This is a genomic window from Mesorhizobium sp. B2-5-3 (genome assembly GCF_006441005.1).
GTDB lineage: Bacteria > Pseudomonadota > Alphaproteobacteria > Rhizobiales > Rhizobiaceae > Mesorhizobium.
On sequence record NZ_VFUS01000001.1, the window covers coordinates 1 to 220247 of the forward strand.

234 protein-coding genes, 1 tRNA gene, 3 pseudogenes and 1 riboswitch (1 of these 239 running past the window's edge) are annotated in these 220247 nt (G+C 63.7%); of the genes and pseudogenes, 106 read left to right on the plus strand and 132 right to left on the minus strand.

Annotated elements, in window-relative coordinates; all coding sequences use genetic code 11:
* The 4 genes from FJ867_RS00005 to FJ867_RS00020 all read right to left on the minus strand — a co-directional run.
* On the minus strand, nt 1–997 hold a 997-nt coding region (locus tag FJ867_RS00005), incomplete at its 3' end, for an MBL fold metallo-hydrolase (protein ID WP_140816198.1).
* Complete coding sequence (locus FJ867_RS00010) at nt 997–2073, minus strand: ABC transporter ATP-binding protein (protein ID WP_140816199.1); 1077 nt, start codon at nt 2071–2073, stop codon at nt 997–999. The genes FJ867_RS00010 and FJ867_RS00005, both read right to left, overlap by 1 nt.
* Nucleotides 2061–3764 (minus strand): iron ABC transporter permease, encoded by a 1704-nt coding sequence (locus FJ867_RS00015; protein ID WP_140816200.1) that lies wholly within the window; start codon nt 3762–3764, stop codon nt 2061–2063. Before FJ867_RS00015 ends, FJ867_RS00010 begins: the two co-directional genes overlap by 13 nt.
* 78 nt (nt 3765–3842) lie before the next feature.
* Nucleotides 3843–4829: an ABC transporter substrate-binding protein gene (locus tag FJ867_RS00020; protein ID WP_140816201.1), complete on the minus strand. Its 987-nt coding sequence runs from the start codon at nt 4827–4829 to the stop codon at nt 3843–3845.
* 263 nt (nt 4830–5092) lie between these two features.
* On the opposite strand from FJ867_RS00020, the gene FJ867_RS00025 reads away from it, so the two are divergent.
* Nucleotides 5093–6070, plus strand: a complete 978-nt coding sequence (locus tag FJ867_RS00025; protein WP_140500629.1) for a sugar-binding transcriptional regulator — start codon at nt 5093–5095, stop codon at nt 6068–6070.
* Between the two features lie 18 nt (nt 6071–6088).
* On the opposite strand, the gene FJ867_RS00030 is transcribed toward FJ867_RS00025, so the two are convergent.
* From FJ867_RS00030 to FJ867_RS00060, 7 genes are all read right to left on the minus strand, one after another.
* A complete protein-coding gene (locus FJ867_RS00030; protein WP_140500628.1) occupies nt 6089–6457 on the minus strand; it encodes a hypothetical protein in 369 nt (122 codons plus the stop codon).
* A gap of 114 nt (nt 6458–6571) precedes the next feature.
* Entirely contained in the window at nt 6572–7984 is a 1413-nt protein-coding gene (locus FJ867_RS00035; RefSeq protein ID WP_140816202.1) for a pyruvate dehydrogenase complex dihydrolipoamide acetyltransferase, read from the minus strand.
* 3 nt (nt 7985–7987) lie between these two features.
* Nucleotides 7988–8986, minus strand: a complete 999-nt coding sequence (locus FJ867_RS00040) for an alpha-ketoacid dehydrogenase subunit beta (protein ID WP_140816203.1) — start codon at nt 8984–8986, stop codon at nt 7988–7990.
* Nucleotides 8986–10014, minus strand: a complete 1029-nt coding sequence (locus FJ867_RS00045) for a thiamine pyrophosphate-dependent dehydrogenase E1 component subunit alpha (RefSeq protein ID WP_140816205.1) — start codon at nt 10012–10014, stop codon at nt 8986–8988. The genes FJ867_RS00040 and FJ867_RS00045 overlap by 1 nt, the downstream gene beginning before the upstream one ends.
* A gap of 2 nt (nt 10015–10016) precedes the next feature.
* Nucleotides 10017–11345, minus strand: coding sequence for an NAD(P)H-dependent oxidoreductase (locus tag FJ867_RS00050; RefSeq protein WP_140525493.1), 1329 nt, complete (start codon nt 11343–11345; stop codon nt 10017–10019).
* A gap of 245 nt (nt 11346–11590) precedes the next feature.
* Nucleotides 11591–11767 carry a hypothetical protein gene (locus FJ867_RS00055; RefSeq protein WP_224619737.1) on the minus strand — a complete coding sequence of 59 codons (177 nt, stop codon included), beginning with the start codon at nt 11765–11767 and terminating at the stop codon, nt 11591–11593.
* 116 nt (nt 11768–11883) lie between these two features.
* The gene (locus tag FJ867_RS00060) at nt 11884–12672 is read right to left on the minus strand and encodes a 3-hydroxybutyrate dehydrogenase (RefSeq protein WP_140816207.1); all 789 of its coding nucleotides are present in this window, start codon (nt 12670–12672) and stop codon (nt 11884–11886) included.
* Between the two features lie 88 nt (nt 12673–12760).
* On the opposite strand from FJ867_RS00060, the pseudogene FJ867_RS28915 reads away from it, so the two are divergent.
* Nucleotides 12761–12885, plus strand: a pseudogene (locus tag FJ867_RS28915) (acetoacetate decarboxylase family protein); the annotation flags it as partial.
* A gap of 56 nt (nt 12886–12941) precedes the next feature.
* On the opposite strand, the gene FJ867_RS00070 reads toward FJ867_RS28915, so the two are convergent.
* Entirely contained in the window at nt 12942–13511 is a 570-nt protein-coding gene (locus tag FJ867_RS00070; RefSeq protein ID WP_140517913.1) for a TetR/AcrR family transcriptional regulator, read from the minus strand.
* Nucleotides 13512–13656: 145 nt separating this feature from the next.
* Between FJ867_RS00070 and FJ867_RS00075 the strand changes: the two genes are divergently transcribed.
* Nucleotides 13657–14970 carry an efflux RND transporter periplasmic adaptor subunit gene (locus FJ867_RS00075; protein WP_140650641.1) on the plus strand — a complete coding sequence of 438 codons (1314 nt, stop codon included), beginning with the start codon at nt 13657–13659 and terminating at the stop codon, nt 14968–14970.
* Complete coding sequence (locus tag FJ867_RS00080; RefSeq protein ID WP_140525490.1) at nt 14967–18050, plus strand: efflux RND transporter permease subunit; 3084 nt, start codon at nt 14967–14969, stop codon at nt 18048–18050. Before FJ867_RS00075 ends, FJ867_RS00080 begins: the two co-directional genes overlap by 4 nt.
* A 153-nt stretch (nt 18051–18203) precedes the next feature.
* On the opposite strand, the gene FJ867_RS00085 is transcribed toward FJ867_RS00080, so the two are convergent.
* Nucleotides 18204–18668: a L,D-transpeptidase gene (locus tag FJ867_RS00085; protein ID WP_140517911.1), complete on the minus strand. Its 465-nt coding sequence runs from the start codon at nt 18666–18668 to the stop codon at nt 18204–18206.
* A 213-nt stretch (nt 18669–18881) separates the two neighbouring features.
* Here FJ867_RS00085 and FJ867_RS28595 point away from each other — a divergent pair, with 213 nt between their 5' ends.
* Nucleotides 18882–19073: a hypothetical protein gene (locus tag FJ867_RS28595; RefSeq protein ID WP_181165414.1), complete on the plus strand. Its 192-nt coding sequence runs from the start codon at nt 18882–18884 to the stop codon at nt 19071–19073.
* A 357-nt stretch (nt 19074–19430) separates the two neighbouring features.
* Nucleotides 19431–19598: a hypothetical protein gene (locus FJ867_RS00095; protein WP_140558462.1), complete on the plus strand. Its 168-nt coding sequence runs from the start codon at nt 19431–19433 to the stop codon at nt 19596–19598.
* Nucleotides 19599–19679: 81 nt separating this feature from the next.
* Here the strand turns inward: FJ867_RS00095 and FJ867_RS00100 are convergent, their stop codons facing one another.
* Nucleotides 19680–20381, minus strand: coding sequence for a response regulator transcription factor (locus tag FJ867_RS00100; RefSeq protein WP_140500617.1), 702 nt, complete (start codon nt 20379–20381; stop codon nt 19680–19682).
* Nucleotides 20382–20426: 45 nt separating this feature from the next.
* Between FJ867_RS00100 and FJ867_RS00105 the strand changes: the two genes are divergently transcribed.
* Nucleotides 20427–21200, plus strand: coding sequence for a response regulator transcription factor (locus tag FJ867_RS00105; RefSeq protein ID WP_181167426.1), 774 nt, complete (start codon nt 20427–20429; stop codon nt 21198–21200).
* 160 nt (nt 21201–21360) lie between these two features.
* Nucleotides 21361–23448: a sensor histidine kinase gene (locus FJ867_RS00110; protein WP_181168296.1), complete on the plus strand. Its 2088-nt coding sequence runs from the start codon at nt 21361–21363 to the stop codon at nt 23446–23448.
* 130 nt (nt 23449–23578) lie between these two features.
* Here FJ867_RS00110 and FJ867_RS00115 read toward each other — a convergent pair whose 3' ends face one another.
* On the minus strand, nt 23579–23989 hold the full coding sequence (locus tag FJ867_RS00115) for a hypothetical protein (RefSeq protein WP_140500616.1): 411 nt from the start codon (nt 23987–23989) through the stop codon (nt 23579–23581).
* 439 nt (nt 23990–24428) lie between these two features.
* Here FJ867_RS00115 and FJ867_RS00120 point away from each other — a divergent pair, with 439 nt between their 5' ends.
* Complete coding sequence (locus FJ867_RS00120; RefSeq protein ID WP_140500615.1) at nt 24429–25631, plus strand: aromatic ring-hydroxylating dioxygenase subunit alpha; 1203 nt, start codon at nt 24429–24431, stop codon at nt 25629–25631.
* Between the two features lie 74 nt (nt 25632–25705).
* Here the strand turns inward: FJ867_RS00120 and FJ867_RS00125 are convergent, their stop codons facing one another.
* Together FJ867_RS00125 and FJ867_RS00130 are read right to left on the minus strand one after the other, a co-directional pair.
* Nucleotides 25706–27124: an aminotransferase gene (locus FJ867_RS00125; RefSeq protein WP_140525487.1), complete on the minus strand. Its 1419-nt coding sequence runs from the start codon at nt 27122–27124 to the stop codon at nt 25706–25708.
* 26 nt (nt 27125–27150) lie between these two features.
* A complete protein-coding gene (locus FJ867_RS00130) occupies nt 27151–27396 on the minus strand; it encodes a hypothetical protein (protein ID WP_140525486.1) in 246 nt (81 codons plus the stop codon).
* 63 nt (nt 27397–27459) lie between these two features.
* On the opposite strand from FJ867_RS00130, the gene FJ867_RS00135 reads away from it, so the two are divergent.
* The 3 genes from FJ867_RS00135 to FJ867_RS00145 are packed head-to-tail and all read left to right on the plus strand — an operon-like array spanning nt 27460 to nt 30309.
* Entirely contained in the window at nt 27460–28377 is a 918-nt protein-coding gene (locus tag FJ867_RS00135; RefSeq protein ID WP_140517906.1) for an ABC transporter permease, read from the plus strand.
* Nucleotides 28374–29198 (plus strand): ABC transporter permease, encoded by an 825-nt coding sequence (locus FJ867_RS00140; protein ID WP_140525484.1) that lies wholly within the window; start codon nt 28374–28376, stop codon nt 29196–29198. Before FJ867_RS00135 ends, FJ867_RS00140 begins: the two co-directional genes overlap by 4 nt.
* 37 nt (nt 29199–29235) lie before the next feature.
* A complete protein-coding gene (locus FJ867_RS00145) occupies nt 29236–30309 on the plus strand; it encodes an ABC transporter ATP-binding protein (protein WP_140666492.1) in 1074 nt (357 codons plus the stop codon).
* On the opposite strand, the gene FJ867_RS00150 is transcribed toward FJ867_RS00145, so the two are convergent.
* From FJ867_RS00150 to FJ867_RS00170, 5 genes are all read right to left on the minus strand, one after another.
* On the minus strand, nt 30273–31583 hold the full coding sequence (locus FJ867_RS00150) for a flavin monoamine oxidase family protein (protein ID WP_181168297.1): 1311 nt from the start codon (nt 31581–31583) through the stop codon (nt 30273–30275). The two genes, FJ867_RS00145 and FJ867_RS00150, sit on opposite strands and share 37 nt — an antisense overlap.
* The gene (locus FJ867_RS00155) at nt 31580–32656 is read right to left on the minus strand and encodes an extracellular solute-binding protein (RefSeq protein WP_140816211.1); all 1077 of its coding nucleotides are present in this window, start codon (nt 32654–32656) and stop codon (nt 31580–31582) included. The genes FJ867_RS00150 and FJ867_RS00155 overlap by 4 nt, the downstream gene beginning before the upstream one ends.
* Nucleotides 32657–32766: 110 nt before the next feature.
* Nucleotides 32767–33867: an ABC transporter substrate-binding protein gene (locus FJ867_RS00160; RefSeq protein ID WP_140816213.1), complete on the minus strand. Its 1101-nt coding sequence runs from the start codon at nt 33865–33867 to the stop codon at nt 32767–32769.
* A 33-nt stretch (nt 33868–33900) separates the two neighbouring features.
* Nucleotides 33901–34587, minus strand: a complete 687-nt coding sequence (gene betI, locus FJ867_RS00165; RefSeq protein WP_140525480.1) for a transcriptional regulator BetI — start codon at nt 34585–34587, stop codon at nt 33901–33903.
* 27 nt (nt 34588–34614) lie between these two features.
* A complete protein-coding gene (locus FJ867_RS00170) occupies nt 34615–35415 on the minus strand; it encodes a class I SAM-dependent methyltransferase (protein ID WP_140558445.1) in 801 nt (266 codons plus the stop codon).
* Nucleotides 35416–35616: 201 nt separating this feature from the next.
* Between FJ867_RS00170 and FJ867_RS00175 the strand changes: the two genes are divergently transcribed.
* From FJ867_RS00175 to FJ867_RS00190, 4 genes are read left to right on the plus strand one after another with little or no spacing between them, the layout of a single operon-like run.
* Nucleotides 35617–37236: an NAD(P)/FAD-dependent oxidoreductase gene (locus tag FJ867_RS00175; RefSeq protein WP_140816215.1), complete on the plus strand. Its 1620-nt coding sequence runs from the start codon at nt 35617–35619 to the stop codon at nt 37234–37236.
* On the plus strand, nt 37223–38788 hold the full coding sequence (locus FJ867_RS00180) for an NAD(P)/FAD-dependent oxidoreductase (protein ID WP_140816217.1): 1566 nt from the start codon (nt 37223–37225) through the stop codon (nt 38786–38788). Before FJ867_RS00175 ends, FJ867_RS00180 begins: the two co-directional genes overlap by 14 nt.
* 51 nt (nt 38789–38839) lie before the next feature.
* Entirely contained in the window at nt 38840–40063 is a 1224-nt protein-coding gene (locus FJ867_RS00185) for an aminomethyltransferase family protein (RefSeq protein WP_140567480.1), read from the plus strand.
* 2 nt (nt 40064–40065) lie between these two features.
* The gene (locus FJ867_RS00190; protein ID WP_140517897.1) at nt 40066–40320 is read left to right on the plus strand and encodes a hypothetical protein; all 255 of its coding nucleotides are present in this window, start codon (nt 40066–40068) and stop codon (nt 40318–40320) included.
* 5 nt (nt 40321–40325) lie between these two features.
* Here FJ867_RS00190 and FJ867_RS00195 read toward each other — a convergent pair whose 3' ends face one another.
* From FJ867_RS00195 to FJ867_RS00210, 4 genes are all read right to left on the minus strand, one after another.
* Nucleotides 40326–41384, minus strand: coding sequence for a dipeptidase (locus FJ867_RS00195; protein WP_140816219.1), 1059 nt, complete (start codon nt 41382–41384; stop codon nt 40326–40328).
* Nucleotides 41385–41537: 153 nt separating this feature from the next.
* A complete protein-coding gene (locus FJ867_RS00200) occupies nt 41538–41837 on the minus strand; it encodes a GNAT family N-acetyltransferase (RefSeq protein WP_140816221.1) in 300 nt (99 codons plus the stop codon).
* On the minus strand, nt 41830–42459 hold the full coding sequence (locus FJ867_RS00205; protein ID WP_140816223.1) for an alpha/beta hydrolase: 630 nt from the start codon (nt 42457–42459) through the stop codon (nt 41830–41832). Before FJ867_RS00205 ends, FJ867_RS00200 begins: the two co-directional genes overlap by 8 nt.
* Before the next feature lie 11 nt (nt 42460–42470).
* Entirely contained in the window at nt 42471–43403 is a 933-nt protein-coding gene (locus tag FJ867_RS00210) for a VOC family protein (protein ID WP_140816225.1), read from the minus strand.
* 221 nt (nt 43404–43624) lie between these two features.
* On the opposite strand from FJ867_RS00210, the gene FJ867_RS00215 reads away from it, so the two are divergent.
* Nucleotides 43625–45190, plus strand: coding sequence for an alkaline phosphatase family protein (locus FJ867_RS00215; protein ID WP_140561584.1), 1566 nt, complete (start codon nt 43625–43627; stop codon nt 45188–45190).
* Nucleotides 45191–45260: 70 nt separating this feature from the next.
* Here FJ867_RS00215 and FJ867_RS00220 read toward each other — a convergent pair whose 3' ends face one another.
* A complete protein-coding gene (locus FJ867_RS00220) occupies nt 45261–46571 on the minus strand; it encodes a PRC-barrel domain-containing protein (protein WP_140816227.1) in 1311 nt (436 codons plus the stop codon).
* 276 nt (nt 46572–46847) lie between these two features.
* Here FJ867_RS00220 and FJ867_RS00225 point away from each other — a divergent pair, with 276 nt between their 5' ends.
* Nucleotides 46848–47768 (plus strand): diacylglycerol kinase family protein, encoded by a 921-nt coding sequence (locus tag FJ867_RS00225; protein ID WP_140500595.1) that lies wholly within the window; start codon nt 46848–46850, stop codon nt 47766–47768.
* 29 nt (nt 47769–47797) lie between these two features.
* Here the strand turns inward: FJ867_RS00225 and FJ867_RS28600 are convergent, their stop codons facing one another.
* On the minus strand, nt 47798–47971 hold the full coding sequence (locus FJ867_RS28600; protein ID WP_181165417.1) for a hypothetical protein: 174 nt from the start codon (nt 47969–47971) through the stop codon (nt 47798–47800).
* A gap of 158 nt (nt 47972–48129) precedes the next feature.
* Between FJ867_RS28600 and FJ867_RS00230 the strand changes: the two genes are divergently transcribed.
* Entirely contained in the window at nt 48130–49662 is a 1533-nt protein-coding gene (locus tag FJ867_RS00230; protein WP_224680335.1) for an HWE histidine kinase domain-containing protein, read from the plus strand.
* Between the two features lie 43 nt (nt 49663–49705).
* On the opposite strand, the gene FJ867_RS00235 is transcribed toward FJ867_RS00230, so the two are convergent.
* From FJ867_RS00235 to FJ867_RS00245, 3 genes and pseudogenes are all read right to left on the minus strand, one after another.
* Nucleotides 49706–50170, minus strand: a complete 465-nt coding sequence (locus tag FJ867_RS00235) for a hypothetical protein (RefSeq protein ID WP_140500594.1) — start codon at nt 50168–50170, stop codon at nt 49706–49708.
* 10 nt (nt 50171–50180) lie between these two features.
* Nucleotides 50181–50507 carry a DUF883 family protein gene (locus tag FJ867_RS00240; protein ID WP_140625027.1) on the minus strand — a complete coding sequence of 109 codons (327 nt, stop codon included), beginning with the start codon at nt 50505–50507 and terminating at the stop codon, nt 50181–50183.
* Between the two features lie 194 nt (nt 50508–50701).
* Nucleotides 50702–51462, minus strand: a pseudogene (locus tag FJ867_RS00245) (Crp/Fnr family transcriptional regulator).
* Between the two features lie 44 nt (nt 51463–51506).
* On the opposite strand from FJ867_RS00245, the gene FJ867_RS00250 reads away from it, so the two are divergent.
* The gene (locus tag FJ867_RS00250) at nt 51507–51956 is read left to right on the plus strand and encodes a response regulator (protein ID WP_140500637.1); all 450 of its coding nucleotides are present in this window, start codon (nt 51507–51509) and stop codon (nt 51954–51956) included.
* 69 nt (nt 51957–52025) lie between these two features.
* Here FJ867_RS00250 and FJ867_RS00255 read toward each other — a convergent pair whose 3' ends face one another.
* On the minus strand, nt 52026–52577 hold the full coding sequence (locus FJ867_RS00255) for an RNA polymerase sigma factor (RefSeq protein ID WP_140500591.1): 552 nt from the start codon (nt 52575–52577) through the stop codon (nt 52026–52028).
* 3 nt (nt 52578–52580) lie between these two features.
* A complete protein-coding gene (locus FJ867_RS00260; RefSeq protein WP_181165418.1) occupies nt 52581–52784 on the minus strand; it encodes a NepR family anti-sigma factor in 204 nt (67 codons plus the stop codon).
* 219 nt (nt 52785–53003) lie between these two features.
* Here FJ867_RS00260 and FJ867_RS00265 point away from each other — a divergent pair, with 219 nt between their 5' ends.
* From FJ867_RS00265 to FJ867_RS00280, 5 genes are all read left to right on the plus strand, one after another.
* Nucleotides 53004–53798, plus strand: coding sequence for a response regulator (locus tag FJ867_RS00265; RefSeq protein ID WP_140558431.1), 795 nt, complete (start codon nt 53004–53006; stop codon nt 53796–53798).
* Nucleotides 53799–53979: 181 nt separating this feature from the next.
* Entirely contained in the window at nt 53980–54144 is a 165-nt protein-coding gene (locus FJ867_RS00270; protein ID WP_006203859.1) for a DUF1328 domain-containing protein, read from the plus strand.
* A gap of 177 nt (nt 54145–54321) precedes the next feature.
* Complete coding sequence (locus FJ867_RS00275) at nt 54322–55356, plus strand: PAS domain-containing sensor histidine kinase (RefSeq protein WP_140500587.1); 1035 nt, start codon at nt 54322–54324, stop codon at nt 55354–55356.
* A gap of 129 nt (nt 55357–55485) precedes the next feature.
* Nucleotides 55486–55656 (plus strand): hypothetical protein, encoded by a 171-nt coding sequence (locus FJ867_RS28605; RefSeq protein ID WP_181168298.1) that lies wholly within the window; start codon nt 55486–55488, stop codon nt 55654–55656.
* A 182-nt stretch (nt 55657–55838) separates the two neighbouring features.
* Entirely contained in the window at nt 55839–56084 is a 246-nt protein-coding gene (locus FJ867_RS00280; protein WP_140500585.1) for a YMGG-like glycine zipper-containing protein, read from the plus strand.
* Between the two features lie 202 nt (nt 56085–56286).
* On the opposite strand, the gene FJ867_RS00285 is transcribed toward FJ867_RS00280, so the two are convergent.
* The 4 genes from FJ867_RS00285 to xylF all read right to left on the minus strand — a co-directional run bounded on the left by FJ867_RS00285 (nt 56287) and on the right by xylF (nt 61397).
* The gene (locus FJ867_RS00285) at nt 56287–57909 is read right to left on the minus strand and encodes a CHASE domain-containing protein (protein ID WP_140816229.1); all 1623 of its coding nucleotides are present in this window, start codon (nt 57907–57909) and stop codon (nt 56287–56289) included.
* A gap of 136 nt (nt 57910–58045) precedes the next feature.
* Complete coding sequence (locus tag FJ867_RS00290) at nt 58046–58846, minus strand: ATP-binding cassette domain-containing protein (protein ID WP_140500582.1); 801 nt, start codon at nt 58844–58846, stop codon at nt 58046–58048.
* A 15-nt stretch (nt 58847–58861) separates the two neighbouring features.
* A complete protein-coding gene (locus FJ867_RS00295; RefSeq protein WP_140561572.1) occupies nt 58862–60214 on the minus strand; it encodes a sugar ABC transporter permease in 1353 nt (450 codons plus the stop codon).
* Nucleotides 60215–60356: 142 nt separating this feature from the next.
* Nucleotides 60357–61397, minus strand: a complete 1041-nt coding sequence (gene xylF, locus FJ867_RS00300) for a D-xylose ABC transporter substrate-binding protein (RefSeq protein ID WP_140500579.1) — start codon at nt 61395–61397, stop codon at nt 60357–60359.
* 259 nt (nt 61398–61656) lie between these two features.
* On the opposite strand from xylF, the gene FJ867_RS00305 reads away from it, so the two are divergent.
* Nucleotides 61657–62898, plus strand: a complete 1242-nt coding sequence (locus FJ867_RS00305; RefSeq protein WP_140500577.1) for an ROK family protein — start codon at nt 61657–61659, stop codon at nt 62896–62898.
* A gap of 7 nt (nt 62899–62905) precedes the next feature.
* On the opposite strand, the gene phoB is transcribed toward FJ867_RS00305, so the two are convergent.
* The 8 genes from phoB to FJ867_RS00350 form a co-directional block, all read right to left on the minus strand.
* The gene (gene phoB, locus FJ867_RS00310) at nt 62906–63595 is read right to left on the minus strand and encodes a phosphate regulon transcriptional regulator PhoB (protein ID WP_140816231.1); all 690 of its coding nucleotides are present in this window, start codon (nt 63593–63595) and stop codon (nt 62906–62908) included.
* A gap of 19 nt (nt 63596–63614) precedes the next feature.
* Nucleotides 63615–64322 (minus strand): phosphate signaling complex protein PhoU, encoded by a 708-nt coding sequence (gene phoU / locus FJ867_RS00315; protein ID WP_140500575.1) that lies wholly within the window; start codon nt 64320–64322, stop codon nt 63615–63617.
* A gap of 25 nt (nt 64323–64347) precedes the next feature.
* A complete protein-coding gene (gene pstB / locus FJ867_RS00320) occupies nt 64348–65151 on the minus strand; it encodes a phosphate ABC transporter ATP-binding protein PstB (protein ID WP_140500574.1) in 804 nt (267 codons plus the stop codon).
* Entirely contained in the window at nt 65148–65999 is an 852-nt protein-coding gene (pstA, locus tag FJ867_RS00325) for a phosphate ABC transporter permease PstA (RefSeq protein ID WP_140500572.1), read from the minus strand. Before pstA ends, pstB begins: the two co-directional genes overlap by 4 nt.
* Nucleotides 66000–66002: 3 nt before the next feature.
* Nucleotides 66003–66992, minus strand: coding sequence for a phosphate ABC transporter permease subunit PstC (gene pstC / locus FJ867_RS00330; RefSeq protein ID WP_140500571.1), 990 nt, complete (start codon nt 66990–66992; stop codon nt 66003–66005).
* Between the two features lie 65 nt (nt 66993–67057).
* Complete coding sequence (pstS, locus tag FJ867_RS00335; protein WP_140500569.1) at nt 67058–68116, minus strand: phosphate ABC transporter substrate-binding protein PstS; 1059 nt, start codon at nt 68114–68116, stop codon at nt 67058–67060.
* Between the two features lie 517 nt (nt 68117–68633).
* Complete coding sequence (locus FJ867_RS00340) at nt 68634–72770, minus strand: PAS domain-containing protein (RefSeq protein WP_181168299.1); 4137 nt, start codon at nt 72768–72770, stop codon at nt 68634–68636.
* 608 nt (nt 72771–73378) lie between these two features.
* Nucleotides 73379–74302, minus strand: a complete 924-nt coding sequence (locus FJ867_RS00350) for a DUF2865 domain-containing protein (protein WP_140816235.1) — start codon at nt 74300–74302, stop codon at nt 73379–73381.
* Nucleotides 74303–74606: 304 nt separating this feature from the next.
* On the opposite strand from FJ867_RS00350, the gene FJ867_RS00355 reads away from it, so the two are divergent.
* Nucleotides 74607–74810 (plus strand): hypothetical protein, encoded by a 204-nt coding sequence (locus FJ867_RS00355; protein ID WP_140517882.1) that lies wholly within the window; start codon nt 74607–74609, stop codon nt 74808–74810.
* 181 nt (nt 74811–74991) lie between these two features.
* On the opposite strand, the gene FJ867_RS00360 is transcribed toward FJ867_RS00355, so the two are convergent.
* The 4 genes from FJ867_RS00360 to FJ867_RS00375 form a co-directional block, all read right to left on the minus strand.
* Nucleotides 74992–75351, minus strand: coding sequence for a hypothetical protein (locus FJ867_RS00360; protein WP_224681152.1), 360 nt, complete (start codon nt 75349–75351; stop codon nt 74992–74994).
* A 421-nt stretch (nt 75352–75772) separates the two neighbouring features.
* Nucleotides 75773–75847: transfer RNA gene (locus FJ867_RS00365), tRNA-Glu, on the minus strand.
* A gap of 89 nt (nt 75848–75936) precedes the next feature.
* Nucleotides 75937–76344, minus strand: coding sequence for a VOC family protein (locus FJ867_RS00370; RefSeq protein WP_140816239.1), 408 nt, complete (start codon nt 76342–76344; stop codon nt 75937–75939).
* A 13-nt stretch (nt 76345–76357) separates the two neighbouring features.
* Nucleotides 76358–76756, minus strand: coding sequence for a fimbrial protein (locus FJ867_RS00375; RefSeq protein ID WP_140500558.1), 399 nt, complete (start codon nt 76754–76756; stop codon nt 76358–76360).
* 25 nt (nt 76757–76781) lie between these two features.
* On the opposite strand from FJ867_RS00375, the gene FJ867_RS00380 reads away from it, so the two are divergent.
* Together FJ867_RS00380 and rpoH are read left to right on the plus strand one after the other, a co-directional pair.
* Nucleotides 76782–77837 carry an RluA family pseudouridine synthase gene (locus FJ867_RS00380; protein ID WP_140816241.1) on the plus strand — a complete coding sequence of 352 codons (1056 nt, stop codon included), beginning with the start codon at nt 76782–76784 and terminating at the stop codon, nt 77835–77837.
* 211 nt (nt 77838–78048) lie between these two features.
* A complete protein-coding gene (gene rpoH / locus FJ867_RS00385) occupies nt 78049–78960 on the plus strand; it encodes an RNA polymerase sigma factor RpoH (RefSeq protein WP_027023478.1) in 912 nt (303 codons plus the stop codon).
* 85 nt (nt 78961–79045) lie between these two features.
* Here rpoH and FJ867_RS00390 read toward each other — a convergent pair whose 3' ends face one another.
* The 4 genes from FJ867_RS00390 to FJ867_RS00405 form a co-directional block, all read right to left on the minus strand.
* A complete protein-coding gene (locus FJ867_RS00390; protein ID WP_140500555.1) occupies nt 79046–79918 on the minus strand; it encodes an MBL fold metallo-hydrolase in 873 nt (290 codons plus the stop codon).
* A gap of 247 nt (nt 79919–80165) precedes the next feature.
* Nucleotides 80166–80825, minus strand: coding sequence for a peroxiredoxin (locus tag FJ867_RS00395; RefSeq protein WP_140500553.1), 660 nt, complete (start codon nt 80823–80825; stop codon nt 80166–80168).
* Nucleotides 80826–80994: 169 nt separating this feature from the next.
* Nucleotides 80995–81360: a cell division protein ZapA gene (locus FJ867_RS00400; protein WP_140500552.1), complete on the minus strand. Its 366-nt coding sequence runs from the start codon at nt 81358–81360 to the stop codon at nt 80995–80997.
* A 4-nt stretch (nt 81361–81364) separates the two neighbouring features.
* Nucleotides 81365–81637, minus strand: a complete 273-nt coding sequence (locus FJ867_RS00405) for a DUF4164 domain-containing protein (RefSeq protein ID WP_140584487.1) — start codon at nt 81635–81637, stop codon at nt 81365–81367.
* 259 nt (nt 81638–81896) lie between these two features.
* Between FJ867_RS00405 and tkt the strand changes: the two genes are divergently transcribed.
* The 7 genes from tkt (at nt 81897) to FJ867_RS00440 (ending at nt 91442) form a co-directional block, all read left to right on the plus strand.
* Nucleotides 81897–83888 carry a transketolase gene (gene tkt, locus FJ867_RS00410; RefSeq protein ID WP_140525465.1) on the plus strand — a complete coding sequence of 664 codons (1992 nt, stop codon included), beginning with the start codon at nt 81897–81899 and terminating at the stop codon, nt 83886–83888.
* Nucleotides 83889–84099: 211 nt separating this feature from the next.
* Nucleotides 84100–85110, plus strand: a complete 1011-nt coding sequence (gene gap / locus FJ867_RS00415; RefSeq protein ID WP_140500546.1) for a type I glyceraldehyde-3-phosphate dehydrogenase — start codon at nt 84100–84102, stop codon at nt 85108–85110.
* A 213-nt stretch (nt 85111–85323) separates the two neighbouring features.
* A complete protein-coding gene (locus FJ867_RS00420) occupies nt 85324–87207 on the plus strand; it encodes a potassium/proton antiporter (protein ID WP_140816243.1) in 1884 nt (627 codons plus the stop codon).
* A 173-nt stretch (nt 87208–87380) separates the two neighbouring features.
* Nucleotides 87381–88577: a phosphoglycerate kinase gene (locus tag FJ867_RS00425; RefSeq protein WP_140584485.1), complete on the plus strand. Its 1197-nt coding sequence runs from the start codon at nt 87381–87383 to the stop codon at nt 88575–88577.
* 125 nt (nt 88578–88702) lie between these two features.
* On the plus strand, nt 88703–89728 hold the full coding sequence (locus FJ867_RS00430; RefSeq protein WP_140816245.1) for a class I fructose-bisphosphate aldolase: 1026 nt from the start codon (nt 88703–88705) through the stop codon (nt 89726–89728).
* A gap of 167 nt (nt 89729–89895) precedes the next feature.
* Nucleotides 89896–90627 carry a thioredoxin family protein gene (locus tag FJ867_RS00435; RefSeq protein ID WP_140561549.1) on the plus strand — a complete coding sequence of 244 codons (732 nt, stop codon included), beginning with the start codon at nt 89896–89898 and terminating at the stop codon, nt 90625–90627.
* A gap of 98 nt (nt 90628–90725) precedes the next feature.
* Entirely contained in the window at nt 90726–91442 is a 717-nt protein-coding gene (locus tag FJ867_RS00440; RefSeq protein ID WP_140500537.1) for an SGNH/GDSL hydrolase family protein, read from the plus strand.
* 81 nt (nt 91443–91523) lie between these two features.
* Here the strand turns inward: FJ867_RS00440 and FJ867_RS00445 are convergent, their stop codons facing one another.
* Nucleotides 91524–91703, minus strand: coding sequence for a hypothetical protein (locus FJ867_RS00445; RefSeq protein ID WP_181165425.1), 180 nt, complete (start codon nt 91701–91703; stop codon nt 91524–91526).
* A 97-nt stretch (nt 91704–91800) separates the two neighbouring features.
* On the minus strand, nt 91801–92748 hold the full coding sequence (locus FJ867_RS00450; protein ID WP_140584728.1) for a ring-cleaving dioxygenase: 948 nt from the start codon (nt 92746–92748) through the stop codon (nt 91801–91803).
* Between the two features lie 310 nt (nt 92749–93058).
* Between FJ867_RS00450 and FJ867_RS00455 the strand changes: the two genes are divergently transcribed.
* The 4 genes from FJ867_RS00455 (at nt 93059) to FJ867_RS00470 (ending at nt 95200) form a co-directional block, all read left to right on the plus strand.
* Nucleotides 93059–93226, plus strand: a complete 168-nt coding sequence (locus tag FJ867_RS00455; RefSeq protein WP_140500534.1) for a hypothetical protein — start codon at nt 93059–93061, stop codon at nt 93224–93226.
* 84 nt (nt 93227–93310) lie between these two features.
* A complete protein-coding gene (locus tag FJ867_RS00460; RefSeq protein ID WP_140561546.1) occupies nt 93311–93901 on the plus strand; it encodes a type 1 glutamine amidotransferase family protein in 591 nt (196 codons plus the stop codon).
* Between the two features lie 55 nt (nt 93902–93956).
* Nucleotides 93957–94400, plus strand: coding sequence for a hypothetical protein (locus tag FJ867_RS00465; protein WP_224655904.1), 444 nt, complete (start codon nt 93957–93959; stop codon nt 94398–94400).
* An 80-nt stretch (nt 94401–94480) separates the two neighbouring features.
* On the plus strand, nt 94481–95200 hold the full coding sequence (locus tag FJ867_RS00470) for a YafY family protein (RefSeq protein ID WP_140500532.1): 720 nt from the start codon (nt 94481–94483) through the stop codon (nt 95198–95200).
* Between the two features lie 62 nt (nt 95201–95262).
* Here FJ867_RS00470 and FJ867_RS00475 read toward each other — a convergent pair whose 3' ends face one another.
* From FJ867_RS00475 to FJ867_RS00485, 3 genes are all read right to left on the minus strand, one after another.
* Entirely contained in the window at nt 95263–95955 is a 693-nt protein-coding gene (locus tag FJ867_RS00475; RefSeq protein ID WP_140517606.1) for a DUF1013 domain-containing protein, read from the minus strand.
* A gap of 325 nt (nt 95956–96280) precedes the next feature.
* On the minus strand, nt 96281–96421 hold the full coding sequence (locus FJ867_RS00480) for a DUF1127 domain-containing protein (RefSeq protein WP_140500528.1): 141 nt from the start codon (nt 96419–96421) through the stop codon (nt 96281–96283).
* A 195-nt stretch (nt 96422–96616) separates the two neighbouring features.
* Nucleotides 96617–97627, minus strand: coding sequence for an NAD(P)H-quinone oxidoreductase (locus FJ867_RS00485; RefSeq protein WP_140500527.1), 1011 nt, complete (start codon nt 97625–97627; stop codon nt 96617–96619).
* A gap of 121 nt (nt 97628–97748) precedes the next feature.
* Here FJ867_RS00485 and FJ867_RS00490 point away from each other — a divergent pair, with 121 nt between their 5' ends.
* The 3 genes from FJ867_RS00490 (at nt 97749) to FJ867_RS00500 (ending at nt 99570) form a co-directional block, all read left to right on the plus strand.
* Complete coding sequence (locus FJ867_RS00490; protein WP_140500525.1) at nt 97749–97943, plus strand: DUF1192 domain-containing protein; 195 nt, start codon at nt 97749–97751, stop codon at nt 97941–97943.
* Between the two features lie 84 nt (nt 97944–98027).
* Nucleotides 98028–99275, plus strand: coding sequence for an MFS transporter (locus FJ867_RS00495; RefSeq protein WP_140500523.1), 1248 nt, complete (start codon nt 98028–98030; stop codon nt 99273–99275).
* A gap of 31 nt (nt 99276–99306) precedes the next feature.
* Entirely contained in the window at nt 99307–99570 is a 264-nt protein-coding gene (locus FJ867_RS00500) for a metalloregulator ArsR/SmtB family transcription factor (RefSeq protein WP_140500522.1), read from the plus strand.
* Nucleotides 99571–99605: 35 nt separating this feature from the next.
* Here FJ867_RS00500 and FJ867_RS00505 read toward each other — a convergent pair whose 3' ends face one another.
* Nucleotides 99606–100262: a glutathione S-transferase family protein gene (locus FJ867_RS00505; RefSeq protein WP_140517605.1), complete on the minus strand. Its 657-nt coding sequence runs from the start codon at nt 100260–100262 to the stop codon at nt 99606–99608.
* Between the two features lie 50 nt (nt 100263–100312).
* Nucleotides 100313–101197 (minus strand): alpha/beta hydrolase, encoded by an 885-nt coding sequence (locus FJ867_RS00510; protein WP_140816247.1) that lies wholly within the window; start codon nt 101195–101197, stop codon nt 100313–100315.
* A gap of 89 nt (nt 101198–101286) precedes the next feature.
* On the opposite strand from FJ867_RS00510, the gene FJ867_RS00515 reads away from it, so the two are divergent.
* From FJ867_RS00515 to FJ867_RS00525, 3 genes are all read left to right on the plus strand, one after another.
* Entirely contained in the window at nt 101287–101808 is a 522-nt protein-coding gene (locus FJ867_RS00515) for a helix-turn-helix domain-containing protein (protein ID WP_140676875.1), read from the plus strand.
* 76 nt (nt 101809–101884) lie between these two features.
* The gene (locus FJ867_RS00520) at nt 101885–102118 is read left to right on the plus strand and encodes a hypothetical protein (protein ID WP_140500515.1); all 234 of its coding nucleotides are present in this window, start codon (nt 101885–101887) and stop codon (nt 102116–102118) included.
* 189 nt (nt 102119–102307) lie between these two features.
* Nucleotides 102308–102739, plus strand: a complete 432-nt coding sequence (locus FJ867_RS00525) for a heme-binding protein (protein WP_140500513.1) — start codon at nt 102308–102310, stop codon at nt 102737–102739.
* Nucleotides 102740–102741: 2 nt separating this feature from the next.
* Here the strand turns inward: FJ867_RS00525 and FJ867_RS00530 are convergent, their stop codons facing one another.
* The 8 genes from FJ867_RS00530 to FJ867_RS00565 form a co-directional block, all read right to left on the minus strand.
* Nucleotides 102742–103143 (minus strand): hypothetical protein, encoded by a 402-nt coding sequence (locus FJ867_RS00530; RefSeq protein WP_140500511.1) that lies wholly within the window; start codon nt 103141–103143, stop codon nt 102742–102744.
* Nucleotides 103144–103323: 180 nt separating this feature from the next.
* Complete coding sequence (locus FJ867_RS00535; RefSeq protein ID WP_140517601.1) at nt 103324–104277, minus strand: agmatinase; 954 nt, start codon at nt 104275–104277, stop codon at nt 103324–103326.
* Between the two features lie 31 nt (nt 104278–104308).
* Nucleotides 104309–104983 carry an amino acid ABC transporter permease gene (locus tag FJ867_RS00540; protein WP_140500508.1) on the minus strand — a complete coding sequence of 225 codons (675 nt, stop codon included), beginning with the start codon at nt 104981–104983 and terminating at the stop codon, nt 104309–104311.
* Nucleotides 104980–105639: an amino acid ABC transporter permease gene (locus FJ867_RS00545; protein ID WP_140500507.1), complete on the minus strand. Its 660-nt coding sequence runs from the start codon at nt 105637–105639 to the stop codon at nt 104980–104982. The genes FJ867_RS00540 and FJ867_RS00545 overlap by 4 nt, the downstream gene beginning before the upstream one ends.
* A gap of 101 nt (nt 105640–105740) precedes the next feature.
* Nucleotides 105741–106598: a transporter substrate-binding domain-containing protein gene (locus FJ867_RS00550; RefSeq protein WP_140517600.1), complete on the minus strand. Its 858-nt coding sequence runs from the start codon at nt 106596–106598 to the stop codon at nt 105741–105743.
* A 2-nt stretch (nt 106599–106600) separates the two neighbouring features.
* A complete protein-coding gene (locus FJ867_RS00555) occupies nt 106601–107095 on the minus strand; it encodes an Lrp/AsnC family transcriptional regulator (protein WP_140500504.1) in 495 nt (164 codons plus the stop codon).
* Nucleotides 107096–107441: 346 nt separating this feature from the next.
* A complete protein-coding gene (gene rpmF / locus FJ867_RS00560) occupies nt 107442–107624 on the minus strand; it encodes a 50S ribosomal protein L32 (protein ID WP_008834724.1) in 183 nt (60 codons plus the stop codon).
* Between the two features lie 142 nt (nt 107625–107766).
* A complete protein-coding gene (locus FJ867_RS00565; protein WP_140500502.1) occupies nt 107767–108528 on the minus strand; it encodes a transglycosylase domain-containing protein in 762 nt (253 codons plus the stop codon).
* 78 nt (nt 108529–108606) lie between these two features.
* On the opposite strand from FJ867_RS00565, the gene FJ867_RS00570 reads away from it, so the two are divergent.
* From FJ867_RS00570 to FJ867_RS00590, 5 genes are all read left to right on the plus strand, one after another.
* Nucleotides 108607–109524, plus strand: coding sequence for a polyprenyl synthetase family protein (locus tag FJ867_RS00570; RefSeq protein WP_140517599.1), 918 nt, complete (start codon nt 108607–108609; stop codon nt 109522–109524).
* 70 nt (nt 109525–109594) lie between these two features.
* Entirely contained in the window at nt 109595–110350 is a 756-nt protein-coding gene (locus FJ867_RS00575) for an SDR family oxidoreductase (RefSeq protein ID WP_140685957.1), read from the plus strand.
* Nucleotides 110351–110557: 207 nt separating this feature from the next.
* Nucleotides 110558–110776: a hypothetical protein gene (locus tag FJ867_RS00580; protein WP_140517598.1), complete on the plus strand. Its 219-nt coding sequence runs from the start codon at nt 110558–110560 to the stop codon at nt 110774–110776.
* Between the two features lie 13 nt (nt 110777–110789).
* Entirely contained in the window at nt 110790–111032 is a 243-nt protein-coding gene (locus FJ867_RS00585; RefSeq protein ID WP_140500496.1) for a hypothetical protein, read from the plus strand.
* Between the two features lie 177 nt (nt 111033–111209).
* Nucleotides 111210–113549 (plus strand): response regulator, encoded by a 2340-nt coding sequence (locus FJ867_RS00590; protein ID WP_140685958.1) that lies wholly within the window; start codon nt 111210–111212, stop codon nt 113547–113549.
* On the opposite strand, the gene FJ867_RS28920 is transcribed toward FJ867_RS00590, so the two are convergent.
* The 5 genes from FJ867_RS28920 to FJ867_RS00610 form a co-directional block, all read right to left on the minus strand.
* Nucleotides 113550–113684, minus strand: a complete 135-nt coding sequence (locus FJ867_RS28920) for a Stf0 family sulfotransferase (RefSeq protein WP_246674983.1) — start codon at nt 113682–113684, stop codon at nt 113550–113552.
* Entirely contained in the window at nt 113642–114361 is a 720-nt protein-coding gene (locus FJ867_RS00595; protein ID WP_246674984.1) for a Stf0 family sulfotransferase, read from the minus strand. The genes FJ867_RS28920 and FJ867_RS00595 overlap by 43 nt, the downstream gene beginning before the upstream one ends.
* A 63-nt stretch (nt 114362–114424) precedes the next feature.
* A complete protein-coding gene (locus FJ867_RS00600; RefSeq protein WP_140517597.1) occupies nt 114425–115273 on the minus strand; it encodes a lytic transglycosylase domain-containing protein in 849 nt (282 codons plus the stop codon).
* Between the two features lie 5 nt (nt 115274–115278).
* Nucleotides 115279–116529 carry a flavodoxin-dependent (E)-4-hydroxy-3-methylbut-2-enyl-diphosphate synthase gene (ispG, locus tag FJ867_RS00605; RefSeq protein ID WP_140517596.1) on the minus strand — a complete coding sequence of 417 codons (1251 nt, stop codon included), beginning with the start codon at nt 116527–116529 and terminating at the stop codon, nt 115279–115281.
* A 557-nt stretch (nt 116530–117086) separates the two neighbouring features.
* Nucleotides 117087–117266 (minus strand): YdcH family protein, encoded by a 180-nt coding sequence (locus FJ867_RS00610; protein WP_097571999.1) that lies wholly within the window; start codon nt 117264–117266, stop codon nt 117087–117089.
* Between the two features lie 240 nt (nt 117267–117506).
* Between FJ867_RS00610 and FJ867_RS00615 the strand changes: the two genes are divergently transcribed.
* Nucleotides 117507–117710, plus strand: coding sequence for a YdcH family protein (locus FJ867_RS00615; RefSeq protein ID WP_140500489.1), 204 nt, complete (start codon nt 117507–117509; stop codon nt 117708–117710).
* A 2-nt stretch (nt 117711–117712) separates the two neighbouring features.
* Here the strand turns inward: FJ867_RS00615 and FJ867_RS00620 are convergent, their stop codons facing one another.
* Nucleotides 117713–118507 carry an IclR family transcriptional regulator gene (locus FJ867_RS00620; RefSeq protein ID WP_140558863.1) on the minus strand — a complete coding sequence of 265 codons (795 nt, stop codon included), beginning with the start codon at nt 118505–118507 and terminating at the stop codon, nt 117713–117715.
* 129 nt (nt 118508–118636) lie between these two features.
* On the opposite strand from FJ867_RS00620, the gene FJ867_RS00625 reads away from it, so the two are divergent.
* From FJ867_RS00625 to FJ867_RS00690, 14 genes are all read left to right on the plus strand, one after another.
* The gene (locus tag FJ867_RS00625; RefSeq protein ID WP_140500486.1) at nt 118637–119518 is read left to right on the plus strand and encodes a transporter substrate-binding domain-containing protein; all 882 of its coding nucleotides are present in this window, start codon (nt 118637–118639) and stop codon (nt 119516–119518) included.
* 90 nt (nt 119519–119608) lie between these two features.
* Nucleotides 119609–120274 (plus strand): amino acid ABC transporter permease, encoded by a 666-nt coding sequence (locus tag FJ867_RS00630; RefSeq protein ID WP_140500485.1) that lies wholly within the window; start codon nt 119609–119611, stop codon nt 120272–120274.
* 1 nt (nt 120275) lies between these two features.
* Nucleotides 120276–120926 (plus strand): amino acid ABC transporter permease, encoded by a 651-nt coding sequence (locus tag FJ867_RS00635; RefSeq protein WP_140500483.1) that lies wholly within the window; start codon nt 120276–120278, stop codon nt 120924–120926.
* A gap of 2 nt (nt 120927–120928) precedes the next feature.
* A complete protein-coding gene (locus FJ867_RS00640) occupies nt 120929–121723 on the plus strand; it encodes an amino acid ABC transporter ATP-binding protein (RefSeq protein ID WP_140816249.1) in 795 nt (264 codons plus the stop codon).
* Between the two features lie 38 nt (nt 121724–121761).
* The gene (locus FJ867_RS00645) at nt 121762–122223 is read left to right on the plus strand and encodes a RidA family protein (protein WP_140517593.1); all 462 of its coding nucleotides are present in this window, start codon (nt 121762–121764) and stop codon (nt 122221–122223) included.
* 24 nt (nt 122224–122247) lie between these two features.
* A complete protein-coding gene (locus FJ867_RS00650) occupies nt 122248–123453 on the plus strand; it encodes an aminotransferase class V-fold PLP-dependent enzyme (protein ID WP_140517592.1) in 1206 nt (401 codons plus the stop codon).
* 405 nt (nt 123454–123858) lie between these two features.
* Nucleotides 123859–124398 (plus strand): sigma-70 family RNA polymerase sigma factor, encoded by a 540-nt coding sequence (locus tag FJ867_RS00655; RefSeq protein WP_140500476.1) that lies wholly within the window; start codon nt 123859–123861, stop codon nt 124396–124398.
* A complete protein-coding gene (locus FJ867_RS00660) occupies nt 124395–125288 on the plus strand; it encodes an anti-sigma factor (RefSeq protein ID WP_140816251.1) in 894 nt (297 codons plus the stop codon). The genes FJ867_RS00655 and FJ867_RS00660 overlap by 4 nt, the downstream gene beginning before the upstream one ends.
* 94 nt (nt 125289–125382) lie before the next feature.
* Entirely contained in the window at nt 125383–125880 is a 498-nt protein-coding gene (purE, locus tag FJ867_RS00665; RefSeq protein ID WP_140517590.1) for a 5-(carboxyamino)imidazole ribonucleotide mutase, read from the plus strand.
* Nucleotides 125877–126953, plus strand: coding sequence for a 5-(carboxyamino)imidazole ribonucleotide synthase (locus FJ867_RS00670; RefSeq protein WP_140816253.1), 1077 nt, complete (start codon nt 125877–125879; stop codon nt 126951–126953). Before purE ends, FJ867_RS00670 begins: the two co-directional genes overlap by 4 nt.
* A 274-nt stretch (nt 126954–127227) precedes the next feature.
* Entirely contained in the window at nt 127228–127353 is a 126-nt protein-coding gene (gene ykgO, locus FJ867_RS00675; protein WP_125004464.1) for a type B 50S ribosomal protein L36, read from the plus strand.
* A 108-nt stretch (nt 127354–127461) separates the two neighbouring features.
* Nucleotides 127462–128100, plus strand: coding sequence for a hypothetical protein (locus tag FJ867_RS00680; protein ID WP_140500468.1), 639 nt, complete (start codon nt 127462–127464; stop codon nt 128098–128100).
* A gap of 106 nt (nt 128101–128206) precedes the next feature.
* Nucleotides 128207–129274 (plus strand): alpha/beta hydrolase, encoded by a 1068-nt coding sequence (locus tag FJ867_RS00685; RefSeq protein ID WP_140816255.1) that lies wholly within the window; start codon nt 128207–128209, stop codon nt 129272–129274.
* A gap of 52 nt (nt 129275–129326) precedes the next feature.
* Complete coding sequence (locus tag FJ867_RS00690) at nt 129327–129791, plus strand: hypothetical protein (protein ID WP_140517587.1); 465 nt, start codon at nt 129327–129329, stop codon at nt 129789–129791.
* Nucleotides 129792–129806: 15 nt separating this feature from the next.
* Here FJ867_RS00690 and pyk read toward each other — a convergent pair whose 3' ends face one another.
* On the minus strand, nt 129807–131240 hold the full coding sequence (gene pyk / locus FJ867_RS00695) for a pyruvate kinase (RefSeq protein WP_140493391.1): 1434 nt from the start codon (nt 131238–131240) through the stop codon (nt 129807–129809).
* Complete coding sequence (locus tag FJ867_RS00700; RefSeq protein ID WP_246671773.1) at nt 131237–131683, minus strand: DUF1036 domain-containing protein; 447 nt, start codon at nt 131681–131683, stop codon at nt 131237–131239. The genes pyk and FJ867_RS00700 overlap by 4 nt, the downstream gene beginning before the upstream one ends.
* Before the next feature lie 288 nt (nt 131684–131971).
* On the opposite strand from FJ867_RS00700, the gene FJ867_RS00705 reads away from it, so the two are divergent.
* The 3 genes from FJ867_RS00705 to FJ867_RS00715 all read left to right on the plus strand — a co-directional run bounded on the left by FJ867_RS00705 (nt 131972) and on the right by FJ867_RS00715 (nt 134398).
* Nucleotides 131972–132769, plus strand: coding sequence for an N-formylglutamate amidohydrolase (locus FJ867_RS00705; RefSeq protein ID WP_140560813.1), 798 nt, complete (start codon nt 131972–131974; stop codon nt 132767–132769).
* A 10-nt stretch (nt 132770–132779) separates the two neighbouring features.
* The gene (locus FJ867_RS00710; protein WP_140493382.1) at nt 132780–133088 is read left to right on the plus strand and encodes a DUF1244 domain-containing protein; all 309 of its coding nucleotides are present in this window, start codon (nt 132780–132782) and stop codon (nt 133086–133088) included.
* Nucleotides 133089–133216: 128 nt separating this feature from the next.
* The gene (locus FJ867_RS00715) at nt 133217–134398 is read left to right on the plus strand and encodes an MFS transporter (protein ID WP_140685962.1); all 1182 of its coding nucleotides are present in this window, start codon (nt 133217–133219) and stop codon (nt 134396–134398) included.
* On the opposite strand, the gene FJ867_RS00720 is transcribed toward FJ867_RS00715, so the two are convergent.
* The gene (locus tag FJ867_RS00720) at nt 134356–135270 is read right to left on the minus strand and encodes a LysR family transcriptional regulator (protein ID WP_140816257.1); all 915 of its coding nucleotides are present in this window, start codon (nt 135268–135270) and stop codon (nt 134356–134358) included. The genes FJ867_RS00715 and FJ867_RS00720 overlap by 43 nt on opposite strands.
* A gap of 111 nt (nt 135271–135381) precedes the next feature.
* On the opposite strand from FJ867_RS00720, the gene FJ867_RS00725 reads away from it, so the two are divergent.
* On the plus strand, nt 135382–135591 hold the full coding sequence (locus FJ867_RS00725; RefSeq protein WP_140816259.1) for a DUF680 domain-containing protein: 210 nt from the start codon (nt 135382–135384) through the stop codon (nt 135589–135591).
* 68 nt (nt 135592–135659) lie between these two features.
* On the plus strand, nt 135660–136619 hold the full coding sequence (locus FJ867_RS00730; RefSeq protein ID WP_140493369.1) for an SDR family oxidoreductase: 960 nt from the start codon (nt 135660–135662) through the stop codon (nt 136617–136619).
* Between the two features lie 56 nt (nt 136620–136675).
* On the opposite strand, the gene FJ867_RS00735 is transcribed toward FJ867_RS00730, so the two are convergent.
* The 6 genes from FJ867_RS00735 to FJ867_RS00755 form a co-directional block, all read right to left on the minus strand.
* Nucleotides 136676–136834 carry a DUF3309 family protein gene (locus FJ867_RS00735; RefSeq protein WP_140493366.1) on the minus strand — a complete coding sequence of 53 codons (159 nt, stop codon included), beginning with the start codon at nt 136832–136834 and terminating at the stop codon, nt 136676–136678.
* Nucleotides 136835–136931: 97 nt separating this feature from the next.
* Nucleotides 136932–140108, minus strand: a complete 3177-nt coding sequence (locus FJ867_RS00740) for an efflux RND transporter permease subunit (protein WP_140493363.1) — start codon at nt 140106–140108, stop codon at nt 136932–136934.
* Between the two features lie 75 nt (nt 140109–140183).
* Nucleotides 140184–141359, minus strand: a complete 1176-nt coding sequence (locus tag FJ867_RS00745; protein WP_140554937.1) for an efflux RND transporter periplasmic adaptor subunit — start codon at nt 141357–141359, stop codon at nt 140184–140186.
* Between the two features lie 121 nt (nt 141360–141480).
* On the minus strand, nt 141481–141762 hold the full coding sequence (locus FJ867_RS28610; protein WP_140729278.1) for a hypothetical protein: 282 nt from the start codon (nt 141760–141762) through the stop codon (nt 141481–141483).
* 370 nt (nt 141763–142132) lie between these two features.
* Nucleotides 142133–143263, minus strand: coding sequence for a patatin-like phospholipase family protein (locus FJ867_RS00750; RefSeq protein WP_140517577.1), 1131 nt, complete (start codon nt 143261–143263; stop codon nt 142133–142135).
* A gap of 212 nt (nt 143264–143475) precedes the next feature.
* On the minus strand, nt 143476–144564 hold the full coding sequence (locus FJ867_RS00755) for a citrate synthase/methylcitrate synthase (RefSeq protein ID WP_140517576.1): 1089 nt from the start codon (nt 144562–144564) through the stop codon (nt 143476–143478).
* A gap of 91 nt (nt 144565–144655) precedes the next feature.
* Between FJ867_RS00755 and FJ867_RS00760 the strand changes: the two genes are divergently transcribed.
* Nucleotides 144656–145798 carry a citrate synthase gene (locus FJ867_RS00760; RefSeq protein WP_140816261.1) on the plus strand — a complete coding sequence of 381 codons (1143 nt, stop codon included), beginning with the start codon at nt 144656–144658 and terminating at the stop codon, nt 145796–145798.
* 24 nt (nt 145799–145822) lie between these two features.
* On the opposite strand, the gene phaR is transcribed toward FJ867_RS00760, so the two are convergent.
* Both phaR and FJ867_RS00770 read right to left on the minus strand, forming a co-directional pair.
* On the minus strand, nt 145823–146431 hold the full coding sequence (gene phaR / locus FJ867_RS00765; protein WP_140493348.1) for a polyhydroxyalkanoate synthesis repressor PhaR: 609 nt from the start codon (nt 146429–146431) through the stop codon (nt 145823–145825).
* Nucleotides 146432–146548: 117 nt separating this feature from the next.
* The gene (locus tag FJ867_RS00770; protein WP_140816263.1) at nt 146549–146746 is read right to left on the minus strand and encodes a hypothetical protein; all 198 of its coding nucleotides are present in this window, start codon (nt 146744–146746) and stop codon (nt 146549–146551) included.
* Here FJ867_RS00770 and FJ867_RS00775 point away from each other — a divergent pair.
* The 6 genes from FJ867_RS00775 (at nt 146727) to FJ867_RS00800 (ending at nt 154694) form a co-directional block, all read left to right on the plus strand.
* Entirely contained in the window at nt 146727–147911 is a 1185-nt protein-coding gene (locus tag FJ867_RS00775) for an acetyl-CoA C-acetyltransferase (RefSeq protein ID WP_140816265.1), read from the plus strand. The two genes, FJ867_RS00770 and FJ867_RS00775, sit on opposite strands and share 20 nt — an antisense overlap.
* A gap of 119 nt (nt 147912–148030) precedes the next feature.
* Nucleotides 148031–148756: an acetoacetyl-CoA reductase gene (gene phbB / locus FJ867_RS00780; protein WP_140493339.1), complete on the plus strand. Its 726-nt coding sequence runs from the start codon at nt 148031–148033 to the stop codon at nt 148754–148756.
* 718 nt (nt 148757–149474) lie between these two features.
* Nucleotides 149475–152789, plus strand: a complete 3315-nt coding sequence (locus tag FJ867_RS00785) for a helicase-related protein (RefSeq protein ID WP_140662892.1) — start codon at nt 149475–149477, stop codon at nt 152787–152789.
* Nucleotides 152790–152803: 14 nt separating this feature from the next.
* Nucleotides 152804–153199 carry an RNA-binding S4 domain-containing protein gene (locus FJ867_RS00790; RefSeq protein ID WP_224518929.1) on the plus strand — a complete coding sequence of 132 codons (396 nt, stop codon included), beginning with the start codon at nt 152804–152806 and terminating at the stop codon, nt 153197–153199.
* Nucleotides 153200–153406: 207 nt separating this feature from the next.
* Nucleotides 153407–153745, plus strand: coding sequence for a ferredoxin FdxA (gene fdxA, locus FJ867_RS00795; protein ID WP_140493333.1), 339 nt, complete (start codon nt 153407–153409; stop codon nt 153743–153745).
* A gap of 367 nt (nt 153746–154112) precedes the next feature.
* On the plus strand, nt 154113–154694 hold the full coding sequence (locus FJ867_RS00800; protein WP_006327799.1) for a CarD family transcriptional regulator: 582 nt from the start codon (nt 154113–154115) through the stop codon (nt 154692–154694).
* Between the two features lie 102 nt (nt 154695–154796).
* Here FJ867_RS00800 and FJ867_RS00805 read toward each other — a convergent pair whose 3' ends face one another.
* The 4 genes from FJ867_RS00805 to FJ867_RS00820 all read right to left on the minus strand — a co-directional run bounded on the left by FJ867_RS00805 (nt 154797) and on the right by FJ867_RS00820 (nt 158167).
* Entirely contained in the window at nt 154797–155708 is a 912-nt protein-coding gene (locus FJ867_RS00805) for a patatin-like phospholipase family protein (protein ID WP_140816267.1), read from the minus strand.
* A gap of 111 nt (nt 155709–155819) precedes the next feature.
* On the minus strand, nt 155820–156611 hold the full coding sequence (locus tag FJ867_RS00810; RefSeq protein WP_140816269.1) for an amino acid ABC transporter ATP-binding protein: 792 nt from the start codon (nt 156609–156611) through the stop codon (nt 155820–155822).
* On the minus strand, nt 156608–157288 hold the full coding sequence (locus FJ867_RS00815) for an ABC transporter permease subunit (RefSeq protein WP_140493321.1): 681 nt from the start codon (nt 157286–157288) through the stop codon (nt 156608–156610). Before FJ867_RS00815 ends, FJ867_RS00810 begins: the two co-directional genes overlap by 4 nt.
* A 105-nt stretch (nt 157289–157393) precedes the next feature.
* Nucleotides 157394–158167 (minus strand): amino acid ABC transporter substrate-binding protein, encoded by a 774-nt coding sequence (locus FJ867_RS00820; RefSeq protein ID WP_140493318.1) that lies wholly within the window; start codon nt 158165–158167, stop codon nt 157394–157396.
* 320 nt (nt 158168–158487) lie between these two features.
* Here FJ867_RS00820 and FJ867_RS00825 point away from each other — a divergent pair, with 320 nt between their 5' ends.
* The gene (locus FJ867_RS00825; protein ID WP_140493315.1) at nt 158488–159354 is read left to right on the plus strand and encodes an RNA polymerase factor sigma-32; all 867 of its coding nucleotides are present in this window, start codon (nt 158488–158490) and stop codon (nt 159352–159354) included.
* Nucleotides 159355–159426: 72 nt separating this feature from the next.
* On the opposite strand, the gene FJ867_RS00830 is transcribed toward FJ867_RS00825, so the two are convergent.
* The 4 genes from FJ867_RS00830 to thiB all read right to left on the minus strand — a co-directional run bounded on the left by FJ867_RS00830 (nt 159427) and on the right by thiB (nt 164779).
* Nucleotides 159427–160890, minus strand: a complete 1464-nt coding sequence (locus tag FJ867_RS00830; protein WP_140493312.1) for a M48 family metalloprotease — start codon at nt 160888–160890, stop codon at nt 159427–159429.
* A 257-nt stretch (nt 160891–161147) separates the two neighbouring features.
* The gene (thiQ, locus tag FJ867_RS00835) at nt 161148–161930 is read right to left on the minus strand and encodes a thiamine ABC transporter ATP-binding protein (RefSeq protein WP_140627990.1); all 783 of its coding nucleotides are present in this window, start codon (nt 161928–161930) and stop codon (nt 161148–161150) included.
* Nucleotides 161930–163543, minus strand: coding sequence for a thiamine/thiamine pyrophosphate ABC transporter permease (gene thiP / locus FJ867_RS00840; protein WP_140816271.1), 1614 nt, complete (start codon nt 163541–163543; stop codon nt 161930–161932). Before thiP ends, thiQ begins: the two co-directional genes overlap by 1 nt.
* Nucleotides 163544–163780: 237 nt before the next feature.
* Nucleotides 163781–164779, minus strand: coding sequence for a thiamine ABC transporter substrate binding subunit (gene thiB / locus FJ867_RS00850; RefSeq protein WP_140816273.1), 999 nt, complete (start codon nt 164777–164779; stop codon nt 163781–163783).
* A 42-nt stretch (nt 164780–164821) separates the two neighbouring features.
* A riboswitch (TPP riboswitch) is annotated at nt 164822–164937 on the minus strand.
* An 88-nt stretch (nt 164938–165025) separates the two neighbouring features.
* On the opposite strand from thiB, the gene FJ867_RS00855 reads away from it, so the two are divergent.
* The 4 genes from FJ867_RS00855 to FJ867_RS00870 are packed head-to-tail and all read left to right on the plus strand — an operon-like array spanning nt 165026 to nt 167937.
* On the plus strand, nt 165026–165670 hold the full coding sequence (locus tag FJ867_RS00855; RefSeq protein WP_140816275.1) for a thiamine diphosphokinase: 645 nt from the start codon (nt 165026–165028) through the stop codon (nt 165668–165670).
* A 1-nt stretch (nt 165671) separates the two neighbouring features.
* A complete protein-coding gene (locus FJ867_RS00860; protein WP_140816277.1) occupies nt 165672–167489 on the plus strand; it encodes an ABC-F family ATP-binding cassette domain-containing protein in 1818 nt (605 codons plus the stop codon).
* Nucleotides 167490–167533: 44 nt separating this feature from the next.
* On the plus strand, nt 167534–167776 hold the full coding sequence (locus tag FJ867_RS00865; protein WP_140493291.1) for a type II toxin-antitoxin system CcdA family antitoxin: 243 nt from the start codon (nt 167534–167536) through the stop codon (nt 167774–167776).
* Nucleotides 167776–167937, plus strand: coding sequence for a CcdB family protein (locus FJ867_RS00870; RefSeq protein WP_348641333.1), 162 nt, complete (start codon nt 167776–167778; stop codon nt 167935–167937). Before FJ867_RS00865 ends, FJ867_RS00870 begins: the two co-directional genes overlap by 1 nt.
* A gap of 106 nt (nt 167938–168043) precedes the next feature.
* Here the strand turns inward: FJ867_RS00870 and FJ867_RS00875 are convergent, their stop codons facing one another.
* Both FJ867_RS00875 and FJ867_RS00880 read right to left on the minus strand, forming a co-directional pair.
* Nucleotides 168044–169729 (minus strand): hypothetical protein, encoded by a 1686-nt coding sequence (locus tag FJ867_RS00875; protein WP_140554927.1) that lies wholly within the window; start codon nt 169727–169729, stop codon nt 168044–168046.
* Nucleotides 169730–169803: 74 nt separating this feature from the next.
* Nucleotides 169804–171102 (minus strand): adenylosuccinate synthase, encoded by a 1299-nt coding sequence (locus FJ867_RS00880; RefSeq protein WP_140816279.1) that lies wholly within the window; start codon nt 171100–171102, stop codon nt 169804–169806.
* A gap of 214 nt (nt 171103–171316) precedes the next feature.
* Here FJ867_RS00880 and FJ867_RS00885 point away from each other — a divergent pair, with 214 nt between their 5' ends.
* The gene (locus FJ867_RS00885) at nt 171317–172219 is read left to right on the plus strand and encodes a DMT family transporter (protein ID WP_140554926.1); all 903 of its coding nucleotides are present in this window, start codon (nt 171317–171319) and stop codon (nt 172217–172219) included.
* Nucleotides 172220–172283: 64 nt separating this feature from the next.
* Here FJ867_RS00885 and FJ867_RS00890 read toward each other — a convergent pair whose 3' ends face one another.
* From FJ867_RS00890 to glmM, 6 genes are all read right to left on the minus strand, one after another.
* On the minus strand, nt 172284–172649 hold the full coding sequence (locus FJ867_RS00890; RefSeq protein WP_224618070.1) for a cytochrome c: 366 nt from the start codon (nt 172647–172649) through the stop codon (nt 172284–172286).
* Nucleotides 172650–172831: 182 nt separating this feature from the next.
* Complete coding sequence (gene serA / locus FJ867_RS00895) at nt 172832–174430, minus strand: phosphoglycerate dehydrogenase (RefSeq protein ID WP_140554925.1); 1599 nt, start codon at nt 174428–174430, stop codon at nt 172832–172834.
* A 162-nt stretch (nt 174431–174592) separates the two neighbouring features.
* The gene (locus FJ867_RS00900; protein WP_140816281.1) at nt 174593–175768 is read right to left on the minus strand and encodes a phosphoserine transaminase; all 1176 of its coding nucleotides are present in this window, start codon (nt 175766–175768) and stop codon (nt 174593–174595) included.
* A 202-nt stretch (nt 175769–175970) separates the two neighbouring features.
* Nucleotides 175971–176735 carry an outer membrane protein gene (locus FJ867_RS00905; RefSeq protein ID WP_140816283.1) on the minus strand — a complete coding sequence of 255 codons (765 nt, stop codon included), beginning with the start codon at nt 176733–176735 and terminating at the stop codon, nt 175971–175973.
* A 184-nt stretch (nt 176736–176919) separates the two neighbouring features.
* Nucleotides 176920–177753: an outer membrane protein gene (locus FJ867_RS00910; protein WP_140493269.1), complete on the minus strand. Its 834-nt coding sequence runs from the start codon at nt 177751–177753 to the stop codon at nt 176920–176922.
* Nucleotides 177754–178000: 247 nt separating this feature from the next.
* A complete protein-coding gene (gene glmM / locus FJ867_RS00915) occupies nt 178001–179353 on the minus strand; it encodes a phosphoglucosamine mutase (RefSeq protein WP_140493266.1) in 1353 nt (450 codons plus the stop codon).
* A 368-nt stretch (nt 179354–179721) separates the two neighbouring features.
* Here glmM and FJ867_RS00920 point away from each other — a divergent pair, with 368 nt between their 5' ends.
* Nucleotides 179722–180588 (plus strand): hypothetical protein, encoded by an 867-nt coding sequence (locus FJ867_RS00920; RefSeq protein ID WP_140493263.1) that lies wholly within the window; start codon nt 179722–179724, stop codon nt 180586–180588.
* A gap of 484 nt (nt 180589–181072) precedes the next feature.
* Here the strand turns inward: FJ867_RS00920 and ftsH are convergent, their stop codons facing one another.
* The 11 genes from ftsH to ybgC form a co-directional block, all read right to left on the minus strand.
* Nucleotides 181073–182998 (minus strand): ATP-dependent zinc metalloprotease FtsH, encoded by a 1926-nt coding sequence (gene ftsH, locus FJ867_RS00925; protein WP_140493260.1) that lies wholly within the window; start codon nt 182996–182998, stop codon nt 181073–181075.
* 133 nt (nt 182999–183131) lie between these two features.
* A complete protein-coding gene (gene tilS, locus FJ867_RS00930) occupies nt 183132–184490 on the minus strand; it encodes a tRNA lysidine(34) synthetase TilS (protein ID WP_140525052.1) in 1359 nt (452 codons plus the stop codon).
* Between the two features lie 58 nt (nt 184491–184548).
* The gene (gene ybgF, locus FJ867_RS00935) at nt 184549–185670 is read right to left on the minus strand and encodes a tol-pal system protein YbgF (RefSeq protein WP_140580091.1); all 1122 of its coding nucleotides are present in this window, start codon (nt 185668–185670) and stop codon (nt 184549–184551) included.
* A 212-nt stretch (nt 185671–185882) separates the two neighbouring features.
* The gene (gene pal, locus FJ867_RS00940; protein WP_140493251.1) at nt 185883–186389 is read right to left on the minus strand and encodes a peptidoglycan-associated lipoprotein Pal; all 507 of its coding nucleotides are present in this window, start codon (nt 186387–186389) and stop codon (nt 185883–185885) included.
* Nucleotides 186390–186610: 221 nt separating this feature from the next.
* A complete protein-coding gene (locus FJ867_RS28925; protein ID WP_348641334.1) occupies nt 186611–186760 on the minus strand; it encodes a four helix bundle protein in 150 nt (49 codons plus the stop codon).
* Complete coding sequence (locus FJ867_RS28930) at nt 186733–186852, minus strand: hypothetical protein (RefSeq protein ID WP_246672549.1); 120 nt, start codon at nt 186850–186852, stop codon at nt 186733–186735. The genes FJ867_RS28925 and FJ867_RS28930 overlap by 28 nt, the downstream gene beginning before the upstream one ends.
* Nucleotides 186853–187020: 168 nt before the next feature.
* A complete protein-coding gene (tolB, locus tag FJ867_RS00950) occupies nt 187021–188331 on the minus strand; it encodes a Tol-Pal system beta propeller repeat protein TolB (RefSeq protein ID WP_140493245.1) in 1311 nt (436 codons plus the stop codon).
* 41 nt (nt 188332–188372) lie between these two features.
* Nucleotides 188373–189527: an energy transducer TonB gene (locus tag FJ867_RS00955; RefSeq protein ID WP_140493242.1), complete on the minus strand. Its 1155-nt coding sequence runs from the start codon at nt 189525–189527 to the stop codon at nt 188373–188375.
* A 7-nt stretch (nt 189528–189534) separates the two neighbouring features.
* Nucleotides 189535–189987: a protein TolR gene (gene tolR, locus FJ867_RS00960; RefSeq protein ID WP_140493239.1), complete on the minus strand. Its 453-nt coding sequence runs from the start codon at nt 189985–189987 to the stop codon at nt 189535–189537.
* Between the two features lie 11 nt (nt 189988–189998).
* Complete coding sequence (gene tolQ / locus FJ867_RS00965) at nt 189999–190709, minus strand: protein TolQ (RefSeq protein WP_140493236.1); 711 nt, start codon at nt 190707–190709, stop codon at nt 189999–190001.
* Nucleotides 190710–190977: 268 nt separating this feature from the next.
* On the minus strand, nt 190978–191448 hold the full coding sequence (ybgC, locus tag FJ867_RS00970; protein ID WP_140493226.1) for a tol-pal system-associated acyl-CoA thioesterase: 471 nt from the start codon (nt 191446–191448) through the stop codon (nt 190978–190980).
* Between the two features lie 57 nt (nt 191449–191505).
* Between ybgC and FJ867_RS00975 the strand changes: the two genes are divergently transcribed.
* Nucleotides 191506–192774: a cellulase family glycosylhydrolase gene (locus FJ867_RS00975; RefSeq protein ID WP_140816285.1), complete on the plus strand. Its 1269-nt coding sequence runs from the start codon at nt 191506–191508 to the stop codon at nt 192772–192774.
* Between the two features lie 107 nt (nt 192775–192881).
* On the opposite strand, the gene ruvB is transcribed toward FJ867_RS00975, so the two are convergent.
* From ruvB to FJ867_RS01010, 7 genes are all read right to left on the minus strand, one after another.
* A complete protein-coding gene (ruvB, locus tag FJ867_RS00980; RefSeq protein WP_140493220.1) occupies nt 192882–193919 on the minus strand; it encodes a Holliday junction branch migration DNA helicase RuvB in 1038 nt (345 codons plus the stop codon).
* Nucleotides 193920–193962: 43 nt separating this feature from the next.
* Complete coding sequence (gene ruvA, locus FJ867_RS00985; RefSeq protein WP_140525049.1) at nt 193963–194583, minus strand: Holliday junction branch migration protein RuvA; 621 nt, start codon at nt 194581–194583, stop codon at nt 193963–193965.
* 27 nt (nt 194584–194610) lie between these two features.
* On the minus strand, nt 194611–195030 hold the full coding sequence (locus tag FJ867_RS00990; protein ID WP_140493214.1) for a type II toxin-antitoxin system VapC family toxin: 420 nt from the start codon (nt 195028–195030) through the stop codon (nt 194611–194613).
* The gene (locus tag FJ867_RS00995; protein ID WP_140493211.1) at nt 195008–195277 is read right to left on the minus strand and encodes an AbrB/MazE/SpoVT family DNA-binding domain-containing protein; all 270 of its coding nucleotides are present in this window, start codon (nt 195275–195277) and stop codon (nt 195008–195010) included. The genes FJ867_RS00990 and FJ867_RS00995 overlap by 23 nt, the downstream gene beginning before the upstream one ends.
* 55 nt (nt 195278–195332) lie before the next feature.
* On the minus strand, nt 195333–195842 hold the full coding sequence (gene ruvC, locus FJ867_RS01000) for a crossover junction endodeoxyribonuclease RuvC (protein ID WP_140662861.1): 510 nt from the start codon (nt 195840–195842) through the stop codon (nt 195333–195335).
* Nucleotides 195843–195934: 92 nt separating this feature from the next.
* On the minus strand, nt 195935–196468 hold the full coding sequence (locus tag FJ867_RS01005) for a DUF1465 family protein (protein ID WP_140816287.1): 534 nt from the start codon (nt 196466–196468) through the stop codon (nt 195935–195937).
* Between the two features lie 383 nt (nt 196469–196851).
* Entirely contained in the window at nt 196852–197232 is a 381-nt protein-coding gene (locus tag FJ867_RS01010) for a cbb3-type cytochrome c oxidase subunit I (RefSeq protein WP_140729295.1), read from the minus strand.
* 321 nt (nt 197233–197553) lie between these two features.
* On the opposite strand from FJ867_RS01010, the gene FJ867_RS01015 reads away from it, so the two are divergent.
* A complete protein-coding gene (locus tag FJ867_RS01015) occupies nt 197554–198105 on the plus strand; it encodes a DUF2269 family protein (protein WP_140729296.1) in 552 nt (183 codons plus the stop codon).
* Between the two features lie 21 nt (nt 198106–198126).
* Here FJ867_RS01015 and FJ867_RS01020 read toward each other — a convergent pair whose 3' ends face one another.
* The 3 genes from FJ867_RS01020 to FJ867_RS01030 form a co-directional block, all read right to left on the minus strand.
* Nucleotides 198127–198897: a sulfite exporter TauE/SafE family protein gene (locus FJ867_RS01020; RefSeq protein WP_140816289.1), complete on the minus strand. Its 771-nt coding sequence runs from the start codon at nt 198895–198897 to the stop codon at nt 198127–198129.
* A 116-nt stretch (nt 198898–199013) separates the two neighbouring features.
* Nucleotides 199014–199742 carry a class I SAM-dependent methyltransferase gene (locus tag FJ867_RS01025; protein WP_140816290.1) on the minus strand — a complete coding sequence of 243 codons (729 nt, stop codon included), beginning with the start codon at nt 199740–199742 and terminating at the stop codon, nt 199014–199016.
* Nucleotides 199743–199829: 87 nt separating this feature from the next.
* A complete protein-coding gene (locus FJ867_RS01030) occupies nt 199830–200270 on the minus strand; it encodes an Lrp/AsnC family transcriptional regulator (RefSeq protein ID WP_140493190.1) in 441 nt (146 codons plus the stop codon).
* A gap of 130 nt (nt 200271–200400) precedes the next feature.
* Between FJ867_RS01030 and FJ867_RS01035 the strand changes: the two genes are divergently transcribed.
* From FJ867_RS01035 to FJ867_RS01080, 11 genes are all read left to right on the plus strand, one after another.
* Nucleotides 200401–201306, plus strand: a complete 906-nt coding sequence (locus FJ867_RS01035) for a DMT family transporter (RefSeq protein ID WP_140729299.1) — start codon at nt 200401–200403, stop codon at nt 201304–201306.
* A 131-nt stretch (nt 201307–201437) separates the two neighbouring features.
* Nucleotides 201438–202085: a thiamine phosphate synthase gene (locus FJ867_RS01040; protein ID WP_140566831.1), complete on the plus strand. Its 648-nt coding sequence runs from the start codon at nt 201438–201440 to the stop codon at nt 202083–202085.
* Nucleotide 202086: 1 nt separating this feature from the next.
* Complete coding sequence (locus tag FJ867_RS01045) at nt 202087–203127, plus strand: tetratricopeptide repeat protein (protein WP_140517548.1); 1041 nt, start codon at nt 202087–202089, stop codon at nt 203125–203127.
* Nucleotides 203128–203163: 36 nt separating this feature from the next.
* Complete coding sequence (locus FJ867_RS28615) at nt 203164–203337, plus strand: hypothetical protein (protein WP_181165380.1); 174 nt, start codon at nt 203164–203166, stop codon at nt 203335–203337.
* A 1-nt stretch (nt 203338) separates the two neighbouring features.
* Nucleotides 203339–203656, plus strand: a complete 318-nt coding sequence (locus tag FJ867_RS01050; protein ID WP_140525042.1) for a UBP-type zinc finger domain-containing protein — start codon at nt 203339–203341, stop codon at nt 203654–203656.
* A gap of 112 nt (nt 203657–203768) precedes the next feature.
* On the plus strand, nt 203769–204335 hold the full coding sequence (gene efp, locus FJ867_RS01055; RefSeq protein ID WP_140493174.1) for an elongation factor P: 567 nt from the start codon (nt 203769–203771) through the stop codon (nt 204333–204335).
* An 87-nt stretch (nt 204336–204422) separates the two neighbouring features.
* Entirely contained in the window at nt 204423–205223 is an 801-nt protein-coding gene (locus FJ867_RS01060) for an inositol monophosphatase family protein (protein WP_140493170.1), read from the plus strand.
* A gap of 124 nt (nt 205224–205347) precedes the next feature.
* A complete protein-coding gene (locus FJ867_RS01065) occupies nt 205348–206034 on the plus strand; it encodes a hemolysin III family protein (protein ID WP_140493526.1) in 687 nt (228 codons plus the stop codon).
* A 105-nt stretch (nt 206035–206139) separates the two neighbouring features.
* Nucleotides 206140–207165 (plus strand): MotA/TolQ/ExbB proton channel family protein, encoded by a 1026-nt coding sequence (locus FJ867_RS01070; RefSeq protein ID WP_140493167.1) that lies wholly within the window; start codon nt 206140–206142, stop codon nt 207163–207165.
* 1 nt (nt 207166) lies between these two features.
* Complete coding sequence (locus FJ867_RS01075) at nt 207167–208198, plus strand: peptidoglycan -binding protein (protein ID WP_140493164.1); 1032 nt, start codon at nt 207167–207169, stop codon at nt 208196–208198.
* A 250-nt stretch (nt 208199–208448) separates the two neighbouring features.
* Complete coding sequence (locus FJ867_RS01080) at nt 208449–208874, plus strand: hypothetical protein (RefSeq protein WP_140493161.1); 426 nt, start codon at nt 208449–208451, stop codon at nt 208872–208874.
* Between the two features lie 77 nt (nt 208875–208951).
* Here FJ867_RS01080 and FJ867_RS01085 read toward each other — a convergent pair whose 3' ends face one another.
* Nucleotides 208952–209305, minus strand: a complete 354-nt coding sequence (locus FJ867_RS01085) for a DUF1304 domain-containing protein (RefSeq protein WP_140493158.1) — start codon at nt 209303–209305, stop codon at nt 208952–208954.
* A 142-nt stretch (nt 209306–209447) separates the two neighbouring features.
* Here FJ867_RS01085 and FJ867_RS01090 point away from each other — a divergent pair, with 142 nt between their 5' ends.
* Nucleotides 209448–210935 (plus strand): carboxypeptidase M32, encoded by a 1488-nt coding sequence (locus FJ867_RS01090; RefSeq protein ID WP_140525040.1) that lies wholly within the window; start codon nt 209448–209450, stop codon nt 210933–210935.
* Between the two features lie 18 nt (nt 210936–210953).
* Here the strand turns inward: FJ867_RS01090 and FJ867_RS01095 are convergent, their stop codons facing one another.
* Nucleotides 210954–212753: an ABC transporter transmembrane domain-containing protein gene (locus tag FJ867_RS01095; protein ID WP_140493152.1), complete on the minus strand. Its 1800-nt coding sequence runs from the start codon at nt 212751–212753 to the stop codon at nt 210954–210956.
* A gap of 208 nt (nt 212754–212961) precedes the next feature.
* On the opposite strand from FJ867_RS01095, the gene rpmE reads away from it, so the two are divergent.
* On the plus strand, nt 212962–213183 hold the full coding sequence (rpmE, locus tag FJ867_RS01100; RefSeq protein ID WP_006327661.1) for a 50S ribosomal protein L31: 222 nt from the start codon (nt 212962–212964) through the stop codon (nt 213181–213183).
* 210 nt (nt 213184–213393) lie between these two features.
* Here the strand turns inward: rpmE and FJ867_RS01105 are convergent, their stop codons facing one another.
* Nucleotides 213394–214029, minus strand: a complete 636-nt coding sequence (locus FJ867_RS01105; protein ID WP_140517544.1) for a TetR/AcrR family transcriptional regulator — start codon at nt 214027–214029, stop codon at nt 213394–213396.
* A gap of 221 nt (nt 214030–214250) precedes the next feature.
* Between FJ867_RS01105 and FJ867_RS01110 the strand changes: the two genes are divergently transcribed.
* Nucleotides 214251–214730 carry a DUF1772 domain-containing protein gene (locus tag FJ867_RS01110; protein WP_181167604.1) on the plus strand — a complete coding sequence of 160 codons (480 nt, stop codon included), beginning with the start codon at nt 214251–214253 and terminating at the stop codon, nt 214728–214730.
* Between the two features lie 63 nt (nt 214731–214793).
* Nucleotides 214794–214955, plus strand: a complete 162-nt coding sequence (locus FJ867_RS28620; RefSeq protein WP_181168316.1) for a hypothetical protein — start codon at nt 214794–214796, stop codon at nt 214953–214955.
* Nucleotides 214956–214976: 21 nt separating this feature from the next.
* Here the strand turns inward: FJ867_RS28620 and FJ867_RS01115 are convergent, their stop codons facing one another.
* From FJ867_RS01115 to FJ867_RS01125, 3 genes are all read right to left on the minus strand, one after another.
* Nucleotides 214977–215273, minus strand: a complete 297-nt coding sequence (locus FJ867_RS01115; protein ID WP_140493146.1) for a SelT/SelW/SelH family protein — start codon at nt 215271–215273, stop codon at nt 214977–214979.
* Nucleotides 215274–215285: 12 nt separating this feature from the next.
* Entirely contained in the window at nt 215286–216035 is a 750-nt protein-coding gene (locus tag FJ867_RS01120; RefSeq protein ID WP_140525039.1) for a YebC/PmpR family DNA-binding transcriptional regulator, read from the minus strand.
* A gap of 211 nt (nt 216036–216246) precedes the next feature.
* The gene (locus FJ867_RS01125) at nt 216247–216570 is read right to left on the minus strand and encodes a helix-turn-helix domain-containing protein (protein WP_140525038.1); all 324 of its coding nucleotides are present in this window, start codon (nt 216568–216570) and stop codon (nt 216247–216249) included.
* A gap of 51 nt (nt 216571–216621) precedes the next feature.
* Between FJ867_RS01125 and FJ867_RS01130 the strand changes: the two genes are divergently transcribed.
* The 4 genes and pseudogenes from FJ867_RS01130 (at nt 216622) to FJ867_RS01145 (ending at nt 218196) form a co-directional block, all read left to right on the plus strand.
* Nucleotides 216622–217104 (plus strand): SRPBCC domain-containing protein, encoded by a 483-nt coding sequence (locus tag FJ867_RS01130; RefSeq protein WP_140816292.1) that lies wholly within the window; start codon nt 216622–216624, stop codon nt 217102–217104.
* A gap of 17 nt (nt 217105–217121) precedes the next feature.
* Entirely contained in the window at nt 217122–217511 is a 390-nt protein-coding gene (locus FJ867_RS01135; protein WP_224518932.1) for a VOC family protein, read from the plus strand.
* A gap of 11 nt (nt 217512–217522) precedes the next feature.
* Nucleotides 217523–217702, plus strand: a pseudogene (locus FJ867_RS28935) (hypothetical protein); the annotation flags it as partial.
* A gap of 26 nt (nt 217703–217728) precedes the next feature.
* A complete protein-coding gene (locus FJ867_RS01145; RefSeq protein WP_140816294.1) occupies nt 217729–218196 on the plus strand; it encodes an SRPBCC family protein in 468 nt (155 codons plus the stop codon).
* 6 nt (nt 218197–218202) lie between these two features.
* On the opposite strand, the gene FJ867_RS01150 is transcribed toward FJ867_RS01145, so the two are convergent.
* The 4 genes from FJ867_RS01150 to FJ867_RS01165 form a co-directional block, all read right to left on the minus strand.
* Complete coding sequence (locus FJ867_RS01150; RefSeq protein WP_140816296.1) at nt 218203–218490, minus strand: BrnA antitoxin family protein; 288 nt, start codon at nt 218488–218490, stop codon at nt 218203–218205.
* A complete protein-coding gene (locus FJ867_RS01155) occupies nt 218471–218758 on the minus strand; it encodes a BrnT family toxin (protein ID WP_140566813.1) in 288 nt (95 codons plus the stop codon). Before FJ867_RS01155 ends, FJ867_RS01150 begins: the two co-directional genes overlap by 20 nt.
* A gap of 63 nt (nt 218759–218821) precedes the next feature.
* On the minus strand, nt 218822–219589 hold the full coding sequence (locus FJ867_RS01160) for a TerC family protein (RefSeq protein WP_140525034.1): 768 nt from the start codon (nt 219587–219589) through the stop codon (nt 218822–218824).
* Between the two features lie 70 nt (nt 219590–219659).
* Nucleotides 219660–220247 carry the 3' portion of a YmdB family metallophosphoesterase gene (locus FJ867_RS01165; RefSeq protein ID WP_140493122.1) on the minus strand. The gene runs 237 nt beyond the window's last position, so only the last 588 of its 825 coding nucleotides appear in the window; the start codon falls outside the window, past its right edge — the gene reads right to left on this strand; it ends in the stop codon at nt 219660–219662.

Consider the following 220247-nt stretch of genomic DNA (forward strand, 5'->3'; position numbering starts at 1 on the left):
GGTGGGTGGGCATGCGCACCCAGTCCGCCCGGCCGGCCTTGTGCAGCAGATCGCCGGGGGAGCCGGACGGCAGATGCCCGGTCAGCAGAACCGGAAAGCCGGCCCGGTCGGCGCGCGGCAGCAGGCGGGACGAAGGCCCAGCCTCGCCCATGCCGTCATCGGCCAGCAAGGGCAGCGAGGGCAGCGGGTCGGCGTCGGTCCAGTCTGCGGCACTCCGCAGCCGCAAGCGCAGCATCTCGGATACGCCAGGCAGCAGCGCTGAAGTGGCGGCGATCTGCGCTTCGAGCGAAGCACGCATGCCGGCGTGGATGGCGAAGGGTCCCGGCAAGGCCGCGATCAATTCCAGCGACCGCCCCGACAGCGGCGTCGGCAGAAGGCATCCGTTCGAATGGCGCGCCACCCAGCCCGAAATGGCCTCCGCGCGCGCCGCACCCGGCACGGGATCGGCGCCATAGGACGCGTCGAGAACGAGAAGATCGCATTCGGGGATCGCGTCCATCACGAAGACATTGCTGTCCGGCACCACGTCGGCCGAATAGACGACGCGGCTCTTGCCATCGTCGACGGCAAACCAGACGCCGCCGACGACATGTCCCGACCTCCCCGTCCTGACCGTGAGATTGCCGCTCTTCAGCAAATCGCCGGGTTCGAAAATCTCGATGCGATCTTCCGGAAAGGGAAACCGCTTGAGATCCCCGGGATCGGCATAGCCGGCGAGCGTGGCCGGAGCCTCGGCGCGGGTTTCGGCCGTCATGAAAATCGGACCGGCATAGCCGCGCGACAAAAGCCAGCTCAGAGCACCGACGTGATCCTCGTGCGCATGCGAGACAAACAACGCGTCGATGTCGGCGATCGACCCGTCAAGTGCCGGATAGTACTCCGCCCCTGTGGCCCCGACCTTGATGCCGATATCGAGCAGGATGCGATCGTTTCCGCTGCGGACGGCAACGCTGGTGCGGCCCTTTTCGCCGAAGCCGCCGGCCAGGTCCAGCTTCATCACGACGCCGCCTCCGCCGGGATCAGCCAGCCGGACTTAATGCGCAGGCGCGCCTGGGCTCCGCTCTCCAGCACGACCGGGTCGGGCTGCTCGAAATGCAAGGTAAGATCAGGTCCTGCGGAAGGCGTAAATTCGATGCGCGCCGAGCCACCCTGGTAGATCACCCGCTTGACGAGGCCGTCGAAGCCGGGGCCGTCCGGCGAAACGTCGAGATCGGCCGACCGGCAGCAGATCCTTGCGCCGGCGCGCGGCCGCTCGCCTGCCCGGCAGCGGACGACCAGCTCGGTTCCGAGAACCCGGACCTTGCAATGACCGGCTTCCTCGGCGTTCAGCACGTCGGCCGGAAGCAGAATGCCCTGTGAAATGAAGGAGGCCACCATTTCATTCGCCGGCTCATGATAGAGCTCGCGCGGCGTCGCGAGCTGGACCAGGCGGCCGTGATCCATCACCGCGATGCGATCGGCCAGCGCCATGGCCTCGGCCTGATCGTGGGTGATGTAGACGATGGTCGTGCCGGTGCGCTTGTGAAAGGCGGCGAACTCGTCCTCCATCGAGGCCCTGAGATGCACGTCGAGATTGGCGAGTGGCTCGTCGAACAATACCAGCGAGGGCGCGGCGACCAGGCAGCGCGCCAGGGCCACGCGCTGGCGCTGGCCGCCGGAGAGGTTGGCCGGCCTACGGTCTCCTAACCCCTGTAGATTGACCAGGGCCAGCGCGTCGGCAACCTTCTGGCGGGCGACCGCCTTGTCCAGCTTTGCAACCTTGAGCGAATAGCCGATGTTCTCGGCGACCGTCATGTGCGGCCACAATGCGTAGTTCTGGAAGACGATGCCGACCCGCCGCTTCTCTGGTGGAACGCTGCCGCCTGCACCCGACACGACCTCGCTGCCGACGCGGATTTCGCCCGACGTCACCTTCTCGAAGCCGGCGACAAGCCGCAGCAACGTCGTTTTGCCGCAGCCGGAAGGCCCGAGCACGGCAAGGAATTCGCCGTCGCCGACATCGATCGAAACGTCCTTGACCGCATCGAACTCGGCGAAGCTCTTGGTCACATGGTCCAGGGTCAATCGCGCCATGGCAGAACTCCACTCGGAAGATGAGGGGCAAGCAGGTTGGTCACCAGCATCAGCACGAAGGTGACCGCGACCGTGATGACGGACATCGCCGCCGCGTAGTTGGAATCGCCGCCCTGTTCGAACGAGAACATCACCACGCCGATTGTCTCGGAACCCGACGACCACAGCAGCGCCGAGACCGTGAGCTCGCTGAGCGCCGTCATGAAGATCAGCAGGCCGCCGGCGATCGCCGCCGGCGCCACCAAAGGAAAGACGATGGTGCGCATGCGCGTGAACAGGCCGGCGCCCGCCACTTGTGCAGCCTCCTCCAGCGTCCGGTCGATCTGGTGATAGCCGCTGATCGTCGGCCGCAAGGCCAGCACCAGGAAGCGGGCGAGATAGGCGTAGAGGATGATCCAGACCGTGTTGTAGAGCTGTATGCCGGTCAGCGGGATCGGCCGCAGGAACAGCAGCAGCGATGCGATCGCCAGCACCACGCCGGGCAAGGCATAGGGCAGTTCGACCGAAAGATTGAGCAGCCGCACCCAGCGCTGCTTGCCCCAGGCAATGAGATAGCCGATCGGCACGGCGACGAGGACCGCGAAGAACGCGGCGGCGATCGACAGCCAGAAGCTGTTGAAGAAGGCGCGGCTGGCGGCAGCGTGCTCGAACAGCACGAAACGGTAATTGTCGAGCGTCGCCGTCTTGGCGCTGAGCGCGATGCCGTAGCCGGGAACCAGCGACGTCAGCACCAGCCCGAACAGCGGCAGGAACAACACCAGCACGACCAGCAGCCACATGCCGGCCTGGACGATCGGACGCCAGCGGCCAAGCTCGTAGGGCTCGGCGGGCAGCGAGGTGGAGCTGATGCGGTAGTCGCGGCGCCGGCTCATGACCTCCTGGGCGATAATACCGGCCATGGCGATGATGCCGATCAGCACCGACAGGAACGCCGTCTCGCCGAGCACGGCCGGCCCGCCGCCGGCCAGTTTTTGATAGATCAAGGTCGGCAGCACCAAGTAATTGGCGGGAATGCCGAGAAAGGCGGGAATGCCGAAATTGCCGACGCAGGACACGAAAGCCAGTGCCGCTGCCGCCATGATCGACGGTGTCATCAGGGGTAGCACGATGGTGACGAGCACGGTGAACCAGCTCGCGCCGCCGGCTCGCGCCGCCTCGACCAGTTCGCGCGGCAGCTTGCGCAGGCCGGCGCGCACCAGCAGGAACACCAGCGGGCCATACTGCACGCCGAGCAGCAGGATGATGCCCGACGTGGAATAGAGCGGGTTTTTGGTGCCCAGCGGCGGTGCGGCGCCGAACAGCTTGAGGAACGGGCTGGCCGGTCCGAACAGTTGCAGCCAGGCAAGCGCCGTGACCTGCGGCGCGATCATCAGCGGCATGACGTAGCAGAGCACCAGCGCGCTTCGGCCGCGTATGTCGGTCAGCGTGATGAGCACCGCCACCAGCGTTCCCGACAGCACGGCAAGCACCGTGCCGCCTATGCCGACGACAAGCGTATGCCAAGTGGCGATCCAGGTCGCCGGACTTCTCAGTCCGGCCTCCAGGGCCATCGTTGACACCATGCCGCCGGGTGCCACGATTTCCTTGATCAGGCGCAGCATCGGCAGCAGGGACAGCAGCACGATGACGACGGCTACCGCCGCCGTCAGGACCATTTCCTGGCCCCGGCTTTCCCTGATCGTTGATGGCATGGTTGCTTTCCTGAAATTCGACCAGCGCGCAGTGGGGATGCCGCCGAAGCGGCATCCCGGCCGGATCGCCGAGCCTTGTCAGCCGCCGAACAGTTCCGAGAACTTCGCCTTGTCGGCGTCGGTCTTGGCGACGATTGCCTTGGTGTCGAACGACATCACCTTGACCTTGACGCCTTCCGGCAGCCATTCGGGCCGGCCGACCGAGGCCCGTGCCGGCAGGTAGCCCATGGAAAGCGCCAGCTTCTGGCCTTCGTCCGAAAGAATGAAGTCGACGAACTTCTTGGCGCCGTCGACATTCTTGGCCGTCTTCATGATCGCGACCGGTTCGGTCACGGCCGGCACGCCTTCCGAGGGGAACACGAATTCCACCGGCGAGCCCTTCTTCTTGGCGTTCATCGCCATGAAGTCGACGAGGATGCCATAGGGCTTCTCGCCTGATGCCACGGACTTCAGCACCGCGCCATTGCCGCGCACGCTGACGGTGTTGTTGGCCTTCAGCTTCTGGAAGAAATCCCAGCCGTAATCGGCATCGCCGGCGAAGCCCGAAAGCAGGTAGGCGGCGGCACCTGAATAGAGCGGGCTCGGCATGACGAGACCCTCGGCATAGGCCGGCTTGGCGAGATCGGCCCAATGTTCCGGCTTCTCGGCGGCCGCGGTGTTGTAGACGATGCCGGTGGTGATCAGCTTGCTGCCGAAATAGGTCTTGTCGGCGTCGTAAGCATCCGGCTCGATGCCGTCGAGCTTTGCCTCGGGATAAGGCAGCAGCCGGCCGTCCTTCTTCAGCAGCTCCATCGAGACCGCATCGGCGATCAACAGCACGTCGGCCTGCGGGCTGCCGGCGGCGAATTCGGCCGCCATCTTGGTGAGGATGTCGCTGGTACCGGAACGATAGATTGCCACGTCGATGCCCGGCTGCGCCTTCTTGAAGGCCTCGACGGTCTTGGCCGCATCGGCTTCCGGCTGGGATGTGTAGAGCGTCAACGTTTCGGCACTTGCCATGCCGGCAAACAAAGTTGCCGCGAGTGCCAGCTGGCTTCCCAGCAGCTTGATGAATAGCGTCTTCATAAGACCTCCTGTCCTGTCTGTGCACGACTGGTCCGGCCCCGGCCGGTTCCCTGTCTCTTCCTCCCTGCACGGCGCATATGACTGGTGGATGACACAGCGCGTGAGATATACAAAATATGTTCATATGTTTGATGTCAATTACAAATGAACAAAACTGTGCAACAATCGACACGCCGGACATCCGGTGCCAGTTGACACGCGGCCGGCCTTTCTCCGAAGAGGCGATGCTGGGCCCAGGCCAAGGCTCATGAGGACGAAAAGCGATGCCCGTGGAAAAACCCAGACCGGCCCGCTCCGGATTGCCGATGGTGTCGTCGGATCTCAACGTCAAGACGGCGTGGCTCTATTATGTGGAGGGCTTCACGCAGGAGCAGATCGCCGAGAAGCTCGACGTCTCCAGGGTGAAGGTCATGCGCACGCTGGCCGCGTGCACGGCCGAAGGCATCGTCGTCACCATGATCAACGCGCCGACCGCCGAACAGGTGGCGCTCGAACGTGCACTCGAGAAGCGCTGGGGCCTCGACGCCGCCGTCGTCATCCCGACGCCTTCGGCGCAAGACCACCTGGAGAAGGCGATCGGCCACGCCGTGGCGGCCTATCTCGGCGAGCAGATGCAGGACGGCATGACGCTGGCAATCGGCGGCGGCGCGACCCTGCATGCCAGTTTGGGCTTTCTCGCCCGCCGGCAGCTGAAGCACGCCTCGGTCGTGGCGCTCGTCGGCAGTCTGCCGCATTCGCAATGGATCAATCCGTCCATCGTCGCCGCCAAGGTCGCCGATGTCTTCGAGGTCGACAGCTACCAGATCACCGCGCCGGTGACGGTCGACAACCCCTCGCTGCGTGACCTGCTCTGGGCGCAGCCGGCGCTGCAAGACGTGCGGCAGCGCGCTGCCGCCGCCGATATCGCGCTGCTTACCGTCGGCGACATGTCGCCGGACGCGACCATCTTCCGCCACGGCATCGTGCCGTCGTCGCTCATCGCGTCGCTGAAAGCGAAGGGCGCGGTCGCCAACATGCTGTGCTATTTCGTCGATGCCTCAGGCAGGCTGGTCGACCACGAAGTCAACGGCCGCGTCATGGCCATCGACCTCGATGTCGTCGGCCAGGTGCCGAATGTCGTGCTGGCCGCCGGCGGAAAACGCAAGGTGGCCGCGATCCTCGCCGCGCTGAAGGCCGTCAGCACCAATGTGCTGATCACCGACAGCGATACGGCGACGGCGCTGCTGGCAAAGGCTGGCTGACGCTGCTTCCAGTGCCGCTTAGATCAGGCCGCGTTCGCGCAAGAAATCCTCGACGCCGACATGGGTCATGGATTCGAATTCGGCGATCGCCTCGGCCACCCGCCTGCGCTGGGCCGCCAGCAGCGTGAACACCTGCTTCATCTCGCCGGAAACGCCGAAGCGGCCCCAGCGCTCCGCGATATGCGCAGGCAAGCCGATGTCGGCGCAGAACGCATCCAGGCTCTCATAGCCGAGACTGGCGACGAGTTGCTTGGTTTCGTCCGCCGACATGCGCGGCTCGAAAGCGTGATCGTGCAGGCGCTGCGCCACCAGCTTGATGTCGGACGGAGACGCGCCCATCACCTTGCCGAACAGGGTCTTGACGTCGGATGGATCGAATGCGGGCATGCGGACCTCCCTTGATCACAGTCCACCTGAAACATGGGCGAAGGGTTCGCGCCTGACAAGTCGATTCTGTGGTGAGCCGGCGCATCATTCGACGCCGGCTCACGTCAACGTGACCTACACCAGCATGCCCATCGGGTTCTCGATCAGCTTCTTGAAGGCGACCAGCAGTTCGGCACCGAGTGCTCCGTCCACGGCGCGATGGTCGGTCGACAGCGTCACCGACATCACCGTGGCGATTCTGATCTCGCCGTTCTTGGCCACCGCCCGCTCCTCGCCGGCGCCCACCGCCAGGATCGTCGCATGCGGCGGGTTGATGACGGCGGCGAAATCCTTGATGCCGAATATGCCAAGGTTCGACACCGCCGTGGTGCCGCCTTGATACTCTTCCGGCTTCAGCTTGCGACTGCGCGCGCGGCTGGCCAGGTCCTTCATCTCGTTGGAGATCACCGACAGCGTCTTTTCGTCCGCCTTGCGGATGATCGGCGTGATCAGGCCGCCGGGGATCGAGACGGCAACGCCGACATCGGCATGCCTGTGCTTGACCATGGCGCTTTCGGTCCACGAGGCATTGGCATCCGGCACCGCTTTCAGGGCCATGGCCATCGCCTTGATCACCATGTCGTTGACCGACAGCTTGTAGGCGGGCGCCTCGCCCTTGTCGGTCTTCTTTACCGTTGCGGCCGCATTGAGCTGCGTGCGCAGCGAAAGCAGCGCATCGAGCTCGCAGTCGAGCGTCAGGTAGAAATGCGGGATGGTGGTCTTGGCCTCGACCAGCCGGCGCGCGATGGTCTTGCGCATGTTGTCGTGCGGGACGAGTTCATAGGAGCCTTCCTCGAACAGGCGCAGCACGCCCCCCTCCCCCTTGAGGGGAGAGTGGCCGGCCGCAGGCCGGTCGGGTGGGGTCGCTTCGACGGGGCTCGGCGCAAAAGCGGTGCCTCCTGAGACGACCCCCTCCGTCCGCTTCGCGGACACCTCCCCCTCGAGGGGGGAGGAGAGTACCGCATCGATATCCGCCTTCACGACGCGGCCATGTGGGCCTGTGCCTGATATGCCGGAGAGATTCAGTCCTGCTTCACGAGCCAATCGACGCGCCAAGGGTGTAGCGCGGGTTTTTCCCTCCCCCTCGAGGGGAGGGTGGCCGGCCGAAGGCCGGTCGGGTGGGGTCGGTTCGACCGGGCTCAGCGCGAGGGCGGTGCCTTCTGAGGCAACCCCCTCTGTCGACTTCGTCGACATCTCCCCCTCAAGGGGGGAGATTGGCGCCTTGTCCTGCTTGGCCCCGTAGCTTTCATCATCGGCATAGATCCACGCAACCGGCGCGCCGACGGGGATATCGACGCCTTCCTTGCCGGAGACATCGCGCAGGATGCCGCTGGCCGGCGCGTCGATTTCCATCGCCGCCTTGTCGGTCTCGATCTCGAACAGCACGTCGCCCTTCTTGACCCGGGCGCCTTCCTCGGCGAACCAGCGCGAGATCTGTCCGGTCGCCATGTCCATGTCGACCTTGGGAAGAATGACTTCGGTCGGCATGTCTCAGCGAACCCCTCTCACGAGGTCGCGGGCGGCGGTGATGATGCCGGGAACCTGCGGCACCGTCGCCTTCTCCAGCTCCGGATTGTACGGGATCGGCGTCTCCGCGCCGCCCAGCCGCACGATCGGCGCGTCGAGATAGTCGAACGCCTCGCTCTCGGCGATCATGGCGCTGACCTCGGCGCCGATGCCCAGCGTCTTGACCGCTTCGTAGACGCACATCAGCCGCGACGTCTTCTTGACGCTGTCGATGACGGTCTGCTTGTCCATCGGCCGGATCGTCCTGAGGTCGACGACTTCGACGTCGATGCCTTCCGCTTCCAGCGCGGCCGCGGCGTCGAGCGCCTTCTGCACCATGATCGAGGTGGCGACGATGGTGAGATCGCGCCCTTCGCGGCGGATATCGGCCTTGCCGATCGGCACCGTGTAGTAGCCTTCCGGAACCGGGCCCTTCATCTTGTAGAGCAGCTTGTGCTCGAAGATCATCACCGGATCGGGATCGGCGACGGCAGCCAAAAGCATGCCCTTGGCATCGTGCGGCGTCGCCGGCTGGATGACCTTTAGGCCCGGCACATGGCCGAGCCAGGCCTCCAGGCTCTGGCTGTGCTGCGCGGCGGCACCGGTGCCGGAACCGGCGGGAAAGCGCATCACCACGGGAACGGAAACCTCACCGCCCAGCATGAAGCGCATCTTGGCCGCCTGGTTGACGATCTGCTCCATGGCGAGCGTGGCAAAGTCGGAGAACTGGAACTCGAAGATCGGCCGCATCCCGGTGAGGGCCGCACCCACCGCGACACCCGCGCCGCCCAGTTCCGAGATCGGCGTATCCATCACCCGGTCCGCGCCGTAGCGCTCGACCAGATCGCCGGTCACCTGGAAGGCGCCGCCATAGACGCCGATGTCCTCGCCCATCAGGAAGACGCGTTCGTCCATCTCCATGGCGATCGCCATGGCTTCCTGGATCGCCTGGGCGTAGCTCAGTTCACGCACCATCGCGTCCATCACGCCTGCTCCGTATACACGTAATTTCCGGTCTCGCTGACATCAGGCGACGGGCTCGCCTTGGCGAACTCGATGCCGTCGGCGATTTCCTTGGCCACCGCTTCGCGGATCGCCTCGATGCCCTTATCGTCAATGAACCCGAAGTCGCGCAGTTCGCTTTCGAACAGGGTGATCGGATCGCGGTTCGACATCCAGTCCTCGATCTCCTCCTTGGTGCGATAGCGGTTGCGGTCGCTCTTGGAATGGCCGCGATGGCGGTAGGTCTTGGACTCGATCAGCGTCGGCCCCTCGCCCGCGCGTGCGCGCTCGACGGCCTTGTAGGACGCCTCGGCGACCTCCGAAAAAATGTTGCCGTTGACGATGACGCCGGGCATCGAATAGGCGGCGGCGCGCTCGGCGATGTTCTTGACCGCGGTCGAGCGGGCCGTCGACGTCGACATGCCGTAGCCATTGTTCTCGCACACGAAAATCACCGGCAGCTTCCAGATCGCCGCCATGTTCAGCGCCTCGTGGAAAGCGCCCTCATTGTTGGCGCCGTCGCCGAAGAAGGAGACCACGACCTTGCCGGTCTTCATCATCTTGGAGGAGAGCGCCGCCCCGACGGCGATCGGAATGCCGCCGCCGACGATACCATTGGCGCCCAGATTGCCCTTGGCCACGTCGGCGATGTGCATCGAGCCGCCGCGTCCCTTGCAGTAGCCGGTGGTCTTGCCGAAGAACTCGGCGAACATGCGCTTGACCTCGGCGCCCTTGGCGATGCAGTGGCCGTGGCCGCGATGCGTCGAGGTGATCTGGTCATCCTCGCCGAGCGGCATGCAGATGCCCATGGCGCTGGCTTCCTGCCCGATCGACAGATGCATGGTGCCGTGGATGAGGCCGCGCGTGTAGCTCTCCTCCGCGCCCTCTTCGAAGCGGCGGATGAGGTACATCTTGTAGAGCACCTCTCTTAGCTGCTCGGCGCTGTACTGGCGATAGACGAAGGGCAGGTTGGCGCGGCTGTCCGCGACGGCTTTGCTGGCTGCGGCCATGATCACACCTCCACGGTTCCGTAGACGAGCTTGTCCTGGCGCGCGCGCAGTTCGGCGATCTTGGAGCCGGGAGCCGGGGCGGCATTGGCGTAGGTGATGAGCTCGCCCTTCTTGATCGGCGCCGTCACCGAACCGCCTTGCAGCAGACCGCAGGGAATGGCCCTGGCGGCATGTGCTTCCGGCGCCGTCATGATCCAGGCGCGGTAGCAATATTCGCCGATCGCATCGAGCTTCTCGCCCGGCTTCATGTCCTTCTTGGCCACGGCTGCGACTTCGGCCACCGGCTTTGCCAGCGGCACCATGTCGGCCTTGCCGTAGAGCACGACGCGGGCGCAGGTCAGGGGCACTTCGAGCGAGGTCAAATGGTAGGGCCGATGGAAGGTGAAGTACGGGCCCTTGCCCATCTTCAAATCTTCCATGCGCTCCGAAATGCGCGGATGCGACATGTCGGCGACGACGAACACGCCGGGCGCGACACCCTTGCCGATCGAATAGTCGACGACGCCGACCTTCGACAGCACGCCGCCGTCCTTCTGCGGCACCAGCACCTTGGACAATTCGCCGAGCGTCGCCGCCGGACCATGCATGCCGGCCTTGTCGGGCACCAGCCCGGTGGCGTTGGCGATCGCCGCCATCTCGACCATGGTCTTGGAGCCGTCGACGAACTCGACCAGCATACGCACATTCATGTGCCGGCGCTTGGCTTCCTCTTCATAGTCGGGCGGCGTGGCGTCGATGTTGAGCGGATTGTTCTTGCCCTTGCCGGCGGCGACGATCGGATGGCCCATCGCCGAGACGAATTCGATAAGCTCCATGCAGGAAGACGGCTCGTCGCCGGCGCCCAGCGAATAGGTGACGCCGAGCCGGTCGGCCTCGCTCTTGAGATAGGCGCCGATGGTGACGTCGGCCTCGACATTCATCATCACCAGGTGCTTGCCGTGCTCCATGGCGCGCAAGCCGATCTCGGCGCCGACGGCGGGAACGCCGGTGGCGTCGATGACGACGTCGATCAGGTCATTGTTGATGACCAGGCTGGCGTCGTTGGTGACCGCCACCTTGCCGGCCTCCATGGCGGCCGTCATCGCCGAGGCGTTCGACACTTCGCGCGCATGCCCGGTTTCCTGGAAGGCGATATCCACGGCCTTGCTGGCGGCGGGCAGGTTCAGCTCGGAAATGGCGCCGATCTCGATGCCGGACATATGGGCGACGCGGGTGACGATGTCGGTTCCCATCTCGCCCGAACCGATCAAGCCGATGCGGATTGGCTTGCCCGACTTGGCCCGCACCTCGAGATCACGGGCAAGGCCCGTCAACGAAACATTGGAAGCCATACCGCTCATTCCTCCCGTAATGCTGCTATTCAATCACCTGACGGGTATTGAACATCTGTATTTCTGTCAAGACTAATGTCCAGATTCGTAGCACTTTTGTACCCTTTCCAGCATCACGAGCAAGGTGGGAAAACCGGCAAATCCGACAACCAAACGCTCGCGACGGTTCGACGCATTCGGGCCCGGAAAAACTTCAACCGTGAGCGCGCTTGATGGCGAGAGAAGGGGCGCCCCCTGCTTAAGTGCTAGCCAACCGGAAAATCGTGGAAATGGATGATGGTGCTGACCGGAATGCCGCGCCATTTGCCGGCGATCAGCCGGTGGACACGTCCGGCGAAGATGTGACGGACACTGCCATGGCGTTGGAATAGCTCTTGAAGGGCATCGGCGTCGGTTAGCGTGACCTCGTCGAGCACCGGCATGTGGATGCCGAACGGCGGGTGGTGCATAAACAGGAGGACCGACCGGTCCGGTGCCTCTTGCAACCGCTTGCCGGCGCCTGCGGCATCAGCCGGGAACAGAACGCCTCGCCTGGGCTTTACTGTGCCGTCCAGCCGCCGTCCATCGGCAAGGTCGTGCCGGTGATCTGCCTGGCTGAATCCGAGCACAGGAACAGCGCCAGGGCGGCAAGGTCCTCGACGGCGACGAATTCCTTTGTCGGCTGTGCGGCCAGAAGCACATCGCGCTTGACCTGTTCCTCGGTCATGCCGCGCGCCTTCATGGTGTCGGGAATCTGCTTCTCGACCAGCGGCGTCCAGACATAGCCGGGCGCGATCGCGTTGACGGTGATGCCGTCCTGCGCGACTTCCAGCGCCACCGTTTTGGTCAGGCCTGATATGCCGTGCTTGGCCGAGACATAGGCGGATTTGAACGGCGAGGCGACGAGCGCATGCGCCGAAGCCGTGTTGATGATGCGGCCCCATTTGCGGCTCTTCATGCCAGGCAGCGCCGCTTTTATCGCGTAGAAGGCCGACACGAGGTTGATGCGGATGATCGCTTCCCATTTGTCGTCCGGGAATTCCTCGATCGGCGCGACATGCTGGATGCCGGCGTTGTTGACCAGGATGTCGAGGCTGCCGAACGCCTCTTCCGCCTCATGCACCATGGCGCTGACCGCCGCGCCGTCCATCATGTTGGCGTCGGAGTAGCGGCATTTGACACCGAAATCCTTCTCGATGCCGGCGCGCTCCTGCTCGATGGTCGTGGCGTCGCCCAGGCCGTTGATGGTGAGATTGGCGCCTTCGGCGGCGAAGGCGCGGGCGATGGCCAGGCCGATGCCGCTGGTCGAGCCGGTGACGAGCGCATTCTTCGAAGACAGGGAACCCATGGGTGATCTCGATATGGTGGGAGGGAACACGAAAGATAGGGCGCGGTCTTGTGCGCCGCAACATGACGATGCCACAGCCATATATCCGCGCATGCCCGACTCGACCGGCTTCGGCGACTACACCGAGACCGGTCACGTCATTCCGGTGCGCTACAAGGCCAGCATGGCGACTATGTCCACTCGATGTACCTCGACGACGCGCCGATCACCGGCGCGAGCGCGGTTTTTCCTCCGGAATTGCCTGGAAACCGAACCGCCCTGATGGTCCGTCAGGGTCGCTTGGCCCGGGCAGGACCGACATCGGGCGATCCGGCGATTTCCAGCAGCGACGACACCAGCAATTGCCGCTCGTCTGGGGAAAGCACGTCCGCGTCGAACAGGTTCATGCTGCGCAGGCCCTCGATGGCGAGATAGCAGACCAGCAGCGACTTGAGATCCGGCGTCTCGCTCTTCAGTCGTTGGAAGAGTTGTCGCTTGAACGTCTTTATCGGCGACATGAAGTCCGGATCCTCGGCGATCGCCGAAAATATCCACGACGCCGATGGCTGCTTGTCCTCGCAATCCTTGGCCGAAAGCCTGATGTAGACGGCGAGCGGATTTGCGCCATTGTCGTTGCTGCTGGCGGTCTCTAGCGCCTGCTCGAATTCGCGCAGATAGCCTTCGACCAGGCCCTGCATCAATTTGGCCTTGGTCGGGAAATTGTAGAGCAGTCCGCCCTTTGATACGCCGGCGCGGCTGGCGACGGCATCCAGGGACAGGCTACCGGGACCGGATTCCCGTGCGACGTCCGCCGCCGCAGCGAGAATCCTCTCGCGCGAGTTCGTTCGTTGGGCTTTCATGGCGCCTCCCATCGCAAGCTTAGGCCCAATTGACAAGACCGTCCAGACGGTACAGTAAGACCGCGGTCATTTGAAATCGGGGCCCGCAGTCGATATGTGTCCCGATATCCGCGCTTCGCGCCGGATTTCGACTGAGGGGACTTCCTTGTTCAAGCGCATACTCCGTTTCGTTATCATCATTGTTGTGTTGGCCGTGCTCGTCATCGTGGTCGGCGGCATCGTCGGGTTCAATTTCCTGCGTGACAACGGCATCAAGCAGTATTTCGCCACGATGAAGCCGCCAGCGGCAACCGTGTCGACAACTATCGTCAAGCCGTCGAACTGGACGCCGGGCATCGAGGCGATCGGCACGGTCCGCGCCGTGCGCGGTGTCGACCTGACGGTTGAGACCGCCGGCATCGTCAAGGAGATCCCCTTCCATGCCAACGAGAAAGTGGCGGCCAATGCGGTGCTGCTGCAGCTCGACGACGCCGTAGAGCGTGCCGATCTCGCGGCACAGAAGGCGCAGGCGGCGCTCGATCAGACATCGCTGACCCGTGCACTCGAACTGACCAAGCGCGGTGTCGGCTCGGACTCGACCTTGGACACCGCACGTGCGGCCGCGTCCGCCTCGGCATCCCAGGTCAACAGGCTTCAGGCAGTGCTCGACCAGAAGCAGCTGACGGCGCCCTTTGCTGGAACCGTCGGCATCCCGAAGATCGATCTAGGCCAATATCTGGCGCCCGGCACCGCCGTGGTGACGCTGCAGGATCTCGACACGATGCGGGTCGACTTCACGGTTCCCGAACAGCAACTGCCGCTGCTCAAGATCGGGCAGACGGTTCGGCTTGGCCTCAGCGGCGGCGACATGCCTTTTGCCGGGACCATTCGCGGTATCGATCCCAAGATCGACCCGTCCAGCCGGCTGGTGAACATCCGGGCGGAAGTCGCCAATCCCGAAGGCAAGCTGACCCCCGGCCAGTTCGTGCAAGTGCGTGTCGAACTGCCCGAGGAGCAGAATGTGCTGGCGCTGCCGCAGACGGCGCTGACCACCAGCCTCTATGGCGACTACATATTCGTGGTGCACCCGGCAAAGCCCGCCGAGGCGCAGCCGACCAAGCCGGAGACAAACCCCGCCGCGGCGGCGACCGACAAGCCGGCGGACGCCAAGCCCGCGGCCGATGCCAAACCGGTCGAAGCCGCGAAGCCTGCCGCCGATGCGGCAAAACCAGCGGACAAGGCCGCCGCCGATCAGGCCAAGCCGGCCACGGGGGGCGAGCAGCCTGCCCTGGTCCTGTCGCAGGTATTCGTCAAGCCCGGCCGCCGCAACGAGGGCATGGTCGAGATCGTCGAAGGCCTCAAGGCGGGCGATGAGGTTGTCACGGCAGGTCAGAATCGCCTCTTCAACGGCATGTCCGTCAACGTCGACAACACCATCGACCCAACCAAATCGGCGAACAAGCAGGCCGACCAGCAATGAGCGTTTCCGATCTCTTCATTCGCCGGCCCGTCCTCTCCACGGTCCTTGCATGCATGATCCTGCTCCTGGGTTTCCAGGGCATATTCAGCCTGTCGATCCGCCAGTATCCGAAGGTTGACGAAACCGCGATCACCATCACGACGGCCTATCCGGGCGCCAGCGCCGACCTGATCCAGGGCTTCATTTCCGCTCCGATCGCGCGCGCCGTCGCCTCGACCGAGAACATCGATTACGTCACGTCGTCGAGCCGACCGTCCTCCAGCACCGTGACTGTGCAGATGAAGCTCGGCTCCAACCCGGACGTCGCGCTGACCGAAGTGCTGTCCAAGGTCCAGGGCGTGCGCGGCACCTTGCCGGACGCCTCCAAGGATCCCGTCATCGTCAAGGGCACGGGCCAGCAATTCGCGATGATGTACATCTCGATGCAGAACCCGAACATGACCAAGGAGCAGCTGACCGAGTATATCGAACGCGTCATCAGGCCCCGCATGTCGACGGTCGAAGGCGTCGCCGACGTGCAGATCTTCGGTGCCCAGGAATACTCGATGCGGGTCTGGATCGATCCGGTCAGGCTCGCCGCGCGCGGTGTGACCGCATCGGAAGTGCTGACGGCGATCAACAACTCCAACTTCCTGTCGGCGCCCGGCAACACCGAGAACGAATATGTCGTCTCCTCGATCACCGTGCGCTCGACGCTCCAGACGCCGGAAGCCTTCGCCGAACTGCCGCTGCGCTCGACCGACGGCAATGTGGTGCGGCTGCGCGATGTCGCCCGCGTCGAACTGGGCGCCGAGAATACCGACACCAGGGTTTCCTTCAACGGCAAGCCAGGCACCTTCCTCGCCATCTTCCCGACCCCGGCTGCCAATCCCCTGACCACGGCGGCGGCGCTCACCAAGCTGGTGCCTCAAATCCAGGAGACGTTGCCGAAAGGCATGACGATCGAGATCGTCTACGACGCGACCGGGCAGATCAGCGCCTCGATCGACGAAGTGTTCAAGACCATCGGCGAGGCCGTTGCCATCGTCGTCGTCGTCATCCTTTTGTTCCTTGGCTCTTTCCGTTCGGTGATGATGCCCATCGTCACCATCCCGCTGTCGCTGATCGGCGTCTGCTTCCTGTTGTTCGCGGTGGGCTATTCGATCAATCTTCTGTCGCTGCTCGCCATGGTTCTGGCGATCGGCCTCGTCGTCGACGACGCCATCGTGGTGGTGGAGAATATCCACCGCCACATGGAAGAGGACCACATGTCGCCGATGCAGGCGGCCTTCAACGGCATGCGCGAGATCGCCACCGCCATCGTCGCCATGACCATGACGCTGGCCGCGGTGTTCGCACCATTGGCCTTCACCGGCGGCCTGACCGGCGCGCTGTTCCGCGAATTCGCCGTCACGCTCGCCGGCTCGGTGGTGCTGTCGGGCGTGATCGCCATCACCATCACGCCAATGATGTCGGCGCGCCTGCTGAAGTCCGGCACGCCAGGCCGTTTCCAGCGCATTGTCGACGGCACTTTCGCGCGGGTCGAGCACGTCTATGAGCGGGCCGTCACCGGGTCGCTCAACTATCGCCCGCTGACGCTGATCATCGTGCTGGCGCTTGTCGGGGTGACCGGCTTCATGTTCACCAAGACCTCAACCGAACTGGCGCCGGAAGAAGACCAGGGCTTCCTGCTCTCGCTTGTAACGGCGCCGCGTTATGCGACATCCGATTACACCGAGACTTACGTCAACCAGATGCTCGGTCTGGTGAAGGATATTCCCGAAACGCGGGCGCAGTTCTCGGCCGTCGCGTTCGGCGGCACGACGAACAGTGCGTTCGTCGGTTTCGCCTTCAAGGACTGGGCGGAGCGCAAGCGCAACTCGAAGGAGCTGCAGGCCGACATCACAGCCCGTCTCGCCAAGGTGGCGGGCGTCCAGGCCTTCGTCTTTGCGCCACCGACGCTGCCGGGCTCCGGCGGCGGCCTGCCCATCGCCCTGGTGGTGCGATCGACCGGCGACTCCTCGGAAGTGTACGACGTGGCCGAGAAGATCAAGAACAAGGCACAGGCCTCCGGCCGCTTCATCGTCGTGCAGAATTCGATGGCCTATGACGCGCCGCAGGTGACGGTGACCATCGATCGCGACCGCGCCGCGGCGCTGAACCTGCCGATCGCCGATATCGGCCGGACGCTGACGCTGCTGGTCGGCGGCGCCGAAGTGGCGCAGTTCGACCGCGACTCCAACAGCTACGACATCATCCCGCAGGTGCCGAAAGAATTCCGCGACAATCCCGAAAAACTCGGCGAGTACTTCGTGCGCAGCGTAACGGGCGAGATGGTGCCGCTGTCGGCGGTGGTGAAGATCTCGACCAATGCGTCGCCGGCCGCGATCGAGCAGTTCAACCAGCTGAATTCGTCGACGATCTCGGCGCTGCCGCTGCCCGGCGTCACCACGGGCGATGGATTGAAAGTCCTCGAGGACATAGCCAGGGAGAGCCTGCCCGACACCTTCTTCATCGACTATTCGGGCCAGTCCAGGCAGGAGAAGGAACAGGGCAACACGATCCTGATCGCCTTCGGGGCGGCCGTCATCGTCATCTATCTGGTGCTGGCGGCGCAGTTCGAAAGCTTCCGTGATCCGCTGATCATCATGATGGCGGTGCCGCTGTCGATCTTCGGCGCCATCGTGCCGCTCAATCTGGGCCTCGGCACACTCAACATCTACACGCAGGTCGGACTGATCACGCTGATCGGCCTGATCACCAAGCACGGCATCCTGCTGGTCGAGTTCGCCAACCAGCAGCGCGAGATCCACGGTATGCGGCGACGCGACGCCATCATCGCTTCGGCCAAGGTGCGGCTGCGGCCTATCCTGATGACGACGGCGGCGATGGCGCTTGGCGTGGTGCCGCTGATCACGTCCAGCGGCGCCGGCGCCGCTGCCCGCTATTCGATGGGCCTGGTCATTTTCACCGGCATCCTGGTAGGCACCATGTTCACGCTCTTCGTCGTGCCCATGTTCTATACCTTCATTGCCAGCAAGGACTTGCCCCAGCTGGCCGAGAAGCCGGATCCCAAATTGATGCCGGCATTGCCGAGCTGATGGAAACGGCATTGCCGAACTAACAAAAACTAACAAAGAAAGAGGCCGGAAACGTCCCGGCCTCTTTTTTGGCTGTGCTCGATTACCGCGGCAAAATGTTCCGGCGGGAGCCCTGAACGGATATGGCTGCTGTGCCGATCCGTTGCCAGCCAGCTACTTGACGATGACGATGCTGGTGTTGGCCGGCCCGAAGGTTTCGACGAGCTGGTAGAAATCGGCGGCATTGTCGGGATGCAGCCGCACGCAACCATGCGAGGCCGGCCGGCCAAGCCGCTTGATGGCATAGGTGGCGTGCACCGCATAGCCGCCGCTGAAGAACACCGAATGCGGCATCGGCGCGTTGTCGTACTTCTTCGAATACCACATTTCATGCATGCGCGTCGGCTTAAACGAGCCGGTCGGCGTCACATGCGCCCTGTCGCCGGTGGAAACCTTCCAGGCGAAGGCCGGGCGGCCGTCGACCGAGACTTCCATCACCTGTTGCGAAAGCGAGACGCGCGCCACGATCTTGTTGGCGGCATGCGCGGTACCCGTGCCGGCGCCGAACAGAAGCGCCGCACCCGTCAGGGCAGCAGCGGCGGTGATGTTGATGAGCTTGGCGGAAATAGCAGTATGCATGATGTCCCTCTCTCTGCCGGGCTGGCCGGCCCCAAATTCGATGAGCGGCTTATCGATGCATCATGTTTCGGAGAGATTTCGTGAAATGCTCGTTTGTGTTTCGAATATGTTTCCTCTGGTTAACGGGCCAAAGTTCCCAAATGGCGGACATTGACGCTGTCACCCTGGACAGGAGTAGGCACATAGGTATCCAGCCCGAAACGAAAGTTCGGATTGGCCAAACTTGAAAGGTTGGAGCCCTATTTCGAAACAGAATCTGCAACAAAGCGCATTTTCGGCGGCATGAAGCGGATACAGGCCGCCGGCAGAGTTGACGTAACGAAAGCAGACGGCAACGACCACGGGAACGAAAACGAACATGCGGTCCTGGTTTCTCGGGATCAGCATCGCAGCAGCAGCCATTAGCGGCGCCGGCACGGTTTGCCGACGGTTCCATGGCCAGCCTCGCGGCGATGAGTTCGAGTGAGATCTCAACCCTCTATACCGTCCTGTTTTGTGCCACGGTCTGGATTGTTCCAGCCTGCGCATCGTCCGGCTCAAGGCCCACTGGCGGGTTGGCCTTCGGCTGCTGGCATTGCGCGGCCCCTCCGGCAACTTGCTGCTGAGAGGACCGAAGGCCCGCGCCGTGACGGGGGGCTCCGTAGACGGCGCGGGCACTTCGGGAGTTCCTGAAGTATGCCGAGGCGTCACGCGCCCACCCAAGACGGGCGTTGGTCTTCGGAAAACAAGCTGCCGCAACATGATTTACTGGGGATTGACGCAATGAAAACGAAACTTGCAGCTTCGGTGCTTTCGGCACTGCTCTACGCACAGGGCCTGCTCGGCTTTGCCGGGCTCGCCACCGTGCTCTTGAAAGAGCGCGCGCATGCAGGCGAGTTCGCGGCAGGCAGCGACATGCCGCCGGGGCCATCGCTACTGGTGGTGCGCTGAAGGCAGGGCAATCGGGCCCGAGGTGAAAACCGGTTTGGAAATCCGATGCTCAACCAGAGGAATTGCGTGAGCGCCCGGCCGTCAATCGGCGAATTGCGCCGGCGGATCGAAACGGTAGCCGGCGCCGCGTATGGTGATGATGGCTTCCGTATCGAGCTTGCGGCGCAGCCGCACGATGCGCGAATCGATCGAGCGGTCGAAAGCGTCGACATTCTCGGCCGGCGCCGCCGCGATTATGTCGTCGCGCGTCAGCACCTTGCGGGGACTGGCCAGGAACAGCCGAAGCAGCGCCACCTGGCCGGGCGAAAGCTGCTCCTCCGTGCCCGAGCGGTGCATGACGATGGCCGACCTCAAATCGACTGTCGCGTTCTCCAACACGATCAGTTCCTGGGCGGCCCTGCCCCGCCGCGTCAGCAGGCCGCCGACGCGGGCGGCGAGTTCCCTGACATTGAGCGGACTTTCGATGACGTCGGCCGCACCGAGCTCGAGCGCCAGCACCTTGTCGACGAGGTCGCACGGCCGGCAGATCAGGATGAAATCCGGTCCGCCTTCACCGCCCCCGCCTTGGCTGCCATAACGCCTGAGCAGATCACGTCCCTCCGCCTGGCTGAGGCTGTCACCGACGACGACCACGTCGACGCCCTTTCCCGCCAGCATGGATTCCGCTTCCCAGGGCTGGCGCGCCTGACGCACGTCGTGGCCTCGCCGCTCAAGGTGATCGGCGAGTTCGGTCGCCACCACGTCGGCGACGCAGATAAGCCCGATAACGGCGCGTGCAGCCATGTTTTCCAACCATTTCCTGGCAACCCGATATGAGTGCTGGACATCATGTTTATACCCAATCTACTTTCCACCGAAAGTGGGAGCGAGCGCATCGTGCGGGCAAGAATTTTAATTGTCGAGGATGAGCCCGATCTAAGAGAGGCGGTCGCCGAATATCTCGGCGCCGCCGGCTATGACGTGGCGACCGCCGAAACCGCGGCCGCCGCGCGCAGCCTGGTCGAAACGCAATCATTCCACCTCGCCATCCTCGACATCGCCATGCCGGGTGAGGATGGGCTATCGCTCGGCCGCTGGTTGCGCTCGAGACTGCCGATCGGCATCATCTATGCCACCGCCGCCGGCACCGCGCTTGATCGCATCGTCGGACTTGAGCTCGGCGCCGACGACTACATCGTCAAACCCTACGAGCTGCGCGAGGTGCTGGCCAGGGTCCGCAGCGTGCTGCGCCGGGTTCCGCAGCACGCGCCGATGCACGGCCAAAAGGCGAGCGATCCCCGCCGCTCCGTCGCTTTCGGCTCCTTCCAGGCTGATCTCGACGGCAGGCTGGTCACCGGCGCCAACGGCGCGGTGATCGACATGGCCAAGAGCGAGTTCGACGTGCTGGAGGTTTTCCTGACCCGCGCCAACCGGCTGCTGACACGTGCTGCCATTTCCGAAGCGATCGGCCTCACCGAAGATCCGGAATCCTCGCGCGCGGTCGACATTCGCATCATGCGCCTGCGCAAGAAGATAGAAACGGATCCGGCCAGCCCGAAATTCCTGCGCACGGTGCGCGGCGAAGGCTATATCTTCTCGCTGCCGGCCGGCGACGGCCACTAAGTGGGCGCGGGGGATTGCTCCCGCGCCTGTGCTGGTCTGTGGACGGATCCGTCGCAATACTTGTCGCCCAAAAACGCTCTTGGTTTTGGGACAACGCATAAAAACAAGGATTTGAGACGCGGCGCATGAAATCCGCTTGGCACCGCAACAATGGCTGAAAATGATCGCTGAAGCAGCAGGCACGGACATGCAAGACGGCCGGCAAGGCGCGGCGATGGCGGCCGTGCGCGTGGTGCGGCGGCTGCGCGAGGCCGGCGACTGGCAGCGCGAGATGGAAGCCATACTGGAAACGCTTTGCCGCGCAATGGACTGCCAGCGCGGCATCCTGTTCCGCCTGCGCGAACTGCCCGGCCAGGGATTTGCCCAGTCGGTGGCCGCCTACTGGATCGATCCCGTGGTCGGTGGCGAGCTGGCCTCGCCGACGGTGATCGTGCAGTCGATCATCAACGCCGATCCGCTGCTGGAACGGCTGCAGGAGGATGAACGGCAGGGCAAGATTTTCGCCGGCCATACGCGCGACCTCGAGGGCTTCCTGAGAGCCGACTTCGAGAAACAGAGCATTAAGTCGTTCCTGTCGGTGTCCGTATTCGCGCATGGCCACCTGTGGGGGACGCTGGCGGTCAATGACTGTGTCGAGGAGCGCGAATGGACCGATGAGGAAGAAGCGACGCTGCATATCATCGCGCTGGCCATCGGCGACGCGATCGAACGCTCGCCCTCCGACGCCCACGCCAGCGAGGTCATCCGCCGCACCATGCTGCAAGCCTCGCTCGATGCCATCCTCGTCATCGACGAGACCGGCTCGATCGTCGAATTCAATCCGGCCGCCGAGAAGATGTTCGGCTTCCTGCGCAGCGATATCCTCGGCAAGGACCTGCTCGACACCATCGTGCCGATCTATTACCGTAAGGGCTATGCGTCGGGGGCCGAATACATGTCCGGCCGCGGCGCGCCAATGGTCGGACAGCGGCTCGAGACGGTGACCCAGAACGCCGCCGGCGAGATTTTCCCCATCGAACTGACGGCGACCGAGATGCGAGTCGCCGACCGCCGCCTGATCTTCGGCTCCATCCGGGACCTGCGCGACAAGCTGCGCGCCGAGGAGGAGATCAATCGGCAGCGCGAGAAGTTGCACCAGAACGAGAAGATGGCGGCGATGGGTTCGCTGCTTGCGGGCGTCTCGCATGAGCTCAACAACCCGCTGGCCGTGGTTGTCGCCCAGTCGACGCTGCTGCACGAATTCGCCTCCGATCCGCAGACCAAGGTTCGCGCCGAGAAAGTTCGCGCCGCCGCCGAGCGCTGCGGCCGCATCGTCAAGAGCTTCCTGTCGATGGTCCGGCTGCATCCGACCGAGCGGGCCGAGACGGACCTTAACCAGGTGATCCGCGCGGCGCTCGAGGTGACCGCCTACGGCGCGCGCTCGAGCGGCATCATCATCGACACCGATTTCGCGCCTGGCCCGTTGCTGGCCATGGCCGATGCCGATCACGTCACCCAGGTGGCCGCCAATTTCCTCATCAACAGCCAGCATGCGCTGGCAGGCATAGGCGGCGACCGGCTGATCAAGGTGCGGACCTTCCGCAGCGAGCGCGGCGATCCCGGTTTCTCGGTCGAGGACAATGGGCCTGGCGTACCGGAAGCGATCCGGTCCCGCATCTTCGAATCCTATTTCACCACCAAGCCGGTCGGCGTCGGAACCGGCATCGGCCTGTCGATCTCGAAATCGATCATCGAGCGGCACAATGGCAATGTCTGGTTCGAGGAAGTGCTGCCAAGTGGCGCCCGTTTCGTCGTCCAGCTGCCGGCCATTGTAGCCGGCGTCGCCATCGCCGGCGAGGGCCAGCCGCGATCGAGCGGGCTGCGCCACGCCTTGATCATCGATGACGAGCCCGACGTCGCCGGTTCGCTCTCCGACATACTCGAACTGATGGGCATCAAGTCACGGATCGCGCCCCTCTGGGACACGGCCACAGCCATATTGGCTGGCCACATGCCGCCCGACATCGTCTTTTCGGACCTGCGCATGCCTGGAACAAGCGGCATGACCATCTATCGAGAGTTGCTTGCCGAAAGACCGGAACTGGCGCGGCGTTTCGTGCTGGTCACTGGCGACCTGATCGGCGCCAAGGCCGAAATCGAGGCGCTGCCGCTACTGCAGCGTCCGCAGATCCTGGAGAAACCGTTCAGCACGCTGGATGTGCGCAGCGTGCTTTCCGCCATTGCCGACCAGGTGGTTTCCAAGGGATAGACCGTACCAACCGGTTAAAAAAGCCCCCGGCCGACATGCGGCGGGAGTCGAAGGGAGCGCTGGACGCGCTCGGGGAGCGCCGCGGCACGTTCCAAAGCGGAGCCGCTTCGGAACCATGTTTCAGTCGAACTCAGAAAATATTCGGCGTATTGGTCAGCGGCGCGGCATTGGCGATCATCCGGACCGCACGGGCTTTGTGGGCTCCGGACTGCTCGGCTATGGCCCGCAGGCAATCGACGCTCTCGGCGCCCCAGGCCTGACCCTTGCAGGCAAAGTCGACCATCGACATCGGCAGGCGTGCGGTTCTGGTGGTGGTCATTGCGCCGCCGACGACGTTGGCCGGTGGATTGAGCGAAGCAAAGGCCGGGCCGACCGTCGGCGCGAACGCCATGCCGGCGAAGGCGCAAGCAGCCAGCGCCATGAACATCGCCATGGGGTGGTCGCTGGCGCGCTGGCGCAACGCCAGCTTCGGGCGGCGGCCAACGCGCTCCGGAGCCTGGGACCGGCGGTCGTTGCTGGCAATCTGAACTTTCGCATGCATCATCATCCCTTTCGCTGACTTTCTTTTTTTTATAAAACGAACTTAGTCGCGCTCTGTATCAGCGGAAAGCTGGCGTGAATCTGATATTGTAACCGCCTTGAAACGGCACCCGCGGCAGCCCCCACCAACTGGGCATCACGCGCCCGCTTGCCGATCTCGGCTCGGCGGATCGGCAAGCGGGCAAGACGCGCGGCGACGCCTTTTGCCTCGGCTTCCGCCGTGGCAGGATTTGCTTCGAAACCTTGCCGGAACCAAGCTTTGAAACCCGGGCTAACGCCCGGATTCTCCGGGGTTTTCGGGGCCAGCCGTCACATCGGATTGGATTGAAATCGGCGCGCCAATTTTCTTTCGAGAATATGCTTGTTTCCACAAGCCATTGCATTTCAATGAAAAATATGATTATATTGAACGGGTATTCAATAAAAAGAAGAGACGTTTTATGAACCCGCATCTCCGTGACGTGGCCATTCCCAACGATTGGGACCGGCGGGGACTGCCTGGCTGGAGCTACCATTCCGATGCCCTCCTCGAACTCGAGAAGGAGCACGTTTTCCGTAACCACTGGCAGATCGCCGGACATGTCAGCGACATCCCTGACGCCGGCGACTACCTGGCCATGGACGTCGTCGGCGAACGCGCTCTGATCGTGCGCGGCAAGGACGGCGTCGTGCGCGGTTTCAACAATATGTGCCGCCATCGCGGCAGCCGTGTCGTCGCCGACAGCCAGGGCAATTGCAAGAACGCGCTTGTGTGCCCGTTCCACGGCTGGGTCTACAATCTCGACGGCACGTTGCGCGGCGCTGCCCGCCCGCGTTCCTTTCCCGATCTCGACAAGACCGAGTTCGGCCTGATGCCGCTCGATCTGGAGGTCTGGATGGGCTTCATCTTCATCCGCTTCCGCGCTGGCGGCCCGCAGCCGTCCGTCGCCGAGCTGATGAAGCCGATCGAGCCCGAATTCTCGCACTACAAGGCCGCCGACATGGTGCCCTCCTGGGGCATCTGGACCCAGAAAACTCCGGTCAACTGGAAGTCGGTGCGCGACGTCGACAATGAGGGCTATCACGTCGCCATGGCGCACCCGGCTCTGCAGGACCTCTATGGCGCGACCTATTTCGACGAACCCTTCGTCAACGGCGTGTCGCGCTCCTTCGCCAGCTACAACCCGCATGCCGGCCGTCGCTGGAGCGTCAGGAACTACGTCAAGATCGCGCCGGAGCCGGCGCATCTGCCGGACTATCTGAAGAAGGCCTGGGTCTATTATGGCATCTTCCCCAATGCCGTCCTCTCGGTGATGCCGGAATCGGTGCAGTTCTATCAGGAGTTCCCGCTGTCGACGGGTGAGACCCTGCTGCGCGGCGCCATTTACCGCTATCGCGACGAAAGCCGCGAGCAGGCCGCGGCCCGCTATCTCTCCTTCCGCATCGACCGCGACACCATGTCGGAGGATGTCCAGCTTTCGGTGTGGTCGAACGAATCCATGCTGTCGGAAGCCTTCGAAGGTTTTTACCTCTCCGACCTCGAATACGGCGTGCGCACCCACCACGACCACCTGCGCAGGCAGATCCCTGTGCTTGGGCTCGAGACGGCGCCGGAAGAAAAGGACATGTGGAATTTGAACGACGCGCTGCGGTCGCGTGGATAGGCGACGCCGATAATTGGCGAAACCATCGGTGAGAGCGCTCCTCTCCCAGTCCTATGCGGGGCGAAGAAAGAACGTCATCCCCGCCACACCCCTTCTTTCCTGAGATCATCCATCGTGCGCGAAATGCCCTCGCGCAAAATGCCGACCATGTCGTCGATCTGCTCGCGCGTGATGACCAGCGGCGGCGACATCACGCACATGTTGATCAGCGGCCGCACCAGCAGGCCGAGCTCGTGGCAATGCGCGTCGATGCGTTTGCCGACATCCTTGTCGAGCTGCAGCGGGTCCTTGCTTTCGCGGTCGGCGACACATTCGACGCAGCCCATCAATCCCAGCCCGCGCACCTCGCCGACCAACGGCAATTCTTCCAGCGTCTTCAGCTGCGCCTGGAAGTAGGGCGCGACCGCTTGCGTATGAGCAAGTACGCCCTGTTCCAGAAGGTCGAGATTCCTGAGCGCCACTGCGCAGCCGACCGGATGGGAGGTGTAGGTCAGGCCATGGCCGAACATCGCGTCGGGATGGTTCGACCGGCGCAGTTCCTCCAGCAGCCGTTCCGATATGATGACGCCGCCGAGCGGGAAATAGCCTGACGTCACACCCTTGGCGAAGGTGATCATGTCGGGATCGATGCCGAACACATCGCCGGAGGCGAAGACATGGCCCAGCCGTCCAAAGCCCGTCACCACCTCGTCGGAGACATAGAGGATATCGTTGTCGCGGCAGATCTCGCGAATGCGCTTGAGATAGCCGTCCGGCGGCACGATAACGCCGCCGGAGGCCTGCACCGGCTCGCCGACGAAAGCGCCGATCCGGTCAGCACCGACTCGCGCGACGGTGTCGCGGAACTGGTCGACGAGGAAGTCGGTGAAATCAGCCATGCTCATGCCCTGCGGACGACGGAACGGATCGGGCGAGGACAGCTTGATCACCAGCTCGTCGGCGCCGTCCATCCAGTCGCGGTCACGCGGGCGGCCATTGAGCGAGGCCGACAGATAGGTCGAGCCGTGATAGGCGCCGCCGCGCGACAGGATCAGCTTCTTCTCCGGCCGGCCCCGCACATTGTTGTAGAACTGCATGAAGCGCAGCGCCGTCTCCACCGCCGAGGAGCCGCCTGTGGTGTAGAAGACGTGGCTGAGATCGCCAGGCGCATGACCTGCTATGCGACCGGCAAGTTCCGCCGACGGCGCGTTCATCGTGTACCAGGGCGTATTGTAGGACAGTGCCATCGCCTGGTCGTACATCACCCTGGCGAGCTCCTCGCGCCGATGGCCGACATTGACGCACCACATGCCGGCCGGCCCGTCGATCAACCGCTTGCCGGTGCCGTCGGTGATGTAGATGCCGTCGCCTTCGCCGATCAGCGCGCGCGCTTCCGCGCCGACCGAACCGGCATACGGCCAAGGCTGGACGAGATGGCGCCTGGCCAACTCGACGGCATCGGCGGCTCCGGCTCCGGCCATTTCGCTCGCCTTCAGGTCCCTCGCAGCCGCCATCGTCATCTCCACATCACTTGTCGAATTCAGGATTTCGAAATTTGGCCGGCAATGCTGGAAATTTCCGGCATAATCCCCACAATGTTGAATGTCCGTTCAATCAATATCTCAGAAATAGCGCTTGATTTCAATCCGCGGATGCGGGCATGATGAAAGAAAGCCGGCAAGCTCGGAGCGCGATCAGCAAAACTGGTCACCGGTTTTGCGTTCGATCGCGCTCCAAAACAAAATTGGGAACAAACAGCCGGCGCCAGTCCAACGGGATACCGCATGGCGGGACGCTCCAGGCCAGCAACCGAGATCACAGCCGGAGCCCTGCCCCCCGGAGTCTGGCAATGACGGCGGCGGTGGAAGGGTCGCCCCCGTTGCGCATGACGCGGGCCAGACGAAATGCCCTTCTGCAATCCGAACCCGTGCAGGGCTTTGCCCTGATCAGCCCAACCTTTCTCTACGCGCTCATCCTCCTGGTCCTGCCGATCCTGGTGGTCATCGCCCACTCCTTCTGGACGCAGAACTATCTGACCATCGACCGCACCTTCACGCTGGAAAACTACCGCGTCGCCCTGACCGAGCCGATCTATCGCGATCTGTTGTGGCGCTCGCTGTATATCTCGCTGACGGTCAGCTTCTTCACCGTCGTCCTGGCTTATCCGATCGCCTATTTCATTTCCTTCCACGGCGGCCGCCACAAGAGCCTGTGGCTGTTCCTCATCACCATCCCGTTCTGGACCAGCTATCTCCTGCGCGTGATGTCGTGGAAGGTCATTCTCGGCTATAACGGCGTCTTGAACTCCGGGCTGATCGGCCTCGGCATCATCAACGAGCCGTCGACGGCGCTGCTCTACAATTCGAGCGCCGTCATCATCACGCTGACCCACGCCTGGGCGGCCTTCGCCATCCTGCCGATCTTCGTCTCGCTGGAGAAGATCGACCGGACCCTGGTGGAGGCGGCTACGGATCTCGGCGATGGTCCCTTTCGTTCGTTCCTTCGCGTGACTTTGCCGCTGTCGGCGCCAGGCATCATCTCGGCGGCGCTGATCGTGATGATCCCGACGGTCGGCGACTATGTCACCCCCAAACTCGTCGGCGGCAAGGACGGCGTCATGATCGCCAACGCCATCCAGGCGCAGTTCGGCAAGGCCTCGAACTGGCCGCTGGGCGCCGCCCTTTCCGTCACCACCATGCTGGTCGTGACGTTGATGGCCGGCGCCACGGTGCTGGTCATCCGTGCCGCCCAGAGGCTTGCGCGATGAGCGCGGCGCGACGTCTGCTGCCGGGCGGCTGGCTGTCGGCCTACGCCTTCCTCTATGTCGGCTTCCTTTATCTGCCCGTGATCTTCCTGCCGATCTTTTCGATCAACACTGCGGCCACACCGAAATTCCCGCTGACCGGCTACACCCTCAAATGGTACGAGGACCTGCCCAACACGCCGGCGCTGCTCGACGCCACCTGGAACAGCCTGATCGTCGGCGTCTCGGCGTCCGTCCTTTCGACGGTTCTCGGCATCCTCGCTGCCCGCTCGATCACCCGCTACCGCTATCCCGGCCGGCGGGCCATCAACGGTCTGATCATGGCGCCGCTCGTGCTGCCGGAAGTCATCGTCGCCATCTCGATGCTGCTGGTGATGCTGCAGCTCGGCTTGAGCCTCTCTCTGTTTACCGTCGTGCTCGGCCATGTCCTGGTCTGCATCCCCTATTCGATGACGGTGCTGACCTCCGGCTTCGAGGGTTTCGATCGCAGCCTCGAGGAGGCCTCGGCCGACCTCGGCGAGAGCGCCTTCGGCACCTTCCGGCGGGTGACGCTGCCGATGGTGGCGCCGGCAATCATCTCCAGCCTGCTGGTCTGCTTCACCATTTCGCTGGACGAGTTCATCATCGCCTTCTTCCTGACCGGTACCGAGGCGACGCTGCCGATCTATATCTGGGGCCAGTTGCGCTTCGCGGCGAAACTGCCGGGCGTGCTCGCGCTCGGCACGCTGCTGCTGGTCGCCTCCTTCCTGCTGATGACCGTCGCCGAAATCCTGCGCCGCCGCGCCGCCAGACGCACCCAGAACGAGGGAGGGCTTTATGCCTGAGCAGGCCCCATCCGCACGAACCCTGTCCGAACGGACGATGATCGAGATCAACGGCGTCACCCGCAGCTACGGCGCCTTCAAGGCGCTCGACGATGCGTCCTTGACCATTCGCGAGGGCGAATTCTTCTCGCTGCTCGGCCCGTCCGGCTGCGGCAAGACCACGCTGTTGCGCATGATCGCCGGCTTCGACAACCCGACGAGCGGTTCGATTTCGGTCGGCGGCCAGCCGATGGAAGGCATTGCGCCCAATCGCCGACCGACCAACATGGTGTTCCAGAGCTATGCGATCTTCCCGCATCTCAACGTCGAGCAGAACGTCGCCTATGGCCTGAAGCGGCTGAAATTGCAGGGCGGCGAGGAGAAGCGCCGCGTCGAGGAAGCCCTGGCGCAGGTCTCTCTCACCGGCCTCGGCAAGCGTCTCGCCACCGAGCTGTCCGGCGGCCAGCGGCAACGCGTCGCGCTCGCCCGCGCGCTGGTGATGCGGCCCAAGGTGCTGCTGCTCGACGAGCCGCTGTCGGCGCTCGACAAGAAGCTGCGCGAACAGATGCAGGTCGAGTTGCGCCGCCTGCAGCAGGCCGTCGGCATCACCTTCGTGCTGGTCACCCACGACCAGTATGAAGCGCTGGCCATGTCCGACCGCATCGCCGTGATGTTCGGCGGCAGGATCGCGCAGGTCGCCTCGCCCAAGGAGATCTACCAGCGGCCGGTCAACCGCCAGGTCGCCGACTTCCTCGGCGGCATGAATTTCGTCAAGGCCGAGATCGTCGAGGAGAACGGCGGCTCGCTGGTCGTCGACACGCTGGGCTTCGGCCGTGTGAAGACCGACAAGCCGAAGGCCTTCGTGCGCAATGGCGGCGGTGCCACGCTCGGCATCCGCCCGGAGCGCCTGCGCGTCCTGTGGGACAACGCGACGGCCAAGTTCGAGGTTGCCGGAAAGGTGGTCGAACGCCACTATTTCGGCGAGATCACCCATTTGATCGTCGAGATCCCCGGCCTGGAAAAGCCGCTGTCGGTAACCGAGACCAACGATTTCGGCGCCGACGATATTCCGGTCGGCACTTCGATCCGCCTTGCCTACGATCCCGAAGCCCTGGTGGCGATGGCGGATTGACGGTTCGCGATGATCTTTCGCGCCGCAATGCGACCGGCAACGATCGCCCCTTCGACATAGCCGGGGAATGACGGCGACAGCTCCGACGATGCGAAATGAACAGGCGGCGCGCCGGCCAGGAGCACAGGTTCGGCATCGGTCGCCGCGACGTCGACGATGAGGTCGCTGTAGCCGCCGCCGCTCCAGCGGTCATGCGTCCAGTCGCGCTGGCTGAAACCCGCGATTTCGGCCGCGCCGGGGCCGAGGGCTTCCACCAGTTTCCCGGTCACTTCGGCGCGCAGTGCCGCCTCGCCAAGCTCACCCCAGCGCAAGGCGAGCGGGCCGCCGACGAAGACGACCAGCGCCGCGTGGCCTTCATCCGGACTGGCATCGCAAGCGAACAGCCCCGGCGGGTCGCGCCACATCACCATGCCGCTCAAGCCGCGGCGGCGCCAGAAGGCAGCGGGGTAGCGCACCAGCACCTTGATCACGGCGCCGCTTTCCCAAACGCCGAGTGCCTTCGCCAGGGATTCGGGCAGAGCGGGTGCGAAGTCCAGTTTCGCCGCCATGACCGGCGGCACCGCGACAAGTGCCGCCCGCGCTTCAATGACACCCGCCGCCGAGATGATGCGAACGCCTTGCGGCCCATGCTCGATGCATGAAACGGCTGCGTTGAGCCACAGCCGGTCGCCGAGATCGCTGGCCAGGTCCTCGGCCACCGACTGCATCGTCTCGCGCAGGAAATACTGGAGCTCCGGCACCTCATTGGTGATGCGCCGATCATTGTCGATCAGGTGCCAGAGCGGCAGTTTCTCCAGCGTCAGGCACCACAGGCCTTCGATCATCGAGCGGAAGGCTGCCTTGGCGGCATCGGCATCATCCTGCCGGTCGAGCCAGGCGGCAACGGTCAGCCCGGCAATCGAGGGATCGTCCGGCGCGATCGCGTTCATCCGCTCGCGGATCGCCATCGAACCAGAATAGGTTCGCTTCGCGTCGGCGGCGGAGATCGGCGGCTGGGCGATAAACGCGCCCTCGACATGGGTTTCGACCAGCATCTTGCCGCGCGCTTCGACAAGCGCCATCAGCTCCGGCATGTCCTCGCACAGGAACTGGCCGCCACTGTCGATGCGCTCGCCGGAACCGATCTCCGCCGACTCGACGCGCCCGCCGACACGGGCGCGCGCCTCGAGCAGCACGAAATCGACGCCGGCCTTTTTCAGCTCGAGCGCGGCCGACAGCCCGGTGAAGCCGGCGCCGATGATGACGACATCGGCTCTTGTGGACTCGCTGTTCAATAGCCGGCCTTGATCTTCTCGAACTCGGCGACCATGCGCTGCTTGAGCTCCGGCGGCACCGGCTGTTGGAACAGCGTCTTGTCGAGGAATTTGTCGAGATCGTCGAAGCCGCGGTCGGCCAGCACCTGGTGATCGACTGCGGCCATGCCGGCACCGTTGCCATGGCCGTAGCCGAAGGTCTTGACCATATAGTCCGACACCCCGGGCGCGTTGACCGCGTTCAAGAAATCATAGGCCTGGTCGAGCTTGCCCGGCGCATCCTTCATCAGCACATAGCCGCACACCCAGGTCGAGATGCCTTCCTTGCTGTCGCGGTTCATGGCGATCGGCAGGCCTTGCCCCTTCAGCGTCACATAGGTCTCGTTCCAGCCCCAGACGAGATCGACCTCATTGCCGATGAAGGCCTGGTTGAGATCGGTGTCGTCGGTCCAGTAGAAACGGATGTTCTTGTGCACGTCGCGCAGGAAGGCGGACGCCTCCTGGAACTGGGCATCGGTCATCCCTGTCCAGTCTTTCAGCCCGATGACGAGACTCGCCAGCGCATAGGCGTCGTCGACATTGTCGCCGATGGTGACGCGGCCCTTGAACTTCGGGTCAGCGAAGATCCTGAGCGATTGCGCCTGCTCCGGCGTCACCTTGTCGGTGCGGTAGAGAAGCGAGGTGTTGCCCCAGTCGAACGGCATGAACCACGCTTTGCCGTCGTCGGTGGTGGCGAGATCCTTCATCGCCATGATGCCGGGATTGAGGTCTTTCCAGCCTGCTATCCTCGACGTGTCGAGCGGCTGCAGCAAGCCCGCCTCGCGCCACTTGACCACGCTTTGCGAACAGGGATGCGCGATGTCGGCCTTGAAGCCGGCCCGCATCTTCTCGAAGGCCTCGTCCTCGTCGCCGAAGAAGGCGAAGGTCGGCTCGGCGCCGTATTTGGCGGCATAGGCGGGGTGCAGCAGCGGGTCCTCATAGCCGGACCAGTCGAACACGACGAGGTCGCCGCCACCTTCCGCCCAGGCATAGACGGCGCCGGCGCCGATCACGCAGGCGGCGGCAAGGGCAAGGCGGCGTAGCACTGGCTTCATGGTGCGAATTCCCCCGTCGCGAAAGGCTGCCGCGAGGTTATGAGAATTCGCCTCTCTTGGCGAGCCCGTCCACCCACCATCTCCGCAGGCGGACGGGCGGCCGAACCGGCTCAATATCCGGCTTTGATCTTCTCGAATTCGGCGATCATCTTGAGCTTGAGCTGCGACGGCACCGGCGACTGGAACAGCGTCTTGTCGACGAATTTCTGCACGTCGTCATAGCCTTTTTCCTTCAGCACGGCCTGATCGACGCCGGCCATGCCCTTGGCGTTGGCCTGGCCATAGCCCCAGTCCTTGACCAGCACCTTGGCGGTTTCGGGATCGTTGACGGCGTTCAGATAATCATATGCCTTGTCGACATTGCCGGGCGCATCCTTGAACAGCACATAGCCGCAGACCCAGGTCGAAATGCCTTCGTCCGTGTCCTTCTTGGCCTTGATCGGCACGCCGGCGGCGACCGATTGCACGGTGGCGTCGTTCCATGCCCAGGCAAGATCGACCTCGCCGCCGCTCAAAAGCTGCACCACGTCCGTTGTGTCGGTCCAGTAGGAGCGCACGTTCTTATGCACCTGGCGCAGGAAATCCGACGCCTGCTTGAACTGGTCGTCGGTCATCTTGGTCCAGTCCTTGACGCCGATGGCCAGGCTTGCCAGCGCATAGGCGTCGTCGACATTGTCGCCGATCGAAACCCGGCCCTTGAACTTCGGATCGGCGAACGCCTTCAGCGACTGCACGTCCTTGGCGTCGACCTTTTCGGAATTATAGGTGAGCTGGGTGTTGCCCCAGTCCCAGGGCATGAACCAGGCCTTGCCATCGGCGGTCGTGGCGAGATCCTTCATCGCCATGATTCCGGGATTGAGATCTTTCCAGCCTGTTATCTTCGATGTGTCGAGCGGCCGCAGCAGGCCGGCCTCGCGCCATTTCACCACGCTCTGCGAGCAGGGATGGCCGAGATCGGCCTTGAAACCCGAGCGCACTTTTTCGAACGCCTCGTCCTCGTCGCCAAAGAAGGCGAAGGTCGGCGAATCGCCGTTCTTCTCGACATATTTCGGATGGAAGCTCGGATCCTCATAGCCGGACCAGTCGAACACGACCAGGTCTTTGTCGGCGGCAACCGCCAGGGCTGCGGCCGAGGCCGCCAGCACGCCGGTCAATACCAGGGTCAATGTCAGGCGTCGGGCCAATGTCAGCCGCTGGATTGATGTCTTCATTGCTGTTCCATCCTCTTTTATTTATCGATTGCTTCATGCCTTGCGACGGGTGGCGGCTGCTCCCTGGTAATGTTTGGGGAATGCGGCCGACAGGAATTCGTTGGCTGCCTGCAAGGCGCTCTCGCGGGTAGTGTCTTCGGTGCCCATCATCAAGCGCAGCCACAGTCCCTCCAGCATCGCGCTGAGCGCCAGCGCCATGACCTGCGGCTCATAGGCATAGCCGCCGCTTTGCTTGAGCGTCGCGCAAAGCTCGATGAAGATGTTCTGGTAAACGGCATCGCGGGCGCTGCTCAGCGCCTGATAGGTCGGCCGCGACTTGGCCTCGCCCCAGAAGGCGCACCAAGCCGCCAGCTTGCGCTTGTTGCAGATCGAACGGTCGAAATCGGCCGCGACCAGGGTCCGCAACTGGTCGGCGGGATCGTTCCCCGCTTTCTCCAAGGCATTGCGCCAATGCGCCGAGTACTCGTCATACATATGCTGCAAGGTCGCGATCAGCAGTTTTTCCTTGCTCTCGAAATGGAAATTGACGATGCCGCGCGACAGGCCCGCGCCATCGGCGACGTCGGCCATCGTCGTCTCCGAATAGCCGCGCTTGGCCAACGAATCGATCGTCGCCTCGATCAACTGAAGCTGCCTGACCTCCTTGGAAGCCTTACGCCCGCGTTTCTCGGGTTCGCTCGATGCCTCGGCGGACTGCTCTTGGCGTGCTGCAATTTTCATGGGTGCGGTCATGCTCCACATCGCCGGCTAGCCGACCATCTTCGGTTTTTGCCCGCGAAGATGAGTGGGACGGTGCTCGCCACTGTCAAGCACCTTCTGCATGGCCTCCCAGGTTCGTATGTTCTTGTCGACATAGGCGGCGCCCACTGCCGCCGCGACCGTCGGATAGAGCGGCCCCTTCAGCCTTTCCAGTTCGCCCCGCGCCACCTCGCGGTACCAGGGATTGCGGTCGCGAACCGCGATCTCGGCAAAGCCCGCCTGGCGCATCGCCTGTGCGTAGCGCGCCGGCGAGGCCATCGCGAAGGACAGCCCTTCGGCGGCGACATAGGCCTTCATCTCCGGTGATGGTTCGCCGTCATGCGAGATCATCCAGTTTGATGCCGCAAAGGCGCCGCCGGCCTTGAGCACGCGGAATATCTCCGCAAACAGCGCATCCTTGTCGGCGACATGCAGCAGCGCATCCTTGGAGAAGACGACGTCGAAGGACTGATCCTCGAAAGGCAACCGCCCAGGCGGCGCCTGGATGAAGCTGGCGCGGTCGGCAAGCCCGCGGGAGGCTGCCCGGCGCCTGGCCGTTTCGATCACCGGCCGCTCAACATCGAAGCCGGTGACGTGCGCGGCGCCATGCCGTTCGACCAGATGCAGCGTGATGCCTCCGGACCCGCAGCCGATGTCGAGGATGGTCTTGCCTGCGAGCGAAAGCCCCTCGAGCACGCGGTCGACTTCGTCGGGCCCGCCCGGCGACAGGTAGCCGTCGCCCCACAGCGCCTCGAGGAAGCGGATGGCGGCTCCGTCATACTCCGGCTCGGCCTCGGCCGTTTCGATCATCAACCCTCGATCCCCAATCGACGAATGTCCGTCTCGAACGCCTGCAAAGCCTAGCCCATGTCTGGGAAAACGCAACATCATTTGTTGAACATTCATTCAATATAGCTGGACAAAACGACGACTACCATGCCAAGTTTCGCGCATTGAGGGGACGGATTACGCCAAAATGAACAGCGGATCGCATGGAAAGACTGGGCCAAAATGAAAGCTTGGGATGCGATCGTCATCGGCGGCGGACACAACGGACTGGTCAATGCCTGCTATCTCCAGCGCGCCGGGCTCGACGTGCTGGTGGTGGAGAAGAATCCCTGGGTCGGCGGCGCCGCCACCAGCCGGGAACTGACGCCGGGCTTCCTCTATTCCAACTGTTCCTATGTTTGTTCGCTGTTTCGCCCTGAAATCATGCGCGACCTCGAACTGCCGCGCTTCGGCCTGCAGGTTATTTCCTATGAGGGCGGCGCGGTGTTCACCAGGGATGGCGACTATCTCGCCAATTACCGGGACCATGATGCACACCGGCGCGAATTTGCGCGCTTCTCGAAACGCGATGCCGAAGCCTACGACCGTTATGCGCGCGACGTGACGCGCCAGTGCCGTTTCATCCAGCCGCTGTTGATGCGCACCGCGCCCGACCCGACCAGTCTGCGGCCGCGGGATCTGGGCGAGCTCCTTTATCTGGGCAAGAAATTCGCGGGCCTGTCGGCGGAGGAAATGGCGCTGACGCTGCGCTTCTGGACCATGTCGATCTCAGACTTCCTCGATGAATATTTCGAGACCGATGTCATCAAGGCCAATTTCGCTTTGTCCGGCATCATCGGCACGGCGCTCGGGCCGATGTCGCCCGGCACGGCTTATGTGTTGCTGCACCACTATATGGGCGAGGTCGACGGCTCGGTCGGTGCCTGGGGCTATGCGCGCGGCGGCATGGGCGCGGTGACCAAGGCGCTGGCGGCGTCCTTCAAGGCGTCGGGTGGAACCATTCGCACCGGCGCCGAGGTCGACCATGTTCTGGTGAGCCGCGGCAAGGCCAAGGGTGTGGTGCTGGCCGGCGGTGAGGAGATCCGTGGCAAGCTCGTCGTCTCCAATGCCGACGTGAAGCGAACCTTCCTGAAACTGGTCGAGGAGAAGGAACTGCCAGAGATTTTCCTGCGCCGGGTCAGGAACTTCAAGATCCGAGGCTCGTCCGGCAAGGTCAACATCGCGCTGGACTCGATGCCCGAATTCCCGGCTCTGCCGAAGGATTCGCCGGTTTATCGCGGCGACATGCATTTCACCGATTCGATGGAGCGCATGGAGCGCGCCTATGACGACTGGAAGGCCGGGCGCTGGTCGGCCGATCCTTTCCTCGACATGGTCATCCCGACGACGCTCGACCCGACGATGGCGCCGCCGGGAAAACACTTCATGAGCTGCTTCGTGCAATACGCGCCGCCCAAGGTGAACGGCCATGAATGGACCGACGCCGATCGCGAAGGATTCGCCGAAAGCGTGGTTGCGCAGATTGCCGACTACTCGCCCGGCTTTCGCGACCGCATCGTCCACATGGAGGTGCGCACGCCGCGCGAAATCGAGGCCGAGGTCGGTCTCACCGAAGGCAACATCTTCCAGGGCGAACTGACCTTCGACCAGCTTCTGTTCAACCGCCCGGTGCCGGGCTACGCGCAATACCGCTCACCGATCGGCGGGCTTTATATGTGCGGCTCCTCGACCCATCCCGGCGGCGGCGTCATGGGCGCGCCCGGACGCAATGCCGCGGCGGAGATCCTGCGCGATCTCGCCAAATCGATCTCACATATGAGCCCGGCCCATGACGTCATATGATGCAATCGTCATTGGCGGCGGCCATAATGGCCTCGTCACTGCTGCCACGCTGGCGAACGCCGGGCGCAAGGTGCTGCTGCTGGAAGCTGGGAACGATCTCGGCGGCGCCGCGCGCACGGAGGAATTCGCGCCGGGTTTTCACGTCTCGTCGATCGCCCATCTGCTGAACAGGCTGCACCCCGACGTGGTGAAGACGCTGGAGCTGGAGAAGCATGGCTTGCGGATTACCCCAGACGACTTCGCGCCGTCGGTTGCGCTGTCGATGGACGGCCCCTCGCTGGTCCTGCACGGCGCCTATGGCGAAATGCTGACCGGTGCAAGTTCGTCGGAGCAATCCGCGTGGAAGCAGTTGCGCGCGCAGCTGCTGCGCTACGCCGGCATCCTGGAACCCTTCCTCTCGCGTCGTCCGCCCGAGCTGGCCGGCATGTCGCTGCTGGAGACAGCGGCGCTCGGCCAGGCCGCACTGGCGCTGAAAAGGCTCGGCAAGGAAGACATGCGCGATTTCCTGCGTGTGCTTTTGATGAACGTCGCCGACCTGCTCGACGAGCAGCTTGCCGACAACAGGCTGAAAGGGCTGCTTGCCTTCGATACGACGCTCGGCAGCCATCTCGGTCCGCGCTCGCCCACCTCGCTGCTCGGCCTCTATTACCGGCTGGCCGGCGAGGTCGGCGGTGCGGCCGGCGCGCAGATAGTGCCGAAGGGCGGCATGGGCGCGGTGATCGCCGCCATCCGCGCCTCGGCCGAAAAGGCGGGCGTGAACGTCCGCACATCGGCGCCTGTCGCAAGGATCATTGTCGAGAAAGGCCGTGCCGTCGGTATCGCATTGGACAATGGCGAGGTGCTGCGCGCCAGGACGATCGTCTCCGCGACAAATCCGGCGACGACTTTGCTCGACCTTGTCGGTCCACGCGAACTCGACACCGGCTTCGTGCGCAAGGTGAATAACATCCGCATGAAGGGTGATGTCGCCAAGCTTCACCTGGCGCTCGACAGGCCGCCGCAATTCACAGGTGTCGATGCCGCCGGCCACAGGGGGCGGCTGGTTATCGCCCCCTCGCCCGATCATGTCGAGCGCGCCTTCAATCCATCCAAATACGGCGCGTTCTCGCCCGAACCGGTGATGGAGATCACGCTGCCAAGCCTCGCCGATCCATCGCTCGCGCCCGACGGCGCCTGCGTGCTGTCGGCGGTGGTGCAATACGCGCCCTATGCTCTGAAAGAGGGATGGGGCGCCGGCAAGGCGAAATTCCTGGAGGCAATCATGGCTCAGCTCGAAGCCTACGCGCCAGGCATCGGCAAGACGGTGCGCCACACCGAGCTCTTGACGCCCGCCGACATCGAAACGCGCTACCGCATGCCGGGCGGCCACTGGCACCACGGCGAGTTGCAGGCCGACCAGATGCTGATCTCGCGCCCGGTCTCGGGCTGGTCCGGCTACGACACACCGCTCGACGGGCTGTTTCTCGCCGGTGCCGGTTCACATCCCGGCGGCGGCGTCTCCGGCGCGCCTGGATTGAACGCCGCTCGACGCATTATTGCGATGAAGGGGTAAGGCGATGTTTCAGTTGGCGGCAGTCGCGTTCTACGGCGAAGGATCGCCAGCATGAATCAGCAACCATCATCCGCCCGCATCGCCGCCCAATCCCACTTCCGCACGTTGCGTCTCGGCACGCCGTTCCAGCCGCGCATCGATGCTCTGGCCAAGACCCAGGATTGGTACAACTGGGCGGGCTACCGCGCCCCCCATTCGCTGTGGGACGAGGAGCTCGAATATTTCGCCATTCGCAGCCAGTCGGCGCTCTTCGACATCTCGCCGATGACCAAGTACCGCGTCGAGGGACCGGACGCCGAGGCCTTCCTCGACCGCGTCACGCTGCGCGACGTGACCAGGCTGAAGCCGGGCCGCGTCCATTATACCGCGTGGTGCGACGACGAGGGCTTCGTCCTCGATGACGGCACGCTGTTCCGGCTCTCGCCAACGCGGTTCCGGCTGTGCTCGCAGGAGCGGCATTTGCCTTGGCTGCTCGACAGCGCCATCGGGTTCGATGTGACGGTGGAGGAAGAGACCGAAGCCGTCGCGGGCCTGGCACTGCAAGGTCCGACCTCTTTCGCCGTGCTGCGTGATGCCGGTTTTGCCGATGTCGAAAAGCTGAAGGCATTCGACCTCGCCGAATTCCCGCATGATGGCGAAACCGTCACCATCTCGCGCACCGGCTTCACCGGCGACCTCGGCTATGAATTGTTCATGCCGGTCGACAAGGCGCTGAGCCTGTGGGACCGGCTGATGGCGGCCGGCGAACTGCGCGGCATCCGCGCCATCGGCTATACCGCGCTCAACCGCGCCCGGATCGAGGCCGGGCTGATCGTCGCCAATGCCGACTTCACGACAGCCGAACACGCCATCCGTGCCGACCGCTTGCGCATGCCCGACGAGATCGGGCTCGGCTTCATGATCGACCTGGAAAAGGCCCATTTCAACGGCCGTCGCGCCATCTTCGAGGGACGCGCCAAGCGCACGCTGCGGCATGTGCTGGTCGGGCTGGAGATCGAAGGCAACATCCCGGCCGAACACGCCATCGTCTATCACAGAAAAAGCCAGGAGGTCGGGCTGGTCAGCGCCGCCATGTGGTCGCCGATGGCCAAGCGCAACATCGCCATCGCTTCGCTGGCGCGACCACATGGTGATACTGTCGTCGACGACCTCTGGGTCGAGATCTACGCCATGCGCGAGCTGCAATACCAAAAGCTGATGAAGCGGGCCAAGGTGGTGCCGCGGCCGTTCATCAAGCTCGATCGTCGCACCGCCAATCCGCCGGCGGATTTCTGACCATGGGCGAGGAAGCCGACAAGCAGCAAGAAGAGGCGGCCGAACAGTGGGAACTGGTCAACACGCCACTCGGCGAAAAATGGTCGGGCCGCACACGCTATGCCGCCGCTATGTTCTTCTACAAGCGCGGCGAGATGAGCGCCGAGACGCTTGAGGTCTACCGCATCTGCGCGCGGCTCGATTCGGAAAACCCGCTGCCGATCATCCGCGACCGCGGCGTCGGCAAGGACTGGCTGAAGCGCATGGGATTCGGCTGAACTTCCTATCCTATGGTTTTCTCCAGCATGGCCAGCCAGTTTCGGTAGGCGATCTTTTCGATCAGCGCGCGGCCGAAGCCGCGTGCGGCGAGCGCATCGATGAGCTTCGGCAGGCCGGCGGCGTCGCCAATGACGGCCGGGATCATGGCTCCGTCGAAATCGGAGCCGAGGCCAACCCCATCCTCACCCAGCGCCTGCAGCAGGGAATCGATGTGGCGCACCATGATGTCGAGGCCGGTATCGGCATTCATCTTTCCGTCCTCGCGCAGGAAGCCGGTGGCGAAGTTCAGCCCGACCATGCCGCCGGTTTCGCGAATCGCACCGAGCTGCCAGTCGGTGAGGTTGCGTGAGTGGCCGCAGATCACATGCACGTTGGAATGGGTCGCGACCAGCGGCGCATCGCTGAGCGCGGCGACGTCACGAAACCCCTTCTCGTTGAGATGCGACAGGTCGATCATGATCCTGAGTTGGTTGCAGGCCTTGACCAGCGCCTTGCCGGCATCGGTCAAGCCGGGACCGGTATCGGGCGAGGACGGAAAGCGGAACGGCACGCCATGGCCGAAGGCGTTCGGGCGGCTCCAGACGATGCCGAGCGAGCGCAAGCCGGCGGCATGCAGCACGTCGAGCATGGTGAGTTCGGGATCGATCGCCTCGACCCCTTCGATATGGAATACCGCAGCGATCGAGTCGCGCACCATGGCGCCGCGCACATCTGCGGCATTGCGGCAGACGCTCAGCGCTCCGGCCCGTTCCAGCCTGAACAGGATCGAGGCCATCGCGATCGTCGAGGCCAGCGCATCGCTGTGCGGGAGTTCGGGCGGCAAAGGCTCGGCATCGCTGGGCGTCGACGGGACAGCGCCGCGCCGGCCTCTCTCGACAGGCGGCGGGAAGATCGCGAACATGCCGCCGGCGAACCCGCCGGCCCGTGCGCGCGGCAGGTCGATATGGCCGCCCGATTTCCCTTCCATGAATAGCTTTTCGACGTCCGGGTCTTTCGACTGATAGAGTCTGAGCAGCGTGTCGTTATGGCCGTCGAAGACGGGAACGAGATCGGTTTCGGTCATGAAGGGATCATTCGGTTCGATGTGTCGCACGCCGCCCGCGATATATCATATCTACTTAGGCAAGATGGGCCGAGCGTGCAAATGCCAAAGCCGTGCTGGCCTATCACACTGTTTTACTCCCGTGGGTCCCGACTGGTAAAGCGCCGGCTGATCCTACCCCTTCAGCACGTCGGCCCACTCCGGATGACGGCGGAACTGGGCGTTGGCGAAGGGACAGAGCGGGATGATCTTCTTGCCCGCCGCGCGCGCGTCCTCGACGGCGCGGGTGACGAGCCGAAGCCCGGCACCCTGGCCGCGAAACGCGTCGGGCACTTCGGTGTGGTCGATGATGATCTGGTGCTCGCCGATCCTGGTGAAGGTCATCTCCGCCTCGGCCCCGCCCGGACTGCGCAGCACGTAGCGGCCCTTGGAGCCACGATCTTCGAGTTCGATCTCCGGCAGTTGGTCAGGCATCACTTACTCCTTGGGCCACACCGGCAAAGAGCCGCCGCGCCGCCTCGATTTCGTTCGGCCGCACTTCGTGCCCGCCTTCATGCCACTCCACTGTGACATCGGCGCCATCGGCGCGCAAATAGGCTTCGAGCCGCGAAGTCAGGTTCGGCGGACAGATCGGATCCCGCCTGCCGGCCGTCACCAGAATGCGGCGCCCGGCAAGACTGCCGTTCACCTCCGGTTCGAACGGGATCAGCGGGTGCATCAGCACCGCCGCGTCGAACAGGTCAGGGGCTTCGAACAGCAGCGACGCCAGGATGTTGGCGCCGTTGGAGTAGCCGAGAGCGTGTATCGCCGACGGCTTCGCCGCTGCTATCTGCGCCTTGACGAAGCCCGCCATCTTCCGAGTCGCGCGCGCCAGGTCCTGCATGTCATAGACGCCCTCGCCAGTGCGACGAAAAAAGCGCGCAGCGCCTTGTTCAGACACATCGCCGCGTGGCGAGATGATGGTTGCCTGGGGCGCGAGATCGCGCCCCAGCGAGACGAGCTGGCCCTCGTCGCCCCCGGTGCCATGGAAGACGAAGAGCAGCGGACCGCCCGGCGAACCGGGCAGTACCTTGTGGATGTAGCTGTCTGTGCTCATGACCCCGCCCCTCAGTCTTCCAACTTCTGCAGATGCTTTTCGAGATAGGGCCGCAGGTGCTGATGCTGCGCCGGCAGCTTCAAGGTTTCACCGAGATGGGCGGTGTCCTCGTCGCGGTCGAAGCCCGGCTCGTTGGTGGCGACTTCGAACAGAACGCCGCCCGGCGTGCGGAAATAGATCGCCCAGAAGTAATCGCGGTCGATCACTGGCGTCACCTGGTAGCCGGTATCCATCAGCGCCTTGCGCACTTCGAGCTGCCTGGCTCGATCCTCGACGGCGAAAGCGACGTGATGGACCGAGCCCGCGCCGAGATCGGCAAAGGCGGCACCGGGTAGCGATTCGATGTCGACGACGTCGGCGCCATTGCCGTTCCTGATCGCCAGCCGCCTGACATTGCCGGATTTGTCGAGCTCCTCATAGCCCATGAACTTCAAGAGTTCCTCGGTGGCGCCGCCATCCTTCAGGCGCAGCGACACGGAGTGAAAGCCCCGGATCGCCTCGTCGGCGGGAATGCCGCCCTTCACCCATGGCGCGCGCGTGTCGGCCCTGTCCTCGACGAGCGCGAAACCGTCGCCGTCCGGTCCGGCGAAGGCCAGACGCTTCTCGCCAAAGGTCTCTTCGCGCGACAGGCCGGCGATACCTTCCTCGGCGAAGCGCCTTTCCCAATAGGCGAGCGTGCCTTCCGGCACCGAATAGGCGGTGGTGCCGACTTCGCCGACGCCGTGACGGCCCTTGCCGATATTGGGAAACGGAAAATAGGTCATCACCGAACCCGGCGTGCCGAGCTCGTCGGCATAGTAGAGGTGGTAGACGTCGGGCGCGTCGAAATTGACCGTTTTCTTGACCCGGCGCAGGCCGAGCTTCCCAGTGAAGAACTCATTGTTCTGGCGGGCATCGCTGGCCATTGAGGTGACGTGATGCAAACCCTTGATCTGGTCGAGCATGAGTGCTGCTCCCTTGTTCTATTGCGGCCCCTGCCGCTGTCCTCGCCAATATGAGCATCGGCCTGTTCCCGTCAAAGGCGACAAAGACGGGATGGACTGTACTCTGGAAGTGAACAATCGAAAGCAGTTTGTTCACCGAACCACCAGCAGCCCGGGCTTGCGCCGGGGCGGGATTTCGGTTCCATGAGCGACGCTCGCACATTAGCCAAGGATTATCGCCAGTGACCGGAAAAGGCAGGCGTCCGAACGTTCTCCTGATCACCTGCGACCAATGGCGCGGCGATTGCCTTTCGGCGGCCGGCCATCCCCTGGTGAAGACGCCGAATGCCGACGCATTGGCAGCGGAAGGCGTATTGTTCAAGCGGCACTATGGCGGCGCGGCACCCTGCTCGCCGGCCCGTGCCTGCCTCTATACCGGCCTCTACCAGATGAATAACCGGGTTTGCCGCAACGGCACGCCGCTCGATGCCCGTCACGGCAATATAGCGCTTTCGGCGCGCGCGCTGGGCTACGATCCGACGCTGTTCGGCTACACCGACGTATCGCTGGATCCGCGCCGGCTCGCTCCGGCTGATCCGCGGCTGCGAAGCTATGAAGGCGTGCTTCCTGGTTTCACGGTGCGCCAATTGCTGCCAGAGCATCAGAAGCAGTGGCTGTCATGGCTGGGAATGCAGGGCATCGATACCGACGCCGGCTCCCCCGCGATCCATCGACCGGCGAACGGGGCAGGCGACGCCGGCTCCGTGACGACTGCGCCGCCCGTCTATTCGAAGGAGCAGACGCCGACGGCTTTTCTTGCCGGCGAATTCATCCGATGGCTGGGCGAACAGGATCATGCCGCGCCCTGGTTCGCGCATCTCTCTTTCATCAGCCCACATCCGCCCTTCATCGCGCCTGCACCATACGACGCGATGTACGACCCCGCCGACGGCCCCGGCTTTCGCCGCGCGGCAGGCTGGCAGAAAGAGGCGGACAGCCATCCCTATCTCGCCTACGATTTCGGCAGGCAGAAAAAGCACAAGTTTCGACCTGGCGCCGCCGGCAGCGTACATGACTGGAGCGAGGATGATTTCCGCCGCATCCGCGCGATCTATTACGGCATGATCTCGGAAGTCGATGCGCAGCTCGGCCGTATCTGGCAGGCGGTCAAGACGGCGGGCGCGTGGGACGACACGATCGTTGTGCTTACCTCCGACCATGCCGAGATGATGGGCGACCATTTCATGCTGGGCAAAGGCGGCTTCTTCGACGCCAGCTATCATATCCCCCTGGTCATCCGCGACCCGCGTCACGGCCACACCGCAGGCGTGGCCGTCGACCGCTTTACCGAGGCGGTGGACATATTGCCGACCTTGCTCGACCTGCTGGGCGGCGAACCGGCGCCGCATCTCGACGGTCACTCGCTGCGGCCGTTCATCGTCGGCGAGGAGCCGTCGGACTGGCGCGACGCCGCGCATTGGGAATTCGATTTTCGTTCGATCGCGGAAGGCGAAGCCGAACGGCATTTCGGCCATGCCTCGCGCCAGTGCAATCTCGCCGTGATCCGCACGGAAAAATTCAAATATGTGCATTTCGGCGGCGGCCTGCCGCCCTTGCTGTTCGACCTGGAGAAGGATCCCGCCGAGCTCGCCAATCTCGCCGCCGATCCCGCCTATCTCCCGACCAGGCTCGAGTTCGCCGAACGGCTGCTTGCCTGGCGGGCCGAACATCTCGACCAGTCGCTGGCGCTGGCGGAGCTGACCAGGGATGGCGTTGTGGGCTATGTAAGTAGGGCAGTAGGGGAATAGGGAATCCCTACTGCCCTACTGCCCTACTGCCCTACTGCCCTACTGCCCTACTGCCCTACTGCCGTTGTTGCTATCTCACGATCATCCGCTGCTGCTCGCGGTTCTGCGCATAGCTGCCTTTGTCATAGGCGGCCTGGGCCTCGAGCTGCTCCTTGGTGAAGGTCGTGTAGAGATATTTGTTACCGTCCTTGTCGGTCATGAATTTCAGGTTGTCCATGCCGACGGCGACTTCCTTCTCGCCGACGCCGAGGAAACCGCCGACATCCACGATGACCGCGTCGGTCTTGTTGTCGGGCGTCAGCACGACATCGCCGATCTCGCCGACCTTGACGTCGTTGGCGCCATAAACTGTGGTACCCTTGAGATCGTCGCCCCTGACCTCGCCGACAGGCATTTCGGTCAGTTTGGATTTGTCGATCGCTGCGGTCTTCGTCTGGTCGGGAGCGGTCGCATCAGGCGTGGAGGCGGACGGGGCCTGCGCCGTCTTGTCCATCGGAGCCGTATTGGTTGTCGGCGCGACGGCCGGGGTGGACGCAGCAGGTGCGTTCGATGCCGTCGTGACCGGAGCCGGATCATAAGCCTTGCGGTTGAAGTCCGGCAATGCCTGCAGCTCTTCCTTGGTGGTTTGAGCCACCAGCCAGCGGTCGCCGTTTTTCTCGGCCCACTGGGCCTTGCCGAAATCATACGTGACGTTCTTCTCGCCGATGCCGAGGAAGCCGCCGACGCCGATGACCAGTGATTGCGCCTTGCCTTCCTTGGTCAGGACGATGTCGTTGACGTTGCCGATGTTCTGCGCATCGTCGCCGGTCCCGTTATAGACGCTCTCACCGATGATATTGGTGGCGAGATTGCCGTCGGCGCGCTTCACCGGTTCCGCCGGAGCCGCGTTCATGTCGACTGGCGCCTGGGCGGTATCGCTCGGCGCGGATGTGGACGGCGCCTGTGCGGCTGTCGATGCGGCCGGTGCCGGAGCATAGGGCTTGGTGTCGAACTCCGGCTGCGCCGTCAACTGGTCCTTGGTCGTCTGGGCGACCAGCCAGCGGTCGCCGTTTTTCTCGGCCCACTGCAGCTTGTCGTAATCGAACGCGACATTCTTCGTCCCGACGCCCAGAAAGCCCCCGACGCCGATGACTATGGATTTGGCCTGACCGTCCTTGTCGAAGACGATGTCGGTTACTTTGCCGATATTCTCGGCATTGTCGCCGGTGCCGTTATAAACCGATTCACCGATGATGTTGGTGGCGATGCTGCCCTGGGCGTGCACCACAGGAGCGGCGGGTTGCTCCGCGCCAGGCGCAGCCGGTGTCGGAGTCGTCTGCGCATGCGCGCCCGTCGCCACGAACATGGCAAGAGCAGTCGTGGCTAAAAGATTGCGGATCATGATGGTGTCTCCTCGTGCCTGATTTCATGCATGCCGCACCGGCCTCCGCCGTCACCGGCGACGGGCGAACGCGGCATTCGCCTGATCACAACGTCGTGACTGCGCCCATTGTTCCGACAAAAGCCAGGACGCATATTCTCCGCACACGCGGCCCGCAACTTGCGTGCTGCAAAGGGAAATTCGCCGCATCATCCGGAACCTTTTTGCCACTTGCGCCGTTCAGCCGACGGCTGGAGCTTCTCCGGCTCGGAGTTTTTTTGAGAACACGGAGGGGACATGCGGTTTGCGGCGGTGCTGAACCGGGACGGTGGCACCTTGCGCACCCTCGACCTGGATGGCTTTCGCGATCGCATGCGCGACCTGCTGGAGGCAGCAGGCCATTCCATCGATATCGACGTGGTTGCCGGCAAGGACATCGTGCCGGCATTGGACAACGCGGCTTCGCGTCGCGGCATCGACGTGGTTCTCGCCGGCGGCGGCGATGGCACGATATCGGCGGCGGCGGCGCGGCTGATGGGCAAGAAAAAGGCGCTGGCCATATTGCCCGCAGGCACCATGAACCTCTTCGCGCGCGGGCTCGGCATCCCGCAGACGCTCGATGCGGCTTTGCGATCCTTCGCCGATGGCGAGGTGATGGCGGTGGACATCGCCACCGCCAATGGCCGGCCTTTCGTGCATCAGTTCTCGATCGGCATGCACGCCAAGATGGTGCAGCTACGCCAGAACATGGAGTTCGGCTCCCGGCTGGGCAAGATGCGGGCATCCGCGAAAGCGGCTTGGCAGACGATCAAGAATCCGCCGGCGATGACGGTCACCCTGACCATTGGCGAGGCCGAGATCACGGCGCGAACCACCGGCGTCGGCGTCACCAACAACCTGTTTGGAGAGGGTCACCTGCCCTTTGCCGACAATCCGGCGGGCGGCGTGCTCGGCATTTATGTCACGGTCGCGCGGCAGCGCGCCGAACTGGTCAAGTTCTTCTTCAACGTCGCGCGTGGCAAATGGCGGGACAATGAACATGTCGAAATCCATCAGACAGAGCGGGCTGTGCTGAAGATCCGGTCGGCGGCCAGGAAATACCGCGCCGTCCTCGACGGTGAACTTATCAAGCTCGAGGACGAAATTACCATCGAAATCCACCCGGGCGCCTTGAACGTGCTGGTGCCGCGGCACGCCATGCGGGCAAAGGCGGCCTGATGCAGGGGCAGCCGACGAGGAACAGAAGACTAGCCGCTCGGAGCGCTGCCTTGTTCGGTGGTCGGGGATTTCGTGTACTCGCCGTAAATCTCGACGATGCCCCAAACGACAAAGGCCAGGAGAAGTCCCGCAATCAGGATCCGCAAGCCGTGCCAGCCCCAGTGTCCCTGACGCGCTTTGTTTTCAGGAATGGTCTTGGGCATAGCCGGCCTCGATGCGATGTGGACGCGTTGAGCGTCTCTGGCAAAACATCTTCGGGTAACGGTTCCTTGCTACGAAGGTTCCGCGTTTGGCCAAGCCCTTCGCCGGCAAGTCGGGAAGGCGAAGTCGGAGGGCTCGCGAGGAAGCGTCGGGGGCGCTGGTGAACAAGGCGGCGAAATTGGCGCCGGGCCTTCCGGCCGAAGTAATGCACGTCGTCAACGACGCCGGCCGGCTGGCCGTGCTGCACGGCTTGCAGGCGCTGGATACGATGACTGACGCCGACTTCGACGGCGTCAGCCGCCTTGCCGCGGCCGCCATGCGCGCACCGATCGCGCTGGTTACGCTCGTCGACGTCGAGCGGCAATGGTTCAAGTCGCGTGTCGGCCTGGACGAGATCGAGACCGCAACCGACATCTCCTTCTCCGCCCATGCGATTGCCGCGGGCGGCGAACTGATGGTGGTACCCGACGCGACCTTGGATCCGCGTTTTAAAGCCAACTCACTGGTCACGGGCAAGCATCACATCCGCTTCTTTGCGGGCGCGCCGGTGACCGTCGCCGGCGCCAGGATCGGAACGCTCTGCGTTTTCGACCGCAAGCCCCGTCCCTTTCCATCGCGCGTCAGGCTCGACCAGTTGAAGGCGCTGGCCGGCCTAGCCGCCAGCCTGTTCACGCTGAAGGATGCGACGCGCAGCGGCGCCATCGCCGAGGCGGCGCTGGTTCGCGAAGAAAAACGGCGCGCCATAGCGCTCGACGCGGCATCGCTTGCCAGCTGGGCCTGGGACATCCGCACCGACATGATCGAATGCGATGGTTTGCTGCCGGAATTGTTCAATCTGCCGCGATCGAACCGGTTGCGGGCGCGCGACATCCTGATGGCAATAGATCCACGCGACGTCTATCAAACCGAAACCCGCTTCCGCGACGCCTTGGCCGGCGGCGACGACTATTTCGGCGAGTACCGCGTGAAAGGCTTCCATCCACCCCGCTGGCTGGCGACGCGCGGCCGCGTCATCGAGCGCGATGGCGACGGCAAGCCGACGCTGATCTTCGGGGTCAATTACGACATATCCGAACGCAAGCTTGGGGAGGAAAGGCAAAGGCTGCTGCTTCGCGAACTCAATCATCGCGTCAAGAACACGCTGGCGACCGTTCAGGCGCTGGCGACGCAGACCGTGCGCCATGCCCGGCAGCCGAGCGCTTTCCTGGAAGCCTTCGGCGCCCGGCTCCAGGCACTCGGCATTGCCCATAATCTGCTGTCCGACCGGGAATGGCGCGGCATCGGCATCCATGAACTCGTCCAGATCGAGGTGAGGCCCTTCGACACCGCCGAGCAACTGCGCATGACGATCACCGGTCCCGATCTGTTGCTGTCGCCAGACCAGGCAGTGGGGCTGGGCCTGATCTTGCACGAACTGGCCAGCAACGCCCTACAATATGGGTCGCTGTCGGCAACATCCGGCAAGGTCGATCTGAGCTGGAAGACACAAGGCAGAAAAAGCGACCGGCGCCTTGTCTTGACCTGGCGCGAAAGCGGCGGTCCTGCGGTTGCCCCGCCCGAGCGGCACGGTTTCGGCTCGATCCTGATCCGCCGCAGCCTGGCCAAGGTCATCTCCAGCGAAGTGGCGCACGAGTTCCGGCCGGAAGGCGTCTTTGCCGAAATATCCATGCCGCTGGAGGATCTCTCCAAGTGACCGGCCCAGCTTTAATCCGGGCCTAGCCTTCATCCGGTCAGCCTCAATCAGGATCGCCGCCAGCCGGCCCGCCGGGACCTGGTTTCACGTTCTCGCGGTAGATGGCATAAGCCGCCAACGCCACGGCGGGACCGAGAATGGCCCCGAGGCCGCCCTTTCCCTTGAGCAGCGCCGGCAGAGCGGCCAGTGCGGCGGTGACCCCGATTGCCGTCATGTCCGCCTTGCGCCGTTCTGCCCGGCGCCGTGCGCGCGAGCCGGCCGAGAAGCGATAGATCAGCAAGATCAGGCCCGCGACGATCAGAAAGCCGACGCCGAAGCCCAACGCCGCCGCGAGCGGCCCATAGCGGTCCGCAGCCCATATATAGCCGGCCCCGATCAGGAAGCCGAGACCGCACAGCGCCGCGAGCGCGGCAAGCGCATAGACAATTGCAGCCGTGCGCGCGCGGCGCATGGCTGCAACGGTTTCGCCCGAAGCCAGGCCCGAGACAAGGGAAGCCAGCAATCCCATTTGAGCGGGACTAGCGGCGCGCCAGGAGCGCAAACAGGAAGCCAACGCCGGCGGCGATCGCCAATGAAGTCACCGGCTTCTCACGCACGCTTGCCGCTATCTGCGCCTCTATATCCCTGGTGTTGCTGCGCAGGCTATCAAAGGCTGCCTCGCCTTGGGCGCGCAGATGCTCGACACCTTCGGCAGCGGCACGGCGGGCGGTGCCATATCCATGCTCGCCTGTCTTTGCCAGCTGCTTCGTCAGCTTGTCGATATCGGCCTTCAACTGCCTGATATCGGCTTCGAGGTCCGAGTTCGCCCGCACTTCGCCTGCGTTCTTTCCTGCGGCAGCTGCCATTGCTTAACTCCTTGTGATTGCTCTGGTTTCAACGCGCTGCATGTCTCAAGGTTCCGAGCCCCTCGGATAAACGGGCATGATCCCGCAAAGCGGGTGTCGGTTTGCCGAAAAGATCACGCTCAATCCAATGGATAGAGGTCATCCTGGTTCCATCGATCTGGACCCTAGCTCAAAACGGGTCCTCCTGCATCCGGTCAGATCAGCGGCCGCCGTTCCTTGCCCTGCCCCTCCCAGCCGGCAAGCTGCTTCAACCCTTCATGATCGATGATCTCGCAGCCGCCTTCGCGCCAAGCGATCAGCTTGCGATCCATCAGCTTGCGAATCGTCTTGTTGGTATGGACCAAAGACAGGCCGAGGGTATCGGCGATGTGCTGCTGCGTGAACGCGATCCGGGTGAACCGCCCGCCATTGAGGCCAACGGCCTTGGCCCGGCTGCCGATGAAGGCGATGAGATAGGCGGTGCGCTCGATCGCGCTGCGGCGGCCGACGCTGAGCAGGTTCTCGTTCAGCATCCGCTCCTCGCGCGACGCGATCCAGGTGATGTCATAGGCCAGGCCCGGATGGTTGCGGAAAAGCTCATGCAGGGACTCCCGCTCGAACACGCAAAGCAGCATCGGCGACAAGGCTTCGACGGAATGCTGCATTTCGCCCATCACGCCGCCTTGCAGCCGATGAGATCTCCAGGGACGGCGTAGTTGAGGATTTGACGGCGGCCATCCGACAACAGCTTGTAACGGAAAGCCCAGCCCGACAGCACCGTGTAGAGATGGGCGCTGCGGCGTCCTTCCACCAGCACCGTTGCGCCCTTGTCGACCGCGAGCTCGCCTTTCTTCAATTTGTCGATGAAGGCCAGTTCCGATCTCTCGAATTTGCGGAAACCCGGCAGCGGCCGCAGTGGGCAATTCTCGCAATCGTACCGGCGGCTGGAGGAAGCAAGGCCGTTCTGGATTGACATTTCGACCGCTCCTCGAGAGCCGCGGGCTCAGCCGCTGCGGTGGCATGTCTTTTTTAAATGACAGCGCGTCAAATAGCGATCATGACTCGCTGCGTTTCAAGGAGCCATTGCCTGTGTCGCCTTTGCTTGACGGATTGCGCATTCTTGTCCTGGAAGATGAATTTCTCATCGCCATGGATGTCGAGCAGCTTTGCCGTGATCACGGCGCCGACGACGTGGTGCTTGTCCGTGACCTGGCCGAGATCGATGGCCGACAGGTTGCCACCCAATTCGATGCGGCGATCGTCGACCTCATGCTGGGGGGCACTCCGACTTTCGACTTTGCATCGCGCCTGCGTGAAACGGGCGTGCCCTTCGTCTTTGCCTCCGGTTATTCGGATGCGGACGAGATCAAGGTTGCCTTTCCAGGGATAAGGCTGGTCAGCAAACCTTATTCGGGCGAAGATCTTGTGGAAGCGGTGGCCCGGGCCTGCGGACGAGTCCCGCCCGCCTGACGACGACGCATCGCGTAAGAGTCAGAGCGGATGCGATGGCGATTCTGTCAGCCGTTTCGATGCGACGCTTTAGTGCGCCGCCGTGCCCGTGACCTGTGCTGAGATCGCATCGGGACCGTACTCGTCTTCGCCGGAGATTTTCAGTATCTCCTGCAGGCGCGTGCGGGCTCGGCTGACGCGGCTCTTGATCGTCCCGACCGCGCAACCGCAAATCTCGGCCGCCTCCTCGTAAGAGAAGCCCGAGGCGCCGATGAGGATGATGGCCTCGCGCTGGTCTTCGGGCAGCTGCTCGAGCGCACCGCGGAAATCCTTGAGGTCGAGCTGGCCGTGCTGGGCGGGATGCACCGCAAGCCTGGCTGTCATGATGCCGTCGCTGTCCTGCACCTCGCGGCCGCGTTTGCGCATCTGCGAATAGAACTCGTTGCGCAGGATGGTGAAGAGCCATGCCTTCAGGTTGGTACCGGGCTGAAAGCTCTCATGCTTGTCCCAGGCCTTGACCAGCGTTTCCTGCACGAGGTCGTCGGCCTTGTCGGCATTCTGCGTCAGTGACACTGCGAAGGCACGCAAGCTCGGTATTGCCCCAAGCAGATCGGTCTTGAAGCCTTGTGAGACCGTTGCCATGCCTCAGTCCTTTTTCTGTGCGGGCTCGGCCCGCTCCAGTTGGCTGAGCAACTGCGCGAAACGATCCGGCACATCGTCGGAGACCAGCTCGTCGTAATACTGCTTGAGTTTGCGTCCGATTTCGGAATTCGGCCCGAGCGGGTCGCCCACGCCGTTCCGGCGCCTGATTGAGGCGCCAGTCAAGACATCTTTCGTCATTTCCTTCATTTCGCCCTTTAATCCAGCCCCATAGCCGCTCAACATAACTCAACACAACACAAGCGGCATCCTCGTCTGGTTGCCCATCCCCAATTCAAACGCCGTTCAGGCGTATTAGTTCCCGGGGCCGGAACTTTTTGCGAAAGCCAGCGTTTGTGTCGTTGGGGCTTGCAATGGGGCTTGACCTGCATTTTTAGTCAATCACGTCATCTGAGGGAGACGTCCGTCATGAGTTTATCCGCCACCATCGCTCCGCACCTGCCGTTCCTGCGCCGCTTCTCGCGTGCCGTATCGGGATCGCAGGAGAGCGGCGACGCGCTGGTTGCCGCGATGCTCGAGGCCATCATCGCCGATGTCGACATTTTTCCCGAGGCATCCAGCGAGCGAATCGCGCTGTACAAGGTCTTCGCCAAACTGTTCACGTCCGTCGCCATCCGCGTTCCACAAGAACAGGCGCAATCGGCATGGGAACAGCGCGCTGCGGCCAATCTCAATGCGATCGCGCCGCTTCCCCGCCAGGCCTTCCTTCTGGTGGCCGTCGAGGGTTTCAGCGAGGATGAGGCGGCCGAAATTCTTGGCGTCGGCGAACAGGAATTCTCAGAACTGCTTGCCCAGGCGAGCAACGAGATTTCCCGCCAGGTGGCGACCGACGTGCTGATCATCGAGGATGAACCGCTGATCGCCATGGACATAGAGGAGATGGTCGAGAGCCTGGGCCATCGGGTCGTCGGCACCGCCCGCACCCATGCCGAAGCGGTGACGATGTTCGGCAAGACGCGGCCGAAGATGGTGCTCGCGGACATCCAACTCGCCGACGGCAGTTCGGGCATCGAGGCGGTGAACGAGATTCTGTCGTCGACTTCCGTGCCGGTGATCTTCATCACCGCCTTTCCCGAGCGTCTCCTGACCGGCGAGCGGCCCGAACCGGCTTTCCTGGTGACGAAGCCGTTCAACCCGGACATGGTCAAGGCGTTGATCAGCCAGGCTCTGTTCTTCGACCGGCAGGCGAAAGCAGCCGCATAGCCATGCGCAACTGAAGTCGCAAACGCGCAAAAGCAGGGCGCGACCAGCCGGAAGGTTCCGCTGGCCGCGCCTTGCTTTTCCGCGCCACGATGGTGCGCGGAGGGATCGTCTTTTTCGGCAAAAAGTGGAACAAACCGCATCCACCCACGTTTTTCTCACATAGTTGGAAGGAGATGGAACCATGCTTTACTGGGCGCTCGTATTTCTCGTCGTGGCAATCATCGCCGGCGCGCTTGGTTTCGGCGGCATTGCCGGTACATCTGCCGGGATAGCGCAGATATTGTTCTTCATCTTTCTCGCTTTCCTCATCATTTCGCTTCTCGCCGGCCTGTTCAGACGGGCCTGAGAGTTATCAGGCGAACACTGGAAGCCGCACCCCTCAAACGGTTTCCAGCCACCGCCGGGTGGTGTCCCACAAGGACGCCGCCCGGCGGACCGCTTTTGGGCGTCTGGTTCCCGTAAAACCTGCCTTGGAACCCATTGGACGGTGAGCCGTTCAGCCTGAGTTGGGTGAACAGGTCGGATGCGTTCCAGGGCTCGAGATACCAAGAAGAACGAGCGGGGGGACGAGGTCATCGCCCTGCATCCCGCCGAAAGCGGCATGCAACTTGGCCGGGCGCTTCTCCACGCACTGCACAATGCCGGCATTTCCGTCCTCTACCAGGACCGCGACATGAAAACGGTCTGGGCGCGGAACATGCGTGCGCCCTGGGCCGCCGACAGCAGCGAGGGCGACGGCATCCTGCCGCCGGCACAGGCCGACCGCATTGGCGCTGCCAAGCGCAACGTCGTCGCAAGCGGCGATCCGCAGCGCCTCGAGATCGGCGTCCCGATGGAGGACGGCATGCGCTGGTTTCAGGTCTGGATCGACGCCGACCATGGCGAGGCCGGCGACGTGCAAGGTGTCGTCACCACCATGGTCGAGACGACCGAGCAGCGACGCCGCGAACAGACGCTGACGACGCTGTTGCGCGAAGTCACGCACCGCTCGAAGAATTTGCTGGCAATCATCCAGAGCATCGCCACCCAGACGGGACGCTATTCCGACAGCATCGGCGATTTCCTGACCCGCTTTCGCGGCCGGCTCCAGTCGCTGGCCTCCTCCCAGGATTTGGTAACCTCCTCCAACTGGCGCGGTGCTGCCCTTCGCGAACTCGTCGCCGGTCAGGTCGGCCGCTACGGGACGGACGCGTCGCACAGCCTTCGCTTCCGCGGCGCAAATCCTTACCTCAACCCCAACGCCGCGCTGCATATCGGCCTTGCGATGCATGAACTGGCCGTCAACTCGGTCAGCTATGGCGCCCTGTCGCGGCCGGAGGGCTTCGTCGAAGTGACCGCCGTCCTCGACACCGCCGCCGATGGCGGCATTGCCCTGTCGCTGACCTGGGCCGAAACCATAGGAACCGACAGCAACCAAGAGGGCAAAAAGCGCTTCGGCAGCGTCGCACTGGAACGCGTAGTGCCCTCTTCCCTGAACGGAACGGCGCGCCTCGAGATCGCGGATGGTCGCCTCGAATACCATCTCGTTGTTCCGCACGGCAATTTCGAGACGGAGTAGGCGACCGCCATCTTTTAACCGGCTGTTCACCATAGAAGCAGATGCTGTTTTTGCCAGATACCGATGGAACTGCCGAGCCGACGAGCATGCTTTCGAGGGCTTTGCCGCAGCATAGTGGGGAGGAGCGCCTTGACGGTCGCCGATATCAACAGACTCGAGCAGGCCGCTCGCATTTCGATGGGCGAATTCCAGGATCCCGAGACATCCACGGCATCGCCGGTTGCTCATGGCATCCTGCCCATCGTCGCTCCGGCGTTGGCCGCGGCAATTGTCCTGATCGCCCTGTCCCAGCTGGCCTGATCCCGCCCCCACGTTCGCGCGCGCACATCGCTCGGGTTTTTCGGCGGCCGAGGCATCGGAAAGCTGCGCCCAGAAAAAGACTCTCTTCACCAACAATAAATTGGAGCAGCAAAGGTCGTTTTTTCATGCTAAGTGACGGCTGGAGCTTATTAAAGTGAGGACACGAAGTGAGGAGTGACCCTATGCGGAAAATTCTTATTGCCATGGCTGCCGTGGTCGCCGTCAGCGGCTGTACCTCGACCGAGCAGGATGTCGTCGGCGGCGGCTTGATCGGCGCCGGCGTGGGCGGCTTGGTCGGCGGCGGCAAGGGCGCGCTGATCGGCGCGGCCGTCGGTGCCGGCTCCGGCCTGCTGGTCCGCAACCTGCGCAATGGATACTGCCAGTATCGCGATCATCGGGGTCGCATCTACACGGCTCGCTGCAACTAAGGTAATTCCGGCGGGAAAAGCGCGGAGCGGTTTTCCCGCCGGAATTGCGAGCAAGGAGCGGATCGGCGATCTATCAGACGCTGAACCGCTCCGAGCAACTTGAATCGCCGCTGTCGGGCTCATTCGCGAACCCGGCAGCGGTGCGGCAATTTATTGGCCGCCGCGGGAAGCCTGGAGCGATTCCGCCAAGGCCCGATGGCATTCACGCCGGCAGCGGAATCCTGATTTCCACATTCAATCCGTCATCGCGATAATCGCGGTGGATCGTGCCACGCAGCTCACGCGTGACATTGAGGTCGATCAATTTGGTGCCGAAGCCGGTCGTGGCCGGGGCGTCGACCTTCTTCTGCCCGGTTTCCTGCCAGCTCAGAGCCAAGACCCGGTCACGCCCGCGCCCTTCGACCGACCATTCGATCCTGAGGGCGCCGACCGTATTGCCGGCCTCGCCATATTTCAGCGCATTCGTTGCCAGTTCGTGAAAGGTGAGGCCCAGTGCCTGCGTCGTGGTTTCGTCAAGCAGCACCTCCGGCCCGGACAAAAGCTCTTCCGGCAGCTCCTTTCCGAACACTTGGCCAAGCTCGATGCGCAGGAGATCGCCGAGATCCGCCTTCTGCCAGCGCGAGCGCGTCAGCATGTCCTGGGACGCGGCCATTGCCTGTAGCCGGGCCGAGAAAGATGCCGAGAACTCATTGACGTCGCTGGCACGTGACGCGGTCTGGCGCGCGATCGCCAGCACTCGCGTGATCGAATTCTTGATGCGATGCTTCATCTCCTGCAGCATCAAATCCTTTTCGAGCAGGCTCTTTTCCGTCGTCTCATGCAGCAGCGATGCTGCCTCGTAGGCTCGCTCCTGATAGCGCGCGACAAGCGCGATGGCGCCGGCCAGCAGCAACCCGAACAGGCCGAGCATGACTGGGATGGCCCGCGACGATGGCTGCGAGAAGGCGCTTGTCGGCCTGAACTGCACGGTCCACGGACGGCCCGCCACGCTGATCTTGCGGGTGACCAGCAGCCTGTCGCCAAAGCCCGACACGGGCGGCGTCTCCGACCGGAACAGCAGATGATCCGGATCGACGCCGCCATCGTAGATTTCGGTGTTGACCGGCAGCAGCGGCGCGCGGCTGAGCGCGATCTGGAACAACTCCCTGGCCCGGAAGGCCGCGTAGAGAAAGCCTACCGTCGAGGATCGCGATGCGTTTATGGCATCAGGTGCGGTCTCGACGTTGAGCCGCACGAAGACGAGAAAGCCGGTGAAGGTCTGTGCTGCACCCGTGTCCTGGCCGAGTTGCACCAGCCCGCTCGCGTGCTGCTGGTCATCTGCCATTGCCTTCTCGATTGCCGCGCGCCGCACGGGCTCGGTGAACATGTCATAGCCGATGCTGGCCTTGTTGGACGGGTCGAGCGGCTCAAACAGCACAACGGGCGTGCGCCATGGCTGCGTCGTATCGGGATAGATCGCACGCTTGACGCCCTGGTCATGCAGCATGTCGCGCTCGACCGTCGCCTCGTCGCCTGCTTTCACCAGCCGGAGAAAGCCGATGCCGCGCAGGCCGGCGAAATTGGTATCGACATTGAGGGCATTGAAGAACGCTTTGAACTCGCTCTGCGAGATGTCGCCATTGCGGGCGTCGAACAAGGCTTGCGACGAGCGCAGCAGCGACAGCTGCAGGTCGATCCGGCTCTCGATACGGTTGAGCGCATCGTCCGCGGTCGCGTCGAACTTGATGCGAGCCGCCTCTTGCGTCGCGAAATAGGCGAACCCCGCCATTGTCATGCTGATCAGCGCAACGGCAACGAAAGCGACGATTGGAAAAAGCTTCTTCAACGGATAATGCGGCCTATCAGCATGTGAGCCCTTTATGGGCAAGTCGCCCGGTCAACACAATGGCAAGGCCAAGCCATCCCGCCGGCTGGCATATCACCTGATCGGCAGATCGGTAACGGGCTCAGGCCAGCAGGCTTCAGGCAGCGATCTTCAACGCGCCTGGTCCGGGAATGGCGCCAGGCGGACATTTGCCCAGGATGATCATGCCCAGCACCTCGTCCTGGGTCACATCGGTGGTGCGGGCAGTGCCGACGACCTGGCCGTTTTTCATGACGCACACCCGGTCGGCCAGTTCGAATACGTCGTGAATGTCATGGCTGATCAGGAAGATGCCGATGCCGTCGGACTTGAGCTGCCTGACCAGTTCCCCGACCTGGGCCGTTTCCTGCGGTCCAAGTGCTGCCGTCGGCTCGTCCATGATCAGGATGCGGGCGTTGAACAGGATCGCGCGTGCGATCGCCACCGACTGCCGCTGTCCGCCCGACAGCTTGATCACCGGCTCCTTGAAGCGCTGGAAGCGGGGATTGAGCCTGCCCATCACCTTGCGCGCCTCGGCCTCCATGGCGACATCATCGAGCGTGCCCCAGGCGGTCCTCAGCTCGCGGCCGAGGAACAGGTTGGCGGCGGCGTCGACATTGTCGGCGAGCGCCAGGGTCTGGTAGATCGTCTCGATGCCGTATTTCTTGGCATCGCGCGGGTTGGAGATCGAAGCCTCTTCGCCGTTGACGAAGATTTGGCCCGCGTCACGCTTGTAGGCGCCCGACAGGATCTTGATCAGTGTCGACTTGCCGGCGCCGTTATGGCCGAGCAGGGCCACGACCTCGCCGGGGAAAAGATCGATCGAGGCATCGTCGACGGCGCGAATGCCGCCGAACGCGATTGAGATGTTGCGCATGTCGACCAGCGGGTTGCCGGCGGGAGCGATCCTGTCAGCCATGATTGTCCTCCTCCCTCAAACGCGTTTGCGATAGACGGTGTCGAGCCACACCGCGATGACCAGCACGGCGCCGACGACGATGCTCTGCAGAGGCGAGTCGACGCCGAGCAGCACCATGCCGGATTGCAGCGACTGCATCAAAAGCGCGCCCAGCATGGCGCCGATGATCGTTCCCGAACCGCCGGCGAGCGACGTGCCGCCGATGACGGCCGCCGCGATCACCAGCAATTCATCGAGCGTTCCGAGCACGTTGGTGGCCGAGTTCTGCCGGGCCGACGAGATCGCGGCGGCGATCGTGGCCAGCACGCCCATGATCATGAACACTTTCATCGTGATCCAGCGCGTATTGATGCCGGCGAGGTTGGCTGCTTCCGGATTGCCGCCAATGGCAAAGACATAGCGACCAAAACGGGTGCGTTTGGTGATGAAGGTCATGACCAGCCCGACGGCGATGGCCATCAGCACCGGTATGGCGATGCCGTGGGCGATGAACAGGCCGCCCTCGGGCACGGTTATGTTGTTGGCGGCTGCATATCTGTTCACGATGCCGACTGGCCACGGATAGGAATTGGCCAGCCAAACCGCGCCCATGATGACGGCGCAGGTCACCACGCCGATCAGCGTCTCGGCCCAGATCGGACGCAGCGGGAAACGGAAGCGCTTGCGCTGTACCCGCCCGTTGAACAGCGCAAGCACCACCGCAAGGCAGGCGGCGATACCGACCACCCAGCTCCAGGTCGCGCCGATCGATCCGGCCGGGCCGCCGCCCATCAGCTGGAACGTCGCGTTGAGCGGCGCCACCGTCTGGCCGCTGGTAACCCACCATGCCGCACCGCGCCAGACCAGAAGCCCGCCCAGCGTCACGATGAAGGCCGGCACTTCGAGATAGGCGATGACAAAGCCCTGGAAGGCGCCGATCAACAGACCGAGCACCAGGCCGATGACCAGCGCCAGCACCCAGATCCATGGGTTGCCAAGCTCAAGCCCGACGAAGCGCACTAGGAAATGCACCTGGGCGAAGCCCATGACCATGCCGATCAACCCTTCGGCGGAACCGACGGACAGATCGATATTGCGCATGACGATGACCAGCACCATGCCGCAGGCCATGATGGCGACGGCCGAGGTCTGCACCGACAGGTTCCACAGATTGCGCGGCGTGAGGAAGGTACGGCTGTCGAAATCGAGCGGATTGACGCCGAGACGCAGGCTGGACAGGACATGCAACCCGATCCAGATCAGCAGCAGCGCGCCGATCATGCCGAGCATGCGCGTGTCGATCTCGGTCGCCTTAAGGAACCGGGCGACGGCGCCGAGTTCCGACGCACGCGCGGTGTCGGCCTGCGGGTTGGACGTCGTATCGGTCATGATTTTCTCCCACCGGCCTGCCCGTCCGATGCGGGATGCCGGAAGCCAGCCTAGAAGTTACCCGCCCGGGGCGGAAAAACAAATCTTCTTGAAAAAACGCCGCGGCTTGGCAGCCGCGGCGTTCATCGCATGAAATGGAAGATCAGTTGCAGGCCGCTACGCTGCCCGCCGCGACGCCGGCACAGACCTCGTCTTTCTTGATCCAGCCGGCGTCGATGACGACGTTGAGATTGTCCTTGGTGATCGCAACCGGGGTCAGGAACAGCGATTTGACGGTGTTCCCACCGGGCGTTGTGAAGTCCTTGACGCCGGCGATATCGGTCATCTTCTTGCCGTCGGCCAGCTGCGAGGCGATCTCGGCGGCATTCTTGCCGAGTTCACGCGCGTCCTTCCACACCGACACGGTCTGCGTGCCGAGCGCGATGCGGTTCAGCGCCGCGTGGTCGCCGTCCTGGCCCGAGACCGGAACGGTACCGGCCAGGCCTTGAGCCGTCAGCGCCGCGACGACGCCGCCGGCAGTGCCGTCATTGGCCGCGACGACCGCGTCGACCTTGTTGTCGTTGGCGGTCAGGAACTGCTCCATGTTCTTCTGCGCATTGGCCGGCAGCCAGCCATCCGTATAGGCTTCGCCGACATTCTTGATCTTGCCGCTGTCGATGGCGTCCTTGAGCACTTCCATGGAGCCCGAGAACAGGAAATCGGCATTCGGATCGGCACCCGAGCCCTTGATGAAGACGTAGTTGCCTTCCGGCTTCACCTTGAACACTTCGCGGGCCTGCATGCGGCCGACTTCCTTGTTGTCGAAGGTCAGATAGAAGACGTCCTTGTTCTCGATCAGGCGGTCATAGCCGACGACCGGAATGCCTTCGTCGAGCGCCTTCTGCACCGCCGGGCCGATGGCGGAGGCGTCCTGCGCCAGGATGATCAGCGAATTGGCGCCCTGGGAGATCAGGCTCTCGACGTCGGTGAGCTGCTTGCCGGGATTGGACTGGGCGTCGGCGGAAATATACTTGTCGCCGGCGGCTTCGATCGCCTTCTTCATGGCGGCCTCGTCGGTCTTCCAGCGCTCTTCCTGGAAGTTCGACCAGGAAACGCCGATGACCTTGTCCTTCGCCTGCGCGACCGACGCGAGCGTCAGCGACATGGCGACACCCGCCAGGATGGCGGCTGTGAATCTCTTCATCTTAATCCTCCCTGCGCCGCGTATGGCGCGACCAAACAGGCCCGTAGGCCGGCACAAAGGCTCTATTTTTTCGAGCCTCGAAAAAACACTGGTCCATCGTCGGAACGCTGTCAACGTCGATTCTGATGTATTTTGATGTCCTCGTGAATTTTTTTCGAGCTCCGGAATAAATAATGACAGCCAAGGCCGGTTCTGCCAGTATTTGACGGTCGTCGGGATCCTGGGGAGAGAACGCGGCGACGGGGAGGATGCGAGAAACATGTCGGTCGGAATCCGCCACGACGATTTGCGCCGACGCAACCGGGCGATGGTGATCGCGGCCGTGCGCCGTGCCGGGCAGCCCTCGCGCACCGAGATTGCCGCGACCACCGGGCTCAGCCATTCCACCATATCGGCGATCTCCTCCGACCTGATTGGCGAAGGCATCCTGGCGCAGAGCAAGCCGAGCGAGGCCGGTGCGCTGAAACGCGGCCGGCCGCAGGTCGGCCTCAGCCTCAACCCTGAAGCCGCGGCGGTGATGACCGTGGTGCTGTCGCTGAATTTTCTCTCCGTCGCCGTCATCGACTATGCCGGCCAGGTGATATCTGAAGAGCAGCGCCGGCTGGACACGCTCACCCTGTCGCGCGAGGCGCTGATCGGCGAATGCGTGGCCATCGTCAGGCGGCGGTTCGAGGATCCCGACCTCGACGTCGGCAGCATCGCCCGTATCGCGCTGGCGATCCAGGGCATCACCGACACGGATGCGCGCACCATGCTGTGGTCGCCGATCACGCCGCAGACCGACATCGCCTTCGCCGACATACTGGAGGCCGAGTTCGGCATTCCCGCCACCATGGAGAACGATTGCAACATGATGGCGGTGGCGCTGCGCTGGCGCGATCCCCAGCGCTACCGCGACGACTTCATCGCCATCCTTTTGTCGCACGGCATCGGCATGGGCTTGGTGCTGAAGGGTGAACTGTTCACCGGCACCCATTCATCCGGAGGCGAGTTCGGCCACATGATCCATCGCCCCGGCGGGGCGCTCTGCCGCTGCGGGCGGCGCGGCTGCGTCGAGGCCTATGCCGGCAACTATGCCATCTGGCGCAACGCGAGGCAGCTTGGCGAGGACACCGAGCCCGTCGACGTCAGCGACGCCGACATGCGCACCCTGGCGGCCTCGGCGCGCGAAAAGGACGGGCCGGAGCGCGAAGCCTACCGCAAGGCCGGCGAGGCGCTGGGTTACGGCCTTGGCAGCCTGTTCGCGCTGATCGATCCGGCGCCGGTCGCCATGGTCGGCGTCAGCGCCGCCGCCTTCGACCTGATCGAGCCGGCTCTGCGCGAGGCCATTGCCCAGACCGCCGGCGGCCAGCACTCGAAATCGATTTCCTTCGACACCGAGCCGAACGAACTGCCGCTGATCCGCGAGGGCTGCGCCATGCGCGCGCTGACCTTCGTCGACCAGGAGATTTTCGCGCCGGGGGCACAGGCGAAATCAGGCGTGGGCGAGAACGTTGCGTGACATATCCCTAGTCTTCGCGAATCGCATACCCCGCGCCCCGAATGGTGCGGATCACGTCAGGCATGCGGCCGTTGTTGACCGCCTTGCGCAGCCGGCCGACATGCACGTCCACGGTGCGCTCGTCGATATAGATCGTTTCGCCCCAGACATTGTCGAGCAGTTGGCTGCGCGAGAACACGCGGCCGGGATGTCGCATCATGAATTCGAGCAGGCGGAACTCGGTCGGCCCGAGCCGGATCTCGCTTTTCTTGCGGTAGACCCGGTGCGATCCACGGTCGAGCACGATGTCGCCGACCTTGAGCACGCTGGACAGAACTTCGGGCTTGGCGCGGCGCAGCAGCGCCTTGACGCGTGCCATGAATTCCGGCGTTGAGAACGGCTTGACCAGATAGTCGTCGGCGCCGGTGGAGAGACCGCGCACCCGGTCGCTTTCCTCGCCGCGCGCCGTCAGCATGATGATCGGCAGCCGCTCGGTCTCGGGCCGCATGCGGAGACGGCGGCAGAGCTCGATGCCGGACACCGCCGGCACCATCCAGTCGAGCACAAGAAGGTCAGGGACATTCTCCTGCAAGCGGATCTCGGCTTCGTCGCCGCGCGTCACCACCTCTACCTGATAACCCTCCGATTCCAGATTGTAACGGAGCAGCACACCCAGCGGCTCCTCGTCCTCCACCACCATGATGCGTGGCGCGATCATCGACTGGTCACCCCTGCCGTCAAGCCGCTGGCGCCGACATCGCCGTCTCGTCCTGCTTCGGGCGATTGGCGGGCAATTGCGTGCCGGTCAGCACATAATAGGCATTTTCGGCAATGTTGGTCACGTGATCGCCGATGCGCTCGAGATTCTTGGCGCAGAACAAAAGATGCGTGCAGGCGGTGATGTTGCGCGGATCCTCCATCATGTAGGTCAGCAGCTCGCGGAAGACCGACGTGTATTTGACGTCGATGCGTTCATCGTCGGCGCGCAGCTTGGCAAGTGCCGCGGCATCGCGCGCCGCATACTCCTCGATCACGCCTTGGACCTGGATCAGCACAAGCTGCGCCATGGCGTCGATGGAGTGCGACAGGTCGCGCGGCGTGGCGGCAAGGCCGACGGTGCCGACGCGCTTGGCGATGTTCTTGGCGAGATCGCCGATGCGTTCGAGATCGCCCGCCATGCGGATCGAGCCGACGACATGGCGCAGATCGTCCGCCATGGGCTGCCGCTTGGCGATCAGGGTGATGGCGCGGTCGTCGAGTTCGCGCTGGCGCGCATCCATGATCGCGTCGTCGGAGACGACGCGCTGGGCGAGCGCGTTGTCGGAATTCAGGAGCGCCTTGGTCGCGCCGCCGACCATCGATGAGGCGAGATCGCCCATGTCGCGGATCAGCCTGCTGATCTGTCCGAGATCTTCGTCAAAGGCTGCGACTGTGTGTTCGGCCATGATCTTGGTCCTCGTATGCCTGGGATCAGCCGAAGCGGCCGGTGATATAGTCCTGCGTGCGCTTCTCGCGGGGCGACGTGAAGATCTTCTCGGTGCGGTCGAACTCGACCAGCTCGCCCAGATACATGAAGGCGGTCTGCTTCGACACGCGCGCCGCCTGCTGCATGTTGTGGGTGACGATGACGATCGTATAATCGGCCTGCAACTCGTCGATCAGCTCCTCGATCTTGGCGGTCGACAGCGGATCGAGCGCCGAGGCAGGCTCGTCGAGCAGGATGACCTCCGGCTTCACCGCCACCGTGCGGGCGATGCAGAGGCGCTGCTGCTGGCCGCCCGAAAGGCTGAGGCCGCTGGCGTTGAGCTTGTCCTTGACCTCGCTCCACAGTGCCGCGCGCTTCAGCGCCTGCTCGACACGGCCGTCCATCTCCGCCTTGCTGAGCTTCTCATAGAGCCTGACGCCGAAGGCGATGTTCTCGTAGATCGACATCGGGAACGGCGTCGGCTTCTGGAACACCATGCCGATCTTGGTCCTGAGCAGGTTGAGATCCTGCGAACGGTCGAGGATATTCTGGCCGTCGAGCAGCACCTGGCCCTCGGCGCTCTGCCTCGGGTAAAGCTCGTAGATGCGGTTGAAGACGCGCAGCAGCGTCGACTTCCCGCAGCCCGAAGGCCCGATGAAGGCGGTGACGCTGCGCTCGGGCAGCGACAGGCTGATATCCTTCAGCGCCTTCGACTGGCCATAGTAGAAATTGAGGCCCTTGACCTCGATCTTGGCTTTCTCGACCGCGACTTCGGGCGTATTCAACTCGGTGGACAACATCGGTTTCATCTGTCCTCTCTGCGTCCGGTAAGGCTGCGGGCGAAGATGCTCAGCCCGAGAACCGTAAGGGTGATTATGAGTGCGCCGGTCCACGCCAGCTGCTGCCATTCCTCGTAGGGGCTGAGAGCGAACTGGAAGATGGTGACGGGCAGGCTGGCCATCGGCGCATTGAGATTACTCGACCAGAACTGGTTGTTGAGCGCCGTGAAGAGCAGCGGCGCCGTCTCGCCGGAAATGCGGGCGATGGCCAGCAATATGCCTGTGACGATGCCCGACAGCGCCGCACGGTAGGCGACCGAGCGGATGACCACCCAGCGCGGCGCGCCGATCGCGGCGCCGGCCTCGCGCAAGGCGTTCGGCACCAGGTTGAGCATGTCCTCGGTGGTGCGAACGACGACCGGGATGACCAGGATGGCCAGTGCGACGGCACCGGCGATCGCCGAGAAATGTCCCATCGGCCGCACCAGCAGCTCGTAGACGAACAGGCCGACGATGATCGAGGGTGCCGACAGCAGGATGTCGTTGATGAAGCGCACGACGGTGGTGAGGCGCGAGAAGCGGCCATATTCGGCCATGTAGGTCCCAGCGAGGACACCGATCGGCGTGCCGACGATGACGGCGATGACTGTCATCATGATACTGCCGTAGATGGCATTGAGCAGGCCGCCGGCATCGCCGGGCGGCGGTGTCATTTCGGTGAACACAGAGAGCGAAACACCCGACAGGCCCTTATAGAGCAGTGCGCCGAGGATGAGCGCCAGCCAGGCCAGGCCGATGCCCGCCGCCGTGACGCATAGCGTCATCATCACGGCATTCCTGCGCTTGCGTCGATTGTGAAGCGATGTGGCCGTCGACATCGGTCAGGCTCCCGTGCGGCTGTCCATGCGCAGCAGCATGTAGCGCGCAAGGGCAAGGATCAGGAAAGTGATGACGAACAGGATCAGGCCGAGCGCCACCAGCGAAGACGTATAGAGATCGCCGTCGGCTTCGGTGAACTCGTTGGCGATGGTCGCCGAGATCGTCGTGCCGGGCGCGAACAGCGAGCCGCTGATGCGGTGGGCGTTGCCGATGACGAAGGTTACCGCCATGGTTTCGCCGAGCGCGCGGCCGAGGCCGAGCATGACGCCGCCCATGATGCCGACGCGGGTATAGGGGATGACGACGCGGCGCGTGACCTCCCAGGTCGTGCAGCCGATGCCGTAGGCCGATTCCTTCAGCACCGCCGGCACCGTGTCGAAGACATCCTTGGTGATCGAGGTGATGAAGGGCAGGACCATGATGGCAAGGATCATCGCCGAGGTCAGAAGGCCGATGCCGTAGGGCGGGCCGGCAAACAGGCTGGAGAGTCCCGGCACGTCGTGGAAAAGCTTGATGATGAAGGGCTGCACCGTCGTCTGCAGGAACGGCGCGAACACGAACAGGCCCCAGATGCCGTAGATGATGGAGGGTATGCCGGCAAGCAGCTCGACGGCGATGCCGATGGGGCGTCGGAGTGGCCGCGGGCAGAGTTCGGTAAGGAAGATGGCGATGCCGATGCCGATGGGAACGGCGATCAGGATAGCGATGGCGGCGGTGACGATGGTTCCGTAGATCGGGGCCAGCGCTCCGAAATTCTCGGTGACCGGGTTCCACGATTCGGTCGTCAGGAAGGAGAACCCGAATTTCGACAGCGCTTCCCACGAGCCGGCAAACAGCGAAATCGCCACGCCGCCGAGGATGAGCAGGACGAGGATGGCGGAAAAGCGTGTCGCCGTTCGGAAAATCGTATCGGTGAGCGCGAAGCGTCGGACCGTCGCTTCCCTGGCCCGCATGGCGGCCGACGATGGCATGGCTTCGGAGACGGCGGTCATCTGGCCCTCGCGTTTCAAGGAAGACAGGGAGGGCGCCGTGAAGCGCCCTCCTCGTTCAGCAGGGATTACATGGCGGAATAGAGCGGCTTGCCGTCTTCGCCGACGATGTCCTTGGCCCACATGTCCTCGACGCTCTTGACGACCGCGTCGGGGATCGGAACGTAGTCCAGCGCCCCGGCCATGTCGTCGCCCTTCGCGTAGGACCAGGCGAAGAACTTGAGCGCTTCACCGGTCGCCGCCACGTCGCCGGGCTTCTTGTAGACCAGGATCCAGGTCGCCGACGTCATCGGCCAGGATTCGGCGCCCGGCTGGTTGGCCAGGATGACGCCGTAACCAGGCTGCGAGCTCCAGTCGGCATTGGCCGCCGCCGCCGAGAACGCCGCCGCCGTCGGCTCGACCTTCTTGCCGTCCTTGTTGATCATGTCGGCATAGGTCAACTTGTTCTGCTTGGCGTAGGCGTATTCGACATAGCCGATCGAGCCACCGGTCTGCGAGACGTTGTTGGCGACGCCTTCATTGCCCTTGGCGCCGATGCCAACCGGCCATTCGAGCGCGGTGTTGACGCCGACCTTCGACTTCCAGTCGGCGCTGACGTCGGCCAGGTAGTAGCTGAAGTTGAACGTGGTGCCCGAACCGTCGGAGCGATGCACGACGGCGATCGCCTGGTCGGGAAGCTTGACGTCGGGATTGAGCTTGGCGATCGCCGCGTCATTCCAGTTGGTGATCTTGCCGACGAAGATATCGGCCAGCGTCGGGCCGTCGAGCACCAGTTCGCCCGGCTTGATGCCTTCGAGATTGACGACCGGAACGATGCCGCCCATCACCATCGGGAACTGTGCAAGTCCGGTGGATTCGAGATCCTCGCCCTTCAGCGGCGCATCGGAAGCGCCGAAGGTGACGGTCTTGGCTTTGATCTGCTTGATGCCGCCGCCCGAGCCGATCGACTGGTAGTTGAGACCGATGCCGGTCTCCTTCTTGTAGGCATCGGCCCACTTCGCATAGATCGGGTAAGGGAAGGTGGCGCCGGCACCGGAGATGTCAGCTGCCATTGCCGCGGAAAGGGTGAGGGTGGACGCCGCAGCCATTGCGATCGCAACGGCCGCCGAGCGGATCAAATGTCTCATATGGCCTGCTCCTGTTCGGAAGATGGTCTCTCGGCGCCATTCCTTGCCAGCGCCCGCTGAGGCCAATAGCGTTCGATTATAACAGTCGCATGACAGTTTCGTGTCAGCCCGGTAACGCGTCGCCGGCGCCTGGAAAGGCGATGGCGATTAGCGGCTGCGGCATGGCGCCGGTTTGCCTTCGGGAATCAGGGACTTGCGCTATCCGGCCACCCAAACAGCCATCGGATTCGGCATGGATCGCTGATCGAAGAAAAGCCGGACGGGAGCGCGTCGCTCGAGGCCAGAGGATGTCTTGGCCGGGCCATCGCCAAAAACAGGTCCGTTGGGGTAGATTGACGCTGCTTCATACTGGCGGTCGCTGCTCCCGCCCGTAACTAGAAGAGAGCGGAAATTCGATGCCGTCATTGTCCCGGCTGGACGCCGGCTTTGATATGGTGCGATCGCACCATAGTCTTGCTCGAAGGGCTGCAGCCGGCCCCGGGTGATTCTCGCCGCAATCCGGCCGAAGGCGCAAAGTCTATCCCGCGTTGCGCCGGGCCTGGCGACTAGCGCCGACCCAGCGCTCGACCTTTTCGAGCAGGGCCCTGGGGCTGATCGGCTTGGGCAGATAATCATCCATGCCGGCGTCCAGGCAGCGTTCGCGATCGCCCTTGAGCGCATGCGCGGTGACCCCGACGATCGGCACATGCGTGCCGGTTTCCTCTTCCAGCCGGCGGATGGCGGCGGTTGCCTCGAGCCCGTTCATCTCCGGCATCGAGACGTCCATCAGGATCATGCAGGGATTGAGCCTGCCGAATGCGTCCAGCGCCTTGCGGCCATTGCCGACGATCTCGAAACCGTAGCCGGTCTCGCCGAGGATCTGGGTGAAGACCATCTGGTTGACCTCATTGTCCTCGGCCACGAGGATGTCCAGCCGCTGCTCGCCGCCAGTCGCGGCAAGCCGGGGCCTGACCGGCGGCGGCTGCAGCAACGCGCGTTGCCCCGACGCAGCCGCTGGCGATGGTTGCGGACCGTTCCCCCCGTCTCCCTCGACAGCAAGCGGCCGGGCGACATGCGTGGCGTGGCGATGCCGCTGGATGGTGGCGACCAGCGTTTCCAGGAGCACCGAGGAGCGTGCGGGCTTGATTAGCTGGGCATCAATGCCGAGATCGCGGTAACTGGTGTTGGCCAGCGACTGGTCGACGGAGGTCAGCATGATGATCGGCGTGTCGGCAAGCCCGGCGGTGTTGCGCACGACACCTGCCATCTCGGCGCCGCTCATCTCGGGCATCTGATAATCGAGCACGACGCAATCGACCGGCACGCCGTAGGCGGCGGCCGCGATCAGCACTTTCAGTCCCTCGGCGCCGCTCTCGGCCGCGCAGGAATCGAAGGTCCATGACGTCATCTGCTCGGTCAGGATGGCGCGGTTGACGGCATTGTCGTCGACGATCAGCACCCGCGCGCCGGTCACGTCCACCGGCATGATGCGCTGCGCGTTCTGTTGTCCGGCCCTGGGCAGCGTGACCGTGAACCAGAAGGTCGACCCCTTGCCTTCGGCGCTTTCCACGCCGATGTCGCCGCCCATCAATTCGACCAGCCGCGAGGTGATCGCGAGCCCGAGCCCAGTGCCCTCATGCCGCCTCGTCGAGGAGGTGTCGACCTGGCTGAATTTCTCGAACACCTGTTTCAGCTTTTCCTCAGGGATGCCGATCCCGGTGTCGGTGACCGAGATCGTCAGCCTGGTTCCGTCCGGCACACTTTCGCCGGTGACGTCGACGAGCACATGGCCTTCTTCGGTGAACTTCACCGCATTGCCGAGCAGGTTGGTGACGATCTGCCGGATGCGGCCGACATCGCCGATGAACAGGCTTTCGAGCCCAGGCTCGATGCGCACGATGAGCTCGAGGTCCTTTTCCTTGGCCCGCGTCGACACCAGCGTCGCCACGTCCTCGATCGCCTCGGCGAGATTGAAGGGGGCGGGATCGAGCACCAGCTGGCCGGCATCGATCTTGGAGAAATCCAGGATATCGTTGATGATGGTGAGCAGCGCGTTGCCCGATTTGACGATGATGTCGGTGAAGGTCTTCTGCTTCGGATCGAGATCGGATTTGGCCAGGAGTTCGGCCATGCCCAGCACGCCGTTCATCGGGGTGCGAATCTCATGGCTCATATTGGCGAGGAATTCCGACTTGGCGCGGTCGGCAAGTATGGCGCGCTGGCGCGCCTCGCGCAGTTCCGCCTCGCGCAGCTTCAATTCGGTGATGTCGGTGGTCGACCCGATCAGGTAGAGCGACCCGTCGGACGCGATCATCGCGCCCTTGCGGGCGAACTGGTGGCGCACGCTGCCGTCCGGGAGCATCACCGTCTCCTCGACCTCCTGGGTTTCGCCGCTGCGCAGCACCGCGAGGTCGCCATTGACGAAGGCTTCGCCGTCGGGCCCGAAAATTTCGATATCGGTCTTGCCGATCGCGTCCTGCTTGCTGAAGCCGGTGAGATCGCACCACCCCTTGTTGACGTAGAATTGCCTGAGATCGGAGCGTTTGGCATAGATCGACACCGGCACGTTGTCGATCAGGCTGCGGAATACCTCGTTCTCGCGCATGCTTTCTTCCAGCGCCCGCTCGCGCGCCTTGACCTCGGTGATGTCGGTGCTGGAGCCGACCAGATGCACCGATCCGTCCAGCGCCACCAGCCGGCTCTTGCGCGTCATCAACTGCCGCACCGTGCCGTCGCGATGGGTGACGGGCTCCTCGACCTCCCTGACGCTGCCCGTGAGGGCGACCTCGGTGTCGTGCAGGCTGTAGCTCTCTCCATCCCCGTCGCCGAACAGCTGCCGATCGGTGCGGCCGATAACGTCTTCCTTGGCGAGCCCGGTGATCGCGCACCAGGCCTTGTTGACGAACTCGATGCTGAGGTCCTGCGCCTTGATGAAGGCGGCCACGGGCAGTTCGTCCAGCACGTGCCGGAACAGGTCGATCTGCCGCATCGAATCGTGCAGCGCCTTTTCGCGGCTCTTGATCTCGGAGATATCGACACGCACGCCGATGAACGTGCCGTCGTCGGTGCGCATGTCGTAGACCTGGTACCAGCGACCGTCGGGATTGAGACGTTCGAAGGATGAGTATGGCAGGTGGTAGCGGGCGAGGATGCTGTCCAGCCAGGGATCGAGATCGCCATCATAGAGCGCATCGACCTGCGGATCGCCGCTCGAGCGGAAATAGCCGGCCGAATGACCGAGTGCCAGCGCGTCGCGGAAGGTGCGGCCGGGCTGCCACGCCGGCTTCAGCGCCGGCAGCGTGTCCTGCATCTTGCGGTTGGCGAAAACGAAATTGTCGTCGCGGTCGTAGATGATCACGGCGGCCGGCAGCGATTCCAGCACGCTGGCCAGGTGTTTGCGGGCGTCCTGCGCCTCGGTCTCACGGCCCTTCATGTCCGAGACGTCGAAGAGGAAGCCGGCCACGTAGTTGCGGCCGCTTGCCATTCTAACGCGGTTCTTCCTGACGACGCGCGAGCGGTTGACGCCGTCGACCTGGAAACTTTCCTCCACCTCGTAAGGCCGCCCGGTCGCCAGCACCGCGCGCTCGCTTTTCTCGAACAGCGCGACCTCGGCGGGCGCGAGAAAATTGCCGCCGGGCTTGCCAAGCATGGTTTGCGGCGTCTGGCCGAACAGGCCCGCAAACGCTTCGTTGACGAAGACGAAGCGCAGATCGTCGTCCTTGACGAAGATCGGATCCTTGACGCCGTTGATCACCGCTTCCGCCAGTCGCGCCTTTTCCAGCGCGTCGGCCAGCTCGGCCTCGCGATCCTTCATGTCGGTGACATCGACATAGGAGATGAGCCGCTTGCCGCCGGCCAGCGGGGCCAGCGACGCAACCAGGGTACGCCCGTCATTGCGCGGCAATTGTCTCGAGCCGGCGACGCCGGCCCTGATCTCGGACTCGCGCTCGGCGGTATGGCGCCGCCAGGCAACATCGTCTGCGCCGTAGGAATCGACGGCGCGGCTGGCCTCCATCAACTCGCGGAAGCCCGAGCCGATCCCGGCGCGCTGGGGATCGATTTTCCACAAATTGTAGAAGGCCTGGTTGATCACTTCGGCGCGCAGGTCGGCGTCGAGGACCATGATCCCGATCGGCATCGAATCGACCATCGTGCGAAGGTCGGGAAGGCCTCCCGAAGACGCCTCTCCTTGCTGCTTCTGCTCCAGTTCTTCGAAGGCGACGGCCAATCCCGTGACATTGCGTCCAATGCCACGATAGCCGGCGAATTTCCCCTCATCATCGAAGCGTGGAAAGCCTGAGGTCAGCACCCAGCGGCAATCGGCGCGACCTCCCTTCAGTTCGTAGACAAAGTCACGGAACGGCCGATGTGCCTGCAGATCCTCCAGATGCATTGCCGCGCTGCGGTTGCCGTTCAGGACCTGCTTCAGGAAATCGAACCGGAAGCGGCCAAGCACAGCGGCCGGGTCGATGCCCGTGACCGCCTGATAGTTGTGCGAAAGCCAGGAAAAGCGCAGCTCGGCGTCGGTCTCCCAGATCCAGTCCGAGCCCGTTTCGACCAGCTGGCGTAGCATGGCCAAATCCATGCCTGCGGTGAACGAAGCCGCGTCGTTCACCGCCATTTCGCCCGACCCGCGCTCGTCGCGCACGCCGGCTGTCTCGTTCGCTTCAGCCATGCCGTCCCCACCCCGAATCCAAGGCCGAACCCTCCCTCCGCGGTTCGTCGGCGGAATGTGCCCGAGAAGCATTAACGATCCGCTAACCTTAACAAGCCGTTGCGCACCGGACGGGCCCTGGCCTGCGCCATTGCGCCCGGTTGTCGGCCGGATCGAAGCCGCGCTATAAGCCAATATTGGGGTGTTGCTGATGTTTGGACGGATTGTGCCTTGCTTGCTGAGCGCGGCGCTGCTTTTCGGCAGCGGCTGTTCGCGCAGCTATGACGGCACCGTCGTCATTCCGCGCCCGCTCGATGCCCGGCGTTTCTGGGACCGGCCGCCGCCCAATGTGGAATACGGGCCGTCCGGAATGGAAAACGGCGCTTTTCCGGCGCCGCCACAACCGCCAACCCGGTTTTCCGAGCGCAGGCCCGCGCCGCGCGCCGCACCGAGACGTCATCTTTCAAGAGTTTCGAGGCCACCTCCGCCGTCCTCCGATGAGGAAAAGCCCCTGGCATGCAGGAATGTCAGCGAACCCGGAAAGAGGGTTCGCATGGTCTGCGACTGATGGGTGCCACCCAAAACTGACCTTGGCTGAGAAACCGGCGCCTACAACCGGGGGCGGATGATCATTCGGCTGGGAAGAAGGCCGGGCCGACTATTCTCACCGGCCGCTTGCCGGCCTCTATCGACTGATGCTGGGCCGCCCCGGAGGCTTCGGCGTCCGCCGCGGGAATTGCCGCGACGCTGCCGAGGTCCGGCTTGGCCGACGGCAAGGGGATGATGGCATTGGTCATGTTTGTGGGCGTTACCGTTCGGGCCCTCAATTCGGCGACCCTGCTGTAGTAGCGTTTTAGGTCACATGCCTTGAAATTGACGTCGTCGCGGTAGCGGAATGCGGTCGGCAGATCGGTGTAGGGCTTGCGCGTGTCGAGAGCGACCATCTTTTCGGTTTCGAGGCTGACGTCGCTGAGCGTATAGAGGTCGACGCCCGGCTCGTCGCAGATGTAGCGGCATTGATCGGCCATATCCTTCACATCGTCGCTGCCGGCGAACTGCGACTTGGGTGCTGGGAAGAAATATCCATCCGAAAGGCGCACGCAGAACAGCATCGCGTTGCCGGCGCCCGTTGCCCTCGCCGCTGGCGCCGCCGCAGACACCGATTGGGTCTTCGCCGCCGCGCGCTTTGCCGCTGGCGCGCAGCCAAGCGCGACAAAGCGTGCCCGCAGCCCCGACATGTCCCGGCCTGAATTAGAGGCCGCCGCGATCTGGCGCTGCACCTCGCTCCTGTTCCTGGCAAGATCGGCGCATGCGTTGAAGAAACCACCGAGGGAATTTTTCGCCGTACACTTGCGCTGCCTCTCGATGCCTTGGATCGCGGCAAGCTGGCGGTGCAACTGGGCAAGCTCGGGGCTCGTGCCGCCGCCACGGCCGGCCGAAGACAACTGATTTTTTATTGCACTGCAACTGTCGGCATAAGAACTGGACATGCCGAGCGCGAGCACGGTCAAGGTGACGAGCGCGATCATCATGGGGGACCAGAAACGGATCATCGGAAGGACGCGGTCATTGTTGCTGAGAACCTGGAATGACAACTCTTTCGATTTCGGTAAGCTTCCACTAAATGAGTTTCATCTAATCTTTCTAGTCTCCATGCATTGAGAGACTTGCCTCTAGTTTAATAGAAGAATCCCTGTGAATTCAATATTGCATTTTTATTTCAAGATTGAGACGAACTGCAAAACAATGCGGCCGGACCGACGGCTGGCAGGCCTGCCGGATCACTCCGGCGTTATCGGCATCCGGTCCTGAAACCTTTGCCCGGCCTTTCGCGTTGAAGCGCGAAGGAGAACGCAGATGTCGATCCAGATCACGGTATCGGAACTGACAAGAAATCTTTTTCATTCCCTGGGACTTGACCCGAGGCCCCTGAGCGCCGAGCAAAACCTGTTGCTGGAATGCTATCTGGCCGGGCAAATCCCGGAATCGGCCTGGAACGACTACGTCTTCGAGACACCCGACCTGGCGCGGCACGCTGAGGCGCGGCGTACCAGTCACTGACCGGTGAAGGCGGTGCTGGGCGAGATTGGTTTGGTGGTAGTCGCTACCTGAGCGGCTGGCTCGCAGACGTTTTCCGTCAGGAATTGCGTAAAAAATTGAAGCGGGATCGGCGATCCGAACGCCGAACGGCTCTAGCGCATTAAGCCGCGGCGCGCCCTGCGCGGAGAGTTGCGGAAAACAGCTATTGGCCGATCTTGGGAGATACGAATTGCAAGGTGAACACGTTGCCGGCAATCCCTTGCGCCAGTTGCGGCGAAAGGCTGAGCGGCGTGCAATTCTTCACCGCGGTCATTGCGGCGTCGATGAACGACTTTCGCGCCTTGTCGTCGCCGGCCACCTTGGCGGCGGTCGGCCGTGGCGGACCAAGCAGCGTGCCGTCGCGCTTGAAGCTGAAGCTCAGCGTGACGATGGAATTTCCGGCATCCACCGGCGGCGTCCAGCATGCCTGGATCGCCGTGCCGACTTCCTCCATCGTGTTGAGCTGGGCGGCAGCCGACGGGCAGGTGGCGCCAATCGCCAATGCGCCGCTAATCAGGAGCATTCCAGAGGTTCTTTTCATTGCAATTCCTCCACCGTCGACCCTTCCGGCCGCCCGCGTGCGATCGTCAGGATTGATGGTAGGGCTGGAGATGGCAAGGGCAATATGCTTTGGCGAAAGCTCTTGCCGAAAGCATTGGAGGCAGCCCCGCCCGCAGCGGCCGGCCAAAAAACAAAAGGCCGGCAGTGGGCCGACCTTTGTTTTCACCGCAGCGCCAGTACATCCGTGGTCGCGGGTGAATTGTCTCCAATAGACAGATTATAGGTAAACGAAACGTTAATCGAAGCCGCCATGCCATAGCTCCGAGCCCGGCTTTTGCCAGCGCTCCATGCGGTCATATGCGCGCATATGACGAAGCTTCCGCGGAGGCCTTGAACATTGTTTGATGCTGGAGGGATCATCAACGGCTGAGCCGTCGCCTTCTTGGTACGCCCAAGGGGAATCGAACCCCTGTTCCCGCCGTGAGAGGGCGGTGTCCTGACCGCTAGACGATGGGCGCGTTCAAGAACCGGCGATATAGGCTGGCGGCGGAGAAAAAGCAACTGGGGTCCGCCGGCTTTCCCGGGATCAAGAAAAAGCTGGCTGCTGCTAGCGTTTTGGCTCGATCAGGTCCCATAGATTGCCGTGGAGATCGGCGAAAACCGCCACCGTGCCGTAGGGCTCCAAGCGCGGTGGCTCGCGAAATTCGACGCCCTTCGCCACCATCGCCGCATGATCGCGGGCAAAGTTGTCGGTTTCCAGGAAGAGAAAAACCCGCCCGCCGGTCTGGTTGCCGATGCTCTTCCTTTGTGCCTCGTCGGAGGCCTGGGCCAGAAGCAGCCGCGCGCCGCGCCCGCTGGCCGGCGCGACCGTCACCCAGCGCTTGCCGCCGCCAAGGTCCACATTCTCCAGGAGCACAAAGCCCATTCGCTCGACATACCAGTCGATTGCTTCGTCATAGCTGTCGACGACCAGCGCAACGGTGGCGATATGACGGTTTTCGGCAAAGCCGGTCATTGCGCGCCGGGCTTCATTTGTTGCGGATTGCGAAGCGGCCGATTATGCGCCGCTCGCCCATATCGTAGACGAAGATCGTGCGGCTGCCATCGACAAGTTCGGCGTCGATCGAGACGCGATTGCCGGATAGCGACTGGCTGACCACCCTGGCGCCGACCGGCAGCACGATGTCTCCGCTGAGCGGTTCGCCGGCGGGCACCTGGATGTCGCCGGCCAGCGGCGGGCTCACCGGCGCTGCCTTGCGTGATTTGTAGACAATCGCCGCGATCACCACCATAAGGGCCAGCAAGAGCAGGCCGAGATTGATGGCCATGAAGCGGATGAGCCTGCCGCGCACCTTTTCGATCTCGGGGTTGAGCGGCTTTTCCCCGCCTTCAACAACGGCGTCTTCGTCGGCGGCGGGGCGGGCCATGGCAAACATTCCGGAACGATTCTCGATGAGCGCTCATAACGAAGAGGCCCCCGGATTGATAGAGGACCAATTCATGCAGGCAGAACCGATCGTGCTCGTGGCCGGCGCCGACGATGCCGGCCAACGCCTCGATCAGTGGCTGGCAGGCAGGCTCGGCCCGGACATGTCGCGCAGCCGCGTGCAGATGCTGATCAGGCAGGGCGCGGTCTTGGTCGACGGCAAGGCCGTTGTCGAGACCAAGCGCAAGATGTCGCCGGGCGAAACTGTCTCGGTCGCCATGCCGGAGCCGGAACCGGCGGAGCCACAGGGGGAAAACATCGCCCTCGATATCCTCTATGAAGATGACGAACTGATCGTCATCAACAAACCCGCCGGGCTTGTCGTCCATCCCGGCGCCGGCAATTGGACCGGCACGCTGGTCAATGCGCTGATCCATCATTGCGGCGACAGCCTGTCCGGCATCGGCGGCGTGCGCCGGCCGGGCATCGTTCATCGCCTCGACAAGCAAACCAGCGGCGTCATGGTCGTGGCCAAGACCGACCGCGCCCACAAGGCGCTTTCGGAGGCCTTTGCCGATCACGGCCTGACAGGCGATCTCGAGCGCGCCTACCTGGCGCTGGTCTGGGGCATACCGCAGCGGCCGGCCGGAACGGTGGATGCCTCACTCGGCCGCGCCGCCGACCGTGTGCGTCGCGCCGTAGTACCCGAAGCACGCGACGATGCCCGCCGCGCCGTCACCCATTTTGCGGTGCAGGAGCGCTTCGGCGAAAACCAAAAGGAATTCGCGACCGCAAGTCTGGTCGAATGTCGCCTGGAGACCGGCCGCACCCATCAGATCCGCGTCCACATGGCCCATATCGGTCATCCGGTGCTCGGTGATCCCGATTACGGCCAAGCCTTTCGCACCAAGGCCAACCGGTTGCCCGAACCGCTGAGAAGCCAGGTCAAGGCCTTCTCCCGGCAAGCTTTGCACGCCTGGCTCCTTGAATTTCGCCATCCGACTACCCATCTATCGATGAGGTTCGAGGCACCGATACCGAGGGACATGGAGGAACTCGTCGGCGGCTTTCGCAGTCTCTGAATCCGCCGCCCGGCAAGCTTCAAATCAACCATCAAAAAACCTGACTGGCGTTGTTCACTTCAGCGTGACACACTGTTTCGTGTTGAACAAATGCCTGTCTTTTCTGGTTTTGTTCCTGTATATATCTGATGTCGCGAGCGAGCCTTTGGTGCTCGCGTCACATGCCCGCCGCGTTTCGGGGGCATCACTCCAATAGAGAGGGGGCGCTATCATGGCCCAGTCACTACCCAGTATCGTTTCCGGCGAAGGCGGCCTCAGCCGCTACCTGGAAGAGATCCGCCGCTTTCCGATGCTTCAGCCGCAGGAAGAGTACATGCTCGCCAAGCGTTATGCCGAGCATGAGGACACTTCCGCAGCGCACAAGCTCGTCACCAGCCATTTGCGGCTCGTCGCCAAGATCGCCATGGGCTATCGCGGCTACGGCCTGCCGATTGGCGAAGTGATCTCGGAAGGCAATGTCGGCCTGATGCAGGCCGTCAAGAAATTCGAGCCAGAGCGTGGCTTCCGCCTCGCGACCTACGCCATGTGGTGGATCAAGGCCTCGATCCAGGAATACATCCTGCGCTCGTGGAGCCTGGTCAAGATGGGCACGACCGCCAACCAGAAGCGTCTGTTCTTCAACCTGCGCAAGGTGAAGGGCAAGATCCAGGCGCTTGACGACGGCGACCTCAAGCCCGACCAGATCGCCGAAATCGCCACGAGGCTGAACGTCTCGGAAGCGGAAGTCGTGTCGATGAACCGCCGCCTGTCGGGCGACGCCTCACTCAACGCGCCGATCCGGGCGACGGAAGGCGAGTCCGGCGAATGGCAGGACTGGCTGGTCGACGACCACGAAAGCCAGGAAGAGATGCTGATCGAGCAGGACGAGCTGGAAAACCGGCGCGGCATGCTGTCGGGTGCTCTTGCGGTGCTCAACGAACGCGAACGGCGCATCTTCGAGGCGCGCCGCCTCGCTGATGAGCCGCTGACCCTGGAAGAACTGTCGGCTGAGTTCGACATCAGCCGCGAGCGCGTGCGCCAGATCGAAGTGCGCGCTTTCGAGAAGGTTCAGGATGCCGTCAAGGCCGCCGCCAAGCGCCAGACCCAGGCGCTGCGCACCATCGAGGCGCAGCCGGCGGCTTAAAGCCGGCATCGGCAACAAGATAGAACGGCGGCGTCAGGAGACTGGCGCCGCCTTTTTGTATACCGCAGCGGGTGCCGTGATTGCTTCAAAGCCCATCCAGCGGAAATTTCAGATACCGTCGGCCATTGGCTTCCGGTTCCGGCAGGCGTCCGCCATTCATGTTGACCTGCAGCGCATGCAGGATCAGCCTCGGCATCGGCAATGTCCGGTCGCGCGCCTCGCGCAGGGCAACGAATTCGGCCTCGCCGCGCGCGGCGGCAAGATGTATGTTGTCGGCTTTCTGCGCGGCAACCGTGCTCTCCCATAATGCCTGGCGCCCGCCGGGCTGATAATCATGGCCGACAAAGACGCGCGTGTCCTCCGGCAGGGCCAGAATGCCCTGGATCGAGTGCCACAGGCGCGCGGCGCTGCCGCCGGGAAAATCCGTCCTTGCCGTGCCGCTGTCGGGCATGAACAGCGTGTCGTGAACAAAGGCTGCATCCCCGATCACATAGGTGATCGACGCCAGCGTGTGCCCGGGCGAGAAAAGCACCCTTGCTGGAAGCGTTCCCACCCGAAAAACCTCGCCGTCGCCGAACAGCCGGTCCCACTGCGAGCCGTCGGCGGGGAAATCCGGCCAGTTGTAGATCGCCTTCCACAATTTCTGGACCTCGACGATCCTCTCGCCGATCGCCGTCGGCGCCGCGGTCCTTTGCTTCAGGTACTGCGCGGCCGAGAAATGATCGGCATGCGGATGGGTGTCGAGAATCCATTCGACGCTCAGTCCCTCCGCCCTGACGAAATCCAGCAGCGCATCGGCATTGGCTGTCGAAACTGCGCCGGACTTCTCGTCGAAGTCGAGGACCGGATCGATTATGGCACACCGCTTCGTCACCCGGTCGGCGACGACATACTGGATGGCGCCGGTCGGCTTGTCGTGGAAACCGGTGACCTCAGGCTTTGCCGAACCTATGTCCAATCCGACGTCCCCTCCGTTAGCCAGACAGGAATGATTTTCTCTGCCAGAGCAACATACGAGCATGCTTGTCTAGCGGGGCCCTGCCGTCAAGCACGCCTTGCCAGAAAAGCGACGGAAGTCGAAAAATCCCGGCCAGGCAACTGGAGCAATTCCAAGCGGTTTCCCGGGAAAGCGCGTGGCGCTTTGCCCAAGGAATTGCGCAAAAACAAAGAGATGGTTCGCCGTTTCCGTGAACCGGAGAGCCGCTTTACGCGGAAGGCTGCTTGGTCTTCCTGAGGTAGGGCAGGATGGTCTCGTAGGCGCCGAAGCGCTTGATGGCGTCCTCGTTGGAAACGGCCGCGGTGATGATGACGTCCTCGCCCTGTTTCCAGTTCGCCGGCGTCGCCACCTGGTGCTTGGCGGTCAACTGCATGGAATCGACCGCGCGCAGGATCTCGTCAAAGTTGCGGCCCGTGGTCATCGGATAGGTCAGCACCAGCTTGATCTTCTTGTCGGGCCCAATGACATAGACCGAACGCACGGTGGCATTGTCGGCGGGCGTGCGGCCCTCCGACGTCTCGCCTGCACCAGCAGGCAGCATGTCGTAGAGCTTGGCGACCTTGAGATCCTTGTCGCCGATCAGCGGATAGTTCACCGAATGGCCGGTGGCCGTCTTGATGTCGTCCTGCCATTTGCCGTGGCTTTCGACCGGATCGACCGAAATGCCGATAATCTTGACGTTGCGCTTCTTGAACTCGCCCTCGAGCCCCGCCATCGTGCCCAACTCGGTCGTGCAGACGGGAGTGAAATTCTTCGGGTGGCTGAACAGCACCGCCCAGCCGTCACCGATCCACTGGTGAAAGCTGATCGGTCCTTGCGTGGTCTCGGCGGTGAAATCCGGGGCGATATCGTTGATGCGAAGGCTCATGTTGTTTCCCTACCCTTGAAATGTTGCCGGCAACGGCTGGCGAGCGCTCAAATCTTTTTAACACCTCGGCGGCAACCCACAAATGCCTAAAGCCACAGGCGCCCGTCACGCCCGCGAAAAAATTTCTCTTCTTGCCGCCAAGTTCGGCAGGAATTTCCGAGGAGACCGCTTATGCCTTGTTGACGGCCAGCGTCGCCGCAAGATCTTCCATGCGCTGCGCCAGCGCGCCAAGCGCGTTGGTCAGCACGCTGTCGCTCTTGTCGGCCTTGGTCAGCGCCTCGTCGCGGGTCTTGCGCAAGGTTAGCACTTCGCTTTCCATGCCCTTGACGCGCTTCTGCAGCTCCGAGAGTTCATCCATGACCATGATGCCGGCCATGACCGTCAGCCGCTGGTCGCCGATCTCGCCGAATGAATCCTTCAGATGCGAGACGTAGCGGTCGAAACGCTCGGCGAGATCGATCAGATGCTCTTCCTGGCCTTCGTCGCAGGCCATCCGATACTGCTTGCCGTCGATGGAAACCGTGACCTGTGCCATCAGCCTACCTATCCAACACAGCGCGGATGGTTTCCATGGCGGTCACCAGTCGTCGCGACACTTCCTTGTTGGCTTCCTCCAGCCGCTCGGCGCGCGCCTCGGAACTGTCGAGCTCCTGCGCCAGCCGCGAGCGGTCGGCATTCATCCGCTGCACCTCGGCCTCGGCTTCCGAATAATCGCGCTCATGCTCGAGCTTGGCCGCGACGGCGTTTTCCAGGCCTTCCATGGCCTTGCCCAGCCTTGCGATGACTTCCTTGAGTGTCGTTTCCCCGGTCATGGCCTCGTCCTGTGCCCTGCCCATCACCGAATCGCTCGCGTTCAGAACGCGTTATCTCTGAAACATTAGGCACCGGGTGAAGGCGACGTCAACAAAGCTCTCGCGACTGTCCCCTGCTAACGCTAATATAGGCCTGCCCGCGGCATCACAAGGCCGGCAAATGCGCACCGGTTTGTTGACTAAAAGTGCGCGCCTGCTATGTGTCGCGCACGCTTTTCAAGGGCTCTCCCAAGGCCCCAAACCCCACCCCGGAGGAACCATGACGTCGCGTGAACAACATGACCGGATGGCCAATGCGATCCGCTTTCTCTCCATGGACGCGGTCGAGAAGGCGAACTCCGGCCATCCCGGCCTGCCCATGGGCTGCGCCGACATTGCCACGGTGCTGTTCACCCGTTTCCTGAAATTCGACGCCAAGGCGCCGCATTGGGCCGACCGCGACCGCTTCATCCTGTCGGCCGGCCACGGCTCGATGCTGCTCTACTCGCTGCTCTACCTGACCGGCTACGAAGACATGACGATCGACCAGATCAAGCACTTCCGCCAGTTGGGCTCGAAAACCGCCGGCCATCCCGAATATGGCCACGCCGCCGGCATCGAAACGACCACCGGCCCGCTCGGCCAGGGCCTTGCCAATTCTGTCGGGTTCGCGCTCGGCGAGCGCATCATGAACGCCGCCTTCGGCAACGACCTCGTCAGCCACTACACCTATGTGCTGGCCGGCGACGGCTGCCTGATGGAAGGTGTCTCCCAGGAGGCGATCGCGCTTGCCGGGCACCTCAAGCTCAACAAGCTGATCGTGTTCTGGGACAACAACAACATCTCGATCGACGGCCCGGTGTCGCTGGCTGACAATACCGACCAGGTCGCGCGCTTCCAGGCTTCCGGTTGGAACGCCAGCCACATCGACGGCACGGATCCGGAAGCCATCGCCTATGCGATCGAAGCCGCCCGCCATTCCGACAAGCCGACGATGATCGCCTGCAAGACGACCATCGGCTTCGGCGCCCCGACCAAGGCCGGCACCAACAAGGCGCACGGCTCGCCCCTCGGCGCCGACGAGATCGCCGGCGCGCGCAAGTTCTTCAACTGGGAGTCACCCCCCTTCGAGGTTCCAGCCGACATCCTCGATGCCTGGCGCACGGCCGGCACGGCCGGCGCCGAGGCGCGCGCCGACTGGGAAGGTCGCCTCGCCAAGGCCGACGCCAAGCTCAGGGCAGAGTTCGAGCGCCGCGTTGCCGGCAAGCTGCCGTCCAACTTCGACGCCGTCATTGCCGACTACAAAAAGAAGCTCTCCGCCGACAAGCCGAAGGTCGCCACCCGCAAATCTTCCGAAATGGCGCTGGAAGTCATCAACGGCGCCGTGCCCGAAACCATCGGCGGCTCGGCCGATCTCACCGGCTCCAACAACACCAAGACCAGCCAGACCAAGAACATCACCCCGGACGACTACGGCCAGCGCTATGTCCACTACGGCATCCGCGAACACGGCATGGCTGCCGCCATCAACGGGCTGACGCTGCATGGCGGCCTGATCGCCTATGGCGGCACTTTCCTGTGCTTCTCAGACTATGCCCGCCCCTCGATGCGACTGGCCTCGCTGATGGGCATCCGCTCGATCTTCGTCATGACTCATGACTCCATCGGTCTCGGCGAAGACGGCCCGACCCATCAGCCGGTCGAGCATGTGGCGGCACTGCGCGCCATCCCCAACCACAACGTGTTCCGTCCGGCGGACGCGGTCGAGACCGCCGAATGCTGGCAGTTGGCCCTTGAATCGGAAAAGACGCCGTCAACGCTGGCGCTGACCCGACAGAACCTGCCGACCGTGCGCACCGAATTCACAGAGAAGAACCTGAGCAGCCAGGGCGCCTATGAGCTCGCCGCCGCCAGCGGCGAAGCCGCGGTGACGATCTTCGCCACGGGTTCGGAAGTCGAGATCGCGCTCGGCGCCCGCGACCTCCTGGAGAAGCACGGCCATCCGACCCGCGTCGTCTCGGTTCCTTGCTTCGAACTGTTCGATAAGCAGAGCGAGGACTACCGCCGCAAGACGATCGGCAATGCGAAGGTGAAGATGGCGATCGAAGCCGGCATCCGCCAGGGCTGGGATCACCTCATCGGCTCCGATGGCATCTTCATCGGCATGACCGGCTTCGGCGCCTCGGGAACGATCGAGCAGCTCTATCCGCATTTCGGCATCACCGCCGAGGCGGCCGCCAAGGCGGCGGAAGCCCGCCTGCATGGCAAGTAAGGCCGTGCTTGTTGCCCAAAAGTGTATCTCGATTTTGGGACAGCGACATGTATGAAACAAGAACGCTCGGCGAAACCGCGTACAGCGGTTCCGCCGGACTGGCCTGACCTAATCGATTTAAATCCACGTCGCCGCGGCTGGATTCTTTCCGCTTCCGCCGCTATGAAGCTGCGGACCAATCGTCTGCCCTCCAGCTCCCAAGGAGAGAAAAATGACCGTCAGAGTTGCCATCAACGGATTCGGCCGCATCGGCCGCAACATCCTGCGCGCCATCCATGAATCCGGCCGCAAGGACATCGACGTCGTCGCCGTCAACGACCTCGGCCCGGTTGAAACCAACGCCCACCTCCTGCGCTACGACAGCGTACACGGCCGCTTCCCGCACGAGGTATCGGTTTCCGGCGACCAGATCACCGTCGGCAAGGAGACGTTCAAGGTCACCGCGATCAAGGATCCGACCCAGCTGCCGTGGAAGGAGCTCGGCGTCGACATCGCGCTCGAATGCACCGGCATCTTCACCGCCCGCGACAAGGCAGCCGCACACCTGACCGCCGGCGCCAAGCGCGTCCTCGTTTCGGCGCCCGGTGAAGGCGCCGACCTCACCGTCGTCTACGGCATCAATCACGACAAGCTGAACAAGGACCACATCGTCATCTCGAACGCGTCCTGCACCACCAATTGCCTGGCGCCGCTGGCCGCAGTCCTGCACGAGACGGTCGGCATCGAAAAGGGCATGATGACGACGATCCATTCCTACACCGGCGACCAGCCGACGCTGGACACCATGCACAAGGATCTCTACCGCGCCCGCGCCGCGGCACTCTCGCAGATCCCGACCTCGACCGGTGCCGCCAAGGCCATCGGCCTGGTGCTGCCCGAGCTCAAGGGCAAGCTCGACGGCATCTCGATCCGCGTGCCGACGCCGAACGTCTCGCTCGTCGACTTCAAGTTCATCGCCAAGCGCTCGACGTCGGCGCAGGAGATCAACGAGGCGGTGATCGCCGCCTCCAATGGCAAGCTCAAGGGCATCCTGTCGGTTACCCATCATCCGAACGTGTCGATCGACTTCAACCACGACCCGCACTCCTCGATCGTGGCGCTCGACCAGACCAAGGTGATGGACGGCAACTTCGTTTCGGTGCTGTCCTGGTACGACAATGAATGGGGCTTCTCCAATCGCATGGGCGATACCGCGGTCGCCTTCGGCAAGACCATCGCCTGATCGCGGGCCCATCTTCCAGAGACTTGAAACGCCCGGCTTGGTCCGGGCGTTTTTCGTCGGAGTGCTCGGCAAGGCGCCGCTTCGCTCCTGCTAAGCCGAAGGACGACGAACTTGTAGGGCTTCGGCCAAAAAACCGCTCTCCCGCCTTGCGCCGGCCATGCCTTCGCCCCACTCTTCCTTGAATCGAGAGAAGAGGCAGGGGACAAGTCACGGATGGAGCATGCGATCTATCTCGTCACGCTGGTGGGCACCGCGCTTGTCGTCGTCGCCGCGTTTTCGAGCCTGATCGCCTTCCGCTTCGGCGCACCGCTGCTGCTTCTGTTTCTCTGCATCGGGCTCGCCACCGGGACCGATGGCCTCGGCATCGAGTTCGACAATGCCCGCATCGCCTATTTTGCCGGCTCACTGGCGCTGGCGGTGATCCTGTTCGATTCCGGCTTCGGCACGCCGCTCAATGCCTTGCGGCAGGCAGCCGGGCCGGCGCTGTCTCTGGCCACATTCGGCGTGATCCTCACCACTGGCCTGTTCGGCGCCGCCGCCTACTATATGCTCGATCTCACCTGGCTGGAATCCTTCCTGCTCGGTGCCGCCGTCGCCTCCACCGACGCGGCCGCCGTGTTCTTCCTTTTGCGCGCCGGCGAGATCAATCTGCGCGAGCGCGTGCGCTCCACGCTGGAGGTGGAGTCCGGCACCAACGATCCGATCGCCATCTTCCTGACCATCACCCTGGTCGAGATCATAGCCGCCCATGCCGACCCCGAGGCCAATGTCCTGGTCACCAACCTCGTCCTCGGCTTCCTCATTAACATGGGCCTGGGCGCCATTGTCGGCGTGCTGGGCGGCCTCGCCATCGTGCGCCTCGTCGACCGGCTCAATCTCGACCATGGCCTGCTGCCGATCTTCGTGCTGACCCTATCGCTGATGGTCTTCGCCGCCGCCGGCGCCATCGGCGGCTCCGGTTTCCTGGCGGTCTATCTTGCCGGTCTCATCGCGGGTAATTCCGACATCCGCGCCGTCACCATCCTCAAGCGCTTCCAGGACGGCATGTCCTGGCTGGCGCAGATCATCATGTTCCTGATCCTCGGCCTGTTCGCGACGCCCTCGCAATTCCCGGCGATCATGGTGCCGGCGGTGCTGCTTGGCCTGTTCCTGATGTTCGTCGCCCGGCCGATCGCGGTCTGGCTTTGCCTGGTCCCGTTTCGTCTGCCGCGCCCCGAAGTCGCCTTCGTTTCCTGGGTCGGCCTGCGCGGCGCCGTCTCGATCCTGCTTGCCATCACTCCCTTGCTCGGCGGGCTGGAGAATGGCCGCACCATCTTCAACGCCGCCTTCATCATCGTCCTGGTGTCGCTCGTCATCCAGGGCTGGACCGTTGGTCCGCTGGCGCGCCGTCTCGGCCTGATCGTGCCGGCGCGGCTCGGACCTCTGGACAAGGTCGAGCTCGAACTGCCGGGCTCGGCCCATCACGAGCTCCTCGCCTACCGCGTCGCGCCGGGCAGCCCGGTGGCGCGCGGCGAGCGCATCCCTCGCTGGGCGCGGCCCTCGCTGGTGTTGCGCGATGGACGCTCGATGCGTTTCCAGGACATGGGCAGGCTTGCCGCCGGCGACCAGGTCTACATCTTCGTGCCGGACCGCTATCCACGCCTGCTCGACAAGCTGTTCGCCAGCCGCGCCGTCGTCGACCCCGAGGACGCCGATTTCTTCGGCGCCTTCGCCGTCGATCCGGCGCGTTCCGCTGCCGAACTGGAAGCCGCATACGCGCCGGGCCTGAGCGAGGCGGAACAGAACCTGACCGTCGGCGCTCTGGTCACGGCGCGGCTCGGCGGCCACGTCGAATACGCCGACCGCGTGCTGATCGGCCCGATCGAGCTGATCGTGCGTGACGTCGACGACAAGGGCAGGATCACAGGCCTGGGCCTCTCCTTCGAACCGACCGCGCCCGTGGCGCGGGTACCGGTCTTCCTCAGCGCCGGCGAGATCGCCGACCGGATCAAAGCTTTCGTCCAAACCTGGCGCAAGCCGGTGGAAACACCGATCACCGCGGCACGCGCAGACGAGAAAACCGAGCCGGCGGTGGAAAAGGCAACGACCGAAAGCTGACACGGCGATCCTTTGCGCCGCACCCATCCGCCTGCCGTGACGCTTCGCGACGTCGACGCCTTCGCCTTCGCCTTCGCCTTCGCCTTGAAAATTTCGCGCCCTCCCCAGCCAAGTCTTGCATCGTCGTCGGTGCGGGGTATGGTCCCGGCGATTTCTCAGCGAAAGGAACCAGCATGGCCAGCTTCAAGACACTGGACGATATCGGCAACATCAATGGCAAGCGCGTGCTGGTGCGCGTCGACCTCAACGTTCCCGTCGCTGACGGCAAGGTTACCGACACGACCCGCATCGAACGCATCGCGCCGACCATCGCTGAATTGTCAGGCAAGGGCGCCAAGGTCATCCTGCTCGCCCATTTCGGCCGGCCCAAGGACGGTCCCTCGCCGGAATTCTCGCTGGAGCCGATCGCCAGGGCGACGGCCGAGGTGCTTGGCCGTCCCGTGGGCTTTGCCGGCGACTGCGTCGGCGACACGGCGGGAAGTGCGGTCGCCGCCATGAACAAGGGCGACGTGCTGCTGCTCGAGAACACCCGCTTCTACAAGGCCGAGGAGAAGAACGACCCGGCCTTCACCGAACGGCTCGCCGCCAATGGCGATATCTTCGTCAACGACGCCTTCTCCGCTGCCCACCGGGCGCATTCCTCGACCGAGGGACTGGCGCATCTGTTGCCAGCCTTTGCCGGCCGCACCATGCAAGCCGAACTGGAAGCGCTGGAGAAGGGCCTTGGAAATCCTGTTCGCCCGGTGATCGCCATCGTCGGCGGCGCCAAGGTCTCGACCAAGATCGACCTGCTGATGAACCTGGTCAAGAAAGTCGACGCGCTGGTCATCGGCGGCGGCATGGCCAACACCTTTCTCGCCGCACGCGGCACCGATGTCGGCAAGTCGCTGTGCGAGCACGACCTCGCCGCTACCGCCAAGCAGATCATGATCGAGGCGGCCGAGGCCGGCTGCGCCATCATCCTGCCCGTCGACGGCGTCGTGGCGAAGGAATTCAAGGCGGGTGCGGCCAGCGAAACCGTGGCCATCGCCGACGTGCCTGCGGATGGCATGATCCTCGATGTCGGCGAAAAGACCGTGAGGGCCGTTGCCGACTGGATCGACCGCGCCGCGACCTTGGTCTGGAACGGGCCGCTCGGCGCGTTCGAGATCGAACCCTTCGATCGCGCGACGATGGCGGCAGCCAGGCATGCGGCGGCGCGCACCAAGGCCGGCAAGCTGGTTTCGGTGGCCGGTGGCGGCGATACCGTGGCGGCGCTCAACCAGGCCGGGGTTGCCGACGATTTCACCTATGTCTCGACTGCCGGCGGCGCCTTCCTCGAATGGATGGAAGGCAAGCCGCTGCCGGGCGTCGACGTGCTCAAGCATTGAGACGATCAACTCGAGGCGAGCGCGCGGCGTTGCCGGGAGTTTCGATCGATTGGAGCTTTCCGGCGTCATTCCTTTGGCGGTAGTGTCCTGTCAGGCGCAGAACAACACCGTCAAGGAGAAGCACGATGAGCGAACGTCTCGAAGACATTGCCGCCGCGATGGTGGCCAACGGCAAGGGCCTGCTGGCCGCCGACGAAAGCTCGGGGACCATCAAGAAGCGCTTCGACGTCATCGGCGTCGAATCGACCGCGGACAGCCGGCGCGACTACCGCGAGATGATGTTCCGCACCAGTGACGCCATGACCAGGTATATTTCCGGCGTCATCCTCTATGACGAGACCATTCGCCAGAAAGCGGCCGACGGCACGCCGCTGGTCGATATCATCAAGGCTTCAGGCGCTATTCCCGGAATCAAGGTCGATGCCGGCGCCAAGCCTCTGGCCGGCTTTCCCGGCGACACGGTCACGGAGGGCCTCGACGGCCTGCGCGAGCGGCTCGCCGACTATTACAAGCTCGGCGCCCGCTTCGCCAAATGGCGTGCCGTGATCGACATCGACAAGACCAAGGGCGTGCCGTCGGCCACCTCGATCAGCGCGAACACCCACGCGCTCGCCCGCTATGCGGCCCTTTGCCAGGAAGCCGGCATCGTGCCGATCGTGGAGCCGGAAGTGCTGATGGACGGCGCCCACGACATCGACACATGCTATGAAATCTCGAGGGCGACGCTGACGAAGCTCTACGACGAGCTCTACGCGGCCCGTGTTGTGCTCGAAGGCACGATCCTGAAGCCCAACATGGTGCTGGCGGGCAGGAAATCGGGCACGGTGAGCAATCCTGAAGAGGTCGCGCAAAAGACCATAAAGCTGTTCCGCGAGACCGTGCCGGCGGCGGTGCCGGGCATCGCCTTCCTCTCCGGCGGCCAGGAGGACGAGGAAGCGACCGCCAACCTCAACGCCATCAACGCCATCGGCCCGCATCCGTGGAAGCTGACCTTCTCCTATGGCCGCGCCCTGCAGGCTGCCCCGCAGAAGGCCTGGAGCGGCAAGGCATCCAATGTTGCCGCGGGTCAGGCCGCCTTCACCCACCGTGCCCACATGAACCATCTGGCGGCGCTTGGACAATGGAAGCCGAGCCTGGAGCAGGCTGCCTGACCACGGTTTTCCGTCTCTATCGGACCCGGGCCATGCGCCCGGGTTTTGCTGCGCTTCGCCGGACTTGGGATGAAGCGCCTCCATCCCTATTTCTCTCCAGCGCAGCCGGCGCGATGTCGGCTCATGCCCGTCCCGAACGTCCTTGGGATGAAGCCAGGGAGAGATTCATGCATCGCAACAAGGTCGTTTCACGCGAGGATTGGTTCCGGGCACACAAAGCGCATCTGGCGCGCGAGAAGGAATTGACGCGATTTCGCGAGCGCATCGCGGCGGAACGGCGCGAATTGCCTTGGCTGAAGGTGAGAAAGGACTACGTCTTCGAAACCGAGCAGGGTCCAAGATGCCTGGCCGAACTGTTCGCCGGCCGCAGCCAGCTGATCGTCTATCATTTCGTGTTCGGGCCCGGCTCGACCCATCATTGCGAAGGCTGTGCGTTCGTCGCCGACCACATGGACGGTGCCAATCAGCATCTGAGACACCATGACGTGTCACTTGTCGCGGTGTCACGCGCGCCGCTCGCCGAGCTGCTGCCCTACCGAGAGCGCATGGGTTGGAAATTCGACTGGGTCTCGTCCTATGCCTCGGACTTCAACTTCGACATGCAGGTGTCGTTCACCGACAAGCAGATCGCATCCGGTGAAGCGATCTACAATTTCGAGACGCCCGTTCTGAAATCGAAAGACCTGCCCGGCACCACCGTGTTCTACCGGGACGAGACCGGCGACATCTTCCTGACCTTCATGTCGCGCGCCCGCGGCAGCGAACAGCTGATCGGCGCCTATCAATATCTCGACCTTGCGCCGAAAGGCCGCGACGAGACCGGGCCTTATAGAACCTTGATGGACTGGGTGCGGCTGCATGACCAGTATGGAAACAGGTCGCAAGCGGACAGGGCTTAGGCATTCAGCGATCCCATCGAACATTGGACGCTTGAAGGCGTCCGCCACCGGTGCAAGGATCGTTCACCTCCGGCGCAACATGCGTTAAATGCTGCTCGATGCGACGCTTTCCGGCTCTCCTCACTTGGCTCGCCTTCCCTGTCTATGTCTGGCAGGGGCTTGGCGTGCGCCGACGCACCTCGCGCATGCTGCCCGCGCAAGGCCCGGTCATGCATGAGATAGCCGGCGGCCAGCCGGCGGTCTGGCTGCTGGTGCTGGGCGATTCCTCCGCCGCCTCGGTCGGCATCGAAAAATCCGAGAATGGCTTGGCCGCGCAGCTGGCCGTCCTGATCTCGCAGCGAACCGGCCGCGCCGTGCGCTGGCGCGCCGCCGGGTTCAATTCGGCGACGTCGGGGCAGATCCGCGACCACGTCCTGCCCAATCTCTCGGCCGATCCGTGGACGCATATCGTGCTCGCCATTGGCACCAACGACACCAAGAATTTCCACTCCGTGCCCCGCTTCAAGAGGGCGTTCGGCGGTCTGCTCTACGCCCTGCGCGCCAAATGGCCTGAGGCCCGCGTGGTGTGGTCTCCTGTGCTGGAGTTCACGCAAGCGCCAGCCATGCCGCCGCTGCTCGGCAAGATCCTGGAAATTCGCGCCGGTGAGATGAACCGGATGGGCAAACGTCTTTGCCTCGAACGCGGTGCGGTGCCGGCGCCGCGCTTGCCGATCACCAATCCCGAAGCCGGCTTCGCCTCGGACGGATTTCATGCATCGGAAGCCGGTTACCGGGCCTGGGCCGAGCACCTCGTCGGCTGCGTGATCGAAGAGTGATTGCCGCCGGCTCGTGCCGGCCCGATATTCCATCCTGCGCATTCCAGGCGGGAAACCGCCAGACACCTTCCTGGAACTGCGCTACGTCCAATGTCCAAGCACGGCCGTTATCGAAATGGCCGCCATGGCCAGGAGCGCCAGCTTCCAGAAGTCGCTGCGCCGTTTCAGCCCCGGCCAGCCGAGCGGCTTGATCAACTGGATGACCATGATGCCAAGGATGACGAGGGCGAGGAGTTTCGACATGCCGCCTTTGACCAGCATCGCGGTCGGCTGTCAAAGCGCGTCGTTCGTCGCTCGAAAAAAATAGGCGCCGCGATCCGGACTGGAACGCGGCGCCAGCCTTTGATCGGGGAACGATCTACTTCAGCGGCTTGAGGCCGGCCTCGATCGAAGCGCGCTTCGATTCCAGGAATGGCGGCAGGGCCAACTTTTCGCCCAGCGTCTCCAGCGGTTCGTCGGCGGTGAACCCCGGCCCGTCAGTGGCGATCTCGAACAGGATGCCATTCGGCTCGCGGAAATAGAGGGAGCGGAAATAATAGCGCTCGACCTCGCCGCTCGACGGCAGACGGAATTCGGCCAGCCGCGCCGTCCATTGATGCAGCGTCTCCTGGTCCGGCGCCCTGAAGGCGACGTGATGAACCGCACCGGCACCTTGCCTTGCCGGCGCCAGTCCCGGCTGCACGAGGACGTGCAATTCCGCCGCCGGCCCACCCTCGCCCATTTCAAAGACCTGAACCTGGCCCTCCGGCGAGGCATAGTCTCGGACCTTGCGCATGTTCATCACTTGCGTCACCACTGCTTCGGTATTGGTGAGGTCGGGAACGCTGATGACGATCGGCCCGAGCCCGCGGATCTGGTGTTCGACCGGCACGCGGCTTTGCGCCCAGGGGCGGCTGTCGCCCTTGCCGTCATCGCTGACGAGGCGCAGACGCTGGCCCTCGGGGTCCTCGAAATCCAGGCTGGCGTAGCCACCGATGTCGGCAATCTCACTCGTGACGATATTTTCGTCAGTCAAGTGTTGCTTCCACCAGGCAAGGCTGTCCTGGCCACCAACCCTGAGGCTGGTCCGCACAATGCTGTGGGTGCCGCGTCGCTCGCGGCCGACCGGCCAGTCGAAGAAAGTAAGGTCGGTGCCCGGCGTCGCTTCGCCATCGGCATAGAAGAGGTGGTAGGCTGAGGTATCGTCCTGGTTCACCGTCTTCTTGACCAGCCGCAAACCCAGCACCCTTGTATAGAAATGAAGATTTCCACGCACATTGGCGGTGATGGCGGTCAGATGGTGAATTCCTGTCAGTTGAAGGCTCATGGTCGTCTCCCTGTTTTTGGGGAAGAATTTTCTCCTTCCATATCAGAACTTCGGATCCCTGGCTGGAGACCACGTATCCTGACAGTCCGTCGCCAAAGGCTGAACAATGGATCATGACCAGGCATTGCATTAGTGAACAATCTCGGCCTTCTAAACCTGCTTCGGGCCGCGGTCTGATGCAGTGAAAACGACACCTTCACAGGGATAACGCACCGATCGCAACTATTATCCAGGCCCTGCCATCCTCCTGACAGACTGCTGTCAGGAGGGGTGTGCGATACTGTCTTCATTCACAGAGAGGAGACTAGCCATGACCGGTTCCACCATTCTGCGCGGCATGCAGCACTATGTCGGCAAGATTCGTACGATGCGCAACGAGATCCGCACCCAGCGGTTCATCAACTCGCTGCCGGCGGACATTCGCAAGGATATCGGCTGGCCGGACATGTATGCCGAACGTCGCCTTCGCGACAATTGAGACGAATTTTTCGGCAAAGCGGTTGGATGTAGGCGCCCCAACGCCCAGAGGATAAGTCCGGCACGCGAGGGACGGAGCGAGCGTATGCCCAAGCAGAAGACAATCGGCCTTCTTTTCATGGACGGCTTCGCCGACTGGGAATATGGCCTGCTGGCCGCCTCGGCGGTCGAATGGTTCGGCGCCCGCGCGGTTTCGCTGACACCCGATGGCAGGCCCGTGAGCGGGATCAGCGGTTTCCGGCTGACGCCCGACCGCTCGGCCGGCGCCGATGAAAATGCCGATCTCGATGCAATCGCCGTCATTGGCTCCGACCGATGGGCGGGCGAGGCGCCGCCCGAGGTGGCGGAATTGCTCAGGGATGTTGCGATGCGGGATGGTGTCGTCGGCGGTATCTGCGCTGGAACGCTGGCGCTGGCCCGGGCCGGCATGTTCGAGAAGGCGAGGCACACCAGCAATGGCCGTGACTGGATCAACCGCCACATTGCTGGCTATGCCGGCGATCACAATTATCAGGACGTGCCGCATGCCGTGTCCGATGGCAAGATCGTTTCCGCGCCAGGTTCGGCGCCCGGCACCTTCGCGCTGGCTTTCCTGAAGACGCTCTATCCTGAACGAAACGGCGAACTTGCCGAGATGCGGACGCTGTTCGCCAGGGAGTATGCTGAACCCTCCTGACAGAATGGTGTCAGGAGCGCCATGCCATAGATGCGAGCGGTGAACAGGACGAGCGATGAAGAGCTGGACCGACAGATTGAACACGCCGGGGGTCAACGGCATCAGACCGGCCCCGCGCACGGTGGCAGATGGAGTCGAAGACCAGACGACGCTGGTGCCGACGGCGCAACAGGTCGACGAATTCATCCGCTCGATTCCCGAAGGCGTCGAGATGGACGTTCGCGTGCTGCGCACGGCGCTTCCCTTTGAACGTGGCGCCGAAGTGACATGCCCGGTCGCGATCGGCTATCATCGGCGTACCGTTGCCGAAGCAGCCATTGAGTATCTCGGGCGCGGCATGACGCTGAGCGATGTCGCGCCTTTCTGGCGCGAGCTCGATGCCAATGACGCCGACAACGAGGAAATTGTCCTTCGGCGCGGAATTTGTGGCCGCGCAGCGCAAGTGCGAAGGCTTGAAACCATGATGCATGCCGCCGAGTGTTCTGCGGTTTCGGAATAAAGGCATGCGCAAGAACACGATGCATGCAGCCCAACCGGTTTTGGGCGACATGCATAGGAACAACATCGAGGGACCATACGATGCGACGCGCCGACAGGCTCTTCCAGATCGTGCAGCATTTGCGCGGTGGCCGTCTGGTCACCGCGCAGAAGCTTGGCACATGGCTCGAGGTTTCCGAGCGAACCATCTATCGCGACATAGCCGACCTTCAGTCGACCGGAGTGCCGATCGATGGGGAAGCGGGCGTCGGCTACATGATGAGGGAGGGTTTCGACCTTCCACCGCTGATGTTCACGCGTGACGAGATCGTGGCGCTGGTCGCCGGCGCCCGCATGGTGCGTGCCTTTGGCGGTGCGGCCATGGCCCGGGCCGCTGATGAGGCTTTGGTCAAGATCGGCGCGGTGCTGCCCGATGCCGAAAAGGACCGTATCGCTCGCACCGAGATCCACACGCCGATGTGGGTGGTGAGCGATGCCGCGCGCGAGGCGATCGACCTGATCGAGCGCGCCATCGAGAAGCGCCAGGTGCTGACCATCGACTATTCGGACGAAGCCGGCCGCGGCACCGCCCGCGACATCAGGCCCTTGGGCCTTTGGTTCTGGGGCAAGGTGTGGACGCTGGTCGCCTGGTGCGAGATGCGCGACGATTTCCGCGCCTTCCGCATCGATCGCATCGCCTCGGTGGTCATCGCAGGCCGCGTCTTCAAGCCGGAGCGCGGCAAGCAGCTCGCCGATTTTTACCGGGCGGTGGAACGCAGCGAGGATTACGGCATGGCGCCGGACCGTGCGGCGCGAAGCTGAGGTCTCCCAACCCGTAAAAAAGCCCGCTCGAAGCGGGCTTTTCGGTCGAGTTCGCGAGAATTCTACTCCTCGTCGTTATCCCTGTCCTTCGACTTCAGAGCCGAGAGCTTGGCGAACACGGCGTTGGCGTCGAGTTCGGCATCCTCGTCCTTCGGCTTTTCGGGAGCCGGAACCAGGCGCTCGGTCAGCGCCGCCGGCAGCAATGTGTCGCCGACCGGCTGTGCCTGCTCGCGGCCGCGCGATGCGCGGTTGACTTCCATGTCAAGATCGATCTGCGAGGCGAGACCGAGCGTCACCGGGTCCATCGGCTGCAGGTTGGCAGAGTTCCAGTGCTTGCGCTCGCGGATCTGCTCGATCGTGGACTTGGTGGTGCCGACGAGGCGCGAGATCTGCGCGTCCTTCAATTCGGGATGGTTGCGCACTAACCAGAGAATGGCGTTCGGTCGGTCCTGACGCTTCGACAGCGGGGTGTAGCGCGGCCCCTTGCGCTTGGATTCCGGCACCCGCACCTTGGGGTCCGAAAGCTTCAACCGCTGGTTCGGATCCTTCTCGGCACGCGCGATCTCGTCGCGGGTCAACTGGCCGGTCATGATCGGATCCATGCCCTTGATGCCTTGCGCCGATTCGCCGTCGGCGATCGCCTTGACCTCGAGCGGATGCAGCCCGCAGAACTGTGCTATCTGCTCGAAGGAAAGCGCGGTGTTGTCGACCAGCCAGACAGCGGTCGCCTTTGGCATCAGCAGCGTATTGGCCATTTTAAAAATCCTTCTCGTTCGCCCGCGTTCCCGCGCGGGCGGTGGTTTAGAGCCACCAAAATGGGAAATTCGGGGGTTATATAACCGCTCTCCGGCCGTTCCGCAATGTTTTTGGGAATGCGTTTTTGGAAACGCGCGTCGATCTGGCAGCCACACCGGGGGCAGATCGATCACGGACCGGCACGAAATGGTGCCGCGAATATGCTTGGGTTCAGAAAGACAAAACCCGCCGGACAAGGTCCGGCGGGTTCGGAACCGGCGACGAGCAAGCGTCTGCGGCGGCTCTGCTTTGCGACCCCGCCTTGCGGCGGGGCGGTTCTTGAAGTCAGATCGCCTGGCGGGCGATCTTTTCGATGTCGGCGCGGTTGATGCCGAGATCGCTGAGCTGGCGCGCGTTGAGGCGGTTCAGTTCGCGCACGGTCTCGTTGTACATACGCCAGTTACGGAAAGCGCGGATCGGGTTCATGTCAGTCCTCCAAATGGGGTGTCCGTTTCGATGATGCTCAAATAGTCATCATCGAGCGGCACTTGAATGGCTGATTTTGCATAGCAATGATGCAAATGCTGCATTGCACCATTAAGCTTTTGTTCAGCTTGCAGGCAGGGGCCGGGTCGCGGGTATGAGCCCGCCTCGGCCAGCCGGGCATCGGCAATGTTGCCGTCAGCCGACGTCGAGCACGATCTTGCCGATATGATCGCCTTCCTCCATACGCTCATGCGCCCGCCAGGCATCGGCAAGCGGGAAGATCATGTCCATGACGGGCGCGATCCGGCGCGTGCCGAGCAACGGCCACACCTGCGCTTCGAGCGCGGCTGCCAGCGCCGCCTTGAACTCGACGGTGCGCGGCCTCAGTGTCGAACCGGTATGAACAAGCCGCTTGACCATGATTTTCGAGAAATCGGCGCTCGCCACCGCGCCGCCTTGCAGGGCGATCTGGACGATCCGGCCCTCGACCGCCGCGGCCTCGTAGTTGCGCGCCACATAGTCGCCGCCGACCATGTCGAGGATGACGTCGGCACCCTTGCCGCCCGTCGCTTCCTTGACCGCCGCGACGAAATCCTCCTCGCGGTAGTTGATCGCCCGGTCGGCTCCGAGCTTCAGGCAGGCATCGCATTTCTCCTTGTTGCCGGCCGTAGTGATGACATGGGCACCGAAGGCCGATGCAAGCTGGATCGCCGTTGTGCCGATACCCGAAGAGCCGCCATGAACCAGCAGCGTTTCGCCTTTCTTCAAGCCGCCGCGCTCGAACACATTGTGCCAGACGGTGAAATAGTTTTCCGGCACGGCCGCCGCTTCCGTGTGGGTGAAGCCGGCCGGCAGCGGCAGCACGCTGCCGGCATGAACCTTGACATATTCGGCGTAGCCGCCGCCGGGAGTGAGCGCGCAGACGCGCTCGCCAAGGCGCCAGCGAGAGATCTCGTCGCCGAGCGCGGCCACTTCGCCCGACGCCTCCAGGCCCGGCAGGTCCGACGCACCGGGCGGCGGCGGATAGGCGCCCTTGCGCTGCTGCACGTCGGGCCTGTTGACGCCGGCGGCGCGCACCTTGATCAATATCTCGCCGGGACCGGGCACAGGCACATCGCGCGTCTCCGGTTTCAGCACCCTGGGCCCACCCGGCTCGGAGATCGCGATGGCCGTCATCCTTGCCGGAATCTTAGATCCGCTCGCCATGAAATCTCCCGTCTTTCCTCGCCGCATTCTTGCCGGCTGTTTGCATCGACGCCCCTGCCCTATGTATGCTCATTGGCAAATCAGGCAAATGGCCAATCGGTATGGCGGAGGAGGAGCACAAATGGCGATCTTCGACGACGAACCCAAGAAGAAGGCGCGTCCGCACGAGATCGGGCAGGACCTGTCGCTGCTCTCCGTCGGCGAGTTGTCGGAACGGATCGGCATCCTGCGTGACGAGATCGCCCGGTTGGAGGCTGAACTCAAGTCGAAGGACAGCACCAAATCCGCGGCCGAGGCGCTGTTCCGCCGCGGATAAGGCCGAAAAGACCCGCCTCCGAAAAGCCCGAATGCGACTGTCTTCAGACTCTGCGTCTCTCCTCGATTTCAGCCGGATCAAAAAATGCTCGCAGCCTACAGACCGATCCTTTCGCTGCTTCGGGGCACCGCCTTCCTTTTGGCAGCGTCGGGATTGCACGGCTTGCTGTTGCCGCTGCGCGGCCAGGTGGAAGGTTTCTCCACCGCATCGCTTGGCCTGATGGGCACAGCCTGGGCCGGCGGCTTCGTCACCGGCTGCTTCTTTGCACCACGTATCGTGCGCCGTGCCGGCCACGTGCGCGCCTTCGGCGCCTTCGCCGCGTCCGGCGCCATCGTTGCGCTGCTCACCGGACTGGTCATCGACGAATATGTCTGGATCCTGTTGCGCGCCTTCACCGGCTTCACCATGGCCGGCGCCTTCATGGTCATCGAAAGCTGGCTGAACGAAAAGGCCACCAACGAGAATCGCGGCACCGTCTTCGGCCTCTATATGATGGTCACCTATGCCTCGATCATGGGCGGGCAGATGATCGTCGCCGGCGGCGACGTGAAATCGGCCTCACTCTTCATGATCACCGGCATCCTGTTCTGCCTTTCGCTGATCCCGACCGCGGTTTCGACCGCCTCGCACCCCAAGCCGCTCCAGGACGTCAAGCTCGACGTCAAGGGGCTCTACGCCAACTCGCCGGTCTCGGCCATCGCTTGCGTCCTCATCGGCATCGCCAACGGCGCATGGGGCACGCTTGGCGCCGTCTATGGCGCCCGCATCGGCATCTCCACCGCTGAGATCGCCTTGATGATGAGCCTGGTGGTGGTGGCGGGTGCCGCCATGCAGCTTCCGGCCGGGCGTTTCTCCGACAAGACCGACCGGCGCTTCGTGCTGGCGGGTGCCGCTTTCGGCGCTGCGCTGTTCGCGCTCTTGATCTTCCTGTTCGAGCCGCGCTCCGGCGTCTTCGTCATCGTCTTCACCGCCGCCTACGGTGCTTTCGCCTATACGCTCTATTCGATCGCCGTGGCGCATGCCAACGACCACGCCAGTGCCGAGGACTTCGTCAAGGTTTCGGGCGGCCTGCTGCTGCTCTATGGCTTCGGCACCATGATCGGACCCTTGCTGGCGGCCGCCCTGATGGGCTGGATGCGTCCGGAGGGCCTGTTTCTGGCGACCGCCTTCGCGCATCTTTCCCTGGCAGGCTACACGCTGCTGCGCATTAGCCGCCGCGCGCCGGTGCCGATCGAGGACCGCGACGCCTTCAAGACGCAGCCCGCCGACCGTTCGGTGACGCCGGAAGCATTGCGGCTTGACCCAAGAAGAAAAGCAGAAGCAAACGGTTGAGATTCGAAGAACTTTGCCCCACAAATGAGGCATGATGCTTTCCGACGCCTTCATGGCGATCGCCGATCCCAACCGGCGCCATCTCCTGGAAGAACTTCGACGCGGCCCCAAAACCGTTAATCAACTGGCAGCCGGGCTGCCGGTCTCACGTCCGGCCGTATCGCAGCATCTGAAGGTGTTGCTCGATGCCGGCCTTGTCCACGCCAAGGCCGAAGGCACGCGGCGCGTCTATACGGTGAGCAATGCCGGCTTCCTGAAACTCAACATCTGGCTCGACCAATTTTGGGAGACTTGATCGTTCCTGTTCAAACGACCGGTCACGCACCACGATCAGCCATCATTATAGGGGAAGAGCTTGAAATAGGGCTGCGCCTCCTCAATCACCTGGGCGAAGGCCGGCCGCTGCAACAGCCGGTCATGGTAGCGACTCACGGCAGGATATCTGTCGCCGAATGGCTCGACCTTGTTGGCGTAGAACAGGGCCGGCGAGGCCGCGCAATCGGCCATGGTGAAGGCGTCGCCCACAGCCCAGTTCCTCGACGCCATCTCCTGCTCGATGATCGCGTAGGAATTGCGCAACTGGTCGCGCGCCTGTTCGACGCCGAACGGATCGGTCCTACGTTCCGGGCGCAGCCGGTCCCCGACGATCTTCTGCATCGGTTCCTGCACATAGAGATCGTAAAAGCGATCGGCCTGGCGAACCGCGATTGCGAGGTCGATATCGGCGGGGACGAGGTCGACCGGTCCGGGATAGTGCGCGGCCAGATACTCGATGACGAGGGTCGACTCCAGCACGGTGCGGTCGCGCGCATCGTCACGCAAAGCGGGCATCTTGCCCCAGGGCGCTATCTTCAGGAAGGCCGCTCGCGACTGCTCGTCGCCGAGATCGACTATGACGGACGCGAACGGCGTGCCGTTCTCGTAGAGCGCGATCAGCGGCTTCCAGCAAAACGAGGCCAGCGGATGATAGTGAAGCGTCAGGGACATTTTTGCTCACCTGTCTCGGGGTTCACGTCGTCTAGTACCGAAATGTTTACTTAACTATTGCCCAAACTTGTGGCGTCAGGACCGCGCTTTGAGTGCCAATCGGCCCGGATATGAGCAACGATGCCGGCGACGATCACATCCCAATCGTCCGGATGCAGTTCGTGGCCACCGCCTTCAACCCGGAGAAGTTTCGCGCCGGCGACCGCCCCGGCCAGCGCTTCGCCATGCTCGACCGGAAAGATGGGATCGGCCGTACCATGGATGACCAGCAGCGGCGCGTTCATCTCGTGCAGTCGGCCCCTCCATCGGTCACTATCGCCCTTGAGCAGGAAATGATTGGTCGCGCTGAGCAGGCCGGCGGAGCGATCATAGTCCCGCTCGATGAAGGCTTTCATGCGGCCCCCGTCGAAGGGATGTGCTGTGCTGGCGATCGCCTTGGCATCTTTGATCATGAAGTCGATGACCTGGCGGCGATCCGACCAGTCAATGTGCGGGCCTTCAGCCGAATGTTTCATATAGGCATCGCTGGTCTGCGGCAGGTACGAGGTGTCCACCCCCATCGGCGAGCTGCTGATCACGGTCAGCGACGCGACACGGGACGGATGCTTGAGCGCCACGAGCTGCGCGATCATGCCGCCCATCGACATGCCGGCGATATGCGCCTTGTCGAGGCCGTGGCTGTCGAGAACGCCGATCGCATCGTCGGCCATGTCGTCGAACGTGTAGGGCGGCTCTCCCGGCGGGTATTTGGTCGAGCGGCCGGTATCTCGATTATCATAGCGGATTACGAACAGTCCCGCGGCGGCGAGTTTCCGGCAAAACGCCTCCGGCCACCACAGCATTGAGGCCATCGCTCCCATGATCAGCAGCAGAGCGGGGTCGGCGGGGTCGCCAAAGGCTTCGGATATGATAGTGGGGCGTCCGGTCTTCGTCATCGCGTGGCCTCCTCATCTGCTTGCATTTTGCAATCGGTTGCACCATAATAAAACCGATACAATAATGCAACCGGTTTTGGAGAAATCGAATGAACATCGATCGCCGCTCGGGTTGCCCGATCAATCTTTCGCTGGAAGTGTTCGGCGACCGCTGGAGCCTGATCATCCTTCGCGATATGATTTTTGGCGGCAGGCGCCATTTTCGCGAGTTGCTCAACGGGTCGATGGAAGGCATTGCTTCCAACATACTGGCCGACCGGCTGAAGCGGCTGATGGATCTGGGCATGCTGACCAAGGCCGACGATCCTTCGCACAAGCAGAAGGCGATCTACAGCCTGACCGAAATGGCGATCACCCTGGTGCCGATCCTGGCCCATCTCGGCGCCTGGGGCCGCGTCTGGCTGCCGGTCAGCGAGGAATTGTCGATCCGGGCCGAGCTTCTGGAAAAGGGCGGGCCGCCGCTATGGGAGAAATTCATGGGTGAGTTGCGCCACGAGCATCTCGGCACGCCCCTCGATGCAGCGTCCGGCCCCTCTGTACGCGCGACCCTGCAGGCCGCCTATGAGGCCGTGCTCGCCAGCAAGGCTCTCGGCGGCAACCCGGCCGCGTGACCAACTATTTTCCCCGTTGAATGGCCGGCTCTGCTACAAGAGGCCGAAAATCACGTCACGAGATTGGAACAGACTCTTGGTTGAGAACTCTAGGGATACTGCCCGCGCGCGCGCCGATCTGCGCTTCAAGAAGCAGGAGGAAGCGGCCACGGTCCGACAGAAGGCGATGGCCGAGTATGTCGCCGAGAGCGATGCCCGCAAGGTCAAGACCGACAAGCTGCGGGCGCTGCGGCTGGCCAAGGAAGCCGAAGACCTTGCCAACGCGCCGGCAGTGCCCGCCAAGAAGCCCGCCCGCGCCAAGAAGAAGTAGCACGCCGCTCCCGGTTGCTTCGTTGCCGGCCCTGAGCCGGTGGCCGTTGATCGCATTTGGTGGATCGCGGCATAGGCGCGATCCGGATCGGCGCGTTCACCCCGCTTTCCACGAAGCAATTTCAACCGGAACCTGGATTGCCTCGTTCGGCTGGCTGCCGATGATATCCGTTTCAAACAGGAGATCGCCATGACCGCACTGCCGCTCGACAAAGCCCTCGAGATCATCGACGCCGCCTTCGCCAAGGGCGCGGAGCTCAAGCTCAGGCCGCTCGGCGTCTCGGTGCTCGACGCCGGCGGCCATCTCGTCGCCTTCCAGCGCCAGGACGGCGCCTCGTTCCTGCGCCCGCAAATGTCCGCCGGCAAGGCTTATGGCGCGCTCGCCATCGGCATGGGCTCGCGCCGCGTCGAGGCCTTCGCCAAGGAGCGCCCGCATCTCATGACCGGCATCTCCGACGTCTCGGGCGGACGCGTGTTGCCGGTCGTGGGCGGCGTGCTGATCCGCGACAAGGCAGGCAGCATCATAGGCGCCGTCGGCATTTCCGGCGACAGCTCGGACAATGACGAAGCCGCCGCCATCGCCGGCATCGAGGCCGCCGGCTTCACCGCCGATCCGGGCTGAGGCTAATTCAGGTTGATATCCCTGCTCGCCGACCGCATCGACACCGAGAAGCCGGCGAGCACGTCGAACAGCGCGATGATCATCAGCGTGAAGAAGACCGAATGGGCGGCGCCCTTGACCAGTAGGAACTCGACCAGGAAGGCCACGAAGACCAGCGTCGACAACAGATGGTCCATGATCGAGGCGTTCGTAGTGCGCGCCGATTTCACGATCTCGACGAAGAGGAAGATGAGCCCGATCAGCACCATAAGGTCGCCGAGCGTCATCGAGAACACCCCGCCGGACATCATGCCGACGGAAAAGACCTCGCTTGCCCAGGGATCGTCACCGCTGCCGAATATTCCGAGCAGCCCGAGATTGTAGAGGACAAAGGGCACGATCAGCAGCGGGACGGCACCGAACATCTGGCGTCTCCATTTGGGGGCACCCCTTTGTAGAGTGCGCCACCGGCACGCCGTCAAGAATTTTCGCAGCACGCCCCAAACACGCTAGAAGACCGAATGCAACAACGATGTCAGCCGGTTGTCCGGCCGACATCTTTGAAATCGAGCCGCGGGATGCGTGAACGCGCACGCCGCTCGCGATCAGCGCTTGAAGTAGCCGGCGCGCACGGCCGCGCCGATGACGTTGAGGATGATATGGCCGGCCGTCATCGAGGTGATCTCGTTGACGTCGCGCGCCGGCGCGATCTCGACGATATCCATGCCGACCAGCCTTCCTTTGCCGACCAGCCCCTTGATGAGCTCAATCGTCTGCCGGTAGCTGACGCCGCCCGGCTGTGGCCCCTCGACCGCCGGCATCACCGCCGGATCGAGGCCGTCGGCATCGATGGTGAGATAGTAGCGACCGCCGTCGGGAATTCGCTTCAGGAGCGCGGCGGTGCCGATGTCCTGCCATTCATTGGTGGTAATGATGTTGGCGCCATAGGCGCGGGCGGCCTCGACCTCCTCGGTGCGCGCGCTGCCTTGGCCGCGAACGCCGACCTGAAAAATATCCTTGATATGCGCCATTTCCGAGGCCCGCCGGATGGTGCTGGAATAGCCCTCCTTGACCCCGTTGACGTTGTCACGCCAGTCGAGATGTGCGTCGAGCTGAACCAGCGTGATCGGACCCTCGCCATCGAGCGCCCGGAAGATCGGGATCGGAATGCCGTGGTCGCCGCCGATTGTGATCGGCAGTGCGCCCGCGGCGCGGATCTTGCGGATCGCCGCTTCGGCTCTGCCATAGTGCCCGACATGATCGGCCGCCGCGCCGGGAACGTCGCCGACGTCTACCACCTTGATGTCCTTGCCGTCGAAGACTGGCCCACCGATGTCGAAATCATAGCGGTCGAGCGCCTGGCTGATCCGCTGCGAGGCGCGCCGCACCGCGGTCGGCGCATTGGTCTGGTCGTTGATCAGCTCGTCGATCGTGTAGGGATCGCCATAGGGCATGCCGATGATGGCGACATCGGCCTTCAGTGTGTCGAGGTCATCGACCAGCGGAAAGTTCATGAATGTCTGGAAGACGTCGCGCGGCGCGGTGGTGAGTTTGGACATGGGGTCTCCTCTGCGTTGAAGCTTTTTTGGATCAGGCGCCACGGCGGGCTGCGAGATGGGGCTGCAGCCTATGCTCCAGGCTGCGCGAGATCGCTGCCACGAAGGCCGTCAGCCCCCAGTACAGCAATGCGATGGCGGTGAAGATCTCCACCGGCGAGAAGGTGCGGCCAATGATGTTCTGGGCCATGTAGGTGAGTTCCGGTACGGTGATCGCCGACAGGATCGCCGATTCCTTGATCAGCGTGATGGTGAGATTGGTGGCCGCGGGCAGGATGTAGCCGAGCACCTGCGGCACCAGGATCTTGCGGAAGATGGTCAGGTAGCGCAGTCCCAGCGCGTAGCCGGCCTCGACCTGGCCGTACGAAATCGACTGGATCGCGCCCCTGATGATCTCGGCGGAATAGGCGCTGGCGTAGGCCGACAGCGCGCCGATCGACACGACCACGGGCGAGAGCCTGACACCGAACATCGGCAAGGCGTAGAACAAAAGGAAGATCTGGATCAGGAACGGGATATTGCGGAATATTTCGACATAGGCCGAGACGATCGCCGTCGGCACCCGTCCGCCGCGCAGCCGGATCAGCGCCAGCACGGTACCGAGCGCGAAGCCGAACGGCAGTGCGACAGCGCACATCAGCGCCGTGTTGCCGAAGCCCTTGGCGAGGATCTGCCAGTTGTCCGCTATGACGGAAAAATCGAAGCTCATGCGCGTGCGCCTCGCGCCTTGAGTTCCAGATGCCTAGTCAGCAGGCTGCATGATAGCAGCACGACGAAATACAGCACCGCCGCGATGCAGAAGGCCTCGACCGGCCGGTAGGTGACGTTCATGATGTTCTGCGCGGTGCGGGTCAGTTCCACCACCGCGATCACCGACAGGATCGAGGATGCCTTCACCAGCATGGTGAACTCGTTGACCATCGGTGGGATAATGGCGCGGAAGAGCTGCGGCAGGATGACCTTGAACCAGGTCACGGCAGGCTTCAGCCCGAGCGCCTTGGCCGCCTCGTACTGGCCGGCGGGAATGCGCGTCAGCCCGGCGCGCAGGATTTCGGCGACGAAGGCCGCGCTGTTGAAGCTGAGCGCCAGCACGCCGGCCAGGAGCGGCGGCAGGTCGATACCGACGAGGCCCGGCAGCACGTAGTAGACCATGAAGATCTGCACGATCAGCGGCGTGCCTCGGATGAAGCTGGTGTAGACCGCGCCGATCCAGCGGATCACGCGCCAGCGCGACCTGCCACATGCGAGCAGGCCGAAGCCGATCAATGTGCCCACCAGAAACCCCAGCGCCGAGACGCTCAGCGTGATGCCGGCGCCGGCCAGGAATTCCGGCAGGAAGGTCAGCGTCTTTGAAAAATGGAACATTTTTCAGCTCGAATGATCCCTGGACGTCCGGGCCATCCGAGACCGGCGCGTCCAATGACTGGAACCACCGGTCCGGCAGCGCCGGGCGCCTGGTTGGGGGCTTAGAGCGCGCCAGGCGGCAGATAACCCTCGTCGGGCGTCTTCATCTCGAACCCGAACCATTTGAGCTGAAGCTCCTTCAGCTTGCCGCTGTCCTTCAAGTCGCCGATTTTGGCGTTGATGAAGGCGCGCAGATCCTTGTCCTCCGGCCGCACCACCCAGGAGAGATAGGAGAATTCGCCGATCGAGCCGACGACCTTGTAGGTATCGGGAACGTTCTTCATCAGAACGGCCGCCGAAGGCGAGGCGATGACGATGGCGTCGACCTGGCCGGAGGCCAGAGCGACATGGGTCTCGGGGAAGGAGGTGAACAGCTTCATCTCGCCGACACCCTTGCCGCCTTTATCCTTGAGCTCCTTGTCATAGGCCTCGATGATGGGCTGCACGGAGGAGGCGAGTTGCGTGGCCACCACCATGCCGTTGATGTCCTCCGGCTTCTTGATGCGCTCCTCGTCGACGCGCACGACGACGACGTTCTCGAACGAACCGGTCGGCCGCGTATAGGCGTATTTCGCCGCCCGCTCGGCGTTGATGCCGGTCGAGGTCGCCATCAGGTCGAACTTCTTGGCCAGCAGCCCTGGCAGCAAGCCTTGGAAAGGCAGGTTGAGCTGGTCGAGCTTCACGCCGAGCTGGCTGACCACATAGTCGAGAATGTCCTTGTTATAGCCGACGATCTGGCCGTCGCGGACGAATTCGAACGGCTCGAACGCGGCCTCGGTTCCGACGAGGATGGTGCCGCGCTGCTTGATTTGGTCGACCAGCCCATCGGCATGGGCGGTGGCAGCGAACGGCAGGAGGAGCGGCGCGGCGGCAAGAAGGGTCAGGACGCGGCGGCGCGAAGCGGAAAGAAACTCACCCATTGTTACCCTCTTTTTTCTTCGGTTTTGCTGTGCTGGTAAGCCCGGCCGCTATGCTTGAAGACGCGACCGATCATGTAGCTCTCGGAATCCTTGATCCCGGGAACGTTGGCCAGTTCACTGACGAGGAAATCGTGCAGGCTGGTCGTGGATGGCAAAGTGAGCTGGATGATGATGTCGAACGGCCCGGTCATGGCGTAGACGCTGTCGACGAACGAGTATTCCGACAGTTTTCGAGCAACGCTGATGATGTGCTCGCGGTCGACGTCGAGCCCGACAATGGCCGCAATGCCGACATCGCTGCGCAAAGGGCGCACGACCGCCTGGATGCAGATATCCGGGTCCTCGAGCACACGGGCCATTTTCCGCCGCACCGTCGCTTCGGTGACGCCGATGCGCTTGGCGATATCCACACTCGACATCCGCCCATCGACTTTGAGTTGGGAAAGGACGGCCTGCTCGGTATCGTCGAGATCACTTGTGCTGACGAAATCCCACATCGAATTCCCAATCTGTGTCGATTTCCGACTATAAATTCAAAAATCGCATAAGAAACCGTCTATGGCAATCCCACAGATTGCGAAAAACACCAGCGACGCTGCCTCCGGCGATTGCCGCGCATCGGGCTCACGGTTCGATCATTGGGAAAAGTCGTGTCGACCGAGTCGAAGGCGATGTGCGGTATGCAATCGGCCATGCCTCGAGGATGCGCGATGAGGCGGCGTCCGGGCCGATCGGAGATCAAGGCCTGGAGACGCAGCTACGCTGTCGGTCGTCGGTCCCGCCAGACGCAAAAAGACCGGCCAGCGGCCGGTCTTTTTAGCTCAAACATCAGGAAAGCTGGTCTCAGCTTTCCTTGGGCGTCAGCACCTGGCGGCCGCGATACATGCCGGTCTTCAGGTCGATATGGTGCGGGCGGCGCATTTCGCCGGAGTTCTTGTCCTCGACATAGGTCGGGGCCTTGAGGGCGTCTGCCGAGCGGCGCATGCCGCGCTTGGACGGAGAGGTTTTTCGTTTCGGAACGGCCATGGATATGCTCCACTACATGGTCAAAAGCCCCGCCCGCCCTCGTGAAAGGGCCGTGTCAGGGGCCGGAATCTGAGAAAGTCGGGTGCCTATACACGCCCGGTGCCGTTTTGGCCAGCGCTGCCCGCGAATTTTTTTATGTCGGCTACTGGAGGCAGCCGACATAAGCGCCGGATCGGCCGGCGCGCCGCTCGATCAGGTTGGCCAGCCTCCTCAGCCCCGGCCCGGGCTTGGCCGGGTTGCGGGCGATCGGATTTGGCAAGCTGACGGCAAGCAGCGCGGCCTGACGGCGCGACAGCTGTTTTGCCGAAATACCGAAATGGTGCCGCGCCGCCGCCTCGATGCCGTATATGCCCGGCCCCCACTCGGCGATGTTGAGGTAGATTTCCATGATGCGCCGCTTCGACATCACCGCGTCGAGATACACGGCCAGCGGCAACTCGACCACTTTACGAACCGTGCCCAGCGGACGAGACCACAAAAACAGGTTCTTCACCGTCTGCATGGTGATGGTCGAGGCGCCGCGCGTCCCCTCGCCGGCCAGCGCGTCGTCGACGACACCCCGCAATTCGCCGAGGTCGACGCCGCGATGGAAACAGAACTGTCCGTCCTCCGACATGATCACCGAATTGGCCAGCACCGGTGCCACGTCGTCGATCGACACCCAGCGGCGGTCATAGCCGGAGAAGGTGGCAAGATCCTTCAGCATCAGCGTCGACACCGGATGCACGAAAGACGGCAGATAGAGAAAGGTCAGCACCGTAGGGATAAGCGCCAGCACGGCAGCCACGACGATACCGCGCCGGACCCAGCGTTTGAGAGCACGACGGTTCACGCCACGGGATCTCGTCGCCATGTCCAGCTTTTCGGTTTCATGATCGACGATCGGTTCCGCCAAGTCGCCCAACCCGTGTCTCTCCCTCCCCCGGCATAATGGCGCTTGTCTTCTTGCGCAACGTCTGAGTGTCGGCTACCGGTCCGGGCCATGACGAATGACGATGAAATGGCGTTCGAAACGGCGCTCGTCGCACGGGCCGCCGCCGTCGAGACGTTGCTGCGGCGATTGCTCGACGACCGCGCGCTCACGGGCGAGATCGCGCGGCCCGAGCGCCTTATGGCGGCGATGCGGCACGGCGTGCTCAACGGCGGTAAGCGCCTGCGCCCCTTTCTGGTGATGGAAAGCGCGGCCCTGTTTTCCGCCGACGGCGAAGCGGCACTGCGCGTGGCGGCCGCACTGGAATGCGTGCACTGCTATTCGCTGATCCATGACGACCTGCCGGCGATGGACGACGACGATCTGCGCCGCGGCCAGCCTACCGTGCACAGGGCCTTCGACGAGGCGACCGCCATCCTGGCCGGCGACGCCCTGCTGACGCTTGCCTTCGACATCCTCGCCGACGAGACCACGGCGCTGCCGGCGGAGCGGCGGGCCGCCCTTGTGCTGGCGCTCGCCCGCGCCGCCGGGACCGGCGGCATGGTCGGCGGCCAGACGCTGGACCTCGAGGCCGAGCGCATCGCCCCGGACGAGGCCGGGATCATCCGGCTGCAGGCGATGAAGACCGGTGCGCTGATCCGCTTTGCCTGCGAGGCGGGCGCGGTCGTCGCCGGCGTGCCTGCCGGGGATCGCGAAAGACTGGCCGAGTTCGGCTCGGCGATCGGGCTTGCCTTCCAGCTTGCCGACGATCTTCTCGATTTGACCGCGGATGCCGCACAGATGGGCAAGGCGACGGGCAAGGACGCCGCCGCTGGCAAGGCAACGCTGGTGGCGCTGCACGGGGAGGCATGGGCACGCGCCCAGTTGCATGGCCTTGTCCATCAGGCGCATGCGCTGCTCGAACCCTATGGCGAGCAGGCCGGCCTGCTGAAGGCAGCCGCGACCTTCGTGGCGACGCGCAACAATTGAGATCGGGGCAGACCCCGAGGCTTGGCGTGAAGGTTTCTGTTTAACGGGCCAATCGGGAGGATCAGGTTCGATGTCGACCAAATTGTTCGATCTCAGCGGGCGCACCGCCCTCGTAACCGGCTCCTCGCAAGGCATAGGCTTCGCCTTGGCCAAGGGTTTGGCCGAAGCCGGCGCCAGGGTGATCCTCAACGGCCGTGACGAGGCAAGGCTCGCCACCGCGATCAGGCAGATTCCCGGAGCGGAAAAGCTGGCCTTCGATGCTACCGATCATGAAGCGGTTCGCTCGGCGGTCGACGGTTTCGAACTGGACGGCGGAGCGATCGACATTTTGGTGAACAATGCCGGCATGCAATTCCGCGCGCCGCTCGAGGAGTTTCCCGCCGATGCGTTCGAGCGCCTGCTGCAGACCAACGTCGCCAGCGTCTTCCATGTCGGCCAGGCCGTGGCGCGCCATATGATCAGGCGCGGCCGCGGCAAGATCATCAACATCGCCAGCGTGCAGACCGCGCTCGCCCGTCCGGGCATCGCGCCCTACACGGCGACGAAAGGCGCGGTCGGCAACCTGACCAAGGGCATGGCTACGGATTGGGCCAAACATGGCCTGCAATGCAATGCCGTTGCACCCGGCTATTTCGATACGCCGCTCAACGCTGCCCTTGTCGCCGACCCTGCGTTCAGCACCTGGCTGGAAAAGCGCACGCCAGCCGGCCGCTGGGGAAAGGTCGACGAACTGGTCGGCGCCTGCGTCTTCCTGGCCAGCGAGGCCTCCTCTTTCGTAAACGGCCATATTCTCTATGTGGACGGCGGCATCACAGCGTCGATCTGATCCGCCGCGCCGAACAGGCAGGCGCGCCAAATGCTGCCCGATCGATAACCGGTTGACGCGGAGCTGACATCACTCGTGGCAGCATTCCGCTGTCTGGAGATACGCGGCTGCGGTGGCCTCACTCCCGGCCAGAGCGTTTGGGGACCTTGCGTTTCGGGAACAATTGCACCCGTCGCGACGTTCGGGACCAGAAGCAGGAGGCAACCCATGAACGATAACAAGCATCGCAAACAGCCGAGGCCAAGCGATCGCGACTTGCGCAACGATCCCGGCATCGGCGCATCCAAAGGCACCATCAAGGGTGGCGACATTCTTGACGACGACGAGGAACTCGATGGCGAAAATACTTTTCGGGGCGATGTCGAGAACGACACCACCCCGCAAGGCGGTGTGAACCCCGACCAGACCGGCCGGACGAACAAATAGAGGGAGATATCCCATGACCGGCAAGAAGACCCACGAACAGCAGGTGCAAATCATCGAGGAGCGGGTGAACACCAAGAATGCGGACAAGAATTTCAACGCCGAGGACGAACTGAAGCGGTCGAAGCAGGAAAGAACGGCTCGCCAGCAGGGCCAGTCGCTCAGGGGCGGCGACGTCGATCTGGTCGATGCCGATGACCGTGAAATGCTTCGCGGCTCGAACCAGGAATCCCGGCATCACAAACGGCCCGCGGATTGAAATAATATCCGAAGCTTGACCGTCCCTTGAAGTGGCGCGGCCCTTCATCTCAGCGCAGCCGGCAGGCTACATGGGAGGCTGCGGGAATCCGAAATTCTCGGTCGCCAGAACGAAATCTTAATGTAAATCAAGCGTAATCCCGACCGTTAAAATAATGCGTATGTGTTGGGGTTGCGCATGCCGGAATATTCTTCCTTCATACGGTCCATCCGGAGCCGTTATCTCTCAGGATTGCTGATCTTCGCGTTGGCTTCGCTGGCGATCCTGCTCGCACTTGATCGCGTCAATTCCTTCCGCCACCAGATCGATGCCCTGAGCAGCAACCTTGTCATCTTTACCCGCGATCTGCGCAACGCGACCAGCTTCGCCGAGACGACGGGAACCGCCTGGCGAGCGGAGACGCGCGATGCGCTGACCGCGTCGGCGCGCGGCCATTCGGAACGCCTGACCAGCGAGATTGGGACGCTTGCGACCCAGATCGCCGCATTGCGTCCACGCCTGTCGACAAAGACGATCAACGAGCTCGAATCCGCTTCGGTCAATGGCGACCTTTTCTGGTCTCCGCGCGACATGATTCGAAACTTCAACCTGATGTCGGTGGCGCAGAAGGTCGATGAGTGGAGCTATCGCGAAATCCGCAACCAGAACGACCTGTTTGCCCAGCCGATGCTGGTCCGCGTCCGCACCGCCATGGACGACGAGCGCCATTTGGCCGACGCCTCCAGTGACCGGCTGCTGCTGTGGGCGAGCGGATTGCTGTTCGCGGTGCTCTCCATCGCCGCTTTCTGGATCTTCCGGCCGATGGAGCAAGCCATCCGCCGCGCCTTCGCCGAATCCGCCGAGTCGCTGTTCAAGGCCGAGGCGGCCGACCGCGCCAAATCGGAATTCCTCGCCAATATGAGCCACGAAATCCGCACGCCGATGAACGGCGTGCTCGGCATGGCCGAGCTGCTGGCCAAGACCGAGCTGACCGCGCGCCAGAAGACCTTCACCGACGTCATCGTCAAATCCGGCAATGCGCTGCTCACCATCATCAACGACATCCTCGATTTCTCCAAGATCAATGCCGGCCAGCTCACGCTCGACCCGGCGCCGTTCCGCCTTGCCGAGGCGGTCGAGGATGTGGCCACGCTCGTCTCCGCCCATGTCGCCGAAAAGAACCTCGAACTGATCGTGCGCGTCGACCCGCGCCTGCCGGCGTACGTCGTCGGCGACGCCGGGCGGTTCCGCCAGATTGTCACCAACCTGCTCGGCAACGCGGTGAAGTTCACCGAGAAGGGCCATGTGCTGATCGACGTCGGCGGCGAAACCGTCAATGACGTCGTCCAGCTTAAGTTGCGCGTCGAGGACACCGGCATTGGCATCCCGGCCGAAAAGTTGCAGAACGTGTTCGAAAAATTCGCCCAGGTCGACGGCTCCTCGACCCGCCGTCACGAGGGCACCGGCCTTGGTCTCGCCATCGCCGCCCGCCTCGTCGACCTGATGGCCGGCAAGATTGGCGTCGAGAGCGAGATCGGCCGCGGCTCCGTATTCTGGTTCGCGGTGCCCCTGCCCGTGCATCGTGCCGAGGCTCGCGACGAGATCGTGCCGGTCGACGTCACCGGCGCCCGCGTTCTGGTCATCGACGACAATCCGGTCAACCGCGAGATCCTGCTCGAACAGCTCAGGAGCTGGAGCTTCGACTGCGCCGCCGCCGAAAGCGGTGCGGTCGGCCTGGCTTTCCTCGACCGCGCCTGCCAGCTGGGAGCCGCCGTCGATTGCATCATCCTCGACTACCAGATGCCCGGTATGAACGGCGCCGATGTCGCGAAAGCCATTGCCGCCGACAGCCGGCTGTCGGCCATACCGGTCGTGCTCTTGACCTCGGTCGACCAGGTCGATTTCGGCAAGATGATCATTGATTTCGGCATTGCCGCGCACCTGACCAAGCCGGCGCGCTCCGCGGTCCTGCTCGGCACCGTCATCTCGGTCGTCCAGAAAGCCCGCTCGCAGGTCGGCAGGGCGCAGTTCGTTCGCGAACCTGTACCGGCGCTGCCGCAGGCGGCGCCGCCCGCCTTTACCGTCATCCGCGGCCCGGCAATGCCGGCCGTCCCCGTGCCGGAGCCGACGGTCGCGCCGAACGGTCCGATCGACATCCTCATCGCCGAGGACAATGAGGTGAACCAGCTGGTGTTCGGCCAGATCCTCAACGGGTTGGGCTTGAGCTATCGTATAGCCGGCAACGGCCGCACGGCGGTCGAGATGTACCGCTCGTTGCGCCCGAGGCTGATCCTGATGGACGTCTCCATGCCGGAGATGAACGGTTACGAGGCGACCCGCGCCATCCGGGCGACGGAGGCCTCGGATGGCAGCCACATTCCGATCATCGGCGTCACCGCGCATGCGCTGAAGGGCGACCGCGACAAGTGCATCGAAGCCGGCATGGACGACTATCTGCCGAAGCCGGTTTCACCCGACCGCCTCGGCGCCAAGATCGGCACCTGGCTCAGCGAAACGGTGGTGGCGAAGACGGCATAGCTATACCGTCGACGCCTCGGACGCCGCATCCAGATGATAACGGCGCATCCAGTCGAGGCTTGTCTCGTCGGCAAGCCTTGCGACGCCGGGTCTTATATCCCCAGCATCCGGTGCCTGAACCCCAAGGCGTCGCAAACGGACGCCAACGTTGCAACCGGATCGCTCGACAGGCGCTCATAGCCGATCCGCAGCGGGATTACCTCTTGCTCCGCGAACCACATGTTCCAGGCAGTGTCATAACCATCGAGCCCGGCAACCTCATCCTTGATCCGCCCGAAATCATATCGAGGTTCTCCGGGAGGTCCCACCCTTTCCAGTTCGGTGCCATCGGGAGCGACATGCCAAAGGCCGGTTTGCTGCGCCTTGACCAGCGATACGGCCTGCGCAAGCTTGTCCTCGCGTGACAGATGTATATAGAGAACACGGCCAAAAGCCCTCTCGAAACGAGCTTTATCCGAGACAAGCCCCGGGAAAATCCGGTCGAGTATCGCTGAAAGCTCATCCAGATTCTCTCGCATCAGGCGCAGGCCGAAAATGCCGGTCCCACCCTTGCCGGCGGCGATGGCCGCATTGAGATAGGCGGCATTGAATTCGAGTTCGCCCATCGTGTCGCGGCCGGGCAGCCCCCACTCTTCGGCCCATTCGGGCACGTCCTGCCGCCGATAGAACGAATGAGGATCGCCCGCCGCCTTCGTGGAGGCCAGGAGCTTGCACAGCAAAGTGCTTCCGGTCCTGGGCGTGCCGCAGATAACATATGCGTCGACCATCCTGCGGCCCTCATTGCTCGTTGAAGGCAGGGCAATGCCGGCCAATCCAGGGTCGCCTATAGCCGCGGCCGTCATTTTATCGCCCCTTCACCCGCAACGACACACCCGCTATCGGTTGCGCACCACCACGCATGCCCCGCCGACACTTTGCAATTTCTGGCAGATAGCGCCGGCGACGGCACGGTCGTCGACCCCGATCCTGACCGCGTAGATGCCGCGCCGGCCGATCGGCGTGCGCACCCGGCTGACCACCGGATCATGCCCGCCTAGCAGGGCCGGGAAGCGGCCTCTCACCCTGAGCCACTGGTTGATCGCGGCGCTGCGGCGGAAATTGCCGGCCACCTGGATTCCCCAGGGCTTTATGTTGATGGAAGCCATCGCCACCGTCCGCGACATGATCACCGGGAGCTTACGGCAGGCCGCGACGAAATCGGATTTCGCGTCGAGCGGTCGCACGCTTCCGGCATAGGCGCGGTCGGCGAACTTATCGACCGGCTCGCCCATAATGTCGAAGACATAGCTTTCGGTTTCCATCGGCAGGAAGCCGCCCGAGCCCAGCCAGCGCGAGACCCGGTTTTCGCCGGCATTGTAGGCGGCGGCCGCCAGGCCGAGATTGCCATAGCTGGTCTTCATCTCGGCGAGGTATTTCGCCGAGGCCGGGATCGCCTGGTTGATGTCGAAGGAATTGGCGAGCCCGCGCATCTTGGCGGTCCCCGGCATGAACTGGGCGATTCCTTCGGCGCCAACCGGACTGACGGCGTTGGGATCGAACCGACTTTCCTTCCAGATCAGCCGGGCGAAGAAATCCCTGGGCAGACCGTTCTGGTCGGCATGGGCCTGGATCAGGTTGCAGACCTTGTCGATCAGCCGCTGCTTGGCCGATTGCGGCGGATCGGCCTGGGCCAAGGTGGGCCACCCGCACAGCAGGATCAGCGCCACCGGGAGGAAGCGCAGCATTCGACCTACTCTGCCGCGGCCTTGCCGCGACCAAATCGTTGTTCGATATAGTCGGCGACCATCTTTTCGAAATCCTGCGCGATCGACGGTCCGCGCAGCGTCGCCGCCTTCTTGCCGTCGACGAAAACGGGCGCCGTCGGCGTCTCGCCGGTGCCTGGCAGCGAAATGCCGATATCGGCATGTTTGGACTCGCCCGGGCCGTTGACGATGCAGCCCATCACGGCGACCTTGAGGTTCTCGACCCCTGGGTATTTCTCACGCCACGCCGGCATGTTCTTCCTGAGATCGGCCTGGATGTTCTGGGCCAGTTCCTGGAACACGGTCGAGGTTGTGCGGCCGCAGCCGGGGCAAGCGGCGACGATCGGCACGAATTGCCTGAAGCCCATGGTCTGCAGCAATTCCTGCGACACCTGCACCTCGCGCGTGCGATCGCCGTTCGGCTCCGGCGTCAGCGATATGCGGATGGTGTCGCCGATGCCTTGCTGCAACAGGATGCCCATGGCGGCGGATGAGGCGACGATGCCTTTCGAGCCCATGCCGGCTTCGGTGAGGCCGAGATGCAGCGCATGGTCGGAACGGCTGGCGAGCTCGGTGTAAACGGCTATCAGGTCCTGCACGCCGCTGACCTTGGCCGAGAGGATGATCTTGTCGCGGCCAAGGCCGATCTCCTCGGCCATCTCGGCCGAGAGGATCGCCGACTGCACGATCGCCTCGCGCGTCACTTGCTGTGCGGTCAACGGAAAGCCGCGGGCCTGGTTGTCGTCCATCAGCCGGGTCAGGAGTTCCTGGTCGAGCGAGCCCCAGTTGACGCCGATGCGCACCGGCTTGTCATGTTTGATCGCCATCTCGACGATTGCCGCGAACTGCCGGTCCTTCTTGTCCTTGAAGCCGACATTGCCGGGATTGATGCGGTATTTGGCCAGCGCCTCGGCGCAGGCCGGATGATCGGCCAGGAGCTTGTGACCAATATAGTGGAAGTCGCCGACGATGGGCACGTTGATACCGAGCCGCGCCAGCCGCTCCCGGATGCGCGGCACGGCGGCGGCGCTTTCATCGCGGTCTACGGTGATGCGCACGATCTCGGAGCCGGCGCGATGCAGCGCCGCGACCTGGGCGACCGTCTGGTCGACATCGGCAGTATCCGTATTGGTCATCGACTGCACGACGACGGGAGCACCGCCGCCAACCACCACGCCGCCCACATCGACGCCAACCGAGGTGCGGCGCGGGAAGGGAAAGGAATAATATCCGGTCATGCCGGCAGCCTTTAATCTCTGGAGCGCCGCGCGTCCACTTGGACGCACAAGAGCGCGCTCCGGGCCGATGCGCTGAAGTCCGGGCATGAGGTGGAGGAGCAAAGATGGCTTGTCAATGGCGACAGGTCGCCACTGGCCGCAATCGATGCCGCCGCCGGTTGCTCGGCGCCCGACTTTTATCGCTCGCTTGCGTCGGCCAATCGGCTACCTGGCGATTGGCAGGCCCCATCGCTTTGTCTTTCCCGGAACGAGTCCGTCATTTCGGGGAGGAGCAAGGAGAAGAGCGACGCAGCGCAGTCCCAGAATCCAAGCCCTGACCTCAGAGCGCCGCGGCAAGGCGGAATTCTGCTCCGCTGCACTCTTCGGTCAGTTATGGTAAAGGGGAGCCGCGACGAGCTTCGCCCCTACTCGTCCTGGGACTAGGAAGTCGGAAGGCCTCTGCCTGGTACGAATATCTGTGATGGTCGACCTGAAATCGAAGATCAAAACCACCAGTCCGGCGGCAATTGCCGCCGGCAGGAAAGACCCGAATGGTGAGCGGTTATGTCAGTGGGGCATCAATGCGTCGTGGGTTTGGCCCTCAGTTTTTCAATCTCGTCCTTGATTGCCAGCTTGCGTCGCTTGAGATTCACGATTTCCAGGTCGTCCACCGACGGGTGATTCATCGCGTCATCGAGCTCGCGTTCGATGTCGCCGTGTTTCCGCTGCAACTCATCAAGATGGGATGCAAGAGACATGATTGGTTCTCCCTTTCATGATTTCCTCGATTGCAGCCGCCAAAGGCGCGTCCACCGCAGGCTCGCTCTGTGACGGCACAATGACAGTGTGCCACCTTCGCGCAGCGATGTCGAATGATCCGTGGTAGCATTCCACGACAACGTGAAATGTGATATGGGCTGCGCGCCGGTGGCAGAGAGTGCCACCCCCCGCCCAATCAGGCCCAGCTTTGGGCGCCGCAGACGTGCAGACGGTAGAGAATGTCCGATCAGGAACAGGCCGATATTCGCCTCGAATTTTCCCGGCTGAAGCAGGAACACGCCGATTTCGACGCCGCGATCAATGCGATGATCGCCATGAACTGCGACCCGCTGCAGATCCAGCGCATGAAGAAGAAGAAGCTTGCGCTGAAGGATCGGCTGATGAAGCTGGAAGACAGGATCATCCCGGACATCATCGCCTGACTTCAGGTCCAGGCCGCGATCGAAAGCCGCGCCGCGCGTTCGCGCAACAGGGCCAGGAGTTCGCCTGTCTTCTCCTGCGATGTGTCGATGGGCACCACTAGGCACATCGTCGCCTCGACGGTGCCGGGTGCTGAAAACACCGGCGCGGCGAGGCATTTCGTATAGGCGTCGACGAGCCCCGAAGTGATGCAATAGCCGGTGGCTCGCGCCGTCGCTATGTCGGCGATGAAATCGTCCAGCCGCAATCTGCGGCCATCGGGCAGCATAAGGTCGTCTTCCGATATCATGGCTTCGATCCGGGCCTGTTCGAGGCCGGCGAGCAGCAGCCTGCCTGACGCGGTCCAGGGCAGCGGAATCTGCAATCCGGTGGCGGAGCTGATGCGGAACGGCCGGGTGCCCGGGCTCGAGTGGACGATCGTGTAGCGGCCGCTCTGCAGCATGCACAGTTCGGAGGTCTCACCGGTCTCGCGCGACAGGTTGTCGACCTCCTGGCGTCCTCGCCTCAAGAGGTCGTTGCCGCGCACATAATCCATTCCATAGAGATAGAGCTTCTTACCGAAATAGACGCGGTTGCCGTCGCCGGCCATCTCCAGGAGGCCCGCATCGACCAGCGATCGCACCAGTGTGTAGGTGGTCGAACGCGGCGCGTTGACCCCCTTGGCGAGGTCGCCGATACCGATGGCGCGCTGCGTCGAATGAAGGAACTCCAGAATCTGGAGCACCCGGTTGAGGCCCTTCTCCCGAGAGACCGAAATCTTTGCGTCCGCTGAGACCGCCAAGGCGCTGCCATCTTGCATTGTCGATCCCTGATGTTAGTATCTGTCTTGTACAGGATACACTCGTCCCTTGTAAGAGACAATTTCTGTAACGATCCGGGTGCGCGTATTGCCTGTGCGTAGGGGAACACAACACGAAAGGAGGTCGCTGTGGACGACACATCCAAAAGGCGTGATTTTCTGAAACTGGGTATGGCCGGACTGGCAACGGCCGGCGTCATGAGCGCGGCGGCAACGGTCGACGTCCAGAAGGCGGCGGCGCAGGCTGCGCCCGATAGCCTGCTACGCACCGTGCTGGAGCGCGGCAAATTGATTGTCGGCACCGGAAGCACCAATGCGCCATGGCATTTCGAGAACGATGCCGGCGAACTCGTCGGCATGGACATCACCATGGGGCGGATCCTGGCAAAGGGCTTGTTCGATGACCCGGCCAAGGTCGAGTTCGTCATGCAGGACCCGGCGCAGCGCATTCCGAACGTGACGACGAACAAGGTCGACATCACCATCCAGTTCATGACCATGACCGCGCAGCGCTCGCAGCTGATCAACTTCTCCAGGCCTTACTACGTCGAGGGCGTCGCCTTGCTGACTTTGCCCGGCGCCGAGAACAAGACCTTCGACAAGCTGCTTGCCGCAGGCTCCGCGACGCGCGTTTCCATCCTGCAGAATGTCGACGCCGAATCTTCGGTGCATTTTGCCTTGCCGGAGGCGCAGGTGATGCAGATCGATACACAGGCCAACGTGCTGCAGGCATTGGAATCCAAGCGTGCCGATGCCGCTGCCGTCGACCTCTCCACCGTGCGCTGGCTCGCCTCGCGCAATCCGGACAAATACTTCGATGCCGGCAAGAGCTGGTACTCGATGCTTTATGGCGCGGCGCTCCGGCAAGGCGATCTCGATTGGCTGACCTTCGTCAACCAGACCTTCACCATCGCCATGTTCGGCCATGAAACGGCGCTCTATGACGCCGCGTTCAAGGACTATTTCGGGCAGGAGCCGCCGGCGCGCCACCCCGGCTTCCCGGTTATCTGACGTCATCGGCGGAAGGGCGCCGACCCTTCCGCCTTTTTTCCTGGCGACGCGGCCAGCCTTGCGTCACATCGGGAGCACTGAGGCCGACGCATGGGTTATGCGCTCAATTTCAACCTGATCTGGCGGCATTTCGACAAGCTGTGGGGCGGTCTGCTGCTCAGCCTGGAGCTCGCCGTCATCTCGATCGCCATCGGCATCGTCATCGGCCTGGTCCTGGCGGTCTGGTACGTGTCGGCCGGACGCATGGTGCGCGGCATCATTGCCGCCTATGTCGAATTCATCCGAAACGTGCCGCTGATCCTGCTCGTCTATCTCGTCTTCTACGGTCTGCCGACCGTGGTCGACATCGCCTACAGCGCGCAAACCTCGTTCGTCGCCACGCTGGCGCTCTACAGCGGCGCCTATCTGGTCGAGGTGTTCCGCTCCGGTCTCGAAGCGGTGCCGCGCGGCCAGCTAGACGCCGGCAAGGCGATCGGCCTGACGCCCTGGCAAAGGCTGCTCCATGTGCGCCTGCCGACCATGCTGCGCATCACGCTGCCGGCGCTTTCCAACACTTTCATATCGCTGTTCAAGGACACCTCCGTCGCTTCGGTCATCTCGGTGCCCGAACTGACCTTCGGCGCGCAATGGATCAACTTCAACACCTTCCGCATCGTCGAGGTCTATCTCGTCGTGACGGCGATGTATCTGCTGACCGGCTACGCCCTGCTTTACGCGCTCCGGCTCGTCGAACGCTGGTTCAAGGTGGTGCACTAGCATGCTTGGCCAGATCGCCTACGCCTTGCCTTTCCTGGCTCAGGGTTTTGCGCTGACGCTTTGGGTGTCGCTGCTGGTCGTGACGTTCTCGCTCGTCGCCGGTGTCGTCCTTGGCGTCGGCCTGGTCTATGGCCCGGCGCCGGCGCGCTGGGCGGTGCGCATCTTCAGCGACACTATTCGCGGCATACCGATCCTGGTGCTCATCTTCTTCGTCTACTACGGGATGCCGGCCGTCGGGCTTCACCTGCCGTCCTTCTGGGCTGCCGTGCTGGCGCTGACCTTGTTCAAGACAGCCCAGGTCGTCGAATATCTCCGGGGCGCCGTCGGCTCCATCCCGAAGGGACAATCGGAGGCGGCAATGGCGATCGGCCTGACCTTCCGCCAGCGGCTGGCCCATGTCATCTTTCCGCAAGCGTTCAGGCGTTTCCTGCCGCCCTGGATCAATGGCGTCACCGACGCGGTCAAGGGCAGCGCGCTGGTCTCGCTGCTCGGCATCACCGATCTCATGCAGGCCATCAACCAGGTCATCGGCCGCACCTATGAGGCCATGCCGCTCTACATCCTTGGCGCCCTCATCTACTTCGCCGTCAACTATGCGCTTTCGCTTGCCAGCAGGCGGCTGGAGCGGCGTTTCTCCTTCATCCGGGAATAGCAATGTCCACAAGCTCGAACGATGCCCCGGCCCTTCTCGACATCCGCGATGTGTCCAAATCCTTTGGCGCCGTCCAGGTCCTGCGCTCGGTCAGCCTGCGCGTGGCGCGCGGCGAGGTGGTGACGGTCATCGGGCCCTCGGGCAGCGGCAAGACCACGCTGCTGCGCTGCGTCAACTTCCTGGAGAGCTATGACAGCGGGTCCATCCGCATCGACGGCAAGGAGGTCGGCTTCCGAGAAACCGGAGCCCGCCGGCGCCGCAGCGAACGCGACCTTGCCGCGATGCGCGCCGAGACCGGCATGGTGTTCCAGAGCTTCAACCTGTTTCCGCATCTCACCGCCGCCGGCAACATCATGCTCGGCCTCACCAAGGTGCGCGGCAAAAGCACCGTGGAGGCGCGCACGATTGCCGAACACTGGCTCGGCCGCGTCGGTCTTGCCCATAAGGCCGACAGCTTGCCGGCGGAGCTCTCCGGCGGCCAGCAGCAGCGCGTCGGAATTGCGCGCGCCGTGGCCATGGGGCCGAAAATCCTGCTGCTCGACGAGATAACCTCCGCCCTCGATCCGGAACTCGTCGGCGAGGTGCTTGAAGTGGTGCGCAGCCTCGCCGAGGACGGCATGACGATGGTGATGGTCACGCATGAGATGGCCTTTGCCCGCGACGCCTCGAGCCGCATCGTCTTCATGGCCGATGGCGGCGTCGGCGCGGTCGGCCCGCCGAAGGAGATTCTCGCAGCAGACGCCGAGAATGAGCGTCTGCGCAATTTCCTGGCGCGCTTCCGCGCCTCGCATTTCTGACATTGGATGGTTGACACCATCCCAAGGAGCCTTCTTCCATGACGCCTTACACCAGGCTCACCGAACTCGGCCTCACATTGCCCGAGCCGCCGACGCCCATCGCCAACTTCGTTACCCATGCCGAGAGCGGCCGGCTGATCTTCCTGTCCGGCCAGGGACCGCTTCGGGCCGACGGCTCGCTCTGCACCGGGAAGGTGGGCGAGGATGTGACGGTGGAGGAGGCTTATCAGCATGCCCGCCTCACCGGCCTCAACCTGCTTGCCGTCATGCATGCTGCCGCCGGCGATCTCGGCCGCATCGTGCGCGTCGTCAAGCTGCTCGGCTTCGTCAACGCCACGCCGACCTTCAGCGACCACCCCAAAGTGGTGAATGGCTGCTCCGATCTTTTCGCCGACGTTTTCGCCACGATCGGCGGGCATGCCCGCTCGGCGATCGGCGTCGGCTCCTTGCCGGGAAACATCACCGTCGAAATCGAAGCGGTCGTCGAGATCGCTGCCTGATCTGTCATCCACGGGATTGCTCACATGAAAACATATTCAGACACCGGCTCCAACACCACGATCCGCGAACGGCTCGGCCTTCGCCCGATCATCAACGTCTCCGGCACGATGACGGCGCTCGGCGCGTCGATCATCGTGCCTGAAGCGATCAGCGCCATGTCTGAAATGGCATCGCAATGGGTGGAAATGGACGATCTGCAGCGCGCCGCAAGCGCCGTCGTCGCGCGCCTCACCGGTGGCGAGGCCGGCTTCATCACCGCCTGCTGTGCCAGCGGCATCACCATGGCGATCGCCGGCGCGATGACGGAAACCAACCTGCTCGCCATCGAACGCCTGCCGGACGACACCGGCGACCTCAAGTCGGAGGTGATCATCCAGCTTGGCCACATCGTCAACTACGGTGCCCCGATCGACCAGTCGGTCCGCGTTGCCGGCGCCAAGGTGGTGCCCGCCGGCACGGTCAGCGTCACGCAGGACTATCATGTGCGAGACGCGATCAACGACCGCACGGCGGCAGGGCTCTATGTCGTCGCGCATCACACCGTACAATACGGCATGCTGTCGCTGGAGGAGTTCTGTGAAATCTGCCACGCCAGGGGCGTGCCGGTGATCGTCGACGCGGCTTCCGAATATGACCTGCGCGGCTTCCTGGCGCGCGGTGCCGACATCGTCATCTACAGCGGCCACAAATTCCTGAGCGGCCCGACCAGCGGCATCGTCACCGGACGCAAGGATCTGGTGCGCGCCGCCTATCTGCAGAACCGCGGCGTCGCCCGCGCCATGAAGGTCGGGAAGGAAAGTATCGCCGGCACCATGGCAGCGCTCGAAGCCTGGGAGAAGCGCGACCACGCCGGCATCCGCCGGCGCGAAGAGGCCGCCCTCAACCTTTGGAAGGATGCTCTGCAGGGTATCCCGGGCATTGGCGCGGAGATCATTCCCGACCCGACCTCCAACCCGCTCGACCGCCTGCAGGTCTTCGTGCTGCCGGAAAGCCGCTTCACCGCTGCCGGCCTAGCCTCGGCGCTTGCCGGTGGATCGCCGCCCATCATCGTGCGCAATCACGAGGTCGAACGCGGCCATTTCTTCCTCGACCCCTGCAATCTTCATCCCGGAGAGGCGGAGAGCGTCGCCGAACGGCTGCGCGCCCTGTTAACCGCGAAGGACCGGCCCGCCGACGCCATGAAGATTGCTCGCAAGGACTCTTCCGGCGCCTTGCGCTGGCCGGATTGAGCGCCAAGCGGACCAACGAACCCAAAGCACCGGCTGATCACGTAACCGTGAACAGCCGGATGCGTACGCGGCGGGAATAAATCTCGGCCGCAACGGGTCTCCTCGACATAGGCCGCTACAGGCGTTGAGGAGATCCGCATGTCCGTCATCATGAACACGACAGCGAACATGGCCGCGGCGTCGGCGGCCGCCATGTGCTGGAGCGCATGACCTCAACCGGCCTCTCTCCCATGATGCACGGCTTTCCCATTGCGCTTGACACTGGTGACGCAGATGAATTCACTTTCGCCACGGCAGGCGGCTTTGCCTGTTGCCGAGGGTTTCGCCCGCACGGGCGGGGCGAGACCGCCGGTATTGCTTGAAAGCGCACGGCCTGTTCCTCGTGGAGTATCGGATGGTGCTGCTTTGAGCGAGAAGGCCGGAGCCGAGCGCTTCAGCGAGGTGGTGCTGCCTCATCTCGGTGACGCGCTGGCGCTTGCCCGCTGGTTGACCGGCAATGGCGCCGATGCCGAGGACGTCGTGCAGGACGCCTGCATAAAGGCGCATGCGGGCATATCAGGCTATGCCGGCGGCAATGCCCGCGCCTGGCTGCTGACCATCGTGCGCAACACCGCCTATACCTGGATGTCGCGCAACCGGCCGCGCGGCATGTTGGCCGTCGGTGATCTCGGCGATCTCGACGAGATGGCGGCGGCACACGGCATCAGCGTGCCGGACGAATATGGTCCGGAGGCAAGCCTGATCGCCAAGGCCGACACGGTGGCGCTTGAAACGGCGATAGCAGCCCTGCCGCAGCCGTTTCGCGAGACGCTTGTGCTGCGCGACATCAGCGGCCTCAGCTATCGCGAGATAGCGGCCATGCTCGGCGTGCCGATGGGCACGGTGATGTCCAGGCTGGCTCGCGCGCGGAGCCTGCTTATGTCTGACCTGGGGAGAGCGCCATGACCATGCATGACGATGGACTGCCCAATGATCCGGAAGGCATCAGGCTGATGATCCACGCCCTCGTCGATGGCGAACTTGATGCAGCGGCCGCGCTTGCGGTGGAGCGGCGCATTGCGGCCGATCCGCGGCTTGCCTCGGAGCATGCCCGCATCGTGGCCTTGCGGGGCGCGGTCAGCCGCCTGCCGCACCCAGATGTCGGCGACGCCTTTCGCGCGCGCATCGCGGCCATTGGCGCCGCGCCCACCGCACAGCCGGCAGGCGGAACGGCCAAGCCGCAGCAGGGCTCGCAGGTGCTCCCAGGGGTGCTTGCCCCGGGCGGGGGAGGCCAGAGGCGAAACGCCGATACGCGGCTGTCGCCAAGTCGAGCGCGCCGCTTCGGTTCGTTCGACTGGCGCGCTCTTGCCGCCTCGATCATGATCAGCGCGGTGCTGGCCAGCGGGGCAACGCAATGGGTGATGGTCAACGGCGCGTCCGACAGCTTCGCCGCGGCGGTCGCCAGCGGCCATCGCCGCAGCCTGCTTGCCGCCAGCCCGATCGATATCGTCTCGTCGGACCGCCACACGGTAAAACCCTGGCTCGACGCCCGGATCGGCGTGTCGCCGCCGGCACCGGATCTTGCCAAGGACGGTTTTGCGCTGATCGGCGGCCGGGTCGAGGTGATTTCCGGCCGCCCGGTGCCGGCACTTGTCTACCGCCACCGCGAGCATCTGATCACGCTGGTCGCCGAACCGCAGCAGGGCGGCAAGGTCAGCGAGCCTGACGATCTTTCCTCGGGCGGCTTTTCGCTGGTGCAGTGGAGCGACGGCGCCTTCTCCTACTGGGCGATCTCCGACATGGAGCGGCCCGAACTCGACGATTTCGTCGCCCGCTTCCGCAAGGCTGCGGCATAGGCCGATTTCCCGGCCGGACACCGGCAATGCCCCGCATCCTTGCCGCCGCCGCCGAATTCCGCTAAGGCGCGCCTTTGTCGCCGGGAGCAGAAGCTTGGACGATCAACGCGCCGACGTCGCCATTATCATGGGCAGCCAGTCCGACTGGGCGACCATGCGCCATGCCGCCGAGACACTGGAGGCGCTTGGCATCCCGCACAAACGGCTGATCGTCTCGGCGCACCGCACCCCCGACCGGCTCTATGCCTTCGCCAAGGGCGCCAAGGCCGCCGGCTACAAGGTCATCATCGCCGGTGCGGGCGGTGCGGCGCACCTGCCCGGCATGACGGCGGCGATGACACCGCTGCCGGTGTTCGGCGTGCCGGTGGAATCCAAAGCCCTGTCGGGACAGGATTCGCTGCTGTCCATCGTCCAGATGCCGGCCGGCATTCCGGTGGGGACGCTGGCCATCGGCAAGGCCGGTGCTGCCAATGCAGCCCTATTGGCTGCCGCCGTGCTGGCGCTCAACGACGACAAGCTTGCCGGGCGGCTCGATGCCTGGCGCGCCTCACAGACCGCCAAGGTCGCGGCCGAACCCACGGACACGCAATGAGCCTGCCCGCCGGATCGACCATCGGCATCATCGGCGGCGGCCAGCTCGGCCGCATGCTGGCAATGGCGGCCGCTCGCCTCGGCTACCGCACCGTGGTGCTGGAGCCGCAGCCGGATTGCCCCGCGGCACAGGTCGCCAACCGTCAGGTCACGGCCGCCTACGATGACCCCGCCGCGCTTGCCGAATTGGCCGAGGCAAGTGCCGTCGTCACCTATGAATTCGAGAACGTTCCGGTTGCCGCCGCCGAGGCGCTCGCCGCAAAGGTGCCGGTCTATCCACCTGCGCGCGCGCTTGATGTGGCGCAGGACCGGGTGACCGAAAAGACATTTCTCAACGGCATCGGCATTGCCACGGCGGATTTCCGCGCGGTCGACAATGACGGCGAGCTGACCGCAGCGCTGAAATCCTTTGGCGGCAGCGGCATATTGAAGACGCGGCGCATGGGCTATGACGGCAAGGGCCAGCGCGTCTTCCGTGACATGCAAGCCGGCGGCTTCGCCGGCACCTGCGAGGCCATGGGCAGCGTGCCGCTGGTCCTCGAGGCCTTCGTTTCCTTTGAGCGCGAAGTCTCCGTCATCGCCGCGCGCGGCATCGATGGCGTCGTCGCCGCCTACGATCCGGCCGAGAACGTCCACCGCAACGGCATTCTCCACACATCGACCGTGCCGGCCGCGATCGCGCCCCGGACAGCCGAGGCGGCCCGGACAGCGGCGGTGAAGATCCTGTCGGCGCTCGACTATGTCGGCGTCATCGGCGTCGAGTTCTTCGTGCTGGCCGATGGCTCGCTGCTGGCCAACGAGATCGCGCCGCGCGTCCACAATTCAGGCCACTGGACGGAAGCCGCCTGCACCGTTTCGCAGTTCGAGCAGCATATCCGCGCCGTGGCCGGCCTGCCGCTCGGCGACCCGCGACACCATTCCGACTGCGTGATGGAGAACCTGATCGGCGACAATATCTCGCGCGTTCCGGAATTGCTGGCGGAGCCCGACCTGATGCTGCATCTCTACGGCAAGGCCGCAGCGCGGCCCGGCCGCAAGATGGGCCATTTCACCCGGATCAACCGCCGCGCGTGACGGCAATCTCGACGCCGCGAGCTACCGGGCAGGAAAACTCGGCGCATGGCGTTCTCAAGTCACGTGGCGACCACCACATCATACCAGCCGGTGCCGAGCCATTGGCCGATTGCGGATATTTGACGACACCGGGCATTCATCTCCGCTACCGGGCATGCTTGCGGTTGACACGGACAAGGCTCCTCGTTTATGAGCCACCGACAGTTCAAAGGCGCGTCTTCTGGCGCGCCTTAAAATTTCGACCCGGACCGGGTCCACACCGACAGGCAAGACCATGAAGATCAAGAATTCGCTCAAGGCGCTGAAGGCGCGTCATCGCGACAACCGTCTGGTTCGCCGCAAGGGCCGCGTCTACATCATCAACAAGACCGCCCCCCGCTATAAGGCGCGCCAGGGCTGAGCTTCGTCGCGAGGCTTTTGCCTCCGCAGTTGGTGTTTATCGTCGGTCCGCCGGCCGTTCACGCTAAAATCAGTTTGACGTTCCGCCGCCCGCGACTAGATTCGGGCGATGCGGATTCTTTTTGCATTTTTGACGGTCCTTCTCTTTTGCAGCGCCATCTCGTTGCCGGCGCGGGCCGATGATCGGGCGGTCGTGCAAGCGGCCCCGGAGCCGGCGCCTCCGGATGCCCAGCCAGTGCCGCAAGCCGCGCCTCCCGCAATGAACAGGGAAGCCCGCCTCGACAAGCTGTTTGCCGATCTCAAGCGCGAGCGCAACGAAAAGGCGGCAGAGCGTATCGCCGGCATCATCTGGAGCGAATGGTCCCAGTCGGGCAGCGCCTCGATCGACCTGATGATGCAATGGTCGCAGAAGGCGCTCGAGAACCAGAAATTCGACGTAGCGCTCGATTTCCTCGACCAGGTGGTCACCTTGCAGCCGGCCTATGCCGAGGGCTGGAACCGGCGCGCCACGGTGCATTTCATGATGAAGAACTACGGCAAGTCGATGTCCGACATCGACCATACGTTGCAACTCGAACCACGCCATTTCGGCGCGCTGTCGGGCCTGGCACAGATCATGACCGTGACCGGACGCAAGCAATCGGCGCTCGAGGCCTGGCAGAAGGTCCTTGCCATCTATCCGATGCTGCGCAGCGCCCAGGACCAGGTCGGCACGCTTTCGGAAGAGCTCGCCGGCGAAGGCATTTGATATTTTAAGGCAGTAGGGAAATAGGGCAGTAAGGCAGTAGGAAAGAGATCGCCCGGAAATACTTGCCCTACTCCCCTACTCCCCTACTCCCTCTCGTATATCCCACATGAACCTGCTCTATGCCGTCTTCGCCTTCCTTCTGGCGCTCGTCTTTGGCTTTGTCGGCATCACCCGCGTCGGCTCCTGGCTGATCGAGCGCCGCAACCCGGCCGTCGGCGAATTCATCGACATCGATGGCGCGCGCATCCATTATGTCCACGTTCCTGGCCACGCCAAGGCCGACCTGCCGCCTGTTGTCTTCATCCACGGCGCCAGCGCCAATCTCAGGGATCAGATGCTGCCGCTCAGGCCGTTGCTCGAAGGGCGCGCCGAATTGCTGTTCTTCGACCGGCCGGGATTCGGTTGGTCGGGACGCGGGCCCGGCAACAACGAGGATCCGTGGTCGCAGGCCGACACCGTCGCCGCGCTGATGGACCATCTCGGCATGAAGCAGGCTATCATCGTCGGCCATTCCTTCGGTGGCGCGGTGACGACCGCCTTCGGCCGCGAGCATGCCGACAAGACGCTCGGGCTGGTATTCCTGGCACCGGCAACCCATCCGTGGCCCGGCGGCGCAACCGCCTGGTACTACGACCTGACCACCATTCCGGTGATCGGCCGGCTGTTCTCCGAAACGCTGAGCTATCCGGCAGGAATGCTGCGGATCGCCGACGCTACGACCTGCGTCTTCTCGCCCAACAAAGTGCCGGACAATTATGTCGCCGAGGCCTCGATCCCGCTGGTGCTGAGACCGTCGGCCTTCCGCGCAAATGCCAGCGATGTCGCCGGCCTCTACCGCTATGCGCTTGGGGCCGCGCCGCGCTACGCCGAGATCAAGGCGCCGACCGTGGTCATCTCGGGCAATCGAGACAAGGTCGTCTACGCCCATATCCATTCGGTCGGCCTCGAGCGCAACATTGCCGGCGCCGAACTGGTCTGGGTGCGCAATCTCGGCCACAAGCCGGACTGGATCGCGTCTGATCTGGTCGTTGGCGCTATCGAGAAGGCCGCCGGCAGGAGCGTGGATCTGGAGGCGATGGCAAGGGCGGTGGAAGCGCGGATCGCCGGCGATGCCTATGGCGCCGGAAAATGCGCCGACCTCAAGGAACCCGAAGCGGAGTTGGCGCCGACCTGATGTGCGTCTTCCGACAACGGTCGTCGAAAAACGGTATCGGGGCCAGAGCGGCATGTACGTCCTGAAACACGGCATAAAGAAAAATCCCGAAAAATTCTGGGCGCTGCCGGACCGCATCTTCTTCGGTTACGGCGCCTGCCCCATCCTTGCGGGCGTCTTTCTCAGCTATCCTCCCCTGGACGGATTTTACGGCGAGCGGATCATTCCAAGCGGGAACCACTACGGAAACCATATCTATGTGACCAACGGCGTGATCGCCTTCGACCACCATGGCTATTCCAGCCGCGAACGGCTTCTGGAACACCACAAACGAGGATGGGCTTCGCATAGCGCCGACTGGCACTGCACGCTGGAAAAGGTCGATTTCGATCTGCTCGACACTGCCGAACTTAATCGGCGAAAGATGCGGGGACCGGATCAATATCTGCAAGATCCCATACCCCGCGCGCGTCGCTTCCTTCAGCGCATTGACCACGCCGCAGCGGCAACAAGAGCTCTCAAGATCGCAACGCGGTGAAGCCCTGGGGCGGGCTTATCGGGTGCCCAAGTCCGAACCGACATAGGCGATGCGCAGCATATTGGTCGAACCGGGCGTCCTTAGCGGCACGCCGGCGGTGATGATGACGCGGTCGCCGGGCTTGCCGAATTCCTCTTCAAGCGCGATGCGGCAGGCGCGATCGACCATGTCGTCGAGATCGGTGGCATCGGGGGAGACGACGCAGTGCGTGCCCCACAGCAGCGACAGCCGCCGCGCCGTGTTGACGATCGGCGACAGGGCCACGATCGGCACCTGCGGGCGCTCGCGCGCGGCGCGCAGGCCCGTGGTGCCGGAAGCCGTGTAGGTGATGATCGCCGACAGTTTCAGCGTCTCGGCGATTTCGCGGGCCGCCAGCGAGATCGCATCGGCGCCGGTTGCTTCAGGCTCGGAACGCTGGGCGTTGATGATGCCTGCATAGGTCGGATCGGTTTCCACCTTGGTGGCGATGCGGTTCATCATCGCCACCGCTTCCACCGGATAGGCGCCCGCGGCCGATTCGGCCGAAAGCATGATGGCGTCGGCGCCTTCGAAGACGGCGATCGAAACGTCGGAGACTTCCGCGCGGGTCGGCACGGGCGCGGTGATCATCGATTCCAGCATCTGCGTGGCGACCACCACCGGCTTGCCGGCGCGGCGCGCTGCGCGCGTGATCTGCTTCTGGATCCCGGGCACGGCTTCCAGCGGCATCTCGACGCCGAGATCGCCGCGCGCGACCATCAGCGCGTCTGAGAGTTCAATGATTTCGGCCAGACGGGCAACCGCCTGCGGCTTCTCGATCTTGGCCATGATCAGCGCCCGGCCGCGTGCGATCTTGCGCGCTTCGGCCAGGTCCTCCGGCCGCTGCACGAAGGACAGCGCTATCCAGTCGACGCCGGTGGCGAGCACCGCGTCGAGATCCCTGCGGTCCTTCTCGGTCAGCGCGCCGACCGGCAGGTCGGTATCGGGCAGGCTGACGCCCTTTCTGTCGGAAATCGTCGTGCCGGCAACGACGGTGCAGACGATCGCCTTGCCATTGGCCTTCACCGCTTTCAGCTCCAGCTTTCCGTCGTCGATCAGCAGCCGGTGACCGGCCTCGACCGAACTCAGGATTTCGGGATGCGGCAGATAGACCCTGGCCGCGGTGCCGGGCTCGGGATTGTCGTCGAGCGTGAAGGTCTGGCCGACGGTCAGCACCTCCTTGCCGTTGGCGAACTTGCCGACGCGCAGCTTGGGTCCTTGCAGGTCGGCAAGGATGCCGATCGGCCTTCCGACCGTCTCCTCGACGGCGCGGATGCGTCCGACGAGCGTGCGCATCAACTCGTGATCGGTATGGCTCATGTTGATACGGAACACATCGGCGCCCGCTTCGAACAGCTTCTTCAGCATTTCCTCGGAAGAGGAGGCCGGACCGATGGTGGCTAGGATCTTGACCTTGCGGCTGCGTCTCATTGACTGTTTGTTCCCGGGGCGGCTGGCGCGCCTCCCGTTGCGGGGTCGTCGGTTAGCTGGACCATCCAGCTTGCCTGCTCGCCCGTGTCGTATTCCTGGAATCCGGCGCGCTGGAAGCCCCGGGCGACGCAATCGGTGACGCCGGCGATCTTGAACTCTTTTTCAGCCACGCACATGTTGATCGGGCCGTCCCAGCGTCCGCCGCGTTCGGCGTCTTCTGCATAAAGATAGTAAAACCTTGATGACAGCGGCCCTTCGATCAGCGTCTTGCAACTCGATCCTTCGATGTGCCACCAGCCCTCGGTGATCCAGCCGGCCTTGGCACGATAGCCGATGCCGACGCCGACCAGGTTTTGCGTCGCGTTGCAGACGCGGAAATCAGCGCGGGCGGGCGAGGCCGCAACCATCGCGGACAAACCCACGGCGAGCGGCAGGAGCGGCATGGCGAAGGCGAAGCGCACGCGCCGCCCGCCCGCGGAACTCATCCTGAAACCCCTCAAGAACCACATCAGCATCTCTCTGCGCCCCTTTTCGGAAAAGTCCGGGCGCATGTCAACGCGCCGTTTTGTCCAATTCCAATCGATTTAAGAAGGCTCCCGGCGCGCGATCCGTCGCCCCTTGCCAGATTTCAGCGGAAACCTTGGCCAAACAACGGCATTGCGCCCGCGTCGTCTTCGTGGAAAGACGATAGCATCCTCCCCGGAAGCCAGCGAACAGACCATTTCCCGCCAATGACCCGATCCACAGTTTTCGCGCCTTTCGATGTCGTCGAGGGCGACCGCAAGCGGGGCATGGTGCTGTTGGCCGACCATGCCCGCCGCGACCTGCCTGAAGACTATGGCAGCCTTGGCCTGCCGGCGGCGGCGTTCGACCGCCACATCGCCTATGACATCGGCGTCGAGGCGGTGACGCGCGAACTCGCTGCGTTGCTCGACGTGCCAGCGGTGCTCGCCAATTTTTCGCGGCTGCTGATCGATCCCAATCGTGGTGAGGATGATCCGACGCTGATCCGTCAGCTCTATGACGGCACCGTCGTGACAGGAAACTATCCCCTCGCCCCGGAGGAGCGCGAAAGGCGGCTTGACCGCTTCTACCGGCCCTATCACGACGCCGTCGGCGCCATGATCGCCTCGGTCGCGCAGGCTTCCGGCAAGGCACCCTTCATCTTCTCCGTGCATTCCTTCACGCCGGTCATGCAGAGCAGACCGCGGCCGTGGCATGTCGGCGTGCTGTGGGACCGCGACGACCGCGTGGCGCGGCCGCTGATCGACATGCTGGCCGCTGACAAAAACCTCGTTGTCGGCGACAACGAGCCCTATGACGGCGCGCTGCGGGGCGACACCATGTTCAGGCACGCCATCGTCAACGGCTATGCCCACGCGCTGATCGAAATCCGCCAGGACCTGATCGCGACCGGCGGGGATGCGCTTTCGTGGGCTGAGCGTCTGGCGCCGATCGTTGACGCGATCGATCGCCGTCCCGATATACACCAAGTGAAGATGTTCGGCTCGCGCACCGGGCCGTTATGAGGAGGTTTCGATGACCGAACTCAGCGACGAACAGAAACGCGACTTCGAGGCCGCCGCCTTTCGCCGGCTGGTGGCGCATCTGCGTGAGCGTGGCGACGTGCAGAACATCGATTTGATGAACCTCGCCGGCTTCTGCCGCAACTGCCTGTCGAACTGGTATCGCGAGGCCGCGGAAGCCGAAGGCGTCGATCTCAGCAAGGACCAGTCGCGCGAGATCGTCTACGGCATGCCTTACGCGCAATGGCAGGCGCTGCACCAGACCGAAACCTCCGACGCCAAGAAGGCCGAATTCGAGGCCAGGCGACCCAGAGACCACTAGGTGGTCTCTCACGTCCTCGATTAGCCTAGGCGTTCGTTTGGCCCAAATGCTTCCCGAGCGCAGCGCTTGACTGAAAATTGAATCGATCTAATTTGCCGCGCAAAGCCACTTTCTGACCGGATTCGCCTATGAACGCGTCGAATGCAATGCAGACCGCCATTCGCGGCCGCTGGGCCGTGGCGGCCATCTTCCTCGCCAACGGCTTCCTGACCGGCAGCTGGGCGCCGCAGATCCCGGTGTTCCTGACCCGCCTGGACATTTCCAAGTTCACTCTGGGGCTTTTGATCCTGCTGTTCGGCGCCGGCGCCGTCACCGCCATGACCTGGTGCGGTCACCTGATTTCGAAACACGGCTCGCGCACCGTGCTGCGCTGGTTTGGCCTCTGCGGCAGCCTCGGCCTGCTGGTCGTGGCGCTGGCGCCCAACGTGCCGCTGGCTGCCGTCGCCATGTTCATCTTTGGCGGCTCCATCGGCGGCATGGATGTCGCCATGAACGCCAATGCGGTGGTGGTCGAGCGGCGGCTGTCGCGCGCGATCATGTCCTCCTCGCATGGCTTCTGGAGCCTCGGCGGTTTCGCCGGCGGTGCCCTTGGCGGCTTTGCCATCCAGAACTACGGCCACCTCGCCCACGCCGCGGTCGTGACGGCGCTTGCCTTAGCGGCGATCGCGGCGGCGGTGCCCTATATCGTCGCCGAGGGCAGGCCGCAGGCTGCCGAGCATCATAAATTCACCTTGCCGGGAAACCCGCTGGTCTACCTCGTGGGCCTGATGGCGCTGCTGACGATGGTCTCTGAAGGCGCCGTACTCGACTGGGCAGCGCTTTATCTCAGGCAGGAACTTGGCGCCGATCTCGCCATTGCCGGCCTCGCCTATGCCGCCTTTTCCGGCGTCATGGCGATCATGCGTTTCTTCGGCGATGGCGTGCGCAATCGTTTCGGGGCCGTGACGACGTTGCGCGGTTCGGCGATCATCGCTGCCGCCGGCATGCTGATCGCAGGCCTGTCGCCCTCACCGTGGCTTGCCATCTCCGCCTTCGCTCTGTGCGGCTTCGGCATCGCCAATATGGTGCCGATCATCTTTTCGGCCGGCGGCAACCAGGAAGGCATGTCGTCGGGCACCGGCATGAGCGTGGTCACCACTATGGGCTATTCCGGCATCCTCGTGGCGCCCTCCGCGATCGGCTTTGTCGCCGAGCATTCCAGCTTCGGCCCGATCTTCATCGCCATGTCGGGCCTGCTGATCGTCGTCCTGCTGATGGCCGGATTGGCTCACCGCGCCGAATTCGCTCCCGACGCGGCGCCGGCCGAATAGCGTTTCAGTTCCTCGTGGAGGAAATCCGCCACGCGTCGGATGCGCACGCTGGTGCGCACGTCGCGATGCATGGCCAGCCACACCGGCAAGCTGGGCAGCGGCAGGCCCGGCAGCACCTTCTCCACCAGGGGGTCCCGCTCGGCCAGCGGCTCCTGGCCGAGGCCGATGCCGTTTCCCGCCCGCACCGCCTCCCAAAGCACGATCTGGTTGTCGGCCCGGAAGCGAAAACTGTTCCGGGTGACCGGTATGCCGAAATGCGTAAAGCCTCGGATCATCTCGTCGCTCCGGTCGAAGCCGATCAGCGCGTGGTCGAGCAGGTCGGCCGGCTCGCGCGGGTGGCCGCACCGGTCGAGATAGGCTAGGGAAGCACAGGCGCAGAGCGCGATATCGCAGACCTTGCGCGCCACCAACTCGTTCTGTGTCGGCTTGACCATGCGGATGGCGATGTCGGCATCCCGGCGCAGCAGGTTCTCGACCTGGTTGGAAGCGACGATCTCGACCTCGATGCCGGGCTCCTCGATGCCGAGCCGCGCCATCATGTCGGGCAGCACATAGGCCGCCACCACCTCGCTGGCGGCGATGCGCACCGTCCCTTCGATCGCTTCGACCGAACCCAGCGCCAGCCGTGAAAAAGCGCTCGCCTGCTCGCTCACCGCCTTGCCGCGCTCTAACAGAGTGGCCCCGGCTTCCGTCAGCGCGTAGCCGCTTCGCCCGCGCCGGAAAAGGATGACGCCGAGCGCCTGTTCTAGTTCCGAGATGTGGCGGCCAAGCGTCGGCTGACTTGCCGACAGCTTTCTCGCCGCGGCCGACAGGCTGCCGGTCTCAGCGACCGTGACGAAGCTCTTGATCAGGTTCCAGTCGATATCCGTCATTCAAAACTGACTATCAGAACTGCACGCATGGTCAATTTCAATTCGTTGATGAGGCAATCATATTCGGCCTGCAAACATCGATACGCACCAAACCAATCAGGAGTAACTCAAATGACCAGGATCGCACTCACCGCCGCTGCCCTCCTCATCGCCGCCGGCGCCGCTTTCGCAAGCAGCGCCAAGTTCGGCTCGAACAATGCCAGCCAGACGCCTGTCGCCAGCACCGATAAGGCGATCACCACCTCGATCGAGAAGTCGGATGCGATCATCCGGAAGCCGGTCGTCCAGGGCAGCAATCGCGACCTCTTCGGCAACCGCTGAACAGACGTCGAGATATCCCCAAGTCGGCGGGCTTGTCCCGTCGCTTAAAAGCAAACAGGAGACGAAGAATGACCAAGATTGCAATCCTCGGCGCCAATGGCCGGCTCGGCCGCGTGGTCGCCAAGGCCTTCATCGATGCGGGCTATGATGTCCGCGCCATCACCCGCACCGGCAAGGTGCCGGCTGAGCTTGCAGGCGCGACGGCCGTCGCCGGCGATGCGCTGGACGGCGAGTCTCTGATCCGCGCCACGCAGGGCGTCGACATCATTTTCAACGGTCTGAACCCGATCTACACCGACTGGGGCAAGTGCCTGCCGATGGCCGAGAATGTCATGGCCGCCTGCCGCGCCAACGGCACGCTGCATCTCTTCCCCGGCACCATCTACAATTATGGCTCGCCGATGCCGGCGGTGATCACGGAAGACACGCCGTTCCACCCGACAACCGAGAAAGGGCGGATCCGCTGCGCCATGGAGGCGCTGTTCCGCCGTGAAGCTGAGGCGGGTCGGGTGCGCACGATCATTCTGCGCGCCGGCGATTTCTTCGGCGGCACCGGCAACGGCTCCTGGTTCGACCTCGTCGTGGCCGCCAAGATGAGCAAGGGCATCTACACTGCGCCCGGCCCGGCCGATCTGGTGCATGAATGGGCCTATCTGCCGGATTTCGCTGTCGGTTTCGTCGCGCTGACACGCAACCTCGACAAGCTCGGCTCTTACGAGGCGCTGAATTTTCCGGGCCATGCCGTCACCGACATCGAGATCAAGACGGCCGCCGAAAAGGCGCTCGGACGCAAGCTGAAACTCAGCTTCATGCCCTGGTGGGTGCTGCGCGCCGGCAGCCCGTTCGTGGCGATGTGGCGCGAGATCGTCTCGATGTCCTATCTGCGCTTCGAAGCGCACCGGCTGGCCTCGGCGCGGCTGAACGAGATCATCGGTGAAATCCCGCACACCCCTCTGAACCAGGCGGTGCACGAAGCCTTGCAGGATATCGGCGTCGCCGTCGCGCCGGCCTGGCACCAAGCAGCGTGATTGCCGAGCGTGCCGAAAAGACGGGAACGGCGGGCTCGGCCGCAAATCGTTGCCAGTCAGATCCGGCCCATCAGAAGCAGGATAAGCACCACGACGAGGACGACGCCGACGATGCCCGACGGCCCGTAGCCCCAGGAGCGCGAATGCGGCCATGCCGGCACCGCGCCGATCAGGATCAGGATCAGGATGATGATGAGAATCGTGCTGATCGTCATTTTAGAGCCCTCGCCGTCTGGTTGAATCCGAGGGAACAATGCAAAAGGCCGCCCGGTAGTTCCCGGGCGGCCTTTTGACCTGCCTTGCGAAACCGCTCTATTCGGCGGCCTTCGGGAAGGCGACTGCCGGCTCGGCGTCGCCATCGGCCGCTGGCTCCTGCGGCGAGATCTCTCGCTTGCCGCGTCGCAACAGCCGGCTGAACCACCCTCGCCGCGCGCCGGGCTTGACCTTGGCGCGGGTGAACACCATCAGCATCGACGGCGTCACCACCAGCGTCAGCACGGTGGCGAAGGACAGGCCGAACACGATCGCCGACGACAGCGAAATCCACCACTGCGTCGAAGGCGCGTTGATCGTCGTCTCATGATGGAAGATCTCGAGACCGAGGCCGAAGGCGATCGGCAGCACGCCGAGGATAGCCGAAACCGCCGTCAGCACCACCGGGCGGGCACGCTCGCGGCAGGTCTGCAGCACCGCTTCCATCTTGTCCCAGCCCTCCTCGCGCAGCCGGTCATAGGTGTCGATCAGCACGATATTGTTGTTGACCACCACGCCGGCCAGCGCGATGACGCCGATGCCCGACATGACGATGCCGAACGCTTCGCCTGTCAGAAGCAGGCCCAGGAACACGCCGATCGTCGCCATGACCACGCAGGACAGCACCAGCCAGACGCTGGTGAACTTGTTGAACTGCGCCAGCAGCACCAGGAAGATCAGGAAGATCGCCGCGCCGAAGGCCTTGCTGAGGAAGGCGCTCGCTTCCGCGCTGTCTTCGTTGGAACCGGCGAGCTTCCAGCGTATGCCGCTGCCGAGATCCATGTCCGAGACCGCCTTGGTCACCTGCTCCTGTACAGCTGCGACCTGCGCTCCGGCGGCGACATTGGCCTGCACGACGACGGTGCGCGCGCCGTCGATGCGGTTGAGAATGCCGACCGTCGGCTCGGGCTTGCGCACGACGAAGTTCGAGATCGGCACCGACCCTTGCGACGTCTGCACCCTGAGTTCGTCGAGCGTCGACAGCGTGCGCCGGTCTTCCGGAAGGCGCAGGCGGATGTCGACGGCATCGTCCGCGCCCGCCGGCCGGTATTCCGACAGCTTCAAGCCGTTGGTCACCAGCTGCACCACGGTGCCGACCGAGGTCGGGCTGATGCCGTATTGGGCGGCCTTGGCGCGGTCGACCTCGAGCGCCCAGTCGACGCCGGGCGGCGGCAGGCCGTCCGAAATGTCGATGACGTTGGGCACCTTGGCGATCCGCGCCGCCACCGCGCGCGCCTTGTCGTCGAGCCCCTTGGGATCGGCGGCCGAAAGCCTGATCTGGATCGGCTTGCCGGTCGGCGGACCTGCCTCCGGCACGCGCACCTCGACATCGACGCCGGGAATGCCGGCCATGACGCCGCGCAGGTCGCTGAGGATCTGGTTGGCGGACTTGCGCTCGCGCCAGTCGACGAATTCGTACTGGATCACGCCGACGACGTCCTCGGGAATGTCCTGGCCGCCGCCCTGAGTCTTGCCGGCGCGTGTATAGACCGATTTCACGCCCGGCCAGCCGAGCAGCCTGTTCTCCGCCGTCCTGGTGGCGGCATCCATCTCGGCCAGCGAAAGATTGCCGCGCGCATGCACGTAGAGCAGGCCGTAGTCCGGCTCGACGCTGGGGAAGAACTCGACGCCGGCGCCGTATTTCGAATAGGCGTAGCCGACGCCGAACAGCAGCGCCACGGTGAGCACCAGGACGGTGATCGGGAAGCGCACCGCCTGCTTGACGATGGCCATGTACCAGCCGTCGCGGTTGTCGTCCTCGTGATGCTTCGGCGCCTTGGCGAAGATCGCGCCCAGCGTCGGCGCGAACACCAGCGCATAGAGCATCGAGGCCGACAGCGTGACGATCAGCGTGATCGGCATGTATTTCATGAAGTCGCCGATGATGCCGGGCCAGAACAGCAGCGGCGAGAACGCGGCGATGCGCGTCATCGTCGCCGCTATAACCGGGCCGGCCATGCGCTTGGCGGCGAGCGCGAAGGCATCCGCCTTCGGCATGCCTTCGCTCATGCGCCGCTCGGCGAACTCGGTGACGATGATGGCGTCGTCGACCAGCATGCCGACAGCCAGGATGAGGCTGAACAGCACGATCATGTTGATCGTGTAGCCCATCATGGCAAGCAGCAATATGCCGATCAGGAAGGACGATGGTATGGCCAGCCCGATGAGCAGCGAGGCGCGGCCCGACAGCGCGTAGAGAATGACGATGAACACCAGGATCACGGCGATCATGACGTGGTTCTGGAGGTCACCCAAGAGCTGGTTGACGAAGACCGACTTGTCCTGCGTGTAGGTGACATGCATGCCTTCGGGCATCGTCTTGATGAAGGTGTCGGACACCTCCCTGACATGGTTCAGCGTGTCGATCAGGTTGGCGCCGATGCGCTTCTTCACCTCGATGGCGATGGCCGGCTTGCCGTCGAGGCGAGTGACCGTCTCGGCGTCCTTGAAGGTCGAGCGTATGGTGGCGATGTCCTTGGCCTGCACCACGGCGTTGGGTGTGGCGACGACCGGCAGGTTGGCCACGTCCTCGGGCGTCTCGATCAGCGACGGCACCTTGACCGCGTATTTGCCTTCCGAGCCTTCGAGATTGCCGGCGGCGACCAGGCTGTTGGAGGCGCCGACGCCTTGCATCAGCTGGTCGAGCTGCAGCCCGTAGGAGGACAGCTTCACCGGATCGATGACCACTTCGACCAGATCGTCGCGCGCGCCCTGCAGCGAGCCTTCCAGCACGCCCGGTACCTCTTCGATACGGTCGCGCAGTTCGCGCGCAGCCGCCGTCAGCACGCGCTCCGGCACGTCGCCCGACAGAGTGACGACGAGGACCGGAAACTCGGAAACGTTGACCTCGTTGACCGTCGGCTCCTCGGCCGCCTGCGGCAGGTCGGCCTTGGCGTCCTGCACCTTGCTGCGCGTGTCCTGGAGCGCCGTGGCCAGATTGGTTTGCGGCTGGAACTCGACAAGCACGTAGCCGCCGCCCTGGAAGGCGGCCGAGCGCATCTCCTTGAGGCCCTTCAGGCTCTTCAGCTTGCTTTCCATCGGCCGCAGGAGAAGGCGTTCCGAATCCTCCGGCGAAATGCCCTGGTAGATCAGGCTGATATACATCATCGGGATCGGAACGTCGGGTTCCGCTTCCTTGGGCGTCGACTGATAGGCGACCCAGCCCGCCGCCAGCAGGAACAGCAGGGCGGATATTGTGAGGCGGGCGTTGTGGATTGCGAGTCTGACGATATCCATGACTTGATGCCTGCTGTTTCTTCGGAAGCGGCGAACTGGCGGGAGGCGCCGGAGATCCCGACGCCGGGCTTTGCGCTACTGCGTACCGGCGGTGGCTTCGCCGATCAGCTTGTTGATGGTCGCCTGGTCGGCCTCGACGGGCTTGACGATATCGCCTTCCTTCACCAGTTCCTGGCCGGCGACAATGATGCGCGCATCTTTCGGAATTCCGCCGAGCACGAGACCGTTCGGCGTGTCGTCCACCAGGTCGATCGGGTAGAAGGCCACCTTGTCGTCGCTGCCGACGGCGCGGATGCCGAGATCACCCTTGTCACCCAGCGTCACCACCGAACGCGGCAGCAGAACCGCATCGGTCGGCTCGGCGCTGAGCGTGATCTCGGCCGTCATACCGGCGGGGATGCTGCCATCCGCATTGGGGATCGCCACTTCGACACGGAAGGTGCGGGTCTGGGAGGAGGCGTCGCGGCTGATATACCGCACGGTGCCGGTGACCTTCTGGTCGTTGACCAGGCGCACATTGGCCTCTTCGCCGATCTTGATGTAGCGCAGGTCGCGTTCGCTGATTTCGCCGCGGGCGATCACCGGATCGAGCTTGAGGATGGTCGCCACCTCGCCGCCTTGCATGACCGAGCTGCCGAGTTCCACCGGCACCCTGTCGATGACGCCGTCGAACGGCGCCTTGACCTCGTTGCGGTCGAGCTCGGCCTGCGCGGTCTCCAGCATTGATTGCGCCGAGGTCAAATTCGAGCGCGCCGTGTCGAGCTGCAGCTTCGGCAGATTGCCGGTCTTGGCCAGCCGTTCGGCGGCGTCGAGCTCGGCCCTGCGTTGCGCCAGCAACTGCTTGGCGTTGTCGACATTCGAGATTTTCTCTTCGGCCGCCAGCATCAGAACCAGATCGCCCGTCTTGACGTGCTGGCCTTGGCTGACCGGCAGTTTGTCGATGACACCGGCGACGCGCGTTGCCAGCACCGCGCGCTTGTCGGCCTCGGTCAGCCCCGAAATGCGGATAGCGCGCGCATAGGTCTTGCGCGGCGGCGTCACCACCGCGACGGTGCGCGGCGCGGCTTTCGGCTCGGCTTGCGCCGTGTTCGGCTTGCCGGCCTCCGGCGTCTTGGCCTTTTCGGCCTCTGCCGCCCTCTGGGCGTCGGCGGCGGCACTGCCAACGGATGAAAACTCGCCCGTCGCCATCCAGGCGGCGAAACCGATGAGCACAACAATGGCAGCAAGCTTGTGAAACCTGATTTTCGGCATCGTCGTTTTTTCCACTGCGGGGTTTGGCCGGGACTGCGTCCTCCTCGAGGAGCGCGTCGCCGATATGGGTGCGCGCCAGGCCGTGTTCAAATTGCCGTGATCGGCGAAGCGCGCTTCTACATCAAGTTTGCAACGCAATATAGTCGGAAAGTTGCAGCAGCATTGCGAAGCTGGACAGAGTATAGCCCTCGCGAAGCATTTTTTTGCCCAAATAGGGTGCGGCTTTAGCGGGGCTCGTTGGCGACCGATGATCGGCCGTTGAAGGCCCGGTGCCGCCGGGCCTGCGTCTGCTCTCGGAGGCACGACGCCGGCGCGAGGCGATTTTCAACCCCACGCGGGTTTCGAGCACGATGATAACCTCGGCCTGACGGACCATCCCGGCGTGCGACATTTCACGCAACACACTGGAATTGCTTGAAGAACGGACCGTTCAACTCTGATCCAGATCGTCGTTCCCTGGTCAAGCCGGATGCTCCAGGAGCGAGGACGGGTCGCCTCGATGCGTCTGCTCCATCGCGTTCCGCCGTCTAGGCTTGAGACATGATATAGCCTCGAACAAAACGCCTGCTGGTGCTGTTCGTGGCAGTATTCCTCGCCCGCCAGTCACCGTTCCGGATACGGTCGAGGGATGGCGCCCAACAGCGGCGCCCGCACGACACTGGCAGCAGGCGTCAGCATGATGATGCGCGCCTCACACGCGATGGTTGTTGCTGGCGCCGGAAGGAACTTGCTGGCACCGCGCGGCAGATCACGCCCGTGTGACGGATGCGGGTTCAGGCCCGGCGACGCTCCGCTTCGGGGTTCTTGCGCGCGGCCAGGAATTCCTTCACCCGTCGGCCAGGTGCCGGACCCCGCACCGGCTTGAAGCCGTCGTCGAGCTCGCCGGAGAGGTCGAGCGTCGGCCGCTTGCCGACGGCATCGTAGTTCTCCTCCAGCCAGTCGCTGGCGGCGGTGCGGCCAAGATCGCGCAGATAGGCCAGGAATGCCCATTCGGCATTGACCTTCGATGATGCCGACAGGTCCTTGAAGGCCTCATCGGCGTCGATGCGGTGCATGCGGATGTCCCGGTACTCGCCCCGCGGCAGGCGGCCGGCGGCGATCAGTTCCTTGACGAAGGCGATCGAACGGAATTCGCGCAGCAGCCCGGCGTTGAAGGTGATCTCGTCGATGCGGTTCTGGATCTCATTGGCGCTTTTGGGCGTTCCCTCGCGCACGACCGGATTGATCTGCACCAAAAGCACGTCCTCGGTGGCAGCCGTCTTGAAGAACGGATAGAGCGCCGGATTGCCGCCATAACCGCCATCCCAATAGGGCACGCCCTTGATCTCGACGGCGCGGAACAGTTGCGGCAGGCAGGCCGAGGCCATCACTGTGTCGAGGTCGATCTCGCCATCGGAAAACACCCGCAACTGCCCTGTCTCGACATTGGTGGCCGAGATGAACAGTTCCATCGACTTGCAGGCGCGTACATTGTCGAAATCGATCCCCTGCGCGACCACGTCGCGCAGCGGATTGAGGCCGAGCGGGTTGGCGACATAGGGCGAGAACACGCGCGACATGGTGTCGAAGAAGACATAACCCGGCGTGTTCTCGATCGACCAATTGCCCCAGGCGACGTCCCACGGCATGCGCTGCACCGGGCTGAACCGGCCCTTCGCCGCCACCGCATGCCAGAAGTCGTCGAGCTTCTTGCGCGCGCCTTCGACGCCGCCGCGAACGAAGCCGTCGGCCAGCGCCACCGCGTTCATCGCGCCCGCGCTTGTGCCGGACACCGCTGCGATCTCCAGCCGGCCATCCTCCAGAAGCCGGTCGAGCACGCCCCAGGAAAAAGCCCCGTGGGAACCGCCGCCCTGAAGCGCGATGTTGATCTTCTTTACTTCCTCCGCCTTGCCGTTCTTCGTCATGCGTTCCTGTCGATCCCGGTGCCTGACTTATTGCGTGCCCGGGAATCGGGACGTCAGCGTCACGGCAGACCTATGTTGCAGTGCAGCATATAAGGACGCACCAGGGCAAGAACACGAGCACGGTCGCGTGATGGCATGAAATTTCGATCATGCGGAAACGCCCTCCGCCTTGTGGCGGAGGGCGCGGTGTATCTTCCAAACAGGTTTGATGCTCAGGCGACGAGGTCCGGCATCGGTCCGACATAGCGCGACAGCGGCCGGATCAGCCGTCCCGTCGTCTGCTGCTCGCGCGCATGCGCGACCCAACCGGCGACGCGCCCGGCCGCGAAGACATTGCTGAAGGCTTGGCTGGGAAAACCCGCCGCTTCCAGCACCAACGCGGTGTAGAACTCGACATTGGTCTGCAGCGAGCGCTGCGGCTTGGCAATCCGAAGCACATCGAGCGCAGCCTGTTCGACTGTCTCGGCGAAGGCCAGCCGGCGACCGGTCTCGCCCTCCCCGCCGAGTTGCCGCACCACCGCCTTCAGCACATCGGCGCGCGGATCGCGCACGCGGTAGATGCGGTGGCCGAAGCCCATGATGCGTTCACCACGCGCGATCTCGCCGCGCAGCCAGCCGGCGGTGTCGCCATGCGCCTGGATGGCGTCGAGCATCTCGATGACAGGGCCGGGCGCGCCGCCATGCAGTGGGCCCTTGAGCGCCCCGAGGCCAGCCAGCACCGACGATGTCAGCCCGGCCTGCGTCGAAGCGACGATGCGCGTGGCGAAGGTCGAGGCATTGAGGCCGTGGTCGCAGACGGTCACGAGGTAAGTGTCGAGTGCCTTTGCCAGAACCGGCGTCGGCACGGAACCGTCGAGCATCCTCAGCATATCGGCGGCATGATCGGCCTTCCCATCCGGCGCGACCGGCTGCTCGCCGTGCTGCAGGCGCAAGAGCGCCGGCGTCAGCACGGCGGGCGCCGCGATCAGCCCAAGCGCGTCCGTCAGCGTCTCGCCGTCCGGCAGCAGCGCCATGCCGGCGCGCATGGCGCTATAGACGTCGAGCGGCGCCAGCAGGGGCAGGCAAGGCAAGAGCCGGTCGAACACCTCGACGCGCGCCTGGCCCAGTCTCGCGGCCAGTTCCGCGTCTCCGGGAACGTCGTCGAAGAAGCCGTCGAGAAGCAGGCGAACGACCTGCGGATAGTTCCATCGCCCGGCCAGTTCCGGCAGGGAGCACCCCCGGATCGTCAAGCGGCCGCCCAGCCCATCCACGTCGGACAGCACCGTTTCCGCCGCCACCACATCATCGAGCCCGTTCGCCATGGCTTAGTCTCCTTGAGCTTTTTCGACATCAAGGATAAGGATGGGCAACACGCGCATCAATCTTGATCAATAGAATCAACATGGGACCGACATGTCCGAATGGCTGTCGCGGGACGAGGCACTGGAACGGCTCAAGGTGCGGCCGCAGACGCTCTACGCCTATGTCAGTCGCGGGCGCATCGGCATGCGCCCGGACAGTGCCGATCCACGCCGCAGCCAATATCGCGCCGACGATATCGCGGCCCTGATGATGCGAAGAGAGCGCGGACGCAGCCCATCGGCCATCGCCGAAAGCGCCATCGCCTGGGGCGAACCCTCGCTCGTCACCTCGATCTCGACCGTTTCGCACGGCCACCTTGTCTATCGGGGCCGCGACGCCGTTGCGCTGTCCGAACATGCCACGCTCGAAGAGACCGCCGCCGTGCTGTGGGCCCTGCCTGAGCCGGTGAGTTTCGAGGCTCCGGCCTCGGATCAATCCCAACAACTCGGCCGAGCCCCGGCCTTCATGCAACTTGCCATGCTCGCCGGCCAGGGGCGGCCTTCACTAGGGCGCGGCGCCGCCTCGCTGTGCGCCGACGCCGCGCGCGCGATCGGCGTGCTGGCCGGCGCTCTTGGCGCCTCGGCGGGATCAGATCCGGTGCACATGCGGTTGGCGCGAGGCTGGTCGGTGGATGAAGGCGGGGCGCAGGCTATCCGGCGCGCCCTTGTGCTGCTTGCCGATCACGAACTCAACGCATCGACCTTCGCGGCGCGCGTCGCGGCCTCGACCGGAGCCTCGCCCGCCGCCTGCCTGCTCGCGGGTCTGGCGACACTTTCCGGTCCGCGGCACGGTGGCGCCGGCGAGGCGGTGATGCAACTCGCGGACGATGCGGCGCGGCACGGCGCCGATGCGGCGATCCGGCGCTGGCTCGGCCATGACAGGCCTTTGCCAGCGTTCGGCCATCCGCTCTATCCCGAAGGCGATCCCCGCGCTACGGCGCTTTTGGCGGCCATCGACAACACCGACAGAACATTGCGATCGCTGGAAATCGCCGCCATTGCCGCGACCGGCGCCCGCCCGAACGTCGACTTTGCCCTGGCCGTTCTGACGCGCAGCCTCGACCTGCCGCGCGATGCGCCGTTCCAGCTGTTCGCGCTTGGGCGCAGCGTTGGCTGGGCCGCCCACATGGTCGAACAGTCAATGAGCGGCGGCAGCATCAGGCCGCGCGGTCGCTATGAGGGATTATTGCCGTAGGATCGGAAGAAAAGCGCTGCGCGCTCACGACATGGTGTCGAGCTTGCGCTGCATGGCCGCGATCTGGTCCTTCAACTGCTGCAGATCGTCGGGTTTTTCCGGCGTTTCCTTCCTGGCCGGTTCGGCGGGGGCCGCCGCAGGTGCCGAGCCTGCCGGCGGGAAAGGCGTGAACAGCCGCATGGCATTCTGGAACATTTCCATGTTGCGGCGCGTCTGCTCCTCCAGCGCCTTGATCGGCGTGGCCATCTTCATCATGTCGAGTGGTGACTTGCCGATGGCGCCCTTCATCTGCTCGCGGAAGCGCTCCTGTTCCTTGGAGAAGGCGATCATCGACTGTTCGAGGAAGCTCGGCACGATCATCTGCATCTGGTCGCCGTAGAAGGCGATCAACTGGCGCAGGAACGGGATCGGCAGCATGTTCTGCCCGTCCTTGTTCTCCAATTCGAAGATGATCTGGGTCAGAACCGGATGCGTGATGTCGTCGCCGGTCTTGGCGTCCTGCACCGTGAACTCTTCGCCCTTCTTGACCATTTCGGCCAGGTCCTCGAGCGTCACATAGGTGCTGGTGCCGGTGTTGTAGAGCCGGCGATTGGCATATTTCTTGATGACGATCGGATCGTCTTTCGCAGCCATCTGCATCCTCCCCGGACACCGGCGCGCCTGAGTAAGCCGCCGGTAACGATTGCGCCCGTTTAAAGGATATGCGCAAAAGCGTCACAATTCCAAGCAGTTTGTGCAGTGCGGGATTAATTATCGCTGCATGGCCGGTGAAATATGCTGCGCAGCAGCGGACAGCTTGAAGTCGCGGCCATGCGCAGCTTGCTTGCGACGCATGGGTGCCCTGCCGATTTCCGGTTTGACTCGGGGTTGGGAAAGGGCAAGAAAAGTCTTCAATGACAGAACATCAGCTTGAGGTTTGGAGAACAGAATGCCCGCTTCCAATGCCATCGTCGTCGCCAGCGCGGCGCGCACACCGGTCGGTTCCTTCAACGGCGCTTTCGCCGCCACCCCGGCTCACGAGCTTGGCGCCGTCGTCGTAAGGGAATTGTTGTCGCGCGCCGGCGTCCAGGCGGCCGAAGTCGACGAGGTCATTCTTGGCCAGGTGCTGACCGCGGCCCAAGGGCAGAACCCCGCCCGCCAGGCTTCGATCCTCGCCGGGCTGCCCAGGGAGACCACCGCCTGGGGCCTCAACCAGGTGTGCGGCTCGGGCCTGCGCGCCATCGCGCTCGGCATGCAGCAGATCGCCACCGGCGATGCCAAGGTGGTTGTCGCCGGCGGCCAGGAATCGATGTCGATGTCGCCGCACGCCCAGCATCTGCGCGCTGGCGTCAAGATGGGCGACTACAAGATGATCGACACCATGATCAAGGATGGACTGTGGGATGCCTTTAATGGCTATCACATGGGCAACACGGCCGAGAACGTCGCCCGCCAGTTCCAGATCACCCGCGAGGACCAGGACCAGTTCGCGCTGGCCTCGCAGAACAAGGCCGAGGCCGCGCAGAAGGCCGGCCGGTTCAAGGACGAGATCGTCGCCTTCACCATCAAGGGCAAGAAGGGCGATACAATTGTCGACCAGGACGAATACATCCGCCATGGCGCGACGCTGGATGCCATGACCAAACTGAAGCCGGCCTTCGACAAGGACGGCACTGTGACCGCCGCCAATGCCTCCGGCATCAACGACGGCGCCGCCGGCGCGCTTTTGATGAGCGAAGCGGAAGCTGCCAGGCGGGGCATCACCCCGCTGGCGCGCATCGTCTCCTGGGCGACCGCGGGCGTTGACCCGGCGATCATGGGCACCGGTCCGATTCCCGCCTCGCGAAAAGCGCTGGAAAAGGCCGGCTGGTCGGTCGGCGATCTCGACCTGATCGAGGCCAACGAGGCTTTCGCCGCGCAGGCCTGCGCGGTCAACAAGGACATGGGCTGGGATCCCTCGATCGTCAACGTCAATGGCGGCGCCATCGCCATCGGTCATCCGATCGGCGCCTCTGGCGCGCGCATTTTCAACACGCTGGTCCACGAGATGCGCCGAAGAGGTGCCAAGAAGGGTCTCTCCACCCTGTGCATCGGCGGCGGCATGGGCGTCGCCATGTGCGTCGAAGCGCTCTAAAAGAGAAGTGAACGGGGAGTAGCGAATAGGGAAGAACGGCGTCGGCGCAATGGGATATCTGATCCCTACTCGTCATTCGCTACTCCCTGTTCACTCTCCCAACCAAAGGGAGGGAGCGCATGACCAAGGTTGCAATCGTCACGGGCGGATCGCGCGGCATCGGCGCGGCAATATCGATGGCGCTGAAGGAAGCCGGCTATTCGGTTGCCGCCAACTACGCCGGCAATGATGAGGCGGCGAGCAAGTTCACGGCCACAACCGGCATCAAGACCTACAAATGGTCGGTCGCCGACTACGACGCCTGCGCCGCCGGCATCAAGCAGGTCGAGGCCGATCTGGGCCCGGTCGCGGTGCTGGTCAACAATGCCGGCATCACGCGCGACGCCATGTTCCACAAGCTGACGCGTGAGCAGTGGAAGGAGGTCATCGACACCAATCTCTCCGGCGTTTTCAACATGACGCATCCGCTGTGGAGCGGCATGCGCGACCGCAAGTTCGGCCGCGTCATCACCATCTCCTCCATCAATGGCCAGAAGGGCCAGGCCGGCCAGGTCAACTACTCCGCGGCCAAGGCCGGCGACATCGGTTTCTCGAAGGCTCTGGCCCAAGAAGGAGCCCGCGCGGGCATCACCGTCAACATCATCTGCCCAGGCTATATCGCCACCGAAATGGTCCGGGCGATCGATGAGAAGGTGCTCAACGAACGCATCATCCCGCTAATCCCGGTCGGGCGCCTCGGCGAGCCGGAGGAGATCGCGCGCTGCGTCGTCTTCCTCGCCTCCGAGGACGCCGGCTTCATCACGGGATCGACCATCACCGCCAATGGCGGCCAGTACTTCGCCTGAGGTCTCGCCGGGCTGCCGGCTTCCCGGTGCCGATTGAAGGAGGGCTCGTTCGCCATCCGCTTCGGATGTCCGTGACGCCGTCCGATGACGGCTGTCGGCCTGCTGTTCCAATCCGGCACGCAAAGGTTAATGGCGGCAGCGGGTATTGTGCAAAACTGCCTGGACAAGCTGTGCATTGTCGGTGGAAAACCTGTGCGCAACACTACATCTTGTCGTGAACAAACAGGGAAAATCCCGACATCGCCGATTCGTCGCCCTTTCGTTCCATGTTTGGCCGCAATGTTAACGAGAGCAGTTGCAATCGCCTATCAAACTGTTAATTTCTACTAAGAAAGTTCAACAATTTCATAAGCTTGGATGAAGCAAGGCGGGCTGCCACACGGCTTTGCCAGCGAAAGTTAACGGCGGCTCTCGCCTAGCATGAAACGGGCCAATTCCGTGATTCAGCATGTGGTAAGGATCATCAGCCAAAACTCCACATCTAGCCGTGAACAAAACCTGAATCCGGGCGAGTCAGCGATTCGTCGCCGATTCGTTCCAGACTCGTTCCAACCCTTAATCAGCAGCCGAACCGAAGCTCGACGGAGGTGACTTCGAACCGCCAGCGGAACATTCCGCTTTCGCTTCGCGCCTGAAATCCCTATGTGTCGCCTGTCATACGCGCCACCCAAGGCGTGCTCCCGACAATGAGAGGCCAGAAAGCCTTATTTCCGAGCCGATGAACATCCATCCGAAACCCACCGAGCCGCTGATCCTATCGGGTCGCGACGTGACTGCCGTGCTTGGGCCGACCAACACAGGCAAGACCCATCTCGCCATCGAGCGCATGGTGGCGCATGAAAGCGGCATCATCGGCCTGCCGCTCAGGCTCTTGGCGCGAGAGGTCTACACCCGCGTCTGCGAAAAGGTCGGTGCCCACAAGGTGGCGCTCATCACCGGCGAGGAGAAGATCCAGCCGCCAGGCGCCAGATATTCGGTCTGTACCGTCGAAGCCATGCCGCGCGAGACCGATGCCGCCTTCGTCGCCATCGACGAGGTGCAGCTTGCCGGGGACCTCGAGCGCGGCCACATCTTCACCGACCGCATCCTGCATCTGCGCGGCCGCCAGGAGACGCTGCTGCTCGGCGCCGCCACCATGCACGGCATCTTGCAGCGCCTGTTGAAAGGCGTCTCGGTGGTGACACGACCGCGGCTGTCACATCTGGCCTATGCCGGTTCGAAGAAGCTGACCCGCTTGCCCCGGCGCACAGCGATCGTCGCCTTCTCCGCCGACGAGGTCTATGCCATCGCCGAACTGATCCGCCGCCAGCAGGGCGGTGCGGCCGTCGTGCTTGGCGCGCTCTCGCCCCGCACCCGCAACGCCCAGGTGGCGCTGTTTCAGTCGGGCGACGTCGACTATCTCGTCGCCACCGATGCCATCGGCATGGGCCTTAACCTCGATCTCGACCATGTCGCCTTCGCCCAGAACCGCAAGTTCGACGGCTATCAGTATCGCAACCTGACGGCGGCCGAACTTGGCCAGATCGCCGGGCGCGCCGGCCGGCACCTGCGCGACGGCACCTTTGGCGTCACCGGCCAGGTCGACCCGCTGGACGAGGAATTGGTCAAGAAGATCGAAAGCCACGACTTCGACCCCGTGAAGGTTCTGCAGTGGCGCACAGCGCGTTTCAATTTCGCCAGCCTCGACGCGCTGAAGCGCTCGATCGAGACCAATGCCCCGGTGGAGGGCCTGACCCGTGCGCTGCCGGCAGTCGATGCGCAGGCGCTTGAGCACCTGTCGCGTGACGAGGACATCAGGGCGCTCGCCACCGACGCAAGGCGCGTCGCGCTGCTGTGGGAGGCCTGCGCGCTCCCCGACTACCGCAAGATAGCGCCGGCCCAGCACGCCGACCTCATTGCGTCGATCTACATGGACCTCGCCAGGCATGGCCATGTCGACGAGAATTACATGGCCGAGCAGGTGCGCCGCGCCGACACCACCGAGGGCGACATCGATACGCTGTCGCATCGCATCGCCCAGATCCGCACCTGGACATTCGTGTCGAACCGGCCCGGCTGGCTGGCCGATCAGGCACACTGGCAGGAAAAGACGCGCGAAATCGAAGACAGATTGTCGGATGCGCTGCATGAGCGGTTGACGAAACGCTTCGTAGACCGCAGGACTTCCGTCCTCATGCGGCGCCTTAGAGAAAATACCATGCCTGAAGCCGAAATAAGCCCAACCGGAACCGTCCTCGTCGAAGGCCACCATGTCGGCGAGTTGCAGGGGTTCCGTTTCACCGCCGATCAGAGCGCTGGCGGCGAAGACGCCAAGGCCGTGCGCGCGGCCGCCCAGAAGGCGCTGGCGGCGGAGTTCGAGGCACGCGCCGAACGCTTCGGCGCCTGCGCCAATGGCGACATCGCGCTCGGTTCCGACGGCACGCTGCGCTGGATCGGCGCGCCGATCGGCACGCTTGTTGCCGGCGAGGACGCGCTGAAGCCGCGCCTGGTGCTTTTGGCCGATGAACAGCTGACCGGCCCGGCGCGTGACAAGGTCGCGGCGCGTGCCGAGCGCTTCGTCAATTTCCAGATCGAATCCCTGCTGAAGCCGCTGGTCGATTTGAAGAATGCCGAGCAGATATCGGGTATCGGCCGCGGCATCGCCTTCCAGCTGGTCGAGAATTTCGGCCTTATCAATCGCCGCGACATCGCCGAGGAGATGAAGTCGCTCGACCAGGAAGGCCGCGCGGCATTGCGCCGGCTGGGCGTGCGCTTCGGCGCCTATCATGTCTTCGTGCCGGCGCTGATCAAGCCGGCGCCCGCGGGATTGGTGACGTTGCTGTGGGCGCTGAAAAACGACGGCAAGGACAAGCCCGGCTTCGGCGACGTCGTCCATGCGCTGGCATCGGGCCGCACCTCGGTGGTCATCGATCCGGCTTTCGACAAGGCCTTCTACAAGCTTGCCGGCTACCGCAATCTCGGCCGCCGCGCCGTGCGCATCGACATTCTGGAACGGCTGGCCGACCTGATCCGCCCGGCGACCAACTGGAAGCCCGGCCTCGGCCAGCGTCCGGATGGCGCCTATGACGGCCAGTCTTTCATGGTGACGCCGCCGATGATGTCGATTCTCGGCGCCACGGCCGATGACATGGAAGAAATCCTGAAGGGTCTTGGCTACCGTGCCGAGCCGAAGCCGGCGGCCGAAGTCAAGGCACGGCTGGAAGCGCAGGACAATGCCGCCCGGGAAGCCGTGGCGGCCAAGCTGGCAGCGGAAGAGGCCGCGCGCACCGAGCAGGCCAAGGCGGCGGAGGCGGCTGCGACGGACACGCCTGAGGAGACATCAGCGGAAGATCCGGAAACTGCGACTGCCCAGACCGCCGTCGAAATTCCTGCTGAACCCATTGCGGAACCGGCCGAAACTGTTGCGGAAGAACAACCCGAAGCTCCAGCCGAAGCTACGGAAGAGGTTGCGCCTGTAGCAGAAGCCGTGCCTGAGACTCCTGCCGCCGAAAGCGCCGACGCTCTCACTTCCCCCTCGACGGGGGAGATCGCGGAGCGAGGCGAGGAGGGGGACAGCGCCGACGCTCCCCAACAGGGACCCGCTGCGGAAGCCGAAGAGCCTAAGCCGATCCTGTTGTGGCGGCAGGGCCGCTTCGACCAGCGGCCTCGTCACCGTCACCACGAGAACCGCGCCCGGCCGCGCAACGGCCAGGCGGCGCGCTCCGATGCCCCGGCGGATGCCGCTGTCGGCCAGCCCGGCACCCGGCCCGCCCATGAAGGGCGCCGCGATGGCGCCGGCAAGCCGCGTTTCGATCGCTCGAAGTTCAAGCCCAGGCCGCAAGGCGAAGGCGGGGAACGGCGGGAGGGAAAGCCGCAGGGCGAGCGTTCTGACCGCCGTGAGGGCCGGCCGGGCAGCAGGCCGGAAGGCAAGGGCGGCCCGCAAGGCGGCAAACCCTCGTTTCAGGCAAAACCGCGCGAGGAGCGCCCGGTGCGCTTCGATCCCGACTCTCCCTTCGCCAAGCTCGCCGCTTTGCGCGACCAGCTGAAGAAATAGCCGCACAGGATCCGATGGTCGCCCCGATGGCCACCGACCGCCAGCGTATCGACAAATGGCTGTTCTTCTCGCGCGCGGTGAAATCGCGCTCGCTGGCCGCCAAACTGGTCGTGGCCGGCCGGGTGCGCATCAATCGCGACAAAGCAGCGCAGGCCTCCGACCTGGTCAAGCCTGGCGACGTCCTGACCATCACGCTGGAGCGGCGCATCTTCATCTGGAAGGTGCTCGATGCGGGAAGCCGGCGCGGCCCCGCCGTGGAGGCACGCACGCTCTACGAAGACATGTCGCCGCCTGCCGCACCGACGGGCGAGGCGCCTCCCGACGCGATCCCAGGGCTGCGCGAGGCCGGAAGCGGCCGCCCGACGAAGAAGGAGCGCCGCGAGACCGACCGCTTGCTTGGCGACGACTGACCGCCGGTGCACGGAGGGAGCATGTATGTTCTTCCACGCCGCCGACACAACGGTCCGAGCACATGACCGATGCCCGCCATTGCCGACCCGTTGGAATTCCATTCCGGCAATGCGGACATGGCCGGAATGGCCGCCCTTGCAAGCGGGCGCCAAAGGCGTTACCTCACGGAAAAAGCCAACAAAAACGGGACGTCCCGGAGCAGATCGATGACCTATGTCGTGACCGACAATTGCATCAAATGCAAATATATGGACTGCATCGAGGTCTGTCCGGTCGACTGTTTCTACGAGGGCGAGAACATGCTCGTCATCCATCCCGACGAGTGCATTGACTGCGGTGTCTGCGAACCGGAATGCCCCGCCGACGCGATCAAGCCCGATACTGAGTCGGGCCTCGACAAATGGCTGCAGATAAACACCGAATACGCTGAGAAATGGCCTAATATCACCGCCAAGAAGGAGCCGCCGGCCGACGCCAAGGCCTTCGATGGCGAGGCCGGCAAGTTCGAGAAATATTTCTCGGCTGAACCCGGAGAAGGCGACTGACAGCGCTGCCGTTTCAACCGGCATGACGCGGCGTAAGAGGTACGGCCTATTAACCGCCTTGACAGGCGGCGTGAACCTGTGGCCTTCGCTTATGCAGCAAAACCTTGATTCTTCCGACTTTTTGTGTTACATGAGCGAAACATGCCGGTGACACAACGTCGATTTATGGCGCTAACGCCCCAAATCACTGAAAGGTGAAAATCCCATATCGGACCAGAGCGATCTGGGCCAGGCGATCGCAATCGTGCGGTTTGCCGGTCCCGGCTTTTCCGGTGGGTTCATCTGTTGTGCGGCTAATGATCGGTAACCCGATCGCGCGAGTTCAGCCGGCACCGCCGCCGGCCCACAACAAGGAGTTCAGGGCGTAATGGCAACGATCACCCCGCAGAAGAAGTCCACCGCTGCACGTCACGGTTTCAAGACCGGCGAGTACATCGTCTATCCGGCGCATGGTGTCGGCCAGATCGTCTCGATCGACGAGCAGGAAGTGGCCGGGCACAAGCTGGAACTGTTCGTCATCGATTTCCAGAAGGACAAGATGCGCCTCAAGGTGCCGGTCGCCAAGGCAACCTCGATCGGCATGCGCAAGCTGTCGGAAGAGGATTATGTCGAACGCGCACTGAAGGTCGTGCAAGGCCGCGCCCGCGTCAAGCGCACCATGTGGTCGCGTCGCGCGCAGGAATATGATGCCAAGATCAATTCCGGCGACCTGATCTCGATCTCGGAAGTTGTTCGCGACCTCTACCGGGCCGACAACCAGCCGGAGCAGTCCTATTCCGAACGCCAACTCTACGAGGCCGCGCTCGACCGCATGGCCCGTGAGATCGCCGCGGTCAACCGCATGTCGGAAACCGAAGCCGTGCGTTTGATCGAGGTCAATCTCAACAAGGGCCCTAAGCGCGGCGCCAAGGCCGACAATGAGGAAGCCGAGCAGGAAGAAGCTGCCTGAGGCCTTGCGCCTTTTGAGTTTTTGAAAAACCCGGCCTTGCGCCGGGTTTTTTGTTGCAGGCAATATTTGGAAAGTTAGTGCACGCCCCTCGGCGTGCAATCGTCACAGGAACGTTACGCGGGTCGCTTCCTTCTTGCCTTGGGCGAAACCGGCACGGGCCGCGGGGATGCGGGTCGCCAGATCCATCTGATTGGTGCCCATTGCGGCGCGGGAATCGACGTCAGGCGTGATCACCACCACCCGGCTGCCCTGCTGGCGCAGGGCTTCGACCTCGCTTGCAAGGTCCGCGCCCGGCGGTCTGCGCAGGCCCTCGAACTGGCCTTCCGGTAGCGGCCCGCTCCGTCCGCTGAACGGCGAGAGCACGATCACGTTCGCATAGCCCGAGGCAAGGTCGGCATTATCGGCGGAGCGCACGCCACCGGAGATGTAGCGGACGCCATTGATGCTGTGCGTGGGCCCCGCACCGGGCAGCGCGGTGCTCGCGGTGGCCGCGTCAACCAGATCGACGCCGGAATCGCGGTCGAACGCAGCCAGTTCACCGGTAAGCGCGTCGATGGCCACCAAGATCATCGGCCTTTCCGGCCATTCATGGCGAGGCAATCTGGCGGCGACCAGCGCGCGCCGCTGTTTGGCCACTTCCGGTCCGAATTTGACATCGCTCTCCAAACCGAATGCCCCCATCGCCCGTTGCAGATCGGCTGCCGAGATAGCGGCGGCGGAGATGGCACGCATCCGCTCGAACACACTATCCATCGAAGCGAACGGCGGTTGCTGGCGGCTCTGTCCGGCCGGTTGAACCGGCAGCGGGGACAGCACCGCGGCCAACAGTTCGCCCGGCGGTATGCCGCTGCGCACCTGCACTGCCGCATTGGCGCCTGCCGAGGTTCCGATCACCAGATCGGCGGCCTCCGTCAGATCGACACCAGCTTCGGCGAGGCCCGCGATGATGCCGATCAGCCAGGCATTTCCGGCGGCCCCGCCACCACCGAGAACAAGAGCAACGTTGCGAACCATCGGCCCCACTATTGCAGCGCATGGACACGGCCGTCCATCGAAATAGAAACACCGTGCCTGAGGCCGGCTCACGAGGAGAAATGCCCGGCAGGGGGCAAGGGTAGCGCAGGCCTACGCCGAGAAATTACCGCCTTCTCCCCCACCCTCCTTCTCCGCCATTTCCTGCTTTAGCGTCGCGATGAATCGCCTTGTCCGTTCGCGCTCCGGATTGCCGAACAGCACCGCCGCGGGGCCCTTTTCGATGACAATGCCGGCCTCGAGGAACACCACCTCACGAGCGATCTTTGAAGCAAGCCGCAGATCGTGCGTGGCCATCACCATCGTCGTCCCCTCGCTGGCGAGCCGGCCGAGCACGTCGACGACTTCCTGCGCCAGTTCCGGGTCGAGCGCGGAGGTCGGCTCGTCGCATAGCAGCACCTTTGGCGACGGCGCCAGCGCCCGGGCGATCGCTACCCGCTGCTGCTGGCCGCCCGACAGCGTTGCCGGCCAGGCATCGACCTTGTGCGCCATGCCGACCTTTTCCAGCAGCGCGAGCGCCCGTTCGCGCGCCCGTGCCTGCGGCCACTTCAGCACCGTCACCAGCCCTTCCATGACGTTCTCAATCGCGGTGCGATGCGGGAACAGCTGGAAGTTCTGGAACACCATGCCGGTCTGCAGCCGCAGCCGCTGAATGTCCCGGGCCGCCACCTTCGCTCCCGGATGGAACTCCAGCGCCTGATCGCCGATACGCACTGTGCCCGAAGTTGGGATCTCAAGCAGGTTGATGCAGCGCAGCAGCGTACTTTTGCCACCACCCGAAGGACCGACCAGCGCGGTGACGCTGCCTTCGGCAATGGCAACCGTCACGCCCTTCAGCACGAGATTGTCGCCGAAGCGCTTTTCGATGTTGGCAAGCTCGATCACGAGCGCGCCTCCAGGAACCCGCCATAGCGATTGAGCCGCGCCTCCAGCCGCGTCTGCAAGGCCGACAGCACCGAACTCATCGCCAGATAGAGGATCGCCGCCTCGACATAGAGGATCAGCGGCTCATAGGTAGTGGCGACGATGCGCTGCGCGGCCTGGAACATTTCCGGCACGGTTATTGCCGCCGCCAGCGACGTGTCCTTGACCAGCGAGATGAAGGTGTTGGAGAGCGGCGGCACCGCCACGCGCCCAGCCTGCGGCAAGATGGTGCGGCGCATCGCCTGGCTCCAGGTCATGCCGATCGAATAGGCCGCCTCCCATTGCCCCTTTGGCACCGCGCCTATCGCCGCGCGAACGATTTCCGACGAATAGGCGCCGATATTGAGCGTGAAGCCGATCAACGCCGCGGGAAACGCGTCAAGCAGGATGCCGGCCGAGGGCAGGCCGTAGAAGATCAGGAACAGCTGCACCAGGAGCGGCGTGCCGCGGAATATCCACACGTAGAAGCGCGCCACCGCGACCAGGGGCATTGGCCCGAAGAGCCGGATCAGCGCGGTTCCGAGACCGACGCTCAAGCCAAGCACAAAGGACAGGAGCGTCAGCGGTACGGTGAAGATCAACGCGGCCCATAGCAGCGAAGGCAGCGATTCCAGCATGAGTTGCAGCCAGTGCGGCACGAAAGGCTCCTTCTTGCGACTGCCGTATATCACGCGAAAGGCGGCGGGCCGTCAAAACGGTCCGCCGCCGGGCGATGTCGCGCGGGCCAACGGCCCGGCCGTAAATTACTTCGAAACGTCCTGTCCGAAATACTTGTCTGCGATCTTCTGATAGGTGCCGTCCGCCTTGATGTCGGCCAGCGCCTTGTTGATCGCGGCAACCAGTTCCGGATCGCCCTTGCGAACGATGACGCCGGAATAGTCGGCGTTCTCTTCCTGGGCCGCGATCTTCACATTGGCATCCGGCTTGTGCTTCTTGAAATCGAGGAAGGACAGGCTGTCATTGATGGTTGCGTCGGCGCGGCCGGTCAAAAGCAGCTGGATCGACTGGTCGAACCCGTCGGTACCGACCAGTTCGGCGCCGTTGGCCTCGGCCAGCTTGCCGAAATTCGAAGTCAGCGACTGCGCCGACTTCTTGCCCTTGAGATCGGCGAAGCTCTTGATGTCGGTGTTGTCGCCGCGCACGATCAGCACTGCCTTGGAGGCGATGTAGGGGTCGGAGAAATCGTATTTCGCCTTGCGGGCGTCGGTGATGCCGACTTCGTTGATGACCGCGTCATAGCGATTGGCATCGAGGCCCGCGATCAGCCCGTCCCATTTGCCCTCGAGGAACTCTACCTTCACGCCGAGCTTGTCTCCGATCGCCTTGGCGATTTCGACATCGAAGCCGACCAGCGCTCCGCCGGCATCATGATAGGTAAAGGGTGCGTAGGTGCCCTCCGTGCCGACCTTGATGACGCCGGCCTGCTTGATCTGGTCGAGATTGGCGCCGGCATAGCCTGCGGTAACAGCCAGAACCTGCAAAGTTCCGGCGACGATGAGCGACTTGAGCCATTTCATTTTTCTGTGATCCCGTCCTGGCCTGATATCCGGCATGGTGTGAGCGCTGGAAATTGACAGATGTGAGTTGAAAAAATAAGGAATGAGATTTCAAAAACATCTATTATTCGGAATCGGATTCTACCACTGACGTTTCTGGCGGTGCCTCGAACCCGCCCGGAGTTTTTTCGCGCAGCTTCCACGCCGCGCCGCCGGCGGCGGAACCTTTCCCGCGCATGGCACGTTTTGCGTTCGTTGTAGGGCAGGACGCCGTCATTTCAAGTCGAGCGGCTGCCGGGTTTCGAAATGACATCCGTATCGCCAGAGCCAGGGAGTGCCTCATGATGGAAGACACGGCAGGACGGATCATGGTCCGCGCGGCAATGAGGGCTCCCTATCTCGAACGCGACGAGGAGTTGCGGCTGGCGCTGCGCTGGAAAAAGGACAACGACCAGAACGCGCTGCACAGCATCACCGTGGCGCATATGCGCCTGGTCATTTCCATGGCCTCCAAATTCCGTCATTACGGCCTGCCGCTTGGCGATCTGGTCCAGGAGGGCCATGTCGGCCTGCTCGAGGCCGCGGCCCGTTTCGAGCCGGAGCGCGAAGTGCGGTTTTCGACCTATGCGACCTGGTGGATCCGGGCCTCGATGCAGGACTACATCCTGCGCAATTGGTCGATCGTGCGCGGCGGCACCAGCTCGGCGCAAAAGGCTCTGTTCTTCAACCTGCGGCGCCTGCGCGCCCGGCTGGCGAACGGCGCCGCGGAGCCGCTGTCGAACAGGACGCTGTACCGCGAGGTTTCAGCGGCCCTCGGCGTCTCCGAAGCCGATGTCGCGCTGATGGATTCGCGGCTCTCGGCGCCCGACTCCTCCCTCAATGTCCCGCTTGCCGACGATGGGGGCGCGACCGAGCGGATGGACTTCCTCGTGTCGGACGATCCCTTGCCCGACGAGGTCGTCAGCGACACCATCGATATCGAACGCCGCTCGATATGGCTGAAGGCGGCGCTTGCCGCACTCAACGCGCGTGAGCTGCGCATCATCGAGGAGCGTCGGCTGAGCGACGAGGGCGCGACGCTCGAAGCGCTCGGCGAGACGCTTGGCATTTCCAAGGAACGCGTGCGCCAGATCGAGGCCCGCGCCATGGAAAAGCTGAAAGTGGCGCTGGTGAAGCAGAACCCGGAATTCCTCGCCACCGCCGCCTAAATCCATTCCAGGAAAACTACCTAGAAGTTTCTCGTCCCAAAAACGAGAGAGCGGGTCAGCGCCGACTATCGGCTATTTGTCGGTGACGATCTTGACCTTGTCGCCGGCCGAAACCGCAGCCCCCGGCGACAGCGCGTTGAGCACCCGGAACAGGTCGAGTTTGCGGTCGACGCCGACCATCTGCGCCGAAAGCGAACCCATCGTCTGCCCCGGCTGGACGGTTACCACGCGGATATGCAGCGGCTTGAGTGCCGCCTTTTCGGCGGCACTCAGAATGCGGAACGAGCCGCTGACGGAACGCGCCACGGTGTCGAGCGACGTGCTGGCGGACGGTGCCGCCGTCAGCAGCCGGTAGACTTGGCCGCCGGCGCGGATTACCGCGATATCGAACTGCCAGCCTTCGGCGCCGGCATGCGCCGTCGCTGCCTCGTTGCCGTTGATCGTTTCCTGCCTGACGCTCGCATCGTCGAGACCGGCCACCCAGCCGCTCCTGATATAGTCGGTCAGCGCACGGTTCTTGTCGATCGACACGCCGTCGAAGCGGATCGCGATGTCGCCCGGCCCGGTCGCCGTCACGGCGGCGGCCGAATTGTCGATGATGAAGCCCTCCGGCACCGAGAAGGACACGCCCAGGCCCGGATGCAGAAAGGTCTCGCCGCGCACATAGCCTTCTTCGGGCGTGTCGCCGTAGAGCAGGCCGTCTATGCCGGCGAGGAAGGCGTCGCGATCGCGGGTGCCGACGCCCGGCGGGCCGAACTGGCGGGCATGGCGTTGCGCAAGGTCGATACGCTGCGGCGTATTGGGATGCGTTGCCAGGAAATCGAGGCTGGCGTCGGTGGCGCCGCTGATCGAGCGGAAATCGGTGTAGGCCGACATGGACTGCAAGAAGCGGCCGGCGGCGTAAGGATCGTAGCCGGCTTCGCCGATCGACTTGATGCCGATGGCGTCGGCCTCCAGTTCCTGGTTGCGCGAAAACTGCGCCAGTCTCAGCTTGCCGCGGATCAGCGCCGCCTTGGCGGTCGGGCTGTCGCCGAGCACGTCGGAAACAACCTTGGTGGCGAGCCCCTCCTCGGCCTCGAGCTGCTGGCGCTGCAGGCCGTGGTTGGCGGTGACGTGGCCCATCTCATGCGCGATGACGGCGGCGAGCTCGGCCGAATCATTGGCCAGCGCCAGCAGGCCGCGCGTGACGTAGAGGTAGCCGCCCGGCAGTGCGAAGGCATTGACGTTGGGCGAATTGAGGATGGTGATACGATAGGTCTGGGTCGGGTTGGCCGACACCACCGTCAGGCTGCCTACGACCTTGGCGACCATGCGCTCGAGCTTGGGATCGGAATATTCGCCGCCATAGGTCGCCAGGATGCGTGGATGCTGCGCCTTGGCCAGTTCGGCCAATTTGTTATTGGCCGCGACATTGTCGACCGTGATCGGTTTGTCGGAAGGCTGGAAGCCGGATTCCTGGACTTCCGGAGGTGTGAACATCTGGCAGCTTGCCAGGGCCACGACAAAGCCGGCCAGCGCCAGAAAGCGCGCCAGCATTTTCCCTCTTGGTCTTTCCGTGCCGGTCGGCAGAACGGCTTCCTTTCGGGTCTGGCGCATGCCCGCGAAAATCGGGGCGATCCTCGCAAGGGCTCATGCGCAAATCAAAGCATTACAGCATCCACGCCATACCAACGCGCGGCGGATGCTGCAGGCAAATCACGCCCTGCACCGGACCGGTACAGGGCGGACCTAGCCACACTACCTCTGTCATGGCAAGCAATCGCCCCGTCGCCAGGAGCCGGTTTGAGCGTAAATTATGTCCGCTTCCGGGCAATATCTCGTGATCCAGCCTCCCAGGCGCTTGTGCCAACATAGCGCCGGAAAACTTCAGGACCAGCCCCGGCAAAGAAATCATCCGCCTTGCCCTTGGCGGCAACCATGCCGTTGTCGAGGAACACCACCTCCTCACAAATACGGCGTGCGTCCTGTGGCTGATGCGTGACGAACAGCAGCGTCATGCCCCGCTCGGCATGCACGTCGGCGACAAGATCGAGCATGTCGTCGCGCAAGGCCGGTCCGAGTGAAGCGAAAGGCTCGTCCAGAAGAAGCACCGGGCGGTTGCGAACCAGCACGCGCGCCAATGCGACACGCTGGCGTTCGCCTCCCGAAAGTTCGCGCGGCAGGCGTCTTTCCTTGCCCGCGAGGCCGGTGCGCGCGATCGCCTCCGCGATGTCAGCGCGGTCGGCCTCGGTCAGCCGCAGCGAGGGCGAGCGGCCGAGCCCGACATTCTCTTCGACCGAAAGATGGGCAAAAAGATTGTTTTCCTGGAACACCATCGACACCGGCCGCGCCGAAGGCGGCGCCGCGCCGACATCGGCGCCGCCGATCAGCACGCGGCCAGCCTGCGGCGTCTCGAAGCCCGCCACCAGATTGAGCAGCGTCGACTTGCCCGAGCCGCTCGGCCCCATGATGGCGGTAATTTTCGACGCGGCGAAATCGACATCGAAAACGAGCGGCGCGTCGCCGTAGCTGAACGAGACCGTGTCCAGCCGCACCTCGGCTCCCCTTGTCGCACCATTGGTGGCGCCCGCAGCCATCAGTCTCGTTCTCCCCTTCCCAGCCCGCTCGCCGCCACCACAAGCGCAAGGCAGACCAGACCGAGCAGCAGCGCCAGGCCGGCGGCGTCCTCGGTGCGGTAGCTGCCCATGCGCGCCAGGAGAAGGTAGGGCAAGGTCTGCACGGAATCACTGCCGAACAATGCGATGACGCCGAGATCGCCAAGCGACAGCGCCATGGCAAACGCGAAGGCGGTGGCCAGCGGCCGTCGCAGCGAGGGCCAGTCGACCAGCCGCAACCGGGCCCAGCCCGCTATTCCCAGAAGCGCGCAGAGCCGCTCATGGCGCTCGCTCGCCGCTTCATAGGCGGGGCGGATGGCACGGATGGCGAAAGGCATCGCCATGACTGCATTGACAGTGACGACCATGACCGGGGCTATGGCAAAGACATCGCCGACATGGCGCAGCAGAAGGAACCAGCCGGCGCCGATGACGATGGGCGGCACGACCAGGACGAAGCCGGCACCGGTGTCGGTGGCGTGTTCGAGCACGGTCCGCGGACCGGAGCGGCGCTTCAGGGCCAGCACGCGGCGCGCCATGGTGAGCGAAAGCGACAGCGCAACCGACAGCAGCGCCGACAGGAAAGCCAGCACGGCGCTGGTCAGCGTCGCCTGCCGCACCGCCGCTTCGCCGGCGAGACGACCGAGGTCGGCGCCGAGGCCTGACATCACCGTCGCCGTCATCGGCCCGGCGACGAACAAAAGGGCCAGCACGACGAGCGCGGCATTCAGCGCGGCCTCGGTCCTGCCGGCCGAGACGTAGCGGCGCGGCGCCACCGGCAGATTGGCGTCACCGGTGGTGTTGGCGCCGAGCCGCGTCAACGCCAGCACCACGACAAAGGTCAGCGCGATCTGCAGCAGCGTCAGCGCCACCGCCCGCGCGGGATCGAAATTGAAACGCAGAGCCTGGTAGATGCCGACCTCCAGCGTCGTCGCGCCGGGGCCACCGCCCAGCGTCAGCACGATCGTGAAGGATGTGATGCAGAGCATGAACACCAGGCCGGCGACGCCCGGCAGAGCGGCGCGCAGTGTCGGCCACTCGATCAGCCGGAAAGCCGGTGCGGCACCCATGCCGAGCTGGCTCGCCAGCCGCCATTGGTCGGCTTGGATGGTTTGCAGCGCTTCGAGGAACAGCCGCGTGGCCAGCGGCAGGTTGAAGAAGACATGAGCAACGAGGATGCCGGAGAGGCCATAGATGCCCGGCCAATTGTAACCGCCGACGGCACCAAGAAAGCCGGCGAAATAGCCGGCGCGGCCATAGAGCGCCAGGATGCCGAGCGCCGCCACGATCCCCGGCAGCGCCAACGGCAGGGCGAAGAGCTGGAGGATGAAGCCGCGGCCGGGAAAGCGCGGATGCCGCGACAGCGCGCGAGCCACGAACAGGGCCGGCGCCACCGACAACAGCGTCGAAAGCGCCGCCTGCCACAACGTAAAGCGCACGACGCGCAGGAGATAAGGATCGAAGGCTGCCCAGGCTCCGGAGAAATCGTTCGCGCCTTCGAAAAGAAGACCCGCAAACGCGCCGCCGATCAGGAGCCCGATCGCCGCAAGCGCGAGGATACCGGCGGAGATGCGGGGGTCAGACGCGCGCTGCACGCTGCGCCACCCAAAGGACCTTTAGCGAGCGTCGCGTTCCTTCGCGCCCCCCTCTGTCCTGCCGGACATCTCCCCCACTTGGGGAGAGATTGGCTGCTTCAGCGCTCCACCCTCTCCTGTGACGTCGCCAATTGGCGAAAGCCGTCGTGACGGCCAATCTCCCCCCTCGTGGGGGAGATGTCCGGCAGGACAGTGGGGGGCGCTGTAGAGCACTCATCATCCGATCATACGACCAAACTACTTGCTCATCACCGCCAGCCATTCATCCACCCATGCCTTGCGGTTGGCCGCGACCTCCTCGGGACTGAACAGCAAGGTTTTGGTCGGTTTGACCAGTCTGTCGAAGGCCGGATTGAGCGGCTTGTCGGTCTTGCCGGCCGGGAACATCCAGTTGGTCTCGGGGATGGCATCCTGGAATTTCGGCCCGGTCATGAAGGCGATGAACTTTTCCGCCAGCGGATTTTTGGCTCCCGTCGTGGTGATGCCGGCGACCTCGATCTGCAGATACTCGCCCTCCTCGAAGGAAGCGGCCTGGTAGCGCTCGGTGTTCTCGGCAACCATGTGGTAGGCGGGCGAGGTCGTGTAGGACAGCACCATCGGCGCCTCGCCCTTGGTGAACAGGCCGTAGGCCTCGCTCCAGCCCGGCGTCACGGTCAAGACCTTCGCCTTGAGCTTGGCCCAGGCCTCCGGCGCCTTGTCGCCATAGACCGACTTCACCCACAACAGCAGGCCGAGGCCCGGCGTCGAGGTGCGCGGATCCTGGATAACGATCTTGTCGTCGGCACTGCCCTCGACCAATTCCTTCAGGCTCTTGGGCGGCGTCTTCAGCTTCTGCGTGTCATAGACGACGGCGAAATAGCCATAGTCGTACGGGACAAAGATGTCGTCGTTCCAGCCGCCCGGCACATTGAGCCCGGTCACGGCGCCATGCGGCGCAAACACGCCAGTGGCCTTGGCATCGGCGGTGAGATTGGTGTCGAGGCCAAGCACGATGTCGGCCTTGGTCGCGGCCCCTTCCAGCTTGACGCGGTTGAGCAGCGCGACGCCGTCGGCAACCGAGACGAAGTCGACATCGCAGCCGCATTCGGCCTCGAATTCCTTCTTCACCACCGGGCCGGGGCCCCAGTCGGCGGTAAAGCTCTCATAAGTGTAGACGGTGAGCTTGTCCTTGGCTAAGGCCGGCCCGGACAGAACCACGACCATTGCAGAGACAAGGGCGTATAAAAGCGTGCGCATCGGCGCCTCCTTCGTTCGGGTTAAAGGAATTGAGGCGTCGGACTGTCCGAAACGTCTAATCCCTCCGCCGGTACAAACCGGATCAGGTTCAGCGGGTTGGCGAGACTGCCTCTCAGCCGGTCCGCGAAATATCGCGTCCGGCACCCCGTTAGAGCGCCTCGACACATAGGCCCGGCCGGTGAACCGCGCAAGTGGCTGTTTGCCGGCCTTCCGTTTCCGCTGTCGGGCTGGTAAGGGCCACACGATATGAGCACATTCACCATCCTGCTTGGCGGCGATCTCGTCCGCACGCCACGGCTCGACCGTCAGGTCGAGGGAACCCGCGTCATCGCCGCCGATGCCGGCATCGGCCATGCAAGCACGCTCGGCCTTGTGCCGGAACTGTGGGTCGGCGATTTCGACTCCGTGCCCGCCGGCCTGCCGGATGAGTTGGCCGCCGTGCCGCGCCGGACCTTTCCGGCAGAGAAAGACGCCACCGATGGAGAACTCGCGATATCGGCCGCCCTGGAGCGCGGCGCTACCAGCCTCGTGCTCGCCGGCGCCTTCGGCGGCAAGCGCGCCGACCATGCCTTCCTGCACATGGCGCTCGCCCTGCGGCTGGCCGGGGCCGGGACAAAGGTGCTGTTGACCAGCGGCGCGCAGGAAGCCGTGCCCCTGGCGCACGGCACGGCCCGCTTCGACTATGCCGACGGCACCCTGTTCTCGATCCTGGGTTTTTCCGAGCTTGCAGGGCTGACCGTCGCCGGTGCGAAATGGCCGCTTGACCGCGTCAAGGTCGCGTTCGGCTCGTCGCTGACCATCTCCAACGAGGTCAAGGGCAGGCTCGATATCGCGCTGGGAGCGGGCCGCGCGCTGCTGCTCGCCCATCCCTATCCCTTGCCAGAAAGCTGACATGGCGCCGCCTCTTCTCAATCTCGACGGAATAAAACTGACCTTCGGCGGCACGCCCCTGCTCGACGGCGCCGACTTGGCTGCGTCGGCCGGCGACAAGATCGCGCTGGTCGGCCGCAACGGGTCCGGCAAGTCGACGCTGCTCAAGATCGCCGCCGGCCTGATCGAGCCGCAGGACGGCGAGGTGTTCCGCCAGCCATCGGCGACCGTCCGCTATCTGCCGCAAATGCCCGACATGGACGGCTTCGCAACCGTGCGCGCCTATGTCGAGGCCGGCCTCGGTCCCGCCGACGATCCTTATCGCGCCAGCTACCTGATGGAGCACCTCGGCCTCTCGGGCGAGGAGCAGCCGGGCGACCTCTCCGGCGGCGAGGCCAGGCGCGCCGCCCTTGCCCGCGTCATGGCGCCCGAGCCTGATATCCTGCTGCTCGATGAGCCGACCAACCACCTCGATCTCTCGGTGATCGAATGGCTGGAAGAGGAACTCGTCCGCACCTCCTCGGCCCTCATCGTCATCTCGCACGACCGCCGTTTCCTTGAGCGCGTATCGCGCGCCACCGTGTGGCTCGACCGGGGCCAGACGCGCCGGCTGGATAAGGGCTTCGGCCATTTCGAGGAATGGCGCGACCAGGTGCTTGAGGAAGAAGAGCGCGAACAGCACAAGCTCGGCCGCCAGATCGTGCGCGAGGAACACTGGCTGCGCTATGGCGTGACGGCGCGGCGCAAGCGCAACATGCGCCGCCTGGGCGAATTGCAGACCATGCGCCAGCGTTTTCGCGGCCATCGCGGCGCCGAAGGCACCGCGACCATGGTGGCCAGCGACACCGCCGAATCCGGCAAGCTGGTGATCGAGGCCAGGAACATCGAGAAGAGCTTTGGCGACCTCACCGTGGTCAAGGGGTTCTCGACCCGCATCCAGCGCGGCGACCGCATCGGCCTCGTCGGGCCGAACGGCGCCGGCAAGACGACGCTTCTGAAGATGCTGACCGGGGAGTTGCAGCCGGATGCCGGTTCGGTGCGGCTCGGCACAAATCTGGAGATCGCCACGCTCGACCAGAAGCGCGAGGCGGTCGATCCGCAGGAGACGCTGGCTCAGTATCTCACCGACGGGCGCGGCGAGAACCTTGTCATCAATGGTGAGCAGCGCCACGTCGTCTCCTACATGAAGGACTTCCTGTTCAAGCCGGAGCAGGCACGCACGCCGGTGCGCGAGCTGTCGGGCGGCGAGCGGGCACGGCTGATCCTTGCGCGCGTGCTGGCCCGGCCGGCGAACTTGCTGGTGCTCGATGAGCCGACCAACGATCTCGACATGGAAACGCTGGAGTTGCTGCAGGAACTGGTCGCCGGCTTTGCCGGTACGGTCATCCTGGTCAGCCACGACCGCGATTTCCTCGACCGCACCGTGACCAGCGTGATCGCGCCGGACGGCGGCGGTCGCTGGGTCGAATATGCCGGCGGCTATTCCGACATGCTGGCGCAGCGCGGCGGCACCAGGCTCGACGACCGCAAGGCGCGCGCGAAGGCGGATGCAAGCGACGTACCGACGGCGAAGGCGGACAGCGCCACCGCCAAAGCCCCGGCAAAAAAACTCTCGTTCAAGCAGAAATTCGCGCTGGAATCGCTGCCCAAGAAGATCGAGGCGGTGACAGCCTCGATCTCGCGGCTGGAGAACAACATCGCCGATCCGGCCTATTACGAGCGCGATCCGGCCTCGTTCCAGAAGACCATCGCCGCCCTCGACAAGGAGCGCGCGACACTGGCGGCACTGGAGGAAGAGTGGCTCGAACTGGAGATGTTGCGCGAGGAGATGGAGGGGTGAGGATGGTATACGCTGCGTTATGCGCTTAAAAGAGGGCTCTCTCCGTGCTTCAATCGACGACAAAACCTCAGCGAAAGTCTGTCAATACATCCATTGACGCTCAGCTGATCAAAGACGCCAAAGCGTCGGGTATCAATCTCTCGCGCGCCGCCGAGGCAGGTATTGCGAAGGCCATCGCGGCGGAAAAAACGCGTCGGTGGCAAGAGGAGAACTTTGAGGCGATTGTGAGCTCCAACGCCTATGTCGAGCGGAACGGGTTGCCATTGGCCACACGCCCGCTGTTTTGATGGCCCGTTACGATCTCTATCGGAATGCCGGAGGCAGTGGTTACCTTGTCGATGTTCAGTCCGACCTTCTTGAGAGGCTGAACACGAGAGTCGTCATTCCGTTGATGCCGTCCGACACAGCCCCCGTTCCTGGCCGCCGGCTCTGCCTTGATGGCCACTGAATTGCCGGATGCCGAGGGAAATCTCTCCAAGCACCACGACGACATCGTCGCCGCGCTAGACATGCTGTTCCAAGGCTTCTGACCGGAGCCGACCGTTGCCGTCGGCTCAGCCCGCCGTCTTCGCCTGCCAAGCCTTGATCGCCTCGTCGAACACCTTCTCGCCGGGAATGCCTTTTTCCATCGTCAGCAACGCTCGTCGTCCGGTCTTGTAGACGACCGGCACGTCGATCCAGTCCTGTCCCCGAAGCAAGGTCAGATTGGCGTCCTCGTCGGCCTTGGTATCGTTGAGCGCGACGAGGAAGAAGCCGTCGGCGATCTTGGCCGGAATGCCGATCAGCGGGCTGCCGGCATCCTGCTCGGAACTCTTCATGGCCACGCGCAGGATGTTGTCGACGCCGCCGCCTTCGAAACCGTCGGGTGTCAGGAAGATCATCTCGATGATGTGGCTGGCAGGCAGCGTCTGGTCAGTGTTGCGGCGGATGGTCATGCGCAACTGGATGTCCTTACCGGGAATGGTCGCCTCGGCGCGGATCGCCGGCTCAGGCGGCAGGTCGCCGCCGGGCGATTCCTGCACCAGCGACCAGACGATGTTGCCCGGCTCGGCCGAACCCTGCGCGGTGCTGGTGCGCTCCTCATAGAAGATCGCCTTCTGGCCGACCGGCAGAGAGGTTTGCGTCGGCGCACCGGCAGGCGAGGGCGGCGTGGCGGCGTTGTCAGCCGGCGCCGCGGGTGCGGTCCCATTGGCGGGTGGCGCCGCCGGCGCAGCGCCCGGTGCAGGGGGCGTGGTCCCGGCGGGCGCGCCTGCGGCCGGCGTGCCTCCTGCCGGAGCCGACAAGGCCGGGGTGGTCGTGGCTGAAGGCGGCGTCGTCAGCGCCGCGACGGACTCGCCCTCGCCCACGCCGCTCTGTCCGCCGGCCGGGCCAGGATCGACCTCGCTTCCTTGCGGTGTCAGTCTTTGAGTGAACTTCGGTGTCCCTTCGGGCTCGGCACCGCTAGCCGAAGGTGCCGGGGGCGTTGCCGCCGCATCGCTCGCCGGCTTGGCGGGTGTCGATTTGACCGGCTCGGTCGTCGCGACCTTGCTGCCGCCGCCCAGACCCAGCATCTTGCCGAAGGCATCCTTGTTCAGCCAGATGCCATAGCCGCCGCCGGCAATGACCAGCAACGCAACGGCAGCGGCAATCAGCCCGCCATAGCTGCGCTTGCGTTCAGCCGGACGCAAGCGCTGGAAAGTGTCGGCGGCCGCAGCCTCTTCGTCGCTCGCAAAGACATCGGCATGCTCGTCGTCCTGACCCACATCCATGCCAGGCTGAGCCCTGTCGTCGAACTCCGGGGCCGGCTGCACCGGTACGGGCTTTTGCCAGTTCGGCTCGACCTCGGCGGCGGGCGATGCAGGCCTGGAGATGTCGGGCTCCGGAGCGGGGGGCGGCGGCTTGTAGGGTTCAGCCTTCGAGGCAGGCGCTGCCGGCCAGGCCGGCTCCGCCTTTACCGGCTGTTTGGTATGGTTCGACTGGTTCTTGTTGCGATCGATGGAGGAAAATATGTGCTCCAGTTCGGCAAGCGGATCGGTCTCCGGCACGCTTTTGGCATATTCGCGCTCGAGCCTCGATATGGCGTCTTCCAGGCCGCGCTTCTGCCTTTCGGCTTCCGACGGCGAAAGCGGCGGCTCGCGCTCGGCAATCTTCTTTGCAATCGTCGAGCGCGCTTTGTCGTAGACTTTGGCCCGCAGCTCCGGCGTAGGATCGCCAAAATTGTTTATCGTATCCCTCAGAGCAGAAACGAAATCTTTCGCCATGCGTCAGTCGACCTGTATTGTGCTCCGGGCCGGCCTCCGCAAATCAGCCGCAACGCCCGGAAAGGCTTGAGAAACTAGTCTTGAAACGGATCGGTCACAAGTATCGTGTCGTCCCGTTCCGGGCTGGTGGAGAGGAGCGCGACCGGCGCGCCGATCAACTCCTCGATATGGCGGACATATTTGACGGCCTGGGCCGGAAGGTCGTTCCAGCTGCGCGCGCCGGCGGTGGTGCCTTTCCACCCCTCCAGCGTCTCGTAGATTGGCTCGACGCGGGCCTGCGCGCCCTGGCTGGCGGGTAGATAGTCGATCGTCTCGCCGTCGAGGCGGTAGCCGGTACAGACCTTGATCTCGTCCAGCCCGTCAAGCACATCGAGCTTGGTCAGGGCAATGCCCTTGATGCCGTTGACGGCGACGGCCTGGCGCACCAGCACCGCGTCGAACCAGCCGCAGCGGCGCTTCCGGCCGGTGACGACGCCGAATTCATGGCCGCGCGTGCCGAGGAATTCACCGATCTCGTTCTGCTGCTCGGTCGGGAACGGACCTTCGCCTACGCGCGTCGTATAGGCCTTGGTGATGCCAAGCACATAGCCGATGGCGCCCGGGCCCACGCCGGCACCGGCTGCCGCCTGGCCGGCGACGGTGTTGGACGAGGTGACAAACGGATAGGTGCCATGATCGATGTCGAGCAGCGTGCCTTGCGCGCCCTCGAACAGGATGCGCTCGCCGGCCCGGCGCTTGTCGTCGAGCACCTTCCAGACCCGGTCCATGTAGGGCAGGATTTCGCCGGCGACCGAGGTCAGCTCTTGCATGACCGCGTCATGCGTGGCTTCGGCATGGCCAAGGCCGCGACGCAGTGCATTGTGATGCGTCAACAGCCTGTCGACCTTCAAGGGTAGTGTTTCCAAATCCGCCAGATCCATCACCCGCACCGCGCGCCGGCCCACCTTGTCCTCATAGGCGGGGCCGATACCGCGGCGGGTCGTGCCAATCTTGGTCCCGGAATTTGAGGCGGCGTCCTCGCGGAAGCGGTCCAGTTCCCGGTGCAGGGACAGGATAAGCGCTGTGTTTTCGGCTATTTTCAGGCGCTCCGGCGTTACCTCGACGCCTTGCCCCTTGAGCTTCGCCACTTCGGCAACGAATGCGTGCGGATCGAAGACGACGCCATTGCCGATGATGGACAGCTTGCCCTGCCGCACGACGCCCGACGGCAACAGCGACAGCTTGTAGACCTTGCCGTCGACGACCAGCGTGTGGCCGGCATTGTGGCCGCCCTGGAAACGCACCACGACATCGGCGCGCTCCGATAGCCAGTCGACGATCTTGCCCTTGCCTTCGTCACCCCATTGCGAGCCGACGACCACCACATTGGCCATGTTTCTTTTCCTTCGAGGCGCCGCCGCGCGGCTTGGATACGGTTCGAAACGACAGGCCTCTATAACGTCAAGAGCAGGCCGATGCGACCTTTCTTTGCCGCCGAAAATGGGCTGAGGCACAACAATTTTCAGCTTTGACATCATTTACTTGTCCAGGCGGGGGCAATAGGCCGGCAGGCACGCCCCATTCACCTCCTCCCCGCTGCGACCCGCCATGCACCGAAGCGCCTACATGTTCCTGCTGCTCACCACCTTGCTGTGGGGCGGCAACTCGGTGGCCGGCAAGCTGGCGGTCCATCACGTCTCACCGATGACGCTGGTCTTCCTGCGCTGGGTGCTGGCGGTAGCGATCCTGCTGCCGATCGGCTGGAATGCGCTGAAAAGAGATTGGCCCGTCGTGCGCAGGCACTGGTTCGTGCTCGCCGCACTTGGCGCCAGCGGCTTCACCTTGTTCAACACGATCTTCTATACGGCGCTCAATTACACGACCGCGATCAACGTTTCGATCGAGCAGGCGGCAATGCCTATCCTGATCATCGTAGCCAATTTCATCTTCTTCCGCCTGCGCGTGAACTGGGCGCAGATCGCCGGCGTGGTGCTGACGATCTTCGGCGTCATCCTGACCGCCTGCCACGGCGATCCGCGCCGGCTGCTGACATTGGAGCTCAATTTCGGCGACGCCATCATGCTGGTCGCGGTCATTCTCTACAGCGGCTATTCGGTCGGATTGCGGCTGAAGCCGGCCATGCAATGGCAGAGCCTGATGCTGGCCATGTCGCTCGCCGCGCTCGTCACCTCGCTGCCGTTCTTCCTATGGGAAATCGCGGCCGGCAAGGTCATCGTTCCCGACGCACGCGGCTGGGCGGTGATCGTCTATACTGCGATCGGCGCCTCGGTCGTCTCGCAGATATTCTACATCAGGGGCAATGAGCTGATCGGCGCCAACCGGGCCGGCCTGTTCATCAACCTGGTGCCGATCTTCGGCACCCTGCTTTCGGTGCTGATCGTCGGCGAGACATTCCAGCTCTACCAGGCGTTGGCGCTCGTCCTCGTGCTGGGCGGCATCGCGCTTGCCGAATATAGCGGCCGCAAGGCAGCCATGCCGAGGCGCCAGTAAACTCGCTTCGCGCCCCGATCGTCAGCCTTGAGGAGAGCGTCGGCTCGCCCGGCAATTCGCAGGACTACTGCAATTCCTTGCGCACCGCCGCCACGTCGTCGGACGAGACTGCCGGGGCGGCGTTGCCCCAGCTGCCGCGCACGTAAGTGAAGACGTCGGCGATCTCCTGATCCTTCAGGCGCCCCGCCAGCGAGGGCATCGCCGGCGTCGTCGGCGCGCGGGCCGTATGCACGGCCTGGCTTCCCGCCAGAACGGCCCGGGCAAGCGTTTCGGTGCTGGCCTGTGCTACGATCGAATTGCCGGCGAGCGGCGGGAAAAGAGCCCCGGCGCCGGCGCCGTCTCCACCATGGCAGGCCGAGCAATTGTCATGGTAGATCGCCTCGCCAGCGGCCATGCGGGTTTCGTCGGGCTTGGGCGCCTGGGAAACCATGCGCTGCTTTGCACGCTGCGAAAATGATCAGGCATCGGGGCAGCTAAGGTCAGCAGCAGACGCCCCGCTATCGCGAAGGCAAGTATCCTCAGACGGACGATCAAGACCATCTAGGCTTGCCGGAAAACACTCGATGCGCGGAGCATCGCGATCGTGCAGTTGCAGCCTGTGCGGGAAGAGCCCTACACGCTGCCGACGTCGAACTGCAGCCGCTTGGCCGAATCGATCGATTTGTGCGCCCGCACCTGCTCCAGCACTTTTTCCGGGAACGGTGCGTCGAGATAGAGCAGCGCGATGGCATCGCCCCCTGGCCGGTTGCGGCCGAGCTGGAAGTTGGCGATGTTGACGCCGTTCTCGCCGCACACCGTGCCGAGCAGGCCGATAATGCCCGGCGCGTCGGCATTGGTCGTGTAGAGCATGTGCTGGCCGACCTCGGCATCGAGATTGATGCCCTTGATCTGGATGAAGCGCGGCTTGCCGTCGGAAAAACAGGTGCCGGCGATCGAGCGCGTCATATGCTCGGTCTTGACCGTCAGCTTGATATAGCCGTCGAACACGCCCGATTTGTCGCGCTTGACCTCGGCGACGATGATGCCGCGCTCCTTCACCATGATCGGCGCCGACACCATGTTGACGTCGGCTACCTGCGGCCTGATCAGCCCGGCAAGGGCCGCGCTGATCAGCGCGCGCGTATTCATCGTCGCGGTCGAGCCGTCGAACAGGATTTCCACCTCCTTGATCGGGTCCTCGGTGACCTGGCCGACAAAGGCGCCAAGCACTTCGGCGAGCTTGACGAAGGGCTTGAGCCGCGGCGCTTCCTCCGCGGTGATCGACGGCATGTTGATGGCGTTGGAGACGGCGCCCTTGATCAGATAGTCGGCCATCTGTTCGGCGACCTGCAGCGCGACGTTCTCCTGTGCTTCCGCCGTCGAGGCACCGAGATGGGGGGTGGCCACCACATTCTCCATGCCGAACAATGCGTTCTGTTCGGCCGGCTCGGCCTCGAACACGTCGATGCCGGCGCCGGCCACCTTGCCGCTCTTCAGCGCCGCCACCAGGTCGGCTTCGACGACCAGCCCGCCACGGGCGCAGTTGATGATGCGCACGCCGTCCTTCATTTTGGCGATCGCGGCGGCATCGATGATGTTGCGCGTCTTGTCGGTCAACGGCGTGTGCAGCGTGATGAAGTCCGCGCGGGCGAAGAGCTCGTCCAGTTCAACCTTGTCGACGCCGAGTTCCTCGGCGCGTTTGTCCGACAGGAACGGATCGAAGGCGACGACATGCATCTTCAGGCCGACGCCGCGCGTGGCGACGATCGAGCCGATATTGCCGCAGCCGATGACGCCGAGCGTCTTGCCGGTGATCTCGACGCCCATGAAGCGGTTCTTTTCCCATTTGCCTGCATGCGTCGAGGCGTTGGCTTCCGGGATCTGGCGGGCGAGCGCGAAGATCATCGCTACCGCATGCTCGGCTGTCGTGATCGAATTGCCGAACGGCGTGTTCATCACGATAATGCCCTTGCGGCTGGCCGCCGGTATGTCGACATTGTCGACGCCGATACCGGCCCGGCCGACGACCTTGAGCCTGGTGGCGGCATTGATCAGCTTCTCGGTAACCTTGGTCGCCGAGCGGATGGCGAGGCCGTCATACTGGTCAATCACTTCAAGCAGCTTCTCCTTGTCCTTGCCGAGATCAGGAAGATAGTCGACCTCGACGCCGCGATCCCTGAAGATCTGAACGGCGGTGGTGGAAAGTTTATCCGAGACGAGAACGCGAGGCATGGGATTGGTCCTTGTTGCTTACCCCACACCCGCTTTCGCTTCGCTCAGGCGCCTTCTCCACGGGGGGAGAATGTGAGGCGCCGATCCTTCTCCCCTTGTGGGAGAAGGTGGCCGCGAAGCGGCCGGATGAGGGGTATTCCAGAAAATGATACCGTTCGAGTTTCAGGCCGCTGCTTTCAGCGACGCCTTCTGGCCGGCGAAGGCCCAGTCGAGCCAGGGCAGCAGCGCTTCGAGATCGGAGGTCTCGACCGTTGCGCCGCACCAGATGCGCAGGCCGGGCGGTGCGTCGCGATAGGAACCGATGTCATAGGCGACACCTTCCTTGTCGAGCGCTGAAACCAGACCCTTGGCGAAGGCCGCCTGTGCGTCGGCGTCGAGTGCAGCGACTTGTCCGTCGGTGAAGGACAGGCAGACGGACGTGTTCGACCGCGTCGCCGGCTCTACGGCGAGATGGCCAAGCCAGGAGGATTTCGCGACGAAACGGTCGAGCACCGCGGCATTGGCGTCGGCCCTTGCGACCAGCGCATCGAGGCCGCCGATCGATTTCGCCCAGCTGAGCGCGTCGAGATAGTCCTCGACGCACAGCATCGATGGCGTGTTGATGGTTTCGCCCTTGAAGATGCCTTCGATCAATTTGCCGCCCGAGGTCAGGCGGAAGATCTTCGGCAGCGGCCATGCAGGCTTATAGCTCTCCAGCCGCTCGACGGCGCGGGGCGACAGGATCAGCATGCCATGCGCGCCTTCGCCGCCCAGCACCTTCTGCCAGGAGAAGGTCACGACATCGAGTTTCTCGAAATCGAGCTTCTGCGCGAAGGCGGCCGACGTCGCGTCGCAGATGGTCAGACCCTTGCGGCCCGCCGGGATGAAATCGCCGTTCTGCACGCGCACGCCCGAGGTCGTGCCGTTCCAGGTAAAGACCACGTCGCGGTCGAAATCGATCTTGCCGAGATCCGGCAGTTCGCCGTAACCGGCCTCGAGCTTGCGCACATCGGCAAGCTTCAACTGCTTGACCACGTCGGTGATCCAGCCGGAGCCGAAACTCTCCCAGGCGACCATGTCGACGCCGCGCTCGCCCAGCAGCGACCAAAGCGCCATCTCGACGGCGCCTGTGTCGGACGCCGGCACGATGCCGATGCGGTAGTCGGCAGGAACCTGGAGAATTTCGCGCGTCAGCGCGATCGCCTGTTCGAGCTTGGTCTTGCCGATCTTGGCGCGATGGGAACGGCCGAGCGCGGCAGCTTTCAGCGCCTCGACCGACCAGCCGGGACGTTTCGCGCAGGGACCTGAGGAAAAATTGGGGTTTGCCGGACGGAATCCGGGCTTCGTATGCGTCGTCATCGTGGTCTATCCTTCCAGATAGTGGCCCCTCGTTGGGGAGGGGTGGCCCACGGACGGCGATATGCGCTCGGACTTCGGGCGTCAAGGGGAAAGTTTTTGTCGCGGGCAGGATATCGGCGATCCGCGATCAGGATCTCGTGAGCTTCAAACGCAAACGGCGGACCGAAGAGATCCGCCGCCAGGGTTCATGTATGCCAGCCTACTACCAGAGATCGTAGCGTAGCCCGAGCTTAACCTGATGATTGCTGATTCCCTTGTGGACCGGAAACGAGGTCAGGCTCTCGGCCGTCACATATTCGGCGTCGGGCGCCGAGAAATACTGATAGCCGAGATCGACGGAAACATTCTTCGACACCTGATAGGCAAGGCCGGCATTCAGCGTGTAAGCGAAGGAATACTTGGTCTTGTCGTCACTCAGTCCGAAGTCGTCGGTTGGATCGCCATCGTCGGTGAAATAGCTCGCCGAGAGCTTGTGCGTGCTCCTGACGATGCCGATGCCGGCGCCGAGATAGGGTGTTATGCCGACATAGGTTCCAAGGTCGACATAGCCGTTGAGCATGCCTGAAAAGGCATAGTTCTTCAGGGACGCCGACGCCAGGGTCGCCTCTGCCGCGGTCGCTGAATCGTCATAGCCAATGCCGATCTTGTTGCCGGGCAGGTAACCCAGATTGAGATCGGCACGCAGATAATCGTTGAAGTGGTAGCCGAAGCCGATGCTGGCGAAGACCGGGTCTTCCTCGTTGTCGAAGCTCGCCGGCGTGAAGGCGAAATCCTCATTCTTGAAGCTCTTCTCTACCAGGTAGGAGACATCGCCGCGCAGATACCAGCCCGAGCCGACCTCGACCGGCACGTAGTCGGGCGCCTGGTCGACATAGACCGGGGGATCATAGTCGGCGGCCAGCGCAGGCGTCAGCGGCATGATGGCGAATGTGGCAAGCACCGGCGCCATACGCGATGTGATTTTCATGATCCCCTGCTCCCGATTTCGGCGCCACCAGACGGCAGCCATCGTTTCAGGAAGCATTGTTAACCATAGTGGTTAAGTCGGGGTTAAGGCTAACAGAGCGTTAGCGAATGATTTTCGGGCAGCCAGACAAGCGAAAACCGCCCGGCTGATGCCGGGCGGTTTCGGACCGTTGGATGGTCGGATGTTACTTGGTGTAGATCGGCTCGGGTTCGGGCTGATAGGCCACCGTCGGCGCGGCGCAACCGTTGTTGCCGCCGAACTGGTACCGCAGGCCGCCGCGCACCTCATGCGTGTCGATGCCGCGGTCGAAGCCCGGCCCGGCGCTGCTGATATCCCACTCGAACATGCGGCCGCCCTGGATGTGGCTGTAGCGATAGCCCGCGTCCAGGATCAGCTTGTCGGTCAGGCAGTAGGAAGCGCCGGCCATGAGCGCGTAGGCAAAGCGCCAGCTTTTCGCACCGGGGTTGAACTCGGTGGTGTTCGGGTCCCTGACATCGTCCCATCTGACATGCGCGCCGCCGATGCCGGCGCCGACATAGGGCGTGATGCCGTGATAGGTGCCGAGATCGACATAGGCGTTGGCCAGCAGCAGCAAGGCGCTCATTTTCGACACTTCGGTCGACGTCGAGAAAGCGTCCGAGGTTCCGCCGTCGAAGTTCGACTTGAACCAGTAATCGGCGGTCAAATCCGTACGAAAATGATCGTTGATCTTGTAGCCGACGCCGGCGCCGAGCGAGAAGCCGCCCTTGAGCTTGCCGAAATCGAAGCTCCTGTCGCCGGGAATGACGTTACAATTACAGGGATCGATGGTGTAGGTCGTGTAATCGATGCCGCGCACTTTCGACTTGTGGTAGTCGAGATCGCCGCGAATGTACCAGCCGCCGACATCGACTGGCTGCTCGTATACCGGCGGCGGCGCCTCTTCGACCACCGGCTCCGGAAGGTCGGCCGCGAACACCGGCCATGCCAGGCCCGCGAACAGCGCGGCGAACAGGGCCTTTCTTGCTGTATTGAACATGCTTGTCACCCCTAGAAACCCTCGGAACAGCGGTCGCGTCCGAATGAGATTGGCTTTCAGGCGTGGATAATGAATTGCAAAGGTTAAAAGGCATTTAACCCTGTCTATTAACCACGAATCTCGAGCATTTGAGGAATTCGGATGGTTCCACGTGTCTCGAGCCAGTTTCGCAGGCAAACAAAAGCCCGCCGGACGGGCGGGCTTCTAAGCAATCAGAGCGGCGTCGGCCCTCCGAATGCACCTGAGATCAGGCGGCGCTGCGTGTTTCCGAGATGACCTCGACGATGTCGTTGACGACGGCCTCGACCAGCTGCGGGTCGTCGCCCTCGGCCATGACACGGATCAGCGGCTCGGTGCCGGACGGCCGGATGACGAGCCGCCCCGCCTTGCCGAGGCGTTGACGGGCGTCCTCGATCGCAGCCTTGACCGGAGCTTCCTCGAGCGGCTTGCCGCCGGCGATGCGGACGTTCTTGAGGAGTTGCGGCACCGGCTCGAACTTCTTCGACAATTCGCTGACCGGCCGGCCCTGCCGCTTGATGCAGGCCAGCACCTGCAGCGCCGAAACCAGGCCGTCGCCCGTGGTCGAGAAGTCCGACAGCACGATGTGGCCCGACTGCTCGCCGCCGACATTGAGCCCGTGCGCGCGCATATGCTCGACGACATAGCGGTCGCCGACCTTGGTGCGGTGCAATTGCAGCTTCATGTCGCCGAGGAAGCGTTCGAGGCCGAGATTGGACATGACCGTCGAAACGACGCCACCGCCGGCAAGCCGCCCGCTCTGGTGCCAGGACTCGGCGATCATTGCCATGATCTGGTCGCCGTCGACGATCGCGCCGTTCTCGTCAACGATGACGACACGGTCGGCATCGCCGTCGAGCGCGATGCCGATGTCGGCGCGCACCTCGTGCACTTTCTTCTGCAGGCCTGCCGGATGGGTCGAGCCGCATTCCTTGTTGATGTTGAAGCCGTTGGGCTCGACATTGATGGCCACCACTTCGGCGCCCAGCTCCCAAAGCGCCTCGGGGGCAACCTTGTAGGCGGCGCCATTGGCGCAATCGACGACGATCCTCAAACCTGAAAGCGACATCGAACGCGGCAAGGTGCGCTTTGCAAACTCGATGTAGCGGTCATGCACGCCATCGACGCGCTTGGCGCGACCAAGTCCGTCGGAATCGGCGAGTGCCAGTTCGATATCCTTGTCCAGCATGCTCTCGATGCGCTCTTCGATCTCGTCGGAGAGCTTGTAGCCGTCGGGACCGAATAGCTTGATGCCATTGTCGTAATAAGGATTGTGCGAGGCCGAGATCATGACGCCGATATCGGCGCGCAGCGAACGCACCAACATGGCGACCGCCGGCGTCGGGATGGGGCCGAGCAGGAACACGTCCATGCCGGCGGCGCAGAGGCCCGCCACCATGGCGTTCTCGATCATGTAGCCGGAAAGTCTGGTGTCCTTGCCGAGCACCACACGGTGACGATGGCTGCCGCGCTGGAAGGACAGGCCGGCCGCCATGCCGACCCTCATCGCGATTTCCGCCGTCATTGGAAACTTGTTGGCGCGCCCGCGAATACCGTCCGTGCCGAAATAATTTCCTGCCATGCTAGTCAGTGTCCCCGGTGGTTCTTGCCCGGTACGTCATGCCATAATTGGCCGGCGCACTACGATCACATTTCGTGATTATCTGTTACCAATCCTTTAGAAAACCCTTGTTGTGCATTGCACACAGACTGGCGCAACCTAGCGTGATGGCGCTGCCTCGCCACAATACACCATGCCTGTGGACCATTCGACATGGATTTACCCACAAATTCTTGTCTTCCACCCGGCAACAGGCAACGATTTCATCACCTTGCCGGCAGAAGCCGGGTTTCGGCGATGTATACGCCACTTAGCATCTGGCGCAACCGACCGTTGAGCGTTATTGATTTGCTGGGACGTATAATGGGCTGCTGCAACGGAGAAACGCTATGCTCATCCACCGACTTGCCACTTTGACCGGCCTTGCGGTCGCGACGTTATTCCTGGCCGCGCCAGCCAACGCGCTGACGATGGCCGAGTGCAGCACGAAGTATAACGCGGCCAAGGACGCGGGGACACTTGCCGGCCAGACCTGGAACCAGTTCCGCAAGGCGCAGTGCGGCACTGATGCCGCCGCGACAGCCAAGCCCGACGCCAAGGCAGCGGACACCAAGGCGGCCGATACGAAGCCGGCCAAGGCGACCAAGGCTGCGGCCGCCGCCGACGACGGAGCCAAAGGCCTGACCGCAAAGGAATGCAGCACCAAGTACCAGGCGGCCAAGGCCGCCGGCACGCTCAACGGCATGAAGTGGAACGACTTCCGCAAGAGCGAATGCGCCACCGGCGCGTCCGCTGCCGCCGGCGCATCCGCTGCCGCCGCCACCAAACCGGCGACCACCAAGGCGGCGACCACGGCTGCGGCGACCGACAGCTCGGGCAAGGGCCTGAGCATGGCCGACTGCAGCAGCAAGTACCAGGCTGCCAAGACCGCCAATACGCTCAACGGCATGAAGTGGAACGACTTCCGGAAGGCCGAATGCGGCGCCAGCGCCTCGGACGATGACACCGTCCCGGCTCCAACAGAGGCGACCTACACCAAGGAGCCGGCAAAGCCGACTGTCGCTGCGCCGAAGGGCGTGAGTTTCCCGACCGCAATCTCGCCGAAATTCGCCACCGAAACCCCGGCCAAGGCCCGCATGCATACCTGCCTCCAGCAGTACTATGCCAACAAGGACGCCAACACGCTTGGCGGCTTGAAGTGGATCCAGAAGGGCGGCGGCTTCTACAGCCTGTGCAATGCCAAGCTGAAGAGCTGAGCGACAGCACTATTTGAGGAAAGTAAGGCCCGCGAGCCGCAGGGTTCGCGGGCTTTTTTGCCCGCAGCTTCAGCAGGAATCCCCGCTGACGAGAGGCGCGTTGCCGGCGACGCTGCAAACTCCCCTCGTGGGGGAGATGGCCGGCAGGCCAGAAGGGGGGGCACGAAGGATCGTTGCCTGCTCCCGGCCAGGTTGCCTCGCATTCACGAAAAGCTGGGCGAGGGTGGCTCGAGGAATCGTCGAACGGCAAGAGAGATCCTCCCCCGCAGCCCGGAAGGCCTAACTCGATTTGTCGGCGGACGCTGCCCCCGCTGAGCTGCCCGGCATCTTCCACAAAGTGGGAAGATTGGCTGCTGCCACGCCGGCTTCCGCCAATCGCCTAACCAACCTTGCAGGCGCAGGCCACGGAGAAACTCAGCAGCCTGCCCCAAACAAAAACGCCGCGGTCGAACCGCGGCGTTTCTCAATTTGTTCTTGGCCGAGTTCAGCTCGACGGCTGCGGTTCCATGCCGCCCTCGGGCTCGGGACCCTTTTTGCGGCGGCCCGACTTCGGCACGGCCGAACCACGGCTCGGCGGCGTGTCGTCGCCGAGATCGCGCGCGGGCTTCTCGCCGGCGATCAGCTGCTTGATCTCGTCGCCCGACAGCGTCTCGTATTCGAGCAGGCCCTGCGCCAGCGCGATCCATTCCTTCTTCTTCTTGGTCAGCACCGACCTCGCGGTCGAATAGGCCTCGTCGATCAGGCGCCGCACCTCGGCGTCGATGATCTGCGCGGTTTCTTCCGAGATGTTCTGCGTGCGCGCCACCGAATGGCCGAGGAACACTTCCTCCTGGTTGTCGCCATAAGCGACATGGCCGAGCTTGTCGGAAAAGCCCCAGCGCGTGACCATGGCGCGCGCCAGCTTGGTCGCCTGCTCGATATCGGAGGAAGCGCCCGACGTGATGTTCTCCTTGCCGAACTTGAACTCCTCGGCGACGCGGCCGCCCATCATGATGGCAAGCCGTGAGATCATGTACTTGTAGCTCATCGAATAGCGGTCGCCTTCCGGCAACTGCATGACCATGCCGAGCGCGCGGCCGCGCGGAATGATTGTCGCCTTGTGCAGCGGATCGGCCGACGGCACGTTGAGCGCCAGTATGGCGTGACCGGCCTCGTGATAGGCGGTCAACTCCTTCTCGGCCTGGGTCATGGCCGAGGAGCGGCGCTCGGCGCCCATCATGATCTTGTCCTTGGCGTCCTCGAACTCGGCCATGGTCACGAGGCGCTTGTTACGCCGCGCCGCCATCAGGGCGGCCTCGTTGACGAGGTTCATCAGATCGGCGCCGGAGAAGCCCGGCGTGCCGCGGGAGACGACCTTGAGGTCGACATTGGGCGCCAGCGGCACGTTGCGCACATGCACTTTCAGGATCTTCTCGCGTCCGACGATGTCGGGGTTCGGCACCACCACCTGGCGGTCGAAACGGCCGGGCCTCAGCAGCGCCGGGTCGAGCACGTCGGGCCGGTTGGTGGCGGCGATCAGGATGATGCTTTCGTTGGACTCGAAGCCGTCCATCTCGACCAGCAGCTGATTCAGCGTCTGCTCGCGCTCATCATTACCGCCGCCGAGACCCGCGCCGCGGTGACGGCCGACCGCGTCGATTTCGTCGATGAAGATGATGCAGGGCGCGTTCTTCTTGGCCTGGTCGAACATGTCGCGCACGCGGCTGGCGCCGACGCCGACGAACATCTCGACGAAGTCCGAACCCGAAATGGTGAAGAACGGCACGTTGGCCTCGCCGGCGACCGAGCGGGCGAGCAGCGTCTTGCCGGTTCCCGGAGGGCCGACCAAGAGCACGCCGCGCGGGATCTTGCCGCCGAGCCGCTGGAATTTCTGCGGATCGCGCAGGAACTCGACGATCTCCTCCAGGTCTTCCTTGGCCTCGTCGACGCCGGCGACGTCCTGGAAGGTGACGCGGCCATGCGCCTCGGTCAGAAGCTTGGCCTTCGACTTGCCAAAGCCCATGGCACGACCGGAGCCGGACTGCATCTGGCGCATGAAGAATATCCATACGCCGAGGATCAGGATCATCGGCAGCCACGAGATCAGGTAACCGAACAGCGAGTTTGAACCGTCGGTCTCCGGCCGCGCATTGATGGTAACGTTCTTGTCCTGCAGCCGCGAGACCAGCGACGGATCGCCGGGCGAATAGGTCTGGAAGCCGCTCGAATTGTCGGTGTAGGTGCCGGAGATGCGGGCGCCGGCGATGGTCACCGTCTTGACCCGGCCCGCCGCGACATCCTGCAGGAACTGCGAATAAGGTACATCGCTCGAAGCCCCACGCGTCTGCGGCGTCTGGAACAGATTGAAGAGGGCGATGAGCAGGACCGCTATGATCGCCCAGAGCGCGAGGTTGCGATAGTTCGGATTCATCAATTGTCCCGTTGGCGTCCGCGGGCGGACACGCGTCGTGAGAGGAAACTTGAGCCTAACATAGGGAGAGCGCCCCCCCTTGCCAAGCAGAACAGCACGTGTGGGTTAAGCTTTCGCCCATGACCGACCGGCGCTATGGCCGCTTGAAAGGCGGCGCGGGAAGCAACGGTGCGCCGATCAATTCGGCGACGACCCGCGCCGGCGCCAGGTCGAAGGACGGCAGGAAACGGACAAAGGGGGCGACGACGGCCTGTGCCGTGAACCCCGGCGACGCCTGCCCACCCTGAGGCAGGCCAGGGTTTTCAACGGCTTGCCGCGATGCCGGCTCGCAGGCCAGGGCGGCGCGCACGAGGCTGCGCGGCGTCTCGCCTTCCGCGATTGCCAGACGCTTCGCCGCCGCTGCCCCGAACGGCGCGATCAACAATGCACTGCCGCCGTCGTCCAACGTGATGTTCCGGCGGCCGTCCCAGAGCAGCCCGCCGGTGGCCGCGACTACAGGCGGCAAGCCTCGCGTCTCGCGGCGCAGAAAGATGCCGGCGCGCCTGGAATCGACCACCGTCCGCGACAATGTGGCGCAAAGAAATCCAGCCTTCAGCCTACCGAACAGCGCCTCGCATCGCGCCTGGTCCGGCAGAAACGCAACGCCCCCGCTTATGGCGAGGAGGATGCGCAGCGCATAGACGGCCGCCGGATCGTCGCCGGCCGAAAGCAGGGTCGGATCGAGGCGGACAAGACCCGGCGCCGGCTGGCTGGCGAAGCGCGCGATTAAATCCGCGGCGCGGATGCCAAGCCGGCTGCGCGCCTCGCTCTCGCGCGCCGCCAGCGTCAATGCGTCATCGATGCGCTGCGCACCGTCAGCGCCGGCCAGTGCCGCGCGCATGCGCGGTCGCTCGAAGGCCGCGTCGGCATTGGTCGGGTCCTCGGCCCAGCCGACATGCTCGCGCCGCAGGAAGTTGCGCAAAGCCGAGCGTCGAATGCCAAGGAGCGGCCGCACGATCCATTCGTGCCAGTCGTGCAAGGTGACCGGTGCCATGCCGGCGAGGCCGCGCCCGTCCTCGCGGGCGCCCTTGCCTCGGACTAGCCGCATCAGCACCGTCTCGGCCTGGTCATCCGCCGTATGACCGGTCACGATCAGACCGAGGCCTTCCTCCCGCGCCGCCTCGGCCAGCAGCCGGTAGCGAGCCTCCCGCGCGGCGGCCGGCAGCCCGGTCGACGGCTTGCGTCCGGACCAGGCGACGATGCGGTGCGCGATGGCGTGCGCGGCGCAAAGCCTGGCCACCGCTTCCGCTTCGGCCGCCGCGCCCTGCCGCAAACCGTGGTCGATCGTCACCGCCAGCAGCTTCGCGGACGGCGCGGTTCGGTCGAGATGTCGTTTGAGAAGGAGAAGTAGGGCGGTCGAGTCGCTGCCGCCGGATACGGCCGCAACGGCGCCGCTGGTAAAGTCGATGTGCGAAAAAAGGTCTTTCGAAAGATCAGGCTCGGTGTCGAGCATCAATGCATGTCGCCCGAACACGGCTCCGACGGCAAGGCAACGGCAGGCAGGAGAAGGGCTAGCACGCCGCCAGGGCCTTTTCCTGCTTCACGCGCTCCTTGAGCGTGTTGGAAATGTCGGGGTAGCGCTTGCCGACCTCGCTGAAGGTGGCGCAGGCCACGTCGTGCTGCTTCAGGCCGACCAGCGACACGCCGAGCTTCAGCAGCATGTCGGGGGCCTTCTTGGCCTTGGGATAGTCCTTGCTGGCGGCGAGGAAGACCTCCGCGGCATCGCGGTATTTCTGCTGGCCAAGCAGCGATTCGCCCAGCCAATAGTGCGCATCCGCCGTTTTCGCGTCACGGGGAAAACGCGCGATGTGGTCGCGAAAGCCCTGTTCGGCGGTGCCGTAGTCGCCCGAAAGGATGAACTGGTAGGAGTTGCGGTAGAGCTCCTCGGGATCGTTCGTGGAAGGCAGCGCCGCAACCACCGTGCCGTCGGACTTGCCGCTCTTGGCCGGAGCGCCGGTGGCTGGAGCGACATCCTGCGCCGGTGCGGTCGCCTGCGTGCTGCCGCCGGCATCGACCACATTGCCGTTCTTGTCGACGGTGATGCTGCCGAAGGTCTTTTCGGGCGCTCCCGTTCCGGGGATCACCTTGCCCGGATCACCGTCAGAGGATTCGACGATGACGTCCTCGACGCTCTGGCCGCCGCCAGCCGACTGGCCGGCCGCTGCCCGATTGTCGGCCTTCGCAGGCGGTTGCGTGGCCGGCGCCTCGGCCACGCTGTCATCGCTGTCGACGGGCGCGGCCTGTGACTTCTTCTGCCCGGCCGGCTGCTGCGCACCCTGCGTACCGCCTTCGAGCTGCTGGAAGCGGAACTCGTTGTCTTCCTGCTGTTTGCGGATCTGCTCCTGCATTTGCAGGATCTGGAAGTTCAGTTCCTCGATCTTGCCGTTCATCTGGCGCAGTTGGTCCTCGAGCCCGGTGGCGCCTGTGCCAGTCGACTGCTGCGCGAACTGAACCTGGTCCGACTTCTTCTTTTCGCCGAAAACGCCAGGCAGCTCGATGCTGGGCAGATGGAACGAGAAGCCGCTGTCGGCTGGCTGTCCCGTGCCATCAGTCCCTAAGCCACCCGCCATCGCGGTGACGCCTGAAAGGAGCAGCAGCGCAAGCGTGCCGCTCAGAACTGATCTCAAATGCATATGCCTCTCGCCGTGTCGTTAGCTTGTTCGCGCCTTCCAATCGGTATGGGACCAGCCAAGCGCCCTCGGCTCATAGCAGGACGCGAGACTTCGGCCAAATTTTGTTTGAAGGGACCAAACATGAAAAAGGCGGCCTTTCAGCCGCCTTTCGCAAACCTGTGTTGCATTTTTGTCGTCGTGTTTTTCGCGCGTCGCTCGACGCGCGAAAAATGTCAGGAACCGGCGCCGCTGAGCGTGGTGACCGCGCGGCGGTTCTGCGACCAGCAGGAGATGTCGTCGCAAACCGCGACCGGCCGTTCCTTGCCGTAGGAAATGGTCTTCAGGCGGTTGGCGGAGACGCCCTTGGAGACCAGGAAGTCGCGCGTGGCGGCGGCGCGGCGGGCACCGAGCGCCAAATTGTATTCGCGCGTGCCGCGTTCGTCGGCATGGCCTTCAACGACGATCGCATACTGCTTGTACTGGTTCAGCCACTGCGCCTGGCGCGACAGCGTCGTCTGGGCGTCGGCGCGGATCGAGGAGGAGTCCGTGTCGAAGAAGATGCGGTCGCCGATATTGACGGTGAAGTCCTGCGCCGATCCGGGCGTTGCGGCACCGGCGCCGTTGAGGCCGAGATCGGCGGCGCTGTTGGGCGTCTTCTTCGAAGCGCAACCGGCAATGGCGAGCATCGCCACCAGCGCGATCATGACGGGATTTCTGGTAAGTGCTGCGATACGGCTCATGCCGCCTCTCCTTCGCATTCGAGTGATTTCGTTGATCACCCAGTAACCACGTTTGGGTTAACCGGCATTCAAGAAACACGGTTAAAATTTGGTTTAGGCCGCCCGTCCGCAGCCCTTTGATCCGGGCCACAGTTGGCGCGGACCCTAGGCGGAAATGCGGCCAAAACGCGACAAAGAGGTGGAAATGGAGAATTGAGGAATTGAAGAAATGAGGAAAAGGGTCATTTCAACTTCTTCTTGAGATTCACCAGCATTCCATAGATATGGACATAGGATTGCAGCCATTCATCGCGCTGCGCGTGGGTGATGTAGCCAAGGTCGAACGCATACGAAATCCACGTCTCTACTTCGCTGCATGATCCCATGGCCATCGAAATGAAACGCGCAAATCGGGCCTGGAATGGGTCTGTTTGGCAAATCCTTCAGCCAGATTGGCACAGATCGCCTTGCTGGATCGCCGCATTTGGTCAGCCAACGCGTATTGTTTTTCGGAAAAACAAGCGTGGCCTTGTGGACGTCGAGGGAAACCCCATAAGCGTGCCTATAGACATCCAAATCCTTCGCGCGCTTGATGTAGCCCGCTTCTCTCTCCATCCCTCAATTCTTCATTTCTTCATTTCTCCAATTCCTCTCACTCCAGCAGCGGCGACCAGGCCGGATCGGAGGCAAAGTTCGCGGTCGGGATCGACTGCTCGTTGCGGCCGGTGAGATCGACAGAAACCAGTTTCGGGCCGCCGGCGGAATCGCGGAAGAACATCAGCACGCGGCCGTTCGGCGCCCAGGTCGGTCCTTCCTGCTGGAAGCCGGATGACAGGATGCGCTCGCCCGAACCGTCGGTCTTCATAACGCCGATCTGGAATTCGCCGCCGGTCTGCTTGGTGAAGGCGATGAGATCGCCGCGCGGCGACCACACCGGCGTCGAATAGACCCCGTCGCCGAAGGAGATGCGGGTCTGGCCCGAACCGTCGGCGCCCATCACATAGATCTGCGCGCGTCCGCCGCGGTCGGAGGTGAACACCACCTTGCTGCCGTCGGGCGAATAGGAAGGCGAAGTGTCGATGGCGGTCGAGTTGGTGAGCCGGGTCGTCGAGCGGCTCCTGAGGTCCATGGCGAAGATGTTGGAATTGCCGTCGTCGCGCAGCAGGCTCATGATCACCTTCTGGCCATCCGGCGAAAAGCGCGGCGCAAACGTCATGCCCGGAAAATTGCCGACCAGTTCGCGCTGGCCGGTCTCGATCTGCAGGAGATACACCCGCGGCTGGCCGCTCTCATAGGACATGTAGGTGATTTCCTGCCGGTTCGGCGAGAAGCGCGGCGTCAAGACGATCGCCCTGCCGTCCGAGAGATAGCGCACATTGGCGCCGTCCTGGTCCATGATGGCGAGGCGCTTCTTGCGCGCATTCTTGGCGCCGGACTCGTCGATGAAAACGACGCGCGTGTCGAAATAGCCCTTCTCGCCGGTCAGCCGCTCGTAGATGGCGTCGGCGATGATGTGAGCGACGCGTCGCTGATTGGCGTCGTTGGCGAAGAATTGTTCGCCCGACATCTGCTGTCCCGCGAACGTGTCCCACAGCCGATACTGCGCGCGGATGCGCCCGTCGGCCTCCTTGCTGACGCTGCCGGTGACCAGAGCCTGGGCATTGATCACCTTCCAGTCGTCGAAGCGAGGCGCTGCGTCAGGATTGGCGATCTTCTCAATGAAGGCGCTTTTGTCGATCGGTGCGAACAGGCCCGAGCGCTTCAGGTCGGCGGTGACGATGCCGGAAATCTGCGCGCCAAGCCCATCGCCCGACTGGAAATCGGTGATAGCGATCGGCAGCGGCTCGACATTGCCCTTGTTGACGTTGATCTCGACGAGCGCCCACGCAGGCATGACGGCGCCGGCCATCGAGCCCAGCGCCATTGTCGCGACCATCAGGAGCGGCTTGAGGATGAATTTCATGTCTTCTCGCTTCTCTTCACTGATTCTGCGGAGGGCAGGCCTCAAAGGCCAAGCATTTCCCTCGGATCGAAAGTGACACGGACCTGGGCCCAGATGTCCTGTTTGCCCGCCGGAACCTGAAGGCCGGCCATGTTGCATTTCTGAACCGCACGCACGGCGCTTTCATCGAATTGGCGATTCCCGCTCGATTTCTCGACGGTGGGCCGGCCATCCAGCTTGCCCGAGGGGTCGAGGTTGAACATGACCACGGCGACGAAATTCTCCGAGCCCTCCAGCCCCGCCGGCAATGTCCAGCAACCGCCAAGCTGATCCGACAGGGCGCCCAGTTCTGATCTCGACAGCTTCTGGCCCTGGTCCTTCTCGCCGCCGAGCGAAGCCTGCTGTGTCGAACGCTTGGCGCCGCCGCCGGAGGGCTTCTGCTTGTCCAGCAGGGCCGAGATCTCGTCGGAATTGAACTGCTTGTCCTCCGATTTCGGCTTGGATGAAGCCTCCTTGACCGGTTTGTCGGCGTCCTTGCGCTCCGGCGCCTTGGCGCTTTCGGCCTGTGCCGGCTGCGGCTTCGGCCGCGCCTGAGGCGCGGGCGCGGAGTCCGGCAGTTGGGCATCGTCAGGCTGGTCCTTGGCGATCGCCTGGGCGACCGCGTCCGGCTTCACCTCGGGCGTCGGCTCGATGGCCGCGGTCTTGTCCTGTGGCGGTGCGGGCGTCGGCTCCTTGGCCGGCGCCGGCTTCGGCTCGGTCTGCTTGACCGGCTCGGGCTTGACCTCTTCCTTGGGCTGCGGCGCGGGAGCCACTTCCGTGGCCGGCGTCGGCTTGGGCTTTTCCTGCGGCTTCGGCACGTCCTCGGTCTTCGGCTTTTCGATCGGCGTTGGCGCCGGCGGCGGAGCCGACGTCATGTCGACCGGCTTCGGCTTGGCCTCGGGCGTTATCGGCTTGTCGGTATCGACGCTGTTCTCGCCGACCTTCTGCGCATCCGGCACCACATCGGGACGCTGCGTGGGCAAGGGCGCCGGCTTTTCATGCACGACCGATTTCTTGTCGCCCTGCAGCACCTGGGCAGTGGCTTCGATCGGCACGATGTCGACAGCGACCGACTCGACGTCGGCCGACGGAAGCGCGGCCGGCGCCGACAGCGTGAACAGGCCGAAGCCTATCAGCGCCGCATGCATGATCACCGATGTGGTGAGGCCGGTCCTCATAGTGGGTCTATTGATCCTGTTCCTGCAGTGAAACCAGCCCGATATTCTTGTAGCCGGCGGCCGAAATGCGGGCCATCACCTTCATCGCCGTGCCATAGTCGGTGGACTTGTCGCCGCGGATGAAGATGCGCTCGTCATAGCCGGTCTTCGAGATCGCCTGCAGCTTCGCCACCAATTCCTCGATCGGGATTTCGGTCTCCTGAAGATAGATCTGGCCGGCGGCATTGATCGAAACGGTGATCGGCTGGGTGTCGGCATTCATCGCCTTGGCCTGCGTATCCGGCAGATCGATCGGCACGCCGACCGTCAAAAGCGGCGCCGCGACCATGAAGATGATCAACAGAACCAGCATCACGTCGACCATCGGCGTGACGTTGATTTCGGCGATGAGGCCATGATGGCGGCCGCGCCGCCTGTGGCCGCGCCCGCCGCGTCCAGCCATGCCTACGGACATTCCCATCGGCTTACTCCTCAGGCCTTCGGCGCTACTTTTTCATCGATTTGGCGCGAGAGTATGGCGGAGAACTCGTCGGAGAACCCTTCCATGCGCACCGCGATCTTGCTCGCATCCGATGACAGCTTGTTGTAGGCGATGACGGCCGGAATGGCGGCGAGCAGGCCGATGGCGGTCGCCAGCAGCGCCTCGGCGATGCCGGGCGCGACCACCGACAGGCTGGTGTTCTTGGAGCCGGCGATCGCCTGGAACGACGTCATGATGCCGATGACGGTGCCGAACAGGCCGATGAACGGGGCCGCCGAGCCCGTGGTTGCGAGGAAGCCGAGGCGGCCTTCGAGCTTCTCCATCTCGCGGGTCAGCGCCAGGTCCATCGCCTTGTCGATGCGGGTTTGCAAGCCGAGCGGCGTCTTGGCGCCCTTTTCGAAACTCTTCTTCCACTCGCGCATGGCGGCGACGAAGATGGCGCCCATGCCCGATGTCTTGCGGTCGGCCAACGTGCGGTAAAGCTCCTCCAGCGACTGCCCCGACCAGAACACCTGCTCGAACCGGTTCAGCGCCAGCCGCATGCGGGCATAGGATACGAGCTTGTCGACGATAATCGCCCAGGTCCAGACCGAGGCGCAGAGCAGCCCGATCATGACCAGCTTGACCACCCAGCTGGCCTGCATGAACAGCGCCCAAATCGACAATTGCGCGCCCGGTTCGGCGAGTGCGATATTTTCCATCGTAACGTCCTTAAGATTTCCGGGCGAAGCTGGCGGCTGGCCCCTGGCATCCCTTGTGGTCGGTTCGCGCGAAGCTACCGGAACAACCCCAAAACGTGCCTTTCGCGGCCTTTTCGGGGCAAATGTTGGTGAAAGGAAGGCGCTGGATAGCGCCAATCTTCACCAATCTCTTCATGAACCGTTATGGTTAAGGATGGGTTAGTCCATCAGGCGCGGCGCATTGCCGCGCTTCAAGGCGGCGCCGGCGATACCAACAACGCCGACCCTTTTAGCCCGCCTTGGGTATGAACGCTGCTATCCACTCCCTGGGGAAGCGGCGTGGCCGGCCATTCTCGCCGATGATCGCCGCCTCCACCCTGGCCTCGACCAGCACCTCGTCGCCGCGCTTGAGCTGCTGGGCCATGAAGATGCGCGCGCCGGAGATTTCCTCGGTCCGGGTGTCGATCGTCAGGATGTCGTCCATGCGGGCCGGGATGCGGAAGTCGATCTCCATGCGACGCACCACCCAGACTATTCTTTCGCCATGCTTGCCATCGGCAAGTTCGGTGTGGTGGACGCCGCTCAGCCTCAGATAGTCGGAGCGGCCGCGCTCGAGGAATTCGAGATAGCGGGCGTGGTAGACGACGCCGGAGAAATCGGTGTCGGCATAGTAGACCCGCGCCATCAGCCGATGGCCGAACGCCGTCAGTGCACCGGAAATCCCCGCCAGCAAGGTCGCGGATTCACCATGATCGTCCATTGCGCTTCCTTTTTCAGTCGCGGCAAGGCACCTGTGCCGCGCGTGACATGGCATCGGATGGCACTGTTGACGGCGATGATCAAGACCTTGGTGGCAGCGCTGTTCGTGGTGATGGCTCTGTTCGTCGTTATGGCTCTGGCCCGGCCGGGCCAGGCCGCGACCTTCTCCATGAAGCGCGGGCTCAATCTCGACCAGTGGGTGACCTGGCCGGGCGAAGACCAATGGGGCAACGCCAAGGCCATCCTGCCCTACCCGGAATGGCGCAAATTTCTCAAGGACGACGATCTCGAGGCTTTGAAGCATGCAGGCTTCGATTTCCTGCGCATGCCGGTCGATCCTTCGCCTTTCCTTTCCGAAAATACGATGGCCTTGCGCGAGGATCTCTATGCCAGCGTGCTGGGCTCTGTCCGCATGATCAACCGCGCCGGCCTGAAGGTTGTCGTCGACATGCATCTGATCCCCGCCGGCAGTGGGCGCAAGATCGGCATGGCCGAGGTGATGAACAACCCGGTGACATTCGATGCCTATGTCGAGACGGTGCGCAAGATGGCGCACACGCTCGCCGGGGAAGATCCGGCGCAAGTGGCCTTCGAACCGATGAACGAACCGATCGTCGACTGCGACGCCGACGGCACCAGCCTGTGGCCGCAACGCCAGCAGAGATTGTTCGCCGCGGCGCGCTCTTCGGCGACGAGATTGACGCTTGTGCTGACCGGGGCCTGCTATTCCGCGGCGTCGTCGCTGGAAAAGATCGATCCGAAGGCGATTCCGGACGACAACGTCATCTGGACCTTCCATTCCTACGATCCGTTCCTGCTTACCCATCAGGGCGCGACCTGGGCCGGCGATTTCATTCCCTATGTGACCGGCCTGCCCTACCCGCTGACCGCGGTGCCGCGGGCTGAGCTCGACGTCACGCTCGACGCCATCCGCGCCAGGATCAAGGCCGAGGCGCCTTGGGCGCGGCAGGGCGGGCTGCTTGCCTATCTCGACGAGCAGGTCGCCAGCATGGACACCGACGCCAAGCTGCTTGGTCTCATGGACGCCCCGTTCAAGGCCGTCGATGCCTGGGCGAAGGCCAACCGCATCAGGCCGGAAAACGTCACGCTGGGCGAGTTCGGCATGATCCGCCAGGAATACGGCAATCCCTATGTGATGCCGGCCGGCTATCGTGCCGCCTATGTCCGGGACATGATCGCGCGCGCCGAAGCGCATGGCTTCTCCTGGTCGGTCTGGAGTTACGGCGGCGCTTTCGGCATTGTCGATGCTTTCAACGGCGAAAAGGCCGAACCCGATGTGCTGGACGTAATCCGGTCGCTTCACTGAGCGCCGTTGCTCCACGCCGCCGGGATCGATCAGCAAGATCTCCGGTCGCACGCCGCAAAGCGGTTGCGGACGCTTGATCGCCGGCCCGAACGCCGCCGCCGGGGCCGCTATTCTTCCTGGAACAAATTGATCTGCTGTTGCGCCAGGTCCTTCGGCGCGTCGAGGCCGAGATGGCGCCAGGCATTGGCCGTCAGCACACGGCCGCGCGGCGTGCGCTGAATGAAACCCTGCTGGATGAGATAGGGCTCGATGATGTCCTCGATGGCATCGCGCGGCTCGGACAGGCCGGCGGCGATCGTCTCGATGCCGACCGGCCCGCCGCCGAAATTGCGCGCGATCATCGAAAGATACCGGCGGTCGAGCGCATCGAGGCCGAGCGCGTCGACCTCCAGCCGGGTCAAGGCCTCGTCGGCGATCAAGCGGTTCACATGACCATCGCCGGCGACCGAAGCGAAATCGCGCACGCGCCGCAACAGCCGGCCGGCGATGCGCGGCGTGCCTCGCGCGCGCCGCGCGATCTCCAGCGCGCCGTCGTCGCCGAGCGGCATTTGCAGGATGCGTGCGCCGCGCCGCACGATCTGCTCCAGTTCCTCGACCGTGTAGAAGTTGAGCCGCACCGGGATGCCGAAGCGGTCGCGCAGCGGATTGGTGAGCAGGCCGAGCCGCGTGGTGGCGGCGACCAGGGTGAAACGGGCAAGGTCGATCTTGACCGAGCGCGCCGCCGGCCCCTCGCCGATGATCAGGTCGAGCTGGAAATCCTCCATCGCCGGATAGAGGATCTCTTCCACCGCAGGATTCAGCCTGTGGATCTCGTCGATGAACAGGACGTCGCCTTCTTCGAGATTGGTCAAGAGTGCGGCGAGATCGCCGGCTTTGGCGATGACCGGTCCGGAGGTTGAGCGGAAGTTGACGCCGAGCTCGCGCGCCATGATCTGCGCCAGCGTCGTCTTGCCTAGACCTGGCGGCCCGACGAACAGCACATGATCGAGCGCCTCCTTGCGCCCCTTGGCGGCCTCGATGAACACTTTGAGGTTGGCCCGCACCGCCGCCTGGCCGACGAAATCGTCAAGCGTCTGCGGCCGCAAACTCTGGTCGGCATCCTCGCCGCGTTTTTCCGGAGCGATCAGACGGGGGGAAAGGCTCATGCCGCCTTCCTTGCATATGGCCGGGAACCGAACAAGCGTGCGCTCATCGCGCCAGTTCCTTGAGCCCGAAGCGAATCAGCTTCGACGCGTCCGCCTCCTCGCCCGCCGTCTTCAGTGCCGCCGCCACCGCATTGGCGGCGGTGTCGCGGGAATAGCCGAGATTGACTAGGGCCGAGACCGCGTCTGTGATCGGCGCGGCTGCGACGCCTTCGCCGAGCTCCTGCTTGAGACCGATCGTGCCCGCCGCTGAACCCGCATAGGCCGGCGCCTTGTTCTTCAATTCGGTAACGATGCGCTCGGCCACTTTCTTGCCGACGCCGGGCGCGCGGGAGACCATAGCGATGTCGCGCAGCGCGATCGCGTTGGCAAGGTCGGCCGGCGCCAGCGTCGACAGGATTGCCAGCGCCACCTTGGCGCCGACGCCCTGCACATTGCTCATCAACAGCCGGAACCATTCACGCTCCAGCACCGACTGGAAGCCGTAGAGCCGGATCATATCCTCGCGCACATAGGTCTCGACGAACAGCACCACCGCTTCGCCGGGCGAAGGCAGCGCGGCAAGCGTCCGCGCCGAGCAGTAGGCGACATAGCCGACGCCATGCACGTCGACGAGGCAGTGGTCCTCCTCGATCTCGTCGAGCATACCCTTGAGCTTGCCTATCATGCCAAATCTTTCATGGAAGATAGGCCCTCATGGGTGCGTTTCAGGAGAAATGATGTCAAGGTCCGGGAAATAACTGCGATAACGCGCGGCGTCGCGCGTCAAAAGACGATGTCCGGCAACGGTCGCATGAGCGCCAATAAAGAAGTCCGGCAAGGTTCGTTCGCGGATTCCACCAGCACGGCGATAACGGGAATGCGTCACACCTGCAAGGAAGGCCGCATCCCAGGGCAGAAACTCGCGATCGATCTCGAGCATGTCGACCGCTTTTCGAAGCGCTGCCTCCGAGGCGATCAGCGGCGCCAGTTCAGACCAGATGATCGTATTGACCACCAAGTCGCCGTCGCGGCGGCATGAGGCGATTGCAGACGCCGACCATTTTGTCAGCGGTCCGGCCGGCCCCCAAACGTCGATCAGGACATTTGTGTCAATCAACGTCGAGATCTTCACGCGGCCCCCTCAGCCACTCCATATACTCGTCGGTCGTCATGCCACCCAGATCCAACGTCCCCTCCATCCGGTCAAGGACATTACTGAACCTGCGCAATTTCTCCTCCTCGGGGAGATTCTCGTTGACGGCCACAAGCCGAGCACCCTCATCGGTGGCCACGAATTCCACCTCGGAGCCCGGGCGGATACCCAGGTGATCCCTTATCTGTTTGGGGATCGTGACTTGGCCTTTGGTGGTGACGCGCATGGTAATACCTCAAAGTATTACCTACGACAGACAAGGGAACAAGTCAAGAACATCGTCAACCGGCAAGTGCCATCCGATAGGCGACGCTTTGCCGGTGATGCGCGTGGCAAATGGCTATGGCGAGCGCGTCGGCGGCATGTTCAGTGTCGAAGGTCGCTTTCGGCAGCAGCACCTTCACCATCATGTGGATCTGCTTCTTGTCGCCATGGCCGACGCCGATCACCGCCTTCTTGACGGCATTGGGTGCATATTCGGCAACGACCAGGCCGGCGCGTGCCGGCACCAGCATGGCGATGCCGCGCGCCTGGCCAAGCTTCAGCGTCGCCACCGCATCCTTGTTGACGAAGGTCTGTTCGACGGCCGCCTCATGCGGCATGGCCGTATGCAGGATTTCAGCCAACCCGTCATGCAGCTGGCACAGCCGCGTCGCCAGCGCCGCCCTGTCTTCGGAACGCACCGTGCCGGACGCGACGAAGCGCAGCGAATTGCCGAGGCTTTCGACAATACCCCAGCCGGTGCGCCTGAGCCCCGGATCGATACCGATGATGCGAATCGCGTCCCTCATCCGGTTACTCTATCTCCCGGAGACAGCCATGCCAGCGAAATGTGAACAAACCGGAAACAGTAACGCGCTGACCGGGAACGTTCCAGAATAGTTCAGTTTCGGCCGAAAGCCGTGTTGAGCAGGCTGATCTGGTCCGAGACCGGATTGGGCCGGCGGCTCATGGGCTGCATGTCGACCACCGCGCCGGCGCCGTAGATCTCCTCGTCCATGCGGCGCACCAGTGCCTGCAGGCGCAGCGACCGGTTGACGAGGTCGAGGAAATCCTTGGGCAGTTCGGCCCAGCCGGCCGCCTCGTCATGGGCGGAGGCGGTGTCGAGGCGCACCTTGGACTTTTCCGATGCGACCTGGTCGCGGGTCATCTCGCCGGAATTCGCGGCGCGCTGCAGAAGCAGCCACGAGGCGACCTGCATCAGCCTGGTGGTCAGCCGCATCGATTCGGCCGCATAGAGCGTGGCCGCCAGCCGCGACAGCTTCTTGGCCTCGGCCCGGCCCTTGCCGTCGAGATACTCCGCCGCCTGTTCGACTAGCCCCATGCCTTCCTGGTAGAGCGGTTTGAAGGAGTGCGAAAAGACCCTACGTTCCGCCAGCTTGACGGTTTTCGCGCTGCCCTTCGAAGGCTCGTTCATCGATACGCCCCTGCACTTGCAACCGGCCGATTCGGCTTACTGCCGATACACCCGGAACCCTACATAACTGAAGCTTGAAAATGCGCCTCGTCCGGGGTGAAGGCAAGCACATGTTTAACAGAAGGTTAACGTGATCCGGTGCGGACCGTGTCGCTGGAAAGCGGACAAAAAAAGAGCCGCGGATAAGGCGGCTCTCAGGAGTTTAACAGGGAGGCGTCAAACAAAGTGGCTCCAACCACTCGGTAAGAATCCAGATCACTGGATGCGCATAGTAAACGCCTGTAAAGCTTAATGAACCCTTAACGGCGCCGATGTTTTTTGAGCGAACCCCGCGCCACTGTGCCGTAACAGCACAGTTCCTGAAGGATGTGCCGAGCCTCGGCTCAGGCCGTTTTCCAAACCGCCGGCAAGGCAATGAAGGCAAACAGCAGCAAGGCCGCGTAGAAACCCATCGAAGACGCCGCCACCAGCGGTTCGATCGCGGCATCGCCGCCAAGCAGGAAGTAGAGCCCGATCAAAAGGCCGATGCCGCTGATTGCGGTCAGCCAGAAGTGAACGACGGCAGCCGTCTTCTGTCCGACCGCCGGAAACAGGTGATAGAAGAAGGCGAAGACCGCCGACATCAGCCAGCCAGCGACCATCGTATGGGCGTGGGTCGGCATCTGGCCATGGTCCTGGCTGATCGCCATGTACAGGCCGAGCGCCATGCCGCACAGCGCATAGATAACGGCCAGCGTGAAGAAATTCCGTGCTACCCCTTGCATATCTTTCCCCCGAGTTGCCTTTCCCGTGTTCGGGAAAGGGTTGATCGTCAGGCGATTGCTCTCGCCACCGGGCTCCCGGCGCGGGCGCACTAGCATCGGCACTGTTTCTGGACGATGTCGCGCCCCCGGACGCCCCTCATAATAGCAGAAAACCGAATGGCGCGCTCGCAATATCAGTGGCTCCTTACGTTAGCCGGCACTTGAAACAGAACTGGTTTTTTCACGACATCGTTCCGAAACAGGCGCGGCGATAAACGCTTGGCCATCGAAGCGGCAGGCGAGGATTCGCTCCTTCCGCTACATCAGGCGCCGGGGAGAAGCATGGACTGGTATTCGATCGTTAAATTGCTGCACATTCTTTCGGCGACCCTATGGGTCGGCGGCGGTTTCGCGCTGATGGTGCTGGCGACGCTCGCCGATCGGTCGGGAAACATCCAGGGAACGCTGCAGGCAATGCGGGCTACGGGCGAATTGGGAAACCGCTTCTTCGCGCCGATGTCGATGCTGACATTGGCCTTCGGGCTAATCATGTGCTGGTTCTGGGTCGGCTTCTCGCAACTGTGGATCCTGATCGGCCTTGCCGGCTACGCCACCACCTTTTCAATCGGCATGTTCGTCTTCAAGCCGAGCGCCGACCACATGGGCGCGATGATCGCCAGGGATGGCGTGACGCCGGCCGCCCTTGCCTCTGGCCAGCGCATCTTGCGGGCGGCGCGCTTCGACTATGCGGTAATGCTGATCATCATCGCCGACATGGTGCTGAAGCCGACCATCGACGACTTCACGGTCCTTGCCGCCATGGGGCTTGTGTTGGCGGCTGGTGCCACCCTGGCGCTCGGCCGAACAAGGCGCATGGTGCCGAGCGTCGCCTGAGGCAGGCGAAAACGGTCCCGGCTACATCAGGCCGGCGATCCCGTCCCACAGAAGCTTCACCGCGACGACGGCCACCGTCGCATAGGTGAAGGGATAGAAGATCTCCGGACGCATGCGGCGCACCAGCCAGGCGCCGGCGATGGTGGATAGCGGCGCCAGCGGCATCAGCACCGCCGACGCGGTCAGATTGGTGCTGTCGAACTGGCCGAGCGCGAAATAGGGAACGAGCTTCAGCGCGTTGGTGGCGGCAAAGAAGATCGCCGCCGTGCCGGACAACACCTTCGGGTCGAGCCGGATCGGCAGCGCGTAAACCTGAAAGGGCGGGCCGCCGACATGGGCGACGAAGCTGGTGAAGCCGGCGACCGTGCCCCAGAGGGCCGCGGTGACGCGGTTGGGCTGCGCCGCATGGTCGGCGCCGTGGCGGTACTTCAGATAGAGCCAGCGCAGCACGAAAATGATGGCGACGGCGCCGACGATCAGCCGCACGGCCTCCTCGGTGACCAGTGCGGCCGTCAGCCAACCGAGACCGATGCCGATCACCGCGCCGGGCATCATGTCGACCAGCATCTTCCTGTTATAGACGCCCCACCATGTCCATACCGAAACGATGTCCATCAGGCACAGGATGGGCAGCAGGATGGCCGCCGCCTGCACCGGCGGCATGGTCAGCGCCATCAGCGGCACCCCGACGAAACCGACGGCGCCGCCAAATCCGCCCTTGGACAGGCCGACCAGAATGACCGCCGGGGCGGCGGCCGCATAGAACCACGGATCGGAAAGCAGGCCTGACATGGAGGAGGGACTGGTCTGGAGGGAAAGCGCGTCAACGCCTGAATAGCCCAGATTCCCGAGCGGAGCGACAGCAATGTGGGCGTCGCCACAGCAAGCCCTGCCCATTCTGCTCTGATCTATCGCCGGGCCGAGACCAGCAGGAACATCGGCCGCTCGAGCTCTTCCGCCAGTTCGGGCTTGGCCGCGATCTGCGCGTCCGTCGGACGGAATTCCTCGACATGCTCGATGGTGAAGCCGCTCCGGATGAGCGTGTTGAGCGTGGTGCCGATGGTGCGGTGATGTTTCACAACTCCCTTGGCCAGCCAGTCCGTCTTGCGCGGTCCTTCCACCAGATACCGGTCGACGGGCCATGTCTTGCGACCTTCGGCATCGACAGACCAGCCGGGATCGGTCGGCGCCATATAGATCGGATGCTCCGTCGAGAAGACGAAATGCCCGCCGGGGACCAGGGACTGGTGCACGGTCTGGAACAGCCGCGCGGCATCGCTGACATAGTGCAGGGCAAGCGAGTTGTAGGCGAGATCGAAAGCCGTCCGCGGCAGGCTGAGTTCATCGAGATCGGCGCGTTCGTAGACGATGCCGGCATTCGGGCCGGCGGCACGCGCCCGGGCGAGCATCTTTTCCGACAGGTCGAGACCCAGAACCTCCTTGGCCCCGTGTTCAAGAGCCCAGCGGCAGAACCAGCCGAAACCGCAACCGAGATCGACGATTCGCAAGCCGCTGACGTCGGGAAGCATCGCGCGCAGCGCCGGCCACTCGGCGGCGCCGTCCAGCCCTTCGACGGACCGGCCGAGTTGGCTGTAGCCTGCGAAGAAATCCGGCTGATCATAGACATTCTGCGCCATGTTCTTTCCTCGTTGTTCATATGCCTGACTGGCGGAGCCGCCACGCATTTCCACCACCGCCAAGCAGAGTCAAGAAACGCGGACCGGTCATGCGCCGAGCGGTGGCGGCCGCCGCCGGATCGGCTGCGCCTTGATGATGGCGGTGCTGGTCTCGGCCTTGTCGGCGATGCGATCAAGGATACCGTCGAGGTCGGCGATCGAACGCACGAACAGCCTGGCGACGAAGCAGTCGTCCCCCGTCACCTTGTCGCATTCGCCGAATTCGGCGATCTCCTCGATCAGCTTCTGGACGATGTGCAGCTTGCCCGGCAGCGGCTTGATGCGCACGATCGCCTGCAATGTATAGCCGAGCGCCAGCGGGTCGATCTCGACGGTGAAAGCCCTGATAACCCCGCGCTCCTCGAGCCGCCTCAGCCGCTCCGAAACGCTCGGCGATGACAGCCCGACCTGGCCGGCCAGCTCCTTCAGTGAAGTCCGCGCATCCTTCACCAGGATTTCGAGGAGACGTCGGTCGAGATCGTCAAGCATTTCACATTCTCAGGATTTCCGGGTATTTGCCTATTTTTAATAGGCAAAACCAGCATGTCACCTTTCTCGCTGGGTGGAAAGCTCAGGATCAGCATGAGATTATGCACAAGCAACGATCTGGAGATTTGTCGTGAGCGATACAGCACGTGGGACGATCGAAATGTCCGCCGCAATGGCGATTCTGGGAACGATCGGATGGTTCGTCGTCCTGTCCGGCCAGCCTATCATGGATGTGGTGTTCTGGCGCTGCGCTTTCGGCGCGGTGACGCTGCTCTTCATCTGCGTCGGCCTCGGCCTGTTGCGCAACAGGCTGTCGCTTCGCGTTTTCGCCATCGCGGCCCTCGGTGGCGCCGCTATCGTCGTCAACTGGCTGCTGCTGTTTAGTGCATTCTCGCGCGCGTCGATCTCGATCGCCACCGCTGTCTACAATACCCAGCCTTTCATGCTGGTCGGCTTCGGCGCGCTCTTCTTCGGCGAGCGGCTGACCCTGACGAAATTGACTTGGCTGGCAATCGCCTTCGCCGGCATGGTGCTGATCGTCGAGGCCGCCCCTGACGCCGGCGATATCGGCACCAACTATTTCGCCGGCATCGTCATGGCGCTGGCCGCTGCCTTCTTCTGGGCCGTCGCCGCCATCGTCACCAAAAAGCTCAAGGGCACGCCGCCGCATCTCATCGCGCTCGTCCAGGTCTGCGTCGGCGTGTTGATGCTGGCGCCCTTCGCCAATCTCTCGCATCTTCCGACCGACGCAAGGAGCTGGGCCATGCTGGCGACGCTCGGCATCGTCCACACCGGTCTGATGTACATCCTGATGTACGGCGCCATCCAGAAGCTGCCGACGCACCTGCAGGGGTCGCTGTCCTTCATCTACCCGATCGTTGCGATCCTGGTCGACGTCACGGCATTCGGCCATCGCCTGCATCTCAGCCAACTCGTCGGCGCCGCCGCCATCCTGATCGCGGCCGCCGGCATGAATCTCGGCTGGACATTGTGGAAGCCAAGGCCTGCCGCGGCAGGTGCGCAACCGATCGAGTAACGCCAATCGCCGGCGCTTCGGCGCTCAAAAATAGTGATCCCGCCTGCCCGCCTGTTCAAAGCGGGCACTTTGCTCTATGCCGCAATCCAACCATCTTCGCCCGGCATAGGCGAAACCCGGGATCGAAGACCATGAACGACGCAACGCCCCCCAATCGCTGCCGCATCGTGCTGATCGCGCCATCTGGCGTGCCGGCCGCCCGTATCGTCTCGGCCTTCGAGGGCGGCGACGTCGCCTCGCTCATCCTGCCGCAGAACGACATGGACGAAGCTTCCTTCCAGGCCTTCGCCGCCGAAATCGTACCGGCGGCACAGGCGGCCGGCATCGCGGTCGTCATTGCCGGCGATACGCGCATCGCCGGGCGTGTCCAGGCCGACGGCATTCATGTCGAGGTCTCCAAGGCCGAGCTCGCCGAGACGGTCGAGCATTTCCAGGCAAAAATGATGGTCGGCGCCGGCGGCGCCAAGACACGTGATGACGCGCTCGAACTCGGCGAAGTCAGGCCCGACTATATTTTCTTCGGCCGCTTCGGCTACGACAACAAGCCCGATCCGCATCCGCGCAACCTGGCGCTGGGACAATGGTGGGCGCAGATGATTCAGATCCCCTGCATTGTCATGGCCGGATCGGAGCTCGCTTCGATCGAAACCGTCGCAGATACGGGCGCCGAGTTCGTCGCCCTGTCGAGTGCGGTGTTCGCCGACGGCGTCGATCCCAAGGCGGCGATCGCGCGGGCCAATGCGCTGCTCGACGAAACCGCACCGCGTTTCGAGGACTGACGTGTCTTCGGCAAGGCTTCCCCTTCAGGCCCTGCTTGCTGCGGTCATGATCCAGGCCGCTGCCGCCGAAACGATTCCTTCGCCGCACCCTAAGCCGGATGCCGGCGTGCATACCGACAAGCCGATCGAAAAGCAGTTGCCGCAGCCCGCCACCACCGCCGAGCCAGCGCCATTGCCTTCGGCCGACGCGATCAATCCCGACCGCTTCGGCGCCAAGCCGGCGGATGCGGCCTACGGGGCTTTCCAGCGCGGACTCTACAAGACCGCCTACAACCTCGCGCTGGTGCGGGCGCAAAACGGCGACCCGGCGGCGCAGACGCTGGTGGCCGAGATCCTGTCGCGCGGACTGGGCGTGCCCCTCAATGCGGCCGAAGCGGCGAAATGGTACGCAGCCGCCGCCGAGCAAGGGGTGCCGGAATCGCAGTTCCAATATGCGCTGATGCTGCTCGACGGCCGCTACGTCAAAAAGGACGAAAAGGAAGCCTATGCGCTGATGCAGGCCGCCGCCGAAGCGGGCAACCGGCTGGCACAATTCAATTTCGCGCAGATGCTGGTCCAGCAGGACCCCGGCGACGCCGGCATCGCCAAGGCCGTGACCTATTACGAGCGCGCCGCGGCGACCGGCCTCGCCGACGCCCAGTATGCGATGTCACAGATCTATGCCAACGGCGTCGGCGGCAAATCGCGCGACGACGCCCAGGCCCGGCGCCTGCTGGCTCAGGCCGCGCGGCAAAACTATGACACCGCGCAACTCGACCTCGCCACCTGGATGATCGAGGGCCGCGGCGGCGGGCGTGATTTGAAATCCGCCTTCGGCTGGATGAAGCAGGCCGCCGAAGGCGGCAATGTCGCCGCCCAGAACCGCCTGGCGAAACTCTATATGCAAGGCATCGGCACCGAGCCGGACCTCGTGCTTGCCGGCGCCTGGTACATCGTCGCCCGCCGCGCCGGCCTCATCGACCCCGAGATGGACGATTTCCTGCAAGGATTGAGCGACGACCAGACCAAGCAGGCACTGCAGAAGGCAAACCGCCTGCCCTGACGCGATCAGCGGAAATCCAGCGGAAGTCATCGCGCGATGCTCGTCGAGGCAAGTGACCTCGATCTTTCCATGCAGATGGCTATCATGCGGTCGTCGCAGATCCGTCGGCTGGCAAAAGTCTTCGATATCATTACCGAAGCGGTCGCCGCGGTTTCGATGAGAGCGGTTGAGGGTTTATATCGCGGCATCGCTTCTCCAAGGAGGCAATGAAATGGCTTCGCCCGACAAACGATGCACGCATGGCAGCTTCATCCTCGAGGTAACGCCAAGCGCCGAAGGTTGCGAGGAGTGCCTGAAGACCGGTTCCTGGTGGGTGCATCTGCGGCTGTGCCGCACCTGTGGCCATGTCGGCTGCTGTGACAGTTCTCCGAACCGTCACGCCACCGGCCACTACCGGGCGACCGGCCATCCGGTCATCGAGGCCTACGACCCGCCCGAGACGTGGGGCTGGTGCTATGTCGACGAGGTCATGCTCGATTTCTCGCAGGACAAGACGCCGCAACGCGGCACCATCGTGCGCTTCGATTGAGCCGCCGCCACGGGACACCCGATCAGCGCCAGCTTGCCTCTTCGGGCGATTTGTGGTCTTGGAGGCCCGAAATCGCTGTCTTGCGAACATCTCATTCCCGGATCACATCATTATGGCCAAGATCAACGGCAACGAAATCCGTCCCGGCTACGTCATCGAGCACGATGGCGGCCTGTGGGTGGCCGTCAAGACCAACACGGTCAAGCCGGGCAAGGGCGGCGCCTATAACCAGGTCGAATTGAAGAACCTCATCAACGGCACAAAGCTGAACGAGCGCTTCCGTTCGGCAGAGACGGTCGAGCAGATCCGGCTCGATCTCAAGGATTTTTCCTTCCTCTACGAGCAGGGCGACGCCCTGGTGTTCATGGACACCGAGAGCTACGAGCAGCTCGAGCTGGCGAAGGACTTCGTCGGAGACCGCGCCGCTTTCCTGCAGGACGGCATGATGGTGACGGTCCAGCTCTACGAGGAAAGGCCTATCGGCATTTCGCTCCCCGACCAGGTAACGCTGACCATCACCGAAGCGGACCCGGTGGTAAGGGGCCAGACGGCGGCCTCTTCCTACAAGCCCGCGGTGCTGGAAAACGGCATTCGCGTGCTGGTGCCGCCATTCATCGGCGCGGGGGAACGCATCGTCGTCGACACCAATGAAATCACTTATATGCGCCGCGCCGACTGATGCATGTCGCCCAGAGGTGGCCCAGGTTTCGGGTCACCGACATGCATCAGGACAAAGGTTAAAGCGCGTGCAGCAGGAAGAGTTACGATGGCACGCTCAGCCCTTCTCAACGTCATGGTCCAGGCCGCAATGAAGGCCGGCCGCTCGCTGTCGCGCGATTTCGGCGAGGTCCAGAACCTGCAGGTCTCGATGAAGGGACCGGGCGACTATGTCAGCCAGGCCGACCGCAAGGCCGAGGATATTGTCTTTGCCGAACTGTCGAAGGCGCGGCCCGGTTACGGCTTCCTGATGGAAGAGCGCGGCACGATCGCCGGCGATGACAGCCAGCACCGCTGGATCGTCGATCCGCTCGACGGCACCACCAATTTCCTGCACGGCATTCCGCTTTTCGCTGTCTCGATCGCGCTCGAGCGCCAGGGCCAGATCGTGGCCGGCGTGATCTACAATCCGGCCATGGACGAGCTCTATACGACCGAGCGCGGCGGCGGCGCCTTCATGAACGACCGCCGCCTGCGTGTCGCCGGCCGCACCAAGCTCATCGACACCGTCATCGGCTGCGGGGTGCCGCATCTGGGGCGTGGCCAGCATGGCAATTTCCTGATCGAGTTACGCAATGTCATGGCCGAGGTTTCCGGCGTCCGGCGCCTGGGTTCGGCCTCGCTCGATCTCGCTTACGTCGCCGCCGGCCGCATGGACGGATTCTGGGAAGTCGGCCTGTCGCCCTGGGACATCGCAGCCGGCCTGTTGCTGATCCGTGAAGCAGGAGGGTTCGCCTCCGACATGGACGGCGGTCAGGACATGCTCGACAACGGTTCGGTCGTCGCCGGCAACGAGATCATCCAGCGCGCCCTCCTGAAGGCCGTGAAAAAGCCGCTCGCTGCCCGCTGAAGCAGGAATAAGCGCGGAGTAATGTCAAATCCCCGCCGCGCTGAAGCGCCGCAGTCGCAAAACCGCAAACAAAGCTTGAAATACTGTCCGGCGCTTGCCCAGATAGGGTTGACGCAGGATGATGATGATCAAGACGCCGCCGCAGATCGAGATCCCCTTTGTCGGACGATGGCACTATTCGCGTGCCGAGATGATCGCCGACGGCATCGTCCATGCCGTCGGCATCGTGCTGGCGATCGCGGCCGGTTCGGCGCTGCTGGCGCTGGCCGCCTTTCGGGTCGGACCGGGCGAATACATCGCCGCCGCCTTCTATGTCGTGTCGCTGCTCACCGTGCTCTCGGTGTCGCTGACCTACAATCTATGGCCGGTGACTTCGCCGGTGAAATGGATTTTGCGGCGTTTCGACCACGCTGCGATCTATCTGCTCATCGCCGCCACCTACACGCCCTTTCTCGCGCAGCTCGACGGCTCGGCGCTGGCCGGCTGGATGATCGTCCTGGTCTGGACCGCGGCCATTATCGGCATCGCCATAAAGGTGTTTTTCCCCGGCCGCTTCGACCGGCTGGCGATCGTCTTCTATCTCGCCATCGGCTGGAGCGGCATCGTCCTGGTCGAGCCGCTCGTCGCTACCTTGCCGACGACGGCGATCGTGCTCATCGTCGCCGGCGGCGTCGTCTATTCCTGCGGCGTGATCTTCTTCGCCTGGAAGGGGCTGCGCTTCCACAACGCGCTGTGGCATGGTTTCGTGGTCACCGGCGCAGGCCTGCATCTGGCGGCGATGGTCGATTGCCTGGTCATCAACCGTCTCTGAAACTGCTGGCGGCAATATTGCCAAGCACCATTCAATTTGGTCACAATTCCGTTTAGAGTCGCCGACGACGTGATCGGCGGCAGCGGCATCGGAAACGGGGCACGGATGGCTTTTCTCAGATCCTTCGGCATGGGCAGGCGCTCCGACGTGCTGATCTACGACCCACACAAATTGTCGAGCCCGCAGGTCTTTCTCCTGACCATGGTCATCTTCCTGGCCATCGTCGCCTTCATCGCAGCGATCCTGACACGGCAGATCTCGACCGCCTTCGTCACCAATCCGGGGCTCAACGGCCTGATCATCGGCGTGCTTGCCGTCGGCATCCTTTTGGCCTTCGTCCAGGTCGGGCGGCTGTTTCGCGAAGTGCGCTGGGTCAACTCCTTCCGCGCCGGTTCCGAGATCACCGAACCGGTGCTGCTGGCGCCGATGAAGGCGATGATCGGCCGCTCGTCGAGCATGGCGTTTTCGACCAGCTCGATGCGCACCATGCTCGACTCCATCGCCACGCGGCTCGATGAAAGCCGCGACACCTCGCGCTACCTCGTCGGCCTCCTGGTGTTCCTTGGCCTGCTCGGCACCTTCTGGGGCCTGCTGAACACGATCGGCTCCATCCGCGAGACCATCGAGTCGCTCGATCCCGGCACCGGCGATGCCGCCGCTGTGCTGGATTCGCTGAAGCAAGGGCTGTCGGCGCCGCTCGCCGGCATGGGCACGGCCTTCTCGTCCTCGCTGTTCGGCCTGTCCGGCTCGCTCGTTCTCGGTTTCCTCGACCTGCAGGCCGGCCGCGCGCAGACGCGCTTCTACACCGAACTGGAGAACTGGCTGTCCTCGGTCACCGACCTGTCGTCCGACATCGTCGTCTCCGACGCGGTCCGGACCGAGCCTTCCGATGAAATCCGCCTGCTGTCGGAGCGGCTGCGCAGCATGCAGGAGAATGGCGGCGGCTCCAATCCGCGCGTCGCCACCGCCATGGCCAATCTCGCCGACGGCATTTCCGGCCTGGTCAAGAACATGCGCTCCGAGCAGCAGATCATGCGCGACTGGGTCGAAGCACAGTCGGATGAACAAAAGGCGATGCGCAACACGCTGGAAAAGATCGCCGACGCCCTGAAGAAGACCGGGGTGCACTAGCATGGCGCTCGCCAGGAGCCGGCGCGCCGACCGCCGCATCGACTATTGGCCGGGCTTCGTCGACGCGTTGTCGACGCTGCTTCTGGCCATCATGTTCCTGCTCACCGTCTTCGTGCTGGCGCAGTTCCTGCTCGGCCGCGAAATCTCCGGCAAGGACGCCGTGCTGTCGCGTCTCAATTCGCAGATCAACGAACTGACGCAGCTTCTGGCGCTGGAGCGTTCCACGACACAGGACAAGGAGGATTCGCTCGCCAATCTGCAGGCATCGCTGTCGGCGGCCGAAGCGGAGAAGAGCCGGCTCCAGCAGCTGCTGGCGCAAGGTGCGGGCGCCGGTGATGCGGCCAACCAGCGCGCGGCGGCGCTGACGGGCGAGCTCGACAGCCAGCGCCAGATCAGCCAGCAGGCGCTGAGCCAGGTCGAGATCCTCAATCAGCAGATCGCGGCCTTGCGCAAGCAGATCGGCGCGCTCGAGGACGCGCTCAACGTCTCCGAGGCCCGCGACCGGGATTCCAACACCAAGATCGCCGACCTTGGCCGCCGCCTCAACGTGGCGCTGGCGCAGCGCGTGCAGGAACTCAACCGCTACCGCTCCGACTTCTTCGGCCGCCTGCGCGAAATCCTCGCCGACCGCGAGAACATCCGCATAGTCGGCGACCGCTTCGTCTTCCAGTCGGAAGTGTTGTTTCCGACCGGCTCGGAGGTGATCAACGATGCCGGCAAGGTCGAGATGAAGAAACTTGCCGACGCCATCATCGAGTTGCAGAAGGAGATTCCCCCGGAGATCAACTGGGTGCTGCGCGTCGACGGCCATACCGACAACAAGCCGCTGTCCGGCACCGGTCGGTATCGCGACAATTGGGAGCTGTCGACGGCGCGCTCCACTTCCGTGGTGAAGTTCCTGATCGAGAACGGCGTGCCGGCCAACCGGCTGGTCGCCGCCGGCTTCGGCGAGTTCCAGCCGCTCGATCCCGCCGACACCGAAGAGGCGCGCAACAAGAACCGCCGGATCGAACTGAAGCTCACCGAACGGTGATCCATCATCACGCGATCTCACGCGAATTTGTTCGCCGGCTCAACTCTAGGGCGCAGTTGTGCACCGGCAAGGCCTGAAAAGATTATCTTTTTTTAATTACACTTCGCCGCAAAGCGCTCCTAGCGTGCTGCGCAGGGCCGAGAACCGCCGGCGATGCCTCCCATCGCGACGCGACGGAACTGGACGGCCCGCATCGTCCGGAAGCGGAACGGCAGAGCCGTTCTTTTCCGCAGCAAAAGGAGGCGCCGTCATGCGCTCTTCAGCATCTCTCAAGACTGCAACCCTTGCCGCGATTCTTGTCGCCGCCCCGCTTGCCGGCGCCTACGCCGCGGGTCACCACAAGGGCGCGCTCGACGCGACCGACCCAACCGACATGACCGGCCCGCGTGTCGAGGCTCTCATTGAACAGGTTCAAGGCGTGCATCAGGGCATAATCACCGCCAGACAGGCCAACAACATCACCCCGGCCGCGGCGGAGCGCCTGGAGATGCGCACCGCTCGCATAGGTCAGGCGGCGGAGAAGATAGCCTCGTCGGATCACGGCAGGATACCGGCCGCACAATATCATGACCTGCTGCGCCGTCTCGACAATGTCGACCAGCGGCTGAGGGTCGACATCGGTAGCGGTTTCCTGATGGGCGACGGCGCCGACGGCGGGAACTATCCGAACGGCTGAGGCCATTCTGATCGCGGCCCAAAAGGAAGGGACCACCTGGCGTCTACGGGACCCAATCCCGCAGGCGCCTCTTTTCCTCACCAGCCGAGCCAGACCGCTACCAAGGCAGCCGCTGCCGGCGCGGCCTGCACGAACAGGATCTTGCGACCGACCGTTGCCGCCCCGTAGAGCCCGGCAACGGCCACGCAGAGCAGGAAGAAAACCTTGACCTGGAAACCGGCCGTGCCGAGGTAGAGGGCCCAGATCAGGCCGGCGGCGAGAAAGCCGTTATAGAGACCCTGATTGGCGGCAAGCACCTTCGAGGCGCTGGCGAATTCCGGCGTCAGCCGGAATGCCTTGTGCCCGCGCGGCGTATCCCAGAGCACCATCTCCAGATAGACGATATAGACATGGATCAAAGCCACCAGCCCGACCAGGATGTTGCCGATCATCGTATTCCCTCGTGATGTATCGTCGGGCAGCATTTCACGCGTCGGCTCGCCAGCGCAAGGCGCATCTGCCGGACGGCGCGTGAGGGTTGCAAACGCGCCGGCGTTGGTATCTTTTTCGCCCTTCCCAATCACGGAAGCCGCCATGTCCTTTCAAAAACTCGATGACCTCGGCCACAAGCTCGAAGCCCTGGAGCACGCGCTGGCCATCCTCGGCGCCGATGAAGCGACCCACATGGCCGTCGGTGGCGGCGAGAAGCGCGCCGAGGCCATGGCGGCACTTGCCGGCATGTACCACACCAGGGCGACCGCGCCGGAAATAGCGGACTGGATCGCCGCCGCCGAAGGCGAGGCGCTTGACGATGAACAGCGGGCGGCGCTGGCCGAACTGCGGCGGCAATACACCAACCTGACCTGCCTGCCGGTCGAATTCGTCGAACGCCAGACGACCGCCCGCATGCGCTGCGAGCAGCTGTGGCGCGACCTGCGGGCCAAGAACGACTGGGCGGGCTTCCTGCCGGCGCTTGAAGGCGTGGTGGCGCTGGTGCGCGAAGAGGCGGCCCTGCGCGCCGACATCCTCGGCCTCGCCCCCTACGACGCGCTGATGGAGCAATACGACCCCGGCAACCGCACCGCCGACATCACCCCGGTGTTCGCCGACTTGAAGGCTTTCCTCAAGGGGTTCGTGCCGGAAGCGCTGGCGGCGCAGGAAGCGCGGCTGCGCAAGCATCCGCTGAAGCCGCTTGCGGGCAGCTACGCGATCGACAGGCAGCGTGAACTCGGCCTTGCCATGATGGCGGCGGTCGGCTTCGACCTGACGCACGGCTCGCTGTCGGTGTCGCACCATCCGTTCTGTGGCGGTGTGCCGAGCGACGTGCGCATCACCACCCGCTACAAGACTTCCGATTTCTTGTCGGCGCTGATGGGCGTGCTGCACGAGACCGGCCACGCACTCTACGAGCAGAACCTGCCGAAGGCCTGGTCGCACTGGCCGCTCGGCAAGGCGCGCGGCATGGCCGTGCATGAAAGCCAGAGTCTGTTCGTTGAAAAGCAGATCGGGCGCAATCCCGCCTTCTGGCGTTGGGCATTGCCGGTCGTGGAAAAGCATCTCGGCGAAATCTGGTCGCTCGACGACATCCTGCCGCATGTCCACCATGTCGAGCGCGGCCTGATCCGTGTCGATGCCGACGAGGTGACGTATCCGCTGCATGTCATCCTGCGCTATGAACTGGAGCAGGAGCTCGTCTCCGGCAGGCTCGAGGTGGCCGAACTGCCCGAGGCCTGGGACGCCAGGATGCGCGACTATCTCGGCCTCTCAACCATCGACAACCCCGCGGACGGGCCGATGCAGGACGTGCATTGGCCTGCTGCCGCCTTTGGCTACTTTCCCTCCTACACGCTGGGCGCGATAATGGCGGCGCAGCAATGGGCGGCGCTGACGCGGGAGCATCCGTCGGCCGATGACGATCTTGCCATGGGGAATTTCGGTGCCATCAACGATTGGCGCCGCAAGAACATATGGTCGCACGGATCGCGCTGGTCGACGCCCGACCTGCTCGAACGCGCCACCGGTGAAAAGCTCAATGCCGTCTATTTCACCGACCACCTGCGCAAACGGTATGGAGCCGCGTGAGCACGCCCAGCGTCGCCGCTACTCAGCCGCGCCCCTGAAGGCGCTGGCGCCGGTCTCGAACTGCAGCTTGGCCAGCCGGGCATAGATGCCGCCCTTGGTCACCAGGCTCTGATGCGTGCCTTCCTCGACGATGCGGCCGCCATCCATCACCAGGATGCGGTCGGCCTTCAGCACCGTCGCCAGGCGGTGCGCGATGACGATCGTGGTGCGGCCCCGCATCAGCCGCTCCAGCGCCATTTGCACCAGCGTCTCGCTTTCGGCGTCGAGTGCCGAGGTCGCCTCGTCGAGCAACAGAATCGGCGCGTCGCGCAGGATGGCGCGGGCGATCGCCACCCGCTGGCGTTGCCCGCCCGACAGCGTCACGCCGCGCTCGCCGACCTGGCTGTCATAGCCCTTCTCGAGCTTGAGGATGAATTCGTCGGCCAGCGCGTCCTTTGCCGCCGCTTCGATCTCTGACTCGCTGGCGCCCGGCCGGCCGAAGCCGATATTGTCGCGCGCGCTGGCCGCGAAGATGGTGACGTCCTGCGGCACGATGGCGATGCGCTGCCGTATCGAAAGGGGGTCGGCTTCGCGGATGTCGACGCCGTCGATCAGGATCCTGCCGGTCTCCGGATCGTAGAAGCGCAGGATCAGCGAGAACACCGTGCTCTTGCCCGCTCCCGAGGGACCGACGATCGCCACCGTCTCGCCAGGCTTGACCGAGAAGCTCAGGCCGTGGACGGCGGCGCGGTCGGGCCGGGCCGGGTAGGAAAAGGACACGGCCTCGAAGCTGATCGCTCCCTTGCTCGCCACCGGCAGCGGCCTGGGATTGGCAGGCGCCACGATCGCCGGCTCCTCGGCGAGGATTTCGGTCAGCCGTTCGGCGGCACCTGCTGCCTGGGCCAATTCGCCCCAGACCTCCGATAGCGCGCCGAGCGCACCGGCGGCGAATACCGAATAGAGCAGGAACTGGCCTAGCGTGCCCGGCGACAGATTGCCGTCGAGCACGTCGCGCGAGCCGAACCACAGCACCGCCACGACCGAGGAGAAAATCGTGAAGATGGCGAAGAAGGTGAGGAACGAGCGCGCGAAGATCGAGGCGCGCGCGGCCTCGAAGGCGGCCTCGACGGCACCCGAAAAACGCCCGGTGACCAGCGTCTCATTGGTGAAGGCCTGCAATGTGCGCACCGCGCCGATCTGCTCGCTGGCATAGGCGGTGGCATCGGCCAGCGTGTCCTGCGCCTGCCTTGACTTGCGCCGCACCGAGCGGCCGAAGGCGACCAGCGGCAGCACGATGATTGGAATGGCTGCGATGACCAGCCCGGACAGTTTCGGGCTGGTGAAAACCATCATCGCGACCGCGCCGAGGCCAAGGATGACATTGCGCAGCGCCACCGAAGCGGTCGCCCCGACCGCCGATTTGACCTGCGTGGTATCGGCGGCGAGCCGCGACACGATCTCGCCCGACTGGGCAGTGTCGAAGAAGGCCGGCGACAGTTTCGTCACATGGGCAAAGACATCGCGCCTGATATCGGCGACGACGCGCTCGCCGAGCGTGATGACGAAATAGTAGCGGCCCGCCGATGCCGCCGCCAGCAGCGCGGCCATCGCCACCAGCGCGGCGAAATATTCGGCGATGAAGGAGGAACCGGACGGCGTGAAACCATGATCGATCATGCGCCGTACCGCCAGCGGCAGCGCCAGCGTCGTCACCGCCGCGACGATCAGCGAGATGACGGCGCCCGCCACCAATGTGCGGTAGCGGCCGATGTAGGGAAACAGGCGCCTGAGCGGCTTGAGCGAGCGCCGGCGCTCGTCTGCGCTGCTGGTTTGCGCCATCCTGGTCTTTCCTCTTGGCCGCCTTCAGCTATGCGCCTCAATATGCGCTTGCCGCGGCCTTGTGATTCAATTCCGGCTGATGTATAGGCTCGCCGACCGTTTTAGAAGCCGTGGCTCCTCAATAGCTGCGGCTTCGAGTTTTAAAAAGGGGCGCATCGACGCAGGCTTTCAGCCCGTCAGCCGCGCCCGGCAAACCAGGAACCGAGCCATGAAGACCGATATCCATCCCGACTACCACACCATCAAGGTCGTCATGACCGACGGCACCGAGTACATGACCCGTTCGACCTGGGGCAAGGAAGGCGATACGATGAACCTCGACATCGACCCGACCACGCACCCGGCCTGGACCGGCGGCCAGCAGACCCTGCTCGACCGCGGCGGCCGCCTGTCGAAGTTCAAGAAGCGCTTCGAAGGTTTCGGCCTCTAGGCCTCATCAGCTTTTCGCAGACCAGAGAACCCGCCCCCGTGGCGGGTTTTTTGTTGGCCAATGCACGTCCCTTCACGCTGGCGCTTGCCCCCACCTCCGCCTTGTCGGTCCCGTGTGGGAGGTCGGACCGAAGGTCGGGGTGGGGGTCGGCGCTGCCCCACCCCGCTGCTTCGCAGCGACCCTCCCCACGAGGGGGCGGGTGAGAGCATCCTATTCCGCAAGCAATTCCCTGAGCGCCATGCGCTTGTAGGCGGCGACCAGCCTGTCGCCCTCCTTCCGCTCGACCGAGATCGCCAGCCGCATGGCGGCCTCGCCCATCTGCCAAACGAGAAACGCCGTCGTCTCCAGCGCGACGGCATCGGCATCGGGCCGCAGGCGTTTGAGCGTCGCAGTGAGAAATTCGGCGTTCGCACGGCTGTCGGCGAGCTCCAGTTCGCGCAGCGCTTTGTCGGCCTGCGTGCCCGACCAGATATCGCGCATCACCGGCTCCGCCAGGAACAGGTGGTAATAAATGTCCACCAATTCCGAGAACGCCCGCCGAAGGCCCTCGGCGTCGCCGACGTCCTTGAGCGTGGCTGAAATGCAGGCCTGGCTTTCGGCGGTGTAGCGCTCGGCCAGCGCCCAGACGATCGCCCGCTTGTCGGGGAAGAACTGGTAGAGCGAGCCGATCGACACCCCAGCCCGCTCCGCCACCTCGCCCATGCGCATGGCATCGCTGCCTTGCTCCGCAATCAGCGCCGAGGCGGCGGCGAGCATGCGCTCGACCCGTTCACGGCTGCGCTGCTGGCTCGGCGCGCGGCGTGGCGTGGCGACCTGTTCCGGTGGGGACGTGGCGGTTTTTTCCATGGCTCTTCAACAGATGCCGGGCGGCAATGCCACCCAGAAATGACTTGACTCGCAAAATACGAGGGTTTATCACGTTTTGCAAATATGAGGATTTCTCATGTTTTGAAAGAAGCAGACGGGATAGTTGATTTGAAGGCGTCGAACAGGTGCCCGGCCACCCCCCAAAACTTTTCTGCCCATTGCGACTGAAACCGCCGCAACCGGCATCTGGAGCAACTGACATGATCCCGAAATTACTTCCCACCCTCATCTTCATCGCCGCTATCGGCTCGGGCGTTGTTGGCGGCGTGTTCTTCGCCTTTTCCAACTTCGTCATGCCGGCAATGGCTCGCCTGCCTGCCGCGGGCGGTATCGCCGCCATGAACTCGATCAACATCACCGTCATCACGCCGATGTTCATGACCGCCTTGTTCGGCACCGGCCTGATCTGCCTTGTCTTGATCGCCGGCGCCATCATCGGCTGGCAGCAGCCAGGCTCCTTCTGGCTGCTGGCCGGCGCAGTCATCTATCTCGTCGGCAACCCGATCGTGACGATGGTTTTCAACGTGCCGCTCAACGACGCGCTGGCCGCCATCGATCCGGCGAGCAGCAACGGCGCTGCTGTATGGACCACCTATCTCAGGGACTGGGTGATGTGGAACCACGTGCGCGCGATCACCGCCATCACCGCGCTGGCATCCTTCTGGTTCGCCGCGCGTTGACATGTCTCGGTCCGCCGCGTTCGGCATCGCGGCAACCGAGGCGTGTTTGTCGGGAGAAGCGCCGTGAACGACCCGCATTCCACCATGGCCTTGGGCATTGCCGCGGGGATCGGCCTCGGCGCTGTCTGTGGCGCAGCGATGGATGACCCTGCCGTCGGCATCGGCATGGGCATAGCAATCGGCGCGGGGATCGGCGCGATTTTCGGGCAGAGGCGAGGAAAATGACGTCCGGCTTCTGCGGAAGTCTCAGCTCTTCGCCTTGCGGTCGGAATGACCGAGATCGCGGTCCGGGTCGATGACGTCGCGCACCAGTTGCTTGAGTTTTGCCGCATCCGGAAAGCCGCCGTCGCGCTTGCGGTCCCAGACCAGCACCTCGTTGCACGATATGGTGAAGACGCCGCCGGTGCCGGGCACCAGCGTCACCTCGCCCAGATCGGTGCCGAATGTCGATAGCAGTTCCTGCGCCATCCAGCCGGCACGCAGCAGCCACTGGCACTGCGTGCAATAGGTGATGCGGATGGTGGGCAGCGGTTTTTCGATCATGTCAGGCTTTGCTCACGCAGCGCTGAGCTTGGCCATGGTCTCCTCGTCGACCTCGAAATTGGCGTAGACGCTTTGAACGTCATCGTCGTCCTCGAGCGTGGCGACCAGCTTCATCAGCGACTGGGCGCGTTCTTCATCGACCGGAATATTGTTCTGCGGTTTCCAGATCGGCTTCACCGATTCCGCCTCGCCGAGAGAGGCTTCGAGTGCCTTCGACACCTCGCCGAGGTTTTCGAAGGCGCAATAGATGGTGTGGCCTTCCTCATCCGACTCCACGTCATCGGCGCCGGCTTCGATTGCCGCGTCCATGACCTTGTCGGCGCTGCCGGCCGATGCTGGATAATAGATCTCGCCGACCCGATCCCACATGAACGACACCGAGCCGGTTTCGCCCATCGCCCCACCGGCCTTGGTGAAGGCGGCGCGCACATTCGAAGCCGAGCGGTTGCGATTGTCGGTCAGCGCCTCGACGATTACGGCGACGCCGCCGGGACCGTAGCCCTCGTAACGCACGGCTTCGTAATTTTCGGCGTCGCCCATCGACGCCTTGTTGATGGCGCGCTGGATGTTGTCCTTCGGCATCGACACCGCCTTGGCGTTCTGCACGGCAAGGCGCAGGCGCGGATTCATCGACGGATCGGGGGTCCCGCTCTTGGCCGCGACGGTGATTTCGCGCGCCAGCTTGGAAAACATTTTCGACCGCACCGCGTCCTGACGGCCCTTGCGGTGCATGATGTTCTTGAACTGTGAATGGCCAGCCATGGCACCCCTGTCGTGTTCGGCTAGAGCATCGCGCGGCGAGATGCATGACCCGCCTTCCGCAATGCTCGAATTCAAAATGTCAGAACGTCCCTGCTGCGTCCGAATGGACGTATGGCGCTCTTTGTCGGAATGGCCGGCTTATAGATAAATCGGCTCAATTCGTCCAGCCGCGCCGCGCTTTGCCACGCACGGCAAAAGCCGTGACGGCTGTTCACCCCTCCAGATCCGACTTCAGCCGGTCGATGATACTAAGCGCATGGCCGGCGTACTGGCTGATCCAGCGGTCGTGTATCTGCTTGATCGGCAGCGCATTGAGATTGTTCCAGCGCTCGCGCCCCTCGCGCCGCGCCACGATGAGATCGGCCTCTTCCAGCACTTTGAGATGCAGCATGACGGTGCAGCGGTCGATGTCGGAAAACGCCTCGCACAGCATGCCGGTCGTCTTTGGCGCGTCCTTCAGCAGATCCAGCATCTCGCGCCGGCGCGGATGCGCCAGCGCCTTGAAAACATTGTCGTCTTGCGATCGGCTTGACATGTTATTTTTTTATAACATAAGCTCCTATCAATCAAGGAAGGAACTGTGGATATGTCTCTTGGTTTCAGGGTTTCAGGACGCATCGGCAAACCGGTCGCCGACGTCTTCGACGCGGTCGTCAATCCGAAGAAGCTCAGCTCCTATTTCACCACCATCGGCGGTGCCAGCGCGCCCTTGGTGCCGGGCGCCAATGTCGTGTGGTGGGGCAAGGTGCCGGTCGAAGTAGACGAAATCGTCAGGGACAGCCGCATCGTGCTGCGCTGGGATGCCACCGACGAAGAGGGAAAGCCGGCCTACAAGACCCGCATCGAGATGAATTTCGAGCCGCTCGACGACGGCGGCACCTTCGTCACCATCGCCGAGGCCGGCTGGCACGAGGACGCGGTCGGCCTGAAGAAGTCCTATCTCAATTGCGAGGGCTGGTCGCAGATGCTGGCCTGCATGAAGGCCTATGTCGAACACGGCATCAATTTGCGCGACGGCTACTACCGCAGCGAGATGAAGGGCGAGCCTGCCAACGAGACCAACATTTGAGCGAAGGGAGGCCTGCCGTGAAAGTAACCCCGTTCCTGATGTTCGAAGGCAAGGCCGAGCAAGCCATGGCCTTCTATTGTGAGACCATTCCGGATAGCCGCGTCCTCGACCTCACGCGCTACGGTGCAGGCGAGGACGGACCCGAAGGGGCAGTCAAGCTGGCTCGCGCATCCATCGGCGGCACGGAGGTCATGATCTTCAACAGCCCTGTGCACCACGCCTTCACCTTCACGCCGTCGGTCTCGCTCTTCGTCGACTGTTCCACCGAAGAAGAGCTGGAGCGCATCGTCGAGGCCTTGTCCAAAGACGGCACGTTTCTGATGCCGACCGGCAATTACGGTTTCAGCCGCCGTTTCGCCTGGCTGAACGACAGGTTCGGCGTTTCCTGGCAGATCAATCTGCCATAGCAGGACCGGGCCAAGCCGAGATCTGGCTGGGACTGTTCACCGGGGATTTCCCGGGCGCCGCCGATCATCTCGCCAAGGTCGGCGTCGAGCGATGCGACGCCATCGAGCCGCTGGGAGAAGGCTTCCGCGGTTTCTGGATCACCAGCCCCGCCAACATCGTTCACATGGTGCGGGAGCCCGACGCCTGGTGAAGGCGTATTCGGCAGGGGAGAACGGTATGGAAATCCGCGAGACACCGACGGCCGAAGCCGCCATGATGATCCGGCGGCCGGTCTCCGACGTTTTCGAGGCCATCGTCAACCCGGAGATCACCACGAAATTCTGGTTCACCCATTCCAGCGGCAGGTTGGACGGCGGCAAGCCGGTTCAATGGGAGTGGCGCATGTATGGCATCTCGACGACCGTGGTCGTCAGCGAGATCGTCGCCAACGAAAAGATCTCCATGCAATGGGGCGATCCGCCGACCACGGTGATCTGGACCTTCACCGAAATGCCAGGTGACGCGACCTTCCTGGAGGTCCGCAATTTCGGCTTTGCCGGCAACGGCGACGAACAGGCGAAACAGGCGGTCGATTCAACCGGCGGCTTCACGCTCGTTCTGGCCGGCGCCAAGGCCTGGCTCGAACAAGGCCTGACACTAGGCCTGATCGGCGACCGTCACCCGAAGGGCGCGCCGGGGAGTTGAACCGGCTCAGGTTCTACGCTTTTCCTGCTCGATCACGTGATGGCGGAGCACACGATTGATTTCGGTCTGGTAACCACCACCCCCGACATGCTCCTTGAACCACGATAGCACGTCGGCATCGAGTCTGATTGTCACTGGCTGCTTGAGTGGTCTGTAAAGATGTCCACGACGAGCATGAATCCAATTCTCCGCCGGAACTTCTGGGATGTCGGAAGTATTAATTTCGCTGTCAGGCAAACCAGCCAGCTTGGCGAGCTGGTTGCGCTGATCCTGACTAAGGTCCTTCTTGCTCATAGCGCCTCCTTTCATGCGCTGTCGCTTTCCGGGCACCAACAATCCTAACTCGTTCCTCATCTTCGCGATCAGGATATGTGTGTACAACCAGCATGACCACTACGGCATCGATCGTCCCGATAGCGTGCCAACGCTGCTCACCATCTTCAAACCGGTCGGGCACGATGAGATAAAGCGGATCATCGAACACCTTCTGCGCGAGATCGAATCCGATGCCGAGCTTGGCAAGTTTGCGCCTGGCTCTTTCAGCATCCCATTCGAATCGCAACGATATTGTACGTACAATTTCGTAAGAGTCAGCCTGAACTCGGCATTGGCCATGTCGTCAGGCTCAATGCCCGCCGCCGGACTTCGCCTTCTTGCGGTTCCGCGCCAGCATGTTGAGGCCTTCGACGAGCGCCGAAAAACCCATCGCCGCGTAGATATAACCCTTGGGCACATGGTAGCCCATGCCGTCGGCGATCAGCGTCATGCCGATCATCAACAGGAAGCCCAGCGCCAGCATGACGATGCTCGGGTTCCTGGCTATGAAGTTCGCCAACGGCGTAGCCGCCAGCATCATCACCGTAACCGCCACGATGACGGCGATGTACATGATGGCGATCTCGTCGGTCATGCCGACGGCGGTAATGATGGAATCGATGGAGAAGACAAGGTCGAGAAGCAGTATCTGGAAGATGGCGCCGGCAAGGCTCATCTGCACGGTCTCGCCCAGCATCGTGTCCTGGTGGTCGTCGGGGTCGACCGTGTGATGGATCTCCTTGGTCGCCTTCCACACCAGGAACAGGCCACCGGCGATCAGGATCAGGTCGCGCCAGGAAAAGCCGTGGCCAAGGGCGGTGAAGACCGGCGCCGTCAGTTGGACGATGATCGAGATGGTGGCGAGCAGCACCAGCCGCATGACGAGCGCCGCCGAGATGCCGAGCCGGCGGGCGCGGGCTCGCTGTGCTTCCGGCAGCTTGTTGGTCAGGATCGAGATAAAGATCAGGTTGTCGATGCCGAGCACGATCTCGAGCACCACCAGGGTCAACAGCGCGACCCAGGCGGTGGGATCGAACACGAAGGCGAAGTGCGGCGCCAGGAACTCGATAAGCTGCATGGAGGTCGTCCCCTCTACGATCTAGAGCAGTGTCGCCGGCAGTTAGGTATTGAGAGCCCCTATATCAATGTCACGTCCAGAAGGACGGCGCCGTTTCCTCGAGCCGCGGCCCGCGGCGAAACGGCGCGATCTTCTCGGTCAGCCCCGTGCGGTCGGAAATATCAACGCCGACGCCGCACAAGGTCGCGGGTCCGGTCGCCGCCTCGAAACGCCCCTTCGGCACTTTCGACAGGAACCGGTTGAGCGGCTCCTCCTTGTCCATGCCGAGCGACGAATCATAATCGCCGCACATGCCCGCGTCGGAAATGTAGCCGGTGCCGCCATTGAGGATATGGTGATCGGCGGTCGGCTGGTGGGTGTGAGTGCCGACCACGAGGCTGGCGCGACCGTCGACGAAATGCGCGAAGCACATTTTTTCGGAGGTCGCCTCGGCGTGGAAGTCGATGACCACGGCATCCGCCTGCTCGCCGAGCGGACAGGCGGCAAGCTCGCGCTCGCCAGCCTGGAAGGGATCGTCGAGCTCGGGATGCATGAACACCCGGCCCATGATGTTGGCGACCAGCACGCGCGCGCCGCTCCTGGCGATGTAGACGCCCGAGCCGCGCCCGGGCGTGCCCTTGGGAAAATTGGACGGGCGCAGGAAGCGCTCTTCGCGCGG

What these genes read in the sequence shown, in the direction of transcription:
- FJ867_RS00010 (WP_140816199.1), bottom strand. Translation starts at nt 2,073, where the DNA reads ATGGCGCGATTGACCCTGGACCATGTGACCAAGAGCTTCGCCGAGTTC.
- FJ867_RS00015 (WP_140816200.1), bottom strand. Translation starts at nt 3,764, where the DNA reads ATGCCATCAACGATCAGGGAAAGCCGGGGCCAGGAAATGGTCCTGACG.
- FJ867_RS00020 (WP_140816201.1), bottom strand. Translation starts at nt 4,829, where the DNA reads ATGAAGACGCTATTCATCAAGCTGCTGGGAAGCCAGCTGGCACTCGCG.
- FJ867_RS00025 (WP_140500629.1), top strand. Translation starts at nt 5,093, where the DNA reads ATGCCCGTGGAAAAACCCAGACCGGCCCGCTCCGGATTGCCGATGGTG.
- FJ867_RS00030 (WP_140500628.1), bottom strand. Translation starts at nt 6,457, where the DNA reads ATGCCCGCATTCGATCCATCCGACGTCAAGACCCTGTTCGGCAAGGTG.
- FJ867_RS00035 (WP_140816202.1), bottom strand. Translation starts at nt 7,984, where the DNA reads ATGCCGACCGAAGTCATTCTTCCCAAGGTCGACATGGACATGGCGACC.
- FJ867_RS00040 (WP_140816203.1), bottom strand. Translation starts at nt 8,986, where the DNA reads ATGGACGCGATGGTGCGTGAACTGAGCTACGCCCAGGCGATCCAGGAA.
- FJ867_RS00045 (WP_140816205.1), bottom strand. Translation starts at nt 10,014, where the DNA reads ATGGCCGCAGCCAGCAAAGCCGTCGCGGACAGCCGCGCCAACCTGCCC.
- FJ867_RS00050 (WP_140525493.1), bottom strand. Translation starts at nt 11,345, where the DNA reads ATGGCTTCCAATGTTTCGTTGACGGGCCTTGCCCGTGATCTCGAGGTG.
- FJ867_RS00055 (WP_224619737.1), bottom strand. Translation starts at nt 11,767, where the DNA reads ATGCCGGTGCTCGACGAGGTCACGCTAACCGACGCCGATGCCCTTCAA.
- FJ867_RS00060 (WP_140816207.1), bottom strand. Translation starts at nt 12,672, where the DNA reads ATGGGTTCCCTGTCTTCGAAGAATGCGCTCGTCACCGGCTCGACCAGC.
- FJ867_RS00070 (WP_140517913.1), bottom strand. Translation starts at nt 13,511, where the DNA reads ATGAAAGCCCAACGAACGAACTCGCGCGAGAGGATTCTCGCTGCGGCG.
- FJ867_RS00080 (WP_140525490.1), top strand. Translation starts at nt 14,967, where the DNA reads ATGAGCGTTTCCGATCTCTTCATTCGCCGGCCCGTCCTCTCCACGGTC.
- FJ867_RS00085 (WP_140517911.1), bottom strand. Translation starts at nt 18,668, where the DNA reads ATGCATACTGCTATTTCCGCCAAGCTCATCAACATCACCGCCGCTGCT.
- FJ867_RS00095 (WP_140558462.1), top strand. Translation starts at nt 19,431, where the DNA reads ATGAAAACGAAACTTGCAGCTTCGGTGCTTTCGGCACTGCTCTACGCA.
- FJ867_RS00100 (WP_140500617.1), bottom strand. Translation starts at nt 20,381, where the DNA reads ATGGCTGCACGCGCCGTTATCGGGCTTATCTGCGTCGCCGACGTGGTG.
- FJ867_RS00105 (WP_181167426.1), top strand. Translation starts at nt 20,427, where the DNA reads ATGTTTATACCCAATCTACTTTCCACCGAAAGTGGGAGCGAGCGCATC.
- FJ867_RS00110 (WP_181168296.1), top strand. Translation starts at nt 21,361, where the DNA reads ATGATCGCTGAAGCAGCAGGCACGGACATGCAAGACGGCCGGCAAGGC.
- FJ867_RS00115 (WP_140500616.1), bottom strand. Translation starts at nt 23,989, where the DNA reads ATGCATGCGAAAGTTCAGATTGCCAGCAACGACCGCCGGTCCCAGGCT.
- FJ867_RS00120 (WP_140500615.1), top strand. Translation starts at nt 24,429, where the DNA reads ATGAACCCGCATCTCCGTGACGTGGCCATTCCCAACGATTGGGACCGG.
- FJ867_RS00125 (WP_140525487.1), bottom strand. Translation starts at nt 27,124, where the DNA reads ATGGCGGCTGCGAGGGACCTGAAGGCGAGCGAAATGGCCGGAGCCGGA.
- FJ867_RS00130 (WP_140525486.1), bottom strand. Translation starts at nt 27,396, where the DNA reads ATGCGGTATCCCGTTGGACTGGCGCCGGCTGTTTGTTCCCAATTTTGT.
- FJ867_RS00135 (WP_140517906.1), top strand. Translation starts at nt 27,460, where the DNA reads ATGACGGCGGCGGTGGAAGGGTCGCCCCCGTTGCGCATGACGCGGGCC.
- FJ867_RS00140 (WP_140525484.1), top strand. Translation starts at nt 28,374, where the DNA reads ATGAGCGCGGCGCGACGTCTGCTGCCGGGCGGCTGGCTGTCGGCCTAC.
- FJ867_RS00145 (WP_140666492.1), top strand. Translation starts at nt 29,236, where the DNA reads ATGATCGAGATCAACGGCGTCACCCGCAGCTACGGCGCCTTCAAGGCG.
- FJ867_RS00155 (WP_140816211.1), bottom strand. Translation starts at nt 32,656, where the DNA reads ATGAAGCCAGTGCTACGCCGCCTTGCCCTTGCCGCCGCCTGCGTGATC.
- FJ867_RS00160 (WP_140816213.1), bottom strand. Translation starts at nt 33,867, where the DNA reads ATGAAGACATCAATCCAGCGGCTGACATTGGCCCGACGCCTGACATTG.
- betI (WP_140525480.1), bottom strand. Translation starts at nt 34,587, where the DNA reads ATGAAAATTGCAGCACGCCAAGAGCAGTCCGCCGAGGCATCGAGCGAA.
- FJ867_RS00170 (WP_140558445.1), bottom strand. Translation starts at nt 35,415, where the DNA reads ATGATCGAAACGGCCGAGGCCGAGCCGGAGTATGACGGAGCCGCCATC.
- FJ867_RS00175 (WP_140816215.1), top strand. Translation starts at nt 35,617, where the DNA reads ATGAAAGCTTGGGATGCGATCGTCATCGGCGGCGGACACAACGGACTG.
- FJ867_RS00180 (WP_140816217.1), top strand. Translation starts at nt 37,223, where the DNA reads ATGACGTCATATGATGCAATCGTCATTGGCGGCGGCCATAATGGCCTC.
- FJ867_RS00185 (WP_140567480.1), top strand. Translation starts at nt 38,840, where the DNA reads ATGAATCAGCAACCATCATCCGCCCGCATCGCCGCCCAATCCCACTTC.
- FJ867_RS00190 (WP_140517897.1), top strand. Translation starts at nt 40,066, where the DNA reads ATGGGCGAGGAAGCCGACAAGCAGCAAGAAGAGGCGGCCGAACAGTGG.
- FJ867_RS00195 (WP_140816219.1), bottom strand. Translation starts at nt 41,384, where the DNA reads ATGACCGAAACCGATCTCGTTCCCGTCTTCGACGGCCATAACGACACG.
- FJ867_RS00200 (WP_140816221.1), bottom strand. Translation starts at nt 41,837, where the DNA reads ATGCCTGACCAACTGCCGGAGATCGAACTCGAAGATCGTGGCTCCAAG.
- FJ867_RS00205 (WP_140816223.1), bottom strand. Translation starts at nt 42,459, where the DNA reads ATGAGCACAGACAGCTACATCCACAAGGTACTGCCCGGTTCGCCGGGC.
- FJ867_RS00210 (WP_140816225.1), bottom strand. Translation starts at nt 43,403, where the DNA reads ATGCTCGACCAGATCAAGGGTTTGCATCACGTCACCTCAATGGCCAGC.
- FJ867_RS00220 (WP_140816227.1), bottom strand. Translation starts at nt 46,571, where the DNA reads ATGATCCGCAATCTTTTAGCCACGACTGCTCTTGCCATGTTCGTGGCG.
- FJ867_RS00225 (WP_140500595.1), top strand. Translation starts at nt 46,848, where the DNA reads ATGCGGTTTGCGGCGGTGCTGAACCGGGACGGTGGCACCTTGCGCACC.
- FJ867_RS28600 (WP_181165417.1), bottom strand. Translation starts at nt 47,971, where the DNA reads ATGCCCAAGACCATTCCTGAAAACAAAGCGCGTCAGGGACACTGGGGC.
- FJ867_RS00235 (WP_140500594.1), bottom strand. Translation starts at nt 50,170, where the DNA reads ATGGGATTGCTGGCTTCCCTTGTCTCGGGCCTGGCTTCGGGCGAAACC.
- FJ867_RS00240 (WP_140625027.1), bottom strand. Translation starts at nt 50,507, where the DNA reads ATGGCAGCTGCCGCAGGAAAGAACGCAGGCGAAGTGCGGGCGAACTCG.
- FJ867_RS00250 (WP_140500637.1), top strand. Translation starts at nt 51,507, where the DNA reads ATGTCTTTTTTAAATGACAGCGCGTCAAATAGCGATCATGACTCGCTG.
- FJ867_RS00255 (WP_140500591.1), bottom strand. Translation starts at nt 52,577, where the DNA reads ATGGCAACGGTCTCACAAGGCTTCAAGACCGATCTGCTTGGGGCAATA.
- FJ867_RS00260 (WP_181165418.1), bottom strand. Translation starts at nt 52,784, where the DNA reads ATGAAGGAAATGACGAAAGATGTCTTGACTGGCGCCTCAATCAGGCGC.
- FJ867_RS00265 (WP_140558431.1), top strand. Translation starts at nt 53,004, where the DNA reads ATGAGTTTATCCGCCACCATCGCTCCGCACCTGCCGTTCCTGCGCCGC.
- FJ867_RS00270 (WP_006203859.1), top strand. Translation starts at nt 53,980, where the DNA reads ATGCTTTACTGGGCGCTCGTATTTCTCGTCGTGGCAATCATCGCCGGC.
- FJ867_RS00275 (WP_140500587.1), top strand. Translation starts at nt 54,322, where the DNA reads ATGCGTTCCAGGGCTCGAGATACCAAGAAGAACGAGCGGGGGGACGAG.
- FJ867_RS00280 (WP_140500585.1), top strand. Translation starts at nt 55,839, where the DNA reads ATGCGGAAAATTCTTATTGCCATGGCTGCCGTGGTCGCCGTCAGCGGC.
- FJ867_RS00290 (WP_140500582.1), bottom strand. Translation starts at nt 58,846, where the DNA reads ATGGCTGACAGGATCGCTCCCGCCGGCAACCCGCTGGTCGACATGCGC.
- FJ867_RS00295 (WP_140561572.1), bottom strand. Translation starts at nt 60,214, where the DNA reads ATGACCGATACGACGTCCAACCCGCAGGCCGACACCGCGCGTGCGTCG.
- xylF (WP_140500579.1), bottom strand. Translation starts at nt 61,397, where the DNA reads ATGAAGAGATTCACAGCCGCCATCCTGGCGGGTGTCGCCATGTCGCTG.
- FJ867_RS00305 (WP_140500577.1), top strand. Translation starts at nt 61,657, where the DNA reads ATGTCGGTCGGAATCCGCCACGACGATTTGCGCCGACGCAACCGGGCG.
- phoB (WP_140816231.1), bottom strand. Translation starts at nt 63,595, where the DNA reads ATGATCGCGCCACGCATCATGGTGGTGGAGGACGAGGAGCCGCTGGGT.
- phoU (WP_140500575.1), bottom strand. Translation starts at nt 64,322, where the DNA reads ATGGCCGAACACACAGTCGCAGCCTTTGACGAAGATCTCGGACAGATC.
- pstB (WP_140500574.1), bottom strand. Translation starts at nt 65,151, where the DNA reads ATGAAACCGATGTTGTCCACCGAGTTGAATACGCCCGAAGTCGCGGTC.
- pstA (WP_140500572.1), bottom strand. Translation starts at nt 65,999, where the DNA reads ATGTCGACGGCCACATCGCTTCACAATCGACGCAAGCGCAGGAATGCC.
- pstC (WP_140500571.1), bottom strand. Translation starts at nt 66,992, where the DNA reads ATGACCGCCGTCTCCGAAGCCATGCCATCGTCGGCCGCCATGCGGGCC.
- pstS (WP_140500569.1), bottom strand. Translation starts at nt 68,116, where the DNA reads ATGAGACATTTGATCCGCTCGGCGGCCGTTGCGATCGCAATGGCTGCG.
- FJ867_RS00340 (WP_181168299.1), bottom strand. Translation starts at nt 72,770, where the DNA reads ATGGCTGAAGCGAACGAGACAGCCGGCGTGCGCGACGAGCGCGGGTCG.
- FJ867_RS00350 (WP_140816235.1), bottom strand. Translation starts at nt 74,302, where the DNA reads ATGATCCGTTTCTGGTCCCCCATGATGATCGCGCTCGTCACCTTGACC.
- FJ867_RS00355 (WP_140517882.1), top strand. Translation starts at nt 74,607, where the DNA reads ATGTCGATCCAGATCACGGTATCGGAACTGACAAGAAATCTTTTTCAT.
- FJ867_RS00360 (WP_224681152.1), bottom strand. Translation starts at nt 75,351, where the DNA reads ATGCTCCTGATTAGCGGCGCATTGGCGATTGGCGCCACCTGCCCGTCG.
- FJ867_RS00370 (WP_140816239.1), bottom strand. Translation starts at nt 76,344, where the DNA reads ATGACCGGCTTTGCCGAAAACCGTCATATCGCCACCGTTGCGCTGGTC.
- FJ867_RS00375 (WP_140500558.1), bottom strand. Translation starts at nt 76,756, where the DNA reads ATGGCCCGCCCCGCCGCCGACGAAGACGCCGTTGTTGAAGGCGGGGAA.
- FJ867_RS00380 (WP_140816241.1), top strand. Translation starts at nt 76,782, where the DNA reads ATGAGCGCTCATAACGAAGAGGCCCCCGGATTGATAGAGGACCAATTC.
- rpoH (WP_027023478.1), top strand. Translation starts at nt 78,049, where the DNA reads ATGGCCCAGTCACTACCCAGTATCGTTTCCGGCGAAGGCGGCCTCAGC.
- FJ867_RS00395 (WP_140500553.1), bottom strand. Translation starts at nt 80,825, where the DNA reads ATGAGCCTTCGCATCAACGATATCGCCCCGGATTTCACCGCCGAGACC.
- FJ867_RS00400 (WP_140500552.1), bottom strand. Translation starts at nt 81,360, where the DNA reads ATGGCACAGGTCACGGTTTCCATCGACGGCAAGCAGTATCGGATGGCC.
- FJ867_RS00405 (WP_140584487.1), bottom strand. Translation starts at nt 81,637, where the DNA reads ATGACCGGGGAAACGACACTCAAGGAAGTCATCGCAAGGCTGGGCAAG.
- tkt (WP_140525465.1), top strand. Translation starts at nt 81,897, where the DNA reads ATGACGTCGCGTGAACAACATGACCGGATGGCCAATGCGATCCGCTTT.
- gap (WP_140500546.1), top strand. Translation starts at nt 84,100, where the DNA reads ATGACCGTCAGAGTTGCCATCAACGGATTCGGCCGCATCGGCCGCAAC.
- FJ867_RS00420 (WP_140816243.1), top strand. Translation starts at nt 85,324, where the DNA reads ATGGAGCATGCGATCTATCTCGTCACGCTGGTGGGCACCGCGCTTGTC.
- FJ867_RS00425 (WP_140584485.1), top strand. Translation starts at nt 87,381, where the DNA reads ATGGCCAGCTTCAAGACACTGGACGATATCGGCAACATCAATGGCAAG.
- FJ867_RS00430 (WP_140816245.1), top strand. Translation starts at nt 88,703, where the DNA reads ATGAGCGAACGTCTCGAAGACATTGCCGCCGCGATGGTGGCCAACGGC.
- FJ867_RS00435 (WP_140561549.1), top strand. Translation starts at nt 89,896, where the DNA reads ATGCATCGCAACAAGGTCGTTTCACGCGAGGATTGGTTCCGGGCACAC.
- FJ867_RS00440 (WP_140500537.1), top strand. Translation starts at nt 90,726, where the DNA reads ATGCGACGCTTTCCGGCTCTCCTCACTTGGCTCGCCTTCCCTGTCTAT.
- FJ867_RS00445 (WP_181165425.1), bottom strand. Translation starts at nt 91,703, where the DNA reads ATGCTGGTCAAAGGCGGCATGTCGAAACTCCTCGCCCTCGTCATCCTT.
- FJ867_RS00450 (WP_140584728.1), bottom strand. Translation starts at nt 92,748, where the DNA reads ATGAGCCTTCAACTGACAGGAATTCACCATCTGACCGCCATCACCGCC.
- FJ867_RS00455 (WP_140500534.1), top strand. Translation starts at nt 93,059, where the DNA reads ATGACCGGTTCCACCATTCTGCGCGGCATGCAGCACTATGTCGGCAAG.
- FJ867_RS00460 (WP_140561546.1), top strand. Translation starts at nt 93,311, where the DNA reads ATGCCCAAGCAGAAGACAATCGGCCTTCTTTTCATGGACGGCTTCGCC.
- FJ867_RS00465 (WP_224655904.1), top strand. Translation starts at nt 93,957, where the DNA reads ATGAAGAGCTGGACCGACAGATTGAACACGCCGGGGGTCAACGGCATC.
- FJ867_RS00470 (WP_140500532.1), top strand. Translation starts at nt 94,481, where the DNA reads ATGCGACGCGCCGACAGGCTCTTCCAGATCGTGCAGCATTTGCGCGGT.
- FJ867_RS00475 (WP_140517606.1), bottom strand. Translation starts at nt 95,955, where the DNA reads ATGGCCAATACGCTGCTGATGCCAAAGGCGACCGCTGTCTGGCTGGTC.
- FJ867_RS00480 (WP_140500528.1), bottom strand. Translation starts at nt 96,421, where the DNA reads ATGAACCCGATCCGCGCTTTCCGTAACTGGCGTATGTACAACGAGACC.
- FJ867_RS00485 (WP_140500527.1), bottom strand. Translation starts at nt 97,627, where the DNA reads ATGGCGAGCGGATCTAAGATTCCGGCAAGGATGACGGCCATCGCGATC.
- FJ867_RS00490 (WP_140500525.1), top strand. Translation starts at nt 97,749, where the DNA reads ATGGCGATCTTCGACGACGAACCCAAGAAGAAGGCGCGTCCGCACGAG.
- FJ867_RS00495 (WP_140500523.1), top strand. Translation starts at nt 98,028, where the DNA reads ATGCTCGCAGCCTACAGACCGATCCTTTCGCTGCTTCGGGGCACCGCC.
- FJ867_RS00500 (WP_140500522.1), top strand. Translation starts at nt 99,307, where the DNA reads ATGATGCTTTCCGACGCCTTCATGGCGATCGCCGATCCCAACCGGCGC.
- FJ867_RS00505 (WP_140517605.1), bottom strand. Translation starts at nt 100,262, where the DNA reads ATGTCCCTGACGCTTCACTATCATCCGCTGGCCTCGTTTTGCTGGAAG.
- FJ867_RS00510 (WP_140816247.1), bottom strand. Translation starts at nt 101,197, where the DNA reads ATGACGAAGACCGGACGCCCCACTATCATATCCGAAGCCTTTGGCGAC.
- FJ867_RS00515 (WP_140676875.1), top strand. Translation starts at nt 101,287, where the DNA reads ATGAACATCGATCGCCGCTCGGGTTGCCCGATCAATCTTTCGCTGGAA.
- FJ867_RS00525 (WP_140500513.1), top strand. Translation starts at nt 102,308, where the DNA reads ATGACCGCACTGCCGCTCGACAAAGCCCTCGAGATCATCGACGCCGCC.
- FJ867_RS00530 (WP_140500511.1), bottom strand. Translation starts at nt 103,143, where the DNA reads ATGTTCGGTGCCGTCCCGCTGCTGATCGTGCCCTTTGTCCTCTACAAT.
- FJ867_RS00535 (WP_140517601.1), bottom strand. Translation starts at nt 104,277, where the DNA reads ATGTCCAAACTCACCACCGCGCCGCGCGACGTCTTCCAGACATTCATG.
- FJ867_RS00540 (WP_140500508.1), bottom strand. Translation starts at nt 104,983, where the DNA reads ATGAGCTTCGATTTTTCCGTCATAGCGGACAACTGGCAGATCCTCGCC.
- FJ867_RS00545 (WP_140500507.1), bottom strand. Translation starts at nt 105,639, where the DNA reads ATGTTCCATTTTTCAAAGACGCTGACCTTCCTGCCGGAATTCCTGGCC.
- FJ867_RS00550 (WP_140517600.1), bottom strand. Translation starts at nt 106,598, where the DNA reads ATGGGTGAGTTTCTTTCCGCTTCGCGCCGCCGCGTCCTGACCCTTCTT.
- FJ867_RS00555 (WP_140500504.1), bottom strand. Translation starts at nt 107,095, where the DNA reads ATGTGGGATTTCGTCAGCACAAGTGATCTCGACGATACCGAGCAGGCC.
- rpmF (WP_008834724.1), bottom strand. Translation starts at nt 107,624, where the DNA reads ATGGCCGTTCCGAAACGAAAAACCTCTCCGTCCAAGCGCGGCATGCGC.
- FJ867_RS00570 (WP_140517599.1), top strand. Translation starts at nt 108,607, where the DNA reads ATGACGAATGACGATGAAATGGCGTTCGAAACGGCGCTCGTCGCACGG.
- FJ867_RS00575 (WP_140685957.1), top strand. Translation starts at nt 109,595, where the DNA reads ATGTCGACCAAATTGTTCGATCTCAGCGGGCGCACCGCCCTCGTAACC.
- FJ867_RS00580 (WP_140517598.1), top strand. Translation starts at nt 110,558, where the DNA reads ATGAACGATAACAAGCATCGCAAACAGCCGAGGCCAAGCGATCGCGAC.
- FJ867_RS00585 (WP_140500496.1), top strand. Translation starts at nt 110,790, where the DNA reads ATGACCGGCAAGAAGACCCACGAACAGCAGGTGCAAATCATCGAGGAG.
- FJ867_RS00590 (WP_140685958.1), top strand. Translation starts at nt 111,210, where the DNA reads ATGCCGGAATATTCTTCCTTCATACGGTCCATCCGGAGCCGTTATCTC.
- FJ867_RS00600 (WP_140517597.1), bottom strand. Translation starts at nt 115,273, where the DNA reads ATGCTGCGCTTCCTCCCGGTGGCGCTGATCCTGCTGTGCGGGTGGCCC.
- ispG (WP_140517596.1), bottom strand. Translation starts at nt 116,529, where the DNA reads ATGACCGGATATTATTCCTTTCCCTTCCCGCGCCGCACCTCGGTTGGC.
- FJ867_RS00610 (WP_097571999.1), bottom strand. Translation starts at nt 117,266, where the DNA reads ATGTCTCTTGCATCCCATCTTGATGAGTTGCAGCGGAAACACGGCGAC.
- FJ867_RS00615 (WP_140500489.1), top strand. Translation starts at nt 117,507, where the DNA reads ATGTCCGATCAGGAACAGGCCGATATTCGCCTCGAATTTTCCCGGCTG.
- FJ867_RS00620 (WP_140558863.1), bottom strand. Translation starts at nt 118,507, where the DNA reads ATGCAAGATGGCAGCGCCTTGGCGGTCTCAGCGGACGCAAAGATTTCG.
- FJ867_RS00630 (WP_140500485.1), top strand. Translation starts at nt 119,609, where the DNA reads ATGGGTTATGCGCTCAATTTCAACCTGATCTGGCGGCATTTCGACAAG.
- FJ867_RS00635 (WP_140500483.1), top strand. Translation starts at nt 120,276, where the DNA reads ATGCTTGGCCAGATCGCCTACGCCTTGCCTTTCCTGGCTCAGGGTTTT.
- FJ867_RS00640 (WP_140816249.1), top strand. Translation starts at nt 120,929, where the DNA reads ATGTCCACAAGCTCGAACGATGCCCCGGCCCTTCTCGACATCCGCGAT.
- FJ867_RS00645 (WP_140517593.1), top strand. Translation starts at nt 121,762, where the DNA reads ATGACGCCTTACACCAGGCTCACCGAACTCGGCCTCACATTGCCCGAG.
- FJ867_RS00650 (WP_140517592.1), top strand. Translation starts at nt 122,248, where the DNA reads ATGAAAACATATTCAGACACCGGCTCCAACACCACGATCCGCGAACGG.
- FJ867_RS00660 (WP_140816251.1), top strand. Translation starts at nt 124,395, where the DNA reads ATGACCATGCATGACGATGGACTGCCCAATGATCCGGAAGGCATCAGG.
- FJ867_RS00670 (WP_140816253.1), top strand. Translation starts at nt 125,877, where the DNA reads ATGAGCCTGCCCGCCGGATCGACCATCGGCATCATCGGCGGCGGCCAG.
- ykgO (WP_125004464.1), top strand. Translation starts at nt 127,228, where the DNA reads ATGAAGATCAAGAATTCGCTCAAGGCGCTGAAGGCGCGTCATCGCGAC.
- FJ867_RS00680 (WP_140500468.1), top strand. Translation starts at nt 127,462, where the DNA reads ATGCGGATTCTTTTTGCATTTTTGACGGTCCTTCTCTTTTGCAGCGCC.
- FJ867_RS00685 (WP_140816255.1), top strand. Translation starts at nt 128,207, where the DNA reads ATGAACCTGCTCTATGCCGTCTTCGCCTTCCTTCTGGCGCTCGTCTTT.
- FJ867_RS00690 (WP_140517587.1), top strand. Translation starts at nt 129,327, where the DNA reads ATGTACGTCCTGAAACACGGCATAAAGAAAAATCCCGAAAAATTCTGG.
- pyk (WP_140493391.1), bottom strand. Translation starts at nt 131,240, where the DNA reads ATGAGACGCAGCCGCAAGGTCAAGATCCTAGCCACCATCGGTCCGGCC.
- FJ867_RS00700 (WP_246671773.1), bottom strand. Translation starts at nt 131,683, where the DNA reads ATGCCGCTCCTGCCGCTCGCCGTGGGTTTGTCCGCGATGGTTGCGGCC.
- FJ867_RS00705 (WP_140560813.1), top strand. Translation starts at nt 131,972, where the DNA reads ATGACCCGATCCACAGTTTTCGCGCCTTTCGATGTCGTCGAGGGCGAC.
- FJ867_RS00710 (WP_140493382.1), top strand. Translation starts at nt 132,780, where the DNA reads ATGACCGAACTCAGCGACGAACAGAAACGCGACTTCGAGGCCGCCGCC.
- FJ867_RS00715 (WP_140685962.1), top strand. Translation starts at nt 133,217, where the DNA reads ATGAACGCGTCGAATGCAATGCAGACCGCCATTCGCGGCCGCTGGGCC.
- FJ867_RS00720 (WP_140816257.1), bottom strand. Translation starts at nt 135,270, where the DNA reads ATGACGGATATCGACTGGAACCTGATCAAGAGCTTCGTCACGGTCGCT.
- FJ867_RS00725 (WP_140816259.1), top strand. Translation starts at nt 135,382, where the DNA reads ATGACCAGGATCGCACTCACCGCCGCTGCCCTCCTCATCGCCGCCGGC.
- FJ867_RS00730 (WP_140493369.1), top strand. Translation starts at nt 135,660, where the DNA reads ATGACCAAGATTGCAATCCTCGGCGCCAATGGCCGGCTCGGCCGCGTG.
- FJ867_RS00735 (WP_140493366.1), bottom strand. Translation starts at nt 136,834, where the DNA reads ATGACGATCAGCACGATTCTCATCATCATCCTGATCCTGATCCTGATC.
- FJ867_RS00740 (WP_140493363.1), bottom strand. Translation starts at nt 140,108, where the DNA reads ATGGATATCGTCAGACTCGCAATCCACAACGCCCGCCTCACAATATCC.
- FJ867_RS00745 (WP_140554937.1), bottom strand. Translation starts at nt 141,359, where the DNA reads ATGCCGAAAATCAGGTTTCACAAGCTTGCTGCCATTGTTGTGCTCATC.
- FJ867_RS00750 (WP_140517577.1), bottom strand. Translation starts at nt 143,263, where the DNA reads ATGACGAAGAACGGCAAGGCGGAGGAAGTAAAGAAGATCAACATCGCG.
- FJ867_RS00755 (WP_140517576.1), bottom strand. Translation starts at nt 144,564, where the DNA reads ATGGCGAACGGGCTCGATGATGTGGTGGCGGCGGAAACGGTGCTGTCC.
- FJ867_RS00760 (WP_140816261.1), top strand. Translation starts at nt 144,656, where the DNA reads ATGTCCGAATGGCTGTCGCGGGACGAGGCACTGGAACGGCTCAAGGTG.
- phaR (WP_140493348.1), bottom strand. Translation starts at nt 146,431, where the DNA reads ATGGCTGCGAAAGACGATCCGATCGTCATCAAGAAATATGCCAATCGC.
- FJ867_RS00775 (WP_140816265.1), top strand. Translation starts at nt 146,727, where the DNA reads ATGCCCGCTTCCAATGCCATCGTCGTCGCCAGCGCGGCGCGCACACCG.
- FJ867_RS00770 (WP_140816263.1), bottom strand. Translation starts at nt 146,746, where the DNA reads ATGGCATTGGAAGCGGGCATTCTGTTCTCCAAACCTCAAGCTGATGTT.
- phbB (WP_140493339.1), top strand. Translation starts at nt 148,031, where the DNA reads ATGACCAAGGTTGCAATCGTCACGGGCGGATCGCGCGGCATCGGCGCG.
- FJ867_RS00785 (WP_140662892.1), top strand. Translation starts at nt 149,475, where the DNA reads ATGAACATCCATCCGAAACCCACCGAGCCGCTGATCCTATCGGGTCGC.
- FJ867_RS00790 (WP_224518929.1), top strand. Translation starts at nt 152,804, where the DNA reads ATGGTCGCCCCGATGGCCACCGACCGCCAGCGTATCGACAAATGGCTG.
- fdxA (WP_140493333.1), top strand. Translation starts at nt 153,407, where the DNA reads ATGACCTATGTCGTGACCGACAATTGCATCAAATGCAAATATATGGAC.
- FJ867_RS00800 (WP_006327799.1), top strand. Translation starts at nt 154,113, where the DNA reads ATGGCAACGATCACCCCGCAGAAGAAGTCCACCGCTGCACGTCACGGT.
- FJ867_RS00805 (WP_140816267.1), bottom strand. Translation starts at nt 155,708, where the DNA reads ATGGTTCGCAACGTTGCTCTTGTTCTCGGTGGTGGCGGGGCCGCCGGA.
- FJ867_RS00820 (WP_140493318.1), bottom strand. Translation starts at nt 158,167, where the DNA reads ATGAAATGGCTCAAGTCGCTCATCGTCGCCGGAACTTTGCAGGTTCTG.
- FJ867_RS00825 (WP_140493315.1), top strand. Translation starts at nt 158,488, where the DNA reads ATGATGGAAGACACGGCAGGACGGATCATGGTCCGCGCGGCAATGAGG.
- FJ867_RS00830 (WP_140493312.1), bottom strand. Translation starts at nt 160,890, where the DNA reads ATGCTGGCGCGCTTTCTGGCGCTGGCCGGCTTTGTCGTGGCCCTGGCA.
- thiQ (WP_140627990.1), bottom strand. Translation starts at nt 161,930, where the DNA reads ATGGCTGCGGGCGCCACCAATGGTGCGACAAGGGGAGCCGAGGTGCGG.
- thiB (WP_140816273.1), bottom strand. Translation starts at nt 164,779, where the DNA reads ATGCGCACGCTTTTATACGCCCTTGTCTCTGCAATGGTCGTGGTTCTG.
- FJ867_RS00855 (WP_140816275.1), top strand. Translation starts at nt 165,026, where the DNA reads ATGAGCACATTCACCATCCTGCTTGGCGGCGATCTCGTCCGCACGCCA.
- FJ867_RS00860 (WP_140816277.1), top strand. Translation starts at nt 165,672, where the DNA reads ATGGCGCCGCCTCTTCTCAATCTCGACGGAATAAAACTGACCTTCGGC.
- FJ867_RS00870 (WP_348641333.1), top strand. Translation starts at nt 167,776, where the DNA reads ATGGCCCGTTACGATCTCTATCGGAATGCCGGAGGCAGTGGTTACCTT.
- FJ867_RS00875 (WP_140554927.1), bottom strand. Translation starts at nt 169,729, where the DNA reads ATGGCGAAAGATTTCGTTTCTGCTCTGAGGGATACGATAAACAATTTT.
- FJ867_RS00880 (WP_140816279.1), bottom strand. Translation starts at nt 171,102, where the DNA reads ATGGCCAATGTGGTGGTCGTCGGCTCGCAATGGGGTGACGAAGGCAAG.
- FJ867_RS00885 (WP_140554926.1), top strand. Translation starts at nt 171,317, where the DNA reads ATGCACCGAAGCGCCTACATGTTCCTGCTGCTCACCACCTTGCTGTGG.
- FJ867_RS00890 (WP_224618070.1), bottom strand. Translation starts at nt 172,649, where the DNA reads ATGGTTTCCCAGGCGCCCAAGCCCGACGAAACCCGCATGGCCGCTGGC.
- serA (WP_140554925.1), bottom strand. Translation starts at nt 174,430, where the DNA reads ATGCCTCGCGTTCTCGTCTCGGATAAACTTTCCACCACCGCCGTTCAG.
- FJ867_RS00900 (WP_140816281.1), bottom strand. Translation starts at nt 175,768, where the DNA reads ATGACGACGCATACGAAGCCCGGATTCCGTCCGGCAAACCCCAATTTT.
- FJ867_RS00905 (WP_140816283.1), bottom strand. Translation starts at nt 176,735, where the DNA reads ATGAAAATCACATCGCGTATGGCGCCGGTGCTTGCCACATTCGCCATC.
- FJ867_RS00910 (WP_140493269.1), bottom strand. Translation starts at nt 177,753, where the DNA reads ATGTTCAATACAGCAAGAAAGGCCCTGTTCGCCGCGCTGTTCGCGGGC.
- glmM (WP_140493266.1), bottom strand. Translation starts at nt 179,353, where the DNA reads ATGGCAGGAAATTATTTCGGCACGGACGGTATTCGCGGGCGCGCCAAC.
- FJ867_RS00920 (WP_140493263.1), top strand. Translation starts at nt 179,722, where the DNA reads ATGCTCATCCACCGACTTGCCACTTTGACCGGCCTTGCGGTCGCGACG.
- ftsH (WP_140493260.1), bottom strand. Translation starts at nt 182,998, where the DNA reads ATGAATCCGAACTATCGCAACCTCGCGCTCTGGGCGATCATAGCGGTC.
- tilS (WP_140525052.1), bottom strand. Translation starts at nt 184,490, where the DNA reads ATGCTCGACACCGAGCCTGATCTTTCGAAAGACCTTTTTTCGCACATC.
- ybgF (WP_140580091.1), bottom strand. Translation starts at nt 185,670, where the DNA reads ATGCATTTGAGATCAGTTCTGAGCGGCACGCTTGCGCTGCTGCTCCTT.
- pal (WP_140493251.1), bottom strand. Translation starts at nt 186,389, where the DNA reads ATGAGCCGTATCGCAGCACTTACCAGAAATCCCGTCATGATCGCGCTG.
- FJ867_RS28925 (WP_348641334.1), bottom strand. Translation starts at nt 186,760, where the DNA reads ATGGCCATGGGATCATGCAGCGAAGTAGAGACGTGGATTTCGTATGCG.
- FJ867_RS28930 (WP_246672549.1), bottom strand. Translation starts at nt 186,852, where the DNA reads ATGCGGCGATCCAGCAAGGCGATCTGTGCCAATCTGGCTGAAGGATTT.
- tolB (WP_140493245.1), bottom strand. Translation starts at nt 188,331, where the DNA reads ATGAAATTCATCCTCAAGCCGCTCCTGATGGTCGCGACAATGGCGCTG.
- FJ867_RS00955 (WP_140493242.1), bottom strand. Translation starts at nt 189,527, where the DNA reads ATGAGGACCGGCCTCACCACATCGGTGATCATGCATGCGGCGCTGATA.
- tolR (WP_140493239.1), bottom strand. Translation starts at nt 189,987, where the DNA reads ATGGGAATGTCCGTAGGCATGGCTGGACGCGGCGGGCGCGGCCACAGG.
- tolQ (WP_140493236.1), bottom strand. Translation starts at nt 190,709, where the DNA reads ATGGAAAATATCGCACTCGCCGAACCGGGCGCGCAATTGTCGATTTGG.
- ybgC (WP_140493226.1), bottom strand. Translation starts at nt 191,448, where the DNA reads ATGGACGATCATGGTGAATCCGCGACCTTGCTGGCGGGGATTTCCGGT.
- FJ867_RS00975 (WP_140816285.1), top strand. Translation starts at nt 191,506, where the DNA reads ATGGCACTGTTGACGGCGATGATCAAGACCTTGGTGGCAGCGCTGTTC.
- ruvB (WP_140493220.1), bottom strand. Translation starts at nt 193,919, where the DNA reads ATGAGCCTTTCCCCCCGTCTGATCGCTCCGGAAAAACGCGGCGAGGAT.
- ruvA (WP_140525049.1), bottom strand. Translation starts at nt 194,583, where the DNA reads ATGATAGGCAAGCTCAAGGGTATGCTCGACGAGATCGAGGAGGACCAC.
- FJ867_RS00995 (WP_140493211.1), bottom strand. Translation starts at nt 195,277, where the DNA reads ATGCGCGTCACCACCAAAGGCCAAGTCACGATCCCCAAACAGATAAGG.
- ruvC (WP_140662861.1), bottom strand. Translation starts at nt 195,842, where the DNA reads ATGAGGGACGCGATTCGCATCATCGGTATCGATCCGGGGCTCAGGCGC.
- FJ867_RS01005 (WP_140816287.1), bottom strand. Translation starts at nt 196,468, where the DNA reads ATGAACGAGCCTTCGAAGGGCAGCGCGAAAACCGTCAAGCTGGCGGAA.
- FJ867_RS01010 (WP_140729295.1), bottom strand. Translation starts at nt 197,232, where the DNA reads ATGCAAGGGGTAGCACGGAATTTCTTCACGCTGGCCGTTATCTATGCG.
- FJ867_RS01015 (WP_140729296.1), top strand. Translation starts at nt 197,554, where the DNA reads ATGGACTGGTATTCGATCGTTAAATTGCTGCACATTCTTTCGGCGACC.
- FJ867_RS01020 (WP_140816289.1), bottom strand. Translation starts at nt 198,897, where the DNA reads ATGTCAGGCCTGCTTTCCGATCCGTGGTTCTATGCGGCCGCCGCCCCG.
- FJ867_RS01025 (WP_140816290.1), bottom strand. Translation starts at nt 199,742, where the DNA reads ATGGCGCAGAATGTCTATGATCAGCCGGATTTCTTCGCAGGCTACAGC.
- FJ867_RS01030 (WP_140493190.1), bottom strand. Translation starts at nt 200,270, where the DNA reads ATGCTTGACGATCTCGACCGACGTCTCCTCGAAATCCTGGTGAAGGAT.
- FJ867_RS01040 (WP_140566831.1), top strand. Translation starts at nt 201,438, where the DNA reads ATGAACGACGCAACGCCCCCCAATCGCTGCCGCATCGTGCTGATCGCG.
- FJ867_RS28615 (WP_181165380.1), top strand. Translation starts at nt 203,164, where the DNA reads ATGCTCGTCGAGGCAAGTGACCTCGATCTTTCCATGCAGATGGCTATC.
- FJ867_RS01050 (WP_140525042.1), top strand. Translation starts at nt 203,339, where the DNA reads ATGGCTTCGCCCGACAAACGATGCACGCATGGCAGCTTCATCCTCGAG.
- efp (WP_140493174.1), top strand. Translation starts at nt 203,769, where the DNA reads ATGGCCAAGATCAACGGCAACGAAATCCGTCCCGGCTACGTCATCGAG.
- FJ867_RS01060 (WP_140493170.1), top strand. Translation starts at nt 204,423, where the DNA reads ATGGCACGCTCAGCCCTTCTCAACGTCATGGTCCAGGCCGCAATGAAG.
- FJ867_RS01065 (WP_140493526.1), top strand. Translation starts at nt 205,348, where the DNA reads ATGATCAAGACGCCGCCGCAGATCGAGATCCCCTTTGTCGGACGATGG.
- FJ867_RS01070 (WP_140493167.1), top strand. Translation starts at nt 206,140, where the DNA reads ATGGCTTTTCTCAGATCCTTCGGCATGGGCAGGCGCTCCGACGTGCTG.
- FJ867_RS01075 (WP_140493164.1), top strand. Translation starts at nt 207,167, where the DNA reads ATGGCGCTCGCCAGGAGCCGGCGCGCCGACCGCCGCATCGACTATTGG.
- FJ867_RS01080 (WP_140493161.1), top strand. Translation starts at nt 208,449, where the DNA reads ATGCGCTCTTCAGCATCTCTCAAGACTGCAACCCTTGCCGCGATTCTT.
- FJ867_RS01085 (WP_140493158.1), bottom strand. Translation starts at nt 209,305, where the DNA reads ATGATCGGCAACATCCTGGTCGGGCTGGTGGCTTTGATCCATGTCTAT.
- FJ867_RS01090 (WP_140525040.1), top strand. Translation starts at nt 209,448, where the DNA reads ATGTCCTTTCAAAAACTCGATGACCTCGGCCACAAGCTCGAAGCCCTG.
- FJ867_RS01095 (WP_140493152.1), bottom strand. Translation starts at nt 212,753, where the DNA reads ATGGCGCAAACCAGCAGCGCAGACGAGCGCCGGCGCTCGCTCAAGCCG.
- rpmE (WP_006327661.1), top strand. Translation starts at nt 212,962, where the DNA reads ATGAAGACCGATATCCATCCCGACTACCACACCATCAAGGTCGTCATG.
- FJ867_RS01105 (WP_140517544.1), bottom strand. Translation starts at nt 214,029, where the DNA reads ATGGAAAAAACCGCCACGTCCCCACCGGAACAGGTCGCCACGCCACGC.
- FJ867_RS01110 (WP_181167604.1), top strand. Translation starts at nt 214,251, where the DNA reads ATGATCCCGAAATTACTTCCCACCCTCATCTTCATCGCCGCTATCGGC.
- FJ867_RS01115 (WP_140493146.1), bottom strand. Translation starts at nt 215,273, where the DNA reads ATGATCGAAAAACCGCTGCCCACCATCCGCATCACCTATTGCACGCAG.
- FJ867_RS01120 (WP_140525039.1), bottom strand. Translation starts at nt 216,035, where the DNA reads ATGGCTGGCCATTCACAGTTCAAGAACATCATGCACCGCAAGGGCCGT.
- FJ867_RS01125 (WP_140525038.1), bottom strand. Translation starts at nt 216,570, where the DNA reads ATGTCAAGCCGATCGCAAGACGACAATGTTTTCAAGGCGCTGGCGCAT.
- FJ867_RS01130 (WP_140816292.1), top strand. Translation starts at nt 216,622, where the DNA reads ATGTCTCTTGGTTTCAGGGTTTCAGGACGCATCGGCAAACCGGTCGCC.
- FJ867_RS01145 (WP_140816294.1), top strand. Translation starts at nt 217,729, where the DNA reads ATGGAAATCCGCGAGACACCGACGGCCGAAGCCGCCATGATGATCCGG.
- FJ867_RS01150 (WP_140816296.1), bottom strand. Translation starts at nt 218,490, where the DNA reads ATGAGCAAGAAGGACCTTAGTCAGGATCAGCGCAACCAGCTCGCCAAG.
- FJ867_RS01160 (WP_140525034.1), bottom strand. Translation starts at nt 219,589, where the DNA reads ATGCAGCTTATCGAGTTCCTGGCGCCGCACTTCGCCTTCGTGTTCGAT.